The sequence below is a fragment of the Gordonia insulae genome (assembly GCF_003855095.1).
Classification (GTDB): domain Bacteria; phylum Actinomycetota; class Actinomycetes; order Mycobacteriales; family Mycobacteriaceae; genus Gordonia; species Gordonia insulae.
Window position 1 is genome coordinate 3,731,550 of the sequence record NZ_CP033972.1, and the last position, 230,686, is coordinate 3,962,235.

Annotated in this window: 202 protein-coding genes, 2 tRNA genes and 3 pseudogenes (2 of these 207 only partly in view); 93 read left to right on the forward strand and 114 right to left on the reverse strand. The window is 67.7% G+C overall.

What is annotated here, in order from left to right; genetic code table 11:
- The 12 genes from pks13 to glf form a co-directional block, all read right to left on the reverse strand.
- Nucleotides 1-659, reverse strand: partial view of a polyketide synthase Pks13 gene (gene pks13 / locus D7316_RS16990; RefSeq protein WP_124709299.1) — the beginning only. 4,750 nt of this gene lie to the left of the window's left edge; only the first 659 of its 5,409 coding nucleotides appear in the window; it begins with the start codon at nucleotides 657-659; the stop codon falls past the left edge of the window.
- Between the two features lie 132 nt (nucleotides 660-791).
- Nucleotides 792-2,693, reverse strand: a complete 1,902-nt coding sequence (fadD32, locus tag D7316_RS16995; protein WP_124709300.1) for a long-chain-fatty-acid--AMP ligase FadD32 — start codon at nucleotides 2,691-2,693, stop codon at nucleotides 792-794.
- Nucleotides 2,694-2,946: 253 nt separating this feature from the next.
- Nucleotides 2,947-3,933 carry an LLM class F420-dependent oxidoreductase gene (locus D7316_RS17000; protein WP_124709301.1) on the reverse strand — a complete coding sequence of 329 codons (987 nt, stop codon included), beginning with the start codon at nucleotides 3,931-3,933 and terminating at the stop codon, nucleotides 2,947-2,949.
- Nucleotides 3,934-4,139: 206 nt separating this feature from the next.
- On the reverse strand, nucleotides 4,140-5,141 hold the full coding sequence (locus D7316_RS17005; RefSeq protein WP_124709302.1) for a cutinase family protein: 1,002 nt from the start codon (nucleotides 5,139-5,141) through the stop codon (nucleotides 4,140-4,142).
- 2 nt (nucleotides 5,142-5,143) lie between these two features.
- Nucleotides 5,144-5,689: a DUF732 domain-containing protein gene (locus tag D7316_RS17010; protein ID WP_124709303.1), complete on the reverse strand. Its 546-nt coding sequence runs from the start codon at nucleotides 5,687-5,689 to the stop codon at nucleotides 5,144-5,146.
- Between the two features lie 230 nt (nucleotides 5,690-5,919).
- Entirely contained in the window at nucleotides 5,920-7,392 is a 1,473-nt protein-coding gene (locus D7316_RS17015; protein WP_408610074.1) for an alpha/beta hydrolase-fold protein, read from the reverse strand.
- Between the two features lie 292 nt (nucleotides 7,393-7,684).
- A complete protein-coding gene (locus D7316_RS17020; protein WP_124709304.1) occupies nucleotides 7,685-8,674 on the reverse strand; it encodes an alpha/beta hydrolase in 990 nt (329 codons plus the stop codon).
- 378 nt (nucleotides 8,675-9,052) lie between these two features.
- The gene (locus D7316_RS17025) at nucleotides 9,053-11,245 is read right to left on the reverse strand and encodes a hypothetical protein (RefSeq protein ID WP_124709305.1); all 2,193 of its coding nucleotides are present in this window, start codon (nucleotides 11,243-11,245) and stop codon (nucleotides 9,053-9,055) included.
- Nucleotides 11,232-12,152, reverse strand: a complete 921-nt coding sequence (locus D7316_RS17030; RefSeq protein ID WP_124709306.1) for a decaprenyl-phosphate phosphoribosyltransferase — start codon at nucleotides 12,150-12,152, stop codon at nucleotides 11,232-11,234. Before D7316_RS17030 ends, D7316_RS17025 begins: the two co-directional genes overlap by 14 nt.
- A gap of 24 nt (nucleotides 12,153-12,176) precedes the next feature.
- Nucleotides 12,177-12,800: a phosphatase PAP2 family protein gene (locus tag D7316_RS17035; protein ID WP_124709307.1), complete on the reverse strand. Its 624-nt coding sequence runs from the start codon at nucleotides 12,798-12,800 to the stop codon at nucleotides 12,177-12,179.
- Nucleotides 12,781-14,721 (reverse strand): glycosyltransferase, encoded by a 1,941-nt coding sequence (locus D7316_RS17040; RefSeq protein ID WP_124709308.1) that lies wholly within the window; start codon nucleotides 14,719-14,721, stop codon nucleotides 12,781-12,783. The genes D7316_RS17035 and D7316_RS17040 overlap by 20 nt, the downstream gene beginning before the upstream one ends.
- The gene (gene glf / locus D7316_RS17045) at nucleotides 14,718-16,028 is read right to left on the reverse strand and encodes a UDP-galactopyranose mutase (protein ID WP_232016943.1); all 1,311 of its coding nucleotides are present in this window, start codon (nucleotides 16,026-16,028) and stop codon (nucleotides 14,718-14,720) included. The genes D7316_RS17040 and glf overlap by 4 nt, the downstream gene beginning before the upstream one ends.
- A gap of 164 nt (nucleotides 16,029-16,192) precedes the next feature.
- Here glf and D7316_RS17050 point away from each other — a divergent pair, with 164 nt between their 5' ends.
- Genes D7316_RS17050 through D7316_RS17070 form a run of 5 tightly spaced genes read left to right on the forward strand, consistent with a single transcriptional unit; the run spans nucleotide 16,193 to nucleotide 20,081 of the window.
- A complete protein-coding gene (locus D7316_RS17050; RefSeq protein ID WP_197718254.1) occupies nucleotides 16,193-16,948 on the forward strand; it encodes a glycosyltransferase in 756 nt (251 codons plus the stop codon).
- Complete coding sequence (locus D7316_RS17055) at nucleotides 16,945-17,925, forward strand: acyl-CoA dehydrogenase family protein (protein ID WP_124709310.1); 981 nt, start codon at nucleotides 16,945-16,947, stop codon at nucleotides 17,923-17,925. The genes D7316_RS17050 and D7316_RS17055 overlap by 4 nt, the downstream gene beginning before the upstream one ends.
- Complete coding sequence (locus D7316_RS17060) at nucleotides 17,922-18,701, forward strand: PIG-L deacetylase family protein (RefSeq protein ID WP_124709311.1); 780 nt, start codon at nucleotides 17,922-17,924, stop codon at nucleotides 18,699-18,701. The genes D7316_RS17055 and D7316_RS17060 overlap by 4 nt, the downstream gene beginning before the upstream one ends.
- Nucleotides 18,698-19,348 carry a class I SAM-dependent DNA methyltransferase gene (locus tag D7316_RS17065; RefSeq protein ID WP_124709312.1) on the forward strand — a complete coding sequence of 217 codons (651 nt, stop codon included), beginning with the start codon at nucleotides 18,698-18,700 and terminating at the stop codon, nucleotides 19,346-19,348. The genes D7316_RS17060 and D7316_RS17065 overlap by 4 nt, the downstream gene beginning before the upstream one ends.
- 58 nt (nucleotides 19,349-19,406) lie before the next feature.
- The gene (locus tag D7316_RS17070) at nucleotides 19,407-20,081 is read left to right on the forward strand and encodes a GAF and ANTAR domain-containing protein (RefSeq protein ID WP_124709313.1); all 675 of its coding nucleotides are present in this window, start codon (nucleotides 19,407-19,409) and stop codon (nucleotides 20,079-20,081) included.
- Between the two features lie 21 nt (nucleotides 20,082-20,102).
- On the opposite strand, the gene D7316_RS17075 is transcribed toward D7316_RS17070, so the two are convergent.
- Nucleotides 20,103-21,632 (reverse strand): SpoIID/LytB domain-containing protein, encoded by a 1,530-nt coding sequence (locus tag D7316_RS17075; protein ID WP_232016944.1) that lies wholly within the window; start codon nucleotides 21,630-21,632, stop codon nucleotides 20,103-20,105.
- A gap of 362 nt (nucleotides 21,633-21,994) precedes the next feature.
- On the opposite strand from D7316_RS17075, the gene D7316_RS17080 reads away from it, so the two are divergent.
- The gene (locus D7316_RS17080; RefSeq protein ID WP_124709314.1) at nucleotides 21,995-23,272 is read left to right on the forward strand and encodes a cation:proton antiporter; all 1,278 of its coding nucleotides are present in this window, start codon (nucleotides 21,995-21,997) and stop codon (nucleotides 23,270-23,272) included.
- A gap of 6 nt (nucleotides 23,273-23,278) precedes the next feature.
- On the opposite strand, the gene D7316_RS17085 is transcribed toward D7316_RS17080, so the two are convergent.
- A complete protein-coding gene (locus tag D7316_RS17085) occupies nucleotides 23,279-23,833 on the reverse strand; it encodes an RNA polymerase sigma factor (RefSeq protein WP_124709315.1) in 555 nt (184 codons plus the stop codon).
- An 18-nt stretch (nucleotides 23,834-23,851) separates the two neighbouring features.
- Nucleotides 23,852-24,256 (reverse strand): hypothetical protein, encoded by a 405-nt coding sequence (locus tag D7316_RS17090; protein ID WP_124709316.1) that lies wholly within the window; start codon nucleotides 24,254-24,256, stop codon nucleotides 23,852-23,854.
- A gap of 205 nt (nucleotides 24,257-24,461) precedes the next feature.
- Here D7316_RS17090 and D7316_RS17095 point away from each other — a divergent pair, with 205 nt between their 5' ends.
- A complete protein-coding gene (locus D7316_RS17095; protein WP_124709317.1) occupies nucleotides 24,462-25,130 on the forward strand; it encodes a hypothetical protein in 669 nt (222 codons plus the stop codon).
- A gap of 306 nt (nucleotides 25,131-25,436) precedes the next feature.
- Here the strand turns inward: D7316_RS17095 and D7316_RS17100 are convergent, their stop codons facing one another.
- Genes D7316_RS17100 through D7316_RS17115 form a run of 4 tightly spaced genes read right to left on the reverse strand, consistent with a single transcriptional unit; the run spans nucleotide 25,437 to nucleotide 33,005 of the window.
- Nucleotides 25,437-27,686 carry an ATP-binding cassette domain-containing protein gene (locus D7316_RS17100; RefSeq protein ID WP_124709318.1) on the reverse strand — a complete coding sequence of 750 codons (2,250 nt, stop codon included), beginning with the start codon at nucleotides 27,684-27,686 and terminating at the stop codon, nucleotides 25,437-25,439.
- A gap of 42 nt (nucleotides 27,687-27,728) precedes the next feature.
- A complete protein-coding gene (locus D7316_RS17105; RefSeq protein WP_124709319.1) occupies nucleotides 27,729-29,621 on the reverse strand; it encodes an Hsp70 family protein in 1,893 nt (630 codons plus the stop codon).
- 43 nt (nucleotides 29,622-29,664) lie between these two features.
- A complete protein-coding gene (locus D7316_RS17110; RefSeq protein WP_232016945.1) occupies nucleotides 29,665-31,173 on the reverse strand; it encodes a dynamin family protein in 1,509 nt (502 codons plus the stop codon).
- On the reverse strand, nucleotides 31,170-33,005 hold the full coding sequence (locus D7316_RS17115) for a dynamin family protein (RefSeq protein WP_124709320.1): 1,836 nt from the start codon (nucleotides 33,003-33,005) through the stop codon (nucleotides 31,170-31,172). The genes D7316_RS17110 and D7316_RS17115 overlap by 4 nt, the downstream gene beginning before the upstream one ends.
- Before the next feature lie 394 nt (nucleotides 33,006-33,399).
- Between D7316_RS17115 and D7316_RS17120 the strand changes: the two genes are divergently transcribed.
- Both D7316_RS17120 and D7316_RS17125 read left to right on the forward strand, forming a co-directional pair.
- Nucleotides 33,400-34,668: a DUF7373 family lipoprotein gene (locus D7316_RS17120; RefSeq protein ID WP_124709321.1), complete on the forward strand. Its 1,269-nt coding sequence runs from the start codon at nucleotides 33,400-33,402 to the stop codon at nucleotides 34,666-34,668.
- Between the two features lie 125 nt (nucleotides 34,669-34,793).
- The gene (locus D7316_RS17125; RefSeq protein WP_124709322.1) at nucleotides 34,794-36,269 is read left to right on the forward strand and encodes a peptidoglycan recognition protein family protein; all 1,476 of its coding nucleotides are present in this window, start codon (nucleotides 34,794-34,796) and stop codon (nucleotides 36,267-36,269) included.
- A gap of 53 nt (nucleotides 36,270-36,322) precedes the next feature.
- On the opposite strand, the gene D7316_RS17130 is transcribed toward D7316_RS17125, so the two are convergent.
- Genes D7316_RS17130 through D7316_RS17140 form a run of 3 tightly spaced genes read right to left on the reverse strand, consistent with a single transcriptional unit; the run spans nucleotide 36,323 to nucleotide 38,782 of the window.
- On the reverse strand, nucleotides 36,323-37,195 hold the full coding sequence (locus D7316_RS17130; protein WP_124709323.1) for an HAD family hydrolase: 873 nt from the start codon (nucleotides 37,193-37,195) through the stop codon (nucleotides 36,323-36,325).
- The gene (locus D7316_RS17135) at nucleotides 37,192-37,965 is read right to left on the reverse strand and encodes a lysophospholipid acyltransferase family protein (RefSeq protein WP_124709324.1); all 774 of its coding nucleotides are present in this window, start codon (nucleotides 37,963-37,965) and stop codon (nucleotides 37,192-37,194) included. Before D7316_RS17135 ends, D7316_RS17130 begins: the two co-directional genes overlap by 4 nt.
- Before the next feature lie 49 nt (nucleotides 37,966-38,014).
- On the reverse strand, nucleotides 38,015-38,782 hold the full coding sequence (locus D7316_RS17140) for a lysophospholipid acyltransferase family protein (protein ID WP_124709325.1): 768 nt from the start codon (nucleotides 38,780-38,782) through the stop codon (nucleotides 38,015-38,017).
- Between the two features lie 209 nt (nucleotides 38,783-38,991).
- Here D7316_RS17140 and D7316_RS17145 point away from each other — a divergent pair, with 209 nt between their 5' ends.
- Complete coding sequence (locus D7316_RS17145; RefSeq protein WP_124709326.1) at nucleotides 38,992-40,569, forward strand: Rieske 2Fe-2S domain-containing protein; 1,578 nt, start codon at nucleotides 38,992-38,994, stop codon at nucleotides 40,567-40,569.
- A 38-nt stretch (nucleotides 40,570-40,607) separates the two neighbouring features.
- Nucleotides 40,608-41,255 carry a TetR/AcrR family transcriptional regulator gene (locus tag D7316_RS17150; RefSeq protein ID WP_232016946.1) on the forward strand — a complete coding sequence of 216 codons (648 nt, stop codon included), beginning with the start codon at nucleotides 40,608-40,610 and terminating at the stop codon, nucleotides 41,253-41,255.
- A 260-nt stretch (nucleotides 41,256-41,515) separates the two neighbouring features.
- Here the strand turns inward: D7316_RS17150 and D7316_RS17155 are convergent, their stop codons facing one another.
- Nucleotides 41,516-42,376 (reverse strand): hypothetical protein, encoded by an 861-nt coding sequence (locus tag D7316_RS17155; protein ID WP_124709328.1) that lies wholly within the window; start codon nucleotides 42,374-42,376, stop codon nucleotides 41,516-41,518.
- A 68-nt stretch (nucleotides 42,377-42,444) separates the two neighbouring features.
- On the opposite strand from D7316_RS17155, the gene D7316_RS17160 reads away from it, so the two are divergent.
- Nucleotides 42,445-42,870: a DUF1801 domain-containing protein gene (locus D7316_RS17160; RefSeq protein WP_124709329.1), complete on the forward strand. Its 426-nt coding sequence runs from the start codon at nucleotides 42,445-42,447 to the stop codon at nucleotides 42,868-42,870.
- Nucleotides 42,871-42,882: 12 nt separating this feature from the next.
- Here D7316_RS17160 and D7316_RS17165 read toward each other — a convergent pair whose 3' ends face one another.
- The 3 genes from D7316_RS17165 to D7316_RS17175 form a co-directional block, all read right to left on the reverse strand.
- Nucleotides 42,883-43,836, reverse strand: a complete 954-nt coding sequence (locus tag D7316_RS17165; RefSeq protein WP_124709330.1) for an EamA/RhaT family transporter — start codon at nucleotides 43,834-43,836, stop codon at nucleotides 42,883-42,885.
- 9 nt (nucleotides 43,837-43,845) lie between these two features.
- Entirely contained in the window at nucleotides 43,846-45,102 is a 1,257-nt protein-coding gene (gene serS, locus D7316_RS17170; protein ID WP_124709331.1) for a serine--tRNA ligase, read from the reverse strand.
- A 97-nt stretch (nucleotides 45,103-45,199) separates the two neighbouring features.
- Nucleotides 45,200-45,544 carry an ankyrin repeat domain-containing protein gene (locus D7316_RS17175; RefSeq protein WP_232017196.1) on the reverse strand — a complete coding sequence of 115 codons (345 nt, stop codon included), beginning with the start codon at nucleotides 45,542-45,544 and terminating at the stop codon, nucleotides 45,200-45,202.
- 167 nt (nucleotides 45,545-45,711) lie between these two features.
- On the opposite strand from D7316_RS17175, the gene D7316_RS17180 reads away from it, so the two are divergent.
- Both D7316_RS17180 and D7316_RS17185 read left to right on the forward strand, forming a co-directional pair.
- On the forward strand, nucleotides 45,712-46,890 hold the full coding sequence (locus D7316_RS17180) for a septum formation family protein (RefSeq protein WP_124709333.1): 1,179 nt from the start codon (nucleotides 45,712-45,714) through the stop codon (nucleotides 46,888-46,890).
- A gap of 4 nt (nucleotides 46,891-46,894) precedes the next feature.
- Nucleotides 46,895-47,245 (forward strand): metallopeptidase family protein, encoded by a 351-nt coding sequence (locus D7316_RS17185; RefSeq protein ID WP_124709334.1) that lies wholly within the window; start codon nucleotides 46,895-46,897, stop codon nucleotides 47,243-47,245.
- Between the two features lie 29 nt (nucleotides 47,246-47,274).
- On the opposite strand, the gene D7316_RS17190 is transcribed toward D7316_RS17185, so the two are convergent.
- On the reverse strand, nucleotides 47,275-47,937 hold the full coding sequence (locus D7316_RS17190) for a histidine phosphatase family protein (protein WP_124709335.1): 663 nt from the start codon (nucleotides 47,935-47,937) through the stop codon (nucleotides 47,275-47,277).
- Entirely contained in the window at nucleotides 47,937-48,887 is a 951-nt protein-coding gene (gene pheA / locus D7316_RS17195; protein WP_124709336.1) for a prephenate dehydratase, read from the reverse strand. The genes D7316_RS17190 and pheA overlap by 1 nt, the downstream gene beginning before the upstream one ends.
- A gap of 144 nt (nucleotides 48,888-49,031) precedes the next feature.
- On the opposite strand from pheA, the gene D7316_RS17200 reads away from it, so the two are divergent.
- Entirely contained in the window at nucleotides 49,032-49,787 is a 756-nt protein-coding gene (locus D7316_RS17200) for a DUF2470 domain-containing protein (protein WP_124709337.1), read from the forward strand.
- A gap of 35 nt (nucleotides 49,788-49,822) precedes the next feature.
- Nucleotides 49,823-50,632, forward strand: coding sequence for a CPBP family intramembrane glutamic endopeptidase (locus tag D7316_RS17205; RefSeq protein WP_124709338.1), 810 nt, complete (start codon nucleotides 49,823-49,825; stop codon nucleotides 50,630-50,632).
- 24 nt (nucleotides 50,633-50,656) lie between these two features.
- On the opposite strand, the gene D7316_RS17210 is transcribed toward D7316_RS17205, so the two are convergent.
- Nucleotides 50,657-51,343: a DUF4873 domain-containing protein gene (locus tag D7316_RS17210; RefSeq protein ID WP_124709339.1), complete on the reverse strand. Its 687-nt coding sequence runs from the start codon at nucleotides 51,341-51,343 to the stop codon at nucleotides 50,657-50,659.
- A complete protein-coding gene (locus D7316_RS17215; RefSeq protein ID WP_124709340.1) occupies nucleotides 51,340-52,254 on the reverse strand; it encodes an AurF N-oxygenase family protein in 915 nt (304 codons plus the stop codon). Before D7316_RS17215 ends, D7316_RS17210 begins: the two co-directional genes overlap by 4 nt.
- Nucleotides 52,255-52,567: 313 nt before the next feature.
- On the opposite strand from D7316_RS17215, the gene D7316_RS17220 reads away from it, so the two are divergent.
- Both D7316_RS17220 and D7316_RS17225 read left to right on the forward strand, forming a co-directional pair.
- Nucleotides 52,568-53,887, forward strand: a complete 1,320-nt coding sequence (locus D7316_RS17220; RefSeq protein ID WP_232016947.1) for an LCP family protein — start codon at nucleotides 52,568-52,570, stop codon at nucleotides 53,885-53,887.
- 79 nt (nucleotides 53,888-53,966) lie between these two features.
- Nucleotides 53,967-54,512, forward strand: a complete 546-nt coding sequence (locus tag D7316_RS17225; protein WP_124709341.1) for a ferritin — start codon at nucleotides 53,967-53,969, stop codon at nucleotides 54,510-54,512.
- 19 nt (nucleotides 54,513-54,531) lie between these two features.
- On the opposite strand, the gene D7316_RS17230 is transcribed toward D7316_RS17225, so the two are convergent.
- The 5 genes from D7316_RS17230 to D7316_RS17250 form a co-directional block, all read right to left on the reverse strand.
- On the reverse strand, nucleotides 54,532-55,518 hold the full coding sequence (locus D7316_RS17230; RefSeq protein ID WP_124709342.1) for a DUF5926 family protein: 987 nt from the start codon (nucleotides 55,516-55,518) through the stop codon (nucleotides 54,532-54,534).
- Nucleotides 55,519-55,560: 42 nt separating this feature from the next.
- Nucleotides 55,561-56,352 carry a glycerophosphodiester phosphodiesterase gene (locus D7316_RS17235; protein ID WP_124709343.1) on the reverse strand — a complete coding sequence of 264 codons (792 nt, stop codon included), beginning with the start codon at nucleotides 56,350-56,352 and terminating at the stop codon, nucleotides 55,561-55,563.
- A complete protein-coding gene (locus tag D7316_RS17240) occupies nucleotides 56,349-57,083 on the reverse strand; it encodes a DUF4328 domain-containing protein (protein WP_232016948.1) in 735 nt (244 codons plus the stop codon). The genes D7316_RS17235 and D7316_RS17240 overlap by 4 nt, the downstream gene beginning before the upstream one ends.
- Before the next feature lie 302 nt (nucleotides 57,084-57,385).
- Nucleotides 57,386-57,718 carry a rhodanese-like domain-containing protein gene (locus D7316_RS17245; RefSeq protein WP_124711405.1) on the reverse strand — a complete coding sequence of 111 codons (333 nt, stop codon included), beginning with the start codon at nucleotides 57,716-57,718 and terminating at the stop codon, nucleotides 57,386-57,388.
- 418 nt (nucleotides 57,719-58,136) lie between these two features.
- The gene (locus D7316_RS17250; RefSeq protein ID WP_124709345.1) at nucleotides 58,137-58,985 is read right to left on the reverse strand and encodes a S49 family peptidase; all 849 of its coding nucleotides are present in this window, start codon (nucleotides 58,983-58,985) and stop codon (nucleotides 58,137-58,139) included.
- A 59-nt stretch (nucleotides 58,986-59,044) separates the two neighbouring features.
- Between D7316_RS17250 and D7316_RS17255 the strand changes: the two genes are divergently transcribed.
- Nucleotides 59,045-59,797, forward strand: a complete 753-nt coding sequence (locus tag D7316_RS17255) for a VOC family protein (protein ID WP_124709346.1) — start codon at nucleotides 59,045-59,047, stop codon at nucleotides 59,795-59,797.
- A gap of 6 nt (nucleotides 59,798-59,803) precedes the next feature.
- On the opposite strand, the gene D7316_RS17260 is transcribed toward D7316_RS17255, so the two are convergent.
- Nucleotides 59,804-60,874, reverse strand: a complete 1,071-nt coding sequence (locus tag D7316_RS17260; RefSeq protein WP_124709347.1) for a winged helix DNA-binding domain-containing protein — start codon at nucleotides 60,872-60,874, stop codon at nucleotides 59,804-59,806.
- Between the two features lie 3 nt (nucleotides 60,875-60,877).
- A complete protein-coding gene (gene msrA, locus D7316_RS17265; protein WP_124709348.1) occupies nucleotides 60,878-61,582 on the reverse strand; it encodes a peptide-methionine (S)-S-oxide reductase MsrA in 705 nt (234 codons plus the stop codon).
- A 166-nt stretch (nucleotides 61,583-61,748) separates the two neighbouring features.
- Here msrA and D7316_RS27170 point away from each other — a divergent pair, with 166 nt between their 5' ends.
- Both D7316_RS27170 and D7316_RS17270 read left to right on the forward strand, forming a co-directional pair.
- Entirely contained in the window at nucleotides 61,749-61,901 is a 153-nt protein-coding gene (locus D7316_RS27170; RefSeq protein WP_164473807.1) for a hypothetical protein, read from the forward strand.
- Between the two features lie 182 nt (nucleotides 61,902-62,083).
- A complete protein-coding gene (locus D7316_RS17270) occupies nucleotides 62,084-62,713 on the forward strand; it encodes a superoxide dismutase (RefSeq protein WP_124709349.1) in 630 nt (209 codons plus the stop codon).
- Between the two features lie 60 nt (nucleotides 62,714-62,773).
- Here D7316_RS17270 and D7316_RS17275 read toward each other — a convergent pair whose 3' ends face one another.
- From D7316_RS17275 to D7316_RS17285, 3 genes are all read right to left on the reverse strand, one after another.
- On the reverse strand, nucleotides 62,774-63,208 hold the full coding sequence (locus tag D7316_RS17275) for an ABZJ_00895 family protein (protein WP_124709350.1): 435 nt from the start codon (nucleotides 63,206-63,208) through the stop codon (nucleotides 62,774-62,776).
- 83 nt (nucleotides 63,209-63,291) lie between these two features.
- The gene (locus tag D7316_RS17280; RefSeq protein WP_124709351.1) at nucleotides 63,292-64,041 is read right to left on the reverse strand and encodes an energy-coupling factor transporter transmembrane component T family protein; all 750 of its coding nucleotides are present in this window, start codon (nucleotides 64,039-64,041) and stop codon (nucleotides 63,292-63,294) included.
- A complete protein-coding gene (locus tag D7316_RS17285; RefSeq protein WP_232017197.1) occupies nucleotides 64,038-66,284 on the reverse strand; it encodes an ABC transporter ATP-binding protein in 2,247 nt (748 codons plus the stop codon). The genes D7316_RS17280 and D7316_RS17285 overlap by 4 nt, the downstream gene beginning before the upstream one ends.
- 252 nt (nucleotides 66,285-66,536) lie before the next feature.
- On the opposite strand from D7316_RS17285, the gene D7316_RS17290 reads away from it, so the two are divergent.
- The 3 genes from D7316_RS17290 to D7316_RS17300 all read left to right on the forward strand — a co-directional run bounded on the left by D7316_RS17290 (nucleotide 66,537) and on the right by D7316_RS17300 (nucleotide 68,773).
- Nucleotides 66,537-67,061 (forward strand): peptidase, encoded by a 525-nt coding sequence (locus D7316_RS17290; RefSeq protein ID WP_124709352.1) that lies wholly within the window; start codon nucleotides 66,537-66,539, stop codon nucleotides 67,059-67,061.
- 114 nt (nucleotides 67,062-67,175) lie between these two features.
- Nucleotides 67,176-67,892 carry a TMEM165/GDT1 family protein gene (locus tag D7316_RS17295; RefSeq protein ID WP_124709353.1) on the forward strand — a complete coding sequence of 239 codons (717 nt, stop codon included), beginning with the start codon at nucleotides 67,176-67,178 and terminating at the stop codon, nucleotides 67,890-67,892.
- Nucleotides 67,893-68,011: 119 nt separating this feature from the next.
- The gene (locus D7316_RS17300) at nucleotides 68,012-68,773 is read left to right on the forward strand and encodes an SDR family NAD(P)-dependent oxidoreductase (RefSeq protein WP_124709354.1); all 762 of its coding nucleotides are present in this window, start codon (nucleotides 68,012-68,014) and stop codon (nucleotides 68,771-68,773) included.
- 44 nt (nucleotides 68,774-68,817) lie between these two features.
- Here the strand turns inward: D7316_RS17300 and D7316_RS17305 are convergent, their stop codons facing one another.
- The 3 genes from D7316_RS17305 to D7316_RS17315 are packed head-to-tail and all read right to left on the reverse strand — an operon-like array spanning nucleotide 68,818 to nucleotide 71,045.
- Complete coding sequence (locus tag D7316_RS17305) at nucleotides 68,818-69,915, reverse strand: MAB_1171c family putative transporter (protein ID WP_124709355.1); 1,098 nt, start codon at nucleotides 69,913-69,915, stop codon at nucleotides 68,818-68,820.
- Nucleotide 69,916: 1 nt separating this feature from the next.
- Nucleotides 69,917-70,429 (reverse strand): hypothetical protein, encoded by a 513-nt coding sequence (locus D7316_RS17310; protein WP_124709356.1) that lies wholly within the window; start codon nucleotides 70,427-70,429, stop codon nucleotides 69,917-69,919.
- A gap of 37 nt (nucleotides 70,430-70,466) precedes the next feature.
- Nucleotides 70,467-71,045, reverse strand: coding sequence for a helix-turn-helix transcriptional regulator (locus D7316_RS17315; protein WP_124709357.1), 579 nt, complete (start codon nucleotides 71,043-71,045; stop codon nucleotides 70,467-70,469).
- Nucleotides 71,046-71,319: 274 nt separating this feature from the next.
- Between D7316_RS17315 and D7316_RS27175 the strand changes: the two genes are divergently transcribed.
- Entirely contained in the window at nucleotides 71,320-72,393 is a 1,074-nt protein-coding gene (locus tag D7316_RS27175) for a hypothetical protein (protein ID WP_164473808.1), read from the forward strand.
- Between the two features lie 20 nt (nucleotides 72,394-72,413).
- Here D7316_RS27175 and D7316_RS17330 read toward each other — a convergent pair whose 3' ends face one another.
- Nucleotides 72,414-74,078, reverse strand: a complete 1,665-nt coding sequence (locus D7316_RS17330; RefSeq protein ID WP_124709360.1) for a TM0106 family RecB-like putative nuclease — start codon at nucleotides 74,076-74,078, stop codon at nucleotides 72,414-72,416.
- A gap of 207 nt (nucleotides 74,079-74,285) precedes the next feature.
- Here D7316_RS17330 and D7316_RS17335 point away from each other — a divergent pair, with 207 nt between their 5' ends.
- Nucleotides 74,286-74,978, forward strand: coding sequence for a DUF6474 family protein (locus tag D7316_RS17335; protein ID WP_124709361.1), 693 nt, complete (start codon nucleotides 74,286-74,288; stop codon nucleotides 74,976-74,978).
- A gap of 86 nt (nucleotides 74,979-75,064) precedes the next feature.
- Nucleotides 75,065-75,766, forward strand: a complete 702-nt coding sequence (locus tag D7316_RS17340; RefSeq protein WP_124709362.1) for a hypothetical protein — start codon at nucleotides 75,065-75,067, stop codon at nucleotides 75,764-75,766.
- On the opposite strand, the gene D7316_RS17345 is transcribed toward D7316_RS17340, so the two are convergent.
- From D7316_RS17345 to D7316_RS17375, 7 genes are all read right to left on the reverse strand, one after another.
- On the reverse strand, nucleotides 75,744-76,607 hold the full coding sequence (locus tag D7316_RS17345) for an alpha/beta fold hydrolase (RefSeq protein ID WP_124709363.1): 864 nt from the start codon (nucleotides 76,605-76,607) through the stop codon (nucleotides 75,744-75,746). The two genes, D7316_RS17340 and D7316_RS17345, sit on opposite strands and share 23 nt — an antisense overlap.
- 137 nt (nucleotides 76,608-76,744) lie before the next feature.
- The gene (locus tag D7316_RS17350) at nucleotides 76,745-78,793 is read right to left on the reverse strand and encodes an ArnT family glycosyltransferase (RefSeq protein ID WP_124709364.1); all 2,049 of its coding nucleotides are present in this window, start codon (nucleotides 78,791-78,793) and stop codon (nucleotides 76,745-76,747) included.
- A gap of 101 nt (nucleotides 78,794-78,894) precedes the next feature.
- Nucleotides 78,895-79,722 (reverse strand): cyclase family protein, encoded by an 828-nt coding sequence (locus D7316_RS17355; RefSeq protein WP_124709365.1) that lies wholly within the window; start codon nucleotides 79,720-79,722, stop codon nucleotides 78,895-78,897.
- Between the two features lie 12 nt (nucleotides 79,723-79,734).
- Entirely contained in the window at nucleotides 79,735-80,925 is a 1,191-nt protein-coding gene (locus tag D7316_RS17360; RefSeq protein ID WP_124711407.1) for a PQQ-dependent sugar dehydrogenase, read from the reverse strand.
- A gap of 265 nt (nucleotides 80,926-81,190) precedes the next feature.
- On the reverse strand, nucleotides 81,191-82,744 hold the full coding sequence (locus tag D7316_RS17365; protein WP_124709366.1) for a succinic semialdehyde dehydrogenase: 1,554 nt from the start codon (nucleotides 82,742-82,744) through the stop codon (nucleotides 81,191-81,193).
- Between the two features lie 10 nt (nucleotides 82,745-82,754).
- The gene (gene rraA, locus D7316_RS17370; protein ID WP_232016949.1) at nucleotides 82,755-83,327 is read right to left on the reverse strand and encodes a ribonuclease E activity regulator RraA; all 573 of its coding nucleotides are present in this window, start codon (nucleotides 83,325-83,327) and stop codon (nucleotides 82,755-82,757) included.
- 49 nt (nucleotides 83,328-83,376) lie between these two features.
- Nucleotides 83,377-84,276 carry an alpha/beta hydrolase gene (locus D7316_RS17375; protein ID WP_124711408.1) on the reverse strand — a complete coding sequence of 300 codons (900 nt, stop codon included), beginning with the start codon at nucleotides 84,274-84,276 and terminating at the stop codon, nucleotides 83,377-83,379.
- Nucleotides 84,277-84,397: 121 nt separating this feature from the next.
- On the opposite strand from D7316_RS17375, the gene D7316_RS17380 reads away from it, so the two are divergent.
- Nucleotides 84,398-85,330, forward strand: a complete 933-nt coding sequence (locus D7316_RS17380; protein ID WP_232016951.1) for an MBL fold metallo-hydrolase — start codon at nucleotides 84,398-84,400, stop codon at nucleotides 85,328-85,330.
- 28 nt (nucleotides 85,331-85,358) lie between these two features.
- Here D7316_RS17380 and lysX read toward each other — a convergent pair whose 3' ends face one another.
- Complete coding sequence (gene lysX / locus D7316_RS17385; protein WP_124709368.1) at nucleotides 85,359-88,814, reverse strand: bifunctional lysylphosphatidylglycerol synthetase/lysine--tRNA ligase LysX; 3,456 nt, start codon at nucleotides 88,812-88,814, stop codon at nucleotides 85,359-85,361.
- Nucleotides 88,815-88,864: 50 nt separating this feature from the next.
- On the opposite strand from lysX, the gene D7316_RS17390 reads away from it, so the two are divergent.
- Nucleotides 88,865-89,086, forward strand: coding sequence for an RNA-binding S4 domain-containing protein (locus D7316_RS17390; RefSeq protein ID WP_124711409.1), 222 nt, complete (start codon nucleotides 88,865-88,867; stop codon nucleotides 89,084-89,086).
- Nucleotides 89,087-89,512: 426 nt separating this feature from the next.
- Here the strand turns inward: D7316_RS17390 and D7316_RS17395 are convergent, their stop codons facing one another.
- The gene (locus D7316_RS17395) at nucleotides 89,513-90,361 is read right to left on the reverse strand and encodes a cutinase family protein (protein ID WP_232017199.1); all 849 of its coding nucleotides are present in this window, start codon (nucleotides 90,359-90,361) and stop codon (nucleotides 89,513-89,515) included.
- A gap of 198 nt (nucleotides 90,362-90,559) precedes the next feature.
- On the opposite strand from D7316_RS17395, the gene D7316_RS17400 reads away from it, so the two are divergent.
- The gene (locus tag D7316_RS17400) at nucleotides 90,560-91,006 is read left to right on the forward strand and encodes an SRPBCC family protein (protein ID WP_124709369.1); all 447 of its coding nucleotides are present in this window, start codon (nucleotides 90,560-90,562) and stop codon (nucleotides 91,004-91,006) included.
- A gap of 12 nt (nucleotides 91,007-91,018) precedes the next feature.
- On the opposite strand, the gene D7316_RS17405 is transcribed toward D7316_RS17400, so the two are convergent.
- Nucleotides 91,019-92,233 carry a TetR/AcrR family transcriptional regulator gene (locus D7316_RS17405; protein ID WP_164473809.1) on the reverse strand — a complete coding sequence of 405 codons (1,215 nt, stop codon included), beginning with the start codon at nucleotides 92,231-92,233 and terminating at the stop codon, nucleotides 91,019-91,021.
- 199 nt (nucleotides 92,234-92,432) lie between these two features.
- Nucleotides 92,433-93,464 carry an iron-containing redox enzyme family protein gene (locus D7316_RS17410; protein ID WP_232016952.1) on the reverse strand — a complete coding sequence of 344 codons (1,032 nt, stop codon included), beginning with the start codon at nucleotides 93,462-93,464 and terminating at the stop codon, nucleotides 92,433-92,435.
- A 59-nt stretch (nucleotides 93,465-93,523) separates the two neighbouring features.
- Between D7316_RS17410 and D7316_RS17415 the strand changes: the two genes are divergently transcribed.
- Entirely contained in the window at nucleotides 93,524-93,760 is a 237-nt protein-coding gene (locus tag D7316_RS17415) for a CDGSH iron-sulfur domain-containing protein (RefSeq protein ID WP_124709371.1), read from the forward strand.
- On the opposite strand, the gene D7316_RS17420 is transcribed toward D7316_RS17415, so the two are convergent.
- The 3 genes from D7316_RS17420 to D7316_RS17430 all read right to left on the reverse strand — a co-directional run bounded on the left by D7316_RS17420 (nucleotide 93,748) and on the right by D7316_RS17430 (nucleotide 99,662).
- Nucleotides 93,748-98,046, reverse strand: coding sequence for a non-ribosomal peptide synthetase (locus tag D7316_RS17420; protein ID WP_124709372.1), 4,299 nt, complete (start codon nucleotides 98,044-98,046; stop codon nucleotides 93,748-93,750). The genes D7316_RS17415 and D7316_RS17420 overlap by 13 nt on opposite strands.
- A gap of 31 nt (nucleotides 98,047-98,077) precedes the next feature.
- Nucleotides 98,078-98,554, reverse strand: a complete 477-nt coding sequence (locus tag D7316_RS17425) for a DUF2231 domain-containing protein (RefSeq protein ID WP_124709373.1) — start codon at nucleotides 98,552-98,554, stop codon at nucleotides 98,078-98,080.
- A 61-nt stretch (nucleotides 98,555-98,615) separates the two neighbouring features.
- A complete protein-coding gene (locus D7316_RS17430) occupies nucleotides 98,616-99,662 on the reverse strand; it encodes an alpha/beta hydrolase (protein ID WP_232016953.1) in 1,047 nt (348 codons plus the stop codon).
- 158 nt (nucleotides 99,663-99,820) lie between these two features.
- Between D7316_RS17430 and D7316_RS17435 the strand changes: the two genes are divergently transcribed.
- Nucleotides 99,821-100,999, forward strand: coding sequence for an MFS transporter (locus D7316_RS17435; RefSeq protein WP_124709375.1), 1,179 nt, complete (start codon nucleotides 99,821-99,823; stop codon nucleotides 100,997-100,999).
- A 32-nt stretch (nucleotides 101,000-101,031) separates the two neighbouring features.
- Here D7316_RS17435 and D7316_RS17440 read toward each other — a convergent pair whose 3' ends face one another.
- On the reverse strand, nucleotides 101,032-102,486 hold the full coding sequence (locus D7316_RS17440) for a glutamate synthase subunit beta (protein ID WP_124709376.1): 1,455 nt from the start codon (nucleotides 102,484-102,486) through the stop codon (nucleotides 101,032-101,034).
- Complete coding sequence (gene gltB / locus D7316_RS17445; protein WP_124709377.1) at nucleotides 102,479-107,065, reverse strand: glutamate synthase large subunit; 4,587 nt, start codon at nucleotides 107,063-107,065, stop codon at nucleotides 102,479-102,481. Before gltB ends, D7316_RS17440 begins: the two co-directional genes overlap by 8 nt.
- 361 nt (nucleotides 107,066-107,426) lie before the next feature.
- Here gltB and D7316_RS17450 point away from each other — a divergent pair, with 361 nt between their 5' ends.
- Nucleotides 107,427-108,434: an alpha/beta hydrolase gene (locus tag D7316_RS17450; protein ID WP_232016954.1), complete on the forward strand. Its 1,008-nt coding sequence runs from the start codon at nucleotides 107,427-107,429 to the stop codon at nucleotides 108,432-108,434.
- Here the strand turns inward: D7316_RS17450 and D7316_RS17455 are convergent.
- The 3 genes from D7316_RS17455 to D7316_RS17465 all read right to left on the reverse strand — a co-directional run bounded on the left by D7316_RS17455 (nucleotide 108,378) and on the right by D7316_RS17465 (nucleotide 112,040).
- On the reverse strand, nucleotides 108,378-108,728 hold the full coding sequence (locus D7316_RS17455) for a PQ-loop repeat-containing protein (RefSeq protein ID WP_197718256.1): 351 nt from the start codon (nucleotides 108,726-108,728) through the stop codon (nucleotides 108,378-108,380). The two genes, D7316_RS17450 and D7316_RS17455, sit on opposite strands and share 57 nt — an antisense overlap.
- Nucleotides 108,729-108,752: 24 nt before the next feature.
- Nucleotides 108,753-109,331 carry a hypothetical protein gene (locus D7316_RS17460; RefSeq protein ID WP_124709378.1) on the reverse strand — a complete coding sequence of 193 codons (579 nt, stop codon included), beginning with the start codon at nucleotides 109,329-109,331 and terminating at the stop codon, nucleotides 108,753-108,755.
- A gap of 117 nt (nucleotides 109,332-109,448) precedes the next feature.
- On the reverse strand, nucleotides 109,449-112,040 hold the full coding sequence (locus D7316_RS17465; RefSeq protein ID WP_124709379.1) for an ATP-binding protein: 2,592 nt from the start codon (nucleotides 112,038-112,040) through the stop codon (nucleotides 109,449-109,451).
- A gap of 128 nt (nucleotides 112,041-112,168) precedes the next feature.
- Here D7316_RS17465 and D7316_RS17470 point away from each other — a divergent pair, with 128 nt between their 5' ends.
- The 4 genes from D7316_RS17470 to D7316_RS17485 all read left to right on the forward strand — a co-directional run bounded on the left by D7316_RS17470 (nucleotide 112,169) and on the right by D7316_RS17485 (nucleotide 114,724).
- Nucleotides 112,169-112,483 carry a DUF4242 domain-containing protein gene (locus tag D7316_RS17470; protein ID WP_232016955.1) on the forward strand — a complete coding sequence of 105 codons (315 nt, stop codon included), beginning with the start codon at nucleotides 112,169-112,171 and terminating at the stop codon, nucleotides 112,481-112,483.
- A gap of 153 nt (nucleotides 112,484-112,636) precedes the next feature.
- A complete protein-coding gene (locus tag D7316_RS17475; RefSeq protein ID WP_124709380.1) occupies nucleotides 112,637-113,116 on the forward strand; it encodes a hypothetical protein in 480 nt (159 codons plus the stop codon).
- A gap of 267 nt (nucleotides 113,117-113,383) precedes the next feature.
- A complete protein-coding gene (locus tag D7316_RS17480) occupies nucleotides 113,384-113,866 on the forward strand; it encodes a hypothetical protein (RefSeq protein ID WP_124709381.1) in 483 nt (160 codons plus the stop codon).
- Between the two features lie 96 nt (nucleotides 113,867-113,962).
- Entirely contained in the window at nucleotides 113,963-114,724 is a 762-nt protein-coding gene (locus D7316_RS17485; RefSeq protein ID WP_124709382.1) for a class I SAM-dependent methyltransferase, read from the forward strand.
- 17 nt (nucleotides 114,725-114,741) lie between these two features.
- On the opposite strand, the gene D7316_RS17490 is transcribed toward D7316_RS17485, so the two are convergent.
- A complete protein-coding gene (locus tag D7316_RS17490; RefSeq protein WP_124709383.1) occupies nucleotides 114,742-116,928 on the reverse strand; it encodes a DUF2254 domain-containing protein in 2,187 nt (728 codons plus the stop codon).
- Between the two features lie 65 nt (nucleotides 116,929-116,993).
- Between D7316_RS17490 and D7316_RS17495 the strand changes: the two genes are divergently transcribed.
- Together D7316_RS17495 and D7316_RS17500 are read left to right on the forward strand one after the other, a co-directional pair.
- On the forward strand, nucleotides 116,994-117,632 hold the full coding sequence (locus D7316_RS17495; RefSeq protein ID WP_124709384.1) for a response regulator: 639 nt from the start codon (nucleotides 116,994-116,996) through the stop codon (nucleotides 117,630-117,632).
- Nucleotides 117,616-118,884 carry a sensor histidine kinase gene (locus D7316_RS17500; protein WP_124709385.1) on the forward strand — a complete coding sequence of 423 codons (1,269 nt, stop codon included), beginning with the start codon at nucleotides 117,616-117,618 and terminating at the stop codon, nucleotides 118,882-118,884. Before D7316_RS17495 ends, D7316_RS17500 begins: the two co-directional genes overlap by 17 nt.
- A gap of 22 nt (nucleotides 118,885-118,906) precedes the next feature.
- Here D7316_RS17500 and D7316_RS17505 read toward each other — a convergent pair whose 3' ends face one another.
- The 3 genes from D7316_RS17505 to D7316_RS17515 form a co-directional block, all read right to left on the reverse strand.
- Nucleotides 118,907-120,253 carry a carboxylesterase family protein gene (locus D7316_RS17505; protein ID WP_124709386.1) on the reverse strand — a complete coding sequence of 449 codons (1,347 nt, stop codon included), beginning with the start codon at nucleotides 120,251-120,253 and terminating at the stop codon, nucleotides 118,907-118,909.
- Between the two features lie 315 nt (nucleotides 120,254-120,568).
- Nucleotides 120,569-121,084, reverse strand: a complete 516-nt coding sequence (locus D7316_RS17510) for a hypothetical protein (RefSeq protein ID WP_408610019.1) — start codon at nucleotides 121,082-121,084, stop codon at nucleotides 120,569-120,571.
- 368 nt (nucleotides 121,085-121,452) lie between these two features.
- Entirely contained in the window at nucleotides 121,453-122,316 is an 864-nt protein-coding gene (locus tag D7316_RS17515) for a LysR family transcriptional regulator (RefSeq protein ID WP_197718257.1), read from the reverse strand.
- Nucleotides 122,317-122,411: 95 nt separating this feature from the next.
- Here D7316_RS17515 and D7316_RS17520 point away from each other — a divergent pair, with 95 nt between their 5' ends.
- Nucleotides 122,412-123,617, forward strand: coding sequence for an MFS transporter (locus tag D7316_RS17520; protein ID WP_124711414.1), 1,206 nt, complete (start codon nucleotides 122,412-122,414; stop codon nucleotides 123,615-123,617).
- Here the strand turns inward: D7316_RS17520 and D7316_RS17525 are convergent.
- Together D7316_RS17525 and D7316_RS17530 are read right to left on the reverse strand one after the other, a co-directional pair.
- Complete coding sequence (locus D7316_RS17525; RefSeq protein ID WP_124709389.1) at nucleotides 123,598-123,840, reverse strand: hypothetical protein; 243 nt, start codon at nucleotides 123,838-123,840, stop codon at nucleotides 123,598-123,600. The two genes, D7316_RS17520 and D7316_RS17525, sit on opposite strands and share 20 nt — an antisense overlap.
- Nucleotides 123,840-124,385 carry a hypothetical protein gene (locus D7316_RS17530; protein ID WP_124709390.1) on the reverse strand — a complete coding sequence of 182 codons (546 nt, stop codon included), beginning with the start codon at nucleotides 124,383-124,385 and terminating at the stop codon, nucleotides 123,840-123,842. The genes D7316_RS17525 and D7316_RS17530 overlap by 1 nt, the downstream gene beginning before the upstream one ends.
- A gap of 216 nt (nucleotides 124,386-124,601) precedes the next feature.
- Here D7316_RS17530 and D7316_RS17535 point away from each other — a divergent pair, with 216 nt between their 5' ends.
- Nucleotides 124,602-125,465: a PIG-L family deacetylase gene (locus tag D7316_RS17535; protein ID WP_124709391.1), complete on the forward strand. Its 864-nt coding sequence runs from the start codon at nucleotides 124,602-124,604 to the stop codon at nucleotides 125,463-125,465.
- A gap of 149 nt (nucleotides 125,466-125,614) precedes the next feature.
- Here the strand turns inward: D7316_RS17535 and D7316_RS17540 are convergent, their stop codons facing one another.
- From D7316_RS17540 to D7316_RS17550, 3 genes are all read right to left on the reverse strand, one after another.
- On the reverse strand, nucleotides 125,615-126,037 hold the full coding sequence (locus D7316_RS17540; RefSeq protein WP_124709392.1) for a DUF779 domain-containing protein: 423 nt from the start codon (nucleotides 126,035-126,037) through the stop codon (nucleotides 125,615-125,617).
- 18 nt (nucleotides 126,038-126,055) lie between these two features.
- The gene (gene adh, locus D7316_RS17545; RefSeq protein ID WP_124709393.1) at nucleotides 126,056-127,579 is read right to left on the reverse strand and encodes an aldehyde dehydrogenase; all 1,524 of its coding nucleotides are present in this window, start codon (nucleotides 127,577-127,579) and stop codon (nucleotides 126,056-126,058) included.
- 184 nt (nucleotides 127,580-127,763) lie between these two features.
- Nucleotides 127,764-128,915, reverse strand: a complete 1,152-nt coding sequence (locus tag D7316_RS17550) for a MalY/PatB family protein (RefSeq protein WP_124709394.1) — start codon at nucleotides 128,913-128,915, stop codon at nucleotides 127,764-127,766.
- A gap of 111 nt (nucleotides 128,916-129,026) precedes the next feature.
- On the opposite strand from D7316_RS17550, the gene D7316_RS17555 reads away from it, so the two are divergent.
- A complete protein-coding gene (locus tag D7316_RS17555) occupies nucleotides 129,027-129,833 on the forward strand; it encodes an LLM class F420-dependent oxidoreductase (RefSeq protein WP_124709395.1) in 807 nt (268 codons plus the stop codon).
- 56 nt (nucleotides 129,834-129,889) lie between these two features.
- Nucleotides 129,890-131,905, forward strand: a complete 2,016-nt coding sequence (locus tag D7316_RS17560) for a TPM domain-containing protein (protein WP_124709396.1) — start codon at nucleotides 129,890-129,892, stop codon at nucleotides 131,903-131,905.
- Between the two features lie 31 nt (nucleotides 131,906-131,936).
- Here D7316_RS17560 and D7316_RS17565 read toward each other — a convergent pair whose 3' ends face one another.
- The gene (locus D7316_RS17565; RefSeq protein WP_124709397.1) at nucleotides 131,937-133,313 is read right to left on the reverse strand and encodes an NAD-dependent succinate-semialdehyde dehydrogenase; all 1,377 of its coding nucleotides are present in this window, start codon (nucleotides 133,311-133,313) and stop codon (nucleotides 131,937-131,939) included.
- Between the two features lie 209 nt (nucleotides 133,314-133,522).
- Here D7316_RS17565 and D7316_RS17570 point away from each other — a divergent pair, with 209 nt between their 5' ends.
- On the forward strand, nucleotides 133,523-135,613 hold the full coding sequence (locus D7316_RS17570; protein WP_124709398.1) for a PhoX family protein: 2,091 nt from the start codon (nucleotides 133,523-133,525) through the stop codon (nucleotides 135,611-135,613).
- A 3-nt stretch (nucleotides 135,614-135,616) separates the two neighbouring features.
- On the opposite strand, the gene D7316_RS17575 is transcribed toward D7316_RS17570, so the two are convergent.
- A complete protein-coding gene (locus tag D7316_RS17575; protein WP_124709399.1) occupies nucleotides 135,617-135,847 on the reverse strand; it encodes a PLDc N-terminal domain-containing protein in 231 nt (76 codons plus the stop codon).
- A gap of 57 nt (nucleotides 135,848-135,904) precedes the next feature.
- On the opposite strand from D7316_RS17575, the gene D7316_RS17580 reads away from it, so the two are divergent.
- On the forward strand, nucleotides 135,905-136,387 hold the full coding sequence (locus tag D7316_RS17580) for a MarR family winged helix-turn-helix transcriptional regulator (protein ID WP_124709400.1): 483 nt from the start codon (nucleotides 135,905-135,907) through the stop codon (nucleotides 136,385-136,387).
- A gap of 12 nt (nucleotides 136,388-136,399) precedes the next feature.
- The gene (locus tag D7316_RS17585) at nucleotides 136,400-137,686 is read left to right on the forward strand and encodes an MFS transporter (protein ID WP_124709401.1); all 1,287 of its coding nucleotides are present in this window, start codon (nucleotides 136,400-136,402) and stop codon (nucleotides 137,684-137,686) included.
- A 99-nt stretch (nucleotides 137,687-137,785) separates the two neighbouring features.
- Here the strand turns inward: D7316_RS17585 and D7316_RS17590 are convergent, their stop codons facing one another.
- The 5 genes from D7316_RS17590 to D7316_RS17610 all read right to left on the reverse strand — a co-directional run bounded on the left by D7316_RS17590 (nucleotide 137,786) and on the right by D7316_RS17610 (nucleotide 142,818).
- Nucleotides 137,786-138,373, reverse strand: a complete 588-nt coding sequence (locus D7316_RS17590; RefSeq protein WP_124709402.1) for an RBBP9/YdeN family alpha/beta hydrolase — start codon at nucleotides 138,371-138,373, stop codon at nucleotides 137,786-137,788.
- Entirely contained in the window at nucleotides 138,370-139,737 is a 1,368-nt protein-coding gene (locus D7316_RS17595; RefSeq protein ID WP_124711415.1) for an MFS transporter, read from the reverse strand. Before D7316_RS17595 ends, D7316_RS17590 begins: the two co-directional genes overlap by 4 nt.
- Before the next feature lie 67 nt (nucleotides 139,738-139,804).
- The gene (locus D7316_RS17600; RefSeq protein ID WP_124709403.1) at nucleotides 139,805-140,857 is read right to left on the reverse strand and encodes a BKACE family enzyme; all 1,053 of its coding nucleotides are present in this window, start codon (nucleotides 140,855-140,857) and stop codon (nucleotides 139,805-139,807) included.
- A gap of 65 nt (nucleotides 140,858-140,922) precedes the next feature.
- Nucleotides 140,923-141,807 carry a TauD/TfdA dioxygenase family protein gene (locus tag D7316_RS17605; protein ID WP_124709404.1) on the reverse strand — a complete coding sequence of 295 codons (885 nt, stop codon included), beginning with the start codon at nucleotides 141,805-141,807 and terminating at the stop codon, nucleotides 140,923-140,925.
- A gap of 36 nt (nucleotides 141,808-141,843) precedes the next feature.
- Complete coding sequence (locus D7316_RS17610) at nucleotides 141,844-142,818, reverse strand: quinone oxidoreductase family protein (RefSeq protein ID WP_124709405.1); 975 nt, start codon at nucleotides 142,816-142,818, stop codon at nucleotides 141,844-141,846.
- A 191-nt stretch (nucleotides 142,819-143,009) separates the two neighbouring features.
- Between D7316_RS17610 and D7316_RS17615 the strand changes: the two genes are divergently transcribed.
- Complete coding sequence (locus D7316_RS17615; RefSeq protein WP_124709406.1) at nucleotides 143,010-144,005, forward strand: AraC family transcriptional regulator; 996 nt, start codon at nucleotides 143,010-143,012, stop codon at nucleotides 144,003-144,005.
- A gap of 1 nt (nucleotide 144,006) precedes the next feature.
- Here the strand turns inward: D7316_RS17615 and ggh are convergent, their stop codons facing one another.
- Nucleotides 144,007-145,347, reverse strand: a complete 1,341-nt coding sequence (ggh, locus tag D7316_RS17620) for a glucosylglycerate hydrolase (RefSeq protein ID WP_124711416.1) — start codon at nucleotides 145,345-145,347, stop codon at nucleotides 144,007-144,009.
- Nucleotides 145,348-145,452: 105 nt separating this feature from the next.
- On the opposite strand from ggh, the gene D7316_RS17625 reads away from it, so the two are divergent.
- Nucleotides 145,453-146,133, forward strand: coding sequence for an SDR family oxidoreductase (locus tag D7316_RS17625; RefSeq protein WP_124709407.1), 681 nt, complete (start codon nucleotides 145,453-145,455; stop codon nucleotides 146,131-146,133).
- Nucleotides 146,134-146,143: 10 nt separating this feature from the next.
- On the opposite strand, the gene D7316_RS17630 is transcribed toward D7316_RS17625, so the two are convergent.
- Together D7316_RS17630 and D7316_RS17635 are read right to left on the reverse strand one after the other, a co-directional pair.
- Nucleotides 146,144-146,533 carry a nuclear transport factor 2 family protein gene (locus D7316_RS17630; protein WP_124709408.1) on the reverse strand — a complete coding sequence of 130 codons (390 nt, stop codon included), beginning with the start codon at nucleotides 146,531-146,533 and terminating at the stop codon, nucleotides 146,144-146,146.
- Nucleotides 146,534-146,585: 52 nt separating this feature from the next.
- Entirely contained in the window at nucleotides 146,586-147,761 is a 1,176-nt protein-coding gene (locus tag D7316_RS17635) for a thiolase family protein (protein ID WP_124709409.1), read from the reverse strand.
- A 98-nt stretch (nucleotides 147,762-147,859) separates the two neighbouring features.
- Here D7316_RS17635 and D7316_RS17640 point away from each other — a divergent pair, with 98 nt between their 5' ends.
- The 7 genes from D7316_RS17640 to D7316_RS17670 all read left to right on the forward strand — a co-directional run bounded on the left by D7316_RS17640 (nucleotide 147,860) and on the right by D7316_RS17670 (nucleotide 154,679).
- The gene (locus D7316_RS17640) at nucleotides 147,860-148,330 is read left to right on the forward strand and encodes a winged helix-turn-helix transcriptional regulator (protein WP_124709410.1); all 471 of its coding nucleotides are present in this window, start codon (nucleotides 147,860-147,862) and stop codon (nucleotides 148,328-148,330) included.
- A gap of 134 nt (nucleotides 148,331-148,464) precedes the next feature.
- The gene (locus tag D7316_RS17645) at nucleotides 148,465-149,658 is read left to right on the forward strand and encodes a hypothetical protein (RefSeq protein WP_124709411.1); all 1,194 of its coding nucleotides are present in this window, start codon (nucleotides 148,465-148,467) and stop codon (nucleotides 149,656-149,658) included.
- The gene (locus tag D7316_RS17650; RefSeq protein WP_124709412.1) at nucleotides 149,655-150,317 is read left to right on the forward strand and encodes a DUF4129 domain-containing protein; all 663 of its coding nucleotides are present in this window, start codon (nucleotides 149,655-149,657) and stop codon (nucleotides 150,315-150,317) included. The genes D7316_RS17645 and D7316_RS17650 overlap by 4 nt, the downstream gene beginning before the upstream one ends.
- An 8-nt stretch (nucleotides 150,318-150,325) precedes the next feature.
- Nucleotides 150,326-151,585 (forward strand): DUF4350 domain-containing protein, encoded by a 1,260-nt coding sequence (locus tag D7316_RS17655; RefSeq protein WP_232016956.1) that lies wholly within the window; start codon nucleotides 150,326-150,328, stop codon nucleotides 151,583-151,585.
- The gene (locus tag D7316_RS17660) at nucleotides 151,582-152,553 is read left to right on the forward strand and encodes an AAA family ATPase (RefSeq protein ID WP_124709413.1); all 972 of its coding nucleotides are present in this window, start codon (nucleotides 151,582-151,584) and stop codon (nucleotides 152,551-152,553) included. The genes D7316_RS17655 and D7316_RS17660 overlap by 4 nt, the downstream gene beginning before the upstream one ends.
- 11 nt (nucleotides 152,554-152,564) lie before the next feature.
- Complete coding sequence (locus D7316_RS17665; protein WP_124709414.1) at nucleotides 152,565-153,944, forward strand: DUF58 domain-containing protein; 1,380 nt, start codon at nucleotides 152,565-152,567, stop codon at nucleotides 153,942-153,944.
- 168 nt (nucleotides 153,945-154,112) lie between these two features.
- Nucleotides 154,113-154,679: a dihydrofolate reductase family protein gene (locus tag D7316_RS17670; protein ID WP_124711418.1), complete on the forward strand. Its 567-nt coding sequence runs from the start codon at nucleotides 154,113-154,115 to the stop codon at nucleotides 154,677-154,679.
- A 13-nt stretch (nucleotides 154,680-154,692) separates the two neighbouring features.
- Here D7316_RS17670 and D7316_RS17675 read toward each other — a convergent pair whose 3' ends face one another.
- Entirely contained in the window at nucleotides 154,693-155,688 is a 996-nt protein-coding gene (locus D7316_RS17675) for a stage II sporulation protein M (RefSeq protein ID WP_124709415.1), read from the reverse strand.
- A gap of 101 nt (nucleotides 155,689-155,789) precedes the next feature.
- Between D7316_RS17675 and D7316_RS17680 the strand changes: the two genes are divergently transcribed.
- Nucleotides 155,790-156,626, forward strand: coding sequence for an RDD family protein (locus D7316_RS17680; RefSeq protein WP_124709416.1), 837 nt, complete (start codon nucleotides 155,790-155,792; stop codon nucleotides 156,624-156,626).
- An 18-nt stretch (nucleotides 156,627-156,644) separates the two neighbouring features.
- On the opposite strand, the gene D7316_RS17685 is transcribed toward D7316_RS17680, so the two are convergent.
- On the reverse strand, nucleotides 156,645-157,115 hold the full coding sequence (locus D7316_RS17685; RefSeq protein WP_124709417.1) for a hypothetical protein: 471 nt from the start codon (nucleotides 157,113-157,115) through the stop codon (nucleotides 156,645-156,647).
- A 29-nt stretch (nucleotides 157,116-157,144) separates the two neighbouring features.
- On the reverse strand, nucleotides 157,145-157,711 hold the full coding sequence (locus D7316_RS17690) for a TetR/AcrR family transcriptional regulator (protein WP_124711419.1): 567 nt from the start codon (nucleotides 157,709-157,711) through the stop codon (nucleotides 157,145-157,147).
- Between the two features lie 62 nt (nucleotides 157,712-157,773).
- Here D7316_RS17690 and D7316_RS17695 point away from each other — a divergent pair, with 62 nt between their 5' ends.
- Nucleotides 157,774-158,514, forward strand: coding sequence for a class I SAM-dependent methyltransferase (locus D7316_RS17695; RefSeq protein WP_124709418.1), 741 nt, complete (start codon nucleotides 157,774-157,776; stop codon nucleotides 158,512-158,514).
- A 75-nt stretch (nucleotides 158,515-158,589) separates the two neighbouring features.
- Here D7316_RS17695 and D7316_RS17700 read toward each other — a convergent pair whose 3' ends face one another.
- Together D7316_RS17700 and D7316_RS17705 are read right to left on the reverse strand one after the other, a co-directional pair.
- Nucleotides 158,590-159,132, reverse strand: a complete 543-nt coding sequence (locus tag D7316_RS17700; protein WP_124709419.1) for a hypothetical protein — start codon at nucleotides 159,130-159,132, stop codon at nucleotides 158,590-158,592.
- Between the two features lie 86 nt (nucleotides 159,133-159,218).
- Nucleotides 159,219-160,415 carry an acyl-CoA dehydrogenase family protein gene (locus D7316_RS17705; protein ID WP_124709420.1) on the reverse strand — a complete coding sequence of 399 codons (1,197 nt, stop codon included), beginning with the start codon at nucleotides 160,413-160,415 and terminating at the stop codon, nucleotides 159,219-159,221.
- Nucleotides 160,416-160,518: 103 nt separating this feature from the next.
- Between D7316_RS17705 and D7316_RS17710 the strand changes: the two genes are divergently transcribed.
- On the forward strand, nucleotides 160,519-160,851 hold the full coding sequence (locus D7316_RS17710) for a TfoX/Sxy family protein (protein WP_124709421.1): 333 nt from the start codon (nucleotides 160,519-160,521) through the stop codon (nucleotides 160,849-160,851).
- 35 nt (nucleotides 160,852-160,886) lie between these two features.
- On the opposite strand, the gene D7316_RS27180 is transcribed toward D7316_RS17710, so the two are convergent.
- Both D7316_RS27180 and leuS read right to left on the reverse strand, forming a co-directional pair.
- Nucleotides 160,887-161,030, reverse strand: a complete 144-nt coding sequence (locus D7316_RS27180) for a hypothetical protein (RefSeq protein ID WP_164473810.1) — start codon at nucleotides 161,028-161,030, stop codon at nucleotides 160,887-160,889.
- 82 nt (nucleotides 161,031-161,112) lie between these two features.
- On the reverse strand, nucleotides 161,113-163,995 hold the full coding sequence (leuS, locus tag D7316_RS17715) for a leucine--tRNA ligase (protein WP_124709422.1): 2,883 nt from the start codon (nucleotides 163,993-163,995) through the stop codon (nucleotides 161,113-161,115).
- A 99-nt stretch (nucleotides 163,996-164,094) separates the two neighbouring features.
- On the opposite strand from leuS, the gene D7316_RS17720 reads away from it, so the two are divergent.
- The 3 genes from D7316_RS17720 to D7316_RS17730 are packed head-to-tail and all read left to right on the forward strand — an operon-like array spanning nucleotide 164,095 to nucleotide 166,305.
- Nucleotides 164,095-164,610 (forward strand): SdpI family protein, encoded by a 516-nt coding sequence (locus D7316_RS17720; RefSeq protein WP_408610020.1) that lies wholly within the window; start codon nucleotides 164,095-164,097, stop codon nucleotides 164,608-164,610.
- A 6-nt stretch (nucleotides 164,611-164,616) separates the two neighbouring features.
- Entirely contained in the window at nucleotides 164,617-165,630 is a 1,014-nt protein-coding gene (locus tag D7316_RS17725) for a bile acid:sodium symporter family protein (RefSeq protein ID WP_408610021.1), read from the forward strand.
- Nucleotides 165,631-165,639: 9 nt separating this feature from the next.
- A complete protein-coding gene (locus D7316_RS17730; RefSeq protein ID WP_124709424.1) occupies nucleotides 165,640-166,305 on the forward strand; it encodes a helix-turn-helix domain-containing protein in 666 nt (221 codons plus the stop codon).
- Here D7316_RS17730 and D7316_RS17735 read toward each other — a convergent pair.
- Nucleotides 166,290-167,120 (reverse strand): alpha/beta fold hydrolase, encoded by an 831-nt coding sequence (locus D7316_RS17735; RefSeq protein ID WP_164473811.1) that lies wholly within the window; start codon nucleotides 167,118-167,120, stop codon nucleotides 166,290-166,292. The genes D7316_RS17730 and D7316_RS17735 overlap by 16 nt on opposite strands.
- A gap of 202 nt (nucleotides 167,121-167,322) precedes the next feature.
- Here D7316_RS17735 and D7316_RS17740 point away from each other — a divergent pair, with 202 nt between their 5' ends.
- Nucleotides 167,323-168,687, forward strand: coding sequence for an ammonium transporter (locus D7316_RS17740; protein WP_124709426.1), 1,365 nt, complete (start codon nucleotides 167,323-167,325; stop codon nucleotides 168,685-168,687).
- Between the two features lie 647 nt (nucleotides 168,688-169,334).
- On the opposite strand, the gene D7316_RS17745 is transcribed toward D7316_RS17740, so the two are convergent.
- The 3 genes from D7316_RS17745 to D7316_RS17755 all read right to left on the reverse strand — a co-directional run bounded on the left by D7316_RS17745 (nucleotide 169,335) and on the right by D7316_RS17755 (nucleotide 173,424).
- Nucleotides 169,335-170,480 carry an AAA family ATPase gene (locus D7316_RS17745; protein WP_232016957.1) on the reverse strand — a complete coding sequence of 382 codons (1,146 nt, stop codon included), beginning with the start codon at nucleotides 170,478-170,480 and terminating at the stop codon, nucleotides 169,335-169,337.
- A gap of 145 nt (nucleotides 170,481-170,625) precedes the next feature.
- Nucleotides 170,626-172,662, reverse strand: a complete 2,037-nt coding sequence (locus tag D7316_RS17750; protein ID WP_124709428.1) for a CocE/NonD family hydrolase — start codon at nucleotides 172,660-172,662, stop codon at nucleotides 170,626-170,628.
- A 114-nt stretch (nucleotides 172,663-172,776) separates the two neighbouring features.
- Nucleotides 172,777-173,424 (reverse strand): YqgE/AlgH family protein, encoded by a 648-nt coding sequence (locus D7316_RS17755; RefSeq protein WP_124709429.1) that lies wholly within the window; start codon nucleotides 173,422-173,424, stop codon nucleotides 172,777-172,779.
- Nucleotides 173,425-173,475: 51 nt separating this feature from the next.
- On the opposite strand from D7316_RS17755, the gene D7316_RS17760 reads away from it, so the two are divergent.
- Entirely contained in the window at nucleotides 173,476-174,807 is a 1,332-nt protein-coding gene (locus tag D7316_RS17760) for an MFS transporter (RefSeq protein WP_124709430.1), read from the forward strand.
- On the opposite strand, the gene D7316_RS17765 is transcribed toward D7316_RS17760, so the two are convergent.
- Nucleotides 174,767-175,369 (reverse strand): hypothetical protein, encoded by a 603-nt coding sequence (locus D7316_RS17765; protein WP_124709431.1) that lies wholly within the window; start codon nucleotides 175,367-175,369, stop codon nucleotides 174,767-174,769. The genes D7316_RS17760 and D7316_RS17765 overlap by 41 nt on opposite strands.
- Nucleotides 175,370-175,465: 96 nt before the next feature.
- Here D7316_RS17765 and D7316_RS17770 point away from each other — a divergent pair, with 96 nt between their 5' ends.
- Nucleotides 175,466-176,557: an aminotransferase class V-fold PLP-dependent enzyme gene (locus D7316_RS17770; RefSeq protein WP_124709432.1), complete on the forward strand. Its 1,092-nt coding sequence runs from the start codon at nucleotides 175,466-175,468 to the stop codon at nucleotides 176,555-176,557.
- Between the two features lie 55 nt (nucleotides 176,558-176,612).
- On the opposite strand, the pseudogene D7316_RS17775 reads toward D7316_RS17770, so the two are convergent.
- The 3 genes and pseudogenes from D7316_RS17775 to D7316_RS17785 all read right to left on the reverse strand — a co-directional run.
- A pseudogene (locus tag D7316_RS17775) lies at nucleotides 176,613-176,759 on the reverse strand (type II toxin-antitoxin system Phd/YefM family antitoxin); the annotation flags it as partial.
- Nucleotides 176,760-176,852: 93 nt separating this feature from the next.
- Nucleotides 176,853-178,391, reverse strand: coding sequence for a glycerol-3-phosphate dehydrogenase/oxidase (locus D7316_RS17780; protein ID WP_124709433.1), 1,539 nt, complete (start codon nucleotides 178,389-178,391; stop codon nucleotides 176,853-176,855).
- A 13-nt stretch (nucleotides 178,392-178,404) separates the two neighbouring features.
- Nucleotides 178,405-179,007: a TetR/AcrR family transcriptional regulator gene (locus tag D7316_RS17785; RefSeq protein ID WP_124709434.1), complete on the reverse strand. Its 603-nt coding sequence runs from the start codon at nucleotides 179,005-179,007 to the stop codon at nucleotides 178,405-178,407.
- A gap of 20 nt (nucleotides 179,008-179,027) precedes the next feature.
- Here D7316_RS17785 and D7316_RS17790 point away from each other — a divergent pair, with 20 nt between their 5' ends.
- Nucleotides 179,028-179,972 (forward strand): diacylglycerol kinase, encoded by a 945-nt coding sequence (locus D7316_RS17790; protein WP_124709435.1) that lies wholly within the window; start codon nucleotides 179,028-179,030, stop codon nucleotides 179,970-179,972.
- Nucleotides 179,973-180,201: 229 nt separating this feature from the next.
- Here the strand turns inward: D7316_RS17790 and D7316_RS17795 are convergent, their stop codons facing one another.
- Entirely contained in the window at nucleotides 180,202-181,641 is a 1,440-nt protein-coding gene (locus D7316_RS17795) for a CCA tRNA nucleotidyltransferase (protein WP_124709436.1), read from the reverse strand.
- A gap of 135 nt (nucleotides 181,642-181,776) precedes the next feature.
- Between D7316_RS17795 and D7316_RS17800 the strand changes: the two genes are divergently transcribed.
- From D7316_RS17800 to D7316_RS17820, 5 genes are all read left to right on the forward strand, one after another.
- Nucleotides 181,777-182,970, forward strand: coding sequence for an NUDIX hydrolase (locus D7316_RS17800; RefSeq protein ID WP_124709437.1), 1,194 nt, complete (start codon nucleotides 181,777-181,779; stop codon nucleotides 182,968-182,970).
- Nucleotides 182,971-183,025: 55 nt separating this feature from the next.
- Entirely contained in the window at nucleotides 183,026-185,683 is a 2,658-nt protein-coding gene (locus tag D7316_RS17805; RefSeq protein ID WP_124709438.1) for a DUF6049 family protein, read from the forward strand.
- Entirely contained in the window at nucleotides 185,680-189,699 is a 4,020-nt protein-coding gene (locus D7316_RS17810) for a murein biosynthesis integral membrane protein MurJ (RefSeq protein ID WP_124709439.1), read from the forward strand. The genes D7316_RS17805 and D7316_RS17810 overlap by 4 nt, the downstream gene beginning before the upstream one ends.
- A 78-nt stretch (nucleotides 189,700-189,777) precedes the next feature.
- On the forward strand, nucleotides 189,778-191,205 hold the full coding sequence (locus D7316_RS17815) for an MFS transporter (RefSeq protein ID WP_124709440.1): 1,428 nt from the start codon (nucleotides 189,778-189,780) through the stop codon (nucleotides 191,203-191,205).
- Nucleotides 191,159-192,709, forward strand: coding sequence for a pyridoxal phosphate-dependent decarboxylase family protein (locus D7316_RS17820; protein ID WP_124709441.1), 1,551 nt, complete (start codon nucleotides 191,159-191,161; stop codon nucleotides 192,707-192,709). Before D7316_RS17815 ends, D7316_RS17820 begins: the two co-directional genes overlap by 47 nt.
- Here the strand turns inward: D7316_RS17820 and D7316_RS17825 are convergent.
- Nucleotides 192,613-193,620 carry a sterol desaturase family protein gene (locus tag D7316_RS17825; RefSeq protein WP_124709442.1) on the reverse strand — a complete coding sequence of 336 codons (1,008 nt, stop codon included), beginning with the start codon at nucleotides 193,618-193,620 and terminating at the stop codon, nucleotides 192,613-192,615. The two genes, D7316_RS17820 and D7316_RS17825, sit on opposite strands and share 97 nt — an antisense overlap.
- Nucleotides 193,621-193,784: 164 nt before the next feature.
- Here D7316_RS17825 and D7316_RS17830 point away from each other — a divergent pair, with 164 nt between their 5' ends.
- The 6 genes from D7316_RS17830 (at nucleotide 193,785) to D7316_RS17855 (ending at nucleotide 199,052) form a co-directional block, all read left to right on the forward strand.
- A complete protein-coding gene (locus D7316_RS17830) occupies nucleotides 193,785-194,516 on the forward strand; it encodes a TetR/AcrR family transcriptional regulator (protein WP_124709443.1) in 732 nt (243 codons plus the stop codon).
- 110 nt (nucleotides 194,517-194,626) lie between these two features.
- The gene (gene sigM / locus D7316_RS17835; RefSeq protein WP_124709444.1) at nucleotides 194,627-195,187 is read left to right on the forward strand and encodes an RNA polymerase sigma factor SigM; all 561 of its coding nucleotides are present in this window, start codon (nucleotides 194,627-194,629) and stop codon (nucleotides 195,185-195,187) included.
- Nucleotides 195,188-195,390: 203 nt separating this feature from the next.
- Nucleotides 195,391-196,155 (forward strand): anti-sigma factor family protein, encoded by a 765-nt coding sequence (locus tag D7316_RS17840; protein ID WP_124709445.1) that lies wholly within the window; start codon nucleotides 195,391-195,393, stop codon nucleotides 196,153-196,155.
- A 116-nt stretch (nucleotides 196,156-196,271) separates the two neighbouring features.
- On the forward strand, nucleotides 196,272-197,276 hold the full coding sequence (gene trxB, locus D7316_RS17845) for a thioredoxin-disulfide reductase (RefSeq protein WP_124709446.1): 1,005 nt from the start codon (nucleotides 196,272-196,274) through the stop codon (nucleotides 197,274-197,276).
- A gap of 52 nt (nucleotides 197,277-197,328) precedes the next feature.
- Nucleotides 197,329-197,667 (forward strand): thioredoxin, encoded by a 339-nt coding sequence (trxA, locus tag D7316_RS17850; protein WP_124709447.1) that lies wholly within the window; start codon nucleotides 197,329-197,331, stop codon nucleotides 197,665-197,667.
- Between the two features lie 206 nt (nucleotides 197,668-197,873).
- On the forward strand, nucleotides 197,874-199,052 hold the full coding sequence (locus tag D7316_RS17855) for an N-acetylmuramoyl-L-alanine amidase (RefSeq protein WP_124709448.1): 1,179 nt from the start codon (nucleotides 197,874-197,876) through the stop codon (nucleotides 199,050-199,052).
- 33 nt (nucleotides 199,053-199,085) lie between these two features.
- Here D7316_RS17855 and D7316_RS17860 read toward each other — a convergent pair whose 3' ends face one another.
- From D7316_RS17860 to rpmH, 9 genes and pseudogenes are all read right to left on the reverse strand, one after another.
- A complete protein-coding gene (locus D7316_RS17860) occupies nucleotides 199,086-199,928 on the reverse strand; it encodes a hypothetical protein (RefSeq protein WP_124709449.1) in 843 nt (280 codons plus the stop codon).
- Between the two features lie 141 nt (nucleotides 199,929-200,069).
- Nucleotides 200,070-201,125, reverse strand: a complete 1,056-nt coding sequence (locus tag D7316_RS17865; protein ID WP_124709450.1) for a ParB/RepB/Spo0J family partition protein — start codon at nucleotides 201,123-201,125, stop codon at nucleotides 200,070-200,072.
- 151 nt (nucleotides 201,126-201,276) lie between these two features.
- Nucleotides 201,277-202,224, reverse strand: a complete 948-nt coding sequence (locus tag D7316_RS17870; protein WP_124709451.1) for a ParA family protein — start codon at nucleotides 202,222-202,224, stop codon at nucleotides 201,277-201,279.
- Between the two features lie 143 nt (nucleotides 202,225-202,367).
- Nucleotides 202,368-203,075: a 16S rRNA (guanine(527)-N(7))-methyltransferase RsmG gene (gene rsmG / locus D7316_RS17875; RefSeq protein WP_124709452.1), complete on the reverse strand. Its 708-nt coding sequence runs from the start codon at nucleotides 203,073-203,075 to the stop codon at nucleotides 202,368-202,370.
- 213 nt (nucleotides 203,076-203,288) lie between these two features.
- A complete protein-coding gene (locus D7316_RS17880) occupies nucleotides 203,289-204,005 on the reverse strand; it encodes a Jag family protein (RefSeq protein WP_197718259.1) in 717 nt (238 codons plus the stop codon).
- Between the two features lie 109 nt (nucleotides 204,006-204,114).
- Nucleotides 204,115-205,428, reverse strand: coding sequence for a membrane protein insertase YidC (yidC, locus tag D7316_RS17885; RefSeq protein WP_124709453.1), 1,314 nt, complete (start codon nucleotides 205,426-205,428; stop codon nucleotides 204,115-204,117).
- 129 nt (nucleotides 205,429-205,557) lie between these two features.
- Nucleotides 205,558-205,800 (reverse strand): annotated as a pseudogene (gene yidD, locus D7316_RS17890) (membrane protein insertion efficiency factor YidD); the annotation flags it as partial.
- Nucleotides 205,801-205,835: 35 nt separating this feature from the next.
- Nucleotides 205,836-206,207: a ribonuclease P protein component gene (locus D7316_RS17895; protein WP_408610022.1), complete on the reverse strand. Its 372-nt coding sequence runs from the start codon at nucleotides 206,205-206,207 to the stop codon at nucleotides 205,836-205,838.
- 123 nt (nucleotides 206,208-206,330) lie between these two features.
- Nucleotides 206,331-206,474 carry a 50S ribosomal protein L34 gene (gene rpmH / locus D7316_RS17900; protein ID WP_124709456.1) on the reverse strand — a complete coding sequence of 48 codons (144 nt, stop codon included), beginning with the start codon at nucleotides 206,472-206,474 and terminating at the stop codon, nucleotides 206,331-206,333.
- Nucleotides 206,475-206,972: 498 nt separating this feature from the next.
- Between rpmH and dnaA the strand changes: the two genes are divergently transcribed.
- The 14 genes and pseudogenes from dnaA (at nucleotide 206,973) to D7316_RS17970 (ending at nucleotide 223,638) form a co-directional block, all read left to right on the forward strand.
- On the forward strand, nucleotides 206,973-208,508 hold the full coding sequence (gene dnaA / locus D7316_RS17905) for a chromosomal replication initiator protein DnaA (protein ID WP_124709457.1): 1,536 nt from the start codon (nucleotides 206,973-206,975) through the stop codon (nucleotides 208,506-208,508).
- Between the two features lie 596 nt (nucleotides 208,509-209,104).
- Entirely contained in the window at nucleotides 209,105-210,274 is a 1,170-nt protein-coding gene (gene dnaN / locus D7316_RS17910) for a DNA polymerase III subunit beta (protein WP_124709458.1), read from the forward strand.
- A gap of 64 nt (nucleotides 210,275-210,338) precedes the next feature.
- Nucleotides 210,339-211,265, forward strand: a complete 927-nt coding sequence (gene gnd, locus D7316_RS17915; protein ID WP_124709459.1) for a phosphogluconate dehydrogenase (NAD(+)-dependent, decarboxylating) — start codon at nucleotides 210,339-210,341, stop codon at nucleotides 211,263-211,265.
- Between the two features lies 1 nt (nucleotide 211,266).
- Nucleotides 211,267-212,544 carry a DNA replication/repair protein RecF gene (recF, locus tag D7316_RS17920; protein WP_124709460.1) on the forward strand — a complete coding sequence of 426 codons (1,278 nt, stop codon included), beginning with the start codon at nucleotides 211,267-211,269 and terminating at the stop codon, nucleotides 212,542-212,544.
- On the forward strand, nucleotides 212,541-213,092 hold the full coding sequence (locus tag D7316_RS17925; RefSeq protein WP_124709461.1) for a DUF721 family protein: 552 nt from the start codon (nucleotides 212,541-212,543) through the stop codon (nucleotides 213,090-213,092). The genes recF and D7316_RS17925 overlap by 4 nt, the downstream gene beginning before the upstream one ends.
- Nucleotides 213,093-213,412: 320 nt before the next feature.
- Nucleotides 213,413-215,491 carry a DNA topoisomerase (ATP-hydrolyzing) subunit B gene (gene gyrB, locus D7316_RS17930; RefSeq protein WP_124709462.1) on the forward strand — a complete coding sequence of 693 codons (2,079 nt, stop codon included), beginning with the start codon at nucleotides 213,413-213,415 and terminating at the stop codon, nucleotides 215,489-215,491.
- Nucleotides 215,492-215,526: 35 nt separating this feature from the next.
- Nucleotides 215,527-218,030, forward strand: a pseudogene (gene gyrA / locus D7316_RS17935) (DNA gyrase subunit A).
- Between the two features lie 65 nt (nucleotides 218,031-218,095).
- On the forward strand, nucleotides 218,096-218,971 hold the full coding sequence (locus D7316_RS17940) for a DUF3566 domain-containing protein (RefSeq protein ID WP_232016958.1): 876 nt from the start codon (nucleotides 218,096-218,098) through the stop codon (nucleotides 218,969-218,971).
- Nucleotides 218,972-219,231: 260 nt separating this feature from the next.
- Nucleotides 219,232-219,305, forward strand: a tRNA-Ile gene (locus tag D7316_RS17945).
- A 60-nt stretch (nucleotides 219,306-219,365) separates the two neighbouring features.
- A tRNA-Ala gene (locus D7316_RS17950) sits at nucleotides 219,366-219,441 on the forward strand.
- Nucleotides 219,442-220,410: 969 nt separating this feature from the next.
- Nucleotides 220,411-220,755 carry a hypothetical protein gene (locus D7316_RS27495; RefSeq protein WP_232016959.1) on the forward strand — a complete coding sequence of 115 codons (345 nt, stop codon included), beginning with the start codon at nucleotides 220,411-220,413 and terminating at the stop codon, nucleotides 220,753-220,755.
- A gap of 73 nt (nucleotides 220,756-220,828) precedes the next feature.
- Nucleotides 220,829-222,118: a hypothetical protein gene (locus D7316_RS17960; RefSeq protein ID WP_124709464.1), complete on the forward strand. Its 1,290-nt coding sequence runs from the start codon at nucleotides 220,829-220,831 to the stop codon at nucleotides 222,116-222,118.
- A gap of 46 nt (nucleotides 222,119-222,164) precedes the next feature.
- A complete protein-coding gene (locus D7316_RS17965; RefSeq protein ID WP_124709465.1) occupies nucleotides 222,165-222,659 on the forward strand; it encodes an enoyl-CoA hydratase in 495 nt (164 codons plus the stop codon).
- A 250-nt stretch (nucleotides 222,660-222,909) separates the two neighbouring features.
- Complete coding sequence (locus tag D7316_RS17970) at nucleotides 222,910-223,638, forward strand: hypothetical protein (protein ID WP_124709466.1); 729 nt, start codon at nucleotides 222,910-222,912, stop codon at nucleotides 223,636-223,638.
- Between the two features lie 315 nt (nucleotides 223,639-223,953).
- Here D7316_RS17970 and D7316_RS17975 read toward each other — a convergent pair whose 3' ends face one another.
- The 3 genes from D7316_RS17975 to D7316_RS27185 form a co-directional block, all read right to left on the reverse strand.
- Nucleotides 223,954-224,418, reverse strand: a complete 465-nt coding sequence (locus tag D7316_RS17975; RefSeq protein WP_124709467.1) for a hypothetical protein — start codon at nucleotides 224,416-224,418, stop codon at nucleotides 223,954-223,956.
- A 149-nt stretch (nucleotides 224,419-224,567) separates the two neighbouring features.
- A complete protein-coding gene (locus D7316_RS17980; protein ID WP_124709468.1) occupies nucleotides 224,568-225,086 on the reverse strand; it encodes a DUF4190 domain-containing protein in 519 nt (172 codons plus the stop codon).
- Nucleotides 225,087-225,723: 637 nt separating this feature from the next.
- Entirely contained in the window at nucleotides 225,724-225,900 is a 177-nt protein-coding gene (locus tag D7316_RS27185) for a hypothetical protein (RefSeq protein ID WP_164473812.1), read from the reverse strand.
- 126 nt (nucleotides 225,901-226,026) lie between these two features.
- On the opposite strand from D7316_RS27185, the gene D7316_RS17985 reads away from it, so the two are divergent.
- Nucleotides 226,027-226,548, forward strand: coding sequence for a peptidylprolyl isomerase (locus tag D7316_RS17985; RefSeq protein ID WP_124709469.1), 522 nt, complete (start codon nucleotides 226,027-226,029; stop codon nucleotides 226,546-226,548).
- Nucleotides 226,549-226,724: 176 nt separating this feature from the next.
- Nucleotides 226,725-227,492, forward strand: coding sequence for a rhomboid family intramembrane serine protease (locus D7316_RS17990; protein WP_232016960.1), 768 nt, complete (start codon nucleotides 226,725-226,727; stop codon nucleotides 227,490-227,492).
- Nucleotides 227,493-227,513: 21 nt separating this feature from the next.
- Here D7316_RS17990 and D7316_RS17995 read toward each other — a convergent pair whose 3' ends face one another.
- Together D7316_RS17995 and crgA are read right to left on the reverse strand one after the other, a co-directional pair.
- Nucleotides 227,514-228,017 (reverse strand): PH domain-containing protein, encoded by a 504-nt coding sequence (locus tag D7316_RS17995; RefSeq protein WP_124709471.1) that lies wholly within the window; start codon nucleotides 228,015-228,017, stop codon nucleotides 227,514-227,516.
- Nucleotides 228,018-228,098: 81 nt separating this feature from the next.
- Entirely contained in the window at nucleotides 228,099-228,389 is a 291-nt protein-coding gene (gene crgA, locus D7316_RS18000) for a cell division protein CrgA (protein WP_124709472.1), read from the reverse strand.
- Between the two features lie 219 nt (nucleotides 228,390-228,608).
- Between crgA and D7316_RS18005 the strand changes: the two genes are divergently transcribed.
- On the forward strand, nucleotides 228,609-229,292 hold the full coding sequence (locus D7316_RS18005) for an aminodeoxychorismate/anthranilate synthase component II (RefSeq protein WP_124709473.1): 684 nt from the start codon (nucleotides 228,609-228,611) through the stop codon (nucleotides 229,290-229,292).
- Nucleotides 229,293-229,306: 14 nt separating this feature from the next.
- On the opposite strand, the gene pknB is transcribed toward D7316_RS18005, so the two are convergent.
- Nucleotides 229,307-230,686 carry the 3' portion of a Stk1 family PASTA domain-containing Ser/Thr kinase gene (gene pknB, locus D7316_RS18010; RefSeq protein ID WP_124709474.1) on the reverse strand. 540 nt of this gene lie beyond the right edge of the window, so the window shows 1,380 of its 1,920 coding nt (coding positions 541-1,920); the start codon falls outside the window, past its right edge; the stop codon is at nucleotides 229,307-229,309.

A 230,686-nucleotide genomic window follows, 5' to 3' on the forward strand; every position in this document is an offset into this window, starting at 1 on the left:
TTGACGTTCGACGTCTCGAGGATCTCCGCGATCCGGGGATCGGAGCGGAACTCGGTCCAGCGGTCGTCCGGGAGGTCGGAGATGCCGTCGCGGCCCTCGATGAGGGCTTCCCACGTCGAATCGGGTGTGTGTCCCGCCTTCGGGAAACGCGTCGACAGGCCGACGATCGCGATGTCGTCGTCGGCGCTGCGCTCGCGCTGCCAGAACGTGGCGGCGACGTCGTCGAGTCCCTCGTCGGGATCGCCCTCGATGATGCGTTTGGCCAGCATCGCGATGGTCGGGTGGTTGTACGCGGCGGTCGCGGTCAGGATGACGCCGGTCTTGTCCTCGACGTCGGCGGCGAGTGCCACCGCGTCGCGCGACGAGAGTCCGAACTCCTCCATCGGTCGGTCGTCGGAGATCTGATCCGCCGGGATTCCGGTGGCCGCCGACACCCAGCCGCGCAGCCAGTCCCGCAACTCGGCGACGGTCAGGTCGCCGGCCGTCTCACCTGCGGTGCCCTCACCCGCCGTGCCCTCACCCGCGGTGCCCTCACCGGCGCCCGCGTCCGCGGCCTCCACCGACTTCTCGGCAGGTGCGGCGCGGTCGACCCCGCTCGACGACGGTTCGTCGTCGGGCACGGATGGATTGCCGGAATCTTCGGTATTCAGTTCAGACATCGTTTCCAGACTACTGATCGAAGGACCCTTCGTGGCTCGCGAACTCGCACCTCAGGGATCGGGAATTGTGGCTCGCACGACCGCACCCCGGGACCGTGCCTCGGGGAGCGCGATGGTGACAGCGAGAGCAAGTTACTCCGCGTCCGGGAACGCGGTCTGCTTGTAGCCGCCGCGCAGACTGCCGTCGATGTAGGCCGTCCGGGTGGCCCGGCGGGCGATCTTGCCGCTGGACGTGCGCGGGATCGATCCGGCCGGGACCAACAGGATGTCGCGGGCCATGACTCCGTGGCGCTGCGCGATCGCGGCGCGCACGGAGTCGGCCACCTCCTGCGGGTCGTTCTTCTTGCCCGGACCGCGTTCGGCCACGATGACCAGTTGCTCGGACGCGTCGTCGGCGTCGAAGGTCAGACCGCTCGTGGACTGCTCGAAGACCACCGGCGGGAGCTGGTTGGACGGCACGGAGAACGCCGCGACGAATCCCGGACGCAGGCTCGAACTGGCTTCCTGCGCACTGTATTCCAGGTCCTGCGGGTAGTGGTTGCGACCGTCCACGATGACGAGGTCCTTGACCCGGCCGGTGATGTAGAGCTCGCCGTCGAGCCACACGCCGTAGTCGCCGGTCCGCATCCAGGTGGCGTCGGCGGGCGCGCCCTCGGTGTGCGTGCCCTCGGCGAGCGGGTGGGTCACCTTGTTGTGGAAGGTCTCCACGGTCTCGTCCGGCTTGTTCCAGTAGCCGGCCCCGATGTTCAGGCCGTGCAGCCAGATCTCGCCGACATGGCCGTCGGCCTGCTCGGTGGCGGTTTCCGGATCGACGATCGCGGCCCACTGGCTCACCGCGACCTGACCGCAGGAGACCTGCGTGACGGCGTTGGGCGCATGCTGATCGACGAGCTTGAAGCGACCCGCGTTGAGCTCGTCGCGGTCGACGTAGATGATCTTGGCCTCGTTCTCGCGCTGCGTGGCGGAGACGAACAGCGTGGCCTCGGCCATGCCGTAGCAGGGCTTGATCGCGGTCTTGGGCAGACCGTACGGACCGAAGGCGTCGTTGAACTTCTTCATCGAGCTGACCGTCACCGGCTCCGAGCCGTTGATCAGGCCGATCACGTTGGAGAGGTCGAGGTCCTCGCCCTCCTTCGGCAGACCGCGCGCCGCGGCGTGCTCGAAGGCGAAGTTGGGGGCGGCGGCGTACGTCTCCGCGCCATCGCTGGCGGCGGCCAGTTCCTTGATCCAGCGGCCCGGGCGTCGCACAAAGGCCTGCGGGCTCATGATCGTGATGTAGCGGCCGCCGAGCGCGGGCAGGATCACCGTGAGAAGTCCCATGTCATGGAACATCGGCAGCCAGGTGACACCGCGGGCGTTCCGGTCGATCTCGATGGTGTCGTAGATCTGCAGGACGTTGGCGGCGACGGCCTGATAGGTGATCTCGACGCCTGCCGGCACGCGGGTGGACCCCGAGGTGTACTGCAGGTAGGCGACGGTGTCCTTGTTGTGGTCCCGGCCGGCGACGGGCGCGACCCAGCTGGATCCGACCGAGTCCGGGACCGCGTCCACCGCGATCACGCGGGGACGCTCCTTGGCGGGCAGCGGCTTGAAGAAGTCGCGGACCGCCTCCGCGGACTTCGTGGAGGTCAGGATCGCGGTCGGCTTGCAGTCGTTGAGGACGGCGTGCAGGCGATCCGTGTGGCCCGGTTCGTCGGGCGAGAAGAGCGGGACCGCGACGTTGCTCGCGTAGAGCGCGGAGAAGAAGCCGATCACGTATTCGAGGGACTGCGGGGCGAGGATCGCGACACGATCGCCGGGCTTGGTCACCTGTTGTAGCCGGGCCGCCACCGCGCGCAGCCGCTTGCCGAACTGCGCCCAGGTCAGATCCTGGGCCTCCCCGTCACGCTCACGGCTGTAGTCGATGAACCGGTAGGCGAGGGTGTCCGCCTTGTCGCGCACGTTGTGCTCGACATAGTCGACGAGTGTGTTGTCCTCGGTGAAGTGCAGCTGGCCGTTCTCGTCGAGGAACTGCTCAAATTCAGTGTTCAACATCCATTGCTCCTGTGGCCCCCACGTGAAGGTCGCATTGTCCCCGGTCGGTCGGCCTCCCCCGCGATGCCACCGGCCTGCGCCTTTCCACGCCCGTTAGTACTACCGCGGTCACGGTAGTCCAATTCGTTACCTGTTCGAAATACTCTCGATAGTCAACTCGATCTTCGTGCTGGCGCACATCGGACTCTGCGCCCGCGCGCCGCGCACCCGATGTCCGCTCACCTCGTCAAATGCGTCCAGGCCGTCGGCCATCCTACTCCCCCTTCAGAAGCTGGATGATCGGCGCGAACGCATCCATCTGCGTCGGGAAAACACCCACATACGACATCGATGTCCGCCGGCGCACCTCGCGGAGTTGGTCGGCGATCTCCTCGAACGTGCCGATCGCGAGGTACGGCGACCGCAGGACGTCGTCGACGGTGAACTCGGTGTCGCGCTCGATGTTGGGCGGGTAGCCCTGCTCGAGTGCCTTGAGCGCCATCTCCGCGGTTGCCTCGCGGTCGTCGGTGATGACGATGACGGCGATCGTCCAGTTCAGTTCGAGGTCGTCGAATCGTTCGCCGGCGACGTCACGGATCCGGTCGACTCGTTCGGCGGTCTTCTCCAACGTCATGTCGGAGAGCCGCATCTTGCCCTCGCGGGTGGTGCTCGGCGCCACCGAGATGATGTCGGCGTGCTTGGCGGCCAGCGCCAGCATCTTCGGCCCACCGCCGCCGACGGCGATCGGTGGTCGAGGTCCCTGGCGTGGCCGTGGGCTGCCTTCGAGTCCGTTGATCTGGTAGAACTCGCCGTCGAAGTTCACCGTCTCGCCCCGCATCAGGCCGTCGAGGACGGTCAGCGCCTCGTCGAGGCGGCGGATGCGCACCCCCGGCGACTCGAACTCGATGCCGGCCTTGTCGAACTCCTCTTTCATCCAGCCCGCGCCGATGCCCAACTCCAGGCGTCCCTTGGACAGGACGTCGATGGTGTTGGCCTCCTTGGCGAGCAACGCCGGATGACGCCAGCCGTTGGCGAGCACCGACGTGCCGAGGCGGATCGTGCTGGTGGCCTGGGTGAGCGCACCGAGTGCCGCGAGGGGACCGACCTGGTTGCCCAGGTGGTCGGGGACCGCGAAGGTGTCGTAGCCGTACTCCTCGGCGGTCTGCGCGAGCTTCACGAACTTACGTGCGCCGCCCTCGTCCTTGTTGCCTTCACCGCCGGCACCGAACCGGAACTTGCGCAGGTTCCCGGGTTCGCTCATTCACTGTCTCCTCATGCGCTGTGCGCTTCGTCGTCTGGGCTCCGCCGTCCTGGAACACGGCGCCCGATCGCCCACACACGTTAATGGAGTACGAGGGCACCACCAAACGAATCGGCAAAGGTCGGCGGCATTTTAGGGCGCATTCCACATCTGGGACCGATGACCCACCGGCGGGCCGACGTGGCCCACGACACAGTCGGGACGACTCAGTTGTGTTTCGGCCGAGGCGCCTCGTCGATGACGTCGCTCGCCCAGCCGTACATCCACTGCGTCGCCGTGGAGCCGTCGAGCGACCAGTACCGCGGCGTCGCGTACATGGCGTGCACCGGGTTGTTGATCGCACCGGCGAGTTGACTCGCCGCCCGTAGCGGATTGGTCACCGTCGGCGAGTCGCAGATCAGATCGCCTGGCGCGCAGATGGATTGGACACGGTCCTGCAGCTCGCCGAATCCGCCGCTGCGCGGCCCGGTCATGGTGATGCCGGGCACGATGCCGCGCATGCCGGACAGTGCGATCTCCGCGCCGACCCCCTCCGGCGATGGTCCGATGTCGTTCTGCTCGCCGGGTTGGCGGCGCCCGTCGGCGATGAGTCCCACACCCAGGACCAGATCCTGATCCGAGGCGTCGAGGACACCCCGGCCGTTGCCGATGTTGCTCGCGAGGTCACCGGCGATGACCGCGCCCTGCGAGAAGCCCATGATGACGTAACGGGTCAGCGGACAGTTCTTGTTGGTGTCGATGATCTTGCCGGCCGCCCGCTTGTAGCCCTGCGTGCGCGAGACGTTGTAGTCGGCCTGCCGGTCGGCGAGATTGGTCGGATTCCGGAACTGGGCGATGTACGGGACCGTGTAGACGCTCGTGCGCGACGACGGGAACTGTTCGGAGAGCGCACTGGAGACCCGCAACATCAGCGACCGCGGATTGGCGCTCGGGTTGTACGGGTCGTCGTCGGGCGACGACTCCCAGGTGCCCGGGATGACCACGGTCAGTACGTCGGGGCAGTCGGCGGACTGGGCGTCGGGACGCTCCTTGGTCTCCGACGTCGACGGCCCACCCGGGATGCGCGGGAGGCGCGGCGGTCCCGGCTGCAACAGCGTGATCACCAGGACCACGATGAGGATGATCGCGAGGATCGCCAGCAGACCGAGAAAGAGCAGGAGTTTCGGCAGCCTGCGCTTGCCGCGCGGCTTCGCCTTACGTGCACCCACCGTCAGCAGTAGTGCTCGTCAGCGGCCTTGATCACCCGGTCGGCCTTGGCATTGGCCTCGGCCACCGTCTTGGTGCCCGGGCCGACGGACGCCGTGACGAACGCCTTCACCGTCACGGGGTCGGTGCCTTTGCGACGCTCGTTGCAGACGTACTCGGCCATCGTGAGCGCGACGGAGTTGTCGGCGTCGCCCATGAACGTCACGTTCTGCGACTTCAGGGCGGCGAGATAGGCCTGCCCCTTGGGCGTCATCTTCTGCCCGTTCGGACCCGGGAAGTTCTGCGGGACGTTGGTGCTCGGGTTGGGTGCGGTGGCCGGCAGCGCCGAACCGGCGGTCGGCGATTGGGTGTCGTCCGCCGACGGCGCCGCGGAGGCGGCCGACGACTCGTCGGCTGAACTCGGCTGCGTCGAATACATCGATGTGGTCGTGACCGGATTGCTGGTGATCGGAGCGGTGGCCGTGGAGTCGTCGGCACACGCCGACACCGAACCCAGCGTCAGCGCGGCTCCCGCCACCACCATCGCGAGTTGCAGAAACTTACTGGTCATCGTCACTTCCTCGTCGCGCCAGAGCGGTGGTCGTCGTGCCCCGTCCGCCCCGGCTCCCACACCTGGTGCTGCGCCCTGCCTCTCGGCGGTCCGCCTTGCCGCCAGGCTACCCGCTCAGCACGACGTCTCCGGCCGCCCGACCCGCGCGACCAGCGGAAACGCTTCGATTCCTCAGCGAAGTTTCAGGCCGGGCGACCCCTGCGCTCAGATTGGCGCCCGGCCGGGCCGTGTCACTTGGTGACACGGGCCCCGTCCTTGACCGTCCAGACGATCTTCCCGTGCTGGAAGGTGTTGAATCGGCCCTTGCCGTCGCGGGTAGGCATCTCGTCGCTGGTCGGTAGTCCCAGCTTGCCGCCCGGACCACCGGCCGCCACGTACGCGCCGCCGATACCGCCGCCGACGATCTTCGGTCCCTTCGGCCCGGTGATGATCCGGCCGCCACGGAAGTCCTGCGCCTTGCCGCCGGGCACGCCGTACACGGGTGTCAGGCATTCACCGAGCGAGGAGCGGTTGGGGTCGTAGACCTTCTTGAACGATCCGGTGACGCGGCAGGCCGGGCGGTCGCCGAGCAGACCCAGCGCTCCCGCGGCCTGCGGCCACGACTGCTGAAGCTCGAACTGCCAGTACGGCCACGTGTGGGTACCCGACGGCCGGTAGACGGCCTGACCGGGGATGCCCAGCTGGTTGAGCTTGATGGCGAATTGCTGCGACGTCACGCGGCTCAGGATCTCCAGCCCCACCCCGGAGTAGTTGGTCGCCAGCATCGGGATGTCGGAGGGTTTGTCGTGCGGGCCGACGAGGCCGTTGCCCGAAGAGACGTAGATGCTGGTGCCGCGCAGCTTGTCGGCAAGGAGGTAGGGATCGTGCTCCTTCCACGCCGGGTCGCTCGGCGGACCGAACATCTTCATCGAGTCGTAGCCGCCACCGTCGCGCAGGGCGAACTGGATGGCCTGCGGCATGCCGTACGAGGTCATCTGCAGGATGCCGGAGAACGACGCGGCGTACTTGTAGAAACCGGGGTTGCGGGACGCCAGCATCATGGCGGCCGACCCACCCATGGACAGTCCCTGGATGCCGCGCACGTCCGTCGAGCGCCAGGGGCCCTCGAGGATCGGCGGCAGTTCCTTGATCAGGAACGTCTCCCAGCGGTAGAGCTTGCCCTTGTCGCCCTCTTTCCAGTCGGTGTAGAAGCTCGACTCGCCACCGATCGGGAGGACGACGTTGACGTTCTTGTCCTTGTAGAAGTCCTCGATGTTGGTGTTGATGATCCAGCCGCTCTGATCCTCCTGCGCGCGCAGACCGTCGAGTGTCACCAGCTGGGGGAACTTCTCCCGCGGCTTGGCCCACCAGTCCCGGGCCAGCAGGATCTGCACCTGGATGGTGGCGCCCATCGCCGGTGAGTACACCCAGAGGGCGACGCGACGATCGGAATACCAGAACGTGTTGGTGACCCGGACCGGCTGATTCGCGGTCGGCGACGGCACCAGCGGTGCGGCCGATCGCGGGGCCGGAGCGGATTCGGGAGCGGCCGGCTGGGGTGCCGGGGCGCCCGATCGCGGTGCCGGTGCCTCGGGTGCGGGCGACTGGGGCGCCGATGGCGGCGCGGCCGGGGCGCCCGGCTGTGGCGCGGGCTCGGCGCCGGCGGGGAGGGCCGGTGCCACGATCACGAGGACGGCTGCGACAACTCCCGCCGCGCCGGCCACGAGCCTGCCCCTGGGCACCTCGCTGCGCCCCCGTCCACTGTGCGTCGTATGACGCCGAATCACTCGCCAGTTCACCCTCGGAACTCCTTCTCACCCACTGAGCATCTCGGCGTCTGCGCTGGTGAGCGAGTAACTCTTTCCCCAGAAGTCACATCAAACCCACAGATAACAGAACGCCCTACGTGTTTCTTACACGTAGGGCGTTCTGTTTTGCGTGCGCCACGCTGTTACGCGTGGGATTTGTGTGACTGATGTTGCCGGGCTGGGTGGGTCTCCACCCGCCCCGCCGCGATCAGCGGAAGAAGCCTCGGTTCTTGGCGTTCCACAGCATGTCCTGCCAGTAGCCCCACGCGTGGGTGCCGTTGGCGTAGTAGGTCATGAGCGGCACGCCCTGGACGAACGCCGCAGCCTCGAATGCCTTCGCCTGGGTGAATGCCAGGACCTCCAGCGTCGAACCCTTGAACAGGTCGTCGAACACGTTCGGCAGTGCGTTGTACTGACCGAACAGGCCGTTGCCCGAGCCGACGAAGATCTTCATGCCGTGCATGCGGTTGATGTTCATGAACGGGTCGTTGGCGAACCAGCGCGGGCTCCACGGCGGTCCCCACATGCTGTCGATGTTCCACGGCTTGGGGTCGACGTCGAACATGGCCAGACGCAGCGCGGTGCGCATGCCGGGCGCGTTCAGGAAGTTGTAACCCGACAGCGATGCGGCACGGTCGAAGTTCCGGCGGTTCTGCGCACCGATCACCAGTGCGGCGTTACCGCCCATCGACAGACCGGCGACCGCGTACTTGCGGCTGGCGCCGACCCGGAAGCCACGCGCATCGAGAGCGCGCACCAGGGTGTTGGTGATGACGCAGTTCCACTTGTAGGTGTAGCGCTGTCCGTTGAAGTTCGACGGCGCATCCCAGTCGGTGTAGAAGCTGGCCGGCCCACCGATGGGTTCGACGACGTTGACGCCGGAACGCACCATCTCCTGGACGTTGGAGTTGATCTCCCAGCCGCTGTAGTCGTACTGGGCGCGCATGCCGTCGAGCAGGATGACGGTCTTGTAGTTGCCCGGCCGCTTCCAGGCACGGACCTTCACGTTCGGCATGCCGCAACCGTTGACGTAGAACTGCTGCAGTCCGACCTGCGTCCCACCGATCCGGGCGTTCGCCTGGCCGGCGCCGCCGATCACACCGGCGAGCCCGACGATCGTCGCCATCGCGATGAACGCGGCGATGAATCGGTTAGGCGCCCGGCCGGCCATTCGCGGCTTGGCAGAAGCTTCGCGCATCGACTGATATCTCCCTCTGTCACCCGGTTCCACCAGGGAATCCTCCCCGTTTCACCAGATCGTTCTGCGACACCCGGCCGCCGGCCTCCCCCGAAACGGCGCCTGCACGAACCTGTGAATCGTTCGTCACGCAGCCCGTTTTCGGCCGCTCAGCACCGTTTGGGGAGCCTATTGCATACCCCCAACGCTGACAAACCCTGTGATTGCACTCACATGAATCTGACGGCAACCTGTGATCCGGCTGAGGCCTTGCTTCCGCTTCCGGGTGTCCTGGTTCCGTAGCTCTATCGAACCCGACGGGCCGAACGTTACCGATTCGAGATATTGCGAGGCAAACCGGGCGCTCAGGTGGGTCTCAGGCGCCGGGAGCGAAGCGAGTCAGCGCGGGTGGATACGTGGCGGCATCTGCAGGCCGCAGCGCTGGATCTCGTACTCGGGTTCGCGCTCGATCCGGTAGTCGGTGAAGACGAACGACTGTTTGAGGTTGTGCTTGAACCGCTCGAAGCTCCACGGCCCCTCGAAGGAGGCGAACCGGTCCTTCGTCTGCGGGCAGGTGAGAGCCACCTGGGCCTGTCGCACGAGGTCCTCGTCGAGGTAGCCGGGCAGCACCGGCTTCTTGGGGTAGGCGCCCGCCTCGGCGACCACCCATTCCGACGGCAGCACCTTGTCGTGGCCGATGCGACCGTCCTCGAGGCGTTCGGTGTGGGCCGCCAGCGGATAGGCGAGGCCCATCTGGTCGATGACCCGGACGTCGAGCGGCGCGTTCATGCTCGTCATGCCCAGATTGAGGAAGTAGACGGTCACCTTGCGCTCGGCACCCTTGGGCATGACGCCGGGTAGCTGCGCGACGTACCACTCGTCGTAGTTGAACGACGGCAGGATGACGCCGCCCTCGCTGTGGTACTTGTCGATCCACTCCACCATCGCGCGCATACGCGGGTAGTCGAGGTAGTCCTCGGCGGTCACCGGGTTCTCGTTGCCCATGTTGGTGACGTAGAACCGGCGTTCGTCGACGATGCCGCTGCGGCCGATGTCGATGCCCGCGTTGGGCAACACGTTCTGATGGCACACGACGGCCCACGCGACCGTGGTCACCCACAGTGCCGCCATGATCGTCGACCCGGCGAGCTGCAGACGGGTGCGACGCCGGGTGCCGTCGACCGGGGCCGGGTTGCCGTCGGCGGGTTCCGATTCGCCGTCGGTGACATCGGTTTCGCCGGCGGCGGGGGTCCGTCGGAACGCCGCGCGGACGTGGGCCGGGATCGTGATCGGCAGGACCATCAGCGGGAGCAGCAGGGTGAACAGCGGGACCAGCATGACGCGGCCGTGCATGAAGTCGCCACCCTGGCGAATCCAGTAGATGCCGCCGATCAGACCGGCCACGAGGATCGTGACGGTCACCGCGGTCGGCGTCTGCAGTCCGGCCGACCAGGCGCCCAGACGTCGTCGCCACGACTTCTCGTCCGGCTTCTCGACGGCGTCGGTGCCGGTGGCTTCATCGTCGGTGGCTTCACCGTCGGTGGCGGCGGCGTCGGTGGCGGCGGCGTCGGTGGTTTCGACGTCGGGTTCGTCGCGGAACCGGCGTGCGACGACGAGCAGCACCCCGGCGACGATCACCAGGACGACGGGCAGCACCAGGACATACGGACCGAAGAGATTGCCGACGTAGATGAAGCCCTGATGCCACTTGGCGCCGCTCGCATCCTTGGCGACGGCCGGATTCGGTACGAGCAGGCCGTAGTAGCCCATGCGGAAGATCTGGTAGCCGACCGGTAGAACGGCCGCGACGACGACCATCCCGATGCGCAACTTCCACGACGACGGAGCCAGCAGCACCAGCAGCAGTGTCAGACCACCGAGCACGGTCAGTTCCGGACGGACCAGCGGCGCCAGGCCGGCGGTGAAGGCCAAGGCGAGGTTGGCCGCGACCACACCGCGTCCGCGGCCGGTGCGCCGACTCCACGCCACCAGCTGGCACCACAGCAGCGCGATCCAGAAGATGCAGAGGCCGTTCTCCAGGCCGCTGGTCGCGAAGTCGCGAGCCGGCGGCAGTGCGATGTAGACGATCGCGCCGAACGGGAGCAGCAGGGTGTACCCGTCACCGGTCAGCCCGCCCAGACGGGTCCGGAACAGTCTGGCGGTGCCGTACATCGCGATCGGGATCGCCGCCAGGGACATCACCAGCGCCACCCAGAGGGCGACGTACTCGAGCTGACCGTCGGTGATCCAGGCCCAGAACCACAGGATGTAGGTCCAGGCCGTCGAGGTGTTGGCCTCGACGCGTTCGCCCGCGTTGAAGACCGGTCCGTTACCGGCGAACAGGTTGCGCAGGGTGCGCAGGACGATGAGGCCGTCGTCGGCGATCCATCGACGCTGCCACGCACCGATCGCGAAGAAGGTGGTCACCGCGATCGCACCGACGGCGAAGCTGATGGTGGGCACCCATTGGCGCGGCCCCCAGGAGCCCGGGAAGCGACGCGTCCCGCGCCGGGTCGCTGTGTCGCGCTCGGTGTCTACGGAGTCGTCGGCCGATTCGTCGGTGCTGTCGTTGAGGACCTCAGGAGACTGCATAGACCGCGACACCCACGCATACTAACCAGGCGACGGCCAGCAACTGCAGGATGCGGTCCCCGAGCGCGATCTCCTCGGGTTCACCCGCCTGGCCACCGTCGATGTCGACGGCATAGCGCAGGATGGCGATGGTGAACGGGACCATCGAGATGGCGTAGGCGACGTTGGTGTCGTGGCCGGAATTCTTGTCGAACGCCCACAGTCCGTAGAAGACGACCACCGCGGTGGCCGACAGTGTCCAGACGAACCGCAGGTAGGTGGTCGTGTAGTACTGCAGTGCCTTGCGGATCTTGGCGCCGGTCCGCTCCGCGAGCTGGAGTTCCGCGTAGCGCTTGCCTGCCGCCATGAACAGCGAGCCGAAGGCCATCACGAGCAGGAACCACTGCGACAACACGATCTCGGCGGCCACACCGCCGGCGATGGCGCGCAACAGGAATCCCGACGACACGATGCAGATGTCGATGACGGCCTGGTTCTTCAGACCGAAGCAGTAGCCGAGCTGGATCACCAGATAGATCGCGATCACCACGGCGGTCTGCCAGTTGGCGATGAGGGCGATGCCCAGCGACGCGACGCCCAGCACCACGGCGAGCCCGAAGGCCAGCGGCACCGGCACCACCCCGGCGGCGATCGGCCGGTAACGCTTGGTGGGGTGATTGCGGTCGGACTCCACGTCCATCGCGTCGTTGACGAGATAGATGCACGACGCGACCAGACAGAACGCCACGAAGGCGATCGCGACCGGGCCGAGCACATCGCCGTCGCCGACGCTGCCCGCGGCCAACGGCGCCGCCAGGACGAGGACGTTCTTCACCCACTGCCGGGGTCGGACGGCCTTGATCAGTCCGGTCGCCAGATTCTTCGGCGGTCCCAGTACCGGTTCGTGCTCGATCGGCTCTTCGCTCATGTCCTCGGGCTCATCTCAGGGCGGCTACCCACGGTCGTGTGTCGCGATCAGTCTGTCACCCGCCACCACGGCGGCCGCGCTCGCGGCTCCGATGGCCGCACCGGCGAGCACGTCCGTCGGGTAGTGCACGCCGAGGACCAGCCGGGACAGCAACATCGGCGGCACCAGGGCGGCGGGCAGCGCGGCCGGCGGCAGGCCTGCGGCGCGGCCGATGAGAATGGCGGCGGCGGTCGTCGACGTCGCATGCGACGACGGGAAGCTGAGCTTGCTCGGGGTGGACACCCCGATCCGGATGCGCTCGTCGTGAGGGCGCTTGCGTCGGACCACGCGCTTGATGATCACCGACGCCGCGTGCGCACCGAACGCCCCGACACCGGCCTGCGCCCAACGTCGGACCGCGACGTCGTCGCCACGCCGGTAGGCGGCGGCTGCGCCGACGCCTGCGACGGCCAGCCAGCCCAGCGAATGTTCGCCGAAGTGCGACAGCCCCCGAGCGGCCGACACGACCGCCGGGCGGCCTGCGGCGAGTTGCTGGACCGCGAGCAGCGCCGCGACCTCACCCTTCGCCGGCGGGATCGCCACCGGCTCGCCCACCGACAGTGTCTCGTGGAGCGACGGCGAAGGCGACTCAGTCGATTCCGAAGACACGCGCCCAACTCTCCTGACTCGTCAGTTCCTGGTGTTTGGCGCGGTAGGTCTCACGCATCGCCGGGAACCGGTCCTTCAGTTCACGGACCAGCGCCGCCGATTCCTTGGCCAAGGCGATCATCTTGTCACGGTCACGTTGCCGGTAGACGACGCCGCGGCCATCGGCGGTGGTCACCGTGACCCCGTCGACGCGGCCCAGGCTGAACCAGCGGGCCTCTATCGGCGGGTAGTTTGCCTGCGGCACCTCGTGATGTCGCGGATCGGCCGGACGTGCGTTGTTGACCACCGCCGCCGCCAGCGCCTTCACCTTGGCGACCTTGCCCACCGGAGCGTTGGTGCCCAGCTGGGTCGCCTCGCCACTGGTGCGGGGCAGTTCGGTCGCCGACGGCAACACCACGGCGTCGGGATACTGCTTGCGCATCGCGGCGACCTTCGGCAGCGCGGTCGGCAGCAGGCTGCGGATGTGATCAGGGCCGGCGAGGAAGTCGCGGATCGCCTCGTTCTGGATCGCCACCGTCGAATACTCCAGGCACAGAAGATGTTTCGCGGTTGCCTTGACCATCGACCGTAGGATTCCGTCGATCGGACCGTCGTGCACGATGGACGCCACGACCAGTCGGTTGCGCAGGTGGAAGTACGCCTGCCAGTCGATCGCGTCGTCCTTGTCGCTCCACGCCATGTGCCAGATCGCGATACCCGGCACCGTCGCCGTGGGGTAGCCGGCCTTGGCGGCGCGCAGCGCGAACTCCCAGTCGTCCCACTTGATGAACAGCGGCATCGGCAGTCCGATGGTCTCCGCGCACTCACGCGGGATCATGCACATCCACCAGCCGTTGCCCTCGACGTCGATCCGCCGATGCAGGTTCTTGGAGTTCTCCCGGTCGCGCAGTGGATGTTTCGCGAAGTTGTGGTCGTAGGAGACGAACGGCGCGGCGGTCCACATGAAGTTGTGTCGGTTGATGACCTCACCCATGCAGTGCAGATGGCTGCGATCCTGCAGGTTCAGCATCTGGCCGCCGACCAGCATCGGCGTCTTGGCGAACCGCGACATCGCCAGCGCACGCAGGATCGAGTCGGGCTCGATCATGATGTCGTCGTCCATGTAGAGGATGTACGGGGAGTCGGTGCGGCGCAACGCCTCGTACATGATCCGCGCGTAACCGCCGGACCCGCCGAGGTTGGGCTGCTCGAAGATGGTGAGACGTTCCCCGAGCGCAGCCGCCGCCTCGGTGTAACCGGGCTCGTCGACGACCTTGCGCGTGCCCTGATCAGGCATCAGCACGGCGTCGATCACCTGATCCACCAAGGGATCCGACGTCAGCGCGGCGAGCGCGTTCACCGCATCGGTGGGGCGGTTGAAGGTAGGGATGCCGACGGTGACGCGCTTGGTGTCGTCGGAGGACGGGCTGTCGATCGGCGAATACCAACCGGCGGAGACGATCTCGGTGTCGGTGTCGGTGGTGATGTCGAACCAGATCCAGCCACCGTCCTCGAACGGACCCAGGTCGAGCTCGAATTCCGCTACGCCGCGGCCACTCTCGTCGGTCGCGATCAGGTCGCCGCCGATGCCGATGCGTGAGCCGTCGAACTTGGACCGGTAGAGGTCGACGCGACAGGTGCCGATCACCTCGATGCGCAGGACCACCGAGGTCAGGATGCTCCAGCGACGCCAGTACGACGCCGCGAAGGCGTTGAAGTACGACTCGAAGCTCACCTCGGACTCGGCGCCGAGCGCCACCGACGTCCGGTTGTGCGCGTGGGCGCGCCGCGAATTGTTCTGCGATTCCACCAGATACAGGGAGCGGACGTCGATCGGCTCACCCGGCCGCGGGAAGATGACGCGTTGCAGCAGCGAAGTCGCCTTCGAGATCCCGGCGCCCGCCTCGCCGATGTCGGCCTGGTCCACAGGAGTCACTGTCATCTATTCCGCCTTCTCATTCGGCCCGCTCGCTCCGCTCCCGGCGCCTTCTCATTCGGCCCGCTCGCTCCGCTGCCGGCGCCTTCGGCCAGCGGCGCCCCCTCGGCGAGGTGCGGGGCCAGCGTATTGTCGAACATGGTGAGCGCACTCGCGATGGCCATGTGCATGTCCAGGTATTGATAGGTGCCCAGCCGCCCGCCGAAGAGCACCTTGCGCTCGGCGGTCTCCGCCTTGGCGAGATCCCGGTACCGCGCGACCATGGCCCGGTCGTCGGGCGTGTTGATCGGGTAGTACGGCTCGTCGTCGTCCTTGGCGAATCTGCCGTATTCACGCATGATCACGGTCTTGTCGTCGGGATAGGTGTCCCGCTCGGGATGGAAGTGCCGGAACTCGTGAATCCTGGTGTACGGCACGTCCGCGTCGTTGTAGTTCATCACCGGCGTGCCCTGGAAATCGCCCGTTTCGAGCACCTCGGTCTCGAAATCCAGTGTGCGCCAGCCCAGTCGGCCGACCGAGTAGTCGAAGTAGCGATCCACCGGGCCGGTGTAGACCACCGGGGCGTCCGGGCTGGCGGCGCGCAGGTCGTCACGCACGTCGAACCAGTCGGTGGACAGGCGGACCTCGATGCGGTCGTCGTCGGCCATCTTCTCCAGCCACGCGGTGTACCCGTCGACCGGCAATCCCTCGTAGGCGTCGTTGAAGTAGCGGTTGTCGAAGGTGTAGCGGACCGGGAGTCGGGTGATGTTGCCGGCCGGCAGATTCTTGGGGTCGGTCTCCCACTGCTTGGCCGTGTAGTGCTTGACGAAGGCCTCGTAGAGCGGGCGGCCGATCAAGCTGATCGCCTTCTCCTCGAAGTTCGCGGCCTCCTTGGTATCGAACTCACCGGCCTGCTCGGCGATCAGCGCCCGTGCTTCGTCGGGGCTGAAGTACCGGCCGAAGAACTGTGACACCAGTCCGAGCCCCATCGGGAACTGATAGGCCTGGCCCTTGTGCATCGCGAACACCCGATGCTGATAGCCGGTGAAGTCGGTGAACTGGTTGACGTACTCCCACACCCGCTTGTTCGAGGTGTGGAACAGGTGCGCACCGTACTTGTGGACCTCGATGCCGGTGGTCGGCTCGGGCTCGGAGTAGGCGTTCCCACCGATGTGATGACGTCGATCGATGACGAGAACCCGCTTGTCGAGCTGGGTTGCCGCCCGCTCGGCGATCGTCAGGCCGAAGAACCCCGAACCCACGACGATCAGATCGAACGGGGCATTCCCGGCGCGTTCGCCCCCACTACCGGTGTCCTGACTATTGCCTGCCACGGAAACTCAGGGTAACGGACCCGACCTGAGGAATGTCCGTGCACACGGCACCGCCGGTCGGAGTCCGATGGTGCGGTGACGGAACTCACCCACGCGGGTATTCTCGGCACATCAGCCTGTAGCCATCGGGCCCGGACCTCCATCACGATGTTCAGGGGCTGCCGATGTCCGTTTCTCCCGTAGTCCATGCCGATCGTCGCGCCATCGATCGTGTTGTCGTCGTCGTGCCCGCGCACAACGAGGAGGAGCTGCTGCCCGCCTGCCTCGCGGCGCTGGGCATCGCCGCGGACCGGGTGGACGTGCAGGTGGAGACGGTTGTGGTCCTCGATGCGTGCACGGATGCGACGAGGCACGTGGTGCCGCCCGAGGTCATCACCATCGCCTGCGCGACGCAGTCGGTGGGCGCGGCCCGGCGCGCCGGGTTCGCCCGCCACCTCGACCCGGCGACTGACGGCGCAACCTGGTTCGCGACGACCGACGCCGACTCGGAGGTGCCCGCGGACTGGCTGGTCACCCATCTCTCGTCGGCGGCGGCCGGTCACGACGCCTTCGTGGGCACCATCGCCCCGAAGAGCTGGGATTCGTGGTCCGCACACACGCGCGAACTGTTCGACGAGCGCTACGTGACCGACGACGACCACCACCATGTCCACGGCGCCAACCTCGGCATCCGCGCGGACTGGTATCGCCGGATCGGCGGCTTCAGTGCACGCACCGGCGACGAGGACGTCGAGCTCGTCCGGCGGCTCCACGCGATCCGTGCACGAGTGGACCGGAGCGCGCGATCGCCGGTCCTCACCTCCACGCGGCCCGACGGTCGCACCGACGACGGCTTCGCCGCGTATCTGCGCGGGCTCGAGCGCCAGGGCCGGACCGCTGCCGCGTCGCACCGATCCCGGCTGACCGAGGGGTCGCGATGACGACCAACGCCCCCGACCTGGCCCGCATGATCGTCACCGAGGGCCCGCTCGACGTCCCGCTCCCCGGCCACGGTCGGACGGCGGAGCGATTGCGCGCCCTCGCCGACCTCGGCCACCGCGACATCGCCGTCGGAAGGCTCGTCGAGGCGCACCTGGACGCCGACGCCATCCTCGACGAGATCGCGGGTGAGCGCGCCCGGCCGGGAGAGTTCTGGGGTGTGTGGGCGGCCGAGCCGCCCGAGCCCCGCGTCGCCGCGACCCACGGCCGGGCCGGCCGGTGGGAGCTCACCGGAGCGAAGCCGTGGTGTTCCGGCGTCATCACCTGCACCCATGCCCTGGTCACCGCCGACGTCGGTTTCGACCGCCGCCTCTTCGCCGTGGACCTGCACCAGCCGGGCGTACGCCCCGAGCGCGGCGGCTGGATCGCGACCGGCATGCGGGCCACCGAGACGGGCACCGCGCGATTCGACCGGGCGACCGCCCGCGCGATCGGCGAGCCCGGCGCCTACCTCGACCGACCCGGTTTCTGGCACGGCGGCATCGGGGTGGCCGCCTGCTGGCTGGGCGGTGCGCGCAAGGTCGCCGACGTCCTCTACACCGCCGCCCGGGACCGCGACGACGACCTCACCCTGATGCACCTCGGTGCCGTCGACGCGCTGTTGGCGCAGGGCGGCGCACTGCTCGAGCAGGCGGCCGTGACGATCGATGCCGACCCGACGGACGAGGCGGCCGCCCGTCATCTCGCCTTCCGGGTGCGCTGGAGTGTCGAGCAGATCGCGACCGCCGTCGTCGACCGGGTCAACCGTGCGCTCGGCCCCGGCCCCCTGGTACACGACCGCGCGCACGCGCAGGCAGTGGCGGACCTGACCGTCTATCTCCGGCAGTCACACGCCGACCGCGATCTGGTCACCATCGGTCGGCTGGCCGCCGAGCAGGCGCGCAACGTGCGGACCATACCGACGGAGATCCTGCGGTGACCGCCCCCGACCCATCGCCTCGCGGTCTGGCGGAGACGCCGGTCCGCGCCGACGGCACTCCCGAGTCCACGTGGCAGGAGTGGCTGCACGCGCAGGGACCGTGGCCGTCCTTCACCCCCGACGTCGAGCGGCTGGTGGTGGTCGGCGCCCATCCCGACGACGAGGTCCTCGGCGCCGGCGGGATCATGACCACGGCCGCCGCCGACGGGGTCGACGTGGTCATCGTGTGCATGTCGGACGGCGGCGGCTCCCATCCCGGCTCACCGACGTTCACGCCGGAGGAACTGGCCGACCGACGCCACCTCGAGCTCGACGCCGCCACCGGTCTGCTGGGCCTGGACCGCCCGCGCTGGTTCGGGCTGAGTGACGGCGCACTGGCGGACCAGCACCACACGATGGCGGGCATCATCGGCACGGTTCTGGACGAGCGGCCCGACGTCCCGACCGGACTACTGTCGGTGTGGTCGCACGACGGTCACCCCGATCACGACGCCGTCGGACGATGCGCGGCCGAGGTCGCCGACAAACGCTCCCTGCCGATCTGGATGTATCCGATCTGGATGTGGCACTGGGCGATTCCCGGCGACCCGGCCATCCCGTGGGATCGGATGCACGCTCATCGCCCGGACGCCGCGGTCCTCGCCGTCAAGCACGCCGCGATCAACGCCTTCGACACACAGGTTCGCCCGTTGTCGGCCGATCCCGCCGACGAGGTCGTGCTACCGCCGCACGTCCTCGCCCATCTCACCCGCCCCTGGGAGTACGTCTTCACATGAATCAGCCATCCCCGTCACCGACACCTCGATCACCCACTGCGCGGACGCTGCCCGTCAGCTATTTCCACGAGATGTACGCCGCCAGCGACGACCCGTGGGGGTTCGCCGATCGCTGGTACGAGAGACGTAAGTACGCACTCACCCTCGCGTCGTTGTCGTCGGAGCGCTACGGACGGGTCTTCGAGCCCGGATGTTCCATCGGGGTGCTGAGCGCCGAACTCGTACTGTTCAGCGATCAGCTGCTGTGCATGGACGTCAGTCCGCGAGCCGTCGAACTGGCACAGCGACGGCTGGCCCACCATCGCGGTCGCGCAGCCGTCGTCATCGGAGATCTCCTCCACGACTGGCCGTCGGGTCACTTCGACCTCATCGTGCTCAGCGAGGTGCTCTATTACCTGGAGCCGGCGGAGCTCGACGAGGTCATCCGACGGCTTCCCGGGTCGTTGCACCAGGGCGGCGAGGTGGTCGCCGTGCATTGGCGCCGCAAGGTCGCCGAGTACCCCCAGTCCGGCGACGACGTGCACGAACGCCTGCTCGGCTCCACCCTGCATCGCCAGGGCGGCTACGCCGACGCCGATTTCCGGCTGGATGTGCTGACCGTGGACGACCGGGTCTCGGTCGCCGAGCGGGAAGACCTCGTAAGCTGAGGTCATCAGGTGTGCCGCGCCCGGCAATCACCGACAGATGTGTCGTCGAGGAGTTGACATGATCTCCGAACAGTCATTCCGGATGGCCGAGATCGTTCGTGAGTTGCGCGCCCAGAGCGACGACACCGAGGAGATCCTGCGGGCCATCTCGAAAACCGCGGTGGACTCCGTCCCGGGAGCCGAGTACGCCAGTGTCACGCTGGTGACCGCAGGCCAGATCGAGACCCCGGTCATCGTCGGTGATCTCGCCGGCAAGTCGGACAATCTCCAGCGCGAGTTCGACGAGGGTCCGTGCGTCCGGTCCGCCATCGACGACGTCACGATCCTGATCGATGACATGCGGCACGAGCAGCGGTGGCCGAGGTACGCCGCCGCGGCAGCGGAACTGGGCATCGGGTCGGTCGCCTGTTTCTGTCTCTACATCGAAGGGCGCGACTTCGGCGCCCTGAATCTGCTCAGCTCCACGCCGCATGGCTTCGACGTGGACGCGATGGGGATCGGTGAACTGTTCGCCGCGCACTGCGCGACCGCGTTCTCCGCCGTCCGGGAGAAGGAGCAACTCCGTGCGGCGCTCAACTCACGCGATCTGATCGGGCAGGCGAAGGGCATGATCATGGAGCGCTACCGGATCGACGCCGACGCCGCGTTCCGACTGCTCGCACGGCTGTCCCAGGACAGCAACATCAAACTGGTCGACGTCGCCGTTCAGATCATCGAATCCGGCCCCGAGTAGGGCCGTCACACTGGGTCAGCGCTAGCGCAGTCGGTCGACCTTCGGATAACCCAACACCGGAAGTCCGCCCCGGGCAAGGTAATCCGACAGCCCACGACCGACCAGCGCACGGGCTCCGGTCTGCGTGCTGAAGAACATCATGCCGCGCTGGAACAGCTGGACGACGCCGTTGCCGTCGGGGGTCAGGTTGGGTACGCCGATGGCCTGCCCGAGTGGGCCGGTGATCCCGCCGAGGTCGTCGAACTTCCCGTTCAGGGCTTCCGTGCCGACGCTGAGCAGTTGTGACGAACCGGGGAGCAATCGGTCGGGCAGCGTCAGCAGACTGCCGAGGTCGAGCGAGCCTCCGGGAGCGTCGGGGCCGGTCGGCGGCTTCACGATCCGCGGCTTGGCGACCTGTCCCTTGATCGCGAACCACGACGACTTCAGTTGCAGCCGGGTGCGCGCCTCTTCGCCGCTCACCTCGACCGTCCCACCCGATCCGACGGCGCGGACCTTGATCGCGCGACCGTTCTCCGGACCGAGACCGTTGGCCTCGACGACCTCGAGGCTGCGCAGCGCACCCACCCCGAAGGCCGCGCCTGCGCTCCCGGCGCTGACCGTGGCGGTCCAGTTGCGGTTGGGCGACATGGCGTCGCCGTCGTCGCGGACGGCGGGGAATCGTCCGCCGGCGGTGTAGCCACCGGTGGACGACGAGAACTCGGTGAAGGCAGGCTTGCCACTCTGCAGCAGGATCTGGCCGGCGGTGGCGTCGGCGGCACGGTTGGTGCGCGGATCTTCGCTCGCGACCGCACCGTAGACCTGCGAGTTCTGCGTGTCGTCGATCTTCTTGCCGCCCGCGATGGCGGCGAGGGCATAGGTTCGCGCGGCAACGGCCTGCGCCTTGAGGGCTTCGGCACCCCCGGAGTCGGCCCACTGCGGCACGCTCTCCTTGGGGATGACGCCCTTCACGTAGTCATCGATGTGCAGGCGGTTGACCACCCGCCCGCCGGCATATCCGAGGGCACCCCGGAAGACCTGGTTGGAACCACAGAATTTGAGGAACTCGTTGCCGGGCCGGCTCGGTCCCATGTTGATCGGCTCCACGAACGGCGCCGGAACAGATCGCACCACTGCGCCGCCGCATCCGTTCGTGATGGTGGCCGTGGCCCCGGACAGGCTGACCGCCTGTCCGGGAGCCACCATTTGGCCACCGACTCGCATCCCGGCGTCCGCGTGCACATTCACCGAGTTCTTCCCGGTCAAGATCACCGAGATCTCGGGCCTGTCCACCTTCCCCGCGGTGGTGCCGCCGTAATAGTGGCGCAAAATCTGTGCTGCCGACCATCCCTTGCGGGCGTAGCCGTATGCGCCCCACTGCCCCAGTCCGCGACCATGGCCGAGACCGTGCCCGATCAGGGTCAATTCCGACCCGACCGAGAGCGTGACCTCGTCCGTGGACGTCTTCGGGCCGCCGACCGTCAGCAGACCACCGACGATCAGCACAGGCGCGAGTCCGATCGCGGCGAATGACAGCGATCGGGCCCGGGCGTGCCGAGGGCGTGCTCTGACCAACGTCTCGGGAGACCTTCCGTGCGGCTGGAAGTGAAGCGACAGGTGTTACTGATGTGACTGTTGTGACGATAGTTAACGTTTGCCGGAATCGACAACCTCAGGAGGTCACAACCGCGTCACGAGTTCCGAGCGCCGGTGGCACCCTCGGGCTCCACTCATCGTTCTGGCCGCAGTTTCGGGTTCTGGCCAGAGGCCGCAACTGCGGCCAGATACGACAGGTGCGGCCAGAACGGGGGCCGACCCAACCTCGCGACGAACACAAAGATCACAGTGGGGTTCGGTTGTCGACCGATGGGTACCCCGGTGGTCTTGATCGATGACCAGGGAACCGACCAGGTCGTGATCCTCGACGACGGGTGATGATGACCGACCTCACTGTGGAGAGTCTGTACCTCGCGGCAGGTGTCGCGTTGCTGCTGGCCGCGACCGTCCCGCGCCTGTTCCGGAACCGGGCCGTGTCGGCACCGATGCTGGTGCTCGGCGTCGGCGCGATCGTGGGACTCGTCGTGGGGCGGTTGGGATTGAACTCGATATCGCCGCGGTCGCATCCCGAGGTCACCGAGTACCTCGCCGAGATGTGCGTCATCGTCGCGCTGATGGGTGTCGGCCTCGCCATCGACCGCCCGCTGCGTTGGCGCACCTGGAACTCGACGTGGCGCCTGCTGCTCATCGCGATGCCGATCTGCATCGTCGCCGTCGCGGTGTTCGGGTGGTGGGTCGCCGCACTCACGCCGGCCGCCGCGGTGCTGTTCGGTGCGGTCACCGCCCCGACCGATCCGGTTCTCGCCTCCGACGTGCAGGTGGAAGGGCCGACGTCCGGGGAGGATCCGCACGAGGAGGACGACGAGGTGCGCTTCGCGCTGACCTCGGAGGCCGGACTCAACGACGCGCTCGCCTTCCCGTTCGTCTACTTCGGGATCTTCCTCGCCGTGAAGGGGTCGATGAGCGGATGGTTCGTGGAATGGCTCGTGTGGGACCTCGTGGGCAAGATCGCGATCGGTGTCGCGGTCGGATGGATCTCCGGTGACCTGCTCGGGCGGGCGTTCTTCCGACTACCGATCCCCAACGTGCGGCTGGCCGATCGCGGTGAGCCGATCGCGGCACTGGCAGCGGTGTTCGCGGTGTACGGGGTGACCCAACTCGTCGGCGGGTACGGCTTCCTCGCGGTGTTCCTGTGCGCTGTCGCGATGCGCCGCATCGAACGTGGCAGCGACTACCACGGCGAGATGCACGGCCTCATCGAACAGTTGGAGCACGTGCTGACCCTGGTCGTGTTGCTCGTGCTCGGCGCAGCGTTGACCTCTGGTCTGCTGAGTGCGCTGTCGTGGCGCGGTGCACTGGTGGGCGTCGTGCTGATCCTCGTGATCCGACCGGCGGCGGGCTGGCTCAGCCTGCAACGCAGCGACCAGTTGGGAACGACGGAACGCCGGATCACGTCCTTCTTCGGCATTCGTGGGATCGGGTCGCTCTACTACATGTCCTACGTGGTGATCCAGACCGATCTCGGGGCCGAGGCCGACGAGCTGTGGGCCATGGTCGCGTTCACCATCGTGCTGTCGGTGGTCGTCCACGGCGCCTCCGCGGGCTGGGTGATGACCCGTCTGGAACGGCAGCGAGAACGGGACGGCGCGCTGTCGTGATCCGGGTCAGACCGAACTGATCCGGTCCTGCATGATCTCCGCGAGCTGTGCGCGGGCCCGATTCAGTCGTGACTTCACCGTCTGGACCGGAACCCCCTGGTGGGCTGCGATGTCGGCGTAGGTGAGGTCGCCGAACTCACGGAGGACGATGACCTCGCGGAAGTCGTCGGACAACTGGGCGAGCGCGTCGCGGACCGCATCGCGCAAGGCCAGCTGTTCGTCGAAGGCCGGGCTCCCGTCGTCGTCGACGAGTTCGACGGGTTGATCGGGATCGGTGAAGTCGGTCAGCTGGGTGTTCGGCTTGCGCCGGCGCACCACCGAGAGCGCGTTGTTGGCGGCGATGCGATGCACCCAGGTGGAGAAGCGGGCCTCACCGCGGAACTTGTGCAGGTTCTGCCACGCGGCGACGAGGGTGTTCTGCAACGCGTCCTCGGCGTCGTGCGGATTCCCGCAGATGTTCAGGCACACCGCCCAGATCTGGTTGCGGTGCGCGCTCGCGAGGTCGGCGAACGCCCGCTGATCGCCGTCGCGCGCCCGCATCAGCAGAACCGCCTCGTCCATCAACTCCCCCAACCTGATTCAGATGTCATGGTCGCCGTGGTCGTCATGGCCGTGGTGGTCGTGGATGTCGCCGAGATCCACACCGTCCGTCGAGTCCCCGTGGTCGCCGAAGGCGGAGTCGGCAGGGACGTCGTCGAAATCCGGGTCACCACCGCCGTCGGGTGTGTGCGCGACGTCGGTGTGCGCGCCGGAGTCATCGTGGCCGGGATCGTGGCCCGGGTCGTTCACGACGAGAACATCGAGGTCGTCGTCGTCCGATGGGACCGAGTCGTCCATGTCGGGCACGGTGTCCGGGTCGGCGACCGCGGACGGGTCGAACGCGGCCTGGACCGCCGAGTCCCAGACGCCCTCGGGCGGCGGCGGGACGAGCGAGGTGGGGTCGATGCCGAGTGAAGCCAGAATCGACGGCTCCTTCTCCTGCATACGTGACCTCCGATCGAGTGGTGGTGTCGCCGGCATCCGCGTGATGGCCGGTCACAGGGTTCGATGCTACGGAACCACCAATATGTTCCCCCGTCGGCGCTCGGCCCCTCTGCGGAAAAAATCCGTTCGTTCGGTGGAACATTCCGGGCACCCAGGTGCATCAGACTTTCGACAAGCACAGCACACCTGACCGAAAGGCCACGACATGTCCGGCAACCCCACCTCCGATTACCCGACCTCCGGCCACCGCGACTCGAGCCCCGCCGGTGGGCGCGACGACGTGAAGCACACGACCGATGCCAACGGGAACGACGTCTACGTCCACTACGACGCCGCCGGCAACGTGACGCTCGTGGAGGCCGACACCGACGGCGACGGCTCGATCGACACCGCGGCGGCCAAGGGTCCCGACGGTACCGTCCTGGTCGCGAAGGACCTCGATGACGACGGTGAGGCCGACAAGATCGTCCACCTCAACCAGTCCGGCTCGATCACCCAGGTCGACACGGTCGAGGACGGCCGGGTGGTGGCCTCCACACTCGACCGCAACCACGACGGCGATCCGGACACCGTGATCGCCGACAGCAACCGCGACGGTCGGGCCGACACTGTCGGCGTGGACAGCGACGGCGACGGCCGCCTCGACCGGTTCGGGGCGGACACCGATGGAGACGGACGCCTCGACCGGTTCGGTGCCGACACCGACGGAGACGGACGCCTCGACACGCGGTCCGACGCCTCGCCCTCCTACGAGGATTCGCCCTCCTACGGCGACGATTCCCCTTCGTACGGCGACGACTCGCCGTCCTATGGCGGCGACGCACCCCGCGACGAACCGGGTCACGACTACTCGGACAACCACTCGATCCTCTGACCCTGCCCCAGCGGCCCCCGATCACCCAGGCGGTGATCGGGGGTTTTCGCGTTCCCGCCGATCACCGCACGCGAGCGCCGACGGTCGCCGCCCCTCCCAACCGCTGATCGACCAGGCCCGAGCAGCCACCGGCCGCCCCCGCCCCTCCCGCGGATCGAGTAGACCGGAGGAAGGACGGTCGCCCCTACCTGACCGCTGATCGAGTAGACCGGAGCGCCAGCGGCCGCCCCGCCCCACCCCTGATCGAGTAGACCGGAGCGCCAGCGGAGGTCGTATCGAGATCACCTGCCACACATACGATTCCGATCAGCGTGAACTCAGCCTGCCGACCGTGTAGCTGACCAGGACCGTCGCGATGAGCAGGAGCGCACTGAAGCTCAGCGTCGAGTTGAGCGCACCGGGTTCCCACAACATCGCGCCCGCGGTCTGCGGTGCCAGCGGAGAGATCCGATTGAGGTCGACGGCCGACGCCGCACCGGCATACCCCCAGTACGACGGGAAGACCCACGACAGTTGCGCCAGCCCCGGGGTGGTGAGCCGAAACAGCCCGCCACAGAACACCAGCTGGGAGATGACGATGATGACGAGCGGCGGCATGGTCTGCTCCGTGGATCGGACGGAGGCCGAGATAACCAGCCCGACAAGGGCACCCACACATGCGAGCACGGCGAGCGCGAGAAACAGTTCGACGGGCGCGCTGCCGGCCACCCCACCTGTCGGCACCCCCTTGCCCACGTAGGTGATGGTGACCATGACCGCGACCTGAAGGGTTGTGGCCGCGAAGAACACGGCGATCTTCGCGGCCAGGTAGGCACCGGGCCGCAGCCCGACGGCACGCTCCCGCTCGAAGATGTCGCGTTCGCCGACCAGATCGCGAACCGTCAGCGCGGTGCCCATGAAACCGGCACCGATCACCAGGATCACCAGGATCTGCAGGGCCTCGCCCGCGGTGTCGGCGACGTCGTTGACACCGAATCCTCGTGAACCGGGGATGACGAGCGTGAGCAGCCCGAGCACGACCGGCATCGCGGCGAGGAACGCGAGGTAGCCGCGATCGGCGAGGATCAGCCGGACCTGCCGGCGGGCGACGGTGCTGCACTGGCGCAGGGCGGTGGTCTGTGGTGCGGCCGTCGCGCGACCGGCGGGACGACGTGTCGGTGGCGTCGAGGCACGACGACCGTTGCGGCGCAGGTGTTCCCGATGAGCCGAATCGGGATGGGCGGCGACGTGGGCGAAGATCTCCGCCCAGTCGTGTGTGCCCAGGGCCTCCGGCACCCGATCCGGCGGTCCCGCGAACGCGGTCTTGCCGCCCGGCGCGAGGAGGAGAACCTGATCGCACATCGTGAGGTAGGTCAGTGAGTGCGTGACCACGAGTACCACCCGACCAGCGTCGGCGAGGCGCCGCAACGCCGACATCACCTGACGATCCAGCGCCGGGTCGAGCCCCGACGTCGGCTCGTCGAGGATGAGCAGCGACGGTCCGGTGAGCAGTTCCATCGCCACCGACGCGCGCTTGCGCTGTCCGCCGGACAACGTGTCCACCCTGGTGTCGAGGTGCTCGAGGAGTTGGAGTTCGCCGAGCACATCGGCGATCACGGCATCGCGGTCGGCGGTCGACAGGTCCGGTGGGAGCCGCAGTTCGGCGGCGAACCGCAGCGCCTGACGCAGGGTCAGCTTGTGGTGCAGCACATCCTGCTGCGGCACCATCCCGATGCGGGTGCGCAGCGCGTCGTACTCGGCATGGACGTCGTGGCCGGCGAAGGTGACCTGCCCCGCGGTCGGTGTGACCAGACCCGCCACCACCTTGGACACCGTCGACTTCCCGGCCCCCGACGGTCCGATCACGGCGGTCAGCGTCCCCGGTCGCGCGGAGAAGTCGACGTCGTGCAGGAGTTCCTTACCGCCGTCGACGGTGAGGCCGACGCCGCGCACCGACAGCCCGTCGGCGACGATCGCACGTGGCGCGCGGCTGCGCACGAGCGCACCGCCGCGGACGTGGAAGTCGGTGTTGCCGATGGTCACCACGGCGCCGTCGGTCAGCAGCGAACGGTCGATGCGCCGGCCGTCGAGGTAGGTGCCGTTGCTGCTCCCGACATCCTCGATCAGCAGGCCGCCCGGGTGGCCGGAGAGGCGCGCATGATGGCGTGACGCCAGCATGTCGTCGACGACGATGTCGTTGCCGGAGGTGCGACCGATCGTCTGGAAAGCCATGTCCGAGTGGCTGTCCCCGATGTCGGCCAGCGGACGCCAGCAGTCGTCGTCGAGCGCCACCACCAGGACCGGCCCCGATGCGGCGTTACCCAGGTGTAGTCGTGCGGACGACGTGATCGGCAGATCGGTGACCGCCCGGCCCGCCGTGACGACGACGGCATCGCGGTCCACGCAGCCGGCCCACCAACCCTCGCCGCGCCACTCGATGCGCAGGTGGTGGCCGGAGACCAGATGATGGTCCACGACGATGTCGTTGTCCGGTGCCGAACCGACCGTGAGACACGACGAGTCGCCGATGCTGCGGAGCGCACCGTCGATGGACACACTGCCTGGAATCCTGTTCATCGAAGATGAGACGACCCGGGCGGGTGCCGATGTTCCGGATCGTCAGGAAATCAGTCCGGACCGGGTCAGGAACGCCTTGCCGTCGTCGATGGACTTGATGCCGAACACGGTGATCACCATCCCGGTCGACTGGTTGGCATAGCTGATCTTGTAGTCGCCGTCGGCGGTGCCGGATTGCGACGAGATCTCCCCGGCGGCCTGCCGCGCGGCATCCTCGACGAGCGTGCCCTCGCCGGCGGAGTAGACGCCGTCGCGGATGTTGAGGATGTTCGACTTCGCCTCGTTCGCGTCGACGTGCGCGCTGATGAAGTAGTTCATCGCGCCTTCGGTGCCCAGGTCGGCGAGCGGGCCGTCATCGGTGAAACCGCAGATCACCTCGAGCGCACCGTTCGTCTTCTCACCGGCGTTACGGCACTGGGTCACCGAGTTCTGCAGCTGCACCGGCATGGTGGCGATGACCTGGTCCTTGTCGGTGACGATCATGCCGCCGTCCTTGCCGGTCTCCGCCGGTGCGGAGCTCGTGGCACCGGCGGTCGGTTCGGCGTCGGGCGAGCCGTCGTCACGGTTCATCAGCGCCACGGCCCCTGCCGCGATCCCGACAACGGCGACCACCGCCACCACGGCGGCGGCGATGCGCCCCCACCGTCGCCCGCCTCCCCCGGCGGCGCCCGGCGGTTGTGCGAACTCCGGTGCGGCGACCGGGCCGCCGTACGCGGGCGGGCCCGACTGCGGCTCACGCGGCGCGGTGGGTTGGCCACGCCCCGGGGTCTGCGAGCCCTGGCCGTGCCACGACGGCATGAGGTCACCGGCGCCCGGTATCGCGGCGCGCTCGGCCGTCGATGGCGCGGACTCGGTCCGAGCGACGAGCAGAGCACCCTGCGCGACAACGGTCTTGGGGTCATCAAGGGTGGCAACCGGCCCGAGTTCGCCCAGCTTCTGCTGGATCAGCGGGATGCGCGACGATCCGCCGGTCAGGTAGAGGGCGGTCAGCTGCCGCGCATTCGTGATGCCGACGTCGAGCAGCGTTGCCGTGGTGAGTTGCATGGCCTCGACGACGGCCGGTGCGATCAGTTCGTCGAACTCGTCACGGGTGATCTGCAGCGGGATACGCCCCGAGGGGGTCGGGACCGTGATGGTCGCCGAAGGCGCCTCGGACAGCAACTCCTTGCCGCGCCGGATCGAATCCTGCAGGGACTGCACCACATCCATCGGCGCCTGCCGTCGCAGCCAGGCGACGAGGCCCGGGTCGCGCTCCTCGAGTCTGGCCTCCACCCAGCGCTGCACGAGGGCATCGAGGTTCTTGCCGCCGAGCCCGTTGTTGCCGCGTGCGGCGATCACCTGGAAGGTGTTCTGCGCGGACACCGACAGCACGGCGATATCGAGGGTGCCGCCACCGAAGTCGAACACGGCGATGCGGGCGCCGGGTTGCAGTGCGTGCGAACGGGAGTAGTGCGCTGCTGCCGCGCGGGGCTCGGAGATGGTGGTGATGCGGGAAGGGTGGACGCCCGCGACCGACGCCGCATCGATCAGGATGCGGATCTGTTGCGGCGCCCACGCCTCCGGGTGCGTGAGCACCACCTGGGTAGGCGGGACCCCGGCGTGGGCGGCCTTGCCACGCTGGATGATCGCCCCCATCACCGCGGCGACGAGCGAATGGGTGGGCATCGTGAACCCGTTCACCGTGGTGGTCGGGTTGCCCCCGATCAGACGCTTCGGGGACGAGACGAATCCCGCCGGGTTCTGCTGGGCGTGATTGACCGCGGCGTCGCCGACGATGATGCGGTCCGGTGCCGCGACGAACACCGACGACGGCATCAGGTTGCTGGTGTGCGACAGCGACAGGGTCTCGATGCCGCCGCTGGTCGCCCCCGAATGCGCGGCGGCGCTGTTGGAGGTCCCGAAATCGATGGCAAGAGTCCAGGCGGGCGATGACATGGGTGGGGAATCCTCTGCTCCTCTGCGCGATCTCGCTGCGCGGCTATCCGGTGGTCAACGGGGTGTAGGTGCGGATGAGCGTGATCAGCGCCGCGTCCTCGGCGGCCGACGCGGTTGCCAGGGATCGTTGCTGCGCGACGGCGAGTCGTCGGTGCGCCTCGGCGGTCACCGCATGTCTGGGCGCGTCGGACGGGAGTCCGACCCGCCCTGCCGGCGACGTCGCGGTCAGGATCGTGTGCAGTTCGGCGGTGACCGCGGCGTGCGGATCGGTCCGCAGCATCCGCTGATAGTCCTCGAGGGCGATCACCGGATTCAATTCCGGTGCGGACCGCATCTGCGCCGTGAGCGCCCGGATGTGATCACGCGCGGGATGGCGATACGAGAGCTGGTCGAGCCGCGCCAGGATGCGGTGCGCCCGATGCAGGATCGCGAAACGCGCCATCGACGCATCGAGCTCACGGTAGAGCCCACCGATGCCGGACCGGTCGGCGAGCCAAGCGTTGAGCGCCGCCGCACCGCCGGCGGCGATGTGCCGGCCGTTGAGCACCCCGTATTCGCCGAGCAGCTCCAGCAGGCGGATCCGCAGCGGGCGGGGGAGGATCGCTTCGGCGGCGGCGTCATCGTTGTCGAAGACGCGGACGACGTCGAGCCGCGACAGTCCCCGCAGCCCGGCGAGCGCCGCGGCGAGTTGTTCGGTCAGGGCCCCCGTATGACTTGTCTGGGCCATCAGTCCCGAGATCGGCACCACCGTGTCGACCGTCTCGTTGAGGTGGGTGGCCATGGTGGTGGCGTGCTCCGCCGCATGCGTCAACGGGTCACGCCGGCCGAGTGCGCCCTCGCCGAAGGAGTCGGCGCGGGAGAGCACCCCCAGCATGGTCAGCGGCGTGAACGGCAGCTGGGAGATGAACTCGACCTCGTCGGCGCGCGGGGCGGCATCGAAAAGGAACACCGCGGCGTCGGCGTCGACCGATGCCGCACGCGTCTGCTCGAAACCATCGGTGGAGTTTCCCGTCGCTCCGGTCACGTTCCCCGTCGCTCCGCTCGCCCCGATCACATTCCCCGTCGCTCCGCTCGCCCCGATCATCGCCCGGCGAGTCGCCGAATCGTTGGCTACGGTCAGCGTCGACAGGCCGGGGGTGTCGATCAGGGTCCGTTGCCGCAATGCGGTCGACGGCAGCCAGCGGTCCACGAACGCGATGTCGGGGGTCTCCAGCGGCAGCCGGATCGACTCGTGCGGATGCACGGCCACCGGGTGCCGGCGCCCGTCGACCCCGACGACCTCGGCGCGCGACGGCGACCCGTCCTGATAGACGGTGACCACGTTCGTGGCCTCCAGCGCCGCGGTCTCGGCCACCGGCGCACCGATGAGCGCGTTCACCAGCGTCGACTTCCCCGCCTTGAGGCGCCCGACGATCACCACCCGCGGCGGCGACCACAAGATGGTGCCGATCGAGTTGGCGTGGGCGATGAGATCCCCACCGAGACCGGCCAATTGGTGCAGGCCGCGGTCGAGAACGGCGTGCACCGGATCGACGTTCGGTGGAGTGGTCACGGCCGGCCGCCCGCCAGGAGCCGTTCCGCGGCGACGATCCGCTTGTCGACGATCTCCAGATTCGTGGTCAACCGCTGCGTCGACTTCTCGCGCGCCGCGGCGTCGGCCGATGCCGCCTTCTGCACTTCGCCGATCGTCTTCTGCAGGGTGTCGATGTTGGTGCGCAGGTACTCGCGATAGCGGATGACGATCTCCGGGCGCGATTGGGCGACCGCACTTTCCACGAGTCGACCGGTCGCGGCCTTGGTGGTGGCGATCGTCTCGCGCAACCACGTGAGCAGGTTCGACTTCCCGGCGCGGATCGCCCGGAAGCTGAGATTGATCCCGACCCAGGCGGTTCCGACGACGACACCCACACCCATCAGCGCCGACAACCCGAGCAACCCGCCCAGCGTCGACGACCCGATCACGCCCATGGTCAGCAGCGTCGGGTCGAGCAGGCCGTGCCGCTTGCTGCCCACCTGATGCGTCTCGATCTTCTTGTCCTGCATCGACGCGACGATCCGCGAGCTCAGCTCCTCCCACACGGTGGGGTCGTCGCGGAACCGCGGTTCGATGATCGTGTCGTGCAGTCGCTGCAGGAACCCCGAGAGCGTCTCGGCCATGGCGAGCTGGAGGTCGGTCTGCATGTCGGCGGTGAACTTCTGCGCGCTGCGCCGCAGCACCTCCATGCCGTGGGTATTGATGAAGGTCGTCCACTTGTCACGCACGTCGTCGAGACGTCGCTCCAGGTCGTCGATCGCCGACTGCCGCAGCAGGGTCAGGTCGCGCGCGAGGTACTGCTCCCACTGCCGCGACTGCTCCTGCAGCTCGGTCAGCCGCTCCATGTCGGCGGTCAGGTCCGGCAGCGCCCGCGCACCCGCCTCCACTGCCGCGAGTTCACGGGTCACCCGTCCGCGCACCACCCGCAGTCCTTCCAGGCAGGTGCGCACGGCGTCGACGTGGGGCAGGGTCGACGCGGCGTCGAGTCGCCGGTCGATCTCCGCGCGGAGGGCACCGATGCCGCTCTCGCTCTCCAGCCGGTCACGGATCGCGGGGTCCGCGGATTCGGCGGCCATCACCGCGAGCAGGCTCGACACCCCGATCACTGTCACCGGACGCCGCAACTGCTCCGCCAGGAGGCGTTCGTCCTCGGCCACGATCTCGCGCCATCGTCGAAGGTTCTTGTCGGTCTTGGTGACCGCGACGACCACCGAGTCGACCGTTGCCGCGGACTCCCGCACGAACGCCATCTCGGGTGCCGTGATGGGGCTCGACGCATCACAGACGAGGACCAGTACACACGCCTGCTGCGCGGACTGGGCCGCGCGCGTGGCCAATCCGACGTCGAGGCCACCGACCCCAGGGGTGTCGACGAGGGTCACGTCGGACATGCGCCCCTCGCGTACCGCGATCGCCGCAGCCGTCGGGAGTTCGTCGACCTGAGGATCGCGCACCATCGCACCGCCGATGGTCACCCACTCGGCGAGGTCCGCGGACGGCACCGGGCGCGCGCCCGACGGGAAATAGAGCTCGGCGGTGCTGTCGGCCTCGAGGGTGGGGTCGGGGGTGACCCCGACGGAGACCGACGAGGTGACATCGACGCCCGCCGGGCACAGATCCCGCTGCCCGATGAGCGCGTTGACCAGTGAACTCTTGCCGCGCTGCACCTCGCCGACGACCACAACGGTGCGCGGCTGTTCGACCCGGTTCAGCTTGTCGAGCGCGACGTCGGCGAGTGCGTCCATCTGGTACGCGCGCAGCACCTTGACCGACCCGTCGACCACGCGGGCGGCCCCATCGTCGGGCGCACGGCCCGACGCCACCCCCTGCGACGCAGGTGTCTCACCCATCAGCGCCACTCCATCAGTGCCACTCCATCAGTGCCATTTCCCAGATGCCATTTCGCTGCTGCCATTCCCCTGCTGCAATTCCCCAGCTGCAATTCTCCAGCTGCCATTCCCCGAGGTCGACTGTCTCGGACCTCAGCAGAACACGGATCACCGTCGGTGTGCAGCAACAAGTCCCTCACAGTACCGGGGGCCGCGCGCGGCGTCGTCCGGCCGGACGACACGGACCATTCCGGCCGCCGGTGCACTAACGTGCAGGTCGAGCGCCTGAACCAGACGGCTCGGCGACCCGGGAACTTTTCCGGGCGACCGCAGCATCCAATCCACGTCGGCACGGTGTCCGGCGCCCGGGGCACCGAGCCCGCTCCCGGGGCAGGCGAGAGGGGAAGACGGTCAGATGAAGAGTTGGCAGCCGGCAGTGCGCTGGATGGGAATCGCCGCAGCAGCAGCCGTGATCGCAGGATGCACCACGAACGGTGAGGCGACCAGCGTCGACGCCGCCGGCGCGGCCGGATCGTCGTCGGCCGCCGACCCCTCGGTCGACGTGGCCGCGCTCGACACCGGCAACTACCCGACCAGCCCGCGACCGGCGTTCGGCACGGCCACCCAGGACGACATCCTGCAGATCGAGGGTCAGCGAATGGCCCAGTTCATCGTCGTGCCGTTCGAGATCGACCCCGATCTGACGAACACCAAGATGCCGACCATGGTGATCACCGGCCAGAACAATCTGAAGGGCGTCCTCAGCGATCGGCCGGCAACCGTGCCGGCGAACAAAGCACTGGTCGGCGGATTCGTGACGACGGCGTCGACCCAGTCCGCCCGCGACCAGAGCTCGATCAACAACATGGTGGTCCGCTACCTGACCCCGGCCGATGCGAAAGCCGCAGCCGAACAGATGGCCGCGGCAATGGTCGGCCCGGGCACCACGCGCACGACGCTGCCGGGCCTGCCGGACACCCTGGTCCTCCGCAGCGATGAGGGTGGCAGTCCGAAGATGATCGCGTTCACCGCGCACAACAACTACGTGCTGTATCAGTGGCTCAAGACCCCACCGGAGAAGCAGGCCGAACTCGAGCCGACGATCCGCAAGGCGATCGGATTGCAGACCACACTCATCGACCAGTTCCCCGCCACCCCCACCAAGGCGGAGGCAGCGGCTCGCGGCATCCCGGGTCGCAGCCTGCCGGTCATCGACCAGAACCACGTGCTGATCTATGCGCTGCCGTACACCGACGAGGAGATGCGCGACGCGAAGAAGTTCGTTCCCGGGGCCAGCGTCCGCGCCGTCTACGGTCCGCGCGGGATCGCGCACATGAGTTCCGACCCCGTCACCGACTACAGCGTCCTCACCAAGGTGGGGTCCACCGCCAACGCGGTCGAACGGTCCACCGTCTACCGCGCCGAGACGCCCGAGGGTGCCACGTCGATCGTCGACACGTTCCTGGCATCGAACCGCAGCAAGGGATGGTCCGACGTGGCGAGCCCGGCCGGGCTCCCCAACGCCAAGTGCCAGACCATCTCCCGCAACGGTGTCCGCTACTTCTGCATCGTCCAGAAGGGCCGGTACGTCGGCTCGGTCAGCTCTGACCGGCCGGATGACGCCCACAAGCAGATCTCCGCGCAGTACGTGATCCTGACGAAGGCGGATCAGGACGCGCACTAAGGTGACCGCAGACCGGAATCACACTCATCACACAGGCCTCACTAGATAACAACCGCATCACGAGTTACCGCGTCTCGGCGCGCGGCGTGGCTCCGGACGTCGTCGACCCACCACGATGGCGAACCATGCGCCGACTTCGCCCCAGCCATCGCCCCAGGCCGTCACTCGTCCTCGCCGCCGTCGCCGCATCGATCATCGCGACCCCGTTCGCCGTCGTGCTCGCGGGTTCCGATCCCAGGTCCACCGATCGGCATCGCGACCTGCCCGCCACCTCGATCGATCAGGTGGGGCTCGCCGATCTGGCGACGGCGGTCGTCGACGTCGCAGAATCGGGCCTGTCCGCCGCCGGGGTCCGGTTGCCCGAGATCGACCCCAACACGTTCGGACTGCCCGACGTCCCGGACCTCGAGGAACCGTCGGGGCCACAACCGGCGGCCGGGGACGGTGCGGCACCGGCCGACACGGGGAAGCCGGAGGCTGCTCCGCGGATGGCCGATGGACGTCCGGTCGGAGCCGCGGTCAAGCACCTCGTCCGCGACACCCCGCTGAAGATGGTGGCGTTCACCTGGGATCAGGCGGTCGACGCATCGATGCTGTTGCGCGCCAAGAAGAAGGACGGCAATTGGGGCGAGTGGATCGAGCTGGAGCCGGTGGACAGCGGGCGACCCGTCACCCGCGAGCACCCGATGGGCACGGAACCGGTGTGGGTGGGTGACGCCACGGAGGTCCAGGTCGCGATGACCGACGACGGCCTGGCCATCCCGGCCGCCGAACCGCAGGGCGGCGGTCTCGCCGAACTCGGCATCGGTACCGCGAGCACGGTGATCAAGACCCTGCTGACCACCGCGATGTCCGCGGTGAAGGCGACGCTGATCAGTCCGGAAAGCCTTCTGTCGCTGGGCTCGTCATTGCTGACGCCGCTGCTCGGTGGCCCCTCGGTGGTGGCACGCGCTCAATGGGGTGCCGACGAATCGGTGCGGTGTTCGCAGCCGACCTACTCGCCGACGACGCGCGCCGCGATCGTGCACCACACCGCGGGCAGCAACGACTACACCCCGGAACAGTCGGCCGAGATCGTGCGCGGCATCTACGCCTATCACGCCCGCACACTGAACTGGTGCGACATCGGCTACCACGTGCTGGTCGACAAGTACGGGCAGATCTTCGAAGGGGCGTTCGGCGGACTCGACCGTAACGTCGAGGGCACGCACACCGGCGGGTTCAACAAGTCGACCGTCGGGGTGTCGATGATCGGCAACCTCGACCAGGTGGCGCCGACCACCCCGATGGTCTCCGCCGTCGCGAGGTTCCTCCGCTGGCGGCTCGGCAAGGCCGGGGTGAATCCCGCAAGTGTCTCCCAGCTGACTGCGGAACCGTTCTCCGACAGCAAGTTCCCCGCCGGCGCGATGACCAGTCTGCCGACGATCAGCGGGCACCGCGACTACAACAACACCAGCTGCCCCGGCGAACTCGGGTACGCCGCGCTGGCACCGATCCGGGCGATGGTCGGGGGCGCGGCTCCGTCGGAGCCGCCGCCGGCCTCACCGGCACCTCCGGCCCCGGCACCCGCTGCGCCTGCCCCGGTGGCCGCCGCGCCCTGAGATCCGGGCCCCGCCGTAACACGGAACTCCCGTTGTCAGAGTTCGGTTCGGCCCTACCCGAACCACCGCTCCAACACCCGCGCCACACCGTGCTCGTTGTTGCCGACGGTGATCTCGTCGGCGGCGGCCAGGGCGGCCGGGTGCCCGTGCGACATCGCGACACCGTGGTCCGCCCAGGTGAGCATCTCGACGTCGTTGGGCATGTCGCCGAACGCGACGGTCGCGTCCGCCGACAGCCCGACCAGTCCGACGAGCTCCGCGAGACCGGCGGCCTTGTGCGTATCGGGCATCGACAGTTCGATCAGCCCGTTGTCGGTGGAGAAGGTGATCTGCGCGAGTCCCCCGACCGCGTCCCTGAGCCGGGCGGCCATCTCATCGCTGCGCATATCCGGCTGCCGGACAAGGAGTTTGACGGCGGGCTCGGCGTACACGTCGTCGTCGCCGACCTCGATGTGATCCGGGTTGAGCCAGGCGTGCCGGTAACCGGCGGTGGCGACGAACGGCAGCGTCGCGGCGTCGTGTGCCGACCGTCCGGCGCGTTCGGCGGCGATCCCGCATCCCGGGATCTGGCTGTAGGCGCGCTCGACGAGCTTCTCCAGGATGTCGGGATCCAAAGTCGCCGCAGACAACACGCGGTCGTGCTCGACGTCGTAGAGGATGGCGCCGTTCGCGCAGACCGCGTACCGCACCCGTGCCGGCGTGCCCTCGAACTGGTCGGTGATCTCGGCGATCCAGCGCGGCGGGCGGCCGGTGGCGAGGACGAACTCCGACCCGGCGCCCAGCGCGGCACCGATGACGTCGATGGTACGGCGTGACACCCGGTTCTCGTCATCGATGAGGGTGCCGTCGACGTCGCTGGCGATCAGCGTTGGGGGACCGAAATCGGTTGCACTGGAATTGTTTTGCTGGCCTTCGGGCGCGCTCAACGCCCTTCCTGCGCTCTCTGCGCGCGGGCTGCGGCCTTCTCGGCGGCTTCGGCATCCTCGATCACGTGCGCCTCCTCTGGCGTCGGTGCGGACCCGCCCAACCGCGCCGGTACCCAGAAGGCGCCGGCGGGATGCGGTCCGTACGACTCCTGCACCTCGTGCAGGAGGGTGGTCATGGTGTCGCGCAGGCGGGCCGTCGCCGCCTCCGCGTTCTCGTCGGTCCCCACCGAGAACGGCGTGCCGTAGCGCACCGACACCGGGATGCGGGCACGCCCCATCCGGCGGTTGCCGGGCGCGGTCTTGGTCCACTGCCGCTGCGCGCCCCACACCACCGACGGGACGATGGGGACGCGCGCCTCGGCCGCCATCCGGACTGCACCGGTCTTGAACTCCTTGAGTTCGAAGCTGCGACTGATGGTGGCCTCCGGATACACCGCGACGATCTCGCCCTCACGCAGCCGCGACACCGCCGCCTGATACGCCTCCGACCCCATCGACCGATCCACCGGGACGGTCTTCGTGTGGTTGACCAGGAAGCGCATGATCGCGATGTCCATCACCTCGGACTTGATCATGTACCGGGTGCGACGGCCCGCCTGATAGATCCCGAGCGCGGCCGGCAGGAAGTCGGTGTAGGCGGTGTGGTTGACGGTCAGCACCGCGCCGCCGGTGTCCGGGATGTTCTCGAGACCCGCGAACCGCAGGTCCAGTCCCTGCGCACGGACCAGGCCGTGCGCAATGATCTCGAGCGTCCGGTAGACCGGTTCCATACCGCCAAGCCTAACCGGGCAGCTCCGACCGACAGTCGCACATCGCGCGTCAGGATGCCTCGCCGCCGGCCTCGCGCTCCGCTCGCCTGGCTGCCTTCGCCGCCTGCTCTTCGGCGTCCATCTTGTTGGCCTCGTCCAGCGTCGGGGCCGATCCGCCCAGCCGCGCGGGGACCCAGAACTCACCCTTCGGGTGCTCACCGTAGGCGTCCTGGAGCTCGAGGAGCTTCTCGCTCATCACCTTGTGCAGCTTGGCGGTGATCGCGTCGGCGTCGCCGACGGGTTCGATCGGCTCGGCCACGCCGATCATGATCTTGTAGCCGGTCCGCCCGAGTCGTTTCGGATGGCCCTTGGTCCACACCCGCTGGGCACCCCAGATCACCGTCGGCACGATCGGCGCACCGGACTCCAGTGCCATCCGCGCCGCACCCGACTTGAACTCCTTCAGTTCGAAGCTCCGGCTGATGGTCGCCTCGGGGTAGACCCCGACGAGTTCGCCACGCTTGAGGTACTCGACCGCATCCTGATAGCTCTGTGCCCCACTCGCCCGATCCACCGGGATGTGTTTCAGCGCTCGCATGATGGGACCGGAGACCTTGCTGTCGAAGACCTCTTTCTTCGCCATGAACCGGACCTTGCGCTTCTTGAGGAAGGCCGGGATGCCGGCGTAGGTGAAGTCGAGGTAGCCGGTGTGGTTGATGGCCACCACGCCCGCGCCGTGGTCGGGCACGTGCTCGACGCCCGACACCTCGAACTTGAGGCCCTCTGCCAGCCACAACAGGCGGGCGGTACCGATCACGGTGTCGTAGACGGGTTCCATGTCAGAGAGCTTACGAGGACCGGGACCGCGCGGCGAGCCGCCCCTGACCGGAGCCGGACCGCCCACTGCACGATCGGATCGCCGCGTGTTTCGGCCAGTTCTGACCTCCGGGACCGATGGCCCACGACATCATCGGCGGGTGGTCGATAGATTGGTAGATCGACAGCGCGACCCGCGCCCAGCCCAGCACTGCCCAGGAAAGGCCATCCGTGCAGATCACCAGCGTCGGACATGCCGGCTTCCACATCCAGACCAGCGCCGGTTCCATCCTCTGCGACCCCTGGGTCAATCCGGCCTACTTCGCGTCGTGGGTGCCGTTCCCCGACAACTCCGAGCTGGACTGGAAGGCCCTCGGCGACTGCGACTACCTCTACGTGTCGCACCTGCACCGCGATCATTTCGACGAGCGCAATCTGCGGGAGAACATCAACAAGGACGCCACCGTCCTACTCCCCGACTACCCGGTGCCCGACCTGCGGCGCGAGTTGGAAAAGCTCGGATTCCATCGCTTCGTCGAGACCACCGACTCGGTCAAGACCACGGTGACCAACGAGAAGGGGTCGCTGGACGTGATGATCATCGCGTTGCGGGCCCCTGCCGATGGACCGATCGGCGACAGCGGGCTCATCGTCTCCGACGGCGAGACGACCTGCTTCAACATGAACGACGCCCGGCCGATCGACCTCGATGTCATCGGCGAGGCGTTCGGACACGTCGACGTCCATCTGCTGCAGTACTCGGGTGCCATCTGGTACCCGATGGTCTATGACATCCCGCGCAAGTCGAAGGCCAACTTCGCCGCACAGAAACGCCAGCGGGGCATGGATCGGGCGCGCTCGTACATCGAACAGGTCGGTGCGACCTGGGTGGTGCCGTCGGCCGGCCCGCCGATGTTCCTCGACGACGATCTGTTCGGGCTCAACGACTTCGGCTCCGGTGAAAACGCAGATGTCACCTCGATCTTCCCGGATCAGGAGACCTTCCTGGAGCAGATGCGGATTCACGGCACCGACGACGGTGAACGCCACCGCGGTCTGATGATGGTGTCCGGTTCGGTCGCCGACTTCACCGGCCCGACGCTCAACGAGGTCTCCCATCCCTATGCACCGCACGAGGTGTTCGGGGAGAACAAGCGGGCCTATCTGGAGCGGATGAAGGAGAAGTTCGCGCCGGTGATCGCCGCCGAGAAGGCCACCTGGGCCGCCGACGACGGCGAACCTCTGCTGGAGCCGCTGCGCCAGGTGTTCGAGCCGATCATGGCGCAATCCGACCTCATCTGCGACGGCATCGGCTATCCCGTAGGCCTGGTGATGGGCGACCAGACCGTCGTGCTCGACTTCCCCAACCGCATCGTTCGCGAACCCAAAGAGGGAGAGGGCAAGTACCGCTACGGTTTCCGGATCGCCCCGGAACTGGTCCGGACCGTGCTGCGCGACGGCGAGCCGGACTGGGTGAACACCATCTTCCTGTCCACGCGGTTCACCACGTGGCGGATCGGCGGCTACAACGAGTTCCTCTACACGTTCTTCAAGTGCCTCACCGACGAGCGGATCGCCTACGCGGACGGTTGGTTCGCCGAAGCGCACGACGATTCGGCGTCGATCACCAAGGACGGCTGGGAACTCCAGCGTCGATGCCCTCACCTGAAGGCCGACCTCTCCAAGTTCGGCGTCATCGAGGGCGAGAAGCTGACCTGCAATCTGCATGGATGGCAATGGGATCTGCCGACCGGCCGATGCCTGACATCGAAGGGCCACGAACTGCGGGCCCAGCGAATCGACACCTGACAACCACGAGATCGAATCCCGGACAACGAGATAACGCCGTGCCACAACGCTCCTATGGTGGACGTTCCGTCGCCGAACGTCAGGCCGAACGCCGAGAACGCTTCATGGCGGCCGGACTCGAGGTGTTCGGCACACAGGGTTACGCCGGCGGCACCGTCTCGGCGATCTGCGCCGAGGCGGGACTGTCCCGCCGACAGTTCTACGAGTTGTTCGAAGGTCGCGAGGATCTGCTGATAGCGGTCTACGACATGATCCACGCGGAGGCACGGATGGCGGTACTGGCCGCCTTCTTCGACGTCGACGTGCCCGAACCGCGGATCGAGGACCGCACCCGTCCCGCGGTGACCGCGTTCTTCGATTCCGTGGCCACCGACCCGCGGCGCATGCGGATCGCGTTCATCGAGGTCGGCGGCGTGAGCGCACGGGTGGAGAGCCACCGCGTGCAGAGCCGTGGCGAATGGACCGCGTTCTTCTCCTCGGCCGCCGACGAGTTCGCCGACCTGTCCGGCTCGGAGTTCGGTTTCGACTACGAGGCCGCCGCATTCATCGGGGCGATGACCGAGGCAGGTCACCTCTGGGCCAGCAGCACCCGCCGCCCGGATCGGGACACCGTGGTCGACATGCTCGTGGCGATCATCCTGTCGCTGGCGGCGAGTCGGTCGTCGGGGTCCGGCACAGACGACTGATCGTTCACCGAGTCTTCACCGCCCGGGCGCATCCAGAGCGGTCCATCGCGTTGCCTGCGTGCGGGGAGCGTGCTACCTTCGGCGCAATGTGGAACGCCTGGTTCTCACATTGACCGGTATGCGCTGGTCACCACGGTGCGCTGCTTGTTCGTCAAGACGCGTGTCGGTCTGGGGGTCACCGGAGCGGTATGCGGATCCGATCCGACTATCGCTCCGGTGACGGACCCCGACGGCAGCACCGGCCCTCACCGCGGATCACCTCAGCCTTGCGGCACCGCCGGCGACGACGCCACCACAACCGCCCCCACCACCGCGGCGATGAACGCGATCACCGCGATCGGCCCCCAACCGTCGCGGGTCGCGTCACCGAGCAGAAGGATGCCCGCCACCCCCGGCACCACCGTCTCGCCGACCACCAGCGCAGCGGCCGCGCCGTTGACGGATCCCGTCTGCAGCGCCACGGTGAACAGGTAGAAGCCGCCGACACCACACAGGACGACGGCATACGCGGCGGGATCGGCGAGGATGTCGCCCACCGAGAACGGGTCGATGCCGTGGGTGATCCGCACGGCGATCGCCATGACACCGAAGATCGTGCCGGCGAGCAGGCCGGCCACCACGGCGATCCGCGCACCGAGCAGCTGCACCAGCACGAGCCCGCCCGCGATGAGTACGACGCCCAGGATCAACACGGTCCAGTGCAGCCACGCGCCGTCATGGCCGTGGCCCTCGGTCGCCGATGCGAACCCAAGTACCACGAGCGCGACCACCACCACCCCGATGGCGATCCGGTCCCGCATCCGCAGTCTGACGTGCAGGATGATCGCCGCCAGCACGGCGGTCACGACGAGATTGGCGCTCACGATCGGCTGCGCCAGGAACAGCGGGAGGAGTCGGGCCGCCACCAGGTTGCCGGCGAAGCCCACGCCGTCGAGCACCATCCCGACGAGGAACGAGACGGTCACCATCGCCGCGAGCGTCGACCGCATGCTCGGTGCGTGACTCGTCGCGCCGTCGGTGGGCGGCGGCTCGGCGACGCTTTGTGCACCCCGGGCCTGCAGGACCGTCGCGGTGCCGTAGGCCAGAGCCGCGACAACCGCGGCGACGATCCCGATGATCATCGGATCAGTATCACCCGCCGCGATAGCCTGGGGCACGTTCTGTGCAGCACCCGAGTCATGGAGGCGTCATGAAACCCACCGCAGGCGACGTCGACGAGTTCCTCGCCAAGACGAGCCCGGAGCAACGGCGGCGCGATGCCGAGACCATGACGGCGATACTTCGGGAGATCACCGGTCGCGAACCTGTGCTGTGGGGGTCGATCGTCGGTTTCGGCGCGTGCCATTACCGGTATCCGACGGGTACCGAAGGAGATTCACCGATCCTCGCCTTCGCCGCACGCAAGAAGGCGACCACCGTCTACCTGCTCGACGGCATCGACGCGCACACCGGCGACCTCGCGACACTCGGTCCGCACCAGACCGGTCGTGGCTGCCTCTACCTCGGCGACGTCGATGCCACCGACCGGGCGGTACTCAGATCGCTGCTCGCCGAGTCCTACCGGCGTGTCGTCGACAATGCGGTTCCGGGTGCGGAGATCACGGTCACGGACTGAGACCGGACGCGGTCACAGCTGCCTCTCGGCCTTTCGCCGATCGATCTCCCGCGGCGGATGCCCATACCCGCGTGGCAGATTGGTGGCGTCGGCGGACTCCACCGCGGTGACCGCGGTGGACGATGCCAGCACCACACCACCCAGCACGGCTGCGGCGAACGCGACGATCGCGACGGGCCCCCACCCGGCGCGCGTCACGTCGCCGAGGAAGATGATGCCCACCGCCCCCGGCAGCACCGTCTGCCCGACGACGAGTGCCGCCGCCGCACCGTTGACCGAGCCGGTCTGCAGCGCGACAGTGAACAGGTAAAAGCCGCCGATCCCGCTGAACAACAGGGCATACAGCGCCGGATCGGTGAACAGCGCGCCGGCCGAGAACGGGTCGAGACCGTCGAGAATCCGCGACGCCACGGCCATCACGCCGAAGACCGCGCCCGCGATCAGCCCGACGGCAGCGGCGAGGTGCTTGTGCATCACCCGCATCACCACGATGCCCAGGCCGAACAGCAGCGGGCCGGCCACCAACACGGCCCAGTGCATCCAGCGGTCGTCGTCCACGCCCTCACGCCCCGCCGACACCGCCAGCAAGACCAGCGACGCGATGACGACCGTGCCGGCGATCCAGTCGCGCATCGTCAGCCGGACGTGCAGCACGACCATCGCCAGCAGCGCCGTGGCCACCAGCCGGGCCGAGATGATGGTCTGCGACAAGAACAGTGGGATCAGCCGCGCCGACATGATGGTCGAGACGAAGCCGATGATGTCGAACACGAAGCCGACGAGGAACGGGACGGTCAGCATGGTCGCAACCGTGGACCGCAGCGACGGATGGGATTTCGACGATTTCCGGCGTTCCTCCCGGACCGCAGCGCGCTGCGCCACCTGATCGGCTCCCAGCGCCTGCAACACCGCTGCCGCGGCAAAGGCGAAGGAGCCGATCACCGCGATGATGATGCCGGTGGTCATGGCGTCGGATCAGTGGGGGCTGAGGACGTCGGTGCCGACGAACCGCGCCAGCTCCGGCGGGAGCTTCACCGAACCGTCCGGCTGCTGGTGGTTCTCCAGGATCGCCACGATCCAACGGGTGGTCGCGAGCGTGCCGTTCAGCGTCGCAGCGATCTGCGGCTTGCCGTTCTCGTCGCGATAACGGATGGAGAGCCGACGCGCCTGGAACGTCGTGCAGTTCGACGTCGACGTGAGTTCCCGATAGGTGTTCTGCGTGGGAACCCATGCCTCACAGTCGAACTTGCGTGCCGCCGACGATCCGAGATCGCCGCCCGCCACATCGATCACGCGGTACGGCACGTCGATCGCCGCCAACATGTCCTTCTCCCAGCCGAGCAGCTTCTGGTGCTCGGCTGCCGCGTCCTCGGGTTTGCAGTAGATGAAGCCCTCGACCTTGTCGAACTGATGGACGCGGATGATGCCGCGGGTGTCCTTGCCATAGCTGCCGGCCTCGCGCCGGAAGCAACTCGACCACCCGGCGTACCGCTTCGGACCGTCTGAGAGGTCGATGATCTCGTCCGAGTGATACCCCGCCATCGGCACCTCCGAGGTACCCACCAGATACAGGTCGTCGTCGGCCAGGTGATAGACCTCGTCGGCGTGCGCACCGAGGAAACCGGTGCCGCCCATGATCTCCGGACGGACCAGCACGGGCGGGATCATCAGGGTGAAGCCGTTCGCGACGGCCTTCTGCGCGGCCATGTTCAGCAATCCCAGCTGCAGCAGCGCGCCCTGTCCGGTGAGGAAGTAGAAACGCGAGCCCGAGACCTTGGCGCCGCGCTCCATGTCGATCAGGCCGAGCGACTCACCGAGTTCGAGATGATCCTTCGGGTCGTCGATCCGACGCGGCTCGCCGATGTGATCGAGGATGACGAAGTCGTCCTCGCCGCCCGCGGGTGCGCCCTCCTCGACCAGATTGGAGATCGCGCGCTGCGCGGACGACGCGGCGTCGTCGGCGGCGGACTGTCGAGCGACTGCCGCCTTCACCTGCTCGGCGAGTTCCTTGCCCTTGGCCAGCAGCGCAGTCTTCTCGTCACCCTGCGCCTTGCCGACCTGCTTGCCGAGCGTCTTCTGCTCGGAACGCAGCGCATCCGCCTCGACGATCGCGGCCCGTCGCGCGGCGTCGGCGTCGAGCAGCGCGTCGACCAGGCCGGGATCCTCACCTCGGGTCCGCTGCGACGCGCGCACGAGGTCGGGGTTCTCACGAAGAATCTTGAGGTCGATCACGTGTGAAACCCTACCGGCCCGCCCGCTCCGCTCCCGGCGACGGCCACATTCGGCCCGCTCGCTACGCTCCCGGCGCCGGCCACATTCGGCCCGCTCGCTACGCTCCCGGCGCCGGCCATAATCGCCGGTAGTCCTCCCGCCCGAACATCCGCGCGGCGTCATCTGCCGACGGCGTACCGGCATGCGGGTCGGCTCCGCCCCGCACCAGCGCGTCGACGACGTCGTCGTGCCCCTTGAACACCGCCCCGGCGAGTGGGGTCTGCCCCTTGTCGTTGGCGAGGTTCGCATCGGCGCCGTGGTCGAGCAGCGCGGACACCGACGGTGCCGACCCGTGATAGGCGGCCAACATGAGTAACGTGTCGCCGGCCTGATTGCGCAGATCCACCGGCACGCCGGCGTCGAGGTAGGCACGCAGGCTCCCGACGTCACCCGCGCGGGCCATGTCGAAGAGCCGTCCGGCCAGTTCCCCGACGTCATCGGGGACGGGGTTCTCGTCGGGGACGTTCACCGCCGCGAGTGTATGCGCGCCGCCACCGGAGCCGGCCGATCCGACACGAGGTGGCGCACCCCGGTACTCCAACCCACCGGCAACAGGCATGATGGATCCCGATGAACGCCGAGGACGACACCACTCCCGACGACGATCGCTGGGTCACTCTGCCCGCCGACGCCGGAGTGGACGACGCCGACGACCCACATCGCGACGACGAACCACCGGCCAGCGGTGGCTGGAAGCGATCGTTGCTCGCCAACCCGGTGCGCGTGGTGCTCTCCGCGGTCGTCATCGGTGCGATCGTGGCAGGTGCGATCGCGCTGGCCATGGGTGTCTTCAACGACAGCGGCAGCGTCGGGGGCACCAACATCGGCGAAGGTGAACGCCTCGCCGAGAACGCCTTCACCGAATCCGTCGCCGGCGACTGCCTCGATTGGGCGGCCGGCGACCCCGGCAACCCGACCAAGGTGACGTGCGACCAGAAGCACCGGTTCGAGGTCGCGGGACCGCTCGACACCGCGCTCCTCCCCGGCTCCGAGTTCGGCGAATCCGCGCAGTGGCCCGGGACCGAACGATTCACCGCCATCCGCGACGAGCAATGCCCGGTGATCGTCGACGGCTACCTCGACGGCCGCCTCGATCCGCAGGGCCGATTCTCCGTCGGCATGATGTACCCGTCGCAGGTCCAATGGGACAAAGGGGCACGTGAGCTGCGCTGCGGCCTCCAGCAGACCGGCAAGGACGGCGCCCCCGAGCAGTTCGTCGGACGCGTCGCCGACCAGGACCAGTCGTTCCAGTGGCCGCCCGGCACCTGCATCGGCATCGACCGGGCCACCAAGCAGCCGACCACCCCGGTGAACTGCACCGAGGCCCACGCGTTCCAGACCACCGGGACCGTCGTCCTCGCGCCGCGCTTCGGCGACCGGCTGTCGGGCAAGCCGTGGCCCGGCGTCGCGGCGCAGAACGACTACCTGCGCTCGATCTGCCCGGTGCAGGCGACGCGCTTCCTCGGTGGCAAACCGAAGCTCGACGCCACCACCCTCAATGTGCAGTGGTCGGTCCTCTCGGAGCCGAGTTGGCTGGCCGGCAGCCGGACCGCGGTCTGCTACCTGGGTCTGCCCGACGGCGGTGGCTTCGCCACGTTGGTCGGCGACGCACGGTCGACCCTGCTGATCAACGGCAAGCTGCCCGTCCCGCCACCGCAGGCGCCACCCGGGCGGGCGTTGCCGACGCCGGTGCCGCTGCCCCCGGGCATCGCACCCAATCCCGCCGAAGAGCCGGCCCCGGCCGGGTGATGTGATGCCGGTCCGCATGTCCGACGACGAGTTCGACGGGCTGGTGTCCGACGCGCTCGACACCATCCCCTCCGAGCTGACCGACAACATGTCGAATGTGGTGATCCTGGTGGAACCGCATCATCCGGAGGAGCCGGGCATCCTCGGGCTCTACCACGGTGTCGCGCTCACCATGCGTGACCACGAGTACGGGGGCTTCCTCCCGGACACCATCACCGTCTACCGGGAACCTCTGCTCGCGATGTGCAACAGCCGCGACGAGGTCGTCCACGAGGTCGCGGTGACCGTCATCCACGAGATCGCCCACCACTTCGGGATCGACGACGACTGGCTGCACGCCAACGGGTGGGGCTGAGCGGCACCGGGTGCTGGAAGTCTCCGCGCTCAGCCCATCGGGTCGGTGACCAGCGGCTCGTCGACGCGCGGACCGAACGGCCCGGTGACCGCACCCCAGCGGAGTAGGCGCCACAGTCCGTCCACGTACTCCAGTTCGATGCTGCCGGTGTTGCGCAGGTGGGTGCTCGCGGCGAAGGTCGGGTCGACGCCGGCCAGGCGTGCGGCGATGAGCCGGATCGCCGCACCGTGGCTCACCACGTAGACATCGCGCGGGTCCTCGCCGGCCAGGTGACGCCCGCTCAGTTCGTCGATCACCGGCAGGTAACGGTCGTAGACCATCGCCAGTGATTCGCCACCGGGGATACGTGCCTCGAGCTCACCTCGGTGCCACCGGTCGACGACGTCCTTGAACACCTCGTGCGCGTCGTCGTCGAACCGATCCTCGAGCTCGCCGACCTGCACCTCGTGGATACCGTCGGCCACAGCGGGTTCCACTCCCCAGACCGACCCCATGAGCTCCGCGGTCTGTTGCGCCCGGCGGGCCTGCGAGCTCACCAGGATCGCGGGCTCGGCGATCGGGTGTTCCAGCGCGAAGCGGACCCCTTGGCGCACACCGAAGTCCGTGAGAGCGGCGCCGGGAAGCGCGGTGTCGAGGCGGCGCATGACATTGGAGGTGGTCTCGCCGTGCCGGACCAGATGGAGGCGCGCCACTAGCGGACCTCCCCCCGTCGCAGGCCGTCGAACCAGGCGACACTCTCGGCGGTGTCCGGCGGTGCCGCACCGCTGCGGCGATCGACCGGCCAGGACCCGAGGTAGACCACCCGCTCGCATCGCCGGTACAGCGCCCGCAACGCCTCGCCGACGGCGTCGTCGTCGAGGTGCCCGACGGCGTCGAGGAAGAACCGGTACGAACCCGGCACGTCTCGTCGCGGGCGGGATTCGATGCGCGTCAGATCGATTCCACGCGAGGCGAATTCATCCATCGACGTCATGAGACTGCCGGGCACGTTGGGCAGATCGAGGATCACCGACGTCCGGTCGGCACCGGTGGCGGCGGGCGGCGCGGCGGGCGGGCCGATCAACAGGAAGCGGGTGTACGCGTCGTCGACGTCGGCGACACCGTCCGCGAGCACCACGAGACCGGACATCTCGGCGGCCAGCGACGTGGTCACGGCGGCATCCGCGCGTCCCGCGGCGACGTCGGCGGCTGCGGCTGCATTCGACGACGCCGTGACGAATTGCGCTCCCGGATAGAGCTTCTCCACCGACTCGCGGACCTGCGCCGCGGCAACCGGGTACGCGGCGATGGTGCGCACGGCCGACGCCGCGATCGGGTCGGCCGCGCCGATCGTGAACGCGACGTCGAGCACCACCTCGGCGAAGACCTGCACCCGGCCGTCGGTACCCGTGCCGGGCGGCACCAGGCCGTCGGCGGTCGCGGGGACCGCGCCCTCCACCGAACTCTCGATCGGCACGCATCCGAAGTCGACGGCACCGGTGCGCACCATCTCGATGGTCGCCGCCGGACTGTTCGCCGCGATCTTCTGCACCGCACCGACCGGACGGGGCGCGCTCTGCAGCGGCAGGCGCGTCGCGATCAGCTTGTCGAGGGCGATCTCGGTGAACGTCCCCGAGGGCCCGAAGTATGCGAACACAGACACGACAAAAGCCTAGTCGAGGTCCGGGGTGGCCCGATCCGGGTTTCGAACCGGACGGAATTGAACATTGACGTACACCGAGCCGGCACTTAGGTTAGGGTTACCTTCATTACCTAGACCACTACCGCTGAAGAGTGAGGGAGTCGCATGACCCACGCCGTCACCGACCGCCCGTCGGATGCCGAACTGATCCAGACCGCGTGCCGCCGGGTGACCGGTGCGACGCTCGCCGTCGAGGGCGCGGAGACCACCCCGGTCAACGTGGTCCACCTGTTCGAGTCCCAGGCGTTCGTCCTGGTCCCGACGGACGGCGAGGCGATGACGCTCGCCGACGACAGCAACGGGGGCCTCGCCGCCATGGTCGAGGTCACCGACTGCGCGCCCATCGACCTGCGCGAACGCGTCCGGTCGCTGATATGGCTCAACGGTCACCTGCACGCGGTCCCGGCGAATCTCGAGCGCGACCTGGCCCTGGAGATAGTCACCGAGCACCCCGACGACGGGCTCCTCGACATCGGCCACGGCTACTCGATGCTGCGCCTGCAGATCGACAGCGCGGTCATCGCAACGGCGTCCGGTGCCGCATCGGTGTCGGCCCCCGATCTGGCCGGCGCCACACCCGACCCGTTCTGGGAGTACGAGGGTGACTGGATCGCCCACCTCGACGCCGACCACGCCGACGTGATCGGACAGCTCGCACGCAAGCTGCCGCGGAACCTCCGCGATGGCCGGGTGCGCCCCCTCGGGCTGGACCGCTTCGGCATCCGCTTCCGCATCGAGGGCCCGGGCGGCGACTCCGACGTCCGGATGCCCTTCCCCCGGCCCGTCGCCGACGTCTACGAACTCTCCCAGGCGCTGCGCAATCTGGCCGGGTGCCCGTTCATGAACAGCCTGCCGGACTGACCTCGGGTCGCGCATGACCCCGTAGGCTGGCCGCCATGCGCGCGACCGTCCGAGCTGTGCTCAACCCCGTGCGGCCGGCCGGGATCGACGTGGTCACCGACCGCACCGAACGTCGGGCGATCGTCGTCGAACTGGTCATCGTCGGGATCCTGACCTTCCTGTTCTCCGCGATCGCGGCGGCACTCTCGCTGATCGAGGCGCAGTTGGCCGGCGGGATCGGCAACACCACGGTCGCGCTCAACCCGTCTCGCTCGGATCTCGACTGGATCGACTTCGCCCGCCAGCTGATGAGCGCGATCCGCCTGTTCGCGATCGGCGCGCTCGGCATCTATCTGTTGTGGCGCAGCGGTATCGGACTACAGCGCGTCGGCCTGGGCCGGTGGTCGCCGCGCCGCGACGTCCCCGTGGGTCTCGGCCTCGCCGCCCTCATCGGCCTTCCCGGGCTCGCTCTGGTCGCCATCGCCCGCGCCCTCGGTATGAACGCCCACCTCGTGCCCAGCGAGGTCGACGGTGTGTGGTGGCGCTGGCCGATCCTGATCCTCATCGCGATCGGCAACGCTGCCGCGGAAGAGATCATCGTGGTGGCCTACTTCATCACCCGGCTGCGTCAGCTCGGGACGTCGGAGAACACCTCGCTGGCCGCGAGTGCGGTGTTGCGCGGTGGGTATCACCTCTACCAGGGCGTCGGCGCAGGCCTGGGCAACATCGTCATGGGTCTGGTCTTCGGTCGGTTCTTCCAGATCACGTCACGGGTCTGGCCACTGGTGATCGCGCATGCCCTGATCGACATCGTCGCGTTCGTCGGCTACGCGTTGCTCCACGATCACCTGAGCTGGGTGGGGTGACCGACTCGTCGGGCGGTCCGGGCATCAAACAACCAGGGAATCCAACGGATAGGGCGGTTGCCCGACGCCGACGACGCGCACCGCGCCGGATGGCGTGACCTCTGCGAGGCGCGCGTCGACCGGTGCCCGACCGCCGACGGAGACGGTCACGCCGACCACCCGCTCATCCTTCCAGCGGCGCGCGTCGTCGCCGAAGACCGTTCCGGCCCAGTGGTAGCGGCCATCAAGGGGGTCGATCGCACCGGTGATGCGCAGACGCGCCGATGCCGTGTCGCCGTCGGCCACCAGCAGCGCGTCACCGTCGAACACGTCGTCGTCGATCGAGGCCGATCCGATCCAGTCGTAGTGGTCGGGATGAAAGTGCCGCAAGCGTTTCCGGAGTTTCCGTGCCGACCCTGCGGCCGACCATTCGATCTGGACGGGTCGTCGCACGACCACCGACCTCGCGCCGGTCACCACGAAATGCTGGATCAGATCCACGAGGTAGCCGACGGCCCGGTCGTCGTGCAGGAACAGCTCGCCCGGCCGGTCCGCGGCGGCGACACCCAGGAAGCTTCCCGCCGGCGCCTGTTCCTCACGCACGCACAGGTCACCGGGAGACGCGTGGTCGACGACGTCGATCATCAACGGCGACTTCTCGATCCGAGACAGGAACGCCCGCGCGAGCGGCCCGTGGCCGTGCACCGCGACCGACGTGGGATCGACCGTCACCGGAGAAACCCGCCCCGCCGCCAGCCGTACCGGGAGACCCGACTCATCAGTCCAGCATCCTCGAGGAATGCTGCGAGGGAGGCGAACCCGCGGACCTGGGCCTCGCGGAACGTCGGGTTGGCCCGGGCCGCCCGGGCGGCGGCACGACCGTCGAGTCCGGCCCGCGTGTACATCGCCGGATTGGTGAACAGGCGCTGGAAGAGCACACCGGCGACGGCATGACCGTTGGCCGCGACGAACGTCTCCCACCGCCCGCGGACCGGCTTGCGACGCATGATGCCGTCGCGGGCGAACCCGATGTGACGCGCCTCTTCGGCCACGTGCACCTGCATCAGGCGCGCGATGAGTGGTTGCAGCTCGGGGTCGTCGAGCATCTCGCGCTGCAAGGCGTCGAAGATCTCCTCGCCGACGAGAGCGGCCACCCACAGCAAACTGCCGCGGAGAGCCTGCGGCAGTAGTGCCATCACCGTCCGCTCCCACAACCGCATCGAGAAGGGTCGCGCGCCGGCCCACTCGATTGCCCGGCCGAACATCACCATGTGCCGGCATTCGTCGCCCATCTCGGTCAACGCGTAGTGCGTGGTGGCCGACGCCGGGTCCGCGGTCATCAACCGGGCCAACAGGGTGCGGTTCAACAGGTTCTCGAACCAGATGCCGACGGACAGGATGTTGGCCATCTCCTGCCGGGACACCTCGATGCGCTGTTCGGTCGACAGCCCGTCCCAGAGGTCGGTGCCCGCCAGCGACAGCACCGACGGTGGCAGGAAGTAGCGGTCGGGCTCGGGGTCGCGTTCCCAATCGAGATCGACGATCGGCGCGTACGACCGCTTGACCGAGCCCTTGATCAGTCGGCGGGCTATCGCGTCCCGCCCACCTGCGTCATCACGTCTCACCTGCGTGGTCGTCGTCATCGGACACCTCCGGATCGTCGTCGGGTCTGTGACCTCCGACACTAGGACCGCGGTCGTTATGTGTCAATACTCACTGTCACAATAGCCAGTGATCTTCTTCCGCGTCCGGTCCGCGGACGCTGACACAGGTCGAATCCGCAACGGCGATGCGTACATTGGTTGGGATGAACGAGCCGGATCCGCCGATGATGCGCAGGCGCGAGGTCCCTCCGGGGCCGCGCCGCGCGCCGGCGATCCCACTCGCCGCGCCGGTCCCCCGCCCCGCAATCCGCCCCCGCGCATCCCCCCGCCACCCAACCCACCGCCGCGCCGGGTGGCACCGCCCCCGGGCACGCCACCCGAGGCGACCGCCCATCTCCGCGGACGCCGTGTCGACGACGCCCGCTACCAGCCCCCGCTGGCCTGGTCGGACGCGCCCGCGGGTCGACCGCGCCCCGACCATCCGCGCCCGGCCCAGCCCCAGCCCGACCGTCGGTCGGCGGGGTACGCGCCCACCCAGAAGCCCGAACCCCTTCCCGGTGACGACCGACCGCGCCGCTCCACGGCCGACCGCGCCGACGAATCCCGACGGTCGGCGTCCCGGGGGTCGTCATCGCGCGGGTCGGCGGGCGCTCCGCCACGTAAGCCGCGCTCCCGGGGGGCCGCACCCACCCCGGCCGCCAAGCCGAAGCGACGACGCCGCCTGCGCGTCGGCAGACTGATCCTCGCGGTTCTGCTGCTGTTCGTCGTGGCCTCGGTCGGCCTGCTGTTCTACTACGACAGCAAGCTGAACCGCACCGACGCGCTGGTCGCCTATGCCGGCCGACCCGCGGACACCCCGGGCACGAACTGGCTGATCGTCGGCACCGATTCCCGCGCTGACCTGTCCGCGCAACAGCGGGCGCAACTGTCCACCGGAGACAGCGACGGTTCCCGCACGGACACCATCATGATGGTGCACAAACCGCCCAGCGGCCGGTCGATGATCATCAGCATCCCGCGCGACCTCTATGTACCGGTCCCCGGACAGGGGTCGCACAAGGTCAACGCGGCCTTCAACATCGGTGGGCCACAGCTGCTGGTGCAGACCATCGAGCAATTGAGCGGCGTACGCATCGACCACTACGCGGAGATCGGTTTCGGCGGCTTCGACAGCGTCGTGGACGCCGTCGGCGGCGTGACCATCTGTCTCGACCAACCGCTCAACGATCCGAAGGCGGGTCTGCGACTTCCGAAGGGCTGTCAGGAACTCGACGGTCGCCAGGCCCTCGGACTGGTGCGCACGCGGGCATTCCCGAACGCCGATCTCGAGCGCGTGGTGAACCAGCGCAAGTTCCTCAACGCCCTGATGGCCAAGGCGACGAGTCCGTCGGTGCTCGCCAATTTATTCCGGTTGATCCCCTTTGCGAACGGGGCCGTCGATGCGGTGACCGTCGATGACGGAGATCACATCTGGAATCTCTTCGGTCTCGCGCTGGCGCTGCGCGGTGACCCGATCACCACCACCACGCCGAGCGCAGGGAGCGAGTACACCTCCGATGGTGACTCACTTGCGGTGGGGGACAACACCGAACAGTTCTTCGGCTATCTCCGCAAGGGCACCGCGGTGCCCGACGAACTCCTCTCGGGACCCGGCGGAGTCATCGGCGGCTGAGCCCGAAAGTTGGTGAGGCTCAACTCAGTTAGGTTCAACTGGGCTGATCTGGGCGTTTTCGGGTCCCTACGATGGACCCATGACAGTCACCACTGACGAATCCGTCTTCCAGAAACTGCTGCACGCCCAGATCGCCAACGAGTTCGCCGCGTCACAGCAGTACATCGCCGTCGCCATCTACTACGACGGCCACGACATGCCCCAGCTGGCCAAGCACTTCTATGCCCAGGCCGTCGAGGAGCGCAACCACGCGATGATGATCGTCCAGTACTTCCTCGACCGCGATGTGGACGTGGAGATCCCCGGGGTCCCCGCGCCGCGCACCGACTTCGCCGACTACCGGGCGCCGATCGAGCTGGCGCTGGCCCAGGAGAAGTCGGTCACCGAACAGATCGTCGACCTCGCCCGTGCCGCACGGGACAGCGGCGATTACCTGGGCGAGCAGTTCATGCAGTGGTTCCTCGCCGAGCAGGTGGAAGAGGTCGCCACCATGACCACCCTGCAGACCATCGCCGAGCGGGCACAGGGCAACCTGTTCGACCTCGAGAACTTCGTCCAGCGCGAGATCAACGGCTCCGGACCTGCGGCCGCGTCGGCACCCGCAGCAGCAGGCGGAAACCTCTAGCCCCGCTCGCCAACCGCGCTCAGCGCAACGTGACCTGGCGGCTACGCAGACCGTCGCGCGAGCCGAGTTCTGCGGTGCTCAGGTCACCGGTCACGGCCAGGGCCTCGGTCAGCCACTCGTCGAGCTGATCGAGCCCGGCGAACCACTCTTCGTGGTGCCGTTCGTTGTCCAGATCGAACACGGGAACCAGCAGTCCGTGGGTGCGGAACGAACCGGCGAATCGTGAGCCCTCACCGAGGGTCAAGCGTCCCGCCGCATGCAGCCGGGCCAGCGCGGTCATCAGGTCGTCCTCGGATTCCGGTCGCACCCAACGCAGATGGGCACGCTCACCGGCATCCACCCACCACGGTGCGCCGATGCCGCTCTTCGATGTCAGGCGAGCGGTCGGCATGATCGAATCATTGGCCCGCACAACCATGTCCGCGATCTCCGGGGGCACGTCGGTACCCGGGAACCACCACGAGAAGTCGTCGTAGACAACCAGGTCGAGCTCGGCATCGGCTCGGATGACGTCGGTCAGCGCGCCGAGCGTGTCGTGCGGCGTGTAGTCGGTGTTCGGCTCGGCGTGGGCTGCCCACCGGATGGCATCGGCCAGGCCGCCCACGATGTCATCGCGATCGGGATCGGTCTGCACCGCGACGACGCCTTCCGGCCCGTTCTTGCCCTCGCGGACGATGGCGGGTACCGCGCCCGGCAGGATCGTCGCGAGGAGGACATCGTTGCGGACGCCCTCGGCGCGTGTGGTTTTCGCCGTCGCAGCGGTGTCGTCGGGGACGACCGACGTGAGTTCCGGCTCCGGCGGGCCCGGTTCGACGAGATCGACCCTGGCCGTGGCCGAGGCGACGAAGGCGCGCAGCGCCACCAGATCGCACTCGGCGGCCAACCCGGCGAACGGCCGCGGCGGCGGGGCCATCGCGGCCAGCTGGCGCTCCTTGCGCGCGGCGACCCGCTCTGCGCGATTACTGCCCGGACGCGGCCCGGCGCCCCGTTTGCTTTTCTTCGCCATGTGTCCACCCTCTCATGGAGCCGTCCCGTCCCTCCCGGGCGCTCAGTCGACGGTGACCAGCCAGTCCCGCACCTTGGCCGGACGGTTGGTGGCGACCCATCGGACACCGAGATCGGCGCAGAGCTGGACATCGACGAGTTCGTCCACGGTCCAGCAGTAGGTGACCCGACCGGCAGCGGCAGCCCGGTCGACCAGATCCGGGTAGAGGCGCAGCGTCTCCACCGACGGTCCGATGCCGGTGGCCCCCACCGCGGTGGCCGCGCTGCCGCCGAGCAGCCGCGCGGTGTCCCCGAGCAGGATGGTGGGCAGCATCGGTGCGTGGCGCCGGATACGCCACACCCCGGCCGACGAGAACGAGATGACCACGGCGCGACTGTGATCGGCCGACGGTGGCATACCCACCCCGAACTCGTGGAGCAGGCCGAGCAGTTTCTGTTCGACGAGGCTGCCGTAGCGGACCGGGTGCTTGGTCTCCACGAACAACCGGACCGGTCTGCGCCAGTCCAGGGTGAGGGTCAGCAGTTCACGCAGGGTGAGCACCGACGACTTCTTCCCCGACTCGTGCCAGCTGCCGAAGTCCAGTTCGCGCAACTCCGCCAGGGTCATCTCGCTGACGACGCCGGCAGAGTTCGAGGTGCGGTCGATCGTGCGGTCGTGGATGCAGACGAGTTCGTGGTCGCTGGTCAACCGGACATCGCATTCGAGGCCGTCGGCGCCCTGGTCGAGCGCGAGTTCGTAGGCGGCGAGGGTGTGCTCGGGGAGTTCGGCGGACGCACCGCGGTGGGCGACCACGGCCGGCTTCCCGGATCTCGATATGTGCTCGACGCCGGTCATCCGACCGTGACCCAACGTCGCGACGGCACCGGTTCGGCGTGGGCGGCACCGAAGACCGCCGCGAGCCGGTCGGCCAGCCACCAGGCGAACACGGCCGAGCAGATCGAGCTGATGATCACGGCCGCGAGACCGTTGGCCGCCGTCTGGATGGAGCCGGAGAACATCGCGACGACGCGGGTCGCGATCGCCACCAGTGCCAGCACGTTGACGATCGTCCAGGCCACCCAGATCCGCGTGAACCGTCGCCGGGTGCGATCGGGGTCGAGATCGTCTCGCAGCCGGGCCACCTCGTGCAGCAGCAGCGCAGCGCCGGCCACATTGAGCAGGGGCACCGCCGCGAGTACAGCGATCTGCCAGCGCGGCCGCGGGTCCCGGCGGTCCCGACTGCGATACGTCTCGGCGCGCAGATCGATGATCCAACGGGTGAAGACCACGAAGACGTACACGTAGGCCCCCAGCGCGAGCAGACCGACGAACATCACCAGCACCGAGCTGGTCCAGTCGGTCCACGCCGGGACCGGCATCGACTTGTTGACCACGATCAACACGTATCGGGCGAGGTGAACGAGCGCGGCGAGCCCCAGGACCACGGCCAGCGAACGCAACCCGCTCACGAGCGCGGCCAGCAGCACCTCGGCCCGCGAACGCGGGTCGGCGGAGACCTCATCGGGAACGTCGCGCAGGCCCCACTGCGGAATGTAGACATAGCGCGGGATCGGCCGAGGCCCCATCGGTGCGGGAGGTCGGCGGGCCGGGATCGCCTCAGGCGGGCGGCGGGCCACCCATCGGACATGACGACTGCGATAGAGCCGTCCGCTGCGTGGTCCGCTCGTGACCGGCCGCGGCGGCGGGGGTGCCGGCGGTGGCGCGGAAGGCGGTGGCGTGGAAGGCGGTGGCGTCGACGACCCGGTTGCCGACGACGTACCGAGGAGATCGGAATCCAGGACGCGCAACGGCCCGCCGCATCGCGGGCACTGCTCGCGGCCCGGACGATGCGGCGCCTGGATCCGGCACCGCGGACAGAGGTCGATCATTACGACCCGGTACTCCCCGTCTCGACCGGCTTGCCCTGTTGGACCCACTCCACCATGCCGCCGCTCACGCAGCTGCCCTCGTACCCGATCTGGGCGAGGTACTGCAGGACGCGCATCGACCGCCCGCTCGAGTGGCAGACCACCAGGAGCTCGGCATCGGGGTCGATCTCCTCGATTCGCGCCGGCACATCGCCGAGGGGGATGTGCGTCGCACCCCGGACATGGCCCGCGGCCCACTCATCGTCCTCGCGGACGTCGAGCAGGACCCGACCGACCTCGTCGCTGAAATCGTTCGGCAGCTCCGTCACCGGCACCTGTCGGATGTCGCCCATGCTCACCAAACCATGGTGGCACAGCCACGCGGGTCGCGGCGGCGGCCTGTGCACAACCGCTCCGGCCGATGCTCGAATTGACACGTGCATCGGCAAGCGACCCCCACTATGACGACCTACATATAACTATCCACATGCTGGTTTGGCAATCGGACAGTTCGTGTGCATCGATGACCATCAACCTGTGGATGAGACTGTGGAAAATGTGGACAACCAGGTGAGCGGGTCGAAAATGTTGTGACAGCCCTCACAGCGGCTGTGATGACGGTCACCGATCTGGTCCAGTACGGGCACAAACTCTTCGACAAAGTGCAGACGTACGTCACATCAAAGGTTTTTCGCCTTCACAACGTCCGTTGTGGATAACTTGGGGAGAAGTGCGCGACGACGCGTTGTCCACCGCCCGGATGACACCGATTCAGCGCCAACGGATGGCTGCACCGCGATCGAGCGCGGCCACAGCACCCGACACGGCGCTCTCGATCATCGCGCCCGCACTGAGTTGGCCTCCCACGAGTCGGGCGACGAGCGGCTTGGGTGCTTCCACCATGGTGATCTCCGCGTCCGGATATCGCTCGGCGACGACCGACCGCATCACCCCGATCGCATCGACCAGACCGACCTCGACGGCCCGCGTGCCGACCCAGATGTCGCCGCTGAACAACACGTCGTCGGGTGCGCTGAGCTTCTTGCCGCGACGTTGCCGGACCCAGCTCTTGAACTCGTCGTGCAGCTGCCCCTGCAGACCCTCGAGCCACGCCACGTCCTCGGGTCGCTCCGGGGAGAACGTATCGAGGCGGGCCTTGTTGTCGCCCGCCGTGTAGAGGCGCCGTTCCACGCCGAAGCGCGTCAGCACATCGGACAGCCCGAACCCCGATGACACGACTCCGATCGAACCCACCATCGAGGTGTGCGCTGCGAAGATCTCGTCGGCCGCGCATGCGATCCAGTAACCGCCCGACGCGGCGACGTCCTCGCAGAACGCCAGCACCGGGACGCCCTTCTCCGCGGACAGCTGCCGAATGCGTTCGGCGATGTATTCGGACTGGGCCGGGGATCCGCCCGGCGAGTTGATGACCACGACGACCGCCTTCACGCGCTCGGTACCGAACGCGCGTTTGAGGACCGGCTCCAGCGAGTCGGTGGTGAGGCCGGGACGACCCATCCCACTCGCCCCGATCGGACCGTCGAGGCGGACCACCGCCACCCGATCACCGTGTGACCGCGACATCCGCTTGGTCACCCTCTTCCACGGTCCACCTGTCATGTCGCCGAGTGTAGTGCGGATGCCGGCCGCCCCGACGCCGCCGACATTAGACTTTGCGCGTGCACATCCGATGGCTCACCGCCTTCCTCGACTTCCCGGTCGACCAGTTCGGTGCCGAGGTCACCTTCTGGCGTGCGATCGCGGGCAGCACCGTGTCCCCGCCGCGGGGCGAACACCGCGAGTTCGCCTCCCTCGAGCCGTTCAACGGCGATCCGCACCTGCGGGTGCAACGTGTCGACGACGGACCCGGCGGAATCCACCTCGATCTGCACGTCGAGGACCCGCGGGCCGCGGCGGCAGAGGCGATCGCTCTGGGCGCCAACGTGGTTCGTGATGACATGCAGGGCGACTACCTGTCGCTGGAGTCACCCGGCGGCTTCGTGTTCTGTCTCGTCGAATGGCACGGCGAATCGGAGCGTTCCCGACCGATCCGCTGGCCCGGTGACACCATCAGCATCATCGACCAGGTCTGCATCGACGTCCCCGACGGGCTGTTCGACCGCGAGGTGACGTTCTGGGCGCAGCTGACCGCCCGGCCGACCGAGCCCACCAGCCGTCCGGAGCTGGTGCGGCTGGCCCGCGATCCCGCGCTCGCCATCGGCCTGCTCTTGCAGCGCAACGGAATCGATGACGAATCCACCTTTGCCACAGGACATCTCGACCTGGCCGCGACGGCTGTCGAGGACGAGATGGCCCGCCACGAGGACTGGGGTGCGCGGATGGTCGAGCGCCTGCCCAACTGGACGGTGATGGCCGACCCGGTCGGTCGCCGATACTGCATCACCAGCCGCAACCCGCGCACCGGGAAGTGACGCAGATCAGTCAGCTGTATCGCAGAACTGCTGCAGCCGCTGCACTTCGGAGTCGAGGTCGCGTCGGTCTCCGGAAGCGAGGTCGGTCATCATGTCGGTGACCACCCGGCCGTGGTCGAGCCGCCAGGTGCCGGCCAGACGCCCGTCCACGAGGATGAAACCGGGAGACCTGCCGTTCACGGTGATGGTGCTCCGATAGCGGTCATCGTCGGCTACCCGCCGTCGATCCGCCTGCGCGACAATCACATTGTCGAACGGAGCGATCAGACGGAGTGGGGCCGGCGTGTCCCCGTCGATGATGTCGAGACCATCGAGATCGAAGAGTTTCTCCCCGGCCGGACCTTCCATCGCGACGAGTTCCCAGTCTGATTCCATCTCCTCGACCAGCGACGTGAGCCGGGTGAGTCCACACCAGCTCTGGATGCCCTTGACAGTGGCCGGCCCGAACCCGCGCAGGTAGAGGCGGATCAGATCCTTGCGGGCCTCGTCGCCGGTCACGGCGGGCGCACCGGGACCGATCCAGTCGTCGAACAGCTGGTAGGTCGGTGCCGCCGAACCCTGCCAGAGGCCACGGGGAGGGATCTGCACCAGCGGAAGTCCGCATCGCGCCACCGCAACGAGTGTCGACGGGATGTCATCCGGATGACGTTGCGCCAGTTCCCTGCCCAGCGCGGCGCCCGACATCGCCTGCCCGGAGAGCAGCTCGGTGGCCTCGGCGAGTACGTCGTGGGCGCGGGTGCCGCGCAGACGACGCTCGTGGATCGCGACCTCGGTGTCGAGCGTCGGCTGCGCGATCGGGCGTAACCACCGCGCGTCCTCGGCGTCGATGAGGAAGATGGTGGACCTCAGCAGTGCGATCCGGACCACCTCACGGTCGGTGAGCAGTTCGTCGAGCTCAGTGGGGTCGAAATCCTTTATGCGTGACCATAATCCGAAGAACGGGGCCTTCGGCTCCTGCGCCTGCAGGCCGACGCAGCGGTCGAGGACCTCGATCGCGTCCTCGTCGACGCGGGTCAGCAGATGCTGACGATGCAGCAGGGTCCGATTCCACTGACCCGTCGTGATCCGATCGGCCACCGTTCAGGCGGCCGGGTAGTGCAGCCCGGTGGCGGCGTGGCAGCGATAGCCGTTCGGATGTTTGGCGAGGTACTGCTGGTGATGGTCCTCGGCGTAGTAGAAATGACCGTCGCCGGCCTCGGCGAGCGACGTGATCTCCGTGGTGATCGGCCCCAGCCCGGCGTCGGCGAGCACCGCGCCGAATCTCTCCGCCGTCGACCGGGCGAGCTCGGCATCCGCCTCGGACACCGTGTAGATCGCCGAACGATATTGGGTCCCGACGTCGTTCCCCTGCCGCATCTCCTGCGTGGGATCGTGGGTCTCCCAGAAGATCTTCAGCACGCCCTCGAGGTCGATGACCGCAGGGTCGAACACCACGAGAGCCGACTCGGTGTGCCCGGTTCGGGCGGTGCAGACCTCCTCGTAGGACGGGTTCGGCGTGTACCCACCGGCGTAACCGACCGCCGTGGTCCAGACCCCGGGCACCTGCCAGAAGATCTCCTCGACACCCCAGAAGCATCCGCCGGCGAGCACGACGGCGGACAGTCCGTCCGGGAATCGGCCGATGCCGTTGTCCACGGCGTCGGCGTCCCCGCGCATCGGGTGGTGCAGCAGCAGGTGTTCGGCGGCCACCGGCACCGGGATAGTGCGGCCCGGCAGGGCTTCATCGGCGGAGATGAGTTGACGTTTGCGGGTTTGCCCGGAAAGTAGCTGGTCAAGCCAAGACATGCGCCCGATCCTACGCCGACGACGGGAACCGCCGGGTTGATCGTTGTCCGCAGGTCTGCCTATCATGACCACCACGTCGGGTTGTGACGACAGTCACTGCGATCCGGCCCCCGCAAGTCCAGCCCACGGCGCGCCTCGCCGTGATCAGCGACGACGAAGGGCTTTCATGGCAACGCACGCGAGTTCCGATCTCCGCCGGGCCCTGGCCCCGCGGCCGAGTACTCCGCGCGCCACCTACAACGTCCGCTCCGCATGCGTGGGCACCACGATCAGCATCCTCGGACTGATCGCTGTTCTCGTCGTCCTGATGCTCATCTGATCTCCGTCGACACGTCGCTTCGCCGAGGTCAATACTTCAACCGCACTTGAAGTGGATTCCGTCGCACTGTTTGCAATCCCCCATGCAGTGGGTAAGGGTGGAAGTACTCGCGTGGTCGGCGTCGAACGCCGCAGCTTGATGCGCGCAGAGTGAGTACGAGCACAACCTCAGAGAGGAATATCGTGGCTGAATACACCTTGCCGGATCTCCCGTATGACTACGCGGCGCTCGAGCCGCACATCTCCGGCAGGATCATGGAGCTCCATCACGACAAGCACCATGCCACCTACGTCAAGGGCGCAAACGACACACTCGAGAAGCTGGCCGCGGCCCGCGACGACGAGACGATCGCCGGCAAGGTCTACGGGCTCTCGGCGACCCTTTCGTTCCACCTCGGTGGTCACACCAACCACTCGATCTTCTGGAAGAACTTGTCCCCCAACGGTGGCGACAAGCCCGAAGGCGACCTCGCCGCTGCCATCGACGACCAGTTCGGTGGCTTCGACAAGTTCAAGGCCCACTTCACCGCGGCCGCCACCACCCTGCAGGGCAGTGGCTGGGCCATCCTGGGCTACGACACCATCGGCAAGAACCTGGTGATCCTGCAGCTCACCGACCAGAGTGGCAACATCCCGGCGGCCATCATCCCGGTCGTCATGCTCGACATGTGGGAGCACGCCTTCTACCTCGACTACCAGAACGTCAAGCCGGACTACGTCAAGGCCTGGTGGAACGTCGTCAACTGGGCTGATGCGGCGGAGCGTTTCGCCACCGCGAGCAGCAAGGGTGCGGGCCTGATCGTCCCCGCCTGATACCGCAGTTCACCAGAATTGCCGCCCTCCCCGGTACCGGGTGGGGCGGCAATTCTCGTCTCAGCGTGTCCGCGCCTGCCGCTTGTCCTGCGCGACCAGCGCGCGTCGGGTCATCCAGCCGTAGCCGAACCAGATGAGCAGATAGGTGAGCAGCGCCCCGACCACCAACGCGATCGTAAGAATCACCGCGAGATCGCCCCGCGACAGCACGTCGTCGACCACTCCCGGACTCGCGACAGAGACCACCGCCAACGCGAGGATCGTGATGATCATCGCGACCGCGAACGACATCCAGATCAACCGTCGACGCTCCTCCGGCGTCGGCACTCGACCGTGATCCTTCACGAACTGTCCACCCGAGGTGGACGCGGCCAACATCGGGACGATCGCGGAGACACCGCCGCCGATGTCGAGGAACGACCCCACGACGGCGAGGACCACCCCGAGGACGACGTAGGAACCGACGAACCACGCTATGTAGCGACCGAGTGACATCGGGCAATTCTGCATCGCCCCGGTCGGTCACACGATCTGGGTGCCCGCGATGTCCGTTGGTCGAACGACCCGACCCCGACGTGTCAGAGCAGGATGGTCGCGACGATCGCACCCGCACAGGCGATCCCGACCACGATGAGGACCACCGCATCGGCCCGTCCCGGTCGCGACGGGTAGGCCGTCAGGCGGCCGGTGCCACCGCGCGCGGTGATCGCCTCCGCCATCTCGGCACTGCGCCGCAACGCGCTCGACATCGCTGCGGTGATCATGTCGACCACGCCCATCTCGGCGGCGGGATGCCCGCTGCGCGCCGGCGCCGACGGTCGTAACCGGTGCGCCGCACGGAGCATGCGCAACTCGTCGATGAGCATCGGCAGCCCGCGCAGACAGAGCGCGATCGCAACCGCCCACTCATCGACCGGCAGGCGCAGGAATCGCAGCGGGCGCATCAATGTCGCGATCGCCGGGGCGACCTCGGCCATCGGCGTCGTCCAGATCACCAGGATCGAACTGGCCACGAGGACCAGTCCCAGGGTGACCGCCCGCAGGTAGACGACCAGGGCGGGTGGCCCGAACGCGAGGTTGAGCGCTCCGCCCGCGATGATCAGACCCCAGAACCACCAGGGCGGCCGGGGAATCGCGCCCAGCGGGATACCCGCGGTGATCGCGGTCAGCACCACCACCGCCGCCACCAGCCCGAGCGCGGGCCAGGACGGCAGCACCCAGGTCATCACCCCGAGCGCCAGCACGATGATCAGCTTGGTGCCCGCCCAGAGTCGGTGGACCAATGAGTCGCCCGGCACCTGCCGCAGGGGAACGGTCTGCACACTCATTCGACGACCTCCCGAGAGACAGGCGGAAGTGCCTGGGCATCAACGACTTCCGCACCGAGGGCCGGTGCGCCACCGTCTGGCGGTGGATGGTTCGGAATCGTGGTCAGGCTTCCCCCGGTCAACTGCACCCGACGGTTCACCACGACATCGAGATCGGTGAGGTCGTGGGAGATGATCACGATGGTCAACCCGTCGGCCCGCAGCCGGGCGAGCATCCCGACGATCTCGGCACGGGCGTACGGATCGACACCGGCCAACGGTTCGTCGAGGAGCAGGACCTTGGGACGGCGCGCGATGAGGCCCGCGAGCACCACCCGGCGCATCTGACCGCCGCTGAGCGAATCGATCCGGCGCGCCGCCATGTCACGTGGCAGACCCACGGATTCGAGGACGCGGGCCACTTCGGCGGTGCCCACCTCGATCCCGCCGGCCGCCATGATCTCATCGCCGACGGTCTGCTTCTGCAGTTGCAGCCGGGCATGTTGGAAGGCCAGCGCGACGTCGCCGACCTGCCCGGCGACCGGCTTGCCGCGCAAGGTCGCCGTACCGACCGTCGGCGCGATGAGACCGGCCATGATCCAGGCCAGGGTGGTCTTGCCCGAGCCGTTGCCCCCGACGACGAGGACCCCGTCACCCTTGTGCACGGTGAGCGAGACGTCGCGCAACGCCTCGACCTGCCACGGCGAGCCCTTGAGATAGGTGTGGCCGACGCCGTCGAGGACCAGGACCGGCTCGGTGGGCATGCTCCGATGGTCCGGCCCGTCGTGCGCATCCGGCGCGACGACGACCGGTTCCTCGACCGTGCCGGGCCGCGGAACCCATTGCGGCGGATGGGCGATCATCCGTCCGTGGTGCAGATGCACCACCCGATCGGCCGCCGCCGCCTCGGCGCCGCGATGCGTGATCAGCACAACCGTCATGCCTCGCCGGTCGGATTCGGCCCGCTCGCTTCGCTCCCGGCGCCGGTCGGATTCGGCCCGCTCGCTTCGCTCCCGGCGCCGGTCGGATTCGGCCCGCTCGCTTCGCTCCCGGCGCCGGTCGGATTCGGCCCGCTCGCTTCGCTCCCGGCGCCGGGCCGGGAGGCCGGCGAGCAGCGCCAGCAGATCGTCCCGGCCGGTGGGGTCGACCATCGACGTCACCTCGTCGGCGATGAGCAACGCGGGTTCCCGGGCCAGCGCACCGGCGATCGCGAGTCGCTGCTGCTGTCCGCCGGACAGATCCGATGTCTCGCGGTCCCCCATGCCGGCCAGCCCCACTTCGGCCAGGAGTCCCTCGACGTCGACCTCGACACCGGGCGGCAATCCCCAGACGACGTCGTCGGCGACTCGCGAACCGAGCATCTGAGTCTCCGGTCGCTGCAGCACCATCGCGGTGCCGCCGTGGCGGCCCAGCCCCGCCGTCCCGGGGCGGTCCACGGTGCCCGTCGTCGGGGCGCGGCCGGCGAGGATCTTCGCCAACGTCGACTTGCCCGATCCGTTGGCGCCGACGACCGCGACGAACTCCCCCGGGACCAACCGGAGGTCGATGTCGTCGAGCACCAGCGGGCCGTCGGGACGGTAGCGGAACCCGATCCCGGACAACGTCAATGGCAACGGCCCGACCGTTTCGTCGGCGCCGATGGAGAGGTCACCGGCGTCGAGGGTGTCCTCGCTCGGGATGTCGGCCAGTCGACCGACCACGCCTCCGAGCATCCACCACGCGACCGCCAACGACAACGCCGTGCCGAGCGCCCCCGACACCCACATCCAGATCCACCAGTCGTCGACCATGCTGTTGCCGAGTGACTCGATCGTGTCGGCGAGCCCGGAGAGTGCGGGAAAGTTGTTCAGCAGCTTGACCAGTCCGCCGACGGTGTTGCCGAGCGCCTCGAGGGCCAGTGTCCGCAACGGCACCAGGACCAGCAGCACCAGCACCGACAGACCGCCGATGATCGGCGACGCGATGATGCTCGCCACGGTGATCGTGCCGAGCCCCCGTCCTCTCCGCTTGGTGTCCCCGACGATGCCGCCGATCAGCGCCGACCCGAGGACGGTGGCTGCCGCACCGGTCCCCGCCATGGCGAAACTGACCCCGGTCGCGGCAACGGATGCCGTGATGAGGGCGCGGGGTCGGGTACGGGCGGCGACGAGCGCCAACGGTACGGGCGCGAGCAGGCCGACGGCGGTGGCGAGCGGCACCACCGACGCGACCACGATCGCGGCGACGGTCAGCCCACCGAAGATGGCGATGGACGCCATCTCCATCGGGCGCAGCGGAGCAGAACTTCTCACCCATCCAGTGTGCCTGGTGCGCCGGACATGGTCGGTCGAGCGCAGCGACGGGAAATGTGACCAGGGCGAGCGCAGCGACGGGGAATGTGACGTCGTGTAAAAGAACCATCACAACAACCGTGTTCGAGTTGTCTCCGGGCCGACGCGGGTGGATTCTTCTTCCACAGGATGCACATCTGTGGATCCGAGTTGGGACCGTGGCCCTGTAACAGAGGGAGACCAGCGATGACGACCTCCATACCGATCGGCCTGACGCCGTTCCACTTCGAGGGGCAACTGAACGGCATCGTGATCTCGGGCCGGTGGCCCGAATCCACGTTGGAATGGACTCAGACGCTGGTCGCGTCGGTCCGCATCGCCTGCCGTCCGGGGTTCCTGCCGACGACGACGATCTTCGGTGTCGTCGAGGAGCGGCCCGACGAGGCCGACCCCGATGCGGTGGGGATGATGGTCGCGGTCGGCAACGTCGTCGACGACAGCTTCGTCGAGGCGGGCCGTTTCCTCAGCAATCCGCCCGCGCTCGTCATGTTGCACCCGCCGTCGCAGACGCGGCCGTCGTTGCCGGAGTGCTCACAGGTCGCCTCGGGCTGTGTCCTGCTCCCGGGGCTGCCCGAACTCGGGCTCGAACACCGCGCCGGATGGGCCGAGGCGGAGGCGGATGGGACCGTTGTCACACTGCGTAACCAAGTCGGTATAGATCCCAACGCGGACCCCGACACCGCGGTGTTGGCGATGCTGCTGGCGGCCTGACCTGGGCGAAGCGAGTTAGGGTTCCCAAACTTTTAGTTTTGAGCCTCCCACCTGCGGAAATACGGCCATGCAATCTGTTGCACGGGCGGTTGTGGGCACCCTAACCTGGCTTTCGTGATTGCTGCCCTGTTGCTGAGCTTCGGCGTGATCTTCGTCGCCGAACTCGGCGACAAGTCGCAGCTGATGGCCATGACCTATGCCCTCCGCTACCGCTGGTGGGTCGTTCTGTTGGCCATCACGGTGGCCACCACCGCGGTCCACGCGGTGTCCGTCTTCTTCGGCCACTTCCTGGGTCTGTCCATCCCGTCGGACGTCATGTCGATCCTGGCCGGACTCGCGATGCTGGTGTTCGGTCTGTGGACCATCCGCGGCGATCACCTCGACGACGACGAGGCGGTCAAGGCCGATCGCGTCGGCGCATCGGTGTTCTTCGCGGTGATGTCGTCGTTCTTCCTCGCCGAGTTGGGCGACAAGACGATGCTCGCGACCATCACACTGTCCACCAACAACGACTGGCTGGGTGTCTGGATCGGTTCGACCATCGGCATGGTCGCCGCGGACGCCCTCGCCATCGCGATCGGCGCACTGCTCGGCAAGCACCTGCCCGAGCGGACCATCGCGCGGGGTGCCGCGACCCTCTTCTTCGGTTTCGCCGCGTGGCTGCTGTGGGAGGGTCTCAGCGACGCGGGCACGGTCACGGTCATCGCGACCCTCACCGCGGTGGTGGTGCTGCTCGGCATCGGCGCGGTCTACATCCGCCATCTCCGGAAGTCCGCGGCTGCGGCCCGGATCCCCGACGACGAGAGCGCCGCCCGAACGATCGCTCGGTGATTCGGGGGGTTGCGGATCGCCGACGTCACGCGTCTGTCTAGGGTGATCGGTGACACCGATCGCCCGGTCGTCGGTCTGCTCCTCGTGCCGGCAGCCCGGGCCCCTCGAAAGGATTCCCCATGGACGTTTCCGGCTCATCCGTCTTGGTCACCGGCGCGGCGTCGGGTCTCGGCGCCGCGACGGCCAAGCGCTTCGCCGCGGCCGGCGCCCAGGTGTTCGGCCTCGACCTCCAGCCATCGATCGACAAGGCCGAGCAGGTGGGCGGGGTGACCCTCCTCGCCGCCGACGTCACCAGCGAGATCGACGTCCGTGCGGCCATCGACACGATCGCCGACTCCGGCGCTCCCCTGCGGGTTGCGGTCAACTGCGCAGGCGTCGGTTGGGCCGCGCGCATCCTCGGCAAGGACGGGCCGCATGACCTCAGCCTCTTCCAGAAGATCATCAACATCAACCTGGTCGGCACCTTCAACGTGATGCGCCTGGCCGCCGAGCAGATCTCGAAGGAATCGACGGTCGACGATGACGGCCAGCGCGGCGTGATCATCAACACCGCATCGGTCGCCGCTTTCGAGGGGCAGATCGGCCAGATCGCATACGCCGCGTCAAAGGGCGGCGTGCATGCGATGACGATCTCGGCGGCCCGTGACCTCGCCCGCGCCGGTGTCCGCGTCTGCACCATCGCGCCGGGCACCATCAAGACCCCGATGCTCGCGGGTGTGACCCCCGAGTTCCAGCAGACGCTTGCCGAGGCGATCCCCTTCCCCCAGCGGCTCGGCGAGCCCGACGAGTACGCCCAGCTGGCCGAGGTCATCGTCGCGCACAACTACCTCAACGGCGAGACCATCCGCATGGACGGGGCGATCCGGATGGCGCCACGCTGATCGGGTGACCCAGGTGTACTGACCCGCCGGACCACCATGTCGGGTCAGTGCACGGACTGGCCGGCGACCGCGCGCGACAACTCCAGCAGTGGCGCCGCGTCGGCCTCGATGTCGGCGCCGCCGGGCACGACCTCGCGGACCGCCCCGCGGGAGGTGCCGGCGATCGTGTACTCCTCGACTGCCGCCCAGAGCATGTCCGCCCGCGCCGCGTCGTCGACGACCTCGAAGTCCTCGGTGAGATAGGGACTCAGCTGGGTCAGCGCATCGCGGATCTCGACGACCCGACGGTGCAGCATCATCGTCGGCGCCGGCGAATCCTTGGTCGGCAGCACCACTTCCGGGATGGCCCCGGTCACGAGTTCCCACAGCGGCCCGAGTTCGTCGGCCTCACGCCGGTGTCGCCGCTGCGCGGTGACGCTCTGCCACCGGGCATGCAGCATCGGGTAGCTGATCCCGACGAGGAATGCGACCACACCGACGATCGAACACACGCGGCCGGCACCGAGCAGCCACGGCAGACGGAACCATCCGGTCGACGATCCGATCACGAACACGATCTGCATCAGGGTGCTGACGGTCAGGAACACCAGGCCCGCCATCAGCAGCGTCAGCGACGTCTTCAGATAACCCTGCGAGAGCTGGAGGAAGCGTCGGATGCTGCGCACGCACGCCACGAAGCCGTAGGTGAGGTACCCGCTGGCGATCAACACGAACAGTGCGTACGCGACGTTGCGCGCCGTCCATTCGGACAGATTCTGGGTGCGCATGTCGTCGGGGATGACGAGCATCGTCACCTGCAGCCCGATGAGCGCCACGATCAGCGGAACCGCCTCGATTCCTGCGCGGCGTTCGCGGGTCGTCGAGCGGCCCGGGAAGAAGAACACGACGATCAGGCCCGCGACACCGATCGCGAGGAGCGCGTAGAAGAGGACGCGGGCCGCGCCGGTGAAGAGCGTCGCGTCGATGGCCTCGGTGACGTCCTTGCCGGAGACCACGAACGCCAGGGTCAATGCGGCGATCGCGGTGGTCATGGCGATCGCCTGCAGGCCGCCGCCCTCGCGCCGGATCTGCTCGAGTCGCCAGCACAACGCGGCCGCGAAGATCACCGCGGCGATCGCGTTGACCACGCCGACCACGATCACGCTATAACCACCCCTTGTGCCCGCCCAGTAGCCGTTGGATACCGCGGAGGTCGGCATTCGCCGGCGTCGAGCCGACGGTATCACTGGCGTCCGCGGCCCAGCTCAGCATCATCGACGCCAGCATCTCCGCTTCCCACTCACGGTCATCGGAGTAGCAGGTGCGCTGCAGTGCATCATCGGAGTCGCCGGCGGAGGGGGCGGTCAGAGCGGAGGCCGACACCGCGCCGAGCATCTGATGTCCGGCGATGAGATGGCCGAACTCGTGGATGACGATCTGGTCCTGGTGCAACCGGGACGTATTGGATTGGTAGAAGAAGTAGTCCGCGTCGTCGGCGGCCAGCCACACCCCGTTGGGCATGCCCGCCGGAAGCGGATGCGCGATGAGTCGGATCGGCCGTCCGCGGCGCTCACCGTACCGGTCGCAGAGTTGCGTGACGTCGAGGGGAAGGTCGAGGTCGAGGCCCTTCAGCGTGTCACGGCACAGCGCACGGAGTGCGCGTTGACTTCGCATCACACGCTCACGTCGGAGATCACGCCCGGATTCGGGCAGATCAGTCGAGCTTCGACTGCCCGCCGACGACCCGGAGATGCGCATCCTCCAGCGTCGCCTCCGAGATCCCGGCCGCCAGCACGTCCGGTGGATCCTTCGGCAGACCCTGCTGCTCGCGCAGCACCTTGATGAGTTCGTTGACGACGGTGACCGAGTCGCTCGACAGCCCGGCCAGACGGAAGGCCGCGAGCTGGACGTTGGTGTCCGCCTGCAGGCGCATCAGGTCTATCTCGTCGCGAGTGCGCTGTGCCGCACGGTCTTCCAGGAAATAGTGCACATCGACGCCGAATGCGGCGGCGATGCCTTCGACGGTGCGGAACGAGGGCGACTTCGCCTTCCCGGAACGCAACTGGCTCAGGTACGACTCCCCCAGACGGAATCCGCGCTCGGTCGACCGGGCCGCGATGGCCTTGGCGCTGTACGCCCGGCCGTTGGGTCCCGGAACCGTACGAAAGAGCTCTTCCAGACGCCGGGCAAAGAGGCCCGGATCAAGTGTTTCGGTCCGGACGCTGTCGATCACCTCGGCGTCGGTTCGACGTCCGCCATCCCCTACAGGCATTTCCGCACCTCGCGATGTCATTCTTCTCCCCGGCAAAACCAAAAGTTTGAACTTGCAAACATTAAAGACGCGCGTGCATCGTGGATGCAACGCTCAGTACGATCAGAACGTACCCGACCGTCGCTGCCCACGTGTATCACCTGTGCCAATGCTGTAACGATTACCCATTGTGGCATTGTTCACACTCGATCGTAAATAACGTGCGGTCGGGCAAATCCGAGTTTACCGGAGGGTGAACAGTGGACGACGATGTGACCACACCTGTTCTCGTCCGCGTAACCGAACCAGAGGTCTGATGAAGCACCGCCTACCGCAGCCGCCGACTCGACGTCGCACGAGCGCGCTCGCCGCCGTGATCGCGCTGATCGCGGTCGCGGTTCTGGGCATCGGTGCCGGTGTGGCCTTCTCCTCTCCGGACTCGTCGGGCTCGGGCGGTGGTTCCCGATCGCAGGGATCGGCGGGGTCCGGCGGATCGCGGGACCACGACGGCCGAGGTGGCCAGGGCTCGGGACAGAGTGGCCACGGCCAGGGCGTTCACGGCGGTCACGGTCACGGCGGTCACGGTCACGGCGGTCACGGATCGGGTGGCGGGCGCGACGGCGACGACACGTCCGAGGGCCCCGGTTCGACGGGCATCCCGACCAGGACCGCAGACCCGACCAAGACCACGGAACCGACCAGGACAACAGAGCCGACGAAAACGACGGACCCGACCAAGACCACGGATCCGACCAAGACAACAGAGCCGACCGAGCCGACCGAGACATCAGAGACCACCGAGACATCCGGCACCACCACCGAGACCTCGGAACCGACCACCACCTCAGCGGACAGCGCCGGCGGTGGCGCCGGCTTCGTCATCCCACCCCGACCTCCGCTGTTCACATCCACCCCGCAGACCGGCGGCGCGATGCCCGGCAGCAGCGGAGGGTCGTCGAGCAGCGGTGCCGGCACACCTGCCGCCGGCGGAGCCGGCCCCGGTGCGCCGAACGGGGCTGTCCCCAGCGTGCCGACCGCGAATGCGGCCGGCTCGGATGCGCCGACCGGCGGACCCGGCGGCGGCGCGGCCGAGGGCGCGACCGGGTCCCGGGGCTCCGCTGCCGGATCGGGTTCCAGCGCTGCGGGCGCCGACTCGACAGCGTCGGACGGCTCGTCGAACTCTCCGGGGAGCGCATCGTCGAGCGCCGGGTCCGCGAGCGGATCGAGGCAAGCCGCGCAGGCCGCACCACCGGTCGTCGGCGACAGCGTGCTGACCGCTACCCGGCGGATTCTCGTCGGCCTGGCGCCGGGCGCGCTGTTGGTTCTCGGCGCGATAGCACTCCTGGGCAGCGGGTCGTTCCTGGAGGCACTGCGGTCATCGCGGCCGTGAGCTGACCGGGCCGCCGACGTTCAGCGGTTGCGGAACTCGAGCACCTGATCTTCGTGCGGGACTTCATCTTTCGCGCGGCCATCGATCCATTCGCGGAGCACCTTGGTGGCCCGGACGTCGTCCTCGTTGTACTCCAGAAGCCGTTGTCGCTGAGTGAGATCGGGTGTCGATCCACCCAGCCCGACGGCCTCACGGTACCAATCCATCGACGCCTCGCCGCTGGCCTCGGCGTCGCGCCAGGTGAAACCGGCCACCGGGGCGACCCGCTTGAGCCCCTTGCCGTTCGGGCACACGAAGTTGCGGCCGACCGCCTCGTAGATGTCGACCCACTCGTCGGAGGCGATGAAGGCCTCCACCTCCGCACGTGCCGGCATACCCGCCGCGTCCGGGAATCGGGTCGCCGACGACAGCAGCCACCGATTCTCCGCCTGTTGCGAATAGCAATATGCCGCAAAGGTTTTACCGGCCGCATGGGCTGCGGCGCGCTCCTCGTTCAGCCATGTCCAGAACTCCCCGAACGACCGCCCCTCGTCCGGGGTGGGCAGCGGTTGCCAGGTCACGAAGGCGCGGTAGCGGACCTCCCGCGACGGGTCGGTGTTGTCGGTCAGCAGCGTGCCCCACATGTATGCGCCGTGCTCGCCGTAGCTCTCCATGTCGACATCGACCTCGATGTCGGCCCGCGCCACGTGCGGCTCGGCCAGCCGTCGGATGAGCGGGGTGTCGGTCAGCCACGCGATGGCGTTGAGCACCGCGTCGTCGAAGCGAACGTTGCCCGGCCAGTCGTCGGGGGCATCGCCCCGGTAGTGGGCGAGCTGGTCGATCGTGGTGATCCCGGCGTCGAACAGGGCGGCGCTCTGGTTGCCGCCGACCACGAGGCTGACGTCGCGCCGCTCCTCCAGTTCCGGTCCGCAGCGCGTCCACCACGGGCACCCGCGGCACTCGCCGATCCGCCGCGGTGTGGTGGCGATGTGTCCCTGGGCGATCGCCATCCGGCGGTCGAACACAGCCCGGTAATCCTCCAGCAGGGCGGCCATCTCGTGCACGACGATGCAGTCGGCGTCGAGGCCGATCACCCCGGCACGCAGTTCCTCGGGGACGTCGGACGTGGCGAGGCGCAGGTCGAGCAGCATGACCGTCAGCTGGGCCAGGCGCAGTTGATCGCGCCGTTGATTTCGGCCGTTGCGGGTGGGGTCGGGGGTCGGCGCCCAGGTCCAGACCGGACTCGTCAGCGTGCCGTTCCCCGCTGTGTTGAGCACACCGTTCGGCCGTCGGTCGGGTTTCGCGCGATAGCTCACCCGATGGTTGACGACGATGACCGGGACATAGCCACCACCGTCCCGGATGAGCAGTTCCGCGTGGCCGCGACGGCCATGGTCGCGGTCCGTCGGAAGGGTCGCGTTCCAGATCCAGTCGGCCGCGTCGGCGCAGGCCGCCAGGGTGGCCGCCACCCGGGTCGCGTGGTCGGCGTCGGGATCGATCAGCACGACGGTGCCGGCGGGTTGATCGCTGTGCAGTCCGCGCACCATCTCCCGGACCCCCGCACGATGGTCGGCGGCCGCGTCCTTTCGGCGTCGGGCTTCCGGGGTGTCCGGCCGGGCCCGCACGAGGTCGGGGTGCGACTGGTCGAGGGACAACCGATGCTCGCAGCCGGCGAGGTCGCGCGGATGCAACACGACTGCCGTCACTGCCCATCCTTTCCCGACGCCTGTCCCCTACCGAAGTAGTAGCACGCCGGCACGCACGGACTCGGTTCGCGCGGGTCCCGCGTCATCGAGCCTATGTAATGCTTGTACCGACGCACGCACTCCCCGACCGGTGTTTCCGCCGACGGGTGGTCGACAGCTCCGCTATACCCAAGCTCCGCGACACCGCAGAAGGAGGTCGGTCCTCAGATGGGATTGTTCTCGTCGGATGGCAGGTCACGCGCTCAACGCAAGGCCGAGGCGAAGGCTTTGAAGGCGAAGGCCAAGTTGGAGGCGAAGCTCGAGGCCAAGGACGCACGCAAGTCGGCGAAGGCTCAGCGGCGCGACGACCGCAAGTTCCGCTCGAAGGAGCTCAAACAGCAGCGCAAGACCGCGAAGGCCGAGGGCAAGGCCCAGGAGAAGGTGGTCAAGGCCGAGGCGAAGGCTAATGCGGCGAAGGCCAAGGCCCTCGCGGACGCGAAGGCGTTCAGCCCGACCAGCGTCCGCAGGTATCTGACGGTGGCGCGCCTCTTGTCGCCGATCATCGTGCCGATCGCCTACCGCGCGTCGGTGGCCGCTCGCGGTCAGCTGACGGCGTTGCAGGCGAGTCGCGCCGGGGTGGCCCCCGAGGTGCTGCGTCAGTTCTCCGGGCACGGGGCGACCCTGTCCGCGCGGATCAGCACGACCCGCGCGTCACTGGAGAAGGTGGCCGCCAAGGATTCCTCCGCCGAGGGTTCCGCCTTCGTGTCGGCGATGACGGCACGTCTCGACAACCTCGCGATCGCCGTCGACACCGCCGAATCCATGCCGACCGCGCAACGTCGTACCGCACATCAGTCGATCGAGTCGGAGCTCGCGGCGATCGACGCCGACATCCTCGCCCGACTGGGCGTCCGCGCCTGACCGTCGTGGCGTCCCGGTCCGGTGCTGGCTCTAAGATTGGCACGGACCGGCCGGATTGATTCACCGCGCAAGGGAGCGTGACGCAGATGACCGAACCCGAACCGAACAGCACCTCGCCCGACGATGGGTCGGGTGACTCGTCGAACGGGGTCACGGGTTCGTCGGAAGCAGGGCCGGGCGCAGCGGGATCCGACGCAGCGGGATCCGACGCAGCGGGATCGGACGCAGCGGGATCGGGCGAGAAGCCCGCCGCCGAGCAGGCACCAGTGAAGAAAGCGCCGGCGAAGAAGGCTCCCGCCAAGAAGTCGGCAGCCAAGACATCCGCGGCCAAGAAAGCTCCGGCGCGAAAGGCTCCCGCCAAGAAGTCGGCGGCGAAGCAGTCACCACCGAAACCGGCTGCCCCGCCCGCGGTCGAGACCCCTCCCGCTGCTGCGGAATCACCCGCACCCACGCCCGCCGACGACGCTCCGACGCCGCAGTACGACCCGGGCACGCCGAAGCACGTCGTCGCCAAGGCCGCGACCTCCAAGCCTCCCGTACGGAAGAAGGCGTCGACCGGTCCGTCGGGGCCCGCCTCCACCTCGCCGACGGCACCGTCGTCGCGCCCGTCACCGTCCGTCATCGACGCGGTCGCGGAATCCGACGCGCAGCGAGCGACTTTCGCTCAGCTCCGCGCGGGCGCGCCCACCGAATTGCCGACCGCCAACCGGACCATTCCGGTGGTCGCCGCGGCCGGCGCGCTCGGCATCCTGCTCATCCTCATCGCTATCCTCCGCCGCCGGCGCTGATCGGCCGTCCCGCGCGGTCGATGATCGCGGCCGCGACGTCGTCCGGTCGGCTCTCCGGCAACCAGTGATCAGCACCGTGGACGATACGGAACTCGTACGGCGCATCCACCCAGGTCGCGGTCAGTCGGGCTCCTGCCTTGCCGAGGGCGAAGTCCTCGTCGCTCCAGAGATAGGTCGTCGGGATGACCACCTTCGGTGTCGCGCGATCGTCCGTGGTCCAGAACGGCATCCCGCGATACCAGTTCAACGCACCGGTCAACGCCCCTGACGTGACGATGTCGTCGTAGAACCTCCCGGCGAACGGCTCGGGTAACCCCATCCGCGCACCGCCACCCGCCTCGGGCCGAAGTGCCTTGGACAGGAACAACTCCGGTAGCTTCGGCAGGTTGAACGCCGCCATGTACCACGACCGCAGCAACTGGCCACGCGGCATCGCCTGGATGAAAGCCGACGGATGCGGCACCGAGATCGCCGTCAGCGTCGTGATGCGGTCGGGATGTCGCGCGGCCACCGCCCACGCCACAAAGGCGCCCCAGTCGTGGCCGACGAGGTCCACCGTGTCGACCCCGAGCGCGTCGATCAGTGCGATCACGTCGCCCACCAGTTCGCCCGCGCGATAGTCGCGGCGGCGCGACGGGCGCGCGCGTGGCGAGTATCCCCGCTGATCCGGCGCGATGGTCCGGAAACCCTTCTCGTGCAACAGCGGAACGACGAGTTCCCATGCCGTGGCGCGCTGCGGAAACCCATGCAGCAGCACCAGCGGCGACCCGTCGATGGGGCCGCTGTCGATCACGTCGAACACGTACGACCCATTGGTGAACTCGGTGAGACGCTGCGTCATCGTCAATCCCCTCCCCGTCGGATGCCCTGACCTTACTGGGATGGTGCCCACACTCGGCAAGGCCTGGTGCGACGACCTGCTCGAGAAGCGAGCCGTCCGCGAGGTCGATGCCTCGCGGACGGCTCGTCGATCCCCGGTCAGGTCAACGCGTAGACCGTGGTCCCACCGACCGTCGTGGCGGTGTAGTTCTCCGCGACCCAGGTGGCGATCTCGGAGTTGCCGCCGGGCCCGCCCTGTCCACCACCGATGTAGTAGGCGATCTTGCCCGACTGCACGTAGGAGATGAACTGCTGCAGCGTCGGTGCGGGATCACCGCTCCATCCGCCGATGGCCATCACAGCGGTGCCGGTCGCGATCTCGATACCTGCCGCCGACTGGGAACCATTGGTTGCCGCCGCCCACTCGTTGTCGGTGGACTTCAACAGATTCACGAGCTCCGTGTTCGATGAGATGTCGCCACCACCGCCCGGACCGCCACCGCCGCGGACACCGTCCTGGGCCGAACCCTGCTGTGTCGAACCCTGCTGGGCCGAACCCTGCTGGGCTGTCACACCGTTCGGCGGAGTGCCGCCACCTCCTCGGCCACCGGTGCCACCCATGCCGCCGGGGCCGCCCATGCCGCCGGTCTCCATCGAGGTCTGGACGGCGGTCGGGATCGACCCGCTGTGTGCGGTCGCCGCGGTGGCGATCGAGAACGCAGCGGTACCGCCGAATCCGGCCAGTGCACCGGCGATCACCGCTCCCGCCACCACCTTCCGCCAGGCCATCACGCTGCCGACGAGCACCGCGATCACACTGATCGCCGCGATCGCGCCGATCATCCAGCGGCACCACACCGGCCCGAAGTCGTTGCGGTTCACCAACACGATGGACCACCAGGCCGCGAGTCCGACCATGCCGGCCAGCGTGATCCGGCCGTCCCAATGATCACGTCTGCGCCAGGCGAACACGCCGCCGATACCGATCAGCGCGCCGATCGCCGGTGCCAGCGCCACCGTGTAGTACGGGTGGATGGTGCCGCTCATGAAGCTGAAGATGAGCCCGGTCACGATCAGCCAGCCGCCCCAAGCGACCATGGCGCCACCCTCGATTCGGTTGATGCCGTTGGTGAATCGGAACATGGGGAAGCTGCGCACCATCAGGTACAGCGCGAATACGAGAGCCAACAGCGCCACCGGGAGCAGCCAGGAGATCTCGTTGCCCATCTCGGAGCTGAACAGTCGGTTGAGTCCGGTGGCACCGCCGAACGAACCGCCGGCCTGACCGCCGCCGCCTCCGCCACCGCCGCTTCCTCCGCTGATCCGGCCGACGCCGTTGTAGCCCCACACCAGATCCATGAAGGTGTTGTCGGTCGATCCGCCGATGTAGGGCCGCGCGGACGCGGGCACCAGCATGGTGACGACGACGAACCATCCGGCCGACACGACGAGCGCCACCGTGGCACCGATCAGGTGCCCGATCCGCTTGAGCCAGCCGTTGTTCGCGAACATCAGGTAGGCCAGCCCGAACGCGGGCAGCACCAGCAGTCCCTGCAGCATCTTGGTGAGGAACGCGAAGCCGAGCGCGACTCCGACCAGCGCGAGCCACCGGCCCGAGTTGGTCGCGATCGCCCGGGTCAACGCGTAGCCGGCGGCCACCATCAACAGCACCAGCAGTGCGTCAGGGTTGTTGAACCGGAACATCAGCGCCGCGGCGGGGGTGAAGGCGAGGACGGCGCCGGCGATGAGCCCGGCCGCCGTACCGTGGCGCGGGTCGGCGAAGGTGCGGCGCATAGCGCAGTAGAGCAACGCGACGGCCGCGACACCCATCAGCGCCTGCGGGACCAGCACCGCCCAACTGTTCATGCCGAACAGCCGAACCGACAATCCGGTCAGCCACAGCGACGCCGGAGGCTTGTCGACCGTGATGAAGTTCGACGAGTCGAGGGCCCCGAAGAACCAGGCCGTCCAACTCTGTGAACCGGCCTGGGCGGCGGCGGCGTAGAAGGTGTTCGCATACCCGCTGGCCGACAGATTCCACAGGTAGAGGATCGCCGTGGCCACCAACAGGCCGGCCAGTGCGAACGGGCTCCAGCGGACCGCGCGCTCGCGGCGCAGCCTGTCGGCGATGCGGCGGCCACGACGGCCCGCCCGAGGTGGCGGTTCGCCGGGTGTCTGGGCACCCGGACGTTCCAGCACTGTGGTCATGAGGTCCTCCTGTGTGGGATGTGTTGATCCCACAGTGGGCCCCGGTACTCCGGTCAGGCTGGATGGTGGCTGGGAGAAACCTGTGAGCGCTGCCGCGATCGTCAGCCGACGGCCAACACCCGCGCGGGTGCACCCGTGCCGCCGGCGAAGCGCGGGACGCCGACGACCACGGCCGCACCGGCGGGCTGCACCGAGGACAGGTTGGCCATCGCCTCGACGGCGTAGCGGCCCGCACCGAGGATCGCCGTGTGCGCACCGACGGCTCCACGCACGTCGACGCTGAGGGTGTCCGTGCCGATCGCGACGACATCCCGTTCGCGGACCAGCATCAGCACCGCATCGGGATCGAAACCGGGGGCGTCGGGACCGCCGGTCCGCGGCTGCCACCCGCTGTGCAACGCGACCAGTGCGCCTCGCGGGATGCGGCCGTGCCGGCGCTCGTACTCCTCGACGTCCCGTTCGGTGAGGGTGGCACGACGGTTTGTGCGTGCGCGCGCGGCGATGCTGATGACGGCCAGCGGTGCGACGAGATCCTGCGCCGCGATCCGATCGATGGTGATCCCGTTGCCGATCTTGTGCGCGGGCGCGTCGACGTGGGTGCCGGAATGTTCGGAGAACGACATCCAGCGCGTGGCGAAGCCACGGTTGCCAGGTCCCACCGCCGACGTCGGGACGGCCACCACAGGCGCGTTGCCCGGCCATTGCGGAAAGTCCCCGGACAGCACGTGGGTCAGATCGATGACCCGCCGACCCTGCGGCTCAGTTGTCGGGGGCTCCGCCGGGGCGGCCGACGCCTCACCCGACGCTCCGAACGCCACCGCACCGACCACGCCGCCTGCGGCGAGACCACCGGTCATCTGCAGGGCGGTCCGCCGCGAGAACCGTCGCGCCTCCTCGTGCGCGTGGCGGACCAGCTCGTCGTCACACATGGTCGACGTCGCTCACGCCGCCAGACGAACCCGCAAGATGCGGTCCGAGCCGCCGTTGTCGGTGCTCACCAGCAATGAGCCGTCCCGGTCGAGCGCGAGGGCGCGCAACCGGCCGTAGGTGTCCTGCAACGCGTCAGTGGTGCGGACCGTCGCGTTCCCCGCACCGTTCAAGGTGACGAACACGAGATGCTTGCCCTTCTGCGCCGAGATCGCCACGGACCCACCGAGCGATCCCCAACCGCTCGACGGCAGGAACTGCAGCGCAGGCGTCGCGATGGTGGGACTGCCGGACTTCCACACCGCGCCGACCGCACCGGGCACCCGGACCGGGTCGGTCATCGGCACCGATTCGTCGTAGATGAACGGTGCGCGGTCCGGCTTGTAGCCGTAGTTGGCGCCCGCACGAAGGAGGTTCAGTTCGTCGTCGGTGCTGGTGCCCTGCTCGATGGCGTACACGCGGCCGCCCTGGGTGACCGCGACCCCCTGCACGTTGCGGTGGCCCAGGGTGTAGATGGGACTACCCGGATACGGGTTGCCGGCCGCGGGCGTACCGTTGGCGTTGATGTGGAGAACCTTGCCGCCCAACGAGTTCCGGCTCTGCGGGTTGGTCGGGATGGCGTTGTCGCCGGTACCGATCCACAGCGAGCCGTCGGGTGCTGCGGTGAGTCCGCACCCGGCGTGCCGTCCAGACGAATTGACCGGGATGCCGGTGAGTACGGTCCGCTCGCGGACCATGTTCGTCCAGTCGCCGCTGACCCGCCAGGACACCACGTTGATCACCTGGCCGGTGTTCGGCCAGGGCAGTGGCAGATTCGCCGCCGAACCCGGGACGATCGCCGCGCTCCCGCCGGTCGTCTCCGCCTGACATGAATAGACGCGCCGGGTCTGCGCGAACCGCGGATCCAGCGCCAGCCCCATCAGGCCGGCCTCCTTGGTCGCGAAGATCCGCGAGAGGTCGGCGCGCACGGTCCGCCGCTCACCCCCGGGCATCACTGCGACGAACTTGCCCACGCGTTCACCGGTGAGGATCACGCCGTCCGGGGCGACGACGATGTCCCACGGATGGTCCAGGCCGGAGGCGACGGTGGACACCGCCAGCGGTGGGGCGGCATTCGCCGATCCGGCGGTACACAGGCCGGCGACCAGAGCTCCGACGGTCAGGCCGACTGCTGCGGCGCGCTTCGCGAGGGCACGGGTGGGCACAGTCCGGGATCGAAGTCCGTTCACGTGGGTACGGTAACCCGCCGCCGACGACGACCGCGGCAGGTCGACGGGATCGTGTCCGATTTCCCCGGTCGCGGCTCCTTCGCGTCAGAGGCCCTCGCGCCGGGGGCGTCACGGAAAACCGCCCCCGACAAGCGCCCTCACGAGCGGAGGCGTCGACATAGTGTCGACGCCTCTGCTGCGAGGGGCGGATGTCCGGGGCGGTTCTCCGGAGGGCCCGCCTATCCGCCGCCCCGGGGAACCCTCAGCGACCCGGCAGGTATTTCAGCGCGCGGATCGCGTACGGCGTGACGGCACGATAGACGCCCTGCGGAATGCCGGGCGCCCGGTCGATGCCGAGGAATCGCTGCTCGGCGACGGTCTGCGGCTCGGTGTACTTGAGCAGGCCTTCCTCGCCGTGGCGGCGCCCGACGCCGGAGATGCCCATGCCGCCCATCGGTGCCGCCGTCGACGCCCACGCCGCCGCGTAGCCCTCGTTGATGTTGACCGTGCCGGCACGCAGCTGATCGGCGATCGCGTTGGCCTCGGCACTGCTCCCCGCGAAGACGCTCGCGTTGAGGCCGTACCGGGTCGCGTTGGCCAGCTTGACCGCTTCGTCAGTGGAGTCGACGGGGTAGATCGAGACGACCGGGCCGAAGGTCTCCTCGGCGTAGCAGGTCATCTCGTCGGTGACGTCGGTCAGCACGGTCGGCTCGAAGAAGAACGGGCCGAGGTCGGCACGACGACGACCGCCCGCAAGGATCTTGGCACCCTTCGACACCGCGTCCTGCACATGCTCCTCGGCGGTGTCGATCTGGGCCGCCGATGCCAGCGAGCCCATGTCGGCGGTGAAGTCGTAGGTGGCGTCGAGCTTCATCGCGGACACGAACGCGCCGAACTTCGCGGTGAACTCGTCGGCGACGGCCTTGTCGACGTAGAGCCGCTCGATCGAGATGCAGAGCTGTCCCGAGTTCGAATAGCACGCGCGCGCGGCACCTTCCACGGCGCGATCGATGTTCGCGTTGGCACTGACGATCATCGGGTTCTTGCCGCCGAGTTCGGCGGAGAATCCGATCAGTCGACGGCCGGCCTGCTCGGCGAGCGCGGCGCCGGTCTCCGACGACCCGGTGAACATCACATAGTCGGCGGAGGCCACGATCGCCTGTCCGACAACACTTCCCGGTCCCGGCACCACGGCATACAGCTCGGCCGGCAGCCCCGCTTCATAGAGCAGCTCGGCGAGTGCGAGTGCGCAGTACGGTGTCTGGCTGTCGGGCTTGATCACCACGCCGTTGCCGGCGAGGAGTGCTGCGACGGCGTCGGACACGGCGAGGGTGAGCGGATAGTTCCACGGACTGATCACGCCGACGACGCCCTTGGGCTGGTAGCGCACACGAACACTCGTGGCGCCGGGCAGCATGCCCTTGACCTTGTGCTCGGCCAACGTCTTGGGCCCGGTGGTCGCGTAATACCGCGCGGTCAGCGCGACGTCGATGACCTCTTCCTGGGCGTAGATGCGCGCCTTGCCGGTCTCGGCCTGCGCGATGTCCATCAGCTCGGCGGCGTTCTTGTGCACGAGCTCGGAGAACCGGTCGAGCACCTCGGCTCGCTCGGCCGGAGTCCGGTGCGCCCACCCCTCCTGAGCGGCGCGTGCACGCGCGACCGCGGTCTCGAGATCCTCGGCGGTTCCGACCGGGATCGTCGCCATCTCGACACCGCTGAATGCTTCCAGCACGGGCCGGGTGGGCCGGGCGGCGGCGTCGTCGATGGCCACCAGCGCGGCGAGCCGGCGGAAGTAATCGGGCGTGGGCTTCGGCATGATCGGTCCCTCAGCTCTCGGTGGTGGTGTCGGTGTCCGGGGCGGCGTCGGTGCCCGGGGCGGTGTCGGTGTCCGTGGCGGTCTGTGTGTCCGTGTCGCCGGTCTCGGACACCAGCACGATGCCGTCGTCGTCGGAGTAGACGATGTCGCCGGGGTTGAACGTCTCCCCGCCGATGGTCAGCGGGATGTCACGGTCACCGACTCCGGTCTTGCTGGACTTGCGCGGGTTGGTGCCCAGCGCCTTCACGCCGATCTCCATCCCGCCGATCGCCTTCGCGTCGCGGATCGCGCCGTTGACGATGATGCCGACCCAGCCGTTGGACCGCCCGAGTTCGGCGATGATGTCGCCGACGAGCGCGGTGTGTACCGACTCGGCGCCGTCGACGACGAGCACCCCACCGGGATTCGACTCGGAGAGGATGGACTTGAGCAGGGCGTTGTCCTGGAAGCACTTGACCGTGGTTACCCGGCCGACGAACTCACGGTGGCCGCCGAACTGGGTGAACTGGGTGTCGCAACTCCGGACGAGGTCGCCGATCTCATCGACGAGGTCGGCGGTCGGCGTGAAGGTCAACTCGGTCATGGCGACCAGTTTATGCGGATCGACCGGTAGATGTTACCGGCGGGTACAGCTACTGCCCGGCACCGGCCGACCCCGGACGGATCGCATCGATCGCCTCGGCCAACTCGTCCGGCCGGTCGAGGACCAGGAAGTGCTGTCCGGCGATGAGCACCCGCGATGCCCCGAGCATCTGCGCGTACCGCGTCTGCTTCCACGCCCAGTAGTGGCGCCACGGCCGGACCCCGTGCACCGCGCCGACCACGACCCGCGGCACGCCGGGCATCGGACGTCGGCGACGAAGCGACCGCAGATCAGCGTTGAGAGCGGGAAAGGCCGCATGCTCGATCAGCGTCGCGCGCACCATCGGCCGCTGCCCGAAGACCGTCGTCGCCCAGTACTGCTGCGTCCCGTCGAATCCCTCGGGCGGCGCCGGTAGCAGTCGCGGCCGGAGGTCGGCGCTTCGCCGTCGCAGACCGAGGCCTCGACTCAGCATCTCGACGACGCTGTCGAGGCGTCGCGCGATGAAGGTCCGGCCGCGTGTGGGCAGCATCCGCCACGGCACCATCACGAACGAGCCGTCGATCATCACGACACCCGCGGTCCGTTCCGGACACCGTCGCGCGAACGCCTCCGCGTAGATCGACGCCATCGAGTGGGCGACCACCGTGACCGGTCCGTCGATGCCCACCGCGTCCAGGACCGCGCAGATCCTGTCGACCTCCCCGTCGAGCGTCGGATGAGCCAGTGGCCCAATCGGTTCCGACAGGCCGTAGCCGGGGCGGTCATAGCGGATGACCCGCCACGATGCACGGAGCCGATCGGTCAGTGGATCGAGATCGAACCAATTGCTGCCCAGGGCGGCCAGCAGCAGGAGGGGTGGGCCGTCGCCATCGTCGAGAACGTGCAGCGAGCTGTTGTCGACGTCGACGAGGCGGCCGGGAGGTCGGTGGGTCACCGTGTCGTCACCCATGACCGCGGATGTCGGTCGATGGATTGCATCTGCCATCGGTGCGGGCTCGGCGCGCCGTGCGCGCGGTAACGTCGACGTCGCGTCGCCCTGGTCCGAGATGAATGTCGAAGGAGCCGCCGAGGTGTCCCAGCCACGAGAGCGCGATCCCGCGCTCGGCGAGGTGTTGACCGCCGTCGGCCACCTGGTGCGCGGCACCGTGCGCCCGAGGCCGCCGGACGTCAGATTGATGCAGTCGATCACCGATGCCGGGCCCCCGGCGGGCGACCAGACCGTCACGGTCCGAGCCTTGCCTCAGGTCACTCGACGAGTGCCGGCGATGGGACTCGTAGAGGGTGCGGCTCCCCTCCGGCGCCTGGACTCCGCCCTGACGTCGTTCGTCGTCGAACACCCTGCAGCCACCTTTCTGGTGGACCCCGGTTTCTGCCGGCAGGCACGTGACCGTGTACTGCCCGAACTGCCGTTCCTGACCCGACGGGTGGTCACGCCACCCAGGACAACGGTGAGCACCGTGGACGGGCTCAAGAGACAGCCACCGGCTCGACAACCCGAGTTCGCGCTGCCGACCCATGCTCACTGGGACCACGTGTGCGGCCTCCTGGACCTTCCCGGCCTGCCGGTGCTCCTCCGCGACACCGAGCACGCGTGGATCCTCGACGGCGTGCGTCCCCCGGCCGGAGGTGTCCGACCGACCCTGACCGACGGCAGGCCCGTCCGCACCTACGGCCTCGACGGCCCGCCCGTGTTCACGTTCACCGCGAGTCATGACCTGTTCGACGACGGATCGGTGGTGCTGGTCGATCTCGCCGGACACACGCCCGGAAGCATCGGTGTCCTCGCGAGAACCGCGCGTGGATGGGTACTGCTCGCCGGAGACGCCGCGTGGCACCACGAGCAGGTCGATCGGCTCAGGCAGAAACCCGCCTTCCCGGGCGAGTTCGTCGATGACGACCGAGACGCCGCCTTCGCGACGCTGCATCGACTTCACCTCGTGCGGCGTCACATCCGGGTCATCCCGACCCACGACTCGACGGTCACGGCGCATTTGTGTGGGTGACCTGGCCCGTTGCCCTCGCGCTTTTCCTCTAGCCCTCCTGCGGCTTCGCCAACGGGAAAGCCAGGGATTCGCGGATCGACTGCCCGGTGATCAGCATGACCACGCGGTCGACGCCGACGCCGAGACCGCCGGTCGGCGGCATCGCATACTCGAGTGCCTGCAGGAAGTCCTCGTCGAGTTCCATCGCCTCCGGGTCGCCACCGGCCGCCAGCACCGACTGCGCGGTCAACCGATTGCGCTGCTCCACCGGATCGGTCAGCTCGGTGTAGGCGGTACCGAGTTCGACGCCCCAGGCGACCAGGTCCCAGCGCTCGGCCACGCCCGGAATCGATCGGTGGGCGCGGGTGAGCGGCGACGTCGACGTAGGGAAGTTGGTGTAGAACGTCGGGAAGGTGGTCCGGTCCTCGCCGAGGTGCTCGTACAGCTCGAGGACGACCTGGCCGGCATCCCAGTCGGGCCGATGCGCGATCTCCAGCCGGTCGCAGATGGCGCGCAACGTCTCCACCGGCGTCTCGGGTGTCACCTCTTCGCCGGCGCCCTCAGAGACCACCTCGTGCACCGTCTTGACCGGCCACGCACCCGAGATGTCCACGCGCTCTTCGTTTCCGTCGTCGTCGGTGCGCACGATCACCGGCTCTCCGTACGCTGCGGTGGCGGCGTACTGGATCATCTCCCGCGTCAGGTCGAGCATCTTCAGATAGTCGCTGTGTGCCTCGTAGGCCTCCAGGCTGGTGAACTCCGGGTTGTGACTGAAGTCGACGCCTTCGTTGCGGAAGTTGCGCCCGATCTCGAAGACCTTCTCGACGCCGCCGACGCACAGTCGCTTCAGGTAGAGCTCCGGTGCGATACGCAGATAGAGATCGAGGTCGTAGGCGTTGATGTGCGTCTGGAACGGCGTGGCGTTCGCCCCGCCGTGGATCTGCTGCAGGATCGGCGTCTCGACCTCCAGGTAGCCGCGCTGGGCGAGAAAGTCGCGCAACGACTTCACCACCAGACTGCGGGTGGCCAGCAACTCGCGGCTGCGAGGGTTGATCGCCAGGTCGACATAGCGCTGACGCACCCGGGCCTCCGGGTCGGTCAGTCCGCTCCACTTGTCCGGCAGCGGCCGCAGGCACTTGCCGTTGAACCGCCAGGCGTCGATCAGGATCGACAGCTCGCCGGATCGGCTCTGACCCACCACACCCCGCGCCTCGATCAGATCGCCGAGATCGACGTCCGCCCCGAAATCCGGAGTGCCGGGAATGACCCGGGACTCCTCGACCAGCACCTGCACCTGACCCGACCAGTCGTGCACGTCGGCGAAGGACACCTTGCCGAAATCGCGGAGCCGCGTCACGCGGCCCGCGATGGTCACCACGGTGCCCTCCGGTTCGGCGATCGCCTGGGCGATCGAGTGCGTCGGCGGATCGGAAGGCGGGTAGGGATCGAAGCCGTCGGCGACGAGTCGCTCCATCTTGGCCAGTCGCACCCGGACCTGTTCGGGCCGATGCACTTCCACCGCCGACTGCTCGGCCTCGGCGTCGAGCTCGTCGATGAGTGCGTCGACGTCGACTCCGGCCGGGATCGCCGACACCCCCTCGGTGTAGTGGCGGGCCCGCCCGAACCTCGGTAGCTGAACGAATCCCTCGGTGACGATCGCGGCGAGCCCGACCCGCGGCAATACCGCGTTGTCCTCGAAGCACAGGTAGCGCGGCTGCCAATCCGGCCGGTACTTGGCGTTGGACTTGTAGAGCGACTCCATCTGGAAGAACCGTGAGCCGAACATCAGTGCCGAATAGGTCGCGCGCATCACGGGTCCGGCCCCGATCTCGGCGCCGTGCTCGAAGAAGGCGCGGAAGGTCGCGAAGTTCAGCGAGATCTCGGTGATGCCGTACTGCTCGGAATTCTTCGCCAGTTCGGTGACCATCGTCTCGACGATGCCGTTCACCGAGTCGCGGTCGCGGCGCATGACGTCGAGTGACACCCCGGTGCGCCCCCAGGGGACGAACGACAGCATCCCGACGACCTTCTCCGCGTCGGTCCCCTCGTTCTCGACCGCCTCGACCAGGAGACAGTTGCCGTCGGCCGGGTCGCCGATGCGGCCGAGCGCCATGGCGAAGCCGCGTTCCTCGTCGGTGTCGCGCCAGGCGTCGGCGCGTGCGACGACCTGGGCCATCTCGGACGGCTTCCCGTCGATCGAGCCCCCCTTCCCGTCGATCGAGCCTGTCGAGATCTCACTGTGTCGCCGGATGCGGATCGTGATGCCGGCACGTTTGGTCCTGGTGACCGCCTGGCGCACACCGCGCATGGCGGGTCCGTTGATGCTGTAGTCGCGGGTGTAGAGGATCGCCTCGTCTCCGATGGAGAGTGATCCGAAGCCGGCGGCGTCGTAGGCCGCGGCACCGCGCGCACTCGATCCCATGGCCGCGGGATGCCAGCCGTACCTGTCACAGAGCGTGAGGAATTCGGCGATCGCGTCGCCCCAGGACTCCGGGTCACCGATGGGATCGCCACCCGCGAGCCCCACCCCGAGCTCGACGCGGTAGGTGATCGCCGCACGACCGTCCGGCGAGAACACCACCGCCTTGTCGCGACGGGTGGAGAAGTAGGCGAGCGAGTCGTCGTCGTTGAACCGGCCGATGAGGGCACGGATCAGTCGTTCGTCATCGGCGGTGATGAGCGCCTTGAGCCGGACCGACCGGAACAGTACGACCGCGGCGACGATCAGCGCGACCGCGCCGAACAGTCCGAGCAGGCCGTTGACGGGCGCGAAGCTGTGCCGGCCGTCGAAGGTGGTCTCCTGGTCGATGGCGCCGAACGCGACGACGCGGTTGAACGCGTACGGCAGCCGGTCCGCGCGGGTCAGGGTGTGCGGGAACAGCCACACCAGCCCCCAACCGAGCAAGGTGCCGATCGCGAGACCGCAGATCAACGCGCCGATCGCCCGCAGCACCGCACCCCGACGGACCCGGGTGTAGAACTGCCGGTACGTCGCGAGCAGATAGATCAGCGCCGCGACATCGATCACGATGCCGATCCACAGGTTGATGCGGTCGTTGTCGGTCACCGACAGTTCGTCGGCCAACGCCGGGATCAGGTAGATGACGTTGCCGAGCGTGTACAGCGCGAGGTAGACCACGCAGATCCACCACGCGATGCGTTTGCGCATCGACAGCGCGAACGCGACGAGCGCCAACACGAACGCCCACGCGAAGCTGGTGTCGGGCAACGTGATGATGAAGGTGTCCACGTAGTCGCGGGGGACGTGGATGAGATGCCGGAAGAACGGGAGCACGCTCGACAACAGCGAGATCGTGGCCAGCACCCCGACGACGGTTCCCGCGATCCGCGGCGCCAGACGCCCGAATCCGCTCGGGGTCCGGATGTGGTCGATCAGATCACGTGAGCGACGCTCGGCAGCGGTCTGCGGACGATCCGCGGCCGCGGTGGCGAGATGGTCGGGGGCGTCTTCGGGCAGCGCGGCGCGCGACGCTTCCAATGTCATGGACCAACGTTAACCGGCCGGGCTCGCCGAACACGGTGTCGTTGGGCAAGATGTCGGGGGTGGACGAGATACCGATCCGGGACGCGTCGATCCGATTGGGCCAATTCCTGAAGCTGGCCAACCTCATCGACTCCGGCGCCGAGGCGAAAGAGGTCATCGGCGACGGCATGGTGTCGGTCAATGGTGAGGTAGAGACCCGGCGGGGCCGACAATTGGCGCCCGGGGATGTGGTGGAACTCGGAGATCAGGCCGCGCGTGTCGGCAACGACTGACTGATCACGACTTGAGGCGCCGGAGTTCGGCGGGACTCGCAAGCCTCTCCGCCTCGGCAGGGAACATCCGTGCAGGACGCGATCGCCCGAATCGACCTACGCTGATCGAACTCAGCTTGGCGCCTCGGCGAGGACCGGAGAATGTATCAGCCAACCTCATGACCAATCACTTCCCTTGTTTGCTACATCGGACCTGAACTTCGCTTTACTGTAGTCGGTCGGTTACCCGCACCCAAGCCATAAGTGACGTCGAAAAACGTATTCTCCGCCACACCTGATCACGCTCCGGTCAGGTCGTCCGGCCCGAGATCGCTGGCATCCGGTACATCGATGTTCCCACCTGCGCTGTTACATCTGTGGTAGCGACAGACCCTCGATGTAGTTCGTTCGAATGGACCGCGCACCGGGTTCGTCGCGGCCGCGATCTCAGGCGAGTCCCGCCAGGAAACCGTGCGCCCACTCGACGGCCGTCACGCCCGGACGCACCTGGAAGGACCTGTAGACCCCGTGCGCCCCGGATTGCAGGAACTGATCGAACGCCCTGATCTGTTCACGGGCGCGGGTATTGGACAGTTCATCGACGATCTTCCCGGGCCCGCCCAGGGTCGTCAGCTCGGCCACGATGGCTCCGGCCTCGGCCTGGTACTGCGCGATCTGGCTCGGCGTCGGGTCGCTGGTCTCCGCGAGGTATCCGACGATCCTGGTGATGAAGTAGTCGCGGGGCACGTTGCAGTAGAGGTCCGAGGGTTGGCAGATGGTGAACGCCCGCGGCAGTACCCAGCCCATGCCGTCGAGCCGGGGACCACCACTGCCCTCGCCGTTCAGCGCGGGGCCGATCAGGTTGTCGCGCCGCGAGCGACGCGGGTCGGCGATCAGCACGACGCCGGCGACCTGTCCCGGCCGGATCTCCGCACGGCCGGTTCCGATCTCCGACGCGACATCCCCGGCGGCGTCGGCGCCCTGGCTGTAGCCCGTCAGCGCGATGCGCGTGCCGGGGCAGCGGCGCAGCATGGAGATCGCGAGGCCCTTGGTGTTGGCGACGGCCTGGGCCTTGGATTTGCCGTAGACGGCCTTCTCCCACGGGAACGCGGTCGCGTTGTACCCGACGAACTGCACGCGTGTCTCGGGGCCGAGCCCCGACGTCACCTCGCCCATGATCCCGGGGCTCGTGCCGTTCGCCCAGGTGCCGGGAATGGCGAGCACGTAGATCTTCGGGCATCCGGGTGGTGCCGCGGCGGCGGGTGCGGCCGTGACCACCACCGATCCGATGGCCATCAGCGTGGCCGCCACTCCGGCGATCAGTGCGCGCAGCCGCATCCTCGTCCCTCCCACTGCCATCGGGCCCGTCCGGGTTCGCGCTCCCGAGTGTAGTGGCCCGACGCGGGACTGTCGGCGCATCGAGAAGGCCATCCGAAATCCGGCCTGTGCCGAATAGCGGTATATCCCTGCATCGTTGCCGAACAAGGAGTCGCCGTGGTCGACGTGTCCCGTACGTTCACCGTCCAACGCCCACCGGCCGAGGTCGTCGCCTATCTGCGCGATTTCGCCAACGCCGTCGACTGGGATCCGGGGACGGTGCGGTGCGAACAGATCGGCGCCGACCCGGTGGGTCTGGGCACGAAGTGGCACAACACCACCAAGCTCTACGGTGTCACCACCGAACTGGTCTACGAACTGACCCGCGACGATCCCGACCATCTGACGTTCACCGGCACCAACAAGACGGCGACGTCGGTCGACGACCTCTCCTTCGGGACGAGCAACGGAACCGGCGACGGACCCGCGACGATCATCACCTACCACGCACACGTCGAGTTCAACGGCGCCGCGCGGTTCGCCGACACCCTCGTCCAGTTCGCGTTCGACCGCCTGGCCGAACCCGTGGAACGGCAGATGACGCAGGCACTGACGTCGATCTGAACGACGCAGGCGTCAGACCCCGACCTCGACGAGCGACGCGTCCAGCACGGCCTTGGCGAGGTGGCAGGCGTCGTCCGGAAGGGTCGGCACCCGAAGCGCCTCCACCCGCACCACACCGTTGATGACCGCGAGTGCCAGATCGACGAGCGTCTGGGCCTCGTCGGCGCTCAGCTCGGGCCGGCACATCATCTGCAGACGCCGCCACTCGCTGACGTACTCGAGATAGGTGCGCGCGAGCAGCGCGAGTGAGTCGTCGTCGAGCAACACCGTGTGCGACAGCAACACCGCGATCAGGTCCCAGTGCGCGTAGGCGAAGCGCGCGTAACCGGACAGCAACTGGTCGAGGGCACGGGCGGGATCGGCGGTCTGTCCGAGCACCTGGCCGAGCTCGAGCCACATCACGTCGAACGCGCGCCGGATACCGCACACCAGGATCTCGAGTTTGCTGCCGAAGTGGTTGTAGACGCTCGGGCCGGCGATACCGACGGCCTCGCCGATGTCGTCGAGGCTCACGTTGGGGTAGCCGCTGACGGCGAACATCGTGATCGCGGTGTTCAGCAGGGCCTCGCGACGTGCCAACGGCATCAATCCGCCGGCCGGATCCGACCGCACCGGCCCGGGTGCGGAGTCGGGTGACGGGCGTGACCGGACGGCGTGCCGCCCGGCAGTGACGATGGCATTCGCCGCCGCCATCAGCATGCGCGGCTGGTCGGCGTGGGACACCGACAACGGCCGGTGGCCGGGCCAGTTCACCACCGCGAGCATCGCCCAGGTGGTGACGTGGGCGGGCACCCGGTCGGGCCCCGAGTCCGCGCCGACGATGCCTGCGGCCCGGTCGGCGACCGTGCGGATCCGCGCCAGGATCGCCGCGCGCTCGTCCGGATCGAGATGACCGTTGTCCCGGCTCCAGGCGAGGTCCAATGCCTGCGACGCCGTCGCCACGTGCACGATGCTGCGTGTCATCTCGAGCGGATCGTCGACGCCGTCGACCGCTTCCTCGTACCTGCGGACGGACTCGTCGAACGAAGCGACCAGCAGGTCGTGCTTGTTGCGGTAGTGGCGGTACAGCGCGCTCGGGACGATGCCGACCCCGGCGGCGATGTCGCTCATCCCCACGTTGTGGAAACCCTCGTTGCGGAACAACTCCGCGGCGGTGGTGAGGATGTGCTGCTTCCGGTCCTTCGGGCGGGTGCGCCGGTAGGGACCATCCGCGCGGGCAGTCGTCATTCGAATCCTGTCAGGTCGTGAAGACGTGGTTGTCCTCCGAACGGGGGACAACCACATCTCCCACTCTGCTACAGAGTGGGCCCAACAGACCCGAGAACGCACGCAAATCGCAGGAACGTCACAGTCCGGACTTCGCTGGTCAGGTCTCCGCTCAGCGCTGGGCGACCTGCGTCGGGTAGATCGGCGCGGGACCGGATCCTCATTCGTGCACTGCCGTCACCTTCCAGTGCGCAATGAGATGCCCGGCGACATCAGCATCGAGCAGGACGGCCGCGCGGAATCCGGTCAACAGATCGACCGAGAGGTCCGGCTCGCTCTCCAGCAACGGCATGGACATGTCGTACAGGGCTATCTGCTCGTGCACGGCGTCCGCTTCGACATGCTCATCGAAGAACCGAGTCGCCTCGTCGCCGAACCCGAGCCTCCGCAACCCCTCCGCATACCTCTTGTTCGGGATGGACGACGTGCATTCGAGCGCGAGGAGGTGTCCGACGACGGCGGCCCGGAGTCGACGGCGGGACGCGAAGAGTGACAACGTGTTCGACCACGCCAGGGTGACCGCGGGAAGGGTTTCGGCATAGGCGCCGTAGTCGCTGGAGAGTCCGAGGGAGTTCATCGACCGAGCGAAAAGAGTGGCATGCATGTCCTCTTCCCTGCCACCGCCGTACTCGTCGCTCTGGATCTCGACGAGTGCCGCCTTCGCCCGGCCGGTCAGCCTGGGGATCGCGATCGTATGCGGATCGGCTTCGCGAAGGTGATACAGCGACCGATGACGCAGAAGGTCCCGATAGTCGGCCGCGGTCCCCTCGCACCGGAGATACGACGACAGGGCGGGCGCGGCGATGCCGTCGAGTTCACGTCGCACCCGTGCGGGCAGCTCTTCTGCTGTGCACGGATCCATCGCACCCACACGATCGCGGATGGCCGCCTCCAGGGCGTCGCCGATGTCCAGTCGTAGCGAGGCCACCGCGGGATGGTCGTTCCACCGATCGTCGACCCCGCACACTCCTCGCCCATCGAGTTCGCCGATGATGAACCACGCTCGTTGCAGATCCAGATCGTCGAGCAACGCACGCCCGGCGGGCTTGGCGCTCAGGACGTGGGCGACGTCGGTCAGATCGACGCCCGACGTCGTAGGCCTCTCCCGCAACATCCTCCACACGATCAGACTCAGGGGGCCACGGGGCTCGAGCATCGGGCACCGGGTCGGAGTCTGCCCGGCCGCGGTCATGATTCTCCGCCCCGCCGATGTCGACACCGCCGGATGCCGGCGTCGCTCATCATGGACTCATGGACATCCCCACAGAACGTCGATCCACGCCCACCGGACACGGATCGGCGCGGATAACGGTCACGCCGGGTGGCCCGCTGGTGGTTCGCGGTGACGTCGAGATCGTGGACGCCGCCGGAAACCCCATCCCACGGCACCGCGCCACCGTGGCCCTCTGCCGATGTGGCCGCTCGAGCATCCAGCCCTACTGCGACGGAACCCATGCCGTCGGTCGTCCGCCCATTCACGGCGACTGACACGACTGCCACCTCCCTTCGATCCGTCGGTGGATGGCTCGGGCGATCTGGTGAACGGTGTCCGGGCCGAGGCCGGCCTCGAGTCCGGTCACCTCGATACCCAGGCGACCGTCCACCATCGGGGAGCCCTCGATCTGCAGCACCCAGCGCCCGCGATCGGGTCGAAATGCGATCATCTCGCCGAGTGCGGACCCGCCGTCGATCTCGGGTGACCACCCGATGAGCACCGGGACCGGAAAGACGTCCGAGCCACTCACGGGACGACCCGCGAGAAACAGGATGTCCTCCATCGGGGTGGTCGCGGCATCGATCCACCGCCGCGCGACATCCGCACTGACTGTCGGATCGGCGCCCGCCTCGATCGGGATGATCGCGCACAGCACGAAGTCGCCGACGAGGTTCTCCCCTCCGGGCGGTCGACGCGAGACCGGGGTCGCCGACAGCACCCGCCGGTCCCCCGTCACCTCGGCCAGGGTCTCGGCGATCTCCGCGCGGAATGCCTCGACTGCGGTGATACCCCTGGCCGCTGCGTGAGAACGGAATTCCCCGAAACCGGCCGCCGAGACCTGTGCAGTCTGTCGGATCACCGCGCGGTCCCGGATCCCTTCGACCCGAACGCCGCCGAGCGTCCACGCCGAGTCCGGGAGCGACGCAAGATGTTCGAGTCGGAATCCATCGTCTGAATTGCCGCCGGCGCACGGGGCGGGCATGCACACGTCGGCCCCGGGAAGCGGCGGCAGGTCTGCCCCGCACAGCAGTCTGTCCATCTCCGACGCCAGGAGGGCGAGGGACTGACCGTCGGCGGCGATGTGATGCGCGACGGCCACGACACCGCTGATCGACCCGAGCGCATCGATCACCAGGGTCACGGCGAGCGGCAGACCCGAGCGGACGTCCAGGCGCTCGGCCATCCCGTCGGCAACGGCCTCCAGATCATCTCGAGTCGGATACGTCGAGGCCGTCACCCTGTCGACGACCAGGCCCGTCGGCACGTGCGGGGCCACTCGCCGGACCGGACCCTCGACGGTGTCGGGGAACGATGACCGCAGCGCCGGATGCCTGTCCAGCAGAACGCCGATGATCCGCTCCAGGTGCTCGGCCGATGGCCCGGCGCCCACTGGGACCAGCCACCCGACACGGATGATCTGAGCATCGGGGTCGTCCCGGGCTCGGCTCACGGTTCGCTGCGCCGGTGTCAGCGGAGTCTCGCGGTCGGCCGTCGTGCGGTGCTCGTCGGGTCCGTCCGGCGGACTCAACGGCGCGGCCACCGGCGGATTCGTCAGTTGCGCAGCGACCGATGCCAGATCCGTCGCACGCAACAGATCGTCGGGCCCGATCTCCCGGTGCCCCGCCTCCACGAGCCGCTGCACGATCCGGATCACCGCCAGTGAATCACCGCCCTGTTCAAGAAAGCTCGCATCCGGGTCCACCGTCGTCAGGCCGAGAACCTCGCCCACGATGTGGAGTAGCAGGACTTCTCGCCATCCATCAGGTACCCGGCCGTGTCGCCGGTCGGCCACGGCCAGTGCGCACAGAGCAGCGGAGTCCAGTTTGCCCGTAGCCGTCCGGGGGAGTTCGTCGCACACGACGACCCGCGCCGGAATCATGTACGGCGGCAATGTCAGTGCAAGCTTCCGACGCAGCTCCCGAGGCCCCGCCGGCGCACCACACTCGGAGACGACGAACGACACCAGCTCGGACCTGCCTGACGGCAGCTCACGCATGATGGTCGCCGACCGTGCGACACCGGCGATCCGGGCGAGTGCGGTGTCCACCTCACCGAGTTCGATCCGCAGACCGCGCATCTTGACCTGGCCGTCGCGCCGTCCCAGGACGCGCACCTCACCGTCCGCCGTCCACGTCGCGAGATCACCGGTGCGGTACATGACCGGGTCGGCCGAGATCGACGAATCGAGGAAGACCTCGGCCGTGAGCTCGGGAGCGCCCAGGTACCCATCGGCGACCTGGGGACCGGACACGTGCAGCACGCCGATTGCGCCCGGCGGCTGGGGGCGCCCCCATCGATCGAGTATCGCCTCCGTCACCCCGACCATGGGAGGCCCGACAGTGACCGGACACCCCGGGAGCATCGGGCCGGAGAAGTTGACGCTGCATCGTGTCTCGGTGGGTCCATACGCATTTCGCAGCGGGACCCGGGCGCCCCAGGCGTCCACGATCGATGGCGGAACCCGCTCCCCGCCGAGCACGACCTGCTGGAGTTGGTCGCAGAGCTCACGCGGCAGCGTGTCGAGGACCGAGGGGGTCACGATGAGATGCGTGACCTTTGCCTCGTCGATGAGGCGTGCGAGCGGAGCACCCGCATCGACGCCGGCCGGCGCCACGACCAGCGTGGCACCCGTGGCGACCGCGGACAGCATGTCGACGAGACCGGAGTCGAAGGTTGGCGAGGACACGTGAAGCATGCGTGAGTCCGGTGACAGCGCATACGACTTCCGGATCTCCGCCACCAACGCGGGCAGTCCTCGGTGCGGCATGTCGACACCCTTCGGCTCTCCCGTGGAGCCCGAGGTGAACAGCACGTAGGCCCTATCATCGGGGCCACGATCCAGTCCGGGTAGATGCCGGTGTTTGACGCCATCGTTCGGGCCCGCTGCGGCGATGTCGATCTCGATCCATCGGGTGGGTCCGACCTCGTGGTGGCCGGGAGCGCTCAGCCCGACAGCGACGTCGAGTCGCCCCAGGATCTTTCGCTTCCTGGCGACAGGCAGCGTCGGGTCCATCGGCAGCCACACCGCTCCGGCGCGGATCACCGACCAGAAGGCGACTACCGAGGCGGCCGACCGTTCCAGCGACACGGCGACCGCGTCCCCTGGTCTCACCCCCGCGTCGATGAGGGTCTGAGCCCAGCGGTCCCCCTGATCGAGCAGGTCCGATCGTGACAACGCCAGCCCGCCCGACACGAGACCCGGCCCGGCCGGATCGTACTGGGCGTACTCGTCGAGCAGTGCGGACGTCGGCGCGAATGGCGGTGCAGGAGAACCCGATCGACTCCGAAACAACGTCCATTCGCCGGGCAGGAAGATCGACTCCGCGGGAACAGGTCTGCCGTCGTCGATCTCGACCAGGGTGGCGGAGAGGAATCGGTCGAACCGACGAGCCAGGTCGTTCAGTGCTGCGGTGTCGAACCGCGTCGCCGGGGCTTCCCAACTGATCCCGCGATCACCGTGTTCGTCGGCCGGGTGCACCGTCATCGAGACATCGGTGACCGGCCCCGTGCGCAGCACCTCGACGTCCCATCCCAGGCCCGGCACGTCGGGAATCGTCACGTCCGGCAACAGGTTCACCATGGGGCCGAAGTCGACCGTGTCGTCACGACCGCGCACCATGTCCTCTCGGCGATGCAGCTGATGGCGTAGCGCACCGACGATCGCGATCCTGACGTCGGCCACCGCCTCGGCAGCGGTTCGATCGCCGATGCCGTCCAGCGTCAGCGGCACGACGGTGGACAGCGGCTGGACCGCACGTCGTCGCAGGGCCGACGTGCGCGCCGCGACCGGTAATCCGAGACCGATGTCGGCGCGATCCAGAAGCCGAGCGCAGAAGCCGGCGAACGCAGCGACGGTCTCGTCGGTCGAGGGTGGTCGGGGACTCGAGATCCGGTGGGTGACACGGGTCAGACGGGATGTCGGTTCGGACGGCATACCGCCGGCGAGGAGTGCAGGTTCGTGCCGGTCGAGAACGTCGCCCCAGTAGCGTGCGTCATCTCGGTAACGTCCCGAGGCCGCGTACGCAGCCTCGGCGGCCTCGAGGTCCTCGTCGGCGGGAAGTTCGAGCCCGAACGGGTCGGCTGTCCCCGCGTACACGTCCGCTATGTGCGACACTACGCGGAGCGCACCGGCGCCGTCGGTCAGCACATGATGCACTCGAATCACCCAGCGATGCAGTTCCGGCGAGAGCACATGCAGCTCGCTACGCCACAGTGGCTCGGTGAGGTCCGCCCCATCGGCCGCGTCGACGAACTCGGCTGTGCGCCGGGCACTTGCGGTCATCGGGTCACCCACCGGCGGCCGCAGATCCACCACGGTGACGGATTCGCATCCAGTAGGTCTGCGCCGCAACGGCTCTCCGGCCCCGACATCCGCCGGCGACAGGCCGGCGGGGATGTGCACATCCCTCCAACCCACGTGGTCGAGCACGGCATCGACCGACAAAGTCAGCCGCTCGACATCGAGCGGACCGGTGATGGTGACCGCGAACGCGACGACATGGGAGACGTCGGGGCGCAGAACCTGTGCGAGCCACAGCGCTCGTCGGGTGGCACTCATGCCGACCGCCCTCCCCGGTGCACACGTCCGATCACTGCCATACGGCACGCGACCCGCTGTCGCCGATCCGGTAGACCGTCACCAATGCACCGAGCGCGACGATCACCGTCGCCGCGCCGATCACGATGTCGACGATTCGTCGTCCTCTCGGCGAGAGATGCAACCGGCTCGCGAGGTACTCGCGAGCCCGTTCGTCGTGGAGAACCCACCACACCACCGACAGCGCGAAGAGTGGCCCGACCCAATAGATCATCTGCTCGCCGAGTCTGGTGTGGCGTTCCACCGCGTCCGTGTGTGGGACGCGCTTCTCCAACGCCTCGCCGGCGCTCGTGGCCAGCGGCACCATGACAAGCGCGACGAGTGCCACCAGCGGTGTGAGGAATCCCAGCCGACGACGCGCCGCCGGCCAGACGACCCCCAGGATCGTCATGACGGCGGCCACGGGTACGAGTACCACCACACCGTGCACGAACAGCGGGTGTGCCGGGATGCCATTGATGGTGTCCACGCGACGACGGTATTCCCGCCGAGTTGAAAGGACGCTGAGAGCGCTCCATCGCTACCAGAGCTCACGCTCCGAGTGCGCGTGCGAACATCGGCCACGATTGATGCATCTGGTCCTGCCAGTATCCCCACGAGTGTGTTCCGGTCGCGGGGAACCTCACCGTGGCCGGGATTCGGAGCTGCGCGAGACGCTCTGCCAGGGACACCGTGCACGATCGGGCCGCCGCTTCGTCGAGGCCGCCGACGACGATCTGCTCGGCGAGTTCGCCGGCGTTCCCCGCGATTCTCCGGTCAGCAAGGTTGTCGTGCGCACCGGGAAGGCCGGAGGCGGCGCTGATCCAGAGTGCCGGTGTACGCCGAGACAGCTTGTACGCGTTGATGACCGGGTCTTGAGCAGCCCACTCGGGGTCACCCGGCGGTCCGTACATGTTGCTGGCGTCGGCACCGCCGGGCACTGCGGCGACGACACGGAGAAGGACCTGGCCGCGGCCCGAGGCGGTGTCGGCGCACCCCGAGTACGCTCCGACTGCCCGGTAGAAGCCGGGATGGTTCTCTGCCAGTCGCACCACCGAGGTCCCCGACATCGAGATCCCGGCTATCCCGCGCGCCCGACCCGGACCCGACGTTCCGTGTGCGTTCTCGAACGCGGCCGGCAACTCCGCGGTCAGGAAGGTCTCCCACCGCAGAGGCCTCGCGGTCTTGACCCCGAAGCGGAAGTTGGCGGACGGGTCCACGCGCCGCCAGTCTGCGTAATAGCTTGCCGCACCGCCGATCGGCGTCACCGTCCACACATTCTTGCGGGCGTAGAACGCATTCGCGTCGGTCGCGTGCGTCCAGTCGTCGTTGTCCTCTCCACCCGTGGAACCGCTCAAAAGGTACATGACGGGCGCGGCCGGACTCCGGTTCGCGGGTGACTGGACGAGAACCGGCACCTGCGTCCGCATCGATCGCGACCACACGGAAGCGACGAAATTCCTTGGTGACAGCCGGGTCTCGCGGTAAGGCAAGCCTGCACTGGCGTGCGCGTAGCGGACGCCCGCCAACGTATCCGCCCCGGCGTGGGGCGACGTGGCGACACTCAGACCCGCTGCCACCGTGATGAGCGACAACATCACTGAGCCGATCCTGGCGATGGATGTGAGCGAGATGCGATGCATGTGTGGGCTCCCGGGTCGACGCGAGCTCGGGGGCGTGGAAGCCGAGCTCTGTCATAGTAGGCACATGCGGGGTCGTGCAGCGTGACGATTGGGTCACTTGTCCAGGAGCACGGGTGACGGGCCGCTCCGACAGGGCAGACCGCGCCCCGACTCTCGCGGTGGCGGTGTTGGCATTCGTCCAGTTCGTCATCGTCGTCGACGAGACGACGGTCTCGTTGCTCGGGCCCGCGGTGGCTCGCGACCTCGGCCTGGGTGATGAGGCCCGCCAATTGCTCGTGACCCCGTTTGCAGCCGGCTTCGTGTGCGCTCTGCCCGTCGCCGGAGTGGTTCTCCGACGAATCGACCCGCGTCGCGCACTGATCCCGGCGACCGCGGTCTTTGCCACCTCCGCCGCCGCCGGAGCGCTCGCCGACTCCGCGGCCCTGCTCGCGGCGACTCGGGTCGCTCAGGGCGCCTCGGGCGCCGTCACCGCCACCTGTGTGCTGGGAGCGCTACACATGCTGACCCGTGGCGCCCTCGGACGGCGCCGCGCCTTCGCCGTGTTCTCATTGGTGTCCGGATCCGGTGCGGTGGCCGCACTGGTTCTGGCGGGACCGTTGGCAACCGAATCGTGGAGGTGGTGTTTCGTCGCAGTCGCGGTCGCGGCTCTGGCGGGCGCCATTGGGTGGGCCGTCGTCCAACCGCCCCGGGTTGTCGGGCAGACGCATCATGCCTCGGGACCCGATCGGGTCGCAGACGACACGGGCCACCCGGTCGACCGACGGATCCCGACCATCGTGTCCTTCCTCGCCGTCGTGGGTGCGAACGCCGTATTGGCCGCAACCGTGATCTCGGTCAGCTTCGCACTCCAACAGGACCATTCGTGGTCACCGATGATGGCGGGTCTCGCGTTCCTGCCTCTCAACGCAGCGGCCGCCGTCGGAACCATCGTCATCGCAAGGAGCCGAACGCGAGGCGTGATCGGACGGACTCTATCTGCCGGCGTCATCGTGCTGGTGATCGGTTGCACGGCAACGGCGGCAGTCCCATCCGTTCCCGGTGCTCTGATCCTCGCGTTGCTTCCGGTCGGACTCGGGGTGGGGCTGGTGTTCCCCCTCGTCAACGACGGCAGTCTCGCGACGGCCGGCGCACGCCCGCTCGGCCGGGCCGCCATGCTCGGGGCGGCCCAACAGACAGGGCTGGCGTCCGGAGCGCTTGTGGCCGCCGCACATTCCGATGCCGCTCTCGGCGCGCTCGCCGTTGTACTCGCGATCACGACAGCAATCACGGTCATCGGCGCCCGAAGGCGTTGACTTTCAGTCGTCGCCCGATGCGATCGCCGCGGTCAGCGCTGGGCGACCTGCGTCGGGTAGATCGGCGCGGGAAGGTCCGACCGGCCGGCGAGGAACGCGTCGGCCGCGGCCGCGGCCGAACGGCCCTCGGCGATCGCCCACACGATCAACGACTGCCCGCGGCCGGCGTCACCGGCGACGAACACGCCCGGCAGCCCGACGGCGCCGAAGTCCTCGTCGCGGGCGATGTTGCCGCGCTGGTCGTACTCGACGCCCATCTTGTCGAGGAGGTCTTCGCGCTCGGGGCCGACGAAGCCCATCGCGAAGAGCACCAGATCGCATTCGAGTTCGAAGTCGCTGCCCTCGACCTTTTCGAACCGTCCGTCGTTCATCACGACCTCGTGGGCCTTGAGCGCGGTCACCTTGCCGTTCTCACCGATGAACTTCTCGGTGTTGACCGAGTAGACACGTTCGCCGCCCTCTTCGTGGGCCGACGACACGCGATACATCAGCGGGTAGGTCGGCCACGGAGTGGACTCGGCCCGCTCGTGCGGCGGCTTGGGCATGATCTCGAACTGGTGCACGATCTCCGCGCCCTGCCGCAGCGAGGTGCCGAGGCAGTCGGCGCCGGTGTCGCCGCCACCGATGATGACGACCTTCTTGCCCTTGGCGCTGATCTGGTCGGGGACCTGGTCGCCGAGCTGGATCCGATTGGACTGCGGGAGGAACTCCATCGCCTGGTGGACGCCGTCGAGCTCGCGGCCCGGGATCGGCAGGTCACGGCCGATGGTCGATCCGTTGGCGAGGACCACCGCATCGAAGTCCGCGCGCAGCTGCTCCACGGTGAGGTCGACGCCGACGTTGACGCCGGTCCGGAAGACGGTGCCCTCGGCCTCCATCTGCGCGAGACGGCGATCGATGTGGCGCTTCTCCATCTTGAACTCAGGGATGCCGTAGCGCAGCAACCCGCCGATGCGGTCGGCCCGCTCGAACAGCGTCACGTCGTGCCCGGCGCGGGTGAGCTGCTGTGCCGCAGCCAGTCCGGCGGGACCCGAACCGACCACGGCGACGGACTTGCCGGTCTTCTCGGCCGGCAGGACCGGCGTCACCCAGCCGTTGTCGAAGGCGTTGTCGATCAGCTCGACCTCGACCTGCTTGATGGTGACCGCGGGCTGGTTGATGCCCAGCACGCACGACGCCTCGCACGGTGCCGGGCAGAGCCGGCCGGTGAACTCGGGGAAGTTGTTGGTCGCGTGCAGCCGCTCGATACCGTCGCGCCACCGGTCCTTGTAGACCAGGTCGTTCCACTCCGGGATCAGGTTGCCCAGCGGACAGCCGTTGTGGCAGAACGGGATACCGCAGTCCATGCATCGGCTGGCCTGGGTCTTCAGCTCCGACTTCTCGAAGTCGGTGTAGACCTCTTTCCAGTCGAGCAGACGCAGCTCGACCGGACGACGGTCGGGCAGCTCCCGTTCGGTGTGCTTGAGGAATCCTCTGGGATCAGCCACGTGCGGCCTCCATGATCGCTTCGTTCACGTCTCGTCCATCGCGTTCGGCCGTCTCGATCGCGAGCAGGACGCGCTTGTAGTCGCGCGGCATCACCTTGGCGAACCGCCCCTGGGTCTGCTCCCAGTCGTCGAGGACCGCGCCGGCGACCGGCGAATCGGTCTCCGCCCGGTGCTCTTCGATGATGCCGGCGAGGAACTCGATGTCCTCGGGCTCGAGCTCCTCGATGTCGACGAGTTCGGTGTTCAGGTTGGCGGCGAACGTACCCGCCGGGTCGTACACATAGGCGATTCCGCCGGACATACCCGCCGCGAAGTTGCGCCCGGTGTCACCGAGCACCACCACACGACCACCGGTCATGTACTCACACCCGTGGTCGCCCACGCCCTCGACGACGGCGGTGGCGCCCGAGTTGCGGACGGCGAACCGCTCGCCGACGACCCCACGCAGGAAGATCTTGCCGCTCGTCGCACCGAAGCCGATCACGTTGCCGGCGATGATGTTGTCCTCGGCCACAAAGCCTTCGGGAGTGTTGCGCGCGGGGCGCACCACCAGCCGGCCACCGGACAGGCCCTTGCCGACGAAGTCGTTGGCGTCGCCCTCCAGCCGCAGCGTGATGCCCTTGGGCACAAACGCGCCGAAGCTGTTACCGGCGGACCCGGTGAAGTCGACCATGATGGTGCCTTCCGGGAGTCCATGCGCGCCATAGGTCTTGGTGACCTCGTGGCCGAGCATGGTGCCCACGGTCCGGTTGACGTTGGTGATCTTCGAGCTGAACGAGACCCGGGTGCCGTTGTCGATGGCCTCCCGGCTCTGTGCGATCAGCTGCTGATCGAGCGCCTTGTCCAACGAGTGGTCCTGCACGCCCGAGCAGTACAGGTCCTGGTTCATGAACGGCGACTCGGGGATCGACAGCACCGACGACAGGTCGAGCTTGCCGGCCTTTGCCGAGCCCCAGTGCGCCAGCGCCTTCGCGGTGTCGAGCGTCTCGACGTGGCCAACCGCCTCCTGCAGCGTGCGGAAACCGAGCCGGGCGAGCAGCTCGCGCACCTCTTCGGCGATGAACAGGAAGAAGTTCTCCACGAACTCCGGCTTGCCGGTGAAGCGTTCGCGCAGCAGCGGATTCTGCGTCGCGACTCCGACGGGGCAGGTGTCGAGATGGCAGACCCGCATCATGATGCAGCCCGAGACCACCAGGGGTGCGGTCGCGAAACCGAACTCCTCGGCGCCGAGCAGCGCCGCGACCACGACGTCGCGGCCGGTCTTCAGCTGGCCGTCGACCTGCACCACGATGCGGTCGCGAAGACCGTTGAGCAGCAACGTCTGCTGGGTTTCGGCCAGGCCGATCTCCCACGGTGCGCCCGCATGCTTCATCGAGGTGAGCGGCGTTGCGCCGGTGCCGCCGTCATGACCCGAGATGAGCACGACGTCGGCGTGCGCCTTGGAGACGCCCGCCGCGACGGTGCCGACGCCGACCTCGGAGACCAGCTTCACGTGGATGCGGGCCTGCGGGTTGGCGTTCTTCAGGTCGTGGATCAGCTGAGCGAGATCCTCGATCGAGTAGATGTCGTGGTGCGGCGGCGGCGAGATGAGGCCGACACCCGGCGTCGAGCCACGGACCTCGGCCACCCACGGGTAGACCTTGTGCGGCGGCAGCTGTCCTCCCTCACCGGGCTTGGCACCCTGCGCCATCTTGATCTGAATGTCGGTGCAGTTGGTCAGGTAGTGCGACGTGACGCCGAAACGTCCGGACGCGACCTGCTTGATCGCGCTACGCCGCCAGTCCCCGTTCTCGTCGTGGTGGAATCGACGCGGATCCTCGCCGCCCTCACCGGAGTTCGAGCGTCCACCGAGCCGGTTCATCGCGATCGCCAGCGTCTCGTGCGCCTCGGCGGAGATGGAGCCGAAGCTCATCGCACCGGTCGAGAAGCGCTTGACGATCTCGCTCGCCGGTTCGACCTTGTCGATCGGGATCGGGTCGCGGTCACCGAAGTTGAAGTCGAACAGACCGCGCAGCGACGCCATCCTGCTCGACTGGTCATCGACGAGCTTGGTGTACTCCTTGAAGACCTTGTACTGCCCGGTCCGGGTGGAGTGCTGCAGCTTGAACACCGTGTCGGGGTTGAAGAGGTGGTACTCACCCTCACGCCGCCACTGGTATTCGCCGCCGATCTCGAGCTCGCGATGAGCGCGCTCGGTGGGCCGCTCGCTGAAGGCCAGGGCGTGCCTGCGCGCCACATCGGCGGCGATCTCGGCGAGACCGATGCCGTCGAGCTGGCTGTTCAGTCCGGTGAAGAACTCGTCGACGGTGTCCTGCGACAGGCCGATGACCTGGAACAGCTGCGCACCGGTGTAGGAGGCCACGGTGGAGATGCCCATCTTGGACATCACCTTGAGCACACCCTTGCCGGCCGCCTTGATGTAGTTCTTCCGCGCGGTCGGGAAGTCGATACCGCCGAGCGCGCCGCGCTCGACCATGTCCTCGATGGACTCGAAGGCCATGTACGGGTTGACCGCAGCGGCACCGAAGCCGACGAGGGCCGCCACGTGATGGACCTCGCGGCAGTCACCGGACTCGACGATGAGCCCGACGCGGGTGCGCTTGCGTTCGCGGACGAGATGGTGGTGCACGGCCGCGGTCAGCAGCAGCGATGGGATCGGCGCCAGCTTCTCGTCGGACTCGCGGTCGGACAGCACGATGATCGAGACGCCGTCGTCGATGGCGGCGCTGACCTTGGCGCGGATCTCGTCGAGCGCCCGGCGCAGACCTTCGCCACCCTCGGAGACCTCATAGAGCCCGTGGATGTGTGCACTGCTGAAGTCCGGCAGGTCGTCGTTCTCGTTGATCCGGACCAGCTTGGCGAGGGTGTCGTTGTCAATGACCGGCGACGGCAGCGAGATCTGCCGGCACGACTCCGGACCCGGGTGCAGCAGATCGGCTTCCGAGCCGATGGTGCCGCCGATGCTGGTGACCACCTCTTCACGGATCGCGTCCAGCGGCGGGTTGGTCACCTGCGCGAACATCTGCTGGAAGTAGTCGAACAGCATGCGCGGACGGGCCGACAGCACCGCGATCGGGGTGTCGGTGCCCATCGAACCGATCGCCTCGGCGCCGGTCGTGGCCATCGGCGCGACCAACAGGTTGAGCTCTTCGTCGGTGTAGCCGAACACCTGCTGACGCAACGTGACCCGGTCGTGCGGCATGTGCACGTGCGGGAGTGCCTGGACCTCGTCGATGTGGACCAGACCCGCGTCGAGCCATTCCTGGTACGGATGCTCGGCGGCGAGTTCGTCCTTGATCTCCTCGTCGTCGACGATGCGCCCGGCGGCGGTGTCGACCAGGAACATACGTCCCGGCTGCAGGCGCAGTTTCTGCACCACGTCGGCGTGGTCGATGTCGAGGACGCCGACCTCCGACGCCATCACGACGAGTCCGTCCTTGGTGACCCAGATCCGGCTGGGCCGCAGGCCGTTCCGGTCCAGCACGGCGCCCACGACGGTGCCGTCGGTGAAGCAGACCGACGCCGGTCCGTCCCACGGCTCCATCAGCGCGGAGTGGTACTCGTAGAAGGCCTTGTGTTCCGGCTTCATCGACTCGTGACGTTCCCACGCCTCGGGGATCATCATGAGGACCGCGTGCGGAAGGCTGCGACCACCGAGGTGCAGCAGTTCGAGCACTTCGTCGAACCGTGCGGTGTCCGAGGCTCCCGGCGTACAGGTCGGGAAGATCTTCTGCGCGACATCCGCATCCCCGAACGCGCTCGCATCGATGAGCGCCTCACGGGCCCGCATCCAGTTCTCGTTGCCGGTGACCGTGTTGATCTCACCGTTGTGCGCGACCCGACGGAACGGGTGGGCCAGCGGCCACGACGGGAAGGTGTTGGTGGAGAAGCGCGAGTGCACGAGTCCGAGCGCGCTCTCGACGCGGGAGTCCTGCAGGTCGAGATAGAACTCGCGAAGCTGCGGGGTGGTCAGCATGCCCTTGTAGACGAACGTCTGGCCGGACAGGCTGGGGAAGTACACGGTCTCGCGTCCGGGGCCGTCGGCGCCGGCACCCTTGGTGCCGAGCTCGGCCTGCACGCGCTTGCGCACGACGAACGCCTTGCGCTCGAGGTCCATACCCGATGCACCCGAGATGAAAACCTGCCGGAAGGTCGGCATCGCGTCGCGGGCCAATGCGCCGAGCGAGGTCTCGTTGGTCGGCACCTCGCGCCAGCCGAGCAGCGTCAGCCCCTCGGCCTCGATGATCTTCTCGACGCCCTCGGTCGCCACGCGCGCGTCCTCGGAGCCCTGCGGCAGGAAGGCGATACCGGTGGCGTACGAGCCCTCGGCCGGCAGTTCGAAGTCGACGCTTTCGCGCAGGAACCGATCGGGCACCTGGATCATGATCCCGGCGCCGTCGCCCGTGTTGGGCTCGGCTCCGGCCGCACCGCGGTGTTCGAGATTCACCAGCGCGGTGATGGCCTTGTCGACGATGTCGCGGCTGCGCCGCCCATGCATGTCGACGACGAATGCGACACCACAGGAGTCGTGCTCGTTGACCGGGTCATAGAGGCCCGTAGGGCCTGGAGCATGCTTCATAAGTTCGCCTCACTCTGTGCGCGACGCTGCGCACGCATTCACCATTACGTGTCCTTGCGGGACACCTCAGTGTGTCCTCGGCGACCCCGACCACCGGCCGCTTCTCCTGTACCCCTAATCCTTGGGCTGACCTGGGGTTATATCGGCCGTGTGGCGGTGTCCGTGCCAGCGTCGTTGCTGACGGCGCACCCGGGTTCGAACTGTTCTACCCGGCACCACCCTGCTCGGTGAAAGCATTGTCGGCCATTTTCTCACGACCGGTGCCCACTATCGAAATCCGGATAGCACAACTGTGACGATTGCGCAGCTTACGCGGCCGAAAGCACCCTGGAGCGACCCCGGTTCGTCTAGCGTCAGCAGCGTGCGCACGCCCACCTCGGAGCAGCAGTGGCGACCGGTCGGTCGAGGGTCACTGCGGTCTCGCGCGATCAACAGCTATCTGTCCCGGGTCTCGGCCCCTCTGATGACGGCCGCCGGCCTCGGCGGGGCGCTCCCGCGGGCCCAGATGATCACCGCGATGCGACCCGGTGTGAACCGATCGCTGGCGGCCCTCTCCCCGGTCCCGGACGGCACCCGGATCGAGGCAGTGCGCGAGTCCTTCGGCGACGGACGGGTGCGCGGCGAGTGGGTCAGCGCACATGCCGGCCCACCTCGGGGCACACCGGGCGATCAGACGATCCTCTACTACCTACACGGCAGCGGGTACGTCATCTGCTCGCCGCGCACCCATCGCGGTCTGGTGGCGCGTCTGTCCCGCCGCACCGGATGGTCGGCCTTCAGCCTCGACTACCGACTCGGGCCCGAGTACCCGTTCCCGACCGCGGGCGACGACGCCATCCGCGGCTACCACTGGCTGCTCGACGCCGGCTACCGCGCTGATCAGATCGTGGTGGCCGGCGATTCGGCCGGCGGTCACCTCGCCGTCGACCTGATCGCCGACAATCACCAGACCGGGACACCCCAGCCGGCCGGGCTCGTCGTCTTCTCCCCGCTCTACGATCCGACCTTCGATCTGGCGGTCGCCAACCAACTTCGCGGAACCCGCGACCCTCTCATCGATGCCGTTGCTGCACAACGCATTCTGCGCCTGTACACGCGCGGGGCCGAGGCCGATCACCCCCGGATGAGAATCGCTCTGACGCCGGAGATGTCGCTTCCACCGACGCTCATCCAGGTGGGTCAGTACGAGGTGATGGGCGACGACGCGCGTGCGATGTACCGCGCGTTCACAGCGGCGGGTGGCGATGTGCGCCTGCAGGAATGGCCGGGTCAGGGACACGTGTTCCAGATGTTCCCATTGTTTTCCCCCGAGTCACGACAGGCGCTGAACGAGGCCGCGGGCTTCCTCGGTCAGGTGGTCAGCCGCTGACCCGTGCACCTCGTCGCCCGCGGGTCGCCGGTCCGGGAGCACCACATGACGGAGATACCAGTAGAGCATCAGCACACTGGCCATGCTGTGGAACAGGTGCAGGATCAGCGCCGGCCCGACCGGCAGATCGAGCACATAGACGAGGTAGATGAGGTTGCCGACGTTTGCCAGGGCGATGTTGCCGGGACTGTAGGACCTCACGTCCCTGGTCCGCCATGCCTTGACCAGCATCGGCAGCGTGCTGGCCGCGAAGACTGCGGTGGCGACACCTCCGGCGAGAATCGGGATGTTCATGGCTCGCTCCCACGACTCCGGACTTCAGAACCGTTGTCCGACCACGGGGCTCGTCGCATACCGGTCGCCACCCTGTGCATAGTTGAGGTGGACCTGCGCATAGACCTCGTCGTCGTCATCGAATGCGTTGTCGTCCTCGTTCAGGTACTCGCGCGGGACAGCCATCACCTTCAGGTAGTGCAGGCCGTCGTCGGCGGCGACCAGGTGCCCGCCCGGCATCGTGCCGGTGCCGGTCACCAGGCGCTCGAACAGCACCGGATCACCTGTGCCGACGTCGTCGCCGCGCAGCGTGTAGCGCACCCCGCCGACCCGCTGATCGACCATGTACTTGATGATCGTGTCGGCGTCGACCCGGCTCATCCGGAAGACGCCCTCGATGGTGATCCGGATGTTGTACGGATCGGTCTGGTAGGCGGTGAGCCGAGCGCCGGTCGCGCGGGGCGCCGCGTGCGCATCGCCGGCCGCGCCGGCCATCGGTGCGATCACGCCGGCCGCGATCGCGGCGGCGGCGACCACCGGCGCCACGCGCGCCCAGCCGCGGCGATGGTGCTGTGGCCGAGCGGGCGTGTTCGGGGCGTTGCGCTCGCGAGGTGAGATGTTCATGGTGTGCTCCGATCGTCGGGTCGTGCACCCGTGCATTCGACGGGCATGACCCACGATCGGCGGCGGCGAGCGGATACTCATCGGGGAAACCTCCCCAAGTTCCGAACGCGTGCGGAGTCAGTCGACGACGCCGAGCGCACGCGCGCGGCGTACCGCTTCCCGTCTGCCGGCCACCTCGAGACGACTCAGGATCGCCGACACGTGGTGGTCCACGGTCTTCTCCGACAGGAACAGCCGTTGGGCGAGTTCGGCATTGGTGAGCCCGTCGCACATCAACGCGAGCACCTCGGCCTGACGTGGGGTGAGTCCGGCCGGGTGCGCCATGCTCGCGCGGCGTCGCCGGGACGGCACCGCCGCCACCCCCGTGGCGCGGAGATCACGCCGCAACTTGTCGGCGACCAGGTGGGCACCGAGGCGATCCAGCGCGGCGAGTCCGCGTGCGATCCGGTCCGGGTTCCCCGATTCGACGGATGCGAGGGCGCCTTCGTAGGTGATGCCGAGACCGTCGAACGACTCTGCGGCACCCGCGATGTCGCCCGCGAGCTGCTGCCGGTAGGGCTCGGCGAGCCGCTCGGCGACGGCGTCCGCGGGGAAACCGACCGCGGTACGGCGTAACCACACCGCCAGGTCCCCGCGCGACCACTCCAACCCGGCGGCATCGGTGTCCACGAGCAGTCTGACAAACGTGTCGGTGCGAGGGTCGGCGACGCCGGTCAACCATGACCGCTCCACCAACGCGGACGCGGCGGGCATGAGGCGCAACGGTTCTCCGTATCGTTCGACCAGATCCCAAGCCCGTTCGAGATCGTCGGCCCCACCGCCGGTCGACCGCAGCGCGACCAGCCCACTCACCAGCAGCGGCCAGATCTTTGTCAACGGTGCCGACCCGCTGTCGAGGACCTCGGCGCAATCCGCCTTCGCCCCAACCCAATCGCCACGGATGAGACCGAGTCTCCCGCGGGAACCGACCTGCCACGCGCGGCACACCGGCAGGTCACGCTCGACCGTCATCCCGATCCCGGTCGCGAGCAGATCGGTCGCCTCGACGATCCGGCGCTGTTCCACATCGAGATAGGTGAGGTTGCTGTATCCGCTCGAATAGATCTCGTCGAGGTGCGCAGGCGCGTGGGCCAGCCGCTCGAGCACCGCCTGCCGGCCGGCCGGGGTCCCGTCCATCACATCGCAGCACCCCGCGATGATGTCCACCCTCGCGGCGAGTTCGGGAGAATCGAGACGGGTCGCGAGTTCACGCGCGCGAGCCAGATCGCGACGGGCGTCGTCGACCCGGCCCGCCTGCATGGCCAGGAACGCCGACATCGCGTGGCCGTGTCCAGACGCGACCGCGGCCGGGCCGGCCTGCGTCGAACCGACGGTCGCGGCAATGGATTGGGCGACGTGGTGGTCCGCGGCGGCACGATTGGCGTTGTACCACTCGTAGACGGCGAGGGCGTGGTGGTCGGCGCTGACACCGGCGGCGTCATGGCTCGCGGTCCGAAGGGCCAGCGCGCGGGTACCCGCCGCGACGGCCTCGTCGAGCCGATCGATCAGGTAACACTCCCAGGCGAGCAGCTCCAACAGCTCGGCGTCGGCCGAATCGTCGCTGCCGCCCGCGGACAGTGCCATCCGGAAGAACTCCGCACTCTGCTGGTGTGCCCCTGACCTCGCGGCGACCCGGCCCGCCTCGGCCGCAGCGGCCCGCAGGCGCGTGTTGTCCCCCGCGCCGCGCGCGTGATGGACGATCACCGCGGGGTCCGCACCGACCGCATCGTAGGCGGCGATCATCCGCTGGTGCAGCGCCGGTTCGGCTCCCGGCGGGATCACCGTCTGCACCGCGTTGCGGCAGAGGTCGTGGCGGAAGGACACGCCGCGTGGGGTGCGCTGGATGAGGCGGGTCTCCCCGAGCCGCTGCAGTCCGGACGAGGGGATGGCCAGTTCGGCGATCACGGTCTCGCTGATCGCACCCGGCGCACAGGCGAGCAGGTTGAGTACCTCCCAACCCGACGAGTCCAGACCGACGGTGCGGGCGAGTACGGCGTCGCGTACCGAGGCGGGCAGATCGACACCGCGGTGGGCGAGCATCTGATCGACGAAGAAGGGATTCCCACCGGTGCGTCGATGCAGCTGCTGCGCATCCAGCGCCCGATCGCCGATCATCGACGCCACCCCGTCGACCGAGAGGGGCGACAGCGCAATGGATCGCGCGTTCTCGGTGCGCGCGATGTCGCCGAGCAACAGTCGTACCGGGTCCGCGTCGACGACGAACTCGCCCTCGCGTGCGGTGATGATCACCATCGTCGTACTGCGCCCGACCCGTCGCAGGAGGTGCCGTAACAGGTCGATGGTGCCCTGGTCCGACCAATGCGCATCGTCGATGACGAAAATTGTTGGCTGCGAGCTGAAGTCGTCCCAGACGGCGTCGAACATCTGGTAGGCGTGCTCGGCTTTGGTGAGCGCCTCCCGGGTCCGGGGGAGCAGATCCCGCGCGACGTCGTGCAGGGGCCCGAGGGGGCGTGGCGTGGCGAGTGGGTCGCAGACGCCCCAGAGCACTCGATCGTTGTCGGGCCGTTGCCGGGTGAACTCTTCGATCAGCGCGGTCTTCCCGGCGCCCGCCTCGCCGGTGATCATGACGAGATTGCCCTCGCCACCGTGCGCACGTGTCGCCAGGGCGGTCAGCGCCGCCAACTCGCCGTCACGTTCGATCAGGCCCACGCACAGACAATAGGCGCGGTCGTCTGGGCTGGACAAGACCACGAAAGATGGGTGACTCCTCCCGATGTGACGACGGATCCGGTGGCGGGACTCTGGGTGGGCATAATTCCTTCGACCAGGAGAATCCGATGAACACCACCCCCACGGACCCCACCATGAAGACCTTCGTCATCGAACGCGAGATGCCCGGCGCGGGAGCCCTCGACACCGCCGCGCTGGTGGAGATCTCGCGCACGTCGAACGCGACCGCGGCGACACTGGGTGTGCCGTATCGCTGGGTCACCAGTTACGCCGCCGGCGACAAGGTCTACTGCATCCACCAGACCGACAGCGAGTCGACGGTGCGGGAGCATTCGCGGAGAGCGGGCTTCCCGTGCACGACCGTCACCGAGGTGGGCACGGAGTTCGGCCCTCGGACAGCGGAGCTACTGCTGCCACGGTGATCCCGATGTCCACCAATCGGTGGACATCGTCATCCACCGGTACATCGGCCGGTCGGCGGAGTTCGTCTCGACCCGGATCCCGGGAAAGTCATTGGTGTCACCACGACCACACGGTCCACCCACACCAGCACCGACCCACCCGAGGAGAACCCGATGAACACCACCACCCGCCGCATCACCGCCACCACCGTCGGCCTCGCCGGGATCGCCGCGGCAGCCGGCATCGGCCTGCTGGGTGCGGGCGCCGCGAACGCCGGCACCATGCCGGTCACCCACCCGGGCGAGCCGTCGGTCGCGATGACGATCACCAACCACACCGACAAGGTCGAACACCTCATCAGCTCCGGCACCAGCGGCAACGGTGTGTGGGTCAACGGCCCCAAGCAGACCCTGGGACCCGGCGCCAGCGAGACGATCACCGCGGTCGCCCCACAGGGCAGCAAGCTCGCGGTCAACGTCGCCTACAAGATCGGCGTCGGCGGACCCACCGCGACCTATGAGGTCCTCAACTCGCAGTCCAACACCAATGTCGGCACCAGCGGGATCTCCGGTCCCGGAGCGTCGCACTACTGGATGGCCCACAACTTCAGCAGCCACTTCCCGGCGACGAATGTCGGCTTCGACCAGTGGTGAACGACCTGCGGTGAGTGGAGGACGCCCACCCACCATGCCGGCGCAGACCCGCGACGATCATCGTCGCGGGTCTTCGCGTGTGTCCGGGTGAGTGCTCACGGCGGTAACGATGTGCGCGACGTCGGGGATAGTCCGGGTAGGTGGCGTGTGTCGTGATCGAGTCTCTCGCGTGTCCTGGCGGCACCAAGGCGCGCCAACCGTGCAGATGACCACCCTGGGCGCCGGGCGCCCGACGATGCGGGTGTTGACCACAGAAGGGGTTTCGACATGAGGCACAGAAGGTTTCGCATCACGACCACAACAGCCGTCCTGGCCACCGCCGGCGCTGTCGGAGCGCTGGTGATCGGCGGGACCGGATTGTCGGGGCAGGCCGCCGCAGCGCCCAGCGCCGAGTATCCGCTGACAAACTGCATCGGACCGAGCCCCAATATCGTTGATCTGCCCTACAACCCGACACGGATCATCGTCTCCGACTACGCCGGGACCACTTGGCTGACGACCGAGTTCAGCAGCTTGTGGGGCTACCGGTCGGCGGTCCGTCTGGACCTGCAGAACCTGGCGACCGGAAAGCGGGTCACCAAGCTGTCGGACCGCGCGGTCTCCCCGCCCTACGTCGGTACCCATCAGATCTCGCTGCCGACGTCGCAGATCGGAAAGGGCAGGGTCAAGGCCACCCTGAGCTCGGTCAATCGGAATGCGCTGTGGGCGATCCCGGCGACGACCTGCAGCGGAGTGATCCAGGTCCGCTGACGGGCGGGCGGGCAGGATCTGCGGTACACCGACGAGTCGGCGGCATCGGTGCCGCCGCGTGTCGAGAACATCAGCGCCGGCTGAGACGATGGCCGCATGACGACAGAGCGGTTCGACGAGTTGATCGCGGCGGGCGCATCCGCGGACGTATCGGGGTGGGATTTCTCGTGGTTGGACGGACGCGCGTCTGAAGAACGGCCGCCCTGGGGATACGCACGTCGACTGGGCGAGCGACTTCGCTCGGCCTCGGCCTCAGTGGACATCCAGACCGGTGGCGGGGAAGTGCTCTCCGAGGCAACGGTTTTCCCGCCGACCGCCGTGGCCACCGAGTCGTGGCCACCGAATATCGCCCGCGCGACCGAACTGCTTCATCCTCGCGGTGTGGTTGTGGTGGCCGACCCCGATGAACCACCCCTGCCGTTCTCCGATGACGCATTCGATCTGGTCACCAGCCGACACCCCGCCACGATCTGGTGGGACGAGATCGTCCGCGTCCTCCGACCCGGCGGCACCTACTTCGGCCAGCACGTCGGCCCTGCCAGCGGGTTCGAGCTGATCGAGTTCTTTCTCGGACCACAGTCCGCAGCGCGCCGGCGTCGTCATCCCGATGACGAAGTGGCGGCCGCAACGGCCGCCGGCCTCGACGTCGTCGACGTGCAGACCGCGACCCTGCGAATCGAGATCCACGACATCGCGGCGGTGGTGTATCTGCTCCGCAAACTGATCTGGTGGGTGCCCGGATTCACCGTCGAGAAGTACCTCGACAGATTGCTCGACCTCCACACCCTGATCACCGACGGCGGACCATTCGTCACGCACTCGACCCGCCACCTCATCGACGCTCGCGCGCGGGGCTGAACCGGCGAGGCGTGTGCTCAGTCCCCCGCCTTCGTATTGATCCGCAACCGCCGACGCCGGATCCGCCCGGCCTCCGACCCGTAGCCCTGCCGGTCGGCCGCCTCGGCGAGCCGCCGGTCCAGCGGGGTCACCCAGTCACGGTCGACCGCGGCGTCGAGCGCGGTCAACCGTTCGCGGAGCGGCTCGTGCTGATCGTCGGGGCATTGCTCCATCAGCGTCTCCAGCAGGGCGCGCAACCGTCGCTGCACCTGGATGGAACTCCGACTGTAATGACGGATCTGATCGGTTGCGATGCCCACGTAGTCGCCCCAGGTGCGCCGGTAACCGCCGATCATCGTGAGGCTGTTGTCGTGTTCGTCGGCGCGGACCCGCGGCCCGAGCAACAGCAGCAGATCCTCGGAGTGATCAAGCGCCTGGACCGCCCGGCTCGGGTCGTTGATGGCCGGCGACAGCGCCTTGAGCGCCACATCCGAGATCGCCTGCAGCGCTGCCGCGGGGCTCACCGACGGGCGATGCGTGTCGCCGAACAGCAGGCACGTCAGGAGTTGGTGTGTGCGGACGTCCCGATGGTCGCCGATGATCTCGAAGACGCCGGCGTTGTGCGGCACATAGTCACCGATACCGACGAGCAGATCGACGCGGACGTTCCACCGGATCGCCAGGCGCTGGATGCGCACGAGGTCGATGGCCAGCAGCACTCGCCCCCTGGTCGGGGTGTCGCGCAACGTCACGACCAGGCTCACCGGCCGCTGATCCTCGTCCACCTCTCCGCCGTGGACCGGGAACGACGTTCGGCTCTCCGGCATGACGTCGGGGTACAGGCGGTAGACCGCCGCCCGACCTTCGGATTCGATCCAGCGCAGCAATTGTGACGAGTTCAGGATGCTCCCGACCTTGCCGACCAGCACGATGAACATGAACGTGCTGACAAGGGTGAGGAAGATGGCGATCGTCGTCGAGATGACCGGCGCGACTTCTTCATCGGCGACGGTCGCGAGGTCGACGGCGACAATCACGGTGAACGCGAAGGTGGACAGGAACAGACCGATCGAGGCCCGCATCACCCCGTCCTGCTGCAGCATCGGGATCACCCGGATCGAGATCTGCGAGGCGCCGAACTGCATGGCGAGGGTCACCGCGGTGAACACCAGGCCGGTGAGCGTGGCCATCGCTCCAGCGATGACGCCGAGCAACGTCGCGGTGGTGCCGGCGTCGAGTTCGTAGGTGCCGAAATTGTCATCCAGTCCGACGGCGACGAGTCCCGCGATGATGGCCACCGTCACCATCACCGTGGGCAGACGCCACGGCGGGTCGCGGCGGAGTTCGCGCCGGGTGCGACGCCACCGCAGCGCTGCCGCAATGCGATTGGGTGCGCTCGGCGCCGGCACGGCCCCGTGGTCGACCATGGCGACCGCGGGCAGCGCGGCGGCGGTCGCAGTCGGTTCGGGCACACCGAACCGTCCGGCCACCGCCTCCTGGACCACGATCTTCCAGCGCACCACCGGTTCCCGGTACCGCTGCTCGCGGCGGATCGACTTGGCCATCTTGCCCGGCCGCTTCGTGTACCGCCATCGCGCCCACGGGGAGCGCGGTCGCGCGATCCGGATGGCGCCGAAGAACAGAAGCGGGGTGATGAACAACCCGATGAGTCCGGTCCACAGTTTGCCCTTCAGCAAGGTGATGATCGCGAGGGACACGACGATCACCAGCAGCACCAGGACCACCACCCGGGTGGTGTTGTCGCCGGCCTCCCGGTATTCGGTGACCTCGCCGAACCCGATCGGCCGCAAGCCCATCAGGAACAGCAGGCCGACTCCGATCGCGACGAACACCGCGTCGATCGAGGACCGGCCCTCTTCTTCCCAGTACACGTCCCGCAGGTGCAGGATCAGCGCGAACTCGTCGAGCACGAGGGCGCAGCCGATACCGAACAACGACGCCAGAACACAATTCGCGATCGGCGTCTCGAAGGTCGCCAGGGCCACGAAGGAGAACCCGGAGATGAGCATGAGCAGCACACCGAAGAACTCGTGGTGCATGTGCACACCGCCGGGAGTCACGTTGCCCGGCCACCAACTGACCTCGGCGCGGATCATCCGCACGCTGAAGCGGATGAACAAGAACGTCAGCACGAACGCGACGAGCAGGAAGAACAGCGGAAGCCGACCTGTGTCGACGATCGTCTGATCGAACCATCGCGCCATGGTGCGACCCTACTGCGCTGCGAGTTCTGCCGTCACGGACTCCGCGGTGGCCCTATCCTGAGCCGGTGGATGCCCTGGTGACCGTGGTGGTGGTCGACGATCACCCGTTCTTCCGAGACGGTGTTTCACGTGGCCTCACCCAGAGTGGCCGCGTCCGGGTCGTCGGCGAGGCCGGCGACGGTGCCGAAGGGCTCGAGGTGATCCGCCGCGAACAGCCCGACGTCGCTGTCGTCGACTATCAGATGCCGGGAATGACCGGTGTCGATGTGGCACATGCGGTGGCCCGGGACGGGTTGCCCACCAAGGTGCTGCTGCTGTCTGCCGTCACCGACGGCCCGATCGTCTTCCGCGCGCTGGAGGAAGGGGCGTCGGGCTATCTGTCCAAGGACGCCGATCGGGACGAGATCGTGGGCGCGGTGACCCGCGTGGCCAAGGGGGAGACCGTCGTCCCGCCCGAACTCGCCGCCGGGCTCGTCGGCGAGATCCGCGTCCGGTCGCAGTCGGATGCACCTGCCCTCAGTGAACGCGAGCGTCAGGTGCTGACGGGCTTCGCTCGCGGCCAGTCGATCCCGCAGGTCGCCGCCGAGCTCTACATCGGTGCGTCGACGGTCAAGACGCACACCCAGCGTCTGTACGAGAAGCTCGGCGTCTCCGACCGCGCGGCCGCGGTCGCCGAGGCGATGCGTCGTGGCCTCCTCGAGTAGCCCGGCGCCCCTGCTGGGGCTGGCCGAACTCGCCGACGAACAGCGCATCGACACGATCCTGATCGATCACGCGTTGCAGGGCATCCGGATTCAGGTGCTGTTGCGTCTGCTGCTCTCTGTGTTCGTCCTGTTGTCGGTGTCCCTCGAACCGCCCGTGTACAACGCACCGATCTGCATCGCGATCGCCGCGGCGTACGTGGCGTGGTGTGTGCTGGGCGTCATCCTCGCACCGCGGGCCGGTATCCTCGCCATCCGGTTCTCCTGGCTCACCCTGTTCGTCGATCTCCTGGTCCTCGTCGCGGTGACCGCGGTGGCCAGCGAGTCGGACCAGATCAGTTGGACCGCAGACGTTCTGGTCACCGGCTTCGCACTCGTGCCGATGATCGCCGCGATCAGCATGCGCCCCATGGTGTGCGCCGCCGTGGTGGCGCCGACAGTCGTGGTCTACTTCGTCGCGAACGTCATCGCCCGCGTCCCCAACGGACGGCCGTGGACGGTGATCGCGCTGAGCACCTTTGTCATCGCGGTACTCGCGCTCGGCGCGGTGCTGCTGTCCCGCCTCCAGCGCTCCCGCGTGGTGACCATCGGATCGCTGGCCGCCGAACGCAGCCGGCTGCTCGACGACGTCATGCAGATCGAGCACCGCGAGCGTCGCGACCTCGCCGAACACCTGCACGACGGCGCCCTGCAGTACGTGCTCGGCGCACGTCAGGAACTGGCCGGGCTCGCCGACGCGAGCCCCGATCCCGAGGTCGTCCAGCGGATCGACGAGGCACTCCGCGAGTCCGCCCGCCTCCTGCGCTCGACGCTCGGGGAGCTCCACCCGGCCGTGCTGGAGCAGGCCGGCCTTGCGGTCGCGCTCACCGACCTCGCCGACTCGATCGAACGACGAGGCGCGTTCAGCATCTCCGTCGACACCGTGGGCTGGCCCGACAATCTCCGGACGACGGTCGATCCCGTCCTGTTCGCCGCGGCGCGCGAGTTGTTGACGAATGTGGTGAAGCACGCGCAGGCGACGTCGGTGCAGCTGACCGCGGAGGTCGACGAGGGCCGCGGCCGGGTGGTGGTGGTCGACGACGGCATCGGTGTCGACCCCGAACAACTCACCGGTCGGGTGGCCGGCGGTCATATCGGCCTCGCGTCCCGACGTGTCCGGCTCGAGGGGCAGGGCGGAACACTCACCATCGCACCCCACCCCGCCGGCGGTACCGTCGCGATCGCGGAGGTACCTGTGCCCCAGCCCAAGCTGTAGCTATAGCTGTGACGAACCGGCCTCAGTCGCGGCCGAACCTGATCAACCCCGGGACGTCGGCAGGCGACGTCCACCCATCCCGCGCGAAGCCGGCCCACAGCCTGCGCAGCCGGCGCCCGTTCTGCTCCACCTCGGACCACTTGTGCCCGACCAGAACCGGGGCCCCGTCCCACGTCGTCTGATCACCGAAGAGCAGCGGGATGTCCACGGTGTGTGCCGCGCGCAAGGGATTGCCCGGCACTCCCCATTCCAGGACGTAGCGCGCCGCGAGTCCGCCGACTCGTCGGTGACGCCGGATGAATTCGTCTGCGGCACTGGTGTAGACCGCTTTGGTGACACCCCGCACGATCAACTCGTAGAGGGCGGGCCCGGCGATCGGGATCTTCTGCAGTCCACCCAGTAGCGAGATACCTGCGGTGAAGAACGCCGCCTCGCGGGCGTTCCAGCCGACGAGGATCTCCACGTCGGCGGCTCGATGCTCCCACGCGGTGTCGACCTGGTCCTCGGCCGGAAGAGGTGCGTGACCGTACTGCGTGCCGAACGCCATCAGTGCGCCCCGGCCGTGGCGGAGCAGGGCGGGGTTGCGGGCCAACGCACTCTGCGTCGCCAAGACCTCGTCGACGGGTGTGGTCGAGTCGATCTGCCGCGTCGCGTCGACCATCGCCGCGCACATGCCCGCACGACCGCGCGCGAGTCCCAGTGGGGCGCTTTGCATGATCACCCGCCGGAACAATCCCTCGGTGCCGTCGGCGATCATCAGATGCGCGGCGGCATCCGCCCCGGCGGACTCGCCGAACACGGTGACGGAGTCGGGGTCGCCGCCGAACGCCGCGACGTTCCGCCGCACCCACCGCAGCGCCTCGATCATGTCCAACAGGCCCAGATTCGCCGGACGGTTGACCCCGTCGCCGACGAAGCCGAACAGCCCGAGCCGATAGCCGACCGACACGACCACGATCCGTTGTTCGGCAACGAGATTCGCCGGATCGTGACACGGCGCATCCGCGGCACCCAGCACGTAGGAGCCCCCGTGAATCCACACCATGACCGGCAGCTCCTCGTCGGGGTCACGGTCGATGGGCCTGGTGACCGAGACCCTCAGACAGTCCTCGTCGCCCGTGAGATCGCCGAGCGCGGCATCGCCGAGCTGATCTCGCAGCAGATTGTCGGACTCGTTCTGTGGACATGCGGGCGACCACATCGTCGCGTCGATCGGTTCCGTCGAGGCGGGCTCCGGCGTCGGTATCTCGAAGCGACCGGCACGCGCGTAGCGGATCCCGGTCGCGCGGATCACCGCACCATCCACTCGGCCGACGACGGTGCCCGCCGGGCACTCGAATGTGACGGTGTCGACGTGGGTCTCGGTCATGGTGCTCCTTCGCCTACGGCTGCTCGCTGAGGATCCAGTCAACCACCACGTCCACTGATCGGGGGACACCCGCATCAACCTGCGGATCAACCGGTCGGTGGAGTTCCCCTGTCACCGACCCAGGGCAGAGTCATGGGTGTCGCCGGAACGAAGATTGGAGAACATATCGAGCAGAACCGAACAGTCACTCCCCTTCATCGAATCCCCGCCCTCCTCCCCTGGGCGGGGATTCGAGTCACTGCCGGCGCCAGAACGACGCCGAGCCCGCGACCTCGTGAGGTCGCGGGCTCGATCTGCGGTGGTGACCGCGGGGGATCAGGGCACGAGCGATTCCAGGGAACCGAAGGCACCGCCTGCGCCGGTCGCCGCGAAGTTCGTCGTGCAGCCGTTGAACGAGACGTTGTCGACGTTCACCTTGCCGGCCTTCTCGTTCGGCTGGCTGGAGATGCCGTAGTGATCGACCACGGTCTTCTTCCCACCGGTGTTGGCGGCCGCGATGAGCTGCGCGAGGGTGGCGTTTGTGCCACGGGTGATCCCGGGCAGGTCGCGGGTGGCCCACCACTGGTTCGACGTACTGGCATCCGCCTTGCCGGCGCCCTCGGGTGCAGACCAGACAAGTGTCGCGAATCCGTCACTCTGACCCGTATCCGCGCCGGTCACACGGATTTGCCAGTTCGCATTTCCGCCGGTCTTCTCGAATGTGAGCGGCTTGTTGGCGATATCAGCCAGCGGCACCTTTCCGGCGGCGTGATACGACGCCTGACGTGGGGTTTCGGCGGTGGTGGTGAAACCGAGCGACCCGTCGTCGTCGACGACCTTGGTCTCCGTCACCTTACCGGCCTGGCCCCGCTCGTCCGAGAACGTGTTTCCCCACCCATTTGCGCTGGTAGGAGTGGACACTCGGGCACAATTGCCCTCCGACACCGGAGCCGCCGTGGCCACCGTCGGCACCGCGAAGGACGCTGCGCCCAGGGCTGCTCCGACAACAATTCCACGAATGACATTTCGTCGCATACGGATTCTTGCCCCCATCTCGTTTGTTGGTGGATAACCACACGAAACTAACAAATTGATCGAAGGGTATCCACCCTGTTCGAAAAGAATTCGGCATCGACATCACAAATGAACAGATGATATTAGGAAATATTCATTCGGAGAATCCGACCTCGGTTACGACCCCGAAATCGAGGCGGGCGAGGTCAGCGCGATGCGACCACGAAATCCCGGAACCGCTCCGCCGCCTCGGACAACGGCTGCGGCCGAAACCACGTGAGGCCGATCTCCCGGGATTCGCCGGTCAACGGGACCAGCGCGACATCGCGAGCACGGACCGCATCGTCCACGGGGACGACACCGACGCCCAGACCGGCACCGACGAGACCCGTGATCGTCGACAACTCGGCCGACGAGAACGTGATCGCCGGGGCGATGTCGGCGGCGGCGCACAGTTCGTCGAAGATCCGCCGCATGCCGAATCCGCGTTCCATGACGATGAACTCCTCATCGGCTGCCTCCGCGAGGCCGATCGTCGTGCGGTCGGCGAACCGGTGTCCGCGCGGCACCACCAGTGCGAGTTCCTGCTCGGCGATGGCGAACCAGGCCATGTCGGTTCGCATCGGGCGGGGCGACACGATGGCGAGGTCGGCGTCCCCGTCGGCGACGTGGTCGACGACCGTCGCCGCGGCATCCTGGGTCAGCGTGAACCGCGCCTGCGGATTCTGGTCGCGGAACCGTCGGATCAGATCCGGCACCAGCGTGACTCCGAAGGAGTGCAGGAACGCCAGCCGCACCATCCCCTGTGCGGGCCTGCGCATCTCGTCGACCTCGCGGCGGGCGGCATCGAGTTGGGCCCGTGCGCGACGCGCCCGCTCGAGATAGACCCGGCCGAACCGGTTGAGCACCAGACGCCGGCCGTGCCGTTCGAACAAGTCGACCCCGAGATCGTGTTCGAGCCGGCCGACGAACCGCGACAGCGTCGGCTGCGAGACGTGCACCTGCTCACCGGCCGCGGTCAGGTTCTCGGCTTCCGCGATGGCGATGAACCAGTCGAGTTCGTGGTGCATCACATCATCCTATCTGCAGTTATTCATTTATGAATGATCTGTCACACATCGATTCATTTTGAGCAACAGCGGTTGCGGTGTGACGCTTGAGCGCAATGACGACGACGGCCACCACCACACCGACGGCCCGCCACCTCCCGGTTTCGGCGGGATATCGACGCGCGACGGTCGCGCTGTTCGCCGCGGGCATGACGACCTTCATGGCGCTGTACTACGTACAGGCACTGCTGCCGCAACTCTCGGACCATTTCGGCATCTCCCCGACCACCTCCGCGCTCGCGGTGTCGTTGACGACCGGATTCCTGGCGGTCGCGATCATTCCCGCGAGCGTCCTCTCCGAACGATTCGGGCGTGTTCGCGTGATGGTGATCTCCGCGGTCGCCGCGTCCCTGATCGGCATCCTGCTGCCCTGGTCGCCGACGATCGAGGTGATGCTCGCCGGACGGGCGCTGCAGGGCGTGCTCTGCGCCGGGGTGCCCGCTGTCGCGATGGCCTATCTCGCGGAGGAGGTCGACGGACGCTCCCTCGGCACCGCGATGGGCCGGTACGTCGCGGGCACGACGATCGGCGGCCTGACCGGGCGACTCATCCCCGGGTTCGCCGTCGACCTGGTGTCGTGGCAGTGGGCGCTGGAGATCGCGTGCCTCGTTTCCCTGGCGTTCGCGCTCGTTTTCTGGAAGACGGTTCCGGCGTCGCGATTCTTCACCGCGCAGCACGTGTCGCCGACGACGACATTGCGCAATCTCCGCGATCACCTGCGCGATCCCGCGTTGCTGCCGCTGTTCATCGTCGCGTTCGTGCTGATGGGCGGGTTCGTCACGGTCTACAACTTCCTCGGATACCGCCTGCTGGAGCACCCCTTCGACCTCAGCGAGGCTGTCGTCGCGACCGTGTTCCTCATGTATCTGGCCGGCACGTTCTCCGCCACCTACGCGGGTCGCCTGGCCGACCGGATGGGCCGTCGGGGCGTGCTCGTCGCATCCGTGCTCATCATGCTCGCCGGCCTTGGACTGACCGTCCCGGATTGGTTGCCCACGATCCTCGTCGGCATGTTCCTGTTCACCGCCGGCTTCTTCGCCGCCCACTCCGTTGCCAGCGGCTGGGTCTCGGCACGCGCCACGGACCACCGCGCGGAAGCGTCGTCGCTCTATCTGTTCCACTACTATCTCGGCAGCTCGGTCGTGGGAGCGCTTGGCGGACTGGCCTTCTCGTCGTTCGGCTGGGCCGGTGTGGCGGGCTATGTCGGCGTGCTGGTGCTCGTCGGCATGGGACTGGTGGTGTTCAGGTCCAGTGCTCGGTGATCGCCTCGATCGTGGATATCACCGAGTCGGCGTCACCTTCCGGCGTTCCGTCCGGACGCACGGTGACGTCGTTGCCGAGGAGATCGATGATGCCTTCGGCATATGCCTGATCGGGGTCGGTGCGCGTCTCGAGCTCTGCCGCGGCCTCTGCGCCGGCATGCGCCAGCACGCTCGCCCGGATACGCGCTCTCTGATCGTCGCTGAAGGGTTCCAGGAAACGCATCACTGCCTCCATCCTGCCCGGTTACGCGGCCAGCATGTCACGACCTTGCCTTGACTGTTCAGTACGACTGTCGCGTTGCGGCCGTCGTAGCGGAAGGTCGTGCCGTACGGACCCGACTGCCGGACCACGCGAACGGGATTGTGGACTGCGTCCTGCAACGCGCCATCATTCACGCCATGTCCATTCCTGTTGAGACGGTTGGCCTGGCCATGCTCGGTGTATCCGGTGATCCTCTTGGGCGCTGCCGGCGGCAATGCGGGTCGCTGCTTCGGCGGAGCGACCGCCATACAGCGTGCCCGCCACTGAGCCTGCTCGGCCCGCAGAGCTGCCGCCTCGGCGTTGTACGCGTTCGCCTGGGCCTGTTGCTGCGGCACCCGGAACACGTGGGGCTTGGCATTGTGTGCCTGTATCCGGGCCTGGATCGATCGCGCTTGGGCCGCGCAGGACGACGACGGTGCGGCGTCGGCAACCGCGGCGATCGTCGGCGAGCCGGAGAACACCAGACCCACCAGAACAAAAAGGAGAACGACTGCACGACGAGTCATCACGAGTCACCTGTCCGGACGAGAAGCTGCGTGGCGGAGTCACTTTCGATGTTCCACCCCGGCAACCGGTCGATCACCGGTCGTCTGCGGATCACGGTAACGAGCACCTCGGGTGGATGGCATCATTCATCCGGTCGATCGTTTCGGTGACCGACCCCGGGAACATTCACGGCCACGAGGGGCGTCGGCGCCGCGCCCGATGACATGATCTACGCCGTGAGCACAATCGTTTTCGTCCATGCCCATCCCGACGACGAGGGCACGGCCACGGCGGGCAGCATGATCCGCGCATCGCGCGAAGGGCACCGGGTGGTTGTCGTCTACTGCACCGACGGCGATCCGGGCGAGCGTAGCGACGGGGAAATCGATCCGGGCGAGCGGGCCGACGGGGAGATCGAGCCCGGCGACGTGCCCGACGACCTGGCGCCCGGCGAGACGATCGCCAGTCGACGACGCGCGGAGGCGGAGGCCTCGGCGGCAATCACCGGCACGGCGCGGGTGGCGTGGCTGGGATACTCCGACTCCGGGATGACCGGATGGGCACGCAATCACGCCGATGGCATCTTCTCGCGCGCCGACCCCGACGAGGCGGCCCGCCGACTGGCGGATCTTTTCGACGAGGAGGACGCCGACGTCGTCGTCGGCTACGACTGGCACGGCGGGTACGGCCACCCGGATCACATCATGCTGCACCGCACGACGCTCGCCGCGGTGGAGATCTCCGCACGCCGCCCCCGCTACCTCGAGGTCACCATGAATCGAGATCTGATGCGGCAGTTGTTCGTACTCATGACCGAGATGGGCATGGAGGGCTTCGACCCGGACACCAGCGGCGACGACGGCAACCCCATCGGTACTCCCGAGGCCGAGTTGCACTGGGCGGTGGACCTGGGCGACGACGTGCTGGCCAAACGCGAGGCGCTCGCCTGTCACGCCAGTCAGAGCGACGTCCGGCAGTTGCTCGAGATCCCCGTCGAGGCGTTCCCGTTCGCCTTCGGCACCGAGCACTACATCGAACCCGGCCGACCGGCCGGCATGGTTCGCGGCTGGTGGCTCGATGCGGTGTCGGGTGTCGGGTGATCTCGATACGACTCCTCACTTCGTTCGTCGTCTACTCGATCAGCGGTTTGGGGTTCGTCGTCTACTCGATCAGCGGTAGGGCGACTTGACCGCTGGTTGAGTAGCCGCCGAGCCGCCAGGCGAGGCGGCGTATCGAAACCTCCTATGGCTCAGCCGAAATCCGACCCCACCCGCGGCGGGCAGGCGTCGAGCCAGGCATTCTCGGCCTCGTCGAACACCCGCGACCGCGAGAGGAACCGAACGCCTTCCGGCGCTTCGAGACTGAAGCCGGCGCCGCGGCCCTTGACGACGTCGAGGATCAGCTGGGTGTGTTTCCACAGCTCGAACTGATCGCCGTTGATCCAGACGCGAACGTCGGGAAGCGGGTCCGGCAGCCCGATCTCGCCGACGAGGACATCGCGCTGACCGATGCGGTATTCGCCGACCGGATAGCACATGGGGGCCGAGCCGTCACAGCATCCACCGGACTGGTGGATCATGAGTCCGCCGTGCAGCTCCGACAATTTCGTCAGGAGCTGCACGGCGGCGTCTGTGGCGACCACCCGATCAGGGATCGTTTGTTCGGTGGTCATCTGTTGCACCTCTTCGGATCAGAAGAAACCCTTGGCGTTCTGAGCGTATCCAACCAGCAGGTTCTTCGTCTGCTGGTAGTGCTCCAGCATCATCAGGTGGTTCTCGCGGCCGATGCCCGACTGCTTGTAGCCGCCGAACGCCGCGTGTGCCGGGTAGTCGTGGTAGGTGTTCGTCCACACCCGACCGGCCTGGATCTCACGGCCCGCGCGGTAGGCGGTCGCGCCGTCGCGGCTCCACACGCCCGCGCCCAACCCGTAGAGGGTGTCGTTGGCGATGTGGATGGCGTCCGCATAGTCCTTGAAGGTGGTCACGGCGAGCACGGGGCCGAAGATCTCCTCCTGGAAGATCCGCATCTTGTTGTGTCCGTCGAAGACCGTCGGCTTGATGTAGTAGCCGCCGGACAGGTCGCCGCCCAGGTCGGCGGGCTCGCCACCGATGAGCACCTTGGCGCCCTCCTCCTTGCCGATGGCGAGGTACGAGCTGATCTTCTCGAACTGATCGTTGGACGCCTGCGCACCCATCATCGTGTCGGTGTCCAGCGGGTTGCCCTGCTTGATCTGGCTGACCCGGTCGATCGCCTTTCCGATGAAGTCGTCGTAGATGGTCTCCTGGATCAGCGAGCGGCTCGGGCAGGTGCAGACCTCGCCCTGGTTCAGCGCGAACATCGTGAACCCCTCGAGTGCGCGGTTCAGGAAGCCGTCGTCCTTGGACAACACGTCCTCGAAGAAGATGTTGGGGCTCTTGCCGCCGAGTTCCAGGGTGACCGGGATCAGGTTCTCCGAGGCGTACTGCGCGATGAGACGGCCGGTGGTGGTCTCACCGGTGAACGCGATCTTGCGGATGCGGTTGCTCGACGCCAACGGCTTGCCGGCCTCGACACCGAAACCGTTGACGATGTTCAGCACGCCCGCCGGGAGCAGGTCGGAGATCAGTCCCGCGAGGTACAGGATCGACGCCGGGGTCTGCTCGGCCGGCTTCAGCACCACCGCGTTGCCCGCGGCGAGTGCCGGAGCGAGCTTCCACACAGCCATCAGGATCGGGAAGTTCCACGGGATGATCTGTCCGACGACGCCGAGCGGCTCGTGGAAGTGGTAGGCGACGGTGTCCTCGTCGATCTCGGAGATCGAACCCTCCTGCGCACGCAGCGCACCGGCGAAGTAGCGGAAGTGATCGACGGCGAGGGGGATGTCGGCGGCGAGGGTCTCGCGAACGGCCTTGCCGTTGTCCCAGGTCTCGGCGACGGCGATCTTCTCGAGGTTCTCCTCGATGCGGTCCGCGATGCGCAGCAGGATCAGGGATCGCTCGGCGACGGAGACCTTGCCCCACTGCGGCGCGGCCTTGTGGGCGGCGTCGAGCGCCAATTCGATGTCCTCGGCGGTCGACCGGGCGACCTCGCAGAAGGTCTTGCCGTCCACCGGGGAGGGGTTCTCGAAGTACTGGCCCTTCACCGGCGGCGTCCACTGCCCGCCGATCCAGTTGTCGTAACGGGACTCAAAGCTCATCACCGATCCGTCGGTGCCCGGCTTTGCGTAGACGGTCATGTCGTGCTCCTCAGAGTTGTTCCGATTGAGGTGTCAGGGGTGTCACACGCACCACGCGATGCAGCACATGTGATCTGTTGCACAGAGTAGGGCGGTGCGAGTTGCACCTACGTTGCAGCCGGGTACGCAACGTTGCAACGATCTGTCTGCGCAGGTCAGCGGCCTCGCGGAGCCCTCGAATCGCTCAGTCGAGAACGCTGCCGATCCTCCTGAGCGCCTCGGTCAACACCTCCGGGTTGCACCCGACGTTGAGGCGGGCGAAGCCACGGCCCTGCGCGCCGAACGCCGGCCCGGAATGCAGCGCCACCCGACCGCGCTCGAGGATCGCGGCGGCCGGATCGTCACCGAGTCCGGTCGCCCGGAAGTCGAGCCACGCGAGGTAGGACGCCGCCGGGCGGTGCAGCACCACGTCGGGCAGGTGCCGGGAGAGGTGGTCGTCGAGCAGATCCAGGTTCCCGACGATGACGTCGAGCACCGAGTCCAGCCACTCGTCGCCTGCCGCGAACGCCGCCTCGGTGGCGGCGCGCCCGATGATGCTGGTCCGGAAGCCGACCTCCTCGGGCTGTCGGTCGAGCAGGCCGCGGGTCCGATCCGACGCCGCCACGAGGAGCGCACACTTCGCACCGGCCAGGTTGAAGCCCTTGCTCGCCGAATGCGCGGCGATGCCCACCTCGCGGGCGGTGTCCCCGACGGCGAGGAAGGGGGTGTACTCGCGGTCTGGGTGGACCAGCGGCGCATGGATCTCGTCGCTGACCACCACGGCGTCATGCGCGGCCGCGAGGTCGGCCAGCGCCGCGAGATCCTCGGGTGGATGGACCAGCCCGAGTGGATTGTGTGGATGGCAGAGCAGGATGGCCCGCGCGCCGGCCGCGAACGCGCGCCCGATCCCGTCGAGATCCAGCGACCAGCGGACCTCGTCGTGCTGCAACGGCACCTCGACGACGCGCCCGCCCGCCTCCGGGATGAGCTCGAAGAACGGCGGATACACCGGCGGGGTGATCACCACCGGGTCGCCGGCCGCGATCGCGACCCGCAGCGACTCGACGATCACCACGCTCACGTCGGTGGTCAACCGGACATCGGCCGGGTCGACGTCCCATCCCCAGCGTCGGTGTGCGAACCCGCGGAACATCTCGCCGACCTGCCCTGGACCGTTGCAGTACCCGATGTCGGAGGAGCGCACCTGGGCGATCATCGCGTCCGCGACGACCGGCGCCAGCGGAAAGTCCATCTCGGCGACGAACAACGGGAGCACGTCGTCCGGATACGTCCGCCACTTGGCGCTGGTGCGTCGCCGCAACTCGGAAAGATCGGGTGCCACGGGCGTATTCGTCACGCGCTCCTGCTTACCACTCGCCGCGCCATGCCGCGGTCGGCGATCGGGCACGGCATCGCGTCCGAGAATTCGGACAATGACTTCGCGCGCCGCCTTCGGCAGACTGGGGACATGACCTTCACCGCACGCGATTTCCCTGTCCGTATCGGCGTCCAACTGCAGCCGCAGCATGCACCGCAGTACTCCCTGATCCGCGACGCGGTCCGTCGTGCCGAGGACCTGGGCGTCGACATCGCGTTCAACTGGGATCACTTCTACCCGCTCTACGGCGACCCCGACGGCGAGCACTTCGAATGTTGGACCATGTTGGGCGCGTGGGCCGAACAGACCAGTCGCGTCGAGATCGGCGCCCTCGTCACCTGTAACTCGTACCGCAACCCGGAGTTGCTGGCCGACATGGCACGCACCGTCGACCACATGTCGGGCGGCCGGCTCATCCTCGGCATCGGATCGGGTTGGTTCGAGAAGGACTACGACGAATACGGCTACGAGTTCGGCACCGCGGGCGGTCGACTCAACGACCTCGGCGCCGCGCTGCCCCGCATCAAGGACCGCTTCGGCAAGCTCAATCCGGCGCCCACGCGCGACATCCCGGTGCTGATCGGTGGCGGCGGGGAGAAGAAGACGCTGCGCCACGTCGCCGAGTACGCGGACATCTGGCACTACTTCGTCGACGTGCCGACCTACGAGCGCAAATCGGCGATCCTCGATGAGCACTGCGCCACCGTCGGCCGGGATCCGTCGCTCATCGAGCACTCCGCGGGCCTCCAGGCAAAGACTCCCGAGGAGGCCGTCAAGGCGGCGGAGGAGCTGGTCGGCGCCGGCATCTCCCTCATCACCGTGGGCGCCGGCGGACCGGACTACGACCTCTCGGTGCTCGACGCCGTCTGCCGTTGGCGGGACTCACACAACAGCTGAGCCGTCGGGCGTGGGCAGACAGGGGGCTGACACCGGCGCCCGTTAGATTGGGAGCCATGCTTGCCACCGCCACGTTCTTCCGTCGGCTCGGCCTGATCCTCGTCGTCCTCGGTGTCGCCGGCGTGCTGGTTCCCGGTCTCCTCGGCGCGGGCCGTGCACATGCCGAACCCCCGTCGCGTCTGCCCACCCAGGTGGTGGATTCGGCGAACGTGTTGACGTCGGCGCAGCGAAGTCAGCTGCAGAGTTCGATCGACCAGCTCTACACCGAGCACGAGGTCCAGTTGTGGGTGGTCTATGTACGCGACTTCGACGGCCAGTCGGCCGAGCAGTGGGCGCAGCAGACGGCGGCGACCAGCGACCTCGGTGACCGCGACGTCCTGCTGGCCGTCGCCACCGATGACCGGGCGTACTACTTCAACTCACCCGAGGCGATCGACGAACTCGATCAGGACACGCTGAACGACATCGCCCGCGACGACATCGTGCCGGCATTGAAGAACAGTGACTGGGCCGGTGCGGGAGAGGCAGCGGTCAACGGCATCAGCTCGGCGATGACCCCGTCCAACACCGGGCTCATCACCGCGGCGGCGGTCGGCGGGATCGTGGTCGTCGGCGGCGCGGGCGGCCTCCTCTACTCCCGCCGCCGCAAGCGCCGTCAGGTCGATGCCGGTATCGAGGCGCTTCGCGAGCAAGAGCTGACCGGCGACCAGTTGGTGCACCAGCCCCTCGATGTGCTCGATCCGTGGTCGCGTGAGGTGTTGACCGACACCGACAACGCGATCCGGACCAGCGAGGAGGAGCTGCAGCTGGCGATCGGCGAGTTCGGGGAGGCCGACACCGCGCCGTTCTCGGCGGCGCTGGCCTCGGCGAAGAAGGGTCTGGCCGACTCGTTCGTCCTGCGTCAGCGTCTCGACGACGCGATCCCCGAGACGCCCGACGAGCAGCGTGCACTGCTGGTGCAGATCATCACCACGTGTACCGATGTCGACGCGGAACTGGATGCGCAGGTGGAGAGCTTCGACGCCATGCGCAACCTGCTCATCAACGCCGACAGCCGCCTCGCCGAACTCACGCAGAAGCTGGTCGCGGTCCGTGCCCGCATCGAGCAGTCGCAGGCGACGCTCGACACATTGATCACGAAACACGGTGAGCAGGTCCTGGCGTCGATCAACCAGAACGTCACCCTCGCCCACGACGAACTCGATTTCGCCGAGCACAGCGCGGATCAGGGTCGTGAGGCGGTCGCGGCGCCCGCGGGCGAACAGGGGCCCGCGGTCGCGGCGATCCGCACCGCCGAGGGTGCGCTCGATCAGGCGAACAAACTCCTCGACGCCATCGACAACGCGGACCGCAACATCGCGGCCGCCCATTCGCGGATGCCCGCACTGATCGAGGAGGTCGACGGCGAGCTGGCCGAGGCGGCCGCACTCACCACCGACGGCGGCCCGGCGCTCGCGACCGCGATCGCGAACGCGACGACGGCGGTGGCGGACGCGCGGGCCCGCTTCGCCGACGATCCGCTGGGCACCTTCACCGCTCTGGTCGACGCGGACGCCGAGTTGGACAACGCGCTGGCCGCCGCGCGGTCGGCATCGGTCGAACGGCAGCGGCGTTCCGAGCTCCTCACGGCGGCGATCACTTCCGCGCAGGCGAAGGTCTCGGCGGCGAGCGACTTCATCGGCACCCGGCGGGGAGCCATCCAGTCCACCGCGCGCACTCGTCTCTCCGAGGCGCAGCGGCTGCTGCAGGAGGCGACCGATGCCGCGACCACCGATCCCGCAGGCGCGGCCGACACCGCACGCCGTGCGGGCTCGCTGGCCGACCAGGCGTTGATGGCCGCGCAGGGCGACGTGGCGCAGTGGCAGCAGAGCCAGCGGTCCGGCCCGTCGGTCGGTGGCGCCGTCCTCGGTGGAATCCTCGTCGACAGCTTCCTGCGGGGTGGTCTCGGCGGAGGCGGCCGCGGTTGGGGCGGCGGTTTCGGCGGTGGCGGCTACAGCAGCGGCGGCCGCAGTCCCGGTTCGTTCGGCGGGTCCGGGAGCTCGGGCCGGATCGGCGTCGGCGGACGGTTCTGACCGTGCCGCCGACGCTCACCGTCGACGGCGGCTAGCTCCTCGACGTGCGGCGCAGCCGGGCGTTGACGAACTCGCCCATCCCCCAGCGCCCGAGTTCTCGACCGTAGCCGGATCGCTTCACGCCGCCGAACGGCAGACCGGGGAGTGTGGTGCCGTGCTCGTTGACGTAGGCCATGCCGACCTCCAGCCGATCGGCGACCTGTTCGGCCCGCTCGGGGTCGGTGCTCCACACCGATCCGCTGAGACCGAAGTCGACGTCGTTGGCGAGCGCGACCGCCTCGTCGACCGAGGACACCTTGTAGACCATCGCGACGGGACCGAAGATCTCCTCCGCGTACGCGTCCATGTCCGAGGTGATGCCGCTGAGCACCGTGGGTTGGAAGAACGCGCCGTCCCGATCGATCGGTGCCCCGCCGGTGTGCAGCGTCGCACCTTGCTGCACAGCGGTTTTGACCTGTTCGTCAATCGTGTCCCGTGCCGAGATCGATGACATCGGACCCATCTGCGACGACGGGTCGGACGGGTCGCCCACCGTGGTCGCCTCGAAGTTCTCTACCAGCCCGGCGACGAAGTCGTCGTACAACTCGTCGAGGACGATGAACCGTTTCGGCGAGTTGCACGCCTGACCGCCGTTCGAGAGTCGCGCCCGTGCGGCGACCTTGGTGGTACGCGCCATGTCGTCGGTGTCGAGCAGGATGAAGGGATCCGAGCCGCCCAGCTCCAGGACCGACTTCTTCAGGTTCTCGGCGGCCACCTTCGCCACCGCCGCACCGGCGGCCTCGCTGCCGGTGAGTGACACTCCCCGGATCGCGGGATTCGCGAGCAGATCGGCGATCTGGTCGCTGCCGGCGTAGACGTTCACGTAGGCGTCCTCGGGAACCCCGGCGTCGTGCAGGATCTCCGCCATCAGCGCCGACGACGCCGCACAGATCGAGGCGTGCTTGAGGATGATCGTGTTGCCGATCAACAGGTTCGGCGCCACGAACCGGGCGACCTGGTAGTAGGGGTAGTTCCACGGCATCACACCCACAAGCGGTCCGATCGGGACCGACTGGACGATCGACGAGTCCGCGCCCTGCGGGTCGAGTGTCTCCGTGGTCAGCAGGTCCGGCCCGTGTTCTGCGTACCAGCGGTAGATGTCGGCGGCGAGTTGCACCTCGCCCGCGGCCTGCTTGGCCGGTTTGCCCATCTCGGTCGTGATGGTCGCCGCCAGTTCGTCCGCCCGCTTCTCATAGAGTTCGGCGGTGCGTGCCAGTGCCTCGGCGCGCTCGGCCGGCGGTGTGTCCCGCCACGCCCGGTATGCCGTCACGGAACGCTCGGCGATGCCGCCGAGTTCATCGTCGGAGAGTCCGGGAAAGTCGCGCTCGGTCACACCGGTTGTGGGATTCGCGGTCACATATGTGCTCACCTGAACACCTTCCTTTCGACGAACCCGTCGGGTACCCGGCACCCGGCGACTCAAACCCGTCGCTGGTCGAGGTGCCCGCCGACCGGTGTTCGCCCCGTGTTCACGTCCGGATCGACGCGAGTTTCCGTTGACTCCCTAACGTTCGGACGGTTCTCGATTCAGCCCACAGCTCTGTTCAGCCCACAGAGAGCGTCCCGGGGAGGGTCCGCGTGCGTATTCCGCTGCAGTTGTTCGCGCCGTCAGGCGAAGACGTCGGCCGATCGGCCCGTGCCCGGGTCACCTGCCGGTACAAGTGCGGCGAGGCGTGCTGGCACGAGCCGGGCAACACCGGCGACAATCCCTACTTCCGAGATCTGTTGCGCGCCCGAGCCTCCCGACGAGCCGTGTTGCGGTCGTCGGCCGGCGCCGCCGTCGCCCTGGGCGCGACGTCGGTGCTCGCGGCCTGCGGATCGGACGAATCGACCGGTGCCGCAAGCTCGTCGTCGACGAGCGGCGGCACGGCCGCATCGGGGATGAACTTCACCCCTGTCGCCGCCAACACCGAAGACGCCCTGGTGATTCCGGACGGCTATCGGCAACAGGTGGTGATCAGGTGGGGCGATCCGGTCCTCCCCGGGGCCCCGGCCTTCGACTTCGCCGCCCAGACGCCGGAGGCACAGGCACAGCAGTTCGGGTTCAACAACGACTTCGCCGGACTGATCCCCGTCGACGGTGTGCCGAACCATCACTACCTGGTGTGCAATCAGGAGTACACGACCGAAGAGTTCATGTTCACCGGCTACACGCCGAAGGAGCCGACCGAGCAGCAGGCGCGCATCTCGATGGCCGCACACGGCATCACCGTCGTCGAGGTGGCGGCCCAGCCCGGCACCGGTGCCCTCACTCCGGTTGTCGGACAACGCAATCGCCGGATCACGGCATCCACCCCGACGGGCCTGACCGGCCCGGCCGCCGGCAGCGAGTTCGTGATCACCTCGGCCGACCCGGCGGGCACGACCGTGCTCGGCACCATCGCCAACTGTTCGGGCGGACTCACCCCGTGGGGGACCATGCTCTCGGGCGAGGAGAACTTCAACAACTACTTCAGCAACGCGAGCACCGTCACCGACCCCACCACCAAGGCCGATCTCGAGCGGTACAGCTTCACCGACGACGGCGACTATCACCAGTGGGGCCGGTTCGAGAAGCGCTTCGACCTCGCGCAGGAACCCAACGAGGCCAACCGATTCGGCTACGTCGTCGAGGTCGATCCGCACGATCCGACGTCGACCCCGGTCAAACACAGTGCGCTCGGCCGACTCAAGCACGAGTCGGCGACCATCCATGTCGTCGGTTCGGGGCCGGACGCCGGCACCGTCGTCGCCTACAGCGGCGACGACGAGCGTTTCGAGTACATCTACAAGTTCGTGTCGACACGGAAGATGAAGACCGGGCTGTCGTCGACGGCCCGGACCCACAACCTCGGCATCCTCGACGAGGGCACCCTCTACGTCGCATCCTTCACCGGCGACGATCCCGGGGCGATCGACGGGTCCGGAAAGCTCCCGCCCAGTGGGTCGTTCGCCGGCAGCGGGACCTGGCACCCGCTGCTGACGGTGAACTCCGACGGTTCTGCCCGGTCGCACGTCGACGGCATGAACCCGGCGCAGGTGGCGGTGTTCACGAGGACCGCCGCCGACAAGGTCGGCGCCACCAAGATGGACCGGCCCGAGGACATCGAGCCGCATCCACGCACCGGCAAGGTCTACTGCGCCCTGACCAACAATTCCAAGCGCGGCACCGACGGTGAGGCGCCCGCCGACAGTGCGAACCCCCGCAACGAGAACAAGAACGGCCAGATCATCGAGATCACCGACAACCACACCGGCACCGACTTCACCTGGGATCTCCTGCTGGTGTGCGGTGACCCCGAGGAGGCGGACACCTATTTCGGTGGATTCGACAAGGCGTCGGTGAGCCCGATCTCCTGCCCCGACAACGTCGCGTTCGATCCGCATGGCAACCTCTGGATCTCCACCGACGGCAACGCACTGGACAGCAACGACGGCCTGTTCGCGGTGGCGCTCGACGGCGACCGACGGGGCGAGACCAAGCAGTTCCTCACCGTGCCGAACGGCGCGGAGACCTGCGGGCCGATCATCGATCGCGATCGGGTGATCGTATGCGTGCAGCACCCCGGCGAACTCGACGATCATTCGGCCGACAACCCCGCGTCGCACTGGCCCGACGGCGGATCGTCGCAGCCGCGGCCGGCCGTCGTGGCGGTCTGGCGCGACGGGGGTCAGCCGATCGGGGTGTAGACCCTAGTACCCGCTCCCCTTCCGCCCGAAGACGAAGTAGGCGATCGGGCCGAAGTAGTTGACGAAACTGAGGCCGACCCACAGCGGCTTCGGGCCCTTGATCTGCGCGGCCGGTCTGCGCTTGATGTCGCGCAGGGCTGCTCCCTGCAGGATGAACTGCACAATCGCCCCGACGATGATCGATGCGCGGGACCGGGCCGGGAGCTGCGAGAACCGCTTCGTGCGTGCTGTCATGCGTCTCACACTAGTCGCGACTTTTATTTCGTATACCTAAGTATTAGGCTTGCGAATATGTCCGACTCGGTTCCCGAACTCGCCGCCTCCCTCCGGCCGTCGGTGACGCGGCTCTACCTCAGTCTCCGCAGGCGCACACCCATCGCCGAATACAGCGCCGCGCAGGCGTCGGCGCTGTCGGTGCTGGCCTCCGACGGCCCGATGCGCATGGGTGAGCTCGCCGATCGTGAGTCGATCCGGATGCCGACGGCCACCGCGCTCGTCGACGGGCTGACCAAGACGGGACTCGTGGAGCGCCGTCCCGATCCGCAGGACCGTCGCGCGGTGATCGTGTCGTTGACCGACTACGGACAGCAGTTGCTCGACCGGGTACGCGGGGAGCGCGACGTCATCCTGACCACCGCCCTCAACGAACTGAGCGCGGCAGACCGGGCCGCCCTCGCGGCCGCGGCACCCGCACTGGACGCACTGCGCAATCAACTCGAGCGCCAACAACTCGATGCCGGCTCCGCACACGATGCGCCCGCATCGACCGATTGATCAGAGGAACAGATGACAGTCACCGAGAACCAGGTCGCGCCCGCGCCGGCGTCGGCCCCCGAGCATCGCGAGCCATCGTTGATGGAGACCTTCCGCGAACAGCCGCGCACGGTGTGGGTCACCGCGTTCGCCGCGGTCATCGCCTTCATGGGCATCGGTCTCGTCGACCCGATCCTCAACAGCATCGCCGCCGCGCTCAACGCCCCGCCGGAGAAGCTGACGCTGTTGTTCGGTGTCTACGTCGGTGTCCAGTGTGTGGCCATGCTGCTGACCGGATGGGCCGCGTACCGCTACGGGCCCAAGCGCACCCTCACCGTCGGTCTGGTGCTGATCGTGATCGCCGCGGCCGTATCCGCCTTCGCCGGCAACATCGACCAGCTGATCGCGCTGCGCGTCATCTGGGGTCTGGGCAATGCGTTGTTCATCGCCACCGCCCTGGCCTTCATCGTGTCGGCGGCCAAGGGCAGTCAGCACGGCGCGATCATGCTGTACGAGGCGGCGCTCGGCGTCGGCCTCGCCGTCGGTCCGCTGCTGGGAGCCGTTCTGGGCGAATGGAGTTGGCGCGCACCGTTCGGTGGCACCGCGCTGCTGATGCTGCTCGGCGCGATCCTCTGCGCCGTCATGCTGCCCGCCGACGGGCCCCGCACCACCCGCACGCCCGTCCGGATCGTCGATCCGCTGAAAGCACTTCGTGACCGCACGCTGCTCATCACCTCGATCGGTTCCGCGTTCTACACCGGCGCACTGTTCACCGTCATCGCCTGGGCCCCGATCGCGATGGGACTCCGACCGATCTACGCCGGTCTGGTCTTCTTCGGCTGGGGTCTGCTCACTGCGCTGGCCGGCGTGTTCATCGCGCCGCGGCTGGCCGAGCGGGTGGGCCAGAAGGGCGGCGTGATCACCGCCATCACCGCCTATGCACTCGTGATGGCACTCGCCGCGGTCGGCGTCCTGGTCGGCCAGGTGTGGCTGATCGGTCTCGCGGTGATCCTGTCCGGGCTGCCGTCGGGCATCCTGAACACCTTGTTCACCGGTGTGGCCATGTCGTCGGGTGACGGCTCCACCCCGCGCTCGGTGTCCAGTGCCGGCTACAGCTTCCTGCGCTGGATGGGCGCCGCCGTCTCCGCGGTGCTCGTAGCGCATCTCGCCGATTGGTTCGGCTCCATCGCCGCGCCGTTCTGGTTCGCGGTCGCCTACTGTGTCGTCGCGGTGATCGTGGTGTCGTTCGTCCGTGGCCGGGCCGCCGAGAAGCGCGACGTCGACGAGCAGGCCGCACTCGTAGGCGCCGAAGAATACTGAGCCGCACCCGTCCTCGCCGCCCCATCCCCCGTTCTTCCCCCGGGTATGCGTTCGTCCTCCGCCTGCATGCGGGGGACGAGGCGATACCCGGGGGAAGAACTACCTGCTGATCTCCGCCCGCGCCATGGTGACGAGCTCATCGACCAGTTCCTCGGCCTGCGGCCACCAGCCGTACCCGGATGCCGGGTTGAGGTGGCCGACGTCCCCCAGGTCCACGAGACGACTGCCCCAGGTCTCCGCCATGCCGGCGATGCGGCGATATCGTCCGAGCCGGTCGGTACGACTGGCCGCCACGATGCTGGGAAACGGCAGACGTTGCCGCGGGATCGGGTTCCAGCCGCCCTCGTCGAGCTCGAGCTTGGTCGGATAGCCCTCGGGCAGAGCCAGTTCCAGATCCGCCGGCGTTGCCAGGAGCGCGCCGAGCACCGGCCGGGTCGCCCGATGCGCCCAGTGCACGGTGGTCATCACACCGGCGCTGTGGGCCACCAGCACCACCGGGCCGTCGACCTCGCTGACAACGTTGTCCAGGGCAGCGACCCGCGCATGCCGGCTCAGCTTGTCGCGCTCGAGGGGCGGAACCGTACGCGCCTTCTCCAGTCGGTCGGCGAGCATGGACTGCCAGTGGACCGCAACGTGGTCACGCAGACCCGGGACGAATACCACGGTGGGCACAGAAGACGAGTTCACGATGTTTCCTTGGCGAGTTTACGAACGGCTGCCGGGTGCAGGCGTCTGCCGGCCACCAGTGCGACGATGGCGAGCACGTACACCAGAGGCGACAGCTGCATGGCCATCCGCAGTCCGACGTGGTCGGCGAGGATACCGATCACGAAGGGCCCCAGGGCCAGTCCGAGCAGATTGTTGGAGACGGTCAGGGTGCCCATGGCCGAGGCCCTGATGGACGGGTGTGTCAGGTTCGCCACCATCGCGGCGGTCGGGCCACACGATCCCGCGGCGAAGAATGCTCCGATACCCATCAGGATGAGCTGCGCCGGTCCGTTGCCGAGCGAGAATCCGACACCCAGGCAGACCATCGAGATGGCGCAGTAGGCGATCGCGGAGGTCCATTTGCTGCGGACATCGTGCCGCCCCAGGCGGTCGGTGATGATGCCGCAGACCACCATTCCGGTCCCGACGAGAAGCACGACCGCCGCGGCGGCGGTGGCCGCCTTGTCCGGTGCGAGCCCGTAATAGCGGTTGAAGAAGCTCGGTGTCCACGACAGCAGGACCGCCGCGGTGAACATCTGCAGCCCGCCGCCCACGTAGGCACACAGCACCGCGGGGCTGGTGAACAGGCTCGACACCGGCGCGCGATATCCGCTCGACGCCGTCCCGGCCGCCGACGGCGTCGCGTTCGGTTCACCATCGGCGGGCTTGTCGGCGGCGTGCCGATCGAGGGAACGTTCCGTGACGAGTGCGCGGAACAGCGCCACCAGCAGCAAGCCGAACACCGCCATCGCCGCAAACGACCACCGCCAACCGAGATGCACCGCGATGTAGCCGCCGACGGCGACACCCAGTACGGAGCCGAATGAACCGCCCGCCATGAAGGCGCCGCTGAGTGAGGCGTGCAGGCGGGGGCTGAACACGCTGAGTACCAGCGCGATTCCGACGCTGCCGTAGGCGGCCTCGCCGACTCCGACGAGGAACCGCGCTGCGAGCAACTGCTCGAAGTTGGCCGCCACCGCGCAGGCCAGTGTGGCCAGCGACCACAGGACCGCCATCACCACGAGGCTGCGGACCCGCCCCCACCGATCGGCCAGCAGTGACAGCGGCAGTGTCAGCAGGCCGACCATCAGCGCGACGATGCTGGTCAGCGACGCCAGTTGCGAATCGGTCAGTGCCCATTCCGCTTTGAGGAACGGGAAGATGGCGCTCAGGACCTGACGTGACATGTAGTCGGACAGCAGCAGACCGAACGTGAGCGCGAAGACGATCCACGGGTAGCGCGATCGCCGCGCGGGTCGTCGCGCCGCGGTCGCGACGCCATCGGTGCTGGTCGACACCGAACTCGTCGACACCTTGCTCGTCGACACCTTGGTCGTCGACATGTCGCTCGTCGACGTGCCGGTCGACACGGTGGAGGTGGGCAGTCCCATGGCAGGAGTCCTTCTGGGATCAGGCGTGCTGGGTGAAGCCGACCTGGCCGGCACGACGGTTGGGCGGGTAGCCGAGCTTGGCGAGGGTCTCGTCGGCGTCGCGGTAGGTGTCGCCGATGCGGTAGATCTCGCGGGCTTCCTTTCCGGTGGCGACCTCGCGACCGAGCTCGCCGGCGATGCGGACCAGCTGCTGGATCTGCTCCACCGACGTGTACTTCTCGCCGACGCGGCCCCAGATGGTGTCCTCGTTGCCACACCGGGTGTGCAGGCCCATCGCCATGGCCATGGTGTTGACCGGGAGCACCGACCGCATCAACGTTTCCAGGGTGAGGCAGGCGCCGTCGGGCACGCGCTGGATGAAGTTCATGATGTTGTACGGGTTGGGCCCGTCGAAGCCGCCGCCGATGCCGACCCACGTGAGGTTCAGCGGACCGGTGTAGACGCCGCGACGGATCAGCCGTTCGACGGTCTCCAACTGCGGGATGCTGGAGAGCTGGAAGTGGGGCTGGATGCCCGCTGCCTGCAGTCGGCGCAGGTGCTCCTCCACCCATTCGGGTCCGGCGGGGACGGTCATCTCGCGGTAGGTGGCCGACAACTCCGGACGTTCCATCGAGGTACCCGCGATGTCGTCGGCGGTCATCAGTTCCATGATGTTCATCTGGCTGGTGTTGATGGCGATTGTCACCTGGTCGGGTGCCGGGTCCAGCTCGGCGAGCATGTGGCGGGTGTCGTCGGAAAGCCATTTGGCGTCGGCGCCTTCACCTTCCGGTGCGAACGAGATCGATCCGCCGACCTGCAGGATCATGTCCGGAACGGCCTCGCGGAGCCCGGCCAGCAACTCGTTGAACTTCGACAGGCGCTTGCTGCCCTTGCCGTCGAGTTCCCGCACATGGATGTGCAGGACGGTGGCCCCGGCGTCGTAGCAGTCGACGGCCTTCTGGACGTGCTCCTCCATGGTCAGCGGCAGGTCCTCACGGAAGTCGTCGAGTTCCCATTCCGGGCCGTAGGGGGCGGCGGTGATGACCAGCTTCTCCTGGGTTTCGGGGAAGAGGGCGTCGTCGTGGAAGTGCATGGTGGCCTCCTTGAATCGGGTTGTGCAGGTGATTGTTTGGTGCGTGTGTCCGGATGGCCGGTCTGTCAGAACGGCCGGTCGCCGACGATCCCGGCGCGCTCCATCTTGCGAACCGCCGGCCAGTAGTCCTGGACCGCGTAGTGCTGGGTGCAGCGGTTGTCCCAGATGGCGATGCTGTTCTCGGTCCACCGCCAGCGCACCTGGTATTCCGGGATCGATGCCTGGCTGGCGAGGTACTGCAACAGGTTTCCGGCACCCGGGGCGTAGTCGCTGCCGAAGCGCACGTTCTCCGAGGTGTGGTAGTTGACCAGGTGCGTGGTGAACGAGTTCACGAACAGGATCTGCTCGCCCGTCTCCGGATGCGTTCGTACGACCGGATGTTCGGCGTCCGGGAAGCGGTCGTGCAGTTGATGCCGTTGCTCGATCGACATCCGCGCGCCGAAGCTGGCCTCGATGCTGTGCCGAGCACGCAACCCGGCGATCTGGGACTTCACCGCTTCCGGCAGGCGCCGATACGCCTCGGCCATGTTGACCCAGATCGTGTCACCGCCGACCGGTGGTGCCTGCACACAACGCAACACCGAGCCGAACGGCGGATTCACGCGCCACGTGGCGTCGCAGTGGAAGGAATTCTCGAAATGCTCCGGCGGACTGTCCATGTCCTTGTAGATGCGGACCAGCCCGGGGTTCTCCGGGTCGCTGCCGAGGACCGGATGGTCTTCGAGCGGACCGAATCGCTCGGCCAGCGCGACGTGCTCGGCGCGGGTGATGTCCTGGTCGCGGAAGAACAGCACCTTGTGCTCGAGCAGCAGCGAGCGCAGCCGCTCGAACTGGGTGTCGTCGCGAGAGACCTCACCGAGGTCGACGTCGAATACCTCGGCTCCGAGGGAACACGTGAGCGGTTGGACCCGAAACGGGGTCTCCACCGGCTGTCGGATTGCATTTGTCATGATTTCTCCTTTGGCACAGGGGAAGTGGTACGCGGGTCAGAGGGTGAAGACCGACGACCCGATGCTGCGGCCGGACTCGAGGTCGCGGTGTGCGGCCACCGCGTCGGCGAGGTCGTAGCGTTGGTTGATGTCGATCGTGATGTGCCCGGCGGCGACCATGGAGAACAGTTCCTCGGCGAGCACAGCCCGCTCGGCGGGATCGGCGATGTAATCGGCGAGTGCGGGCCGGGTGACGAACACCGATCCGTTGACGGCGAGCTGCATCGCGTCGATCGGGGGGATCGGACCCGATGCGGTGCCGAAGCAGACGAGCAGCCCGCGTCGCGCAACCGATTTGAGGGATGACTCGAATGTCGTGGCGCCGATGCTGTCGAACACCACCGGAACGCCGGCGCCGTCGGTCAGTTCGCGAACCCGGGTGGCGATGTCCTCACGTCGGTACACGATGACCTCGTCGCAACCGTGGTTGCGGGCGACCTCTGCCTTCTCGTCGGTGGACACGCTGCCGATCACGTTGAGACCCAGCAACTTCGCCCATTGGGTGACGATCAGGCCGACGCCGCCGGCGGCCGCGTGCAGCAACACGGTGTCGCCGGAGCGAAGCGGCCAGATCCGGCGCAACAGGTAGGCCGAGGTGAGACCGCGCATGGTCATCGCGGCGGCGGTCTCGAAGGAGACCGCGTCGGGCAGCTTGATCAGGTGCTCGGCGGGCATGACCCGTTCGGTGCTGTACGCGCCGAGCGGACTGCCGGTGTAGGTGACCCGGTCACCCTCGGCCACCGACGTGACGCCGGGGCCCACCTCCTGCACCACGCCGGCCCCCTCCACGCCCATCCCGGCCGGCAGGGGCGCCGGGTAGAGCCCGGTGCGGAAGTACGTGTCGGCAAAGTTCAGGCCCACCGCCTCGTGTGCGATGCGCACCTCGCCGGGTCCGGGGGTGCCCACCTCGACGGTCTCCCAGCTCAGCACCTCCGGTCCGCCGACCTGGTGGAAACGTACGGCCTTCGCCATGTCCTCGATCTCCTTTCGACCCCATGGCGTTCGGATACGCAGCCGGTCAACGCCTGGTCGGGGTCCATCTGATGTGGCGAACATTTCGTCTGCCCGCCTGATGTGATGGAGACAACATTACGAGGGTTGGGCCGGAACTGCTTTTCCTGAAGGGACACTCAGATGTGCATTTCGGGACATAGGCTGGTCGTGTGAAACCTCTCGCCCGCTACGCCGCGCTGAACAACTATGTGGAGCTCGGGCACTCTCTGGGGCTCGACCCCGCACAGCTCGTCCGTGACGTGGGCCTGGACCCCGCGAGTCTGGCGTTGCAGGACCGATGGGTGCCCGCCGATGCCGTGGCCGAACTACTCGAGCGATCCGCGACCGCCTCGGGCCGTGCAGATTTCGGTCTCGCACTGGCCCGTCATCGCCGCCTCGGCAATCTGGGTCCGCTGAGTCTGGTGATCCGCGAGGAACCCGATGTCCGCAGTGCGCTGCGGGTGTTGATCAGGCATCAGCACATGTACAACGAAGCCCTGCGCACACGCCTGTCGGAGGCGGGCGGGATCGCCACCCTCGCCACCACGGTCGACGTGGGAGGTGACGGAGAGGTGGGACAGTCGGTGGAGCTCGCCGTCGCCATCCTGTTCCAGCTGCTACAGGGCTTCATCTCCCCCGCATGGCATCCGCTGGCCATCTCGTTCGCCCACCCCGCGCCGCCCGAGCACCGCCCGCACGACCAGTTCTTTCACACCACCGTCCGGTTCGATCAAGACTTCAACGGGATCACCTTGTACACAAAGGATCTCGATACCCCCAACGCGATGGCGGATCCGGAGCTGCGTCGCTACACCCAGGAACTGCTCGACGGTATGGCCGTCTCGCCCGATCCCGACACCGCCTACCGGGTTCGCGAGCTCATCGAACTGCTGCTACCCACGGGACGGTGTTCGGTCGACCAGGTGGCCCGCAGCCTCGGCGTGGACCGTCGGACGGTGCACCGGCGGCTACGTGCCGAGGGCGAGACGTTCTCGTCGGTCCTCGACTCGACCCGGGTGGGACTCGCCCGTCACATGGTCGGCAGCGATCGCCGTTCACTGACCGAGGTCGCCGATCTCCTCGGCTTCTCGTCCCCCGGCAACTTCTCGCGGTGGTTTCGACAGCGGTTCGGTCAGAGTCCCAGCGAGTGGCGTCGCGCCGGGTGAGTCAGTCCAGCCAGTCCAGCACGGCCGCCGCGGTCCAGCTCTGCTGCATACTGCCCAGTGGTTCGCCGGTGAACGGTTCGTAGTACTCGGCGAAGGCGCCGTCGGTGGCCTGACGCAACCCCTCCTCGCGCAGTCTCGCCGATCGTTCGGTCCAGCCGCGACGAGCGAAAGCCCAGCTGAACAGCCAGGTCATCACCGGCCACACCGGACCTCGCCAGTACTCACGCGGCCGGAAGTCCATCGAGATCGGTGACGTCGACGGTGGAACCGCGTAGCGCAGATCCGGATGGCCGCAGAACCTCGGCCCGTCGAACAGACGCAAGAGCGCCCGTTCCCGTTCGCGCGACAGGCCGCCGCAGATCAGCGGCGCGAACACCGCGAGGGTCTCGGTGTTGATCCACGAGTCGGTGCGGAGATCGTAATCTCGTGCCGCACCGTTGCGTTCGTTCGTCGACGCCACCACGCCGGCACGGAAACGGTCGGCCCACGCGCGAAGGTCCCGGACATCGGATCGTGGCTTGGAGTAGTCCTCGCCGATGGTGGCGAGCACATCGCAGGCGACCGCGAAGATCGCGCTGACGAACACGTCCTCGACGGCGAAACTCATCACCTTCGGCAACAGGTCGTCGTCGTAGTTCGACCTCTTCATCTGTTCGACGAGCCAGATGTAGCGGTCGTACTCGAGGTCGGTCGGCCGCATCGACAAATCCGACACGTGGTCCAGGTCGGCCCGCGCATACGGCGGAAGATCTTCCCCGGGAACGACGTTCGCGTACGGACGGTCCCAGCGCGGCGAGTTGTCCATACCCGATTCCCAGCCGTGGAAGAGGGTGACGCGACCGTTGCCGTGCGGGTCGCGGGCGTGCGCGAGCCATCGATGCCACCGCACCAGCGATCCCCATCGCCGGTCGATGAACTCGTTGGCGACGGCTCTCGTGGTGCGGCCGTGGCGGCGGGAGTGATCCAGGATGCGTTGCACGGCAATCGCATGCACCGGCGGTTGGGTGATGCCCGAGGTGTCGGGATAGTCGGGTGCGCAGGCGGCCAGCCGCGCGCACTCCCACCGGGACGGACCGGGAAAGTAGCCGTCCCGGCCGTTGGCGAACACGATGTGCGGGATCATCCCGTTGTCCCACTGGGCGGAGAGCAGCGTGTCCATCTCGATGACGGCGCGCTCCACCGACAGCGGAGCGAGTCCGACGGTCACGAACGCGGCGTCCCAGCTCCACATGTGCGGATACAGCTTGGGCGCGGCACTCGTCATCGTGCCCAGGTCGTTGCCGCGGAGTAGGTACGCGGCACGCGCGGACAGTTGAGTCGGGGTGAATCCATACCGGGCCACCTGTCGATTCTGCACTGCCTCGCGCATCGTCGCGCACCAAGGGCTCGACGCCGGAACGCGCGACCCCCGACCTCAGTACCCCCGACGCCAGTACCCTCGGTCACTGTGCCCACCGCATTGATCACCGGGGCCAGCCGTGGCCTCGGCGCCGAGATCGCCCGCCAGCTCGCCCCTACCCACGACCTGCTGCTCGGTGGGAGGCCGTCGACGGACCTCGACGAACTCGCCACCCAACTCGACGGTGCGACCACCTTCTCGGTGGAACTCACCGACTACGACGAGGTGGAGAGCGCCGTCGAGACCATCTCCGAGCTCGACGTCCTGGTCCACAACGCCGGCGTCGGGAGCAGTCTGGAGACAGTCGCCGACACTCCGGTCGAGGAGTGGCATCAGGTGCTCGAGGTGAACCTGGTCGCCGCCGCCGAACTCACGCGGCTGCTGCTTCCGGCGCTTCGGGCGGCACAGGGTCACATCGTGTTCATCAACTCGGGCGCCGGCCGTCGGGCGAATCCGCGGTGGGCGCCGTACGCGGCCAGCAAGTTCGCCCTCCGCGCCCTGGCCGACGCGTTGCGGGCCGAGGAGCCGACGCTTCGGGTGACGTCGGTGTTCCCCGGCCGGATCGACACCGACATGCAGCGCGATCTCGTCGCGATCGAAGGCGACGACTACGACCCGTCACGATTCCTGAAGACGTCGACAGTGGCCGCCGCCGTCGTGCACGCGGTGACCACGTCAGCCGATGCACATCCCGAGGAGATCGTGCTCCGGCCGACGGGCCGCGGCTGACGCACAGACGTCAGAGCTGCTTCAGATCCGACTGCTCCCACACCGCGCGCATCGACGTCACCTTGCCGTCCGCGTCGAACACCATGATGTCGATCGGGGTGATCTCGAACTTCATCCCCGACGTGCCGGTGACCAGGGTGAACTCGAAGACCGCGGTGTCGCCGGCAACCTTGCGCCACTTCAGCGTCGCCGAGCGCTCATCCATGCCGGTGATGATCGAGTAGAACTCGATCAGTTCCTCACGGGTGGTGCGCAGATCGGCACCGATCGGGTCCTCGACGGTTGCGTCCGTGGCGTACAGATCCGCGATCTGCTCGGCCGTCCCCGAGGTGAGGTACTCCACGTACGCATCCACCGTGGCGTTGATCTTCTCGCTGAGCGTCCCCTGCTCCACCGTCATCGTGAGCCTTTCGTCGAAGTAGAACGTGTTCTACTTCGAGACGGTAGCACCGTCAGGCGTCGAGGCGCTCATAGATCGTCGCGTTCGCCAGGCCACCCGCCTCGCACATCGTCTGCAGCGCGTAACGCTCACCGCGCTGTTCGAGGGCGTTGATCGCGGTCGTCGCCAATCGGGCGCCGCTGGCACCCAGCGGATGACCGAGCGCGATGGCACCACCGTTCACGTTCACACGATCGAGGTCGACGCCGAGCTCAGCCGCCCAGGAGAGCACCACCGGCGCGAACGCCTCGTTGACCTCGAACACACCGATGTCCGCGAGGTCGATACCGCTGCGTGCGAGGACCTTGCGTGTGGCCGGAATGATCGCCGTCAGCATCAACAGCGGATCGTCGCCGGCGACGGAGAACGAGTGCACACGGGCCCGCGGACGCAGGCCGAGTTGCCGGGCCTTCTCCTCGGACATGATGAGGACCGCTGCCGATCCGTCGCTGATCTGGCTGGCGTTCGCCGCGGTGATCTTCCAGCCGATCTCCGGGAACCGCTGCGCCATCGCCTCGTCGTAGTACGCCGGCCGCAGCTTCGCCAGATCCTGAAGCGAGCTGCCCACCCGGATGCCCTCGTCCGCGGCGAGTCCGGCCAGTGGGACGATCTCGTTCTCGAACAGACCGTTCTTGGTCGCCACCGCGGCCAGATCGTGCGATCGCAGCGAGAACTCGTCGATGGCGGTCCGCGAGATGTCCCACTTCGCCGCGATCAGCTCGGCCGCGATGCCCTGGCCGACCAGTCCGTCCGGATAGCGCGCGTCGAACGCGACGCCGTTGAGATCGGCGGTGCCTGCGACCGCGGATCCCATCGGCACCCGCGACATAGACTCCACCCCCGCGGCAACCACCACGTCGTACGCGCCGGCGATGACGCCCTGCGCCGCGAAGGCGATGGCCTGCTGCCCGCTGCCGCATTGGCGGTCGATCGAGACGCCCGGGACGGATTCGGGATATCCCGCGGCCAGCAACGCACGCCGCGCGATGTTGAAGCCCTGCTCCCCGGACTGCGTGACGACGCCGGACACGACGTCGTCGATGAGCGCCGGATCGATCCCGGTGCGATCGACGAGCGCGGAGAGACTGTGCGCCAGCAGGTCGACCGCGTGCACGTCGTGCAGTGCTCCGGTCGCCTTGCCCTTGCCGATGGGCGTGCGTACCGCATCGACGATGACTGCGTTGGTCATGGTTGTTCCTCCATCTCCGGGACTCTGACTATAGAGAGCCATAGTTAGAGGTCTACGCTCTGACTATGGTTTGGTCAAGTCAGAGTAGGATGGATCACATGATGAACCTGCAGGGCGTGTTGGCCGACCGGGATTCCTGGACGGCCGACAGCTGTTCGATCGCCAAAGCCCTCGAGATCATCGGCACGCGATCGGCGATGCTGATCCTCCGGGAAGCGCTGTACGGCGCGACGAGGTTCGACGAATTCACCCGTCGGGTGGGGATCACCGACGCAGTCGCGGCCGCGCGGCTGAAAGAGCTCACCGCGGCCGGAATCTTCGACAAGGTGCCCTACCGGGAGCCGGGCCGCCGCGTGCGCCACGAGTACCAGCTGACCGAGATGGGCCGCGACCTGCAGCCCGTGGTGCTGAGCCTGATGCAATGGGGCAACCGGTACCTTCAGCCGAACGGCGCACCACTGCGCCTGACCGATTCCGGATCGGGCGACCCGATCATCGTCGACGTCCGCACCGAGTCCGGTGCGATCGTCGAGGAGATCGACGTCGCGGTGGCGCGACGGCGGCGGTGAAGCTCTCGGAACCGTCATCCGCGCAACGGACATCGACGCTCCCCGACGCCCGTTTTTGGTAGTTTCGCCGCAACGGTGGCGGATCATCGGCACCACGCAGAACCCGATGAATCAGATGGGATGACCGAGCGGCCATGACGGAGATCCCCGAGCACGACCGGCAGTCGGGGCAACCCACTGTGGGCGGCGGTTCGTGGGTGGCACCGGGTACGACCGGTCCCGCGCCGGACATCGGAGCTCACCTCCCGCCGCCCGGTTGGGCACCGGTGCCGGATACCCGGCCGCCCGGGTACCAGCCGCAGGCCGACGTGCGATCCCCGCAGCCCCAATGGGGTGTCGGCGGGACCGATCCCGGCGCCTGGGCCAACCCATTGTCAGCCCACAAGCCGGGCATCATCCCGCTGCGACCGCTGACCGTCGGCGACCTCGTCCAGGCCACGTTCACCGCGCTTCGCCGCAGTCCCGGCACCTATTTCGGACTGACCTTCGCGACCTGGATGGTGTTCGCCGTCGTCGCCGCAGTCCTCGGCGGGCTCGGCCTGACGGTTCTCGTGGCCGTCGACGCGTCCGGTGGCGACCTCGCCGAGGCCGGCCTGATCTCCGGCATCATGCTCGTCGGTGTGCTCAGCGGCGTGGTCACCGCCGCGTTGTGCGGCGTCCTCGCCTACCCGGTGAACCAGCAGGCGGTCGGCCGTGCCCCGACGCCTGGAGAGACCTGGCGCCACACCCGATCCCGCCTCCTGCCGCTCGTCGGGCTCTATCTCGTCGTGATCGCCGCCGCCGCACTTGTCGGCGGCCCCCTGTTCGTACTGTCGATCTGGTCACTGAGTTCGGGGGGTGCGCTGATCGTGGTCGGCCTCGCCGCGCTGGTCGTCATCGCGGTGGCCGGCACCTGGCTGTCGGTTCGCATCGCGCTGTGCCTACCGATCCTGGTGGTCGAACGACTCGGGGTCGTCGAATCGATCCGACGATCCTTCCGGCTGACCTCGCGGGTGTTCTGGCGCACGTTCGGTGTCCTGCTCCTCGTCGTGGTGCTCACGTCGATCGCAGCGGCGGTCATCTCCGGTGCCCTGCAGAGCATCGCGGTGCTGCTGGTCGGGGTGGGCGGCTCCGACGTCGGGTTCAGTCCGCTGGCGATTGTCGGGATCGGTCTGCCCATCCTCGGTTCGGTCCTGTCCAACGTCGCGATCCAGCCGTGCATCGCGATCACTGTCGCCCTGCTGCACATGGACGCCCGAATCCGCACGGAGGGGTTCGATCTCGTCCTGGCCGGTGGCGCGGCGGAGGTGGCCGCCGGGCGGCATGCCGACGGGTGGTCGGCGTCGTGACGGCGGTGGTGCTCGCGGCGGGGCTGACGCCGAGCAACGACGAGGCCCGTGACTGGCTCGAGCGCGAACTCGCCAAGCCCCGCTACGGGACGAGCGAGCCCGGCCTGCTGGAGCGCATCGGACGCGCCATCGAGGACTGGCTCGACTCGGTCCTCAGCTCCATCACCGGCACCTCCACACCGCTACCCGGCTTCGTCGCGGCGATCGTCGCGATCGCCCTACTCGCGCTCGGGCTCTATCTCCTGCGCTTCGTCCGGCGGACGCCGCGGGCCGCCAAGCAGTCCACCGCCAGTGTGCTCGGCGGGCACGACCTGACCGCCGACGAGTTCCGTCGACGGGCCCAGGTCGCCTGTACCGATGGGCAGTTCGACGTTGCGGTGCTCGACGGCATGCGCGCGATCGCCCGTCGGGCACTCGAGCGCACCCTGCTGCCCGATGCGCCGTCGCTGACCGCGCATGAGGTCGCCATCGGGTTGGCCGGCTTCTTTCCCGCCTCGGCACACCGATTGTCGGTGGCCGCAGCCGTTTTCGACGAGGTCGCCTATGGCGGGCGGCGGGCGACATCCGCCCAGGCGCAGGAGATCCTGGACCTGGACGGCGAACTGTCATCCACCCGACCGAGATCGGCGACCCACGAGTCCGTGGAGGTCACGCGATGAGCGGGCCGGTGACCACCGCAGCGCCGCCATCCGCTCCCGCGGTGCCGCCCTCTTCCGGGGGTGCCCGGCGCAACTGGATCGGCTGGACGCTGGTGGCCGTCGTGGTGATAGCCGCGCTGGTCGGCCTGGTGGTGATCGCCGGCGGCCGCGGGCAGGAACGCACGGATCCGCTGGATCCGGAGAACCCGGGACCGGCCGGAACCGCGGCACTCGCAGCCGTACTCGATGATCATGGCGTCCCGGTCGCCGTCGCGCGTGGACAGGGTGACCTGCTCGCCGAGCCGCGTCCGGGTTCGGCGACCACCATGGTGATGAGCGAGACCGACGAACTCACCGAGTCCACCGCGCGGTCCTTCCTCGACCGCGCGCGCGACGCGGACCGCATCATCGTGATCTCCCCCACGGCCCGATCCCTCGAGTTGCTCGGTCTGCCGATCCTGCCCGGCTACTCGGCCGGTGTGACCGATGCCGTGGACGCCGACTGCACCCTCGACGGTATCGCCGCCGACGACGTCGTCCTGCACGACACCTCCGGGTACCGGCCGACACCCGGAAACACCTCGCCGACAACCTGCTTCACCATCGACGACACATCCGGGCTCATCTCGGTGCCGGCCACCGCGGGTCGGCCCGAGATCATCGTCGTCAGCGGGTTGATGCTGCAGAACAGCGAGATCACCCGCTTCGACAACGCCGGCGTCGCCGTCCGGACCTTCGGTCACGCCGACCGGCTCATCTGGTACATCCCCGACCACAACGACGGTGCCGTCGGCGGCGATGGTGACGAGGACTCCGACATCCCCCGCGCCGTCGGGCCGCTGGTACTGCTGGCGTTCTTCGGTCTGCTCGCGCTGATGTTCTGGCGGGGAAGACGTTTCGGCCCGTTGGTGACCGAGCCGTTGCCCGCTGTGGTCAAGGCGATCGAGACCACCCAGGCCCGCGGCCGGATGTACCACAAGGCCCGTGCGGACGCCCGCACCGCCGGACAGCTGCGCGTACACACCATCGACCGCATCGCCCGGCATCTGGGACTGCCCTACGACGCTGCGCAGGCCACGGCCGCTCTCGGCGATGGCGATGTGGCGACGAGCCATCACCAGGATCCGCGTCTCGCGCCGATCGTCGCCGCGGCATCCCGCACCGCCGGCCTCGACCCCCGACAGGTCGGCGCACTGCTCGGCGGGCCACTTCCCCAGACCCCCGACGACCTGCTGCGTTTCGTCACCGATCTGACCGCCCTCGAGAAGGAAGTCCGTCGCACACCATGACAGTCAATCCAGGGATTCTCCCCGACGCCCGCGCCGCGCTGGCCGCGGTACGCGACGAGGTGTCCAAAGCCGTTGTCGGACAGGATGCGGCGGTCGCCGGCATCCTCATCGCACTGCTGTGCCGTGGGCACATCCTGCTCGAAGGTGTACCGGGTGTGGCGAAGACGCTGCTCGTCCGGTCCGCGGCCACCGCGCTCGCCGTCGACACCAAACGGGTGCAGTTCACCCCCGACCTCATGCCGGGTGACGTCACCGGTTCACTCGTGTTCGACAACGCGACGTCGGAGTTCACGTTCCGCGAGGGCCCGGTGTTCACCAATCTGCTTCTCGCCGACGAGATCAACCGGACCCCACCCAAGACGCAGGCCTCGTTGTTGGAGGCCATGGAGGAGCGGCAGGTCTCGGTCGACGGCATCCCGCGCCCTCTGCCGGCACCGTTCCTGGTCGCGGCGACCCAGAACCCCGTCGAGTACGAGGGCACCTACCCCCTGCCCGAAGCGCAACTCGACCGGTTCCTGCTGAAGGTCACTCTGCCGCTGCCCTCGCGCGACGACGAGATCTCCGTCGTGATGCGGCACGCAGCCGGGTTCGATCCACGCAATCTCCGCGCGGCTGGATTGCGTCCGGTCGCGTCCGCGGCCGACGTTCTGGCCGGGGCCGATGCCGTACAGCGCGTGGCGGTCTCACCGCAGGTGGCGTCGTACATCGTCGACATCGCCCGCGCGACCAGGATGTCGCCGTCGTTGTCGCTCGGCGTCAGCCCGCGCGGCGCGACGGCATTGTTGGCGACCAGCCGCGCCTGGGCGTGGCTGAACGGTCGCGACTACGTGACACCGGACGACGTGAAATCCTTGGCGCAATCGACTCTCGCCCATCGACTCTCGCTGCGGGCGGAAGCAGAGTTGGAAGGGGTGTCGGTGGCCGCCGTGCTCGACGCCGCAATCGGATCGGTACCCGTCCCGCGATGATGGTCGGCTGAATGTTCGTCACGGGTCGGTTTCTCGCCCTGGTGCTGCTGGGTGCGGTGCCGATCGTGGTGTACCCGGATTTCGCGACGGTGTGGCTGTGGGCGCTGTTCTGTCTGGTCGTCGTGGTGATCGATGTGGTGTCGGCTGGTCCCACCACGGTGGTACGTCTGTACCGTTCTCCGACGCCACCGATCCGGTTGGGCGATGCGACCACGTCCACGCTGTATGTGGAGAACACCGGTTCTCGGCGTTTCCGCGGTCAGATCCGGGACGCGTGGCAACCGTCGGCCGGCGCCGGGAGCGGAGCGAGCGGGTCGAATCGTCACGGCGCCGGGAGCGCAGCGAGCGGGCCGAATCGTCACGGCGCCGGGAGCGGAGCGAGCGGGCCAAGTCGTCATGAAGTGGTGGTGCCGACCGGTGAGCGACGGGCACTGACCACCGTGCTGCGTCCCACTCGCCGCGGCGATCGACGAGCCGTCCGGGTCACCATTCGTCGCGCCGGGCCGCTCGGCATCGCGGGGCGCCAGGGATCGCAGTATGTCGCGGGCCACGTGCGAGCGTTGCCGCCGTTCGGTTCTCGGAAGCACCTTCCGTCACGGCTGGCCCGGCTGCGTCAGCTCGACGGACGGTCCGCCGTTCGGATCCGCGGGCAGGGCACCGAGTTCGACTCGCTGCGCGACTACGTCGAGGGTGACGACGTGCGGAGCATCGACTGGCGTGCGACGGCACGGCGACGCTCCACCGTCGTGCGCACCTGGCAGCCGGAGAAGGACCGGCACATTGTCATCGTGCTGGACACGTCGCGCACCTCCGCCGGACGCGTCGGCGACGTTCCGCGTCTCGATGCCGCCATGGACGCGGCGTTGTTGCTCGCGGCCCTCGCCTCCCACGCAGGCGACCGCGTCGACCTGATCGCCGGCGACCGCCGTGTGCATCGTCGCGTGGTGGGGTCGGGACGCACCACGCTCCTCAATGACCTGGTCAATGCCATGGCACCGTTGGAACCCGCTCTGCTGGAGGCTGATTGGCCGATGCTGGGCGCGGAGGTGGCCAAGATCAGTCGGCAGCGGGCGCTGTTGGTGTTGCTGACCCCGCTGGAGCCGGCCGCGGTCGAGGAGTCGCTCCTTCCGCCGCTGTCGGTGCTCGCACAACGCTATCGGGTGGTGATCGGATCGGTCTCGGATCCGGCGCTGCCCGAGATGCTCGACCGACGCGACGACGCCCGCGAGATCTACGACGCCGCCGCCGCGGCGCGGACCCTCGCGCTGCGGAATCGGACAGCGGCGGCGGTCGGGCGGATCGGGGTGGATGTGGTCGATGCCGACCCCGAGCAATTGCCGGCTGCGCTGGCCGATCACTATCTGTCGTTGAAGGCGCGCGGGTTGTTGTAGGTGCACCCGTCGACGGCATTGCCCGTGATCTTTGACGGCCCGTCGGTCGTGCCGGGAACGGCTGTTCGCCGGGCCCGCAGCAGTCGCCCGACAACAGGGCGACGGACCGGCCGAGCGATTCCATTGAATCCCGCGATGAGTTCCACCCCCAGGTGCAGTCTGACCTACATGGGCACACTCATCTATGGCTTCAACGTCTCCGTCGACGGCTACATCGCCGACGCACAGGGCAACTTCGACTGGTCGGAACCGGACGAGGAGCTGCACCAATACTGGAACGACTTCGAACGGGAGACCGTCCTGTCGCTGTACGGGCGGCGACTCTACGAACTCATGTCCGCGTACTGGCCGACCGCCGACCAGGACCCCGACGCCGGGCCGATCATCGCCGACTTCGCGCAGGTCTGGCGCGACATGCCCAAGGTCGTGTTCTCGCAGACCCTGGAGTCGGTCGACTGGAACTCACGCCTGGAGCGGGGCGACCCGGTCGAGGTGGTGAGGAAGCTGAAGGCCGAGACCGACGGCCAGATGGAGGTCGCCGGTGCGACGCTGGCCGCGCCGATCGTGCAGGCCGGATTGGTGGACGAGTTCCGGCTCGTCGTCGCGCCGACCGCCGTCGGGGGTGGCCTTCGGTTCTTCCCGACGCTGCCGTCGTGGATCTCGATGCGGCTCGTGGAGAACCGCACCTTCCCGGGCGGCATCGTCCTGCTGCGGTACGAGATGAAGCGGGACTGATGGGGCGCACGTATCACCCCACCGTCGGAACCGCCGCGCCGCGCTCGGCCTCGCTGACATCGCCTGCCTCGCCGGCGTTGTGCGCCCAGCGTCCCAGCGTGAACACGTAGGCCAGGAAGCCGCCCCACGCGATCAGCCCGACGCCGATTCGCGCCCAGGTCGGTAGCTCCGACGGTGTGACGAAGGCTTCGATGAGGCCGCAGATCAGCAGCAGCACAACCAGTCCGAGGGCGACACCGATCGCCGCACGACCCTCTTCACCGAGGGCCTGCACCCGTGTTCGCGCACCGGGCGACACCCACGCCCAGAACAGGCGCAGCCCGACGCCCGCGGCGACGAACAGGCAGGTCATCTCCAGCAGCCCGTGCGGCGTGATGAGTCCGAAGAACAGATCGCCACGTCCGTGGCGGATCATGATGGAGCCGACGATCGCCAGGTTGAGCATGTTCTGGTACAGCATGTAGATCACCGGCAGGCAGAACACCCCGAAGCCGATACACAGTGCGGCGAGCCAGAAGTTGTTGGTCCACACGCGCGCTGCGAACGAGGTGGCCGCGAATTCGCTGTAGTAGCCCTCGAAGTCGTTGTTGACCAATTGATCGATCTGGCTCTGCGACATCAGCGAGTTCTCGATGCGCGGGTGGGCGATCATCCACCACCCCATGATCACCGCCGCGCCGAACGACGCGACCATCACCGAGATCCACCACCACCGCATCCGATAGAGAGCGGCCGGGAAGGTGCGCGCGAAGAACCGGCCGACGTCGGACCAGGTTGCGGCGCGGGTGCCTGCCGCGCGGGACCGCGCCCGGGCGAGCAGCGCCGAGAGATAGGCGACCAACGAGGCGTCGGGTGCGGTCGAACGGATCACCGACAGGTGGGTGGCGACCCGCTGATAGGTGTCCAGGATCTCGTCGGCCTCGACTCCCGACAGGTTGCGTTGCCGCGAGAGTCGGTCGAGCCGCTCCCACGTCGCGCGGTGCGCGGCCACGTAGGCGTCGAGATCCACGCGGTCAGCGTATCCGCCACCACACCCGGTTCGCCCGCATCGTCATTCATCCGTAGCAGAGGGCCGCGCGAGACGCGGCGTGACGACTACGCTTGGCCACCATGTACGGCCCCCTGCCCCCGACGATGGTGCCGCCCGGCGTCAGCGGAACCGTCGGCGTTGGTCGCGACGACCTCGTGTCCGGCGAGGCCGTGGCCCTGGATCTCCCGCCGGCCGGCATCGGACTACGTATGGTCTCCGGTCTCATCGACCTCGTCTTGGGGTTCGCGGCCTGGTTCGCCTTGCAATGGTTGAGCCTCAAGGTGGTCGGCGACACCGACTTCGCCCTCTTGGCCGCGTCGTTCACCCTGTCAATGGTCACGGCCCTGGTGGTCGTCCCCACGGTCATGGAGACGCTCACCCGCGGCAAGACCGTGGGCCATTACGCCCTCGGGCTGCGTACGGTGCGCGACGATGCCGGGCCCATCGGTTTCCGGCATGCGTTGACCCGTGCGCTCCTCGGGGTGGTGGAGATCTACGGATGCTGGGGACTGCCGGCGTTGATCGCAGCCGTCGTCACCCGCAAGGGCAAACGCTTCGGCGATCTGCTGGCCGGTACCTACGTGATCCGCGATCGGCACAAACTCGCCGCGCCCGAGCCGATTCCGATGCCGCCGGAGTTGGCGATGTGGGCGAAGACCGCCGACGTCGCCCCGTTGCCCGACCAACTCGCCATCATGGTGCGACAGTTCCTCACCCGCCGCGACGGTCTTGCGCCGCAGGCCCGGATGCTGTTGGGGCAACGGCTGTTACGTGACGCGGCGCCGTTCGTCGCGCCGGCCCCACCCGCCGGCGCGCCGGACGAGATGGTGCTTGCTGCGATCATGGCCGAACGGCGACAACGTGACACTGAGCGGCTCGCGCGAGATGAACGGCTACGGCGGAGGTTGTTGCGCTGATCTGGTTCTCAGGTCTCATCAACTGATCAACCGACTCGACTCCTGCCTCGGCCCTGACTCCGCCGTACCCCGGCGAGACCGCAGCACCACCGCGCCGACGATCGCGAACATGACATCCGCCAGGATCTCCACGACGGCAGTGACCCACGAGAACCACGTGACACGCGCGGCCGGCGGGGCGTTGATGAAGCTGTCGCTGAAGAATCCCCACGTCGGAAGGAGATGTGCCACGGTGAATCCGATGGCGCTGAGCGATCCGACCCCGACGGCGAAGTAGGGTGCGGCACGACTTCCGGCGAACACCAACACCACGGTGATCGCCGCGAGCATCAGTTGCACGGTGCCGCCGATCATCACCGCGCGAGGGACCACATCCATGCCCCGCCGGAGATGATCCGCCGCGTGCAACGACAGAGCACACGCGAAGATGACCGTGGCCCAGCGGAACACACGTTCGATCTCGTTGGGGTCATCGATCTCGAGCATCATCGTGTCTCCTCGGGGCGTTGTCGGTCCTGTCAGTCCTCAGTCCTCAGCGCCGCCCATGCAGCTGACGCGAAGGCGTCGACCGCCCTACGGGGGATGCTCGATTCGGTACCGAGAACCCAATACCGGCTGTATTCCTGTGCGGGTCCCAGCCACAGTGCCGCGGTGATTCCGGGCTCCATCGGGCCCACGACTCCATAGGCATGGTGCGGACGCCACCAATCGGCGACCGCGGTCAAGAAGGCGTGGTTACGGTCTCGCAGTTCCGGACTTTCCAGCCGATCGCCGAGAAGCAGCGCAGCCTCGCCCCGGTGCTCGACGACCCACTTCAGGTGGTACTCGACTCCTGCTCGGATTCCACCTTCCGCGGTCGGTTCCAGCCGGAGAATCTGCAGGAATCCGTCTTGGAATTCGCCGATGAGTTCTGCGAAGACGGCCGCCGCGAGCGCCTGCTTGTCCGGGAAATGGTGATAGAGGGCGCCGACGCTGACACCGGCGTCGCGACGCACGTCGTCGAGAGCCGGCGCCAGCGTGCCGTCTGCGGCAAAGCGTCGGCGTGCCGAATCGATCAGCCGACCCCGCGCATCCGAACTGCGCATCCTCGTCACGAGGATTACTCTACACTGACCGAGGTTTTCTCTGTCAACGGTGAGAAGGTTCCATGGCCGACTACGACGCGATCGGAACCACATATTCGACGACCCGCCGAGCTGATCCGCGCATCGCAGCCCGGATCACCGAGGCCTTGTCGGGGACCGCATCGGTCGCCGACGTCGGCGCGGGGGCGGGGTCGTATGAACCCGCCCAGACCGTCATCGCCGTCGAACCGAGCAGCGTCATGATCGCCCAGCGACGACACGATGCCGCTCCGGCGGTCCGCGCGGTGGCCGAGATGCTGCCCCTGCGAACGTATTCCGTCGATGGTGCGATCGCCGTGCTGACGGTGCATCACTGGCACGACGTGGACCGGGGCCTGGCCGAACTGGTCCGCATCGCTCGCCACCGGATAGTGATCCTCACCTGGGATCACCACGTGTTCAGGGACTTCTGGCTCGTCCGCGACTATCTGCCGGCTGCTGCCCGGACAGACGGACGACTGTCGGTCCCGATCAACCGGCTCACCTCGTTGCCCGGCAGGGTCTCGGTGACGCCCGTACCGATCCCACATGACTGCGTCGATGGTTTCGGCGGCGCGTTCTGGCGTCGGCCGGAGGCCTACCTCGACCGGACTGTGCAGGCCGGCATGTCGATGCTTGCCCTGACGCCGCGATCACAACTGCACGAGGGCCTTTCCCGGCTCCGCGAGGACATCGCGAGCGGCCGGTGGTCGGATCGCTATCCTGAGCTCGCCGCCCGGTCGGAGTACGACGCCGGCTACCGACTCATCGTCGCCGAGTTCTGATCGATGCGTTCTCGCGTCGATATGGCGGAGGTTGTCGGATCGTCTGCGGTCCGAGGCCGGCGGCACCGGAGCGCGTCACTTGACCTTGACGCCCACAGTCGTTCCCGACCGCGTGGTCATGGCCAGATCTGTCTCACCCTCCGGATTCACGGCCGAGGACGTCGTGCCGCGTGATGCGACCATGAGGATGTTCCAGCCTTCCGAGCCCGCCGGCGTGGTCAGGGTGAGCCGCCACGTCCCGGCACTGGGTGTCCATGCACACGTGTTGAAGGGGTTGGCATCTCGTAGGTAGGCCAGGGTGTCCTGACGTGTCACTCCCGCGGCATTCGCCGGCACCGTTTGCTGATAGTCGACGGTGTTCTGATGACTGACGCACACATCCCCGGACGGTACGGCCTGAACGCGATACGTCCGCGCGGTCGGCACGTTGCCGGGGAACTCGAGACGCAACGTCATGTAGGTGTCGGTGACGGCCCCACCACCCGGTCCCCCCGGTCCCGAGGATCCGCCGTCCAGACTGCCGAGGGGCCCGGCCGACGCCTGACCGGCCATCCCACCACCCGCGGTCACCATCGCCAGCAGCGCTACGCAGGTCCAGAGACGTCGTGCACGCATCATCGGAGCTCCTGTCGGTGTCCGGTCCCGGGGTCGCACCGCTCGGAGTGATCGTAAGCCGTCGGGTCCGGCCCGCGGACGCGATCGCGCTACTTCAGATCAGCACTCGACTTGCCGAGCACACGCCGGGCGATGATCAGCTGCTGGATCTGCTGCGTGCCCTCGAAGATGTCGAGGATCTTGGCGTCGCGCGCCCACTTCTCCAGCAGCTGGGTCTCCGAGAATCCCGCAGTGGCACCGACTTCCACCGCCTTGTTGGTGATGTCGGTGACGGTGCGTCCGGCCTTGGCCTTCGACATCGACGCCTCGGCGGAGTTGGGCTGCTTGTTGTCTGCCATCCAGGCCGCGCGCACCGTGTGCAACCACGATGCCTCCCAGTCGGATTCGAGGCGGATGAACTCGCACACCGATGCGTGCTGGGCCGCTGCCGGCTTGTCGTAGTCGACCGGGTGACCGGCCTCCTCGAGCATGCGACGCAGCTCCTCCAGGGCGGCGCGGCCGAGTCCGATCGCCATCGCGGCCACCACGGGGCGGGTGTTGTCGAAGGTCTGCATGACGCCGGCGAACGCCTTCTTGGTGTCCACCTCGGGCGAGCCGAGCAGATTGTCGGCGGGCACTCGGGCGTTCTCGAATCGAAGCACCGCGGTGTCCGACGACCGGATGCCGAGTTTGTGCTCGAGGCGGGCCACGGTGACGCCTTCGGTCGTCATCGGGACCACGAAACTCTTGATGGCCGCCCGCCCGGCGCTGCGGTCGACGGTCGCCCACACCACGACGTGATCGGCCCGCGACCCGGCGGTGACGAAGATCTTCTCGCCGTTGATGACGTACTCGCCGCCGTCACGGGTGGCGGTGGTCGACACGGCGGCCGAGTCCGACCCGAAACTCGGCTCGGTGATGGCCATGGCGGCCCACACCCCGGAGAACTTCTCGAGCTGTTCCGGATTGGCGACGGCGGCGATGGCGGCATTGCCGAGGCCCTGATGCGGAATCGATAACAAGAGTCCGACGTCGCCCCAGCTCATCTCCCGCGCCGAGATCAGCGCCCGCATGTTGGGACCGTTCACGGTGTCGGCGTCGGCCTCCGCCGGCTTGTCACCGTCGGCGGCCTTCTCCTTCTGACGCGACTGCTGAGCCAGTTTGCCCAGCTCATCGAGCTCCGTGGGGTACTCATGCTCCGCATTGTCGTACTTGCGCGAGATGGGCCGGAAGATGTGCTCGGCCGCCAGGTGAGTGCGCTCGACCGTCGAATCGAACTTCTTCGGGAGTTCCAGGTTGATCGCCATGCGAATATCTTACTCATCAGTAAGTTCTTTTCCAACCATGAGTTCTCCACAGGGCCGGAGCGAATCCTTTTCCAACCCCCGTTGAGGACATACTCTCGAACCCGTGACTTACGACGACGACCTCGCCTACCGGATTCGCGGAATGCTCGCCGCCGAATGTGGGGTGGACGAGAAGTCGATGTTCGGCGGTCTCGCCTTCCTGATCAACGGCAACATGGCCATCGCGGCCAGCGGGCAGGGTGGCCTCATGGTCCGTGTGCCGCCCGAGGAGACCGAGGTGCTGCTCGAGTTCGACCACACCGCGCCCATGGTCATGTCCGGCCGCGAGACCCGCGGATGGTTGCGGGTGTCCGACGACGGCATCCGCACCGAGCGTCAACTGCAGCGCTGGGTGACCATCGGCAGCGATTTCGCGCGAAAACTGCCGCCGAAGTAGATCTCGATACGGCCCCTCGCCTGGCGGCTCGGAACCTACTCGATCAGCGGTTCGAGGACGGTGTCACCCAACCCCGCCGGCCCCCACCGCTGGTCGATCAGCGAGTCGAGGACGGTGTCACCAACCCCGCTGGCCCCCCACCGCTGGCCGATCAGCGGTTCGAGGAGGATGTCACCCAACCCCGCCGGCCCCCACCGCTGGTCGAGTAGCGAGCGAGCCCCCTGGGGCGAGCCCGCGTATCGAGACCCGCAGACCCCGTCCCTACGGCACCACGTTGACCATGCGCCCCGGCACCACGATCACCTTGCGCGGTTCACCGTCGAGCAGCGGGACGATCTTTTCGTCGGACAGCGCGGCGGCCCGGATCGTCGCCTCGTCGGCATCGGCGGCCACCGTGATGCGGCTGCGGACCTTGCCCTTCACCTGGATGGGGATCTCGACGGTGTCCTCGACGAGCCACTTCTCGTCGGCCTCCGGGAACGGACCGCGGGCCAGCAGCGTCTGCCGGCCGAGCCGATGCCACAGTTCCTCGGCGATGTGCGGGGCCAGCGGCGCCAGCATGACGACCACCGACTCCACCACCTGACGGGGTGCGCCGGCCGCGTACTGCTTGGTCAGGTGGTTGGTCAGCTCGGTCAACTTGGCCACTGCGGTGTTGTTCCGCAGCGCCGAATAGTCCTCGCGGACACCGGCGATCGTCTTGTTCAGCAGCTTGAGTGTGTCGTCGGACGGCGCATCGTCGGTCACCCGAACGTCGCCGGACTCCTCGTCGACGACCAACCGCCAGACCCGCTGCAGGAACCGCTGGGCACCGACGACGTCCTTGGTCGCCCAGGGCCGCGACTGATCGAGGGGGCCCATGAACATCTCGTAGACGCGCAGTGTGTCCGCCCCGTAGTCGCGGCAGATGTCATCGGGCGCAACGGAATTCTTGAGGGACTTGCCCATCTTGCCGTATTCCTGGGACACCGGCTCGCCGTTGTAGAAGAACCCGCCGTCGCGCTCGGTGACCTCTTCGGCCGGGACATAGACGCCACGCGCGTCCGTGTAGGCGAAGGCCTGGATCATGCCCTGGTTGAACAGCTTCCGATAGGGCTCCCGACTCGTGACGAACCCAAGGTCGAACAGGACCTTGTGCCAGAAGCGCGAATACAGCAGGTGCAGGACGGCGTGCTCGACACCGCCGATGTACAGGTCGAGCCCGCCCGGATCGTCGGGCCCGTGCAGCGCAGGCCGCGGACCCATCCAGTAGGCCTCGTTCTCCTTGGCGCAGAAAGTGTCCTCGTTGGTCGGGTCGATGTAGCGCAGCTGGTACCAGGAGCTACCGGCCCACTGCGGCATGACATTGGCGTCGCGGGTGTAGGTCTGCACGCCGTCACCGAGGTCGAGGTCAACAGTCATCCAGTCGGTGGCCTTGGCCAGCGGCGGCGACGGCTCACTGTCGGCGTCGTCGGGATCGAAGGACACCGGCGCGTAGTCGTCGACCGCCGGGAGTTCCACCGGCAGCATCGATTCCGGCAGCGCGTGCGCATTGCCGTCCGCGTCGTACACGATGGGGAACGGCTCGCCCCAGTACCGCTGCCGGGCGAACAGCCAGTCGCGCAGTTTGTACTGGATGGTGCCGGTGCCGGCCCCCTGCTCCTCCAGCCATTCGGTGATCTTCGCCTTCGCGGCGTCAACCTGCAGACCGTCGAGGAAGTCCGAGTTCACCGCCGGCCCGTCACCGGTGAAGGGTTCGGTCGCCACGCCCTGCTCGGAGCCGATGACCTCGCGGATGGGCAGACCGAACACGGTCGCGAACTCGTAGTCACGGGTGTCGTGCGCCGGCACGGCCATGATCGCCCCGGTGCCGTAGCCCATCAGGACATAGTCGGCGATGAACACCGGAACCTGTTCGCCGTTCACCGGATTCGTGGCGAACGAACCGGTGAACACACCGGTCTTCTCCTTGTTCTCCTGCCGCTCGAGGTCCGACTTCGCCGCGATCGCGGAGCGGTAGGACGTGATGGCCTCGGCCGGGCTCGCCGAACCGCCGGTCCAGCGATCGTCGGTGCCGGCGGGCCACGTGTCGGTGGTCAGGGTGTCGACCAGGTCGTGCTCCGGCGCGAGCACCATGTAGCTGGCCCCGAACAGCGTGTCCGGACGGGTGGTGAACACGTCGATGGTGCTGCCGGTGGCGGGAACGGTGAACGACACCTGCGCGCCGCGGGAGCGCCCGATCCAGTTGCGCTGCATAGTCTTGACCTTGTCCGGCCAGTCCAGCAGGTCCAGGTCGTCGAGGAGGCGATCGGAGTATGCGGTGATGCGCATCATCCACTGGCGCAGGTGCTTGCGGAACACCGGGAAGTTGCCGCGGTCGCTGCGACCGTCGGCGGTGACCTCCTCGTTGGCCAGCACGGTGCCGAGTCCCGGGCACCAGTTGACCAGCGAATCGCTCTGGTAGACCAGCCGATACGAGTCGATGACCTCGTTGCGCTCGGCCTGGCTCAGGGACTGCCAGTCCCGCCCGTCGTCCGGAGTCCGCGTCCCCGCATCGAACTCGCCGATCAGTTCGGCGATGGGCCGCGCCTTGGCCTGATCGGTGTCGTACCACGCGTTGAAGATCTGCAGGAAGATCCACTGCGTCCAGCGATAGAACTCGACGTCGGTGGTGGCAACCCGGCGACGTTCGTCGTGACCCAGGCCGAGACGGCGGATCTGGCCCAGGTACCGCTCGATGTTCTCCTCGGTGGTGGTCCGCGGATGCGTACCGGTCTGCACCGCGTACTGCTCGGCGGGCAGCCCGAAGGAATCGAAGCCCATCGTGTGCAGCACGTTGCGACCCGTCATCCGCTGATACCGGGCGAACACGTCGCTCGCGATGAAGCCCAGCGGGTGCCCGACGTGCAGGCCGGCGCCCGACGGATACGGGAACATGTCCTGGATGAACAGCTTCGCGTCGGCGTCGTCGCCGGCCCCACCGAAGGCGGAGAGATCGCCGGCGAGCGGCCCGACCGGGTTGGGTGCCTCATACGCGTGCTGGTCCGCCCAGTTGCGCTGCCACCGCGCCTCGATCTCACCGGCCACCTCCGCGGTGTACCGATGTCCGGGCACGCCGGCGTCCGTGGCGGTCGACGCGGCGTGGGCAGAATCAGCTGAAGTCACCCGACCAGCGTAAATCCTCCGTTCGGGGGTACCGGCGACGGGGAGTGATCTGCGACGCGGATTGGTCACCCCACTACAGGCGGTCGTATGGTTGTCGATGTGAGTGTCCTGCCTGTTGTCGCCGCCGTCGTCGTGTTCGCGTTCGCCGCGATGTGGTCGGCCGTCGGTGTACTGGGCCTTTCCGGACGACTGCCGCGTAACCGCTGGCTGGGCGTCCGCGCGGACGAGACCATGCGTTCCGACGAGGCGTTCACCGTCGCCAACCGGGTGGCCGGGCCCGGCCTGCTCGGTGCCGCCGGAATCCTGATCCTCAGCGGCATCGTCACCCTCGGGGTGGGCGGCTACTGGTCGATCGTGTTCGCGGTGGTCGGGCTGATCGCCGCCATGTTCGTGGTCGGCCTGGTCAGCGCCTACGGTGTGCGTGCCGCGTCCGCCGTGCCCGCCGATGACGAGGCCGGTTGCTCATGCTGCTCGTCGCACGACGATGCCGCACCCGCCGCCGCGGAATCGGCGACGGCCGGCGATGAAGCCGCCCACGCCGCCGACTGCGGAACGTCGCGCTGCGGCGCCTGCACCCTGCGCGGGATCTGCTCCAACGAGTCCGCCCAGGCCTGAGCCTCGGTGCGGTCCCCCATCGCGGTCGGGCGCGGTCTGCTGAGCCGATCCCCGCTCGACGGCTTCATCCTCGCGATTCTCGGTGCGGTCCTGCTCGCCGCCGTCCTCCCCGCACGCGGTGCCGCGGCCGACGTGCTCGAGTGGGTCGTGATCGTCGCGATTGCCCTGCTCTTCTTCCTGTACGGCACCCGCCTGCATCCGCGTGAGGCACTCGAGGGTCTCAAGCACTGGCGCCTGCACCTGACCATTCTGGCGTTCACGTTCGTCGCGTTCCCGCTCATCGGACTCGCGATGCGTCCGATCGTCGAGCCCATCGTCGGCGCCGACCTCTACGCAGGCCTGCTGTTCCTCTGCCTCGTGCCGTCGACGGTCCAGTCGTCGATCGCGTTCACCTCGATCGCCCACGGCAACGTGCCCGGCGCCATCGTGAGCACGTCGGCGTCCAACATCATCGGGGTCTTCCTCACCCCGCTGCTCGTCGTCGCGCTGATGACCACCCAGAACGACGTGCACATCGACGGGACATCCGTCCTGAAGATCGTCGGGCAGATCCTCGTCCCGTTCGTCCTCGGTCAGCTCGCCCGACCGTGGGTCGGCGGGTTCTTCACCGGGCACGCGCGGGCCACCCGGTTCGCCGACCGCGGTTCGATCGTCCTGGTGGTCTACGCCGCGTTCAGCGAGGGCGTCCGCGACGGCATCTGGTCAGTCGTCGACGCCGGACAGGTCGTCGCGGTGGCGATCATCTCGCTGATCCTGATCGTGGTGATGCTGCTGCTGACCCGTTGGGTGCCCCGACGTCTCGGGTTCGACCGCGGCGACGTCATCGCGATCCAGTTCTGCGGCACCAAGAAGAGTCTCGCGACCGGGCTGCCGATGGCCACCGTGCTGTTCGCCGGCTCGACCGTCGGCCTGATCGTGTTGCCGCTGATGATCTTCCACCAGATCCAGCTGATCCTCTGCTCGTGGCTGGCCACCCGCTACGGGCGCGACGTCCACTCTCAGGAAACAGAAGTTCGCTAGACTGCCGGCATGACAGCCGACGTTTCGAAGACCGTCCGCGACACCGGCGATCCGGCACCGGTCCAGCGCGAGGTCATCGGGGACCCGCCGACCGGCGGCGACCTGGAGGCGGCAATCGCGCATCAGGTCCGTCTGCTCCGGCGCAACGCGGGCATGTCGGTGGCCGACATGGCCGCCAAGGTCGGCATCTCCAAGGCGATGTTGTCGAAGATCGAGAACGCCCAGACATCTTGCAGTCTCTCCACTTTGGCTCGGCTCGCGGCCGGCCTCGACGTCCCGGTCACCTCGTTGTTCCGCGGCGCCGACGTCGAGCGTGAAGCGGTGTACACCGAATCCGGCAAAGGTGCCGTCATCGTCGGGCGTGGCACCCGGGTGGGTCACCACTACGAACTGCTCGGCGGTCTGCGTGGGCAGCACAAGCGGCTCGAGCCGGTGCTGGTCACCCTCACCGACGACAGCGAGGTGTTTCCCCGCTTTCAACACCCCGGCACGGAACTGCTCTACATGCTCGAGGGCGTGATGGTCTACGGCCACGGCAACGCCGAATACACACTGCGCCCGGGTGACTGCCTGTTGCTCGACGGTGAGGGCATCCACGGCCCGCACGACCTGGTCCGTCTGCCGATCCGCTTCCTGGCCGTCACCGCCTATCCGGACAATCACGAGTCGGAGTAGGACGCCCCGCCCTCGAGGTCCGGACCGGGTATCGACACGAAGTCGAGGATCTCGCGGACCAACGTGTCCGGCGCCTCGACATTGACCAGATGACCAGCATCCGGGAGTACCACTAGTCGTGCTCCGGGAATCGCGTCGGCGAGGTCGCGCATGTCCGCCGTCGGCACCAATGCGTCGTCGGCGCCGCCGAGGACGAGAGTCGGTGCCGTGATGGTCTCCAGTGATCGGCCGTCGAACGCGCGATTGGCCGCGTACTGGTACAGCCAGGCCTCGCCGGCCTGCTCCTCCACGCCGTCGGGGAACTCGAGTGCGGCCAGATTTCGTGGCTCGGACAGATACTCCGACGAGAAGAGCCACGGTCCGACGAGTTCGAAGATCCGGCGGTCGGTCGCGCCATCGCGCACGAGTGTCTCGATGCCGTCGAGGAACAGTCGGGCCCGCGCGCCGATCGTCAGGTAGGTCGACGCGAGGACGAGTCGATCCAATCGTCCGGGGTGGCGGGCCGCCAGACTCTGCGCCACCAGACCGCCCATCGAGAACCCCACAATGCTTGCCCGCGAGACGCCTTCGGCGTCGAGGACGGCACACACGTCGTCGGCCAGATCGTCGATGTCGTGGCCACCCGGCGTCGCAGAGGTGCCACCCGAGCCGCGTAGGTCGATCGCGATGACCCGCAGATGCTCGCCGAACGGGCTCATCACCTCGGACCAGAAGTCGACGTCACCGCCGAGACCGTGCAGTAGGACCAGCACGCGCTCGCCGGCACCGGCGATGACCCGATGGATGTGGAGACTCGCGGCCTTCCCGGCACTCACGGATCCGGATACTACGCGGCGCCCTGGCGTTCCGTGGGGGTGATCGAGCGTCGCCGATCGGCTTTCGACTCCGGCGAGATGATTAACAAAACGGCAACACGCACGACCGCAGACCGCCTCATCCACTGTTTCATACTGTTGGCCGTTGATTAGTAACAGTTAACCTCGCAAAGCGTGCAATGCGGGTGGGGAGAGGAACACGATGGACCAAGCGATCACGGCGGCCAACACCGCCTGGATGTTGGCGGCGTTCGCCGCCGTAGCCCTGATGGTGCCCGGGCTCGCCATGTTCTACGGCGGCATGGTCAGCGTCAAGAACACCCTGAACATGGCGATGATGACCTTCGGCGGATTCGCCGTCGTCGGCGTCCTGTGGATCATCTTCGGCTACTCGGCGGTGCTCGGCGATTCGATCAGCGGCTGGGGCCTGCTCGGCGACCCGTTCGAGTACTTCGGCTCCAGCCAGCTCATGACCGCACCGGCGGATGACGTCCTGCCGCCGGCCATCGTCTCGGCGTTCCAGCTGTTGTTCGCCGGCATCACGGTCGCGCTGATCAGCGGCGCCGTGGCCGATCGGATGAAGTTCGGCGCATGGATGGTGTTCGCCGGGGTCTGGGTGACCTTCGTCTACTTCCCCGTTGCCCACTGGGTATTCGCCTTCGACTCCGCCGACGGATCGGTGATCGGCGGTTGGATCGCCAACACACTGGGCGCCATCGACTTCGCCGGTGGCACCGCGGTCCACATCAACGCGGGCATCGCCGCGCTGGCACTGATCCTCATCGTCGGCAAGCGCCATGTCTTCCCGAGTCCGCCCCGCCCGCACAGCCTTCCGCTGACCATGCTCGGCGCAGGCATGCTGTTCTTCGGATGGTTCGGCTTCAATGCCGGTTCCGCGCTCAGCGCGGGCAACAGCGCAGCGGTCGTCGCACTCAACACCGTCGCCGCCGCCTGTGCCGGCATCTGCGGCTGGCTGCTCGCCGAGAAGCTGAAAGAAGGGCGGGCCACCTCGCTCGGCGCGAGCTCCGGTCTGATCGCCGCGCTCGTCGGCATCACCCCCGCGTGTGGTGCGGTGTCCCCGATCGGCGCGCTCATCATCGGCGGCATCTGCGGCGTCGCCTGCTGCCTCGCCGTGTCGCTGAAATACCGCTTCCGCTATGACGATTCGCTCGACGTTGTCGGCATCCATCTGGTCGGCGGCATCATCGGCACCCTGCTCATCGGCTTCCTCGCCGACGGCTCGGCACCGAACGGGGTGTCCGGCCTGTTCTACGGCGGCGGCTTCGACCAGTTGTGGCGCCAGCTCGTCGCGACCATCGCGGTGCTCGCCTACAGCTTCACCGTCACGTTGCTCATCGCCCTGGCCATCCGGGCCACCATGGGCATCCGGGTCGATGAGGAGAGTGAGCGGGAAGGCCTCGACGTCGCGGTACACGGTGAGAGCGCCTACATCATGGAGATCATCGAGACCGGCTCCACCACGGTCGCCGTGCCGGCCGACGCCGTCGACGGTGCGACCGCGATCACCGGGTCGTCCGCGTCACCGGAACGGGCACCGACGAGCTGACCGTCGGATCTCACCGAGAAGCACTCTGCCGACCGGGCCTTTCGGGCCCGGTCGGCAGTGCGCACTTGGGAATTAGCTGGTGGGAATTGCTTGAATCCGAGAAACTGCTCTTCGAAGGCTGTCGCTATTCGAGGCCGCATCTGGAACGCTCCAATGTCTCTCTGCAAATTCATTCAGGTGCTCCGTGTAGAGCTCACCCGACTTGCCATCCCTTCGGACAACCTCTGAACGAATCTCGCGGGATGATGAGGCTTCGCATAGTCCCAGCAGTATCGCTTTGGGATTCTGCAATTTCTCGGGGTCTCGCGGGAGTTTCCCAGGCTCGACATGAAAGTACCGTGCGAATCCAGCGCGATCGGCAAGAAGCCAACTCTCAGTCATTGCATGAACGATACGGAGTTGAAATAGTACAGAAATCGATTCCACATCCTCCATGAGCTTCTGCCGGAGGCTGACAGGACATACGGTGTCCGAATCACGAAAGACCACGTACGGCGATCGTTTGGCAGCTGCATTATAGTTCGGGATCAGTGGATCGAGTCTCGTCTTCCCACCTTTTACAATGACCCGCGCGCTTTCATATCCACACTCGAGGAGCACTGCGCGGGCCATGCCGGTGTCCGACGCGCCTTCGACGACGGCGTTAATCATTTCTTCTTAGTGTCTCGCCCCACAGTGACCAAGTCCGAGAGGTCGCGTGGATCAATCAAACTCTGCACAATATCGGACTTTGGCAGCCGCGCATCCAATTCGTCGGCTGCCTCATCGATGTCCGCGAGCAACTCTGCGTCTGTTCCTTCCTTGGCCGGCCTCAGGACGAGGATCTCGTCCGCATGAACACCTTCGTCATCGAGTAACTCCGGTGCATGTGTCGAAAGGATCACTTGTATATCTTTCGCACGCTGTGACACAGCGAGCATCGCTGGGAGCTTTCGAACGACGCTAGCGTTGAGCGACAATTCGGGCTCTTCGAGTAGCAATACCCCTCCATTAGCAGGTGTGCTTACCATCGTCCACAGAAGTCCGATGAGTCTTAGAGTACCGTCCGAAAACTCGGCCTCAGATTGCCGTGCTGGATTCTTGCGCCAGTTCTTATACCCGGCCATCAAATGCGGTCTTCCGGCGGCGTCGACTTCGATATCGAGAGACTCAAACTCGGGAACTGCAGCCCGGAGCGCGTCCCGCATTCGCCGGAGCCACGCGTCACGAGTTTTCTGTGGCACTGCATTCATTTGCGCGATAAATTCGCCACCAAACTCCCCCGGAAGATCGTAGCGAGAGGGTTCGCGAATGATCTGTGGTACCAGGTGAAAGTAGCGAACTTTCGCGAAATAATCGGCTAGAACTCGAAAGTCCTGGTTCGCCGCAATCTGCTCAAGATGTGTTTGAGTTAAGCGCTCTGAGTCGACTCGGTCAGCCTGGTTTGGACGATCAAGAACGAGTTCCCCGTTGAAGTGGACCGACTCCCCATCGACGACGGGCCGGTTCTTTCCACCGCTCTCACCTCTGATGGAGAGCCGATAACTCCATCGATCATCGCCGTCCTCAAGGTCAATCTCAATTACCAGACGGCCACCAGCATGGTTTCTGGCAAACAGACTCCGGACTTTAGATAATCCTCCACGCTGACCTAAGGCGGACGAGAGCCCCCCACCCGGCTTAGCGATATCACCCAGGAAGCGCAAAAGGTCGATGAGATTGGACTTACCCGCGGCATTCGGTCCGACGACGAACAGCCTCGACGTCATCGGAAAATCAAGCGTCTTGAAGTTGCGCCAGTTGCTGGCGCTCACCCGAGCAATTTGCACGCACTTCTCCCTCGCGACCGACACCCTATTCAGACTGCATAGGAGCAATGATAGCCGTCGCGACCTTCCGTTCCGCCCTGCTGCCGCGCGACCGACGGAGTCTCTCCGTTCTGTCGCGCTGCCAACGGTGTCAGGGCAGCGGCGCGGACAGCGGGAGGTTCACGAAACTAGGCCGGTTCGGATCGAGCTGGATGTGCTCCGGCTTGAGCTGCGACTCGTTGAGCAACGGACGCAACGGAAGTCCACGCGGCAGGTTCATCGCGAACACGTCGACCCGCAACCGGTGACCTGGCTTGATCAGCGCCTCGGTGGGCAGCAACCCGATGTCGATCGCGACAGGCCGGCCCGGGGCGACGCGCTGCCGCGATGCCAGGGTCATCGTGTAGAACGGGTCGATCACGTCGCCGTTCGCGGCGAACTGCGACCGCGACCGGTCGTACCCGCGCAACGACGCCATCACCTGCCCGGAACTGATGACCTTCGACGTCCCGTCCGGCGCGACGTCGTTGAGCGTCGCGGTCCAGTATCCGTCGGTCGCGTCCATCACCGCGTTGACCCGGACGTTGCTGTACCCCGACACGCTGCGGGTGGTGCGGACCGGTGGTGTCGTGAACGTGAGCGCATTGCGCTCGGAGATGCGAGCGTCCTTGGCGCAGAAGGGGAACAGTGCGGTGGCACCGGCCATCTGCTGGGCCGAGTCACGCGAGCACAGCGTGAGCACCCCCGGCGAGATGGTCATCCGGCCACGGGACGCGGGCGGCGCCGAGGTCAGGCTGCCGTCGCGGACGGCGTGGGGCGCGGTTCCACTGCGGCGATCACCGAGATACAGCCGCTGACGGGTCATCCCGGCGCGCGGGAACTGCTGCGCACTGATCCAGCTGTCGCCCACCTGTTTGAGGTTGACCGGCCCGTAGCCGTCGATCCCATTGTCGATTCCCTTGAGCCACTTGTCGAACCACGCCTTCTGCAGCACATCGAGGCGCGGCGGGGTCCCCGCCCGGCCCTGCTGGCCGCCACCGATGGTCAGGTGGTAGCCGTCGCCCATGATGAGTTGCTTCTGTCCCGGCGGCAACGGGATCTTGTTGTACATGCGGACTTCACTGTTGGTGAAGAGGTCGAACCAGCCGCCGTAGATGAACGTCGGTGTGCTGATGCGGTCCGCATGATCGAGCCATGCCTGCCGTGGTTCGGAGGTGTCGGTCAGCAGTTCCTTGAGCTCCGGTGGTACCGACGGGATGTCGGGCGTCAGCAACGCCGCGAAGAGTTGCGGATAGAACGTCACGGGATCGGAGATGCGGTCCGCCAACCACTTCCAGTCGAATGTCCCGTTGAGCATCGACGCCACGTTGGGGACCATCTTGGTGGTGTTGACCAGCGTCAGCCACAGCGGCAGGAAACCCGAGCCCAGCGCTCCGCCGGGCGCGACGATGTCACGGATCAGGTCGCCACCCGGCTCCACCGGGAAGATCGCCTTGAGTGCCTTCGGGTTCTTGTTGGCGGCCTGGATCTGGTTGATCGCCGAGTAGGACACCCCGGACATCCCGACCTTGCCGTCCGACCAGCGCTGCCGCGCAGCCCAATCGATGACCTCGAGAGTGTCCGCCTGTTCCCGGTTCTGGAAGACGTCCCAGGTGCCCTGGGAGAATCCGGTACCGCGCACGTCGACGACGACCTGGGTGTAGCCGCTGCGCACGAGGTCGAAGTCGGCGAGGAAGGTGCGGGCGCCGCCGTCGCGGAGGGTGTCGGTCAGCTGGCTGATGTCCAGCGCTCCGCTGATCGGCTTGCTGATCTGACCGATCCCGGTCGCGACCTGCGTCAGCAGCGGCCCGAGGACCGGATGCTGGGTGACCGCGGACCCGAGCGCGGTGACGAGCTTGGTGTACGGGGTCATGTTGACGATGACCGGATTCTGCTTGGCGGTCGCGCGTCCGGAACGGTCGGCGGGCCGATAGATGTTGGCGCGCAACACCGTTCCGTCACTCATCCGAATCGGCACGTCCCAGGTGACGGCCACTCCGGCGTACGGCTGCGGCCCGTCGTGCGACGCCGCCCAGCGCGCGGCCGGCGCACCACCCGACGGTGACGTCGGCGCCGCCCCCGCGGTCGCCGGTGCCGCCACCAACGCAACAAGGATCCCGAAGACCCCCGCGATCATCCCCACCCGCATGACACCGACCCCCAGTCCGTGTTGATCAAGCGTCAGTAACCTAGCAGAGATGGTGGCGTGCGTCACTCGTCTCCGTGTACAGAGATCAGGACACGCGCTCGACCGTCGCGTGGGTCAGTTGCGGGAGACGTCGATCGGATGGCTTGCCAGCAGCGGCGTCGGCCATGGTTGCCGGCGCAGGACGCCGGCCCAGAGGTCGGTGGTGGTGGGTGCGAGCAGGTCCCTCGCGAGCGCGGACGCCAGCATCCAGCTGTCCTGCTCGAGCTCCCCGTCCAGCTGTCCGATGCCCCAGCCCGAGTACCCAGCGAACACCCGGACGCCCTCGAGCACCTCGGACAGCTCTTCGGGATCGCCGTCGAGATCGACCAGCACCACTCGCCCGTCGATCGGCCGCAGCGCGTCGTAGCCGGTGGCGTCGGCGCCGAGTTTCATCACGCCGAGACAGAGCGCGGCATCCTGCTTGACCGGCCCGCCGACGTACAGTGCGCGCGGCGTGGCCGCGAGATCCGACCACTGCGGCAGCAGATTGTGGACCGCCGTCTGGCTCATCCGGTTGAGCACCACACCCAGACTGCCGGCGTCGTTGTGCTCCATGACGTAGATGACCGTGCGGGCGAACGTCGGTTCGAGGAGATCGGTCGAGGCGAGGAGGAGCGTGCCCGGCCGGACTCGCCGGGAGGAGGAGGTGTCGCGTGCGGCATCGGGCGCGCCCTCCGAGTAGAACTCGGGGGTCGGGTCCTCTGAGTCGTCGCCGCCGGCCACCTTCACATCATGGCATGGCTGGGCTGTCCAGGTCGGTAGTCTGGATCAGTGATGTCTGGGTCGCCGCACGGCACCCCCGGTCTGCGGGGGTTCATCCACTCGCTGGGCCACTCTCCCGGGCTCGGGCGGCTCCTCGCGGTGCGACTCACCAGCCAGATCACCGACGGCGTCTTCCAGGCGGCCCTCTTCGGCGCGATCCTGTTCAACCCCGAACGACACGCCGACCCGCTGGCCATCGCCGGTGGTCTCGCGGTCCTGCTGCTCCCCTACTCCGTCATCGGTCCGTTCGCCGGCGCACTCCTCGATCATTGGGACCGCCGCAATGTCCTGATGTACGCCAACGTGATTCGCGGCGCACTGATCGCCCTGGTGGCGCTCTGTATCGCCACCGGGACAACCGACACCGTCGTCCTGATCGGCGCTCTCGCGGTGACCGGCGCAAGTCGATTCGTCGCGTCGGGTCTGTCCGCATCCCTGCCACACGTGGCTCACCGGGACGTGATCGTCGCGACGAACGCGCTGTTCACCACCCTCGGAGCCGGCATGCTCGCCGTGGGTGCGGGCATCGCCGCGATGCTGCGCGCGTTGTTCGGTCCGGACAATTCGGGGAGTGCACTGACCACTCTCGGTGGGGTGGCGATCGCCCTCGTCGCCGCGACGGTGGCACACGGATTCGGGCGGCTGCAGTTGGGGCCCGACGAGCCCGACGATCCCGGCCGGTCGGCGTTCCACGCGGTCACCGTCGGCTTGCTGCACGGCGCCCGGGCGGTCGGCCACTCACGCACGGTGTCGGCCGCGCTGTCGGCGATCGGCGCGCACCGTCTGGTGTTCGGCATGAACACGCTCATGCTGCTGGTGCTGAGCAAGCACGCCGGACTCGGTGACGGGCTGGCCGGTGTCACCGTGGTCGCGGGGTTCACCGCCGGCGGCGCATTCCTCGCCGCGGTGGTCACCCCGTACTCGGTCGAGCGGTTCGGCAGGCGCATCACCCTGGTCACCGCTCTCCTCGTGGGCGCGGTCGCCGAACTCTCCCTCCTCACCTTCAATGCCGTCGTCTTCTGCATCGGTGCGTTCGTGCTGGGCCTCATCGGCCAGGTGGCCAAGTTGTGCGGCGACGTCGCGATGCAGGTGGACATCGGCGACGCGGTCCGCGGTCAGGTGTTCTCCGTGCAGGACGCGGTGTTCAACATCGCCTACGTCGGTGCGGTCGCCCTTGCCGCGTTCGCCATCCCGGAGAACGGGCGATCGATCGCGCTGGTGGTGCTGGGCACCGTGGTCTATCTGATCGGCGCGGTGGTGGTGCGATTGCTGCACACTCCACACCATCCGAGGCACCACACGGTCAACGACGATCGAATCGAGGCGAACGGTCGTCAAAGCTGACGTCGGCACGACCGTCGCCGTTCTCGTCGATCAGCACCCGGTCGTAGCGGCCATCGCCGTCCTCATCGATGTAGAGCCGCTGCGCGGTCGGGATCCCGGCCCGGCGTGAACCGATCACCTCGATGTCGGCCGTGCCATCGCCGTCGAGATCCTCCGATCGCACCACGACGGCGTCATTCGACGAGGGCGGGGCGGGCTGAATGGGCGGAGCACCGTGCTCGGGTACCGGGTCGGCGACCCGGCCCGGCGCGGGTGGGATCTCCGGCTCGTCTGCGGCAGGGTCCGGCGCGGGACCCGCGACCCGCTGCCCCCACACACCGGTGCCGGTGTCGCGGAAGAATTCGTCGGGCCTGCCGTCGTCGTCGCGATCGATGACGGCGACGTCGGCGCGACCGTCCCCGTCGGTGTCCCACATCGCGTCGTCGCGCTGTCCGTCGCCGTCGAAGTCCAGCGTGACCGCGTCGTCGGTGCCGTCGGAATCCAGATCGGCGTCGGCGGCCGACACCCACGACGTGGTGTGCCCGTCGCCCATCCCGAACAGGTACTCGATGGCGGAATCCATAGTGTTTCGACGCAGCGGAGGGCGCTCGGGTTCCACCCCCTCGTGTGTCCGACCCGATGATCCGGCGGTCGACGCAGGCCGGTAGGTTCAGGGTCTATGTATGTGAGCGAACTGGGTGAACAGTGGCGTCGTGCTCGCCTCCGCCCGGAGATCGTCCACCTCGATTCGGCGGCCGCGGGGCGGTCGTCTAACGCCGTGATCGGCAGCATCTCTGCACACCTCTGGCGTGAGACCGAACGCGGTTCCTATGTCGCCGCCGAGGATCGGGCAGACGAGATCGCCCGGGACAAACGGGATCTGGCATCGTTGATCGGCCATACCGCCGACGAACTCGCCTTCCGGGAGAGTGCTCGTGCGGCCCTGCGTGCGCTGCTCACCTACTGGAACCTGCCGATGTCGACGACGGTGTGGGTCGCCAAGAACGAGTTCGGACCCAATCTCGTCGAGTTCGAGCGACGCGGCTACGCGGTGCGTCCGCTACCCGACGCCGACCTCGCCGGCCACGTCGACACCGACGCCCTGGAGAACATGCTGCAGTTCGAGCAGCCCGATTTCATCCACGTCTGCCACGTCGGTTCGGCGTCGGGAGTGGTGCAACCGGTCACCCGGATCGTCGAGATCGCCCACGCCGCGGCTGTACCCGTGGTGATCGACATGGCCCAGTCGGCGGGACACACGCCGACCGTGACGGGCGCCGACGTCGTCTACGGGACGAGCCGTAAATGGCTGACCGGCCCGCGCGGAGTGGGATTCGTCGCGGTCCGATCCGACGCGTTGCGACCCGTCGAGGTGGAGAGCTCCGAGGCGTTCGTGGCCGGTCGGCTCGGACTCGGCGTCGCCGTCTCCGAACTGCTGGCCATCGGTCAGCAGCGGGTGTTCCGGGAACTGGCGGCGATCGGCCGCTACACGCGCGAGCGTCTGGACGGGATCGGCAGCTGGGAGGTGCTCGAGCCGATCGACGAGCCGTCCGCCATCACCACCCTCGCGCCGCCACCCGGCTGGCAGACCGCCGACGTCGCGGCCGCCCGCGACAAGCTCTTCTCCCTGGGCATCCTGGTGACGGCCGCGGACTCCTGGCGCGCGCCGCTGGCCACGGAACAGTCGGTGCTGCGCGTCAGCCCGCACCTCGACGTCGAGCGCGAGGACCTCGACCGGCTCGCCGACGCGTTGCGGACGATGGGGTACTGAGTCGATGTCGACCGGAGCCCCGGTCCCAAGGTGGTCACCCCACCGGTTGTAAGGGATGTGCTGATTCGAGGTCGTCGGCCGCCATCAACACCGCGGCGGGTTTGCGGTGCTTGGTGATCATGATGATGTCGTGGGTGGTCTCGGCGCTGTCGATGAGCGCGGAGAGCTTGTCCTTGGCCTCGCCAAGTGGCACCGTCGTCATACTCTTTCAGTCTCGCCACGAAAGTAGCCGACAACTAGCCATACCTTTAGCCCTTTGCAACCGAGGTCGAACCCCCGGCGTCGAGGATCTCGCTCAGCCGCCCAGCTTCTTGTCCACGATCTCCTGCACCGCGTCCCGCGCCAGGTCGGCGTCCGCGTCGACCAGTCCGATACGGGTCCGTCGGTGCAGGATGTCGTCCGCGGTGAGCGCCCCCTCGTGCGACACCGCGAACTCCACCTCCGCTCGCGTGACGTCGAGCTGACCGGCGATCGGCTCCAGCGGCCGGTCCAGCTGGGCGGTCGCCACGACTTTCCTTGCCTCCGAACCGAATCGGCGGACCATCGATGCGGGTAGCTCGGTGTTGCGGGGCATGCCGGCGGCGCCGATCAACGGCGTCGTGGTCGTGATACACGCACCGGCGGTCAGTCCACCGGCGGCGACGGCGGCGTCGACGGCGTCCTGCGCCATCCGACGGTAGGTGGTGAGTTTGCCGCCGATCACGCCGACGAGCGTCCGGTCGGTGACGCTGACCCGGTGTCGGCGTGAGACGTCGGCGAGATCACCTGTGCCGGTGCCGCTCTCGGGACCGCCCTGGTCGATCAGTGGCCGCAGTCCGGCGAAGGTGCCGATGACGTCGGCGCGGGAAATCGGTTGCTGCAGAGCAGGGTTGATCGCGTCGATGAGGAAGTCGATCTCGTCGTCGGATGGCTGCGGGACGTCCGGTACGGGCCCGGGGGCGTCGACATCGGTGAGGCCCACGTAGACCCGACCGAGTTGCTCCGGCAGGGCGAACACGAACCGGGAGATCGATCCGGCCACGGGCACGGTGAGTGCGCCGACGGGATCGCCGAACGTCGCGGCGTCGACGACGAGGTGGGTGCCCCGGCTGGGCCGCAGCCGGACCGACGGATCCACGTCGCCGGCCCACACGCCGGTCGCGTTCACGACGGTGCGCGCAGCGACGTCGAAGCTCTGCCCGCTGCGCGTATCCGTCAGGCGCGCACCGCTTCCGGTGACCTGGTCGGCGCGGGTGTAGGTATGGATGCCGGCCCCGAACACGGCGGCCGTCCGCGCCACCGCGACGACGAGCCGCGCGTCGTCGACGAGCTGGCCGTCGGTACTGGCGAGGCCACCGCGCAGTCCGCCCCGCGACGTCGCCGGACACAATTCCAGCGTCTCGCCGATCGAGAGACGCGCGGGCCCGGGCAGCACCGACGACGGCGTCCGCGCCGCACGCCGTAGCAGGTCACCGGCTCGGAAGCCGGTGGCGATCAGCGCGGACGAGCGCCGCGAACCGAGGTCGGGCACCACCTGGCGCAGTGGGCGGATCAGGTGCGGGGCGATCCCGGTCATCAGGTGATGTCGCTCGACGGCACTCTCGTACGCGATCGGCAGATGCCCACCGGCGAGGTAGCGAAGCCCGCCGTGCACGAGCTTGCTACTCCACCGTGATGTGCCGAAGGCGAGGTCGTTCGCCTCCACCAGTGCCACCCGCAGGCCACGGGTCGCCGCGTCGAGGGCGACGCCCACCCCGGTGATGCCACCACCGATCACCAGCACGTCGAGCGGCTCGGCCGACTCCGCGAGAGCGGCGAGTCCGGCCTCGCGATGTCGGGCGTCGAGTGTGCTCATCGGGTCGCCCCCATCAGGTCGCAGTGGGGAGATCGTCGGGACGTCGCAGGTACGCGGAGAGCGCATAGTGCAACTCACGACTCCACTCGTCCCCGAGGATGGATTCGACCAGCGCCCGCGACTGGATCGCCGACTGCGTGATGAGCAGGACCATCGACGCCATCTTGTCCGGGTCGCCGTCGCGCACCTGGCCGCGTTCCTGCCCCCGGCCGATCGAGTCGGCCAGGATGTCCAGCACGCCCTGCTGACTGGTGCCGAGGCGGTCGAAGACGTAGGGCATCATGAATTCGCGCTGTTCCCGCCACAGGGCGGCGACGAGTTCGTCGTCACGCAGCGCCGCGACGACCCGGACCACCAGGTCGATCGTGGCGTCGAAATCGGCGGTCCGCAGGGGCGTGACGTCGGTGACCGCGGCGACGACGCTCATGACTTCGCGGGTGAGCAACGCGCGCAGTATCTCGGACATGTCCGGCCAGCGCCGGTAGACGGTCGGGCGGCTGACGCCTGCCTCGCGCGCGACCTCGGCGACGGTCACCTTGCGGCCGTCCTTGCGGATCAGGCAGTTACGGGCGGCGTCGAGTACCTGGTCGGCGATGTCCTCTTTACAGATTGACATGATATGTAACACTGTAACCCATGGGATCCCCGCCCGGCTCCACCCCGGATGACCACCGGGTTCGCCATGTGACGATTCTGGCCAACCCCCATTCGCGACACGGCGCCGGCCGGGCGGTCGCCGATCAGGCCGTGACCGAGTTCTCCGCCCGCGGGATCGATGTGGAGCTCGTCATCGGCCGCGACGCCGAGGATGCCGCCGAGAAGGCGGGCAAAGCGGCCGTCAGCGACACCGACGCCATCGCCGTGGTGGGTGGGGACGGCAGCATCCGGCTGGCCGTCGAGGCGATGTCCGGTACGGACACCCCGCTCGGCATCATCCCGGCCGGCTCCGGCAACGACACCGCCCGCAATCTCCACATCCCGCTCGACGACGTCGCGGCGGCGGTCGAGGTGATCGCGAGGGGGCGGACCCGGGCCGTCGACCTGGGCCGCGTCACGTTCCCGGACGGTCGCAGCGCGCTCTTCGCCACAGTCGCGGCCACCGGTTTCGACGCGTCGGTGACCGCTCGCGCGATCCGGATGTCGTGGCCCAAGGGCCAGGCCCGCTACACCATCGCCGCCGCGCTCGAACTGATCGGGCTGCGCTCTCGGCACTATCACGTGCGGGTCGACGACACCGAACTCGACGCCGACCTCGTCTTCGCCGCCATCGGCAACACCACGTCCTACGGCGGAGGCATGCAGATCACCCCGACGGCGTCGATGACCGACGGGCTGCTGGACCTCACCGTCGCGACCCGACCGAAGCGATTCGCCCGGCTCACCGTCGCGCGGGTGTTCCCGAAGGTGTTCACCGGTCAGCACGTCGAGCACCCCGTGGTGCGCACGATGCGCGGCCGGGAGGTCGAATTGTATTGCGATCCAACGGCTCTGGTGTCCATCGACGGCGACATCATCGGTGAGCTGCCGGCGGTCTTCGAAGCGGTGCCGGGGTCGGCGAGGGTGTTCGCGCCTTCGGTGTGAGCGTTGTGATCGGCTGTACCGCGGGTGATCTCGATACGTTCCTCCGCTGGCGCTCCGGAACTACTCGATCAGCGGGGGGTGCGTTCCAGTTCGGAACTACTCGATCAGCGGGGGGTGCGTTCCAGTTCGGAACTACTCGATCAGCGGGGGGTGCGTTCCAGCTCGGAATAACTCGATCAGCGGGGATGCGCTCCGGGGGGACTCTGACTGCTCGATCAGCGGGTGAGGCTCAGCCCTGCTGCGCCGCCCACCACTCCCGCAGGGCCTCGACGGCTTCCTCGTGGGACAGCGGACCGCGGTCCAGACGCAGTTCCTTGAGGAAGCGCCAGGCCTGACCCACCTTGGGACCCGGGGGCAGGCCGAGCAACTCCATGATCGCGTTGCCGTCGAGGTCGGGGCGCACGCGGTCGAGATCCTCGGCCGCCTGCAGAGCCGCGATCCGCGACTCGAGGTGGTCGTAGTTCTCCTGCAGCCGACGCGCGCGCCGCTTGTTGCGGGTCGTGCAGTCGGCACGCACCAGTTTGTTCAGTCGATCCAGCAGCGGTCCGGCGTCGGTGACGTACCGGCGGACGGCCGAATCGGTCCAGGCGCCGTCACCGTAACCGTGGAACCGCAAGTGCAGGAACACCAATTGGGCCACGTCGTCGACGACGGCCTTCGGATACTTCAGTGCGCGCATCCGCCTGCGGACCATCTTGGCGCCGACGACCTCGTGGTGATGGAAGCTGACTCCCCCGCCGGGTTCGTGTCGTCGGGTGGCGGGCTTGCCGATGTCATGCAGGAGGGCAGCCCAGCGCAGGACGAGATCGGGGTCGCCGTCCTCGAGGTCCATCGCCTGCTTGAGCACGGTCAGCGAGTGCTGATAGACGTCCTTGTGCTGGTGGTGTTCGTCGATGGTCAGCTTCATGCCGGGCACCTCGGGCAGGACGCGCTCGGCCAGCCCGGTATCGACCATCAGGTCGATCGCTTCGAGCGGATGCTCCCCGAGGATGAGTTTGTCGAGCTCGGCATGGACCCGCTCGGCGGTGATGCGTTCGATCTGCTCGGACATCTCCGTGATCGCGTCGAAGACCCGCGGGGCGACTCGGAACCCGAGCTGGGAGACGAACCGGGCGGCCCGCAGCATCCGGAGCGGGTCGTCGTTGAACGACTCCTGTGGTGTCGCCGGGGTGTCCAGGACGCCCGCGAGCAACGCGGTCATCCCGTCGAGCGGATCGCAGAACTCGGCCGGACCTTCGGCGGTGATCCGGACCGCCATCGCATTGACGGTGAAGTCACGACGCACCAGGTCGGCGTCGAGTGATTCGCCGAAGACGACCTCGGGATTGCGGCCGACCCGGTCGTACGCGTCGGACCGGTAGGTGGTGATCTCCACGAAGTGGTCGCCCTTGCGCCCGCTGACCGTGCCGAACTCGATGCCGGTGTCCCAGACCGCGTCGGCCCAGGCGTTCATGAGAGCGGCCACCTGCTCGGGCCGGGCGTCGGTGGTGAAGTCGAGGTCATTGCCCAGTCGACCGAGCACCGCATCCCGCACCGAGCCGCCGACCAGGAACAACTCGTGGCCTGCGGTGGCGAACACCGCACCGAGCGGCACCAGCACATCGGCGAGGCCCCGCAACGTCACGGCCGCCGACGCCAACAGGCGCGTGCGGCGTTCGGGGTCTGTCACGGCATGCCAGCCTACCGCCGCGGCATCGGCCGACCACAAATCATGCGACTGCCATGGATCGCCGCGGCGTGACCGCCACACCGCCCACGGCCCATCCAGGCAAACGCCAGGTGACCAACGGCTAGCATCGAGAGCGTGTCCGCCGATCCGTCCACCGACCCCTCTGACGTCTCTTCCGACGTCACGGCGGGTGGGCGCGGCCCCGGCGACTCCGCTCATCCGCCGTCGGTGAGCCGATCCGACGGCGGAACGGGACGTCGGGTGACCCCGGGCGACCTCGCCCGCGCGAACACCGCGACCACGGACGACGCCGCCGGCGGGCAAAGTCGTCGCGGTCGTCGGGGACGACGTCGACGTGGCCGACGACCGTCCCATCCGGCGCCGGCGACCGCCGACGCAGCGGACGGCGCCCCCGAACAGACACCGATCGCCCGGCCCGTCGAGCGTCGCGACGCCCCCAAACCGGGCCCGCCGCCGAAGCGGCCGGTGGACCCGGAGCGCATCCCCGAGCGCCTGACCGAGCGTGACGGGGACGACCTGCAGCCCACCCATACCCGGGTGTCGCCGCCGAAGCCGTCCGATCTGGTCGCGGTCACCGCCAAGATCACCAAGACGGGCCTCACCCATGCGGTCGGCGGGGACGGCACACCCAGCGGGGGCAAGAACAAGAGCCGTCGACGCAACGCGCACCGACCCGATCGGGCCGGCGACGAACGCCTGCGCACCGTCCGCGAGACGTCGGCGGGTGGCCTGGTGATCTCCGACCTCGATCTCCCGGTCGACGAACTCGCTGCCGCGCTGATCGGCCGCATGGACCGTCGTGGTCGAATGATGTGGTCATTGCCCAAGGGCCACATCGAGACCGGCGAGACCGCCGAACAGACCGCGATCCGCGAGGTCGCCGAGGAGACCGGCATCAACGGCACCGTGGTGGCGCCGCTGGGCAAGATCGACTACTGGTTCGTCAGCGAGGGTCGTCGCATCCACAAGACGGTGCACCACTATCTCCTGCGCAGCATCGGCGGCGAGCTCTCCGACGCCGACTACGAGGTGAGCGAGGTGGCCTGGGTGCCGCTCCGCGAACTGCCCCGCAAGCTCACGTACTCTGACGAGCGGCGACTGGCCCGGATGGCCCGCGGCGTCATCGCCGATCTCGCCGCCGACCCGAACAGGTTGGCCCAGTCCGAGGCCGAGAGCATTCGCACCGAACCCAACGCCTATGAGAGAGCCGCAGCCGCACGCAACCAGCGCCGTAACGAACCGCCGGCACCGGCGCGGTCTCGTCGGCGCCGGCGGCGGCCTCGTCGTCCGTCGGCCGGCGATGCCTGACGGCCGGGTGATCAGGCTTCAGGCGAAACTCCGACGATCCGCACACCTGTGTGCCGTGATCCTCGTCGTCCTGGCGGTCTCGATCTTGTCGGCACCGGTGCTGTCCGCGCCGACGGCGTCCGCGGCACCGGATTCGGCGGACGCGTCGACGACCGCGGACGGCGAGGTGCCCGCCGAGTTCCTGCGACTCTCCATCAACACGGTGACGCCGTCGATGGTCACCAGCAGCGGAGCCGCGGTGGTCACGGTCAGTGCCCGGATCGAGAACATCGGCGACCGGATGCTGCGCGATCTGTCCGTTCGCCTCGAACGCGGTGATGCGGTCTCCGACGCCGCCGGCCTCCGCAGCAGCCTCGCCGTCGACCCGGTGCCGGTCAGCGTCGCGACCCCGTTCCGTCCCATCACCGGTGAGCTCGCACCCGGCTCGGCGGTGTCGTTCACCATCAGTGCGCCGCTGTCGAGCGGCGAGGGCCTCGACATCGAACGGACAGGGGTCTTCCCGCTGAATCTCAACGTGAACGGCCTGCCCGACTACGGCGACCGGGCGAAACTCGCCCAGTCACGCACGCTGCTGCCCGTCCTGTCCCTACCGCCCGATCGCGCCCGCGCCGCCGAGTACGTCGATCCCAGTGGCGACGCCGGTGAGACGGGACCGGAGAACACCGATCTCGGTGCGGACGGATCGGTGTCCGCGAATCTGTCCAGCCCCACCCCGTTGACGATGCTCTGGCCACTGGCCGCACCACCACAGCTGACCCCCGGGGTGCTCGGCGGCAACACCGAGACGGTCCGCCTCGTCGGCGACGACCTCGCCCGCTCCCTGGCCCCCGGCGGGCGACTCAACGTGCTCCTCGCCGCGGCCAGATCCGTGGCGGGCGACGCCGAATCCTCCGGCGACCAGACCGACGGGGAGTCCGCGACACCCGGCTCGCAACCCGCGACGAGCGGCAACGGTGCGGCACAGCCGACCGAGACGTCCCCACCCGCCTCCGGCGAATCCCCGGCACCCGCAGCCCGGACGCCGTCGAAGCTCGAGCAGAGCATGTGTCTCGCCGTCGATCCCGATCTGCTGGTCACGGTCCGGGCCATGTCCCTGGGCTACGTGGTGTCAGACGACCCGTTGGATCCGTCCTCGCCGACGACACCCGGTACCGGCCAGCCCGCGGCCCTGCAGTGGCTGACCGACCTGCGTGAGCTCGCCGCGCAGATGTGCGTCGTCGCGCTGCCCTTCGCGCAGGCGGATCTGACGTCGCTGGCCCGCATCGGCAACAGCGGACTCACCGCCGCCGCGCTCAGTACCCCGGCCGACATCGTCGACGCCGTCCTGGGCGTCCGCAGCGTCCGCGGGATCACCATCCCGGCCCTCGGCGCGATCGACGCCGCGGGTGCGGGTGTGATGTCGTCGGCGTCCCTGAACAAGGCTGTGACCTCGACGAACAGTGTGGCGCCGGCCCGCACCGACGCCGCAGGCCGCTATCGGATCGGCGATCTGCGACTGCAGACCGCCGAAGCCCCGGTCACCGACGCACTCGCCGGTATCGGCGATGCCCCCGCGACCACCCCGCTCACCCCTGCCGACCAGAAGGTCTCCTTCGACGGCGAGTCGGCGGCCGCTCGTCGACAGGCCGCGGCGGCGGCCCTGGCCTACCCGGCCATCGCCGCCCCCGCGACACCGACGGCGGGCACCGCCCGGCCACCCCTGCCGGTCCCCGGACGCAGTTCGTTCGTCGTGCCGCCGACCTACTGGGCACCGTCGACCGACGACGCCAACGCGCTCTTCACCACCGCCACCCTGCTCCTGGAGTCCGGGGCGGCCACGCCCGCGGCACTGCCGGACGTCGTCCGCGACCTCGACGACGTCTCCGCACCGGCCCGATTCGCCGCGCCACCCGGTGTCGGGTCGCTCGCCTCACTCGGACTCGCCGTCACCGACCCGGTGGCCACGCGCATCCGCGACCAGTCCGAGCTGTCGTTCCAGCTCCAGGCGTCGCTGATGCGCTCGGTCGACGTCGCCGCCACGCCGGAGCGCTACATGGCGCCGCTCCGGGAGGATCAGCTGCGCGCCATCCGGACCCCCGACCGTGCATCGCCCGATCTCCGCGCGGAGATGCGGGAACAGCGCGCGGCCCGCGTCACCGCCGTCGGCTCCACCCTGCAGCGGATGCGCAACTCGGTCACCGTGCTCGACCCGGGCGGGCGGTACACGCTCGCCTCAGAGCGCAGTCCCCTGCTGCTCGTCGTCCGCAACGATCTGTCGCTCCCGATCCGTGTCCGGATGAACGTCATCGCACCAGAGGAGCTCGACGTCGGCGATCTCGGTGTCATCGAGATCCCCGCCCGCGGGACACGGCAGATCCAGTTGCCCACGCGTGCCGAGACGTCCGAGGCGATCACGGTGACGATCGGGATGTCGACGTCGAGCGGAATCTCGCTCGGCTCGCCGATCCGCCTGTCGGTGCACGCGAACGCCTACGGCAAGCCGCTGTTCTGGATCACCATCGTGGCCGGGATCGTGCTGGTACTGCTGGTCGCGCGGCGTCTGTGGCACCGGTTTCGGGGCGAACCCGACCCCGCCGACGAGGACCGACCCGACCCCGATGAGCACGATCGGATCCTGGCCGGCAGCACCTATCAGCAACGTCGCCGTACCCTGCATCAGGAGAACCTGCCGCCGCCCGCGACGCCGGGCACGACCGACCGAGAAAGGCCATGACCGACCAGGGACCACGCGAGCCGCGACGCGCCGCCCCCCGCCGGATTCCGCCGGGCGGGCCGGGGCGAGCGCAACGACCGGGCAGTACACCGGCCGGTGACCCGCGCCAACGCCCGGGCGGGACGCTGCCGCCGCTGTCCGGGCCGGTCGCCGATCAGCCGCCGATCGCCGGACGATCGGTCCCGCCGCCGCGGTACATCGCGCCTCGGCCACCCGGCCCACCACCCGCGACTCCCCCGACGTCGGGACCCGGCGACGCGGATCGTCCACGATCCCGACCGGCGCCCGCCCGCGGCACCCTCACCGAATCCCCGACGGCCCGACGCGCCGACGACCAGGGTGACGACGACTCGTCCACCGGACTCGCGCGCGACTCCGACTCGAGCATCCTCAAGACCAGTGGCTCGATCGCCCTGGCGACCCTGACCAGCCGCATCACCGGCTTCGTGCGCACCGTGCTGGTGCTGGCGATGCTCGGACCCGCGATCGCATCGGCGTTCCAGGCCGCGTACGTACTACCGAGCATGATCGCCGAGGTCGTCCTGGGCGCCGTGCTCACCGCGATCGTGATCCCGGTGCTGGTCCGCGCCGAGGCCGAGGATGCCGACGGTGGCCGCGGCTTCATCAACCGGATCTTCACCCTCGCGGTCGTCACCCTGAGCACGGCGACGGTGATCGCGATGATCGCGGCACCGTTGCTCACGTTCCTCAATGTCGGCGACGGTGACGTCAACCGGTCCCTCACCACCGCCCTGGCCTACCTGCTGTTACCGGAGATCCTCTTCTACGGCCTGTCCGCGCTGTTCATCGCGATCCTGAACATGAAGGGTTTCTTCAAGCCCGGCGCGTGGGCTCCCGTGCTGAACAACATCGTGCAGATCACCACGTTGGTGCTGTACGCCCTGATGCCCGGTGAGATCACCCTCAACCCGGTCCGCATGTCCGATCCGCAGCTCCTGGTGCTGGGCATCGGCACCACGCTCGGCGTCGTCATGCAGGCGGGCGTTCTCCTCCCCTGGCTCAAGCGCGCCGGTGTCCACCTCGCCTGGCAGTGGGGTCTGGATGCCCGGCTGCGCCTGTTCGGCAACATGGCGCTCGCGATCATCACCTACGTGGCGATCCTGCAGGTCGGCATGATCATCACCTACCGCATCGCCGCGCACGCCGACGCGTCGGGCATCTCCGTCTACGCCACCCACTGGCAGTTGCTGCAGCTCCCCTACGGCGTGCTGGGCGTGACGATCCTGACCGCGATCATGCCCCGGCTGTCGCGCCACGCGGCCGCCGACGACGACCGCGCCGTCGTCGATGATCTCTCCCTGGCCACCCGACTGACGATGGTCGCGCTGGTGCCCGTCGTCGCGTTCATGACCTTCTTCGGCCCGGCCATCGGCCTCGCGGTGTTCAACTTCGGCAAGTTCGACGCCGACGTCGCCTCGCAGCTGGGCTCGGTGCTCGCGTGGGGCGCGTTCACGATCATCCCCTACGCGATGACGCTGGTTCAGCTGCGCGTCTTCTACGCCCGGCAGGATGCCTGGACCCCGACGGCCATGGTCCTCGGCATCACCACGGTGAAGGTCGCCTCGTCCTATCTGGGACCGGTGCTGTTCGACGATCCGCACATGGTGGTCCGCTGGCTCGCGCTGTCGAACGGACTCGGGTACCTCGTCGGGGCGATCGTCGGTCACTACCTCCTCCGGCGCCGCCTGCACGACGCGAAACTGACCGATGTGACCCGCACCACGGTGGTGACGATCGGCGTCTCGATCGGCGTCACGGCGGTCGTCTGGGCGGTCGCGAATCTCTCCGGACTGCACCGGATGACGAGCGAGGCCGGCAAGCTGGGGTCGATCGCCTACCTGTTCCTCACCGCGGTGGTCGTGCTCGGCGTCACCTACGCCGGCCTCGCCGCGGCCCGTGTCCCCGACGTCGTGTCCATCGGGATGTCGGTGCGGCGCATGCTCGGTCGGTTCATTCCCGCCCTGGCGCCGCCGGCCGGTTCGGTAACGGAATCGACACCGACCATCACGGTTCAGTTTCCGCGGGTCACTGCCGACGAATCGCTCCCGTACTCTGGTCAAGTACAGGTGCTCCGGCGATTCGACCGGGGCACAGCCACATGGCAGTCGTACTCGGTGCACAGCGGTGGAGCCGCGCGCCTACGCGATGGCGGCGAGGCCCGGATTCAGACGCCCCGCGACATGCGCTACCGCAGGAGAGGAGCTCGGCGCGTGAGTGACAGTGAGATCGGTACCACCCAGGACACCGAGATCATCCCGGACACTCCGACCCCCGACGTCGGTGCGGTCACCGTCGAGGACCGGGAGACGTCGCCGGCCGGCGATGCCCCGGCCCCCGAGCAGAACAGTGCCGACCAGAGCCATCCCGAGTCGAGCGGTGCCGAAAAGGACTCGGGCACAGACACTCCCGACACGGTCAGGACCGCCACGCCGCCCGCCCGCCCGCGCGGTCCGCGGTTGGTGCCCGGTGCCGCGGTCGCCGGCGGTCGCTATCGATTGCTCGACCATCACGGCGGGAGCCGCGGTCTACAGTTCTGGCGCGCGCTCGACATCAACCTCGACCGTGAGGTCGCGCTGACCTTCGTCGACGCCGATCAACTCGCGCCGCCGCCGCAACGTGGCGAGGCCGCCAAGGTCACCGACGAAGGTCCCCAGGCCGTTCTGTCCCGCACGCTGCGGCTCGGCCAGATCTCGTCGTCCGGTGTCGCGCGGGTCCTCGACGTCGTGCGCGGTTCCTCCGGTGGAATCGTCGTGAGCGAATGGGTGCCCGGATCGTCGCTGTCGGAGGTGGCGCGTTCGCAGCCCTCCCCGATCGGTGCCGCCCGCGCCGTCCGCGCGCTCGCCGCCGCCGCCGAGGCGACCCATCGATCCGGCGGCGCCCTGTCGATCGACCATCCCGACCGCATCCGGATCAGCACCGACGGCAACGCGGTCCTCGCGTTCCCCGGCACGCTGGCCGGCGATGACAAATCGTCCGATGTCCGGGGACTCGGTGCGGTGCTCTACGCCCTGCTGCTCGCCCGGTGGCCACTCGATCCGGAGAACGGCTCCGACCTGGTGACGACCGACGACACCACCGACCTCGTCGGCGGGTTGCCCATCGCCGAACCCGACGCCGACGGCAATCCCGTCGAGCCACGCAAGGCGCGCGCCGAGACCCCGTTCGAGATCTCCGCCGTCGCCGCCCGGGCGCTCGACGGCAGCCGCGGGATCCGCACCGCGGGCACCGTGCAGCACGTCCTCGATCAGGCCACCGTGATCGATCTGAACACCGACATGCTGCCGGCGATCCAGACCGACGAACCGCCGTTCGCGGTGTCGACGCCCACCGACCGCGGCGCGGGTGCGGGCCAGACAGAGCAGCCGGCGCGACGCAACCTCGCCCTCCTCATCGGCGCCGGGCTGCTGACCCTGTTCATCGTGGTGGCCCTGGTGGTGTGGGCGACCAATCTGTTCGGTTCCGACGGCGACTCCTCCGACATCGACTCCATCCTGACCACGACGTCGGCGCCCCCGTCCCCGACCGCTGCCGGCGCACCGCCGCCTCCGGCAGCACCCGCACCGATACCCCTGCAGAACGTGACACTGGTCGACTACTCGACGCAGCCGCCGGACAGTGCGACGAACCTGGGGAACGTGATCAGTGGTGCCGCGCCGCCCTGGCGTACCGACACCTACCGCGGATCCGCCGACTTCGGCGGCCTGAAGGACGGCCTCGGGTTGATGTTCAACCTCGGTGGGGCGAAGACGGTGAAGACCGTGACCATCGCGACACCGACTCCTGGCTTCACCGTGCAGATCCGGACGGCGACGTCGGCGCGCCCGACCTGGGCGGACACCAGGGAGGTGGTCGCGGGGACCGTCGCGCAGCCGACGACCACGCTCACGATCCCGAACCCGCAGTCGTCGCCCTACCTGATGGTCTGGCTGACGTCGCTGCCGCAGGCACCCAACGGCTACCAGGCGCAGATCGGCCAGATATCGATGGCCGGCTGACTCTCGGATTTCGGTCACCGGCACTCGAATCCCCACTTGGCTGCCGGCATCGTGCTCGGAGCAGGTAGACATACTCGTGTGCTCGTCCGCCGCCGCTCCGCCGAGAGCCCACCCGTCGTCGACGATCGTCTACCCCGATCGACGGTCGCGCGGTACGCGATCGGATCCGTCGGCACCGCCGGCTTCGCGACCCTGCCCGGCCTCGTCCTGGTCTACTACCTGACGGACACGCTGGGTGTGGCCGCCGCGGCGGCCGGCGCGATTGTCGCCGTGGCAAAGATCTGGGATGTGCTGATCGATCCGTTGATCGGCGCGGCCAGCGACCGGGCGGCACGAATCCGCGGGACCCGACGCCCCACCATGGTGATCGGTGCCGCCGCCCTGCCGATCTTCTTCGCCCTGACCTTCGCCGTACCCGCCGGTCTCGCGACCCCTGTCGAGGCGATCTGGGTGGCCGTGGCCTTCCTGCTCGCCGCCCCCGCATTCAGCCTCTTTCAGGTGCCCTACATCGCGTTGCCCGCCGAACTCACCGGGCAGTACGACGAACGCACCCGCCTGCTCACGGCGCGCGTCGTGGTGCTGACCGTCGGAATCCTCGCGTTCGGCGCGGGCGGTCCCGCACTTCGTGAGCTCGGTGGTTCACCTCGCGTGGGCTATCTGATCATGGGTGTGGTCGCGGCCGCGGTCATCGGGGCGAGCCTGCTCGTGGCGACCCGGGCCGCGGTCGGTCGACCCGAGGTGGCCCCGGCCCCGGCGGCCGAGGCGTCGACGTCGCCGGGGGAGTCGTACCGATCCGCGATCGCCGTCCTGCGCCGCAGCCGGCCACTTCGGCTCTTGTTGGGCGCGTTCCTGTTACAGGGTCTGGCGACCGGACTCATGCTGGCCGACGGCCAGTACGTCGCCACGTGGGTCCTCGACGACGAGGCCGCCGTCTCCTACCTGTTCGTCGCCCTCATCGCGCCCGCCGTCGTGTTCGCCCCGATCTGGGGCGCCGTCGCCCGGCGAATCGGGAAGGAGGCCGGTTTCGCCACGGCCACCGTCATCTTCGCGCTGGCCACCGCGTCGCTGCTGGGGCTGCACTGGGCACCCGGATGGTGGGTCTATCCGGTGATCGGGGTGGCCGGCGCGGCCTACGCCGGCATGCAATCGCTGCCCATGGCGATGGTCCCCGACGTCATCTCGCACGACGAGCGCCGTCACGGAGCCGGGTCCGCCGGCGTCATCGGCGGGGTGTGGACCGCGGGTGAGACGACCGGCATGGCGCTGGGCGCCGTCCTTCTGACCGTGTTGCTGACCCTCGGTGGATACGCATCGTCGGATGCCGACGCCGCCGTGACCCAGCCGTCCGGCGCGCTGTGGGCGATGGTCATCGGATTCAGCGCGGTGCCGACCGTGCTGGCGCTGGCCAGCCTGGCCCTTGTGCTCCGATATCCGTTGCGGCGCAGCGATATCGACAATCATGCCGCGACACCGACCACTACCGAGGGGGAATCTGATCGTGGTTGACCAGCGCTCCGCCGACATCCTGCGCCGACTCACGGAACTGACGGCCGACGATGCGCCCACACACGGCGGGCGCGTCCTGTCCTATGTCTATGACTCCGGCCTCGCCGAACTCGACGAACTGGCACGGGCCGCGGCCGGTTCGGTGCAGGCGATCAACGGCCTCGATCCGACGGCATTCCCCTCGGTGGCCCGGATGGAGGCCGACGTCATCGAGTTCGCCGCCGGACTCGTGCACGGCTCCGCCCGCGAACAGCCGATTGTCGGGCTGGTCACCAGCGGCGGAACCGAGAGTTGCCTGCTCGCCGTCAAGTCCGCGCGGGACCGGTGGCGTTCGCGCGGGTCGTCCGGCACCCCGACCATCGTCGCGCCGGTGACGGTGCACGCCGCATTCCAGAAGGCGGCACATTATTTCGGTCTGGATCTCGACCTCGTCCCGGTCGACCGGCACGGCGTCGTCGCGGTACCGGACGTCGTGGCGCGGCTCGACGACCACACGGCGCTCGTCGTGGTGTCGGCGCCGTGTTACCCGTTCGCCGTGCTGGACCCGATCGTCGAGATCGCCGCGGCAGCCGCCGCGCGCGACATCGACTGTCACGTGGACGCGTGCATCGGCGGCTGGGTGCTGCCGTTCTGGACACAGCTTCGTGCCGATGCGGTGGGGGAGGGGACCGAAGTGCGGAACTCCTTGGCGCCATGGGATTTCCGCGTCCGCGGTGTCACGAGCATCTCGCTGGACGCGCACAAGTACGGCTTCGCGCCGAAGGGTGCGTCGGTACTGCTGTTCGCCGACCGCGACGCCAAGCGGGCCGCGTCGTTCGCGACGACGCGCTGGCCCGGCTATCCGGTGGTGAACCCGACGATGTTGGGTAGCCGTTCCGCGATGTCGCTGGCTGCGGCATGGGCGGTGATCGCCTACCTCGGCACCGATGGTTTCGCCGCCCTCACGGTGCGCTCGCGCGAGGCCACTCTGCGACTGCGGGAATGCATCTCCGGCATCCCCGGCTTGTGCGTGGTCGGGGACCCGGTCGGTCCACTGTTCGCGGTTGCCTCGGATAGTTCGGTGCCACAGCAGGATCGGGTGGATCCACACGTCTGGGCGGATGCCGTCCGTGCGCTCGGGTGGGTCCTTCAGCCGCAGCCCGGTCTTCGACAGTCCGACGGCCCGGACCTGCCACGGACCACCCATTTCACGGTGACCCCGGTGACCGGCAACGAGATCGACGCCCTGACAGATGCATTGGCGACCGCTGCCGATCAGGTGCGGGGCATCCCGCCCGTCGATCTCGGCGAGTTGTCCGGCGCACTACCGCAACTCGCCGTCGACGACGGTGCCGACGCCGCGACGGCAGGTGCCATCCTGGCCGATCTCGGTCTGGGCGGCGACGACGCGGGCCCGGCGTTGCCGGATCAGCTCGCGCCGGTGATGGCGCTGCTCGACGTCGTGCCGCACGGTCGGTCGGAGTCGCTGCTGACCGAACTGCTCGCCCGGCTCAACGAACGCTGATCGTCTCGACGGACCTCGTCCCGCGGCGTCCACCCCGGTGGTCCGACGAGGAATCCGAGGCGGTCGCGGAGACTTCGGGCAGACCGCACATCCCGCGCGATCGAGACGTACTCGTGGGTCTGAAGACGCCAGATGTTGTACGTGTCCACCGGTTTCGTGAGGCCGTAGGTCGGCCGGTGGGTCTCCGGCGCGAACGAGCCGAACATCCGGTCCCAGATGATGAAGGTGCCGCCGTAGTTGCGATCGAGATATTCGCTGTCGCTGCCATGGTGCACCCGGTGATGGGACGGCGTGTTGAACACGAATTCGATCGGGGCCCAGAGCCTCTCGACGTGTTCGGTGTGAATCCAGAACTGGTAGACCAGATTCAGCGAGTACACGCCGAACACCACGGCCGGCGGCACCCCCAGCAGCGGGAGGGGCAGCCACATGACGATCCCCGCGCTGTTGTTCCATTTCTGCCGGAGCGCGGTGGTGAAGTTGAAGTACTCGCTGGAGTGGTGGGCCTGATGTGTGGCCCAGACCAGTCGTACGCGATGCGCGATGCGGTGCTCCCAGTAGAAGAGGAAGTCGAGCGCGACGAACGCGATCACCCACGTGTACCAGGCGCCGGTCGGCAACTGCCACGGCGCGACATAGGCGAAGATGGCCGAGTACGCCAGCAGCGCCAGGGACTTCCAACCCGCGCTGGTCGCGATGGACACCACGCCCATCAGCAGGCTGGCCCGCGAATCACGCGTGTTGTACGACCCGGGAGCGGCGGGTGTGCGCGTCGCACGCTCCGACGGGCGATCCACCTCGGTGTGCTCGAGTTTCCACGCCGCCACCCATTCGAGCGTCAGCATCAGCACGAAGAACGGGATCGCGAGCACGGTCGGCTCGCGCATGGCCTCGGGGAGGACGTCGAGCATGGCGGGTACTCCTGAACGCTCTGGATATCTGTCCGGCGGCATCTGACACGAATACATGTCAGATATCCGACGTCTGACACGATAGCGTGTCAGATACAGTCGTGTAAAGCGTTCGCGCCACTGACCTGCACCGATCATCACCCACCACGAGGAGGCACCCCGCGATGACCACATCCGAGGGTCGCCGCTATGCCGGCGCGGACGCAGACGAGCGACGAGAGCGTCGCCGGGCTGAGCTCGTCGGAGCCGGCCTGGAGGTGTTCGGTTCCGAGGGATTCGCGGGCATATCGATCAAGCGACTCTGCGAGCACGCCGGATTGACGCAGCGCTACTTCTACGAGTCCTTCGCCGACCGGACCGCGCTGCTGGCCGCGGTCTACGACGACTGCGTCGCCTTCGCCCGATCCGCAACCGTGTCCGCCGCCGCCGAGTTCGTGGCCGACCGCGAATCCGACGGGGTCGCGGCCACGGACGCGCCGGCCGTTGCGCGCGCCGCCCTCGGCGCCTTCGTGCGCACCCTGGCCGACCACCCGCGTCGGGCGCGGGTCATGCTCGTCGAGGTCGTCGGCGTCAGTCCGCAACTGGAACGGTTGCGGCTCAACGCCATCCACGGTTGGGCCGATCTGATCCTGACGCTGGCGCTGGGGGAGCGGAGCCCCGACCGGACACAGCGCCTGGCGGCGATCGGTCTCGTCGGTGCGGTGACCCAGCTGTTGGTGGACTGGTACACGAGCACGACAGGGGAGTTCGCCGCCGACGAGCCGACGCCGGAGGTGGGCCGGATCGAGTCCGCGTCCGCAACGGCCGCGAGCGGTCCGGACCTCTTCGAACTCGATGCGATCCTCGATGTGTGCGTTGAGCTCTTCGTCGCCGCCTACGAGAGTCTGCTCGACTGAATCGACCGTCTCCTCCGGAGCCATCCACAAGCCGGGCGTTGTCCCCAGAATTGTGGACAACGCGCAGGTCAGTGGCGCAGTGACCCCGCAGGTCCATTAACCTTGCGCCCATGACTCGGGGGAGCGTCGACGCGCGCAGCGACGAAGACCTCCTCCGCGCGCACGTCCGGGGCGATCCGGTCGCCTTCGGGACTCTCATCGAGCGCCATCACACCTATCTCTGGTCGCTGGCGTGCCGGACCAGCGCCAACGCCGACGACGCGGCTGATGCACTGCAGGATGCGCTGCTCAATGCCCATCGGATGGCGGATCGGTTCCGATCGGATGCCAAGGTCACGAGCTGGCTGCACCGAATCGTTGTGAACGCCTGCCTCGACCGCATCCGCCGCAACCGCGTACGCGTGACCGTACCCATTCCGGAGTACGACGTGCTGCCGCTGGCCGACGAGCGCGATCAGATGGCCGCGGTGGATCTGTCGATGTCGATCGGGAAGGCGCTGGACACCCTGCCGCCGGACCAGCGCGCGGCAGTTGTCGCGGTGGATCTGGAAGGCTATTCGGTCAGTGAGGCGGCGGAACGTCTCGGGGTTCCGCCCGGCACCATCAAGAGCCGCTGCTCTCGAGGCCGGGTGCGGTTGGCCCAGGTTCTGGGCCACCTTCGCGACTCTTGATCGGCGCGCGGCGTGACGTCGGCGAGAATCGATCCCGATCCGATGGAACCGGACCGCGGACCGCTGCGTCCTAACAAGTGACGATCACACCGTTCGTGGTCGCCACCGACAGTGCAGACCAGACCGAATACCAGTCGTACGCCGAGCTCGATCCAGACCACCGTGGATCCCGGTCGGGGGGACAGAAGTGGGAGAGTGGAGCGATGATCCCGCCGGGAGCAGACGACCCCGAGAATGCCGCGTCGCGCTATCCGCAGCCGCCGTACCCGGTCGATCTGCTCGCCGACCTGCACGCCGGTGTGCTGCCTCCCGACGTCGCCGATCACATCCGGGCACACCTCGCCGACGATCCGCAGGCACAGTCCGTCCTCGACGCGCTGGATCGGACCGTCGCGCAACTGAGCGGCGCACCGGTCGCATCCGTCCCCGTCCCGTCGGCAGTCGTGGCCAGGACCGCCCAGACGCTCGACAGCATCCGTTCCGAGGTCTCGTCGACCGGTGACGGCACCGTTGCGGCACTGCCCACACCCTCGGATCGCGCACGACGAAACCGGTGGTTCGCGGCCGGCGGCATCGCCGCGGCCGCCGCCGTCGTGGCGGCTGTCGCCATCTCCATCAGTGTCGTCCGGACACCGTCGACGGATCCTCCCGTCCAGGCCCAGCCCTCGGCCTCCGGCACGATCGGCGACCTCGCTCCCGGCGAACGGGTGGCGCTGCTCTCCGTGCTGGGCCGGAACGACGTCGCGCCCTTCCCGTCCGAGGCCGCCCTGCGCCGATGTCTCGCCGCCAACGGTGTGGCAGCCGACACGGTGATCTTGGGCACCGGCCCGGTGACGGTCCGCGACCGCCAGGCAGTGGTGATCTTGCTGGGCACCGGTGTCGCCGGTCGATTCGACGCCCTGGTCGTCGGACCCGACTGCGCGACCGGCAACCCGGCCACCATTAGTCGGAGCCTGATCGGCGGCTGAGCCCACCGGCCCGGCACACCACCGGCCGGGAACATCTGCCCTTACCCTGATGTTGAGACAGCCGAGACACCGGTGCGGCCTCGACCAGGAGCCGCGCCGTCGAGCACGGAGGACGGATGACCCAGCACGACAGCCAGCAGATCCACGACCTGATCATCATCGGATCCGGACCCGCCGGCTATACCGCGGCGATCTATGCAGCGCGCGCAGAGCTCGCGCCGATCGTTTTCGAGGGCACCCAATTCGGTGGCGCGCTGATGACCACCACCGAGGTGGAGAACTTTCCCGGATTCCAGAGCGGCATCCAGGGTCCGGCCCTGATGGACGAGATGCGTGAGCAGGCGATCCGCTTCGGCGCCGACCTGCGGATGGAGGACGTGGACACCGTCCGCCTCGCCGGCGCCGTCAAGGAGGTCGAGGTCGGTGGTGAGGTCTACCGCTCCCGCGCGGTGATCCTGGCCATGGGCGCGGCAGCGCGCTACCTCGGCATCGAGAACGAGCAGACCCTCCTGGGTCGCGGGGTCTCCGCGTGTGCGACCTGCGACGGGTTCTTCTTCAAGGACCAGGACATCGCCGTCATCGGCGGCGGTGACTCGGCCATGGAGGAGGCGACGTTCCTGACCAAGTTCGCGCGCAGCGTGACCCTGGTGCACCGTCGCGAGGAGTTCCGTGCTTCCAAGATCATGCTGGAACGCGCCCGGGCCAACGACAAGATCCGGTTCGTCACCAATTCCGCCGTGACCTCGGTCCTCGGCGACACGTCGGTGACCGGCCTGCAGCTGTCCGACACCATCACCGGTGAGAGCAGCACCATCGACGTCACGGGCATGTTCGTCGCGATCGGTCACGATCCGCGCAGCGAACTCATCCGCGGCCAGGTGGACCTCGACCCCGAGGGTTACGTGCAGGTCGACGGCCGGACCACCTACACGTCGCTGCCGGGTGTCTTCGCCTGCGGCGACCTCGTCGACCACACCTATCGCCAGGCCATCACCGCGGCCGGCAGTGGGTGTTCCGCAGCGATCGACGCGGAGCGTTGGCTGGCAGAGCAGGCCGACGTCCTGCCCGACCGCAGTGTGGACGGCGAATACGTCGTCGTCGATGCTCCGGCACCGGCCTGAGCGAACGTCTCGACAACCGAAACACAGCTTCAACGTCCAGAGGAGGACACCCATGGGAGCTAACACTGTCGCCGTCACCGACGCGACGTTCAAGGATCAGGTACTCGGCGCGGACAAGCCGGTGCTGGTCGATTTCTGGGCAACCTGGTGCGGACCGTGCCGTATGGTCGCACCGGTGCTCGAGGAGATCGCCCGCGACCACGGCGACAAGCTGACGGTCGCCAAGCTCGACGTCGACGAGAACCCGGCGGTCGCGCGTGACTTCCAGATCATGTCGATCCCGACCATGATCCTGTTCGAGAACGGCAAACCGACCAAGACGATCGTCGGTGCCAAGGGCAAGGCCGCGCTCCTGCGTGAGCTCGACGGAGTGGTCGGGTCGCCCGCATAGCCGTTTCACCTGCGCCTATTCTGTGCCGAGACGTTCGGCCGGGTACCGTGGGAACAGATGATGGCGCCCTCGTGGCGCCATCATTTGGTCGTGCCGCCGCGACCTGAGAGAATGCTCGGTGTTTGCGGCGGTGCACGATGAGCACCAGACGGGGGTCGTCGACACCCGTGCCCATCCGACGCACTGCCAGGACGAGGAGTTGTGAAATGCCGTTGTTCCGACTCGGGGATCATGGCTCGGCTGTCGCCGAGATCCGCAACATCCTCGTCGGACTCGGGTTCCTGACGTCCAGTCCGGCGCCCGATGCCATGTCCGGCACCTTCAGCGGCTGGACGCCCCCCGAAGCGATCTTCGACGATCCGTGCGATCACGCGGTGCGCGCTTTCCAGCAAGAGCGCGGACTCATCGTCGACGGCATCGTCGGCCCCGCCACCTACCGCGCCCTGCGCGAGGCGTCGTATCAGCTCGGCACCCGGGTGTTGCTCTACCGACTGTCCGCACCCATGGTCGGCGACGATGTCGCGACCCTGCAGGCGCGCCTTCAGAATCTCGGCTACTACACCGGACTCGTCGACGGCACGTTCGGTGAGACGACCCACAACGCCGTCTGCCTCTACCAGAGCGAGTACGGCCTGTCGTCGGACGGCATCTGCGGTCCCTCGACGCTGCGGTCGCTCGAACGCCTCGGCACGCGGGTGACCGGAGGGTCTCCGCATGCGATCCGCGAGGAAGAGCAGGTTCGTCGCTCGGGCCCACAGCTGTCCGGCAAGCGGATCCTCATCGACCCGGGTTCCGGTGGGCTACATGACTTTTCGACCGGGCAACGCGCCGACCTGGAATCCGAGGTGCTGTGGGATCTCGGCGCCCGACTCGAGGGCCGGATGGCCGCCGCCGGCATGGAGACCTTCCTGTCGCACGACGGTCGCGGACGTCCCGCCGACGACGAACGCGCACGGGTCGCAAACCTGATCGACGCTGATCTGATGATCTCGTTGCGGTGCGGCCATTATCCCAACGAGCGCGCTCATGGCGCGGCATCGTTCTACTTCGGCAACTCCCACGGCTCCTTCTCGACGATCGGTCGAAACCTCGCCGGCTTCATCCAGCGCGAGATCGTCGCGCGGACCGCTCTCAGCGACTGCCGGACACACGAGCGCACGTGGGATGTCTTGCGCCTCACCAGGATGCCGGTGGCGTTGATCGACGTCGGCTACATCACCAACGGTGGTGACGCCGAGGTGCTCAACGATCCGCAGACGCGTGACGTGATCGCCGAGGCGATCCTCGTCGCCGTGAAACGGCTCTACCTGCTCGGCGAGAACGATCGGCCCACCGGGACCTACACGTTCGCGGATCTGCTTGCCGCGGAGCGCCTTTCCAGCTGATCCGGTTTTGCCCGGGTGCGGGACTGGGGGCGCTCAGCGCTGCCGGCGCCCCACCGGTACCGACGCCGACCGCTCGCGTCCGGCCAGATCGATCGCCGCCATCACCACGAGCTTCTCGAGCGCGTGCTCGACCTCGTGCTTCCACCCGAGTCCCTCGTCGAGTTCCAGACGGAACCGCGGGAACCGCGGGTGCGATGCCACGACGTCGAACCCGGAATCCTTCAGGAAGTCCGCATCGATGATGCATTCGGTGCACAAGTCCGACTGCGGGCTATCGTGCATCGCGCGGGTGATCTCGACGATCGCCTCGTCGGCCCAGAAACTCAACTCACCGGAAATCGATTCCAGGGCACCCAGCTCGCCGACATCCTCCGGATGTGGCAGAGACTCCGCGGGCGGTGAGTCGGGTGATCGGGATTCCGCGGGGGTGCGCACGATGCCGAACGCCTCCACCGCGCGCACACCGCGACGGACGAGATCGGTGACGACACTGTCGAGCAGGATCGGCACCGCCTCCTCGAACCCGGGCTCGGAGCGGATGGATGTCAGCAGCACCGCGTCCGCACTCACCGGGGAAGTGGGGAAGTGGCGTGAGCGGGGCACGCGGCCCGGCGGGGCGTAGAACGCCGTCCCGACGAAATGACCGGTCTGTCCGTCGACCGCCACTTGTCCGCAGGTCCCCCATTCGAGGAGCAGACCCGAGATCCAGGCCTCCTTGTCGAACTCGCTTTCGAAAGCGCCGAGGTCTCCGAAGATCGCGTTCTCCGCGGTGCGCGCTGACGACGCCGGATCCACTTCCCAGAACACACAACGCCGGGCATGCAGCGGCAACGACTCGAAAGATTCGAGATCGAGCCGGGTGACCGCGAGTCTCATGCCGACGTCCCCGTGCGAACTGTGTGCGAGTAGCCGAAAGTGATGTGCGACAAGAGATTTCGTACTTTCACTGTCGTCCTCGCTGATCTAACGTCACTGTGACGTATCGTACCGGTACTCGGATGTCGGCCATCTACGCCGTCACGAAACCCCTCGGGGGTCGATGACACCGACGATGCGCTCGAGGTCCTCGACGGAGCCGAATTCCACCACGATCTTGCCTTTCCGCTTCCCGAGACTGACTGTAACCCTCGTGTCCAGACGATCAGATAGCCGCTCGGCGACATCTTGGAGCCCTGGCATCTGCATCGGCTTGCGCTTGGCGGGGGAGGAGTGGGGCGCGGTGTCGTCGCCGCGGTTCGCCAGGGTGACCGCTTCCTCGGTGGCGCGCACCGACATGCCCTCGGCAACGATCCTCGCTGCGAGGGCCTCCTGCCCCTCGCTGCCGATCTCCAGTGACAGCAATGCACGCGCATGTCCGGCCGACAGCACGCCGGCCGCCACTCGTCGCTGCACGGGAATCGGCAACTTCAGCAGTCGGATCATGTTGGTGATGAGCGGTCGCGACCGGCCCAGCCGGTTCGCGAGTTCCTCGTGGGTGACCCCGAACTCGTCCAGCAGCTGCTGGTATGCGGCAGCTTCTTCAAGAGGGTTCAGCTGCGCTCGGTGGATGTTCTCCAACAGAGCGTCGCGGAGCATGTCGGCGTCGGCCGTCTCGCGAACGATCGCCGGGATCGCTTCGAGGCCGGCCTCCTGACTGGCCCGCCACCGCCGCTCGCCCATCACCAGCTGATAGACGACCCCTTCCGCCGTCGGCGCCGGCAACCGACGTACGACGATCGGCTGCATGAGCCCGAATTCCTTGATGGAATGCACGAGCTCGGCGAGTGCCTCTTCGTCGAATACCGTCCGCGGCTGCTGCGGATTCGGCTGAATCTGCGCCGGCGGGATCTCGCGGTAGACCGCGCCCATGTCGTCGGCGGTGGGGGTGGAAGCAGCGTCTGCCGCACTCTGCGTGGCCCCGGTGGTCGAGCTCGTGGTCGAACCCGTGGGACCCTTGCCGATCACGACGTCCGCTGCCGCGTTGCCCAACCGCGGTCCACCCGGGTTCTCACCGTCGGGTGGACCAGTGGGGATGAGCGCGGCCAGCCCGCGTCCGAGCCCGCCTCGACGCTGTGCGGTATCTCGCTGACTCACTGCAGTCCTCTCCGTCGGTACACCGGCATCGCCGGGTCGTGCTCAACCACGCCTTCGGATCCTATCCGCACCGACCGACGAGCAGCCGCGCGCGGCGAGCACCCTGTGGAGTCTTTTGTCTTCCCGAAATCGCTCGTCGTGCCGAAGTCCGTCATCGCGCCACGCCGCGCAGTGCGAGCTCGCGGGACGCATCGAGATAACTCATGGCTCCACGTGAACCCGGGTCGTACTCGATGATCGTCATGCCGAAACCCGGGGCCTCGGAGACCTTGACGCTGCGGGGGATGATCGTGCTCAACACCTTCTCGCCGAAGTGGCGACGCACCTCTTCGGCCACCTGATCGGCCAGCTTGGTCCGTCCGTCGTACATGGTGAGCACGACGGTCGACACATGGAGCGCCGGGTTGAGATGTGCCTGGACCAGCTCGATGTTGCGGAGGAGCTGACCCACACCTTCGAGCGCGTAGTACTCGCACTGGATCGGGATCATCACCTCCTTCGCGGCGACCATCGCATTGACGGTCAGCAAACCGAGTGACGGCGGGCAATCGATCAGCACGTAGTCGATGCCGAGGTTGCGCAGCGTCTGCTCGTCCAGAGCGTTGCGGAGCCGGTTCTCTCGAGCGACGAGCGAGACCAGCTCGATCTCGGCACCGGCAAGGTCGAGCGTCGCGGGCACGCAGAACAGGTGATCGTTGTTGGGACTCTGCTGGATGGTGTCGGCCAGCGACACCTCACCGAGGAGAAGTTCGTAGACCGACGCGATGTCGGGAGCTCGGTGATCGATCCCCAGTGCGGTGCTGGCGTTGCCCTGCGGATCGAGATCGATCACGAGGACACCGAGCCCATGGAGTGCAAGCCCGGCCGCCATGTTCACGGTCGTGGTCGTCTTGCCCACGCCGCCCTTCTGGTTGGCAATCGTGATGACCCGCGTTGCGGGCGGGCGGGGTAGCTCGCCGGCACCACCTGGCGTCAGAACCTGGCTCGCCCGCGCTGCGGCCGCGGCTATGGGGGTGTCGTCGAATCCTTGGCTCGGGGTGGGGGAGGCGTTCCCGCCAATGGCTGTTTCACGTGAAACACTCGGGTCTTGCTCGACCACGCTTGGACTCCTTCGCCCGACTTCATAAGCTTCGGCGACCTGCCCCGCGTGAGCATCAGAATTGTCAGTGGCTTCGGTCGCCGCCGACGGTTCACCGGCCTGTCGTCTATTCTGCGCCCTCCGTGGACTCCACACCAATCCGCTCACCCCTTCCCATGTCGTGTCCGCGACGACTTGCCGGACGTACTGTTCTTACCTCGCTTTGTCCCGACGATCGCAGTCGTCGGAGTATTCAGAATGGTCGATCCACACTGTTCGACGTGAAGCTCGGCGATGCCGTAGCGCCCCGCCACATCACGGTCTCGCGCGATCTCCTCTGCGGCCGACGATCCCTTCACGGCCACCATCCTGCCGCCTGAGCGGATCAGCGGACCCGACCACTTCGCCAATCGCTCGAGTGGTGCCACCGCGCGCGAGGTGACTACATCCGCCCCGCCGACGCTCGCCTGGACGGCCTTCTCCTCTGCGCGCCCGCGCACCACGGTGACATCGACGCCGAGTTCGGCAACGATCCGCGTCAGGAAATCACTCCGACGCAGCAGCGGCTCGACAAGGGTGATCCGCAGATCTGGCCGGGCTATCGCGAGAGGGATGCCCGGCAAGCCTGCGCCACTCCCGATGTCGACCACCGTCTCGCCGTCGAGGATCAAGTCACCGACAACCGCACAATTCAGGATGTGCCGCTCCCAGAGCCTCGGCACCTCTCGCGGCCCGATCAAACCGAGCACCACACCATCGTCGGCGAGCGCCGATCGATAGCGCTCTGCCAACTGGAGACGATCGCCGAACACCTCCTGCGCCGAAGCCGGGGGAGGGGAGTCCGCAGACTCGTTCGGTTTCACGTGGAACATCCTTTCATCGCGGTGGTACGTCCTTATCGATGTTTCACGTGAAACGGGCGGCACTGGTTTGCCATCCCTCGCTCATTGTTTCACGTGAAACTGGGCAACTTCACGGTCCGTGAGCAAAGAACTACATCGATGTCATTCCGCCTGCCGGAAACGACAAAGTCCCGGCCAACGACCGGGACTTCATCGACTCTCCACGGGCCAGGCCCGTGCGCGCTAGCTCGTGCGCAGAACCACCACCCGGCGCTTGGGCTCGGCGCCCTCGCTCTCACTCACCACACCGTCCACCGCGGCCACCGCGTCGTGCACGATCTTCCGCTCGAATGGGGTCATCGGATCCAACTCCTCGCGATCGCCGGACTCCAGCACTCGCTGGGCCACCTCGGTGCCCAACCGCGCGAGGCGGTCACGACGATCCGCACGCCACCGTGCCACGTCGAGCATCAGCCGGCTCCGCTCACCCGTGGCCTGTTGCACCGCGAGACGCGTCAGCTCCTGGAGCGCGTCGAGGATCTCGCCCTTGCGACCGACGAGCTTGGTCAGATCGTCGCCACCGTCGATGCTCACGACGGCACGATCACCGTCGACGTCCAGATCGATGTCCCCATCGAAATCCAGTACGTCGAGGAGTTGCTCGAGGTAGTCGCCGGCGATCTCGCCTTCCTCGACCAGACGCTCTTCATCGTCCAGATCGTCCTCGTCGTCATCGTCAACGTCATCGTCGGCGCCGTCGGCCTCTGCGTCATCGGCCTCCCCGGCGGCGTTGTCAGCGGGGGAGTCCTCGGCGGGAGCGTCCGCGGCCGGAGCACTGTCGGCCTGATCGCTCTCCGCCGTCGTGGTCACAGCGCTCTCGGTGCCGGACTCATCGGCAACCGCATCCGCGACGTCGTCCCGGACTTCCTGCTCGTCGTGCGCAGCGGTCTCAGCTGTCATCTCACATTCCACCTAACTCTGCTTCTCATCGAACGTCTCTGTGCCACCCGCGCCAGGCGAGGGGAGTGGCTGCCCTCGTCCGCCGACTCCGTGAGCCGACAGGCCAATGTCAGTGGCGTCCGCCGGGACGGCCGCCCTTCTTGCGTTTGGAGTTGCCCTTGCGGTTCTTGCCCGCGACGTGTGCGGTACCCGACTTCTGTCCGGACGCCGACGTCGCGCCGCCGGCGGACGCGGTCGAGTTGGCGGTCGGCTTCGTACCGCCACCGGAGCCACTCGCGGGACTGCTCGCGTCATCGGTCGTCGATTCGACCGTCTCAGAGACAGCGGAGTCGGACGCAGTCGGTTCGGAGACAGCCGGTTTGGAGGCAGTGCGGTTGGGACGCAACCAACGCTGCACACCGCTCAACGGACCCGACGGGGTCTCGGCGACGACGGTGGTCGAGGTCGTCTCGACGTCGGTCGCCGGCGCATCATCACCCTCGACCTTGGCCTGTTTGCGTGCGGGATCCGGGCGCGCACCGGGCTTGGGAGCGTTCGCCTTCAACTTCTCCTGCTTCGCCAGCTTCGCTTCTTCTTCTTCCTTCTCGATGCGACCGAACACCAGATGCTGCTGGCCGTAGGTCCAGATGTTGTTACTCATCCAGTAGAGGAGGATCGCCACCGGGAAGAACGGACCGGTGGCGAGAATGCCCAGCGGGAAGATGTAGAGCGCCAGTTTGTTCATCATCCGGGTCTGCGGATTCTCCAGCGCGGCCTCCGGCTGGCGAGCGACCGATGCGCGGGAGTTCATGTGCGTCGCGATGGACGCGATGATCATCATCGGGATGACCACGATGGCGATCTGGGTGCGCGTGAAGTCGATCGGCGAACCCGGCTCGACGAAGGCCTGGAACTCGGCAACCGGCTCGGTGATGAACGACGACAGCGGAACACCGAACAGTCGCGAGTCGAGGAAGTTCTGGACGAGTTCCGGACTGAACGCGTAGTTACCCAGCGAGCGGGTCTCCTCGGCGGTCATGCCGAGCTGTCCCATGCCGGTCGCCATCCGGTTGAACGAACGCAACACGTGGAACAGACCGATGAACACCGGAATCTGCAGCAACATCGGCAGACAGCCCAGCAGCGGGTTGAACCCGTGATCCTTCTGGAGCTTCTGCATCTCCTCGGTCATCTTCACGCGATCCTTGGCGTACTTCTTCCGGATCGCCTGCAGCTGAGGATTGATCTCCTGCATCTTCTTCGTGGTGCGGATCTGCTTCACGAAGGGCTTGTAGAGGATGGCGCGCAGGGTGAACACGAGGAACACCACCGACAGCGCCCAGGCAACACCGTTGCCGCCTGGGGTGTCCGGCGTGATGTGGCTGAACAGCCAATGCCAGACCCACATGATCCAGGAGACCGGGTAGTAGATGAAGTTCAGCACGGGTCAGTTACCCCTAACCTCTGACGATGTCATTTCTCGGGCGTTGATCTCAGTGGTATCTATCTCAGTGGCGTCGATATCGAAGGTGTCGATCTCGGTGGCACTGTGTTCACTGGCTGTGAAGAGTTCGCGGAACCCACGATCGGGTACCGGGTCGTAGCCGGGCTTGTGCCACGGCCCGCACTTGAGCAGTCGGATCACCGACAGCCAGCCGCCGTAGAAGAACCCGTGTCGGGTCAATGCCTCGACGGCATAGGCCGAGCATGTCGGTTCGAAGCGGCAGGTCGGCAAGCGCAGTGGGGACACCCAGGTGCGGTAGAGCTCGATCAGGAAGACGACGACGCGGCGCGGCAGCAGATGGAGCCGGCGCATCAGCCCGGTCCGGTCGACCACGGGGTCGTCGGTGGTCACGGCAGAACCCGCGATGCGGTCTGTCCCGTTGCCCCGGTGGACTCGAAGGCCTCCCGAACACGACGTCGGGAGAGGGCTTCGACGAGCTGCGTGCCGAGGGCGACGCTGCTCAACTCCGCAGCCGACGGCCGGGCACGGATGACGGTCATCGTCTGCGACGACGGATAACTGTCCCGGTTGTGCATGAAGGCCGCCCGGAGTCGCCGTGCCACCCGATGCCGGATGACCGCGTTGCCGACGGCCTTGCTCACGATCAGTCCCAGCCAGGGGCCGCCGACCGTGGCGATCCCGGTGCTGCGTGGGTCGCCTCGACGGTCGTCGGAACCGATGAGGGGAAGAACATGGATAACGAGGTCAGGGGTCGTCACCCGCACGCCCGTTTTCAGCGTGCGATCGAAGTCGGATCCCCGAGAGATCCGATGCGCGGTGGCCACCATCGAAACCAGCGACCGACGGTGGTCACTCCCACCGCCGGTGATGTCGCTGTCGACTCAGGCGGTGAGCTTTGCGCGGCCCTTGCTGCGGCGACCGTTGACGATGGCACGGCCGGCGCGAGTGCGCATCCGCAAGCGGAAACCGTGCACGCGCGAACGACGACGGTTGTTGGGCTGGAAAGTCCGCTTTCCCTTGGCCATGGGTGACTCCTTGTGCTCCTGCGTGACGCCGCGCCGACCTGCATGCGCGACCCACATCTTCCTTGGTGGTCTGCTTGATCCAGGCGCGGTGCCGAACTGACGTCGGTTGGGTGACGTGGGGTGTCACCTCGAAAATCCGCAACCTGGATGACCAGTCGAGACTACTGAGTACGACCGGGAGAATCAAACGAGCGCGATGCAAGCACCGCTTCTGGTGACCTTGCGCACATCAGCGCCCGCCGGCGTCGTCCCCGGCACCGTACCGAACGGGTGAATCGGCCGATTCACTTTGTCGGTGCGACTGCACTCTGTTAACTTCGGCGCAGAGTCAACGAAGAGACGATTCAGTGGACCCCTTCCGGCCGCCGGACCACTCGACATTCCCCCAGATCTGTACACAGCTGTGGACAACTATGTGGACAACTCGTGGCAGGTGCGGCATGGTGACATGCTCATGACCGAACGCTGGTCGTTTTCCCGGCAGGAGGGCATAGCACCGTGATGAGTGATCGCGATTCGTTCGGCGAGATCTGGCAGAGCGTCGTAGCCGAGCTCAACAACGATGCCGCCGCTCACGACCACGAACCACTGACCCGGCAGCAGAAGGCCTGGCTGTCCCTCGTCCAGCCACTCACCCTCGCCGAGGGTTTCGCCCTGCTGACCGTGCCCACCCCCTTGGTGCAGGAGCAGATCGAGCGCAATCTCCGCGACACCATCCGCTCGGTCCTGAGTCGCCATCTCGGGCAGCCCGTCGATCTGGGTGTGCGCATCTCCACACCCGTCGTCGAGGACCCGCTGCCCGACACCACCACCCCGGTCATCGATCGCCTCGATGGCACCCGCGGCACGTCGCAGATCGACGGCGCGGTCGCCGCCGTGGCGGCACCGACCCCATCCACCGCGCCGAGCGGTTTCGACGGGCGCGGGGAGCGTGCGACCGGACCAGAGCCCGCCGACTGGTCGACGTATTTCGCCGAACGGCCGACCTCCGGACAGTCGCCGTCGAGTGCCAACCTGAGTCCCAAGTACACCTTCGACACCTTCGTCATCGGTGCATCGAACCGCTTCGCCCACGCGTCGGCCGTCGCGGTCGCCGAGGCGCCCGCACGCGCCTACAACCCGTTGTTCATCTGGGGTGAGTCCGGCCTCGGCAAGACCCACCTGCTGCACGCGGCGGGTCACTACGCCCAGCGTCTCTTCCCCGGCATGCGGGTGAAGTACGTCTCCACCGAAGAGTTCACCAACGACTTCATCAACTCGCTGCGCGACGACCGTCGGGTCGCGTTCAAGCGCCGGTACCGCGACGTCGACGTGCTGCTCGTCGACGACATCCAGTTCCTGATCGGCAAAGAAGGTATCCAGGAAGAGTTCTTCCACACCTTCAACACACTGCACAACGCCAGTAAACAGATCGTCGTGTCGTCTGATCGACCGCCGAAACAGCTTGCCACGCTTGAAGATCGGCTACGCACTCGATTCGAGTGGGGCCTCATCACCGACGTCCAGCCGCCGGATCTGGAGACCCGGATCGCGATCCTGCGCAAGAAGGCACAGATGGACAACATCGCCGTGCCCGACGACGTCCTCGAGCTCATCGCCTCGAAGATCGAGCGCAACATCCGCGAACTCGAGGGCGCGCTCATCCGGGTGACCGCGTTCGCGTCGCTGAACAACGCCGAGCTCGACAAGTCGCTGGCCGAGGTCGTCCTGCAGGCACTGCTACCGAACTCCGGCACGCTCGAGGTGAGCGCCGCGAGCATTCTGGCCATCACCGCCGAGTACTTCGACATCTCCGTGGAGGAACTCCGCGGGCCCGGCAAGACCCGCTCCATCGCTCAGGCCCGGCAGATCTCCATGTACCTGTGCCGGGAGCTGACCGACCTCTCCCTGCCCAAGATCGGTGAGACGTTCGACCGCGACCACACCACGGTCATGTACGCCGAGCGCAAGATCCGCAAGGAGATGGCCGAGCGACGCAAGGTCTACGACCACGTCCAGGAGCTCACCGCGCGCATCAAACAACGCGCGGTCTGAGGGTCACTTCTCCGTCGTCCTCCCGCATCCCATCGCGCGATCGGGCGGCCGATCTGTACCCGCCAACTCACAACTCTCAACACGAACCACAGGGTTCGTCGGCGCCGGATCCAACGGATCCGGCGCTTTTGTCATGCGCGAACTGTCATCACCAGGTGTGGATAACCCTCGGGATAACCGGGGACGATCTGTGCACCGCCCGTGGACAGAGATGGGACGGCCCTCCGTCGGCTCACAACTCTTGTCATCCCCTCGACAGGTATCCACCGCACATCCACAGCCGGGCACGGCGACTGACCTGCAGGATCCAAGGGTCATACACAGTTTCACAGGCCCTATTACCATTATGGATCCCTCTCTAAGAGAACTCTTTCAAAAGAAGGTCTTGTGCACAGTTCTCGGACCGGGCACGACCGGCCTGCGACCATCGCGGCGCGCAGTTCCCCCCAACAGCTCCCCGTCTGGCACCCTCGTTCTAGAGTGGAAATCCGCAGTGAAATCCCCACTCCGTGTCCCTCCGATCTCCGATTCGTGTTCGGTGGGCCCGAGCGTGGGTGTGACGAGGGTCAGCAGACAGAGAAGGGCAACCCCCCAGCATGAAGTTCCGTGTCGCGCGTGACGAGTTCGCAGATTCCGTTGCCTGGGTGGCCCGAAGCCTGCCGGCGCGTCCGCCGGTTCCGGTTCTGGGCTGTGTGGTGCTGACCGCCGGCGACAACGGCTTGGAGGTCTCGGGATTCGATTACGAGGTCTCCGCGCAGGAGACCGTCGCGGCCGAGGTCGCCGACTCCGGCAAGGTGCTGGTCTCCGGTCGTCTGCTCGCCGACATCACCAAGGCACTGCCCAACAAGCCCGTCGATGTGAGCCTCGACGGCACCCGCGTCGCCATCACCTGCGGCAGCGCCAAGTTCTCCCTGCCGACGATGCCGGTCGAGGACTACCCCGAACTCCCGAAGCCGCCGACGGTCACCGGCACCATCCCGGCCCAGATCTTCGCCGAGGCCATCGGTCAGGTCGCCGTTGCGGCCGGGCGCGACGACACGCTCCCGATGCTCACCGGCGTGCGGGTGGAGATCGACGGCAATCGTGTGGTCCTCGCGGCCACCGACCGTTTCCGCCTCGCTGTGCGCGAGCTCGAATGGGATCCGACCGCACCCGACACCTCGGGCGCCGTGCTCGTACCGGCCAAGACTCTCTCGGAGAGCGCGCGGACCGCCGGATCCGAGTCCACCGGCCAGATCTCGCTCGCATTCGGCAGCGGGTCCGGCATCGGCGGCGAGGGCATTCTGGGCATCCTGGGCGAGACCAAGCGCACCACCACCCGCCTCCTCGACGCCGAGTTCCCCAAGTTCCGTCAGTTGCTGCCGGCCAGCCACACCGCCGTCGCGACCATCGACAGCGCGCCGCTGATCGAGGCCATCAAGCGCGTGGCCCTGGTCGCCGAGCGTGGCGCGCAGGTCCGGATGGAGTTCAACGAAGGAAGCCTGTTGCTGACCGCGGGCGGCGACGAGGCCGGCAAGGCCGAGGAAGAACTCCCGGTGCAGTTCCAGGGTGAGCCGCTCACCATCGCGTTCAACCCGGGATATCTGCAGGACGGGCTGTCGGCGATCGGCGTGCCCTCCGTCGACTTCGGGTTCACCACTCCCAGTCGGCCGGCCGTGCTGCGCCCCTCCACCGGCGAGGAGCCGGTCGCGGACGAGTCGGGGGCGTTCGTCGCACCGGACAGCGTCTTCACCTACCTGCTCATGCCGGTTCGCCTTCCCGGCTGATCTGCCATCCGCTCCACCTCGGAGCGCCGTCAGCACGAATCGTTGACAATTGGAGGGACGCATCATGCAGCTCGGACTGGTCGGCCTCGGCAAGATGGGTGCCAACATGCGCACCCGCGTCCAGGAGGCCGGACACCAGGTCGTCGGGTACGACCCGCGACCCGAGGTCTCCGATGTCCCGTCCCTCGCGGACATGGTGCGCGGCCTCGAGGCGCCGCGGGTGGTGTGGGTGATGGTCCCGTCCGGGGATCCGACCCGGGGCACCGTGAAACAACTCGCCGAGCTGCTCGAGCCGGGTGACCTGGTCATCGACGGCGGCAACTCGAAATACACCGACGATCTTCCGAACGCACAACTGTTGGGCGACAAGGGAATCGGATTCATCGACTGCGGAGTGTCCGGTGGCGTCTGGGGTCTACGCAACGGATACGGTCTGATGGCGGGCGGCTCGGACGACGACGTCGCGCGTGCGATGCCGATCTTCGACGCACTGCGCCCGCCCGGCGAACGCGCGGACGGCTTCGTCCACGCGGGACCGGTCGGTGCCGGGCACTACGCCAAGATGGTGCACAACGGTGTCGAGTACGGACTCATGCACGCGTACGGCGAAGGTTACGAATTGCTGTGCGCGGAACCGTTGATCACCGATGTCGAGGGCACCCTGCGAGCCTGGACCACCGGCACGGTTGTGCGGTCCTGGTTGCTCGAACTGCTGGTCCGGGCGCTGCAGGAGGATCCGGGATTCTCCGAGATATCCGACTACACCACCGATTCCGGTGAGGGACGCTGGACCGTCGAAGAGGCCATCCGGCATTCGGTGCCGGCGAATGTCATCTCCGCGGCGTTGTTCGCCCGATTCGCCTCCCGCCAGGACCAGGGCTCGCCGGCTCTGAAAGCTGTTTCGGCACTGCGTAATCAGTTCGGCGGGCACGCGGTCACCGATACGACGGGGCGTTCGGTCGGCGAAACCGGTACGCCGGCTGCCGATTGACGTGTTCGTTCGCGAACTCCGGCTGCGTGATTTCCGGTCCTGGCGGGACATCGATCTGACGCTGCGTCCTGAACCGACGATCTTTGTGGGACGCAACGGTTTCGGTAAGACCAACCTGCTCGAGGCGGTGTACTACCTGGCCAATCTGCGGTCGCATCGGGTGAGTTCGGACGGACCGCTGGTGCGCAGCGGGTCCTCCGCCGCGACGGTTCTGGGTACGGTGGAGAACACCGGTCGGGAGTTGACGGTACAGGTGCAGATCAACGCCGAGGGCGCCAACAAGGCGACGGTCAACGGCAGCCCGTCGCGGCGTGCCCGCGACGTTCTCGGGATCCTGCGCGCGGTGATGTTCGCGCCCGAGGACCTGCTGCTGGTCCGGGGTGACCCGTCGGATCGCCGACGTTTTGTCGATGAGCTCGTCGCGCAGCGTGGACCTCGTTGGGCCGCAGCACGTTCCGACTACGATCGAGTGCTGCGTCAACGCTCGGCGCTGTTGAAGACGGCGGGAGCCGCGCTCCGCCGGGGCGGATCCGACGCGGACTCGGTGATCAGCACGTTGGATGTCTGGGACGGTCAACTCGCCGACCTCGGTGGTCAGGTGACCGCCGCGCGGATCGACGTGTTGCGCGATCTCGCGCCGCATGTCACCGCCTCGTACGCATCGATCGCCCCGCATTCACGCCCGGCGACCCTGGCATATCGCGCCGCGGCGGGTCCGGAGGTGACGTCGCCGGCGGAGGGCACCGCTTCGGCGGCGGGCATCGCGGAGATCTTGTTGGCACGTCTCGGTGAACTGCGCAGCAAGGAGATCGACCGGGGTGTCAGCCTGGTGGGTCCCCACCGCGACGACATCGACATCGTGTTGGGTGACGACGTCGCCAAGGGGTTCGCCAGTCACGGCGAATCGTGGTCGCTGGCGCTCGCCCTGCGACTCGGATCCGTGGAACTCGTGCGTGCCGAGGGGGTGGAGCCGGTGATCATGCTCGACGACGTCTTCGCCGAGCTCGACGTCCAGCGCCGTGCCCAGCTCGTGGCGTTCACCGAGTCCGCCGAGCAGTTGCTCATCACCGCCGCGGTGCCCGACGACATCCCGACGTCCATCGCGGGTCGTCGTGTTTCTGTCGGCGTGGTGGAGGACAATGGCGGTCGGCACTCGGTGGTGCTCGACGACGTCCAGGCGAGCGAAGCGACGGGGAATGTGTCGGCGAGCGAAGCGACGGGGAGTGTGTCGGCGAGCGAAGCGACGGGGCAGACGACAGCGGGGGAGGGGACCGGATGAGCGAAACGGGATCCCCGGGTGGCGGGACGTCTGAACCGACCGGATACGAACGGGCGCGGCAGGCGCTGGAAGAAGCTCGTGCGGCGGCGCGGGCCGCAGGCAAGTCCGTCGGCCAGGGTCGGTCGTCCCCGGCGGCGCGGTCGCGGCGAACCGCCGGTCGACGTCGCACCTGGTCGGGTTCGGGCCCGGATGCTCGGGATCCGCAGCCGCTGGGGCGGCTCGCCGGGCACATCGCCAAGGAACGCGGGTGGCAGCCGCATATCGGTCAGGGCACGCTGTTCGGCATGTGGGATCAGATCGTCGGTGTCGACATCGCTGCCCATGCTCAACCAACAGCATTGTCGGACAACGTCTTACACATCCAGGCGGAGTCGACGGCCTGGGCCACGCAGCTGCGGTACATGCAGGGCACCATCCTCGCGAAGATCGCGGGCGCCGTCGGCGACGGCATGGTGACCACCCTGCGCATCACCGGGCCGAAGGCGCCGTCCTGGCGTAAGGGTCCGCGCCACATCTCCGGCCGGGGCCCCCGCGATACCTACGGCTGACGCTTTCGTCGCCTCCGCCTACCAGATGGGGACGTCGAAAGCGAGCCAGCTTTCCCCAGAAGGCTGATTTGGTGCCGATCCACAATCGGACCGGCATCGAGCGCAGAAAATCGATCTACGCGGTCGTTAGCGGCCCCGGATACCCGTTTCTGGTCGGGTCAGGCAGTACTATGTAGGGAGTTGTCCCGACAGGGGTGGACATCAGCCGGGTCACGCACCCGGGCTGCACACCGTTCTCGTCCGTGTCATCGACGCGGATGAGGTCGCCGTGTGTTCATTCCTGCGGTATCACCGAGACAGAACAGGAGCGGACGCACCTCGTGGCCGACACCAATGACACCCCCGGGTCAGACAGCGCTGCCGAAAAGAAGCGGAAGACGAAGAAGCCGGACGAGTACGGCGCCGAATCGATCAGCATCCTCGAGGGCCTCGAGGCCGTCCGTAAGCGGCCCGGTATGTACATCGGCTCGACCGGCGAGCGAGGGCTGCACCACCTGATCTGGGAGGTCGTGGACAACTCGGTCGACGAGGCGATGGCCGGATACGCGAGCCGGGTCGACGTCTCGCTGCTCGAGGACGGCGGGGTGCAGGTCGTCGACGACGGCCGTGGCATCCCCGTCTCGATGCACGCGACCGGCGTCCCGACCGTCGAGGTCGTGATGACCCAGTTGCACGCCGGCGGCAAGTTCGACTCGGACTCCTACGCGGTGTCCGGCGGTCTGCACGGCGTCGGTATCTCGGTGGTCAACGCGCTGTCGACGAAGGTCGAACTCGAGATCCAGCGCGACGGACACAAGTGGAGTCAGACGTACGACTACGCGAAGCCCGGCACGCTGGAGAAGGGTGACGCGACTCGCAAGACCGGCACCACCACCCGTTTCTGGCCGGACCCGGCGATCTTCGAGACCACCACGTTCAGTGCCGAGACGGTCGCGCGGCGTCTGCAGGAGATGGCCTTCCTGAACAAGGGCCTGACCATCACCCTCACCGACAACCGGCTCAGCGATGAGGCAGCGGTCGCCGAGGCCGAGATGGACGGCAGCGGTGACGACACCGCACCCGAGATGATCAAGTCGGACGCGGAGAAGGCGCGGAAGGCGGCCAAGGTCCGCACCCGCACCTATCACTACCCGGACGGTCTCGTCGATTACATCAAGCACCTGAACCGGACCAAGAACCCGATCCACACGTCGGTGGTGGGCTTCACCGCCAAGGGCACCGGCCACGAGGTCGAGATCGCCATGCAGTGGAACGCAGGCTATTCCGAGTCTGTGCACACGTTCGCGAACACCATCAACACGCACGAAGGCGGCACCCACGAAGAGGGCTTCCGTGCGGCACTGACGAGCACCGTCAACAAGTACGCCGTCGACAAGAAGCTGCTCAAGGAGAAGGACGGCAAGCTGACCGGCGACGACATCCGTGAGGGCCTCGCGGCGGTCATCTCGGTCAAGGTCGGCGATCCGCAGTTCGAGGGTCAGACCAAGACCAAGCTGGGCAACACCGAGGTGAAGAGCTTCGTGCAGAAGACCTGCAACGAGCATCTCGGTCACTGGTTCGAGGCCAACCCGGCCGAGGCCAAGATCATCATCAAGAAGGCCGTCGATTCCGCCCAGGCCCGCATGGCTGCCCGTAAGGCGCGAGAGTTGGTGCGCCGCAAGACCGCAACCGACATCGGCGGCCTGCCCGGCAAACTCGCCGACTGCCGTAGCAACGATCCCAGCAAGTGTGAGGTCTACATCGTCGAGGGCGACTCGGCCGGTGGCAGCGCCAAGTCGGGTCGTGACTCGATGTACCAGGCGATCCTTCCCTTGCGCGGCAAGATCATCAACGTCGAGAAGGCCCGGATCGACCGTGTTCTCAAGAACACCGAGGTCCAGTCGATCATCACGGCGTTCGGTACCGGCATCCACGACGAGTTCGACATCGCCAAGCTGCGGTATCACAAGATCGTGCTGATGGCCGACGCCGACGTCGACGGTCAGCACATCTCGACGCTCCTGCTGACCCTGCTGTTCCGCTTCATGCGGCCGCTCATCGAGCACGGCCACGTGTTCCTGGCGCAGCCGCCGCTCTACAAATTGAAGTGGCAGAAGTCCGAGCCGGAGTTCGCCTATTCCGACCGGGAACGCGACGGCCTGCTCGAGGCCGGTCGCGCCGCGGGCCGAAAGATCAACGCCGACGACGGCATCCAGCGGTACAAGGGTCTCGGCGAGATGAACGCCAAGGAACTCTGGGAGACCACCATGGACCCGGCAGTCCGAGTGCTTCGTCAGGTCACCCTCGACGACGCCGCCGCTGCGGACGAATTGTTCTCCATCCTGATGGGGGAGGACGTCGCCGCCCGCCGGAGCTTCATCGCCCGCAACGCCAAAGATGTCCGCTTCCTTGATGTCTGAGCAGACTCACTCGTGATGTCTGAGAAGGAACCTTCATGACTGACACAACGCTGCCCCCGCCGACGGCGCCGGGGACCGCATCGAACCGGTCGATCTCGGCCAGGAGATGCAGAACAGTTACATCGATTACGCGATGAGCGTGATCGTCGGGCGCGCCCTTCCCGAGGTGCGCGACGGTCTCAAACCGGTGCATCGTCGCCTGTTGTACGCGTCCTACGACGCGGGCTTCCGACCCGATCGCAGTTACGTCAAATCGGCGAAACCCGTTGCGGAGACGATGGGTAACTATCACCCGCACGGCGACACCGCGATCTACGACGCGTTGGTGCGTCTGGCCCAGCCGTGGTCGATGCGGTACCCGCTCATCGACGGGCAGGGCAACTTCGGGTCGCGCGGCAACGACGGTGCGGCCGCCATGCGTTACACCGAGGCCCGCCTGACACCGCTGGCGATGGAGATGCTGCGTGACATCGACGAGGAGACAGTCGATTTCACGCCCAACTACGACGGCAAGACCAACGAGCCGACGGTTCTGCCCGCGCGCATCCCGAACCTGCTGATCAACGGATCCGGTGGCATCGCCGTCGGTATGGCCACCAACATCCCGCCGCACAACCTCAATGAGGTTGCCGACGCGGTGTTCTGGGCACTCGAGAATCCCGATGCGGACGACGAGGTCACCCTCGCCGCGTGTATGGAATCCATCAAGGGACCGGACTTCCCGACCGCCGGACTGATCGTCGGCGGCCAGGGTATTCGCGATGCCTACACGACCGGGCGGGGCAGCATCCGGATGCGCAGCGTCGTGGACATCGAGGAGAACAAGGGCACCACCACCCTTGTGGTCACCGAACTGCCGTATCAGGTCAACCCGGATAACCTGATCCAGTCGATCGCCGAGCAGGTGAACGAAGGAAAACTCAAGGGCATCAGCCGAATCGAGGATCAGTCCTCGGATCGCGTCGGCATGCGGATCGTCGTCACCCTGCGCCGCGACGCCGTGGCGAAGGTGGTGCTGAACAATCTCTACAAGCACAGCCAGCTGCAGACGAGCTTCGGCGCGAACATGCTCTCGATCGTCGACGGGGTGCCCCGCACCCTGCGGCTGGACCAGATGATCCGCTTCTATGTGGCCCATCAGATCGACGTCATCGTGCGTCGGACGCGCTACCGGTTGCGCAAAGCCGAGGAACGCGCGCACATCCTGCGCGGTCTGGTCAAGGCACTCGATGCGCTCGACGAGGTGATCGCCCTGATCCGCGCATCGGCGAACACCGAGGCCGCGCGTAACGGACTGATCGATCTGCTCGACATCGACGACATCCAGGCCGACGCGATCCTGGCCATGCAGCTGCGTCGCCTGTCGGCGTTGGAGCGTCAGAAGATCGTCGACGAGTTGGCCGAGATCGAGCGGGAGATCGCCGACCTCGAGGACATCCTCGCCAAGCCGGAGCGTCAGCGTGCCATCGTGCGTGACGAGCTGAAGGTCGTCGTCGAGAAGTACGGCGACGAGCGCCGCACCAAGATCATCGCTGCCGACGGCGACGTCACCGACGAGGATCTGATCGCGCGTGAGGACGTCGTCGTCACGATCACCGAGACCGGTTACGCCAAGCGCACCAAGACCGACTTGTATCGCAGTCAGCGCCGCGGTGGCAAGGGTGTGCAGGGCGCCGGCCTCAAGCAGGACGACATCGTCAAGCACTTCTTCGTCAGCTCCACGCACGACTGGATCCTCTTCTTCACCACGAAGGGTCGGGTCTACCGGGCGAAGGCCTACGAATTGCCGGAGGCCAACCGGACGGCCCGCGGTCAGCACGTCGCGAACCTGCTGGCCTTCCAGCCGGAGGAGCGGATCGCGCAGGTCATCCAGCTGAAGACGTATCTGGACGCGCCGTACCTGGTGCTCGCCACCCGCAACGGCCTGGTCAAGAAGTCCAAGCTCGAGGACTTCGACTCGAACCGCTCGGGCGGTATCGCGGCGATCAACCTGCGCGGCGAGGACGAGTTGGTGGGTGCACAGTTGTGCAGCGCCGACGACGATCTGCTGCTGGTGTCGCAGAAGGGACAGTCGATCCGCTTCCACGCCGACGACGAGGCGTTGCGGCCGATGGGCCGGCAGACCTCGGGTGTGCAGGGAATGCGCTTCAACGGCGACGACGAGCTGCTCTCGCTCAACGTGGTCCGCGAGGGGACATATCTGCTGGTCGCGACGTCGGGTGGCTACGCGAAGCGCACCGGCATGGACGACTACCCGGTCCAGGGCCGCGGTGGCAAGGGCGTGCTGACCATCGCCCACGATCGTCGACGCGGCGAGTTGATCGGTGCGCTGATCGTCGATGACGACTCGGAGCTGTATGCCATCACCTCCGGTGGCGGCGTCATCCGAACCGCGGCGAAGAGTGTCCGAAAGGCCGGCCGTCAGACGAAGGGGGTTCGCCTGATGAACCTCGACGAGGGCACCACGGTCATCGCCATCGCGCGCAATGCCGACGAGCCGGACGAAGAATCGGACGGATCGGCGACTTCCGGCAAGTAGCAGCGGGGGTACGTGTGGGGTAGCCGTTAGTGTGGGTCGTACGACCACTCGAAGAGGGAATGCCAGTGAGCTCACCGAACACACCGGACGACAAGAAGCCGACCAACGGGGACGTCGGTCCCCAAGCGGCATCTGGTCCGGGGCCGCAGGGGACCGCACCCGGTGGCCTCGTGCCGCCGTGGCAGCGTGGTCCGAACGGATCTGGTTCCGGACCTGCGCCGACGGGGCCGCACGGACCGTCGCAGCAGGGTGACGGCCCGAACGGGACGGCTCGGCAGTCGGGTCCGCCGCCGCGCGGGATCGTCAGCGCGACGGCGGCCGCCAGCATGTCGGGTCAGCAGGCGCCGATCACCAAGCTCGACGATCCGCGTGAAGGGGCCGAGTCGCGTGGCGGCACGGCGACGGCGACGGACGATTCGACGGAGAAGTTCGTCGAATCGCCGACGCGTCACATCGATCGCGACGACCTGCCGGCGGAGAAGCTGCCCAATCTCGACGCGATCCACCACGTGAATGCACCGCCGCCGCAGGCACCGGTGCAGCAGCGGTCGGCGCCCACCGAGATCGGGGCGACCCGTGCGCTGCGGGCATCGGTGCAGATCCGTCGGATCGACCCGTGGGCGACGTTCAAGATCGCCGCAGTGCTGTCGGTGGCGGGGTTCCTCATCTGGATGATCTCCGTTGCCGTGCTGTACCTGATCCTCGACGGCATGGGTGTCTGGGACCAGGTGAACAGTTCGTTCGGCACTCTTGTCACGGCCGACGGCTCGAGCAGCGAGGGCGACATCATCGGCGCCGGCGCGGTGTTCGGTTGGGCTGTTCTCCTGGGAGCGATCAACGCCATCCTGTTGACCGCCCTGGCCACCATCGGTGCGTATATCTACAACCTCTGCGCCGATCTCATCGGCGGTGCCGAGGTGACACTCGCCGATCTGGACTGAGCACGTTCGACGGACGCCCCTTGCCCTCGGCAAGGGGCGTCTTTGTCGAGTGTGCGTGACAAGTCGCACGTCCGGTGGCGCCGAGCCGGATCCCGTCGCTCGTGCAGCGGACGCGAGCCAGGTTCCCGTTGGTCGAGTAGCGGGGGCGAGCCGCATCCCGTTGGTCGAGTAGCGGCGACGAAGGAGCCGCGTATCGAGACCCCGACCAGCCCGTTTTGGTTATCCGGGGATAGGTCGGGTAATCTCACACCTCGGTTCAAGGGCCTATAGCTCAGGCGGTTAGAGCGCTTCGCTGATAACGAAGAGGTCGGAGGTTCAAGTCCTCCTAGGCCCACTGCGAGAGGTGTTCCGCACACCCGATTCGCACCCAGTTCGGTCGTCACCCGACCGGTCCGGGGCCTTAGCTCAGTTGGTAGAGCGCTGCCTTTGCAAGGCAGATGTCAGGAGTTCGAATCTCCTAGGCTCCACCAGTTTTTCGATCCTCTCGCGTGTTCGGCCGCGAGAGAAATCTCATCATCGGTCACAGTGTGAATCGGTCACGCCCGGCTCCAACCTCATCGCCCGTTGGATGTGGATGGTTTCACGGGAAACAATTCGGTCACAACGCTGGACAGTCCGCGGCCGCTGCAATCTCAGTCTGCGTAATCCGACCGAATGAATTCGGCCGGTGTTGCTCACACTGGCCGGTACCGACACCAGACTTCTCCAACGGTCATGGAAGAATCCGGGCGGCGGCACAACGCCGATGAGGCCGGGAGGGACTCGTCGGCAATGGGTCGTCGACTATGTCGGGTGCATGTTCTTCGGGGTTCCGTGGCGACACAGGGGGAGTTGTCCGCGCTGCGCGGCGACGCGGCGTTGCGCGCTGCGCTCCGGACGTCTGTGCGCGAGCACGCCGGCCATTCTCATGACGGAGCGGCGCGGTGCTGAGCGGAAGCCGACCCGAGTGGTTCGCGGACATACCCGCGTGGCCCGCCGGGAACGAGACCCCGGCTCGGGAGCTGGCCCGCGCACTGTCGGCTACGCGACTGGTAACAGTCGGCGCGCCACCTGCCCCGGCACCGGAAGTCCCATACGAGCCGACCGTCCCAGAACCTGAGCAGCGCGGATCCGATCAGGTACCTACGCACGCACCCGCCGCGACCGACGCCGAGCCACACGATGGTCCAGCGACCGCCGACGACCTTTTCGAGCAGATGCGTGTTCGCACCGTGACGCCCAAAGGCGGCGGACCGTCGCGATTCTGGAAGGACCACCGACGCCCGATCGTGGGGGCGGGGGCAGCGGTACTCGTCATCGCTGTCGCAGCCGTACTGGCAGTTGGCCAACTCGGTGGTGATGACGATGACTCGGTCACCCAACAGTCCGCGCCCGCACCGAGCTCCACCACGTCAACTCCACAAGCGGGGGGAGACGACTGTCGGTCCTCGACAGACGGCGTGGTCACGACGGGACACGACTCCGGTGATCAGAATTCCGGGCCCGGCGTGATCAAGGCTTTCAACTATGCGTATTACACGCAGCGATCCGCGGTGAAGGCACGCTCGGTGGCGGCACCGAATGCAGTCGCCTCACGGGATGTGATGCAGAAGTACATCGACCAGCGCCCCGCGGGTACCCAGCATTGTCTGTCGATCACCAAACGCGGAACCGACACGTACGCAGTGGTGCTCACCGAGATCCCGCCTGAACCCGGGGCCGTGCCGATCGTCTACCGCCAGATCATTCAGACGGTCGAGGCCCGCGGAAAGACCTGGATCCTGTCGATCAAATCCACCGAATGACCATGCGCCACCGGCGCACACATCGAGACCACTGACTCCTGCGGGGAGTAGTCAACGAAAGGAACCATCACGCATGGCTCACCAACCCAAACGCGCGTCACGCCACCGGCACGAGACCGACGAGCGACGCGTGCCGTTGCGGATGACCGTGACATCGGCGGCGCTGGCAGCGACGATCGCGACCGGTCTGGGGGCCGGTATGGCACAGGCGGTCCCCGAGCAGGGCGGCACAAGCCCGAGTGACACCGCGCCGCAGCAAGGCGGCACCACACCGGACGCACCTGCTCCTCAGCAGGGGGGCACCACGCCCACGCCAGAGGTGGCACCTGCGTACAACCCGGGCCCGGGTTCGATTCCGGCTCCGCCGCAGGAAGCGCCGTACCAACCGTATGTGGAACCCGGGACCTACACTGCGCCGTCGTACGACAACGCCTATAACCCGGTGCCGAATCGTCCCCTGACCGCACCACGGCCCACCGCCCCGGTCCGGCCGATCGCGCCGCCGCCCGAGAAGATCCGTGTCGGCAACTTCGTCACGGAGATCCCGAAGGGGATGTCGAAGAAGGACGTCAACTCGATCAACGCTTGGTCGGCGTACGGCGAGGCGAAGATCGCTCAAGGGTTGATCTCGGTCGGGGTGCCCGAGGATGAGGCGTCACGCCAGGCGGCATCGACCATCATCGGAGTGATGACCGGCGGCACCGCCGGCGCTGTGACGCTGGGCATTCCGGCTGCGGTGCTGGGTGGCGTCGGGGGCGCTGTTATCGGTACCGGCGTTGGGGCCGTTGCGGGAGCGATCTATAACGGCGTCATCTTCTCTCCATTTGCCGCTACCCCTGCATATCCGGGATTGATCGGATTGGGAGCCGCCGCCGGAGCTGGTATCGGACTAGCGGCCGGCGGCGCGATCGGTGCTATTGGCGTCGGTGCAGCGGGTGCTGCCGTCGGCGCAGCGGTCGGCGGCACTGCGGGTGGTGCGCTTGCGTACGCTCTCGGCGCCGGCGATCCCGGTGCCCATCCCGATGAGCCTTGGAAGCAGGGCGGGCCCCACGCTCCGAAGGCGAAGCCACTCCCGAATCCCGGTGCCAATCAGTTCGAGTTCACCTTGGCCGCAGACGAAGCGCGCAAGTCCGGCCTTCCTCCTGTCGAGTACGTCGTCAACAACCGCGGCGACGTCAACGTGCAGGTGGGTTCTGCGAAGGCGCATTGGTCGGTGGAGCAGGCGTTGGCACCGTACGGATTGCTGGGTGGCGGCGCGAAGCAGGGCGAGAAGTCGGCGCGCGACTACACCAAGCAGCACAGTAAACAACTGGAGTCCGCGGCGCCAGGCTCGGAGGTCGCGTGGCCACAGGAAGCCAGATAATTCGCGGCCTCCCGGATGAACCGACGCTCCTCACCGAGTCGGAGCAATGATGTTCAATCGAAAGCTCAGTGCGCTAGCCGTGGTCGTCGTCATGGGAGCGATGACCTGGCTGGGAGCGGGCACAGCATCGGCTGAGCCCCAGCTGCCGCGGCTGACGACAGCGTTCACCGACAACGTCGGAACCCTCGGAGATCATGACTCCTGTCGGGGTGCGTTCAACGTCGGAATGGTGACGCCGAAGGGCAAGCGAGGCATCGTGCGATTCACTCTCACGTCGTTCGGCTTCACGGGCGACGGTGCGGGCTGGAGACGCGATCCGCGGTGTCGGTTCCTGGTCAATATCAGCTCCACAAGCGGCAAAGCCTATGCGCGACAGACCTTCTTCAAAGTCTCGTTCGGTTCACGAAAGGGAGAGAAGGTGGTTCGCGATATCCATACCGGTTCCGGCCTGGCCCTACTCACGATCGCAACATTTGCGTCAATTACCAAGGCCAGGGTGCCGCAAGGCTACGGCAACACCATGTACACGGTGATTCCCTGACTCGAATCGATTTGAATTGTGGCGCATGTGCTGTCGGTGATCCGCGATCCGGTACACCGAACAGCACGAAGTGTGCTCCTCGACAATGGCGGAAACTCCGCATGTGTGTCGCTACGGGTGACTTGCAAGAACTGCCGGCCAGCCCATGACTTTCGACGGAGGATCCACTCGTCAGTAGACTAAGCGCGGCAAGCGGACGCGATGGCCGTGCCCGTGACCATCGAACAGCACGAGACCTTCGAGAGTGACGATGAGCGAGGACGCGCAGAGCCAGCAGCCTGATCCGATCCATCCGCCGAACACGGCTGAGCGCAGCGTGGTTGTGTGCGGAACAGCGGGTGGCGTCGGCGCTTCGGTGGTTTCGGCGTTATTGGCTGAGTACCGGGCAGCAAGGTCACTCGGGGGTGCGTCGTGGTGGGTGGACGCCGCCGGCAACGATGGCGACCTGCATCAGCGCCTGCGCGCTACGGGCGACCAAGCGCTCCTGCGGACGGCTTCCGGCACCGGACTGCTTCCGGCGCCCGACGCAGCCGTGACCGACGTTGTTCTGCATTCCTGGCGCTTCGGAGCAGTCCCTGTCGTAGACGCAGGTGCCCGACCATTGACCGTACTGAGCGAGCTCGAGGCCACCGAACTGCAGAGCGTCACACCAGTTCTCGTGGCGGCCCCCAGACCCGATCTCCTGAATCGTGCGCGCGAGATATTCACAGAGTGGGACCATGCCGGTGTGCTGGGACGCACAATTGTCGTGATCTGCTGCCAGGTACCGACATTGAATCACCAGGCGCTGACAGACATGCTGATCGACGTGGTGTCGGGCAAAGTCGCCGGAGTGATCGGACTCGACTACGAGCCCGTACTGGGAGACGGAACAGCGGTCGACACTGGGGCACAGGAACGCTTCTCACAGTCGACGTGGGGATCGTTGGAACAACTCGCTGCGCTCACCAGGCATACCCACACCCGGGCGCCGATATGAGCGCTGGCACCAGGCAGGCGTGGCAGCAACCTATCAGCTGACGCGATCAGGGAAATAGCGTGTAGTTGCTTGTCGGAAAAGCGATTCCGTTACCGACGTATGACAGGACATGGAGTCCTGAACTGGGTCGAATCATCTGCCGCACGGGCTTGCCGCCCCGTCGCCAGTGAATGCACGTGGTGTGTAGGTCACGAAGGCCTTTCCCGGTGCTCTGCGGTCGACGGTGATGCCGACATGGATTGCGGCCTCGGCAACCGCTGTTTCCGCCGACAGCCCAGACGTCTTCGCTGTACTGGCTTATTCGCGGCGCGGGCGTCAGGGAACGATGAGGTAATTTGCCGATCCCACGCTCGTACCTGTTCCGCCGACGACGATTTGGTGCAGTCCGGAGCCGGGTGTGACGGTTAGTCGGATCTGGCGCCCGCCGCGGGGTCCTGCCGTGACCGTGCGCTCCCATTGTGGCGTCGACCTAAAGAAGTCGACGACGACCTTGCTGCGGATCTTGCAGACCGGATTCCTTTGCCACCCTGGTCCGTCACCGACAAATGCGCGTGGGGTGAGGGTGATGAATGCTTTCCCCGGCTGTTGTTGATCGACCTGGATGCCGACGTGGATGGCTCCGCGGCATCCGTTGTTGGCGCCGACCGACCAGATGTCTTGGGAGTACTGGCTGATTCGGGGAGCTTCGTATGGCCGGGCGTTCGCCGCGCCCGTCCCGACGATCGACACCACGATCAACGCAACGGCACTGCAGACGAGCACTAGGGATCGACGGAACACGTCAGTCCTTTCGGATCGATTCTGGCGAGGCGTCGCCCGGTTCGACCGCAACCGTATCGAACACGATTCATCCATGAGGAACCGCACCCGCTCAACAGAGTTCGCTGTCGTCTACCCGAACGACAGTGACCCCGAAGCGGTTCGAGCTGCTAGGAGCCCTGACCCGCGATCCAGAAGTACGTGATCAACGCGAGCACGAAGACCACCACGTACAGCCAGCCGAGCCAGATGGCAACGCGTGCAAATGGTTCACCGAGCTCGCGGGTTCGGGCGATGCTCGACCGCGCACGGTAGCCGAGGTAGAGGCCGATCGGCGCGGTGATCCCCAGGATGGAGAGGACCAGAGCCCAGATCGCGGTGCGGTTGGTCGGACGGCGAGATGCTGCAGCGGTACGGGACGGCCGGGCGGCCTCGGAACGGCTGCGTGGCGGCACGGGTTCCTCCGGAACAGCTTCGTCGATGGTGGTTGTCGCCGAGTAGGCCCGCGGACGATCGGCGTCGTTGTCCTCGGCCCGGTCGTCCGTCGTCGAGGGATCGATCGGTTCGAAGTCGTCTGGTGGCCCGAGGAACGGCTCCGGCCGCGCGACGCGGCTGGTCTCCTGGTCGGCACCGGGCTCGCCCGGGGTGCGGGTGGTGGGTTGGTTCGGTGCGTCGGCGGGACGCGGCATCGATGCGGCCCGGGTGGGTGCGGCACTCGGCGCAGGGCTTCCGGGGCCGGCGGCACGCGGAGGACCGCCGGGAGGCCGTCCGGGACGACCCGGCGGTGGCGGACGCTGGCCGGGGGGCGGTCGGTAGCCGGGAGGCGGGGGACCGCCGCGGCGTGGCGGCGGCGAGTTCCGAGCGCCGGGAGGTGCCGTGTTCCACGGCGGAACGCCTGCACCGGGAGCTCCGCCGGGCGGCGGGGGATTACCGCGAGGAGCGGGACCGGGACCACCGGGTCCGCGTGGCGGGACGTTCCGAGGTGGAGGACCGCCCGGACCGGGCGCGCCGGACTGAGGTGGTCGGGGGGCGGGCCTTCCCGGTGGGGGAGCATTGCCCGAGGTGCGGGGCGGTCCGGAGGTCGGCGGCGGTGGCGAACCGGGTGCGGTGACCGGAGCGGTGGGGCGACGCTCCCACGGTGCGGACACCGGCATGTTCGTCGAGGCCGCTGACCCGTCGTCGTCGGCCCCGCTCTCGGGAGGGCCCGAATCGGCGGGTCGGCGCGAGCTGTCGTCGGAGGTCACCATTACAAATTACCGTTGCGGGCGCGCAGACCGCGCCGCTACCGGTGGCTGATCGGTCGTGGGTACCGGGCCGCGGTCCGTGTCACGAGGTCGCCGACGTCGCGTCACCGCGGTGTGCGTTGAGTTCTTCGACGCGCGGGATCGTGGCCGACACCGTCGGTGGCTCGCGGCGAGAGCGGCGCACGACGACCACTGCGACCGCGGTCGCGAGCAACGAGGCCAGCACCGACACCGCGGTCCACACGTACTTGTTCGACATGCCCACCAGCGTGCCAGCCGGACAGACCACCTGTCACCTCGGGTCCACGGCGTCACCGTCGGCCGACGTCCCGTTTGTTCGCGGAGGGCCGAGCCCCGATCGCCGTACAAGTGGTTGGATGGACATGTGACTACTCAGAAGCAGACCGCGACACTTCACACCAACCGCGGCGACATCGTTGTCGAACTCTTCGGCAACCACGCGCCCAAGACGGTGGCCAATTTCACCGGCCTCGCCGACGGCTCCAAGGAGTACAGCCAGCCGAACGCATCCGGCGGCAACAGCGGCCCGTTCTACGACGGCTCGGTCTTCCACCGCGTCATCGAGGGCTTCATGATCCAGGGCGGCGACCCCACCGGAACCGGCCGTGGCGGCCCCGGGTATCAGTTCGCCGACGAGTTCCACCCGGAGCTGCAGTTCGATCGCCCGTACCTGCTGGCGATGGCCAACGCCGGCCCGGGCACCAACGGCTCGCAGTTCTTCATCACCGTCGGCCCCACCCCGCACCTGAACCGCAAGCACAGCATCTTCGGTGAGGTCGTCGACCCCGAGTCGCAGAAGATCGTCGACGCCATCGCGACGACCTCCACCGACCGCGCCGATCGCCCGCTCGACGAGGTCGTCATCCAGAAGATCGAACTCAACTGACCGGGCCGCACCACCCCGGTCCGCAGTACACCGCCGGTCCGCCGGCGGTGTGCTTCCGGCATCCCGACCGCCCGACCGGCCTGTCCTGCAGCCGGTGCGGGCGGCCGGCGTGCCCGGAGTGCCTGCGTTCGGCTGCCGTCGGCCAGCACTGCGTCGAGTGCCTGCGCAACGACGGTGTGCAGAGGGCGGCGGTACGGCCGACCTTCGGTGATCGCGGCATCAGTCCGATGGTCGCCAAGCCGATGGTGGCGTCGCGGCCATATGCGACCTACGGGCTGATCGGGATCAACCTGATCATCTTCGCCGTCTGCGTCTTGCAGGCGCGGGGCTTCGAGATGGTGCGCTCGCAGCTGTTCGTCGACTGGGCCCTGGTCAAACCGTGGGTCGCCGACGGCGAGTATTGGCGGCTGTTCACCGCGGGCTTCCTGCACTTCTCCGTGACCCACATCGCGGTCAACATGATCTCGCTCTACGTGCTGGGCCGCGACCTCGAGATCGCCATCGGCATCCCGCGCTACCTCGCCGTGTATTTCACCGCGCTACTCGGCGGCAGTGCGGCGGTGATGGCGCTCGGTTCGGGTACGGCCATCAACGCCGGCGCCTCGGGGGCGATCTACGGTCTGATGGGTGCGGTTCTCGTGGTCGTGCTGAAGGCGCGGGTGTCGCCGGTCCCGGTGATCTCGATCATCGCGCTCAACCTGGTCCTGTCGATCACGATCCCCAACATCTCGCTGCTCGCCCACGTCGGCGGTCTCGTCTTCGGCGCCGCCGCAACCGCGGGGATCATCTTTCTCCCGCAGTGGGTGTTGCCGCAGGAACGTCGCACCGCGACCTCGGTCGCCCGGGTCGGATGGATCGCGGTGGCCGTGCTGCTCGTCGCGGCGGTGGCCGTCAGCGTCGGTGTCGGAATCTCCTACGCGAACACCCACATCCTCGTCGGGTAGCGGCCCCGGCGGGCCAGGCGGCTAGGCGCGCTGGTCGTCGACGACGAACCCGGCGCGACGGAGTTCGTCTGCGACGTCGCTGAGGTCGGCTCCGAGGTCCCAGCGACCGAACACCACGAGCCGGGTGTCGTCGCGCAGACCGTCTACGATCGCCGTCGTCGGCGCATCATCGTTCAGAAAGTCGAACTCGAGCTGACCGGTGCGCCGGCCGATGCGTCGAAAGTCCAGCAGGCGGATCCGCTCGATGCGATCGCGCGGATACGTGTGGGTGCCGCCGAGGGAACGGATCACCACGGCCGGCTGTCCGTCGAGGCTCGTCACGGCCAGTCGCGGCCGGATCACCAACGCGTGCGCCGCGAAACCCAACAGCATCAGTCCGGCGATCCCCATGAGCACCAGTCCGGCCGGGTCCGAGGCCGCGATCACGGCTGCGACCAGCAGGATCACGCCCCCGACGGCCAGCGCGCCACCGGCCGCACGAGACGGCGACCACGCCCATGTGGACACAGAGGCAGAGTTATCCACAGGGATTACTCACAGTGGGGATGGATTACACACATGTGATTTCCACAGTGTGGATGAATTACACACATGTGAGTAGACCGGTCAGCGCCACCGCATCGTCATCAACAGACCCACCACCATCAGGGCGAATCCGATCAAGAAGTTCCACGGGCCGAGGTTGTACATCCAGTGCAACGCCTTGCCCTCGGCGCCGAGTGCCGACGGGGTCGCCACGAGATAGAACACGATGAGCCAGGCGAGTCCGAGCAGCATCAGGCCGAGCATGATCCAGACGTAGATGTTGCTCGACGGCCCGGCCTTCACCTTCACCGGCGTACGGCTGGCCGGATTGATGGTGTAGTCGGTCTTCTTCCGGACTTTTGACTTCGGCATGACTTCCTCTGTAGTGCTGAACAGCTCATCGGGCTGTCGGTCGGCGCGGCGGTGCCGGGAGGGTCAACACCGGTACTCGGCGATCCGCCGCTCTCGCAAGAACTCCTGTCTACGGTATCTCACCAGGTCGCCGACCCGACAACGTCGCGGCGACCAGCACGTTCCGCACCTGGGAAAACCGCGTGTCCCGGCCCCGGTCACCCGCGGTAGCCTGACGGGGTGAATCAGCCGTCTGCGCACGTGGGAGCCGGATCGACCACCGGCCGCATCCTGGTCATCGACAACTACGACAGCTTCGTCTACAACCTGGTCCAGTACCTCGGCCAGCTCGGCGTCGAGGCCGTGGTGTGGCGCAACGACGACCCGCAGCTCGACGACCCGGCCGCAGCGGTCGAGGGATTCGACGGCGTACTCCTCAGTCCGGGTCCGGGCACGCCGCAGCGCGCGGGCGTGACCATCCCGATGGTCGGCGTGGCGCGCGACCGTGGCACCCCGCTCCTCGGCGTCTGCCTCGGTCACCAGGCGATCGGCGCGGCCTTCGGGGGCACCGTCGACCGGGCACCCGAACTTCTGCACGGCAAGACGTCGCAGGTGTTCCACGACGGCGGCGGTGTGCTCGCCGGCCTGCCTGACCCGTTCACCGCGACGCGCTATCACTCATTGACCGTGCTGCCCGAGACGATCCCCGACGAATTGATCGTCACCGGCCGCACCGAATCCGGCATCGTGATGGCGATGAGGCATCGCGAGCTGCCCATCCATGGCGTGCAGTTCCACCCGGAGAGCGTCCTCACCCAGGGCGGTCATCGCATGCTCGCCAACTGGCTGGCGGTGTGCGGCGTCGACGTCCCGGAGTCGAGGGTCGCCGTCCTCGAATCCGAGATGGCCGAAGCGATCGGCTGACCGCACACCGACCGTCAGCCGGGTAACAGACTGCCCTGGCCGACCACGATCGACACCGAGCCGTCCTTGCGTACCCGCGACCCGGGGGCCGGGCTCTGGCCGATGACCTTGCCGTCATCGGGGCTGGTGATCGGCACGTTGCGGCTCGATCGGGTGAGTGTGGTGTCCTCCCAGCCGGCCCCGGCGAGAGTGCCCCGGGCCTGCGCCGGCGTCTGACCGCGCAGGTTGGGCATCACGAACATGTTGCCGCGGGACACCACGATCTGGATCGTGCTGCCCTGCTCCACCGTGACGCCGCCGTCGGGGGAACTGCTCACCACGCGACCGGCCGGCAACTCGGAGTCACCGGCGACGGTGACCACGCGGAGGCCGACCTGCTCGAGCACCGTGCGGGCGGCATCCTCGGTCTGCCCGGTGACGTCGGGCACGGTGATCTCCTTGGGTCCGTTGCCCACATGCACGACGACGGCGCCGTTCACCGGCGCCTCGGCTCCGGTCGGCGGCGTGGTGTTGACCACCTTGTCCTTCAGCTCACCGGTCGAGTCCACCCGATCGGTCTTCACATTCGAGAAACCGAGGACCCGCAGCGCCTCGGTCGCCTCGTCCGGCATCTTTCCGCGCAGGTCGGGCATCTTGTGGCGTTGTGGACCGGTCGAGATGTACAGCGTGATCTCCGACCCCTCCGACGCCAGCACGTTCTCGGCGGGCGTCGACCGGGTCGCCGATCCCGCAGCGACGTCGAGGCTGGGTTCGTCGAGCTGTTTCACCCGGAATCCGGCCTTCTCGAGACTGTCGCGCGCCTGCGTCGACGGCTGACCCACCACAGTGGGCACCGGCACCTGCCGCGCGACGTCGGAACCCCACGGCGACCACAACAGCAGTCCGGCCACCAGCACCACCACCGCCGCGACAGCACCGATCACCAGTCCGCGCATGCGTCGGCGGGGGGTCGATGCGTCATCGTCGCCGTCGGGATCGCGACGATGCGACGTGACGGGACGTCGGGGGCCGGAATCGGTCAGTGCCCGACGCGGGCCGCTGTCCATGAACTCGGTGCGGTCCTCGTCGGACAGCAGCATGGGCGCCGACGGCTTGCCCCCGGCGAGCACCTTGATCAGGTCGGATCGCAGATCGGCGGCCGACTGATAGCGGTTGGCCGGGTTCTTGCTCATCGCCTTGAGGACCACCGAATCCAGCTCGCGCGGGATCTCCGGCCGGATCGACGACGGCCACGGCGGATCCTCGTGCACGTGCTGGTGTGCGACGGCGACCGGGGAGTCGCCGGTGAACGGTGGCTCGCCGGTCATCAGTTCGAACAGCACGCAGCCCATCGAGTAGATGTCGCTGCGCGGATCGACCTTGATGCCGCGTGCCTGCTCGGGCGAGAGGTACTG

Excerpts from the sequence above, each read along its gene's own strand:
- D7316_RS17585 (WP_124709401.1), top strand. The coding sequence starts at position 136,400 with ATGACAGTCACCGAGAACCAGGTCGCGCCCGCGCCGGCGTCGGCCCCC.
- D7316_RS17375 (WP_124711408.1), bottom strand. The coding sequence starts at position 84,276 with ATGGGTGACGACACGGTGACCCACCGACCTCCCGGCCGCCTCGTCGAC.
- D7316_RS17525 (WP_124709389.1), bottom strand. The coding sequence starts at position 123,840 with ATGCGTTTCCTGGAACCCTTCAGCGACGATCAGAGAGCGCGTATCCGG.
- D7316_RS17700 (WP_124709419.1), bottom strand. The coding sequence starts at position 159,132 with ATGATGCGTGCACGACGTCTCTGGACCTGCGTAGCGCTGCTGGCGATG.
- D7316_RS17340 (WP_124709362.1), top strand. The coding sequence starts at position 75,065 with ATGACCGAACCCGAACCGAACAGCACCTCGCCCGACGATGGGTCGGGT.
- D7316_RS17960 (WP_124709464.1), top strand. The coding sequence starts at position 220,829 with ATGGCTCACCAACCCAAACGCGCGTCACGCCACCGGCACGAGACCGAC.
- D7316_RS17285 (WP_232017197.1), bottom strand. The coding sequence starts at position 66,284 with ATGGAGATGGCGTCCATCGCCATCTTCGGTGGGCTGACCGTCGCCGCG.
- D7316_RS17250 (WP_124709345.1), bottom strand. The coding sequence starts at position 58,985 with ATGACAGGTGGACCGTGGAAGAGGGTGACCAAGCGGATGTCGCGGTCA.
- fadD32 (WP_124709300.1), bottom strand. The coding sequence starts at position 2,693 with ATGTTGAACACTGAATTTGAGCAGTTCCTCGACGAGAACGGCCAGCTG.
- rsmG (WP_124709452.1), bottom strand. The coding sequence starts at position 203,075 with ATGTTCCACGTGAAACCGAACGAGTCTGCGGACTCCCCTCCCCCGGCT.
- D7316_RS17600 (WP_124709403.1), bottom strand. The coding sequence starts at position 140,857 with ATGCACTTCCACGACGACGCCCTCTTCCCCGAAACCCAGGAGAAGCTG.
- D7316_RS17460 (WP_124709378.1), bottom strand. The coding sequence starts at position 109,331 with ATGAACATCTCACCTCGCGAGCGCAACGCCCCGAACACGCCCGCTCGG.
- D7316_RS17820 (WP_124709441.1), top strand. The coding sequence starts at position 191,159 with ATGCCGCGACACCGACCACTACCGAGGGGGAATCTGATCGTGGTTGAC.
- D7316_RS17455 (WP_197718256.1), bottom strand. The coding sequence starts at position 108,728 with ATGAACATCCCGATTCTCGCCGGAGGTGTCGCCACCGCAGTCTTCGCG.
- D7316_RS17350 (WP_124709364.1), bottom strand. The coding sequence starts at position 78,793 with ATGACCACAGTGCTGGAACGTCCGGGTGCCCAGACACCCGGCGAACCG.
- D7316_RS17080 (WP_124709314.1), top strand. The coding sequence starts at position 21,995 with ATGACCGACCTCACTGTGGAGAGTCTGTACCTCGCGGCAGGTGTCGCG.
- D7316_RS17830 (WP_124709443.1), top strand. The coding sequence starts at position 193,785 with ATGACCACATCCGAGGGTCGCCGCTATGCCGGCGCGGACGCAGACGAG.
- D7316_RS17205 (WP_124709338.1), top strand. The coding sequence starts at position 49,823 with ATGCGCGCGACCGTCCGAGCTGTGCTCAACCCCGTGCGGCCGGCCGGG.
- D7316_RS17120 (WP_124709321.1), top strand. The coding sequence starts at position 33,400 with ATGAAGAGTTGGCAGCCGGCAGTGCGCTGGATGGGAATCGCCGCAGCA.
- trxA (WP_124709447.1), top strand. The coding sequence starts at position 197,329 with ATGGGAGCTAACACTGTCGCCGTCACCGACGCGACGTTCAAGGATCAG.
- trxB (WP_124709446.1), top strand. The coding sequence starts at position 196,272 with ATGACCCAGCACGACAGCCAGCAGATCCACGACCTGATCATCATCGGA.
- D7316_RS17200 (WP_124709337.1), top strand. The coding sequence starts at position 49,032 with ATGACCCACGCCGTCACCGACCGCCCGTCGGATGCCGAACTGATCCAG.
- D7316_RS17355 (WP_124709365.1), bottom strand. The coding sequence starts at position 79,722 with ATGTGTGACGACGAGCTGGTCCGCCACGCGCACGAGGAGGCGCGACGG.
- D7316_RS17925 (WP_124709461.1), top strand. The coding sequence starts at position 212,541 with ATGAGCGAAACGGGATCCCCGGGTGGCGGGACGTCTGAACCGACCGGA.
- D7316_RS17635 (WP_124709409.1), bottom strand. The coding sequence starts at position 147,761 with ATGACCAACGCAGTCATCGTCGATGCGGTACGCACGCCCATCGGCAAG.
- D7316_RS17665 (WP_124709414.1), top strand. The coding sequence starts at position 152,565 with ATGTTCGTCACGGGTCGGTTTCTCGCCCTGGTGCTGCTGGGTGCGGTG.
- D7316_RS17185 (WP_124709334.1), top strand. The coding sequence starts at position 46,895 with ATGCCGGTCCGCATGTCCGACGACGAGTTCGACGGGCTGGTGTCCGAC.
- D7316_RS17630 (WP_124709408.1), bottom strand. The coding sequence starts at position 146,533 with ATGACGGTGGAGCAGGGGACGCTCAGCGAGAAGATCAACGCCACGGTG.
- D7316_RS27175 (WP_164473808.1), top strand. The coding sequence starts at position 71,320 with ATGAAGCACCGCCTACCGCAGCCGCCGACTCGACGTCGCACGAGCGCG.
- D7316_RS17390 (WP_124711409.1), top strand. The coding sequence starts at position 88,865 with ATGTCGGGGGTGGACGAGATACCGATCCGGGACGCGTCGATCCGATTG.
- D7316_RS17530 (WP_124709390.1), bottom strand. The coding sequence starts at position 124,385 with ATGACTCGTCGTGCAGTCGTTCTCCTTTTTGTTCTGGTGGGTCTGGTG.
- D7316_RS17055 (WP_124709310.1), top strand. The coding sequence starts at position 16,945 with ATGACGACCAACGCCCCCGACCTGGCCCGCATGATCGTCACCGAGGGC.
- D7316_RS17430 (WP_232016953.1), bottom strand. The coding sequence starts at position 99,662 with ATGTTGTCGCTCATCACGGTGGCAGCGGGTCTGAGTGTCGCCACGTCG.
- rpmH (WP_124709456.1), bottom strand. The coding sequence starts at position 206,474 with ATGGCCAAGGGAAAGCGGACTTTCCAGCCCAACAACCGTCGTCGTTCG.
- D7316_RS17095 (WP_124709317.1), top strand. The coding sequence starts at position 24,462 with ATGTCCGGCAACCCCACCTCCGATTACCCGACCTCCGGCCACCGCGAC.
- D7316_RS17240 (WP_232016948.1), bottom strand. The coding sequence starts at position 57,083 with ATGGGGCCTCGGCCGATCCCGCGCTATGTCTACATTCCGCAGTGGGGC.
- D7316_RS17855 (WP_124709448.1), top strand. The coding sequence starts at position 197,874 with ATGCCGTTGTTCCGACTCGGGGATCATGGCTCGGCTGTCGCCGAGATC.
- D7316_RS17740 (WP_124709426.1), top strand. The coding sequence starts at position 167,323 with ATGGACCAAGCGATCACGGCGGCCAACACCGCCTGGATGTTGGCGGCG.
- D7316_RS17020 (WP_124709304.1), bottom strand. The coding sequence starts at position 8,674 with ATGCGCGAAGCTTCTGCCAAGCCGCGAATGGCCGGCCGGGCGCCTAAC.
- D7316_RS17765 (WP_124709431.1), bottom strand. The coding sequence starts at position 175,369 with ATGGATTCCGCCATCGAGTACCTGTTCGGGATGGGCGACGGGCACACC.
- D7316_RS17555 (WP_124709395.1), top strand. The coding sequence starts at position 129,027 with ATGACCTTCACCGCACGCGATTTCCCTGTCCGTATCGGCGTCCAACTG.
- D7316_RS17810 (WP_124709439.1), top strand. The coding sequence starts at position 185,680 with ATGACCGACCAGGGACCACGCGAGCCGCGACGCGCCGCCCCCCGCCGG.
- D7316_RS17640 (WP_124709410.1), top strand. The coding sequence starts at position 147,860 with ATGATGAACCTGCAGGGCGTGTTGGCCGACCGGGATTCCTGGACGGCC.
- D7316_RS17245 (WP_124711405.1), bottom strand. The coding sequence starts at position 57,718 with ATGGGCGACATCCGACAGGTGCCGGTGACGGAGCTGCCGAACGATTTC.
- D7316_RS17090 (WP_124709316.1), bottom strand. The coding sequence starts at position 24,256 with ATGCAGGAGAAGGAGCCGTCGATTCTGGCTTCACTCGGCATCGACCCC.
- D7316_RS17225 (WP_124709341.1), top strand. The coding sequence starts at position 53,967 with ATGACAGTCACCACTGACGAATCCGTCTTCCAGAAACTGCTGCACGCC.
- rraA (WP_232016949.1), bottom strand. The coding sequence starts at position 83,327 with ATGACCGAGTTGACCTTCACGCCGACCGCCGACCTCGTCGATGAGATC.
- crgA (WP_124709472.1), bottom strand. The coding sequence starts at position 228,389 with ATGCCGAAGTCAAAAGTCCGGAAGAAGACCGACTACACCATCAATCCG.
- adh (WP_124709393.1), bottom strand. The coding sequence starts at position 127,579 with ATGACCGTCTACGCAAAGCCGGGCACCGACGGATCGGTGATGAGCTTT.
- D7316_RS17970 (WP_124709466.1), top strand. The coding sequence starts at position 222,910 with ATGAGCGAGGACGCGCAGAGCCAGCAGCCTGATCCGATCCATCCGCCG.
- D7316_RS27185 (WP_164473812.1), bottom strand. The coding sequence starts at position 225,900 with ATGTCGAACAAGTACGTGTGGACCGCGGTGTCGGTGCTGGCCTCGTTG.
- D7316_RS17780 (WP_124709433.1), bottom strand. The coding sequence starts at position 178,391 with ATGAGCACACTCGACGCCCGACATCGCGAGGCCGGACTCGCCGCTCTC.
- D7316_RS17505 (WP_124709386.1), bottom strand. The coding sequence starts at position 120,253 with ATGACCGAGACCCACGTCGACACCGTCACATTCGAGTGCCCGGCGGGC.
- D7316_RS17840 (WP_124709445.1), top strand. The coding sequence starts at position 195,391 with ATGATCCCGCCGGGAGCAGACGACCCCGAGAATGCCGCGTCGCGCTAT.
- D7316_RS17660 (WP_124709413.1), top strand. The coding sequence starts at position 151,582 with ATGACAGTCAATCCAGGGATTCTCCCCGACGCCCGCGCCGCGCTGGCC.
- msrA (WP_124709348.1), bottom strand. The coding sequence starts at position 61,582 with ATGTCTTGGCTTGACCAGCTACTTTCCGGGCAAACCCGCAAACGTCAA.
- D7316_RS17415 (WP_124709371.1), top strand. The coding sequence starts at position 93,524 with ATGGACATCCCCACAGAACGTCGATCCACGCCCACCGGACACGGATCG.
- D7316_RS17065 (WP_124709312.1), top strand. The coding sequence starts at position 18,698 with ATGAATCAGCCATCCCCGTCACCGACACCTCGATCACCCACTGCGCGG.
- D7316_RS17515 (WP_197718257.1), bottom strand. The coding sequence starts at position 122,316 with ATGCACCACGAACTCGACTGGTTCATCGCCATCGCGGAAGCCGAGAAC.
- D7316_RS17410 (WP_232016952.1), bottom strand. The coding sequence starts at position 93,464 with ATGACCGCGGCCGGGCAGACTCCGACCCGGTGCCCGATGCTCGAGCCC.
- D7316_RS17690 (WP_124711419.1), bottom strand. The coding sequence starts at position 157,711 with ATGCGCAGTTCGGATGCGCGGGGTCGGCTGATCGATTCGGCACGCCGA.
- D7316_RS17165 (WP_124709330.1), bottom strand. The coding sequence starts at position 43,836 with ATGACCACCGGCATCATCATCGCGGTGATCGGCTCCTTCGCCTTTGCC.
- D7316_RS17645 (WP_124709411.1), top strand. The coding sequence starts at position 148,465 with ATGACGGAGATCCCCGAGCACGACCGGCAGTCGGGGCAACCCACTGTG.
- D7316_RS17365 (WP_124709366.1), bottom strand. The coding sequence starts at position 82,744 with ATGCCGAAGCCCACGCCCGATTACTTCCGCCGGCTCGCCGCGCTGGTG.
- D7316_RS17180 (WP_124709333.1), top strand. The coding sequence starts at position 45,712 with ATGAACGCCGAGGACGACACCACTCCCGACGACGATCGCTGGGTCACT.
- D7316_RS17230 (WP_124709342.1), bottom strand. The coding sequence starts at position 55,518 with ATGGCGAAGAAAAGCAAACGGGGCGCCGGGCCGCGTCCGGGCAGTAAT.
- D7316_RS17750 (WP_124709428.1), bottom strand. The coding sequence starts at position 172,662 with ATGCGGGTGGGGATGATCGCGGGGGTCTTCGGGATCCTTGTTGCGTTG.
- D7316_RS17560 (WP_124709396.1), top strand. The coding sequence starts at position 129,890 with ATGCTTGCCACCGCCACGTTCTTCCGTCGGCTCGGCCTGATCCTCGTC.
- gnd (WP_124709459.1), top strand. The coding sequence starts at position 210,339 with ATGCAGCTCGGACTGGTCGGCCTCGGCAAGATGGGTGCCAACATGCGC.
- D7316_RS17730 (WP_124709424.1), top strand. The coding sequence starts at position 165,640 with ATGACAGCCGACGTTTCGAAGACCGTCCGCGACACCGGCGATCCGGCA.
- D7316_RS17160 (WP_124709329.1), top strand. The coding sequence starts at position 42,445 with ATGAAACCCACCGCAGGCGACGTCGACGAGTTCCTCGCCAAGACGAGC.
- D7316_RS17155 (WP_124709328.1), bottom strand. The coding sequence starts at position 42,376 with ATGATCATCGGGATCGTCGCCGCGGTTGTCGCGGCTCTGGCCTACGGC.
- D7316_RS17105 (WP_124709319.1), bottom strand. The coding sequence starts at position 29,621 with ATGTCATCGCCCGCCTGGACTCTTGCCATCGATTTCGGGACCTCCAAC.
- D7316_RS17050 (WP_197718254.1), top strand. The coding sequence starts at position 16,193 with ATGTCCGTTTCTCCCGTAGTCCATGCCGATCGTCGCGCCATCGATCGT.
- D7316_RS17125 (WP_124709322.1), top strand. The coding sequence starts at position 34,794 with ATGCGCCGACTTCGCCCCAGCCATCGCCCCAGGCCGTCACTCGTCCTC.
- D7316_RS17345 (WP_124709363.1), bottom strand. The coding sequence starts at position 76,607 with ATGACGCAGCGTCTCACCGAGTTCACCAATGGGTCGTACGTGTTCGAC.
- D7316_RS17980 (WP_124709468.1), bottom strand. The coding sequence starts at position 225,086 with ATGCCGCGTCCCGCCGACGCACCGAACCAACCCACCACCCGCACCCCG.
- D7316_RS27170 (WP_164473807.1), top strand. The coding sequence starts at position 61,749 with ATGGCAACGCACGCGAGTTCCGATCTCCGCCGGGCCCTGGCCCCGCGG.
- D7316_RS17705 (WP_124709420.1), bottom strand. The coding sequence starts at position 160,415 with ATGGCGATCAACCTGGAACTCCCGAAGAAGTTCGATTCGACGGTCGAG.
- dnaN (WP_124709458.1), top strand. The coding sequence starts at position 209,105 with ATGAAGTTCCGTGTCGCGCGTGACGAGTTCGCAGATTCCGTTGCCTGG.
- D7316_RS17100 (WP_124709318.1), bottom strand. The coding sequence starts at position 27,686 with ATGAACAGGATTCCAGGCAGTGTGTCCATCGACGGTGCGCTCCGCAGC.
- D7316_RS17290 (WP_124709352.1), top strand. The coding sequence starts at position 66,537 with ATGACGACCTCCATACCGATCGGCCTGACGCCGTTCCACTTCGAGGGG.
- sigM (WP_124709444.1), top strand. The coding sequence starts at position 194,627 with ATGACTCGGGGGAGCGTCGACGCGCGCAGCGACGAAGACCTCCTCCGC.
- D7316_RS17965 (WP_124709465.1), top strand. The coding sequence starts at position 222,165 with ATGATGTTCAATCGAAAGCTCAGTGCGCTAGCCGTGGTCGTCGTCATG.
- D7316_RS17475 (WP_124709380.1), top strand. The coding sequence starts at position 112,637 with ATGAACACCACCACCCGCCGCATCACCGCCACCACCGTCGGCCTCGCC.
- D7316_RS17140 (WP_124709325.1), bottom strand. The coding sequence starts at position 38,782 with ATGGAACCCGTCTACGACACCGTGATCGGTACCGCCCGCCTGTTGTGG.
- D7316_RS17215 (WP_124709340.1), bottom strand. The coding sequence starts at position 52,254 with ATGACGACGACCACGCAGGTGAGACGTGATGACGCAGGTGGGCGGGAC.
- D7316_RS17790 (WP_124709435.1), top strand. The coding sequence starts at position 179,028 with ATGGGATCCCCGCCCGGCTCCACCCCGGATGACCACCGGGTTCGCCAT.
- D7316_RS17880 (WP_197718259.1), bottom strand. The coding sequence starts at position 204,005 with ATGACAGCTGAGACCGCTGCGCACGACGAGCAGGAAGTCCGGGACGAC.
- D7316_RS17405 (WP_164473809.1), bottom strand. The coding sequence starts at position 92,233 with ATGACGACTGCCCGCGCGGATGGTCCCTACCGGCGCACCCGCCCGAAG.
- lysX (WP_124709368.1), bottom strand. The coding sequence starts at position 88,814 with ATGACATTGGAAGCGTCGCGCGCCGCGCTGCCCGAAGACGCCCCCGAC.
- D7316_RS17470 (WP_232016955.1), top strand. The coding sequence starts at position 112,169 with ATGAACACCACCCCCACGGACCCCACCATGAAGACCTTCGTCATCGAA.
- D7316_RS17480 (WP_124709381.1), top strand. The coding sequence starts at position 113,384 with ATGAGGCACAGAAGGTTTCGCATCACGACCACAACAGCCGTCCTGGCC.
- D7316_RS17825 (WP_124709442.1), bottom strand. The coding sequence starts at position 193,620 with ATGCTCGACGTCCTCCCCGAGGCCATGCGCGAGCCGACCGTGCTCGCG.
- gltB (WP_124709377.1), bottom strand. The coding sequence starts at position 107,065 with ATGAAGCATGCTCCAGGCCCTACGGGCCTCTATGACCCGGTCAACGAG.
- D7316_RS17235 (WP_124709343.1), bottom strand. The coding sequence starts at position 56,352 with ATGACCGGCGTCGAGCACATATCGAGATCCGGGAAGCCGGCCGTGGTC.
- D7316_RS17685 (WP_124709417.1), bottom strand. The coding sequence starts at position 157,115 with ATGATGCTCGAGATCGATGACCCCAACGAGATCGAACGTGTGTTCCGC.
- D7316_RS17605 (WP_124709404.1), bottom strand. The coding sequence starts at position 141,807 with ATGACAAATGCAATCCGACAGCCGGTGGAGACCCCGTTTCGGGTCCAA.
- D7316_RS17770 (WP_124709432.1), top strand. The coding sequence starts at position 175,466 with ATGTATGTGAGCGAACTGGGTGAACAGTGGCGTCGTGCTCGCCTCCGC.
- D7316_RS17280 (WP_124709351.1), bottom strand. The coding sequence starts at position 64,041 with ATGAGTGTGCAGACCGTTCCCCTGCGGCAGGTGCCGGGCGACTCATTG.
- D7316_RS17575 (WP_124709399.1), bottom strand. The coding sequence starts at position 135,847 with ATGACAGCACGCACGAAGCGGTTCTCGCAGCTCCCGGCCCGGTCCCGC.
- D7316_RS17175 (WP_232017196.1), bottom strand. The coding sequence starts at position 45,544 with ATGGCCCGCGCGGGTGACGTCGGGAGCCTGCGTGCCTACCTCGACGCC.
- D7316_RS17670 (WP_124711418.1), top strand. The coding sequence starts at position 154,113 with ATGGGCACACTCATCTATGGCTTCAACGTCTCCGTCGACGGCTACATC.
- D7316_RS17860 (WP_124709449.1), bottom strand. The coding sequence starts at position 199,928 with ATGAGACTCGCGGTCACCCGGCTCGATCTCGAATCTTTCGAGTCGTTG.
- D7316_RS17610 (WP_124709405.1), bottom strand. The coding sequence starts at position 142,818 with ATGGCGAAGGCCGTACGTTTCCACCAGGTCGGCGGACCGGAGGTGCTG.
- D7316_RS17315 (WP_124709357.1), bottom strand. The coding sequence starts at position 71,045 with ATGACATCGCGAGGTGCGGAAATGCCTGTAGGGGATGGCGGACGTCGA.
- D7316_RS17335 (WP_124709361.1), top strand. The coding sequence starts at position 74,286 with ATGGGATTGTTCTCGTCGGATGGCAGGTCACGCGCTCAACGCAAGGCC.
- D7316_RS17025 (WP_124709305.1), bottom strand. The coding sequence starts at position 11,245 with ATGCAGTCTCCTGAGGTCCTCAACGACAGCACCGACGAATCGGCCGAC.
- D7316_RS17040 (WP_124709308.1), bottom strand. The coding sequence starts at position 14,721 with ATGACAGTGACTCCTGTGGACCAGGCCGACATCGGCGAGGCGGGCGCC.
- D7316_RS17680 (WP_124709416.1), top strand. The coding sequence starts at position 155,790 with ATGTACGGCCCCCTGCCCCCGACGATGGTGCCGCCCGGCGTCAGCGGA.
- D7316_RS17115 (WP_124709320.1), bottom strand. The coding sequence starts at position 33,005 with ATGGGTGAGACACCTGCGTCGCAGGGGGTGGCGTCGGGCCGTGCGCCC.
- D7316_RS17490 (WP_124709383.1), bottom strand. The coding sequence starts at position 116,928 with ATGGCGCGATGGTTCGATCAGACGATCGTCGACACAGGTCGGCTTCCG.
- D7316_RS17760 (WP_124709430.1), top strand. The coding sequence starts at position 173,476 with ATGTCTGGGTCGCCGCACGGCACCCCCGGTCTGCGGGGGTTCATCCAC.
- D7316_RS17540 (WP_124709392.1), bottom strand. The coding sequence starts at position 126,037 with ATGACCACCGAACAAACGATCCCTGATCGGGTGGTCGCCACAGACGCC.
- D7316_RS17085 (WP_124709315.1), bottom strand. The coding sequence starts at position 23,833 with ATGGACGAGGCGGTTCTGCTGATGCGGGCGCGCGACGGCGATCAGCGG.
- D7316_RS17070 (WP_124709313.1), top strand. The coding sequence starts at position 19,407 with ATGATCTCCGAACAGTCATTCCGGATGGCCGAGATCGTTCGTGAGTTG.
- D7316_RS17010 (WP_124709303.1), bottom strand. The coding sequence starts at position 5,689 with ATGACCAGTAAGTTTCTGCAACTCGCGATGGTGGTGGCGGGAGCCGCG.
- D7316_RS17520 (WP_124711414.1), top strand. The coding sequence starts at position 122,412 with ATGACGACGACGGCCACCACCACACCGACGGCCCGCCACCTCCCGGTT.
- D7316_RS17395 (WP_232017199.1), bottom strand. The coding sequence starts at position 90,361 with ATGGCCATCGGATCGGTGGTGGTCACGGCCGCACCCGCCGCCGCGGCA.
- D7316_RS17275 (WP_124709350.1), bottom strand. The coding sequence starts at position 63,208 with ATGTCACTCGGTCGCTACATAGCGTGGTTCGTCGGTTCCTACGTCGTC.
- D7316_RS17580 (WP_124709400.1), top strand. The coding sequence starts at position 135,905 with ATGTCCGACTCGGTTCCCGAACTCGCCGCCTCCCTCCGGCCGTCGGTG.
- D7316_RS17695 (WP_124709418.1), top strand. The coding sequence starts at position 157,774 with ATGGCCGACTACGACGCGATCGGAACCACATATTCGACGACCCGCCGA.
- D7316_RS17485 (WP_124709382.1), top strand. The coding sequence starts at position 113,963 with ATGACGACAGAGCGGTTCGACGAGTTGATCGCGGCGGGCGCATCCGCG.
- D7316_RS17595 (WP_124711415.1), bottom strand. The coding sequence starts at position 139,737 with ATGTCGACGACCAAGGTGTCGACGAGCAAGGTGTCGACGAGTTCGGTG.
- D7316_RS17420 (WP_124709372.1), bottom strand. The coding sequence starts at position 98,046 with ATGAGTGCCACCCGACGAGCGCTGTGGCTCGCACAGGTTCTGCGCCCC.
- D7316_RS17030 (WP_124709306.1), bottom strand. The coding sequence starts at position 12,152 with ATGAGCGAAGAGCCGATCGAGCACGAACCGGTACTGGGACCGCCGAAG.
- D7316_RS17300 (WP_124709354.1), top strand. The coding sequence starts at position 68,012 with ATGGACGTTTCCGGCTCATCCGTCTTGGTCACCGGCGCGGCGTCGGGT.
- D7316_RS17135 (WP_124709324.1), bottom strand. The coding sequence starts at position 37,965 with ATGGAACCGGTCTACCGGACGCTCGAGATCATTGCGCACGGCCTGGTC.
- D7316_RS17000 (WP_124709301.1), bottom strand. The coding sequence starts at position 3,933 with ATGAGCGAACCCGGGAACCTGCGCAAGTTCCGGTTCGGTGCCGGCGGT.
- D7316_RS17785 (WP_124709434.1), bottom strand. The coding sequence starts at position 179,007 with ATGTCAATCTGTAAAGAGGACATCGCCGACCAGGTACTCGACGCCGCC.